Origin of the sequence: Methylophilus luteus, assembly GCF_042676265.1 — a bacterium.
In the GTDB taxonomy this organism is placed as follows: Bacteria; Pseudomonadota; Gammaproteobacteria; order Burkholderiales; family Methylophilaceae; genus Methylophilus; species Methylophilus luteus.
Map to the genome: position 1 here is coordinate 172,642 of NZ_JBHTKB010000001.1, position 230,686 is coordinate 403,327.

Annotated in this window: 201 protein-coding genes, 1 pseudogene and 1 riboswitch (2 of these 203 running past the window's edge); of the genes and pseudogenes, 117 read left to right on the forward strand and 85 right to left on the reverse strand. The window is 53.3% G+C overall.

The features are described 5' to 3' along the window. The 5 genes from ACFQ1Z_RS00735 to ACFQ1Z_RS00755 all read left to right on the forward strand — a co-directional run. Window positions 1–126: the end of a sigma-70 family RNA polymerase sigma factor gene (locus ACFQ1Z_RS00735; RefSeq protein ID WP_379054646.1), read on the forward strand. 372 nt of this gene lie to the left of the window's left edge; the window shows 126 of its 498 coding nt (coding positions 373–498); the start codon falls outside the window, past its left edge; it ends in the stop codon at window positions 124–126. Further along, window positions 123–1,085 carry a FecR domain-containing protein gene (locus tag ACFQ1Z_RS00740; RefSeq protein WP_379054648.1) on the forward strand — a complete coding sequence of 321 codons (963 nt, stop codon included), beginning with the start codon at window positions 123–125 and terminating at the stop codon, window positions 1,083–1,085. Before ACFQ1Z_RS00735 ends, ACFQ1Z_RS00740 begins: the two co-directional genes overlap by 4 nt. Before the next feature lie 97 nt (window positions 1,086–1,182). Further along, window positions 1,183–3,627 carry a TonB-dependent siderophore receptor gene (locus ACFQ1Z_RS00745; RefSeq protein WP_379054650.1) on the forward strand — a complete coding sequence of 815 codons (2,445 nt, stop codon included), beginning with the start codon at window positions 1,183–1,185 and terminating at the stop codon, window positions 3,625–3,627. A 36-nt stretch (window positions 3,628–3,663) separates the two neighbouring features. Beyond that, window positions 3,664–4,797: a PepSY-associated TM helix domain-containing protein gene (locus tag ACFQ1Z_RS00750; protein WP_379054652.1), complete on the forward strand. Its 1,134-nt coding sequence runs from the start codon at window positions 3,664–3,666 to the stop codon at window positions 4,795–4,797. A gap of 11 nt (window positions 4,798–4,808) precedes the next feature. Next, window positions 4,809–4,985 (forward strand): hypothetical protein, encoded by a 177-nt coding sequence (locus ACFQ1Z_RS00755; protein WP_379054654.1) that lies wholly within the window; start codon window positions 4,809–4,811, stop codon window positions 4,983–4,985. Window positions 4,986–5,013: 28 nt separating this feature from the next. On the opposite strand, the gene ACFQ1Z_RS00760 is transcribed toward ACFQ1Z_RS00755, so the two are convergent. Continuing rightward, entirely contained in the window at window positions 5,014–6,114 is a 1,101-nt protein-coding gene (locus ACFQ1Z_RS00760) for a mechanosensitive ion channel family protein (RefSeq protein WP_379054656.1), read from the reverse strand. A gap of 351 nt (window positions 6,115–6,465) precedes the next feature. On the opposite strand from ACFQ1Z_RS00760, the gene ACFQ1Z_RS00765 reads away from it, so the two are divergent. From ACFQ1Z_RS00765 to hflX, 3 genes are all read left to right on the forward strand, one after another. Beyond that, complete coding sequence (locus tag ACFQ1Z_RS00765; RefSeq protein ID WP_379054658.1) at window positions 6,466–6,906, forward strand: hypothetical protein; 441 nt, start codon at window positions 6,466–6,468, stop codon at window positions 6,904–6,906. A 12-nt stretch (window positions 6,907–6,918) separates the two neighbouring features. Then, window positions 6,919–7,158, forward strand: coding sequence for an AbrB/MazE/SpoVT family DNA-binding domain-containing protein (locus tag ACFQ1Z_RS00770; protein ID WP_379054660.1), 240 nt, complete (start codon window positions 6,919–6,921; stop codon window positions 7,156–7,158). A gap of 147 nt (window positions 7,159–7,305) precedes the next feature. Then, the gene (hflX, locus tag ACFQ1Z_RS00775) at window positions 7,306–8,646 is read left to right on the forward strand and encodes a GTPase HflX (RefSeq protein WP_379054662.1); all 1,341 of its coding nucleotides are present in this window, start codon (window positions 7,306–7,308) and stop codon (window positions 8,644–8,646) included. A gap of 70 nt (window positions 8,647–8,716) precedes the next feature. Here hflX and ACFQ1Z_RS00780 read toward each other — a convergent pair whose 3' ends face one another. Continuing rightward, complete coding sequence (locus ACFQ1Z_RS00780; protein WP_379054664.1) at window positions 8,717–9,598, reverse strand: LysR family transcriptional regulator; 882 nt, start codon at window positions 9,596–9,598, stop codon at window positions 8,717–8,719. 107 nt (window positions 9,599–9,705) lie between these two features. On the opposite strand from ACFQ1Z_RS00780, the gene metE reads away from it, so the two are divergent. The 8 genes from metE (at window position 9,706) to ACFQ1Z_RS00820 (ending at window position 21,329) form a co-directional block, all read left to right on the forward strand. Beyond that, complete coding sequence (gene metE, locus ACFQ1Z_RS00785) at window positions 9,706–11,997, forward strand: 5-methyltetrahydropteroyltriglutamate--homocysteine S-methyltransferase (RefSeq protein WP_379054666.1); 2,292 nt, start codon at window positions 9,706–9,708, stop codon at window positions 11,995–11,997. Window positions 11,998–12,223: 226 nt separating this feature from the next. Beyond that, window positions 12,224–12,736, forward strand: a complete 513-nt coding sequence (locus tag ACFQ1Z_RS00790; RefSeq protein ID WP_379054668.1) for an RNA polymerase sigma factor — start codon at window positions 12,224–12,226, stop codon at window positions 12,734–12,736. Further along, window positions 12,733–13,578, forward strand: a complete 846-nt coding sequence (locus ACFQ1Z_RS00795) for a FecR family protein (protein ID WP_379054670.1) — start codon at window positions 12,733–12,735, stop codon at window positions 13,576–13,578. Before ACFQ1Z_RS00790 ends, ACFQ1Z_RS00795 begins: the two co-directional genes overlap by 4 nt. Before the next feature lie 31 nt (window positions 13,579–13,609). Continuing rightward, on the forward strand, window positions 13,610–14,107 hold the full coding sequence (locus ACFQ1Z_RS00800; RefSeq protein ID WP_379054672.1) for a sigma-70 family RNA polymerase sigma factor: 498 nt from the start codon (window positions 13,610–13,612) through the stop codon (window positions 14,105–14,107). Next, window positions 14,104–15,114 (forward strand): FecR domain-containing protein, encoded by a 1,011-nt coding sequence (locus ACFQ1Z_RS00805; protein ID WP_379054674.1) that lies wholly within the window; start codon window positions 14,104–14,106, stop codon window positions 15,112–15,114. The genes ACFQ1Z_RS00800 and ACFQ1Z_RS00805 overlap by 4 nt, the downstream gene beginning before the upstream one ends. A 104-nt stretch (window positions 15,115–15,218) precedes the next feature. Beyond that, a complete protein-coding gene (locus ACFQ1Z_RS00810; protein ID WP_379054676.1) occupies window positions 15,219–17,645 on the forward strand; it encodes a TonB-dependent receptor domain-containing protein in 2,427 nt (808 codons plus the stop codon). A 158-nt stretch (window positions 17,646–17,803) separates the two neighbouring features. Further along, window positions 17,804–20,041, forward strand: a complete 2,238-nt coding sequence (locus ACFQ1Z_RS00815) for a TonB-dependent receptor (protein WP_379054678.1) — start codon at window positions 17,804–17,806, stop codon at window positions 20,039–20,041. A 46-nt stretch (window positions 20,042–20,087) separates the two neighbouring features. Next, window positions 20,088–21,329: a PepSY-associated TM helix domain-containing protein gene (locus ACFQ1Z_RS00820; RefSeq protein WP_379054680.1), complete on the forward strand. Its 1,242-nt coding sequence runs from the start codon at window positions 20,088–20,090 to the stop codon at window positions 21,327–21,329. A gap of 15 nt (window positions 21,330–21,344) precedes the next feature. Here ACFQ1Z_RS00820 and ACFQ1Z_RS00825 read toward each other — a convergent pair whose 3' ends face one another. Next, entirely contained in the window at window positions 21,345–22,616 is a 1,272-nt protein-coding gene (locus ACFQ1Z_RS00825; protein WP_379054681.1) for an OmpP1/FadL family transporter, read from the reverse strand. A 407-nt stretch (window positions 22,617–23,023) separates the two neighbouring features. Next, window positions 23,024–23,246, forward strand: a riboswitch (cobalamin riboswitch). Between the two features lie 123 nt (window positions 23,247–23,369). Here ACFQ1Z_RS00825 and nrdA point away from each other — a divergent pair. The 3 genes from nrdA (at window position 23,370) to yfaE (ending at window position 27,498) form a co-directional block, all read left to right on the forward strand. Further along, window positions 23,370–25,649 carry a class 1a ribonucleoside-diphosphate reductase subunit alpha gene (nrdA, locus tag ACFQ1Z_RS00830; protein WP_379054683.1) on the forward strand — a complete coding sequence of 760 codons (2,280 nt, stop codon included), beginning with the start codon at window positions 23,370–23,372 and terminating at the stop codon, window positions 25,647–25,649. A gap of 196 nt (window positions 25,650–25,845) precedes the next feature. After that, window positions 25,846–26,979, forward strand: a complete 1,134-nt coding sequence (nrdB, locus tag ACFQ1Z_RS00835; RefSeq protein ID WP_379054685.1) for a class Ia ribonucleoside-diphosphate reductase subunit beta — start codon at window positions 25,846–25,848, stop codon at window positions 26,977–26,979. Window positions 26,980–27,084: 105 nt separating this feature from the next. Beyond that, the gene (gene yfaE / locus ACFQ1Z_RS00840) at window positions 27,085–27,498 is read left to right on the forward strand and encodes a class I ribonucleotide reductase maintenance protein YfaE (protein ID WP_379054687.1); all 414 of its coding nucleotides are present in this window, start codon (window positions 27,085–27,087) and stop codon (window positions 27,496–27,498) included. 97 nt (window positions 27,499–27,595) lie between these two features. Here yfaE and ACFQ1Z_RS00845 read toward each other — a convergent pair whose 3' ends face one another. Next, entirely contained in the window at window positions 27,596–27,805 is a 210-nt protein-coding gene (locus tag ACFQ1Z_RS00845) for a hypothetical protein (RefSeq protein ID WP_379054689.1), read from the reverse strand. A gap of 275 nt (window positions 27,806–28,080) precedes the next feature. Here ACFQ1Z_RS00845 and ACFQ1Z_RS00850 point away from each other — a divergent pair, with 275 nt between their 5' ends. The 3 genes from ACFQ1Z_RS00850 (at window position 28,081) to rlmF (ending at window position 31,603) form a co-directional block, all read left to right on the forward strand. After that, window positions 28,081–29,235, forward strand: coding sequence for a hypothetical protein (locus tag ACFQ1Z_RS00850; protein WP_379054691.1), 1,155 nt, complete (start codon window positions 28,081–28,083; stop codon window positions 29,233–29,235). Window positions 29,236–29,241: 6 nt separating this feature from the next. Then, window positions 29,242–30,588, forward strand: coding sequence for a hypothetical protein (locus tag ACFQ1Z_RS00855; protein ID WP_379054692.1), 1,347 nt, complete (start codon window positions 29,242–29,244; stop codon window positions 30,586–30,588). A gap of 97 nt (window positions 30,589–30,685) precedes the next feature. Next, window positions 30,686–31,603 (forward strand): 23S rRNA (adenine(1618)-N(6))-methyltransferase RlmF, encoded by a 918-nt coding sequence (gene rlmF / locus ACFQ1Z_RS00860; RefSeq protein ID WP_379054694.1) that lies wholly within the window; start codon window positions 30,686–30,688, stop codon window positions 31,601–31,603. Window positions 31,604–31,661: 58 nt separating this feature from the next. Here rlmF and ACFQ1Z_RS00865 read toward each other — a convergent pair whose 3' ends face one another. Further along, window positions 31,662–31,916 (reverse strand): toxin-antitoxin system HicB family antitoxin, encoded by a 255-nt coding sequence (locus ACFQ1Z_RS00865; protein WP_379054696.1) that lies wholly within the window; start codon window positions 31,914–31,916, stop codon window positions 31,662–31,664. Between the two features lie 192 nt (window positions 31,917–32,108). Here ACFQ1Z_RS00865 and ACFQ1Z_RS00870 point away from each other — a divergent pair, with 192 nt between their 5' ends. The 3 genes from ACFQ1Z_RS00870 (at window position 32,109) to ACFQ1Z_RS00880 (ending at window position 36,698) form a co-directional block, all read left to right on the forward strand. After that, window positions 32,109–34,310: an OsmC domain/YcaO domain-containing protein gene (locus ACFQ1Z_RS00870; RefSeq protein ID WP_379054698.1), complete on the forward strand. Its 2,202-nt coding sequence runs from the start codon at window positions 32,109–32,111 to the stop codon at window positions 34,308–34,310. A gap of 340 nt (window positions 34,311–34,650) precedes the next feature. Beyond that, window positions 34,651–36,249: a DEAD/DEAH box helicase gene (locus ACFQ1Z_RS00875; protein ID WP_379054700.1), complete on the forward strand. Its 1,599-nt coding sequence runs from the start codon at window positions 34,651–34,653 to the stop codon at window positions 36,247–36,249. Beyond that, complete coding sequence (locus ACFQ1Z_RS00880) at window positions 36,249–36,698, forward strand: YaiI/YqxD family protein (protein ID WP_379054702.1); 450 nt, start codon at window positions 36,249–36,251, stop codon at window positions 36,696–36,698. The genes ACFQ1Z_RS00875 and ACFQ1Z_RS00880 overlap by 1 nt, the downstream gene beginning before the upstream one ends. A 17-nt stretch (window positions 36,699–36,715) precedes the next feature. Here the strand turns inward: ACFQ1Z_RS00880 and ACFQ1Z_RS00885 are convergent, their stop codons facing one another. Next, window positions 36,716–38,917, reverse strand: coding sequence for an EAL domain-containing protein (locus tag ACFQ1Z_RS00885; RefSeq protein WP_379054704.1), 2,202 nt, complete (start codon window positions 38,915–38,917; stop codon window positions 36,716–36,718). Window positions 38,918–39,296: 379 nt separating this feature from the next. Between ACFQ1Z_RS00885 and ACFQ1Z_RS00890 the strand changes: the two genes are divergently transcribed. Next, complete coding sequence (locus ACFQ1Z_RS00890; protein ID WP_379054706.1) at window positions 39,297–39,896, forward strand: hemerythrin domain-containing protein; 600 nt, start codon at window positions 39,297–39,299, stop codon at window positions 39,894–39,896. Between the two features lie 97 nt (window positions 39,897–39,993). Here the strand turns inward: ACFQ1Z_RS00890 and nadD are convergent, their stop codons facing one another. The 5 genes from nadD to leuS all read right to left on the reverse strand — a co-directional run bounded on the left by nadD (window position 39,994) and on the right by leuS (window position 46,280). After that, the gene (gene nadD / locus ACFQ1Z_RS00895; protein WP_379054708.1) at window positions 39,994–40,632 is read right to left on the reverse strand and encodes a nicotinate-nucleotide adenylyltransferase; all 639 of its coding nucleotides are present in this window, start codon (window positions 40,630–40,632) and stop codon (window positions 39,994–39,996) included. 89 nt (window positions 40,633–40,721) lie between these two features. Next, window positions 40,722–41,978, reverse strand: a complete 1,257-nt coding sequence (locus ACFQ1Z_RS00900) for a glutamate-5-semialdehyde dehydrogenase (protein ID WP_379054710.1) — start codon at window positions 41,976–41,978, stop codon at window positions 40,722–40,724. A gap of 42 nt (window positions 41,979–42,020) precedes the next feature. Then, on the reverse strand, window positions 42,021–43,055 hold the full coding sequence (holA, locus tag ACFQ1Z_RS00905) for a DNA polymerase III subunit delta (RefSeq protein ID WP_379054712.1): 1,035 nt from the start codon (window positions 43,053–43,055) through the stop codon (window positions 42,021–42,023). A gap of 3 nt (window positions 43,056–43,058) precedes the next feature. Further along, window positions 43,059–43,592 carry an LPS-assembly lipoprotein LptE gene (locus ACFQ1Z_RS00910; RefSeq protein ID WP_379054714.1) on the reverse strand — a complete coding sequence of 178 codons (534 nt, stop codon included), beginning with the start codon at window positions 43,590–43,592 and terminating at the stop codon, window positions 43,059–43,061. A gap of 72 nt (window positions 43,593–43,664) precedes the next feature. Continuing rightward, entirely contained in the window at window positions 43,665–46,280 is a 2,616-nt protein-coding gene (gene leuS, locus ACFQ1Z_RS00915) for a leucine--tRNA ligase (RefSeq protein ID WP_379054716.1), read from the reverse strand. A gap of 302 nt (window positions 46,281–46,582) precedes the next feature. Between leuS and ACFQ1Z_RS00920 the strand changes: the two genes are divergently transcribed. Continuing rightward, window positions 46,583–48,781: a TonB-dependent receptor family protein gene (locus ACFQ1Z_RS00920; RefSeq protein ID WP_379054718.1), complete on the forward strand. Its 2,199-nt coding sequence runs from the start codon at window positions 46,583–46,585 to the stop codon at window positions 48,779–48,781. A gap of 148 nt (window positions 48,782–48,929) precedes the next feature. Here the strand turns inward: ACFQ1Z_RS00920 and adk are convergent, their stop codons facing one another. The 5 genes from adk to ACFQ1Z_RS00945 form a co-directional block, all read right to left on the reverse strand. Next, window positions 48,930–49,583, reverse strand: coding sequence for an adenylate kinase (gene adk / locus ACFQ1Z_RS00925; RefSeq protein WP_379054720.1), 654 nt, complete (start codon window positions 49,581–49,583; stop codon window positions 48,930–48,932). Window positions 49,584–49,695: 112 nt separating this feature from the next. After that, window positions 49,696–50,496, reverse strand: coding sequence for a 16S rRNA (adenine(1518)-N(6)/adenine(1519)-N(6))-dimethyltransferase RsmA (gene rsmA / locus ACFQ1Z_RS00930; RefSeq protein ID WP_379054722.1), 801 nt, complete (start codon window positions 50,494–50,496; stop codon window positions 49,696–49,698). Between the two features lie 44 nt (window positions 50,497–50,540). Next, window positions 50,541–51,536 carry a 4-hydroxythreonine-4-phosphate dehydrogenase PdxA gene (gene pdxA / locus ACFQ1Z_RS00935; RefSeq protein WP_379054724.1) on the reverse strand — a complete coding sequence of 332 codons (996 nt, stop codon included), beginning with the start codon at window positions 51,534–51,536 and terminating at the stop codon, window positions 50,541–50,543. 7 nt (window positions 51,537–51,543) lie between these two features. Then, window positions 51,544–52,863, reverse strand: coding sequence for a peptidylprolyl isomerase (locus ACFQ1Z_RS00940; RefSeq protein ID WP_379054726.1), 1,320 nt, complete (start codon window positions 52,861–52,863; stop codon window positions 51,544–51,546). Then, window positions 52,860–55,241: an LPS-assembly protein LptD gene (locus ACFQ1Z_RS00945; RefSeq protein ID WP_379054728.1), complete on the reverse strand. Its 2,382-nt coding sequence runs from the start codon at window positions 55,239–55,241 to the stop codon at window positions 52,860–52,862. The genes ACFQ1Z_RS00940 and ACFQ1Z_RS00945 overlap by 4 nt, the downstream gene beginning before the upstream one ends. A 202-nt stretch (window positions 55,242–55,443) precedes the next feature. Between ACFQ1Z_RS00945 and ACFQ1Z_RS00950 the strand changes: the two genes are divergently transcribed. The 3 genes from ACFQ1Z_RS00950 to ACFQ1Z_RS00960 are packed head-to-tail and all read left to right on the forward strand — an operon-like array spanning window position 55,444 to window position 57,544. After that, window positions 55,444–56,415: an aminoglycoside phosphotransferase family protein gene (locus tag ACFQ1Z_RS00950; protein ID WP_379054730.1), complete on the forward strand. Its 972-nt coding sequence runs from the start codon at window positions 55,444–55,446 to the stop codon at window positions 56,413–56,415. 2 nt (window positions 56,416–56,417) lie between these two features. Next, window positions 56,418–57,119 (forward strand): N-acetylmuramate alpha-1-phosphate uridylyltransferase MurU, encoded by a 702-nt coding sequence (gene murU / locus ACFQ1Z_RS00955; RefSeq protein ID WP_379054732.1) that lies wholly within the window; start codon window positions 56,418–56,420, stop codon window positions 57,117–57,119. After that, the gene (locus tag ACFQ1Z_RS00960; protein ID WP_379054734.1) at window positions 57,116–57,544 is read left to right on the forward strand and encodes a phosphate-starvation-inducible protein PsiE; all 429 of its coding nucleotides are present in this window, start codon (window positions 57,116–57,118) and stop codon (window positions 57,542–57,544) included. The genes murU and ACFQ1Z_RS00960 overlap by 4 nt, the downstream gene beginning before the upstream one ends. Window positions 57,545–57,626: 82 nt before the next feature. Here the strand turns inward: ACFQ1Z_RS00960 and ACFQ1Z_RS00965 are convergent, their stop codons facing one another. Next, window positions 57,627–58,658 carry a GGDEF domain-containing protein gene (locus tag ACFQ1Z_RS00965; RefSeq protein WP_379054735.1) on the reverse strand — a complete coding sequence of 344 codons (1,032 nt, stop codon included), beginning with the start codon at window positions 58,656–58,658 and terminating at the stop codon, window positions 57,627–57,629. Between the two features lie 158 nt (window positions 58,659–58,816). Here ACFQ1Z_RS00965 and ACFQ1Z_RS00970 point away from each other — a divergent pair, with 158 nt between their 5' ends. From ACFQ1Z_RS00970 to ACFQ1Z_RS00995, 6 genes and pseudogenes are all read left to right on the forward strand, one after another. Further along, complete coding sequence (locus ACFQ1Z_RS00970) at window positions 58,817–59,047, forward strand: DUF3820 family protein (RefSeq protein ID WP_379054737.1); 231 nt, start codon at window positions 58,817–58,819, stop codon at window positions 59,045–59,047. After that, window positions 59,040–59,810, forward strand: a complete 771-nt coding sequence (locus ACFQ1Z_RS00975) for a DUF2927 domain-containing protein (protein WP_379054739.1) — start codon at window positions 59,040–59,042, stop codon at window positions 59,808–59,810. Before ACFQ1Z_RS00970 ends, ACFQ1Z_RS00975 begins: the two co-directional genes overlap by 8 nt. An 87-nt stretch (window positions 59,811–59,897) precedes the next feature. Next, a complete protein-coding gene (locus tag ACFQ1Z_RS00980; protein WP_379054741.1) occupies window positions 59,898–61,199 on the forward strand; it encodes an aminopeptidase P N-terminal domain-containing protein in 1,302 nt (433 codons plus the stop codon). A gap of 25 nt (window positions 61,200–61,224) precedes the next feature. Beyond that, a pseudogene (locus ACFQ1Z_RS00985) lies at window positions 61,225–62,418 on the forward strand (FAD-dependent monooxygenase); the annotation flags it as partial. Window positions 62,419–62,421: 3 nt separating this feature from the next. Continuing rightward, complete coding sequence (locus ACFQ1Z_RS00990; RefSeq protein WP_379054743.1) at window positions 62,422–63,630, forward strand: FAD-dependent monooxygenase; 1,209 nt, start codon at window positions 62,422–62,424, stop codon at window positions 63,628–63,630. A 75-nt stretch (window positions 63,631–63,705) separates the two neighbouring features. After that, the gene (locus tag ACFQ1Z_RS00995) at window positions 63,706–64,413 is read left to right on the forward strand and encodes a DsbC family protein (protein WP_379057147.1); all 708 of its coding nucleotides are present in this window, start codon (window positions 63,706–63,708) and stop codon (window positions 64,411–64,413) included. Window positions 64,414–64,551: 138 nt separating this feature from the next. Here ACFQ1Z_RS00995 and ACFQ1Z_RS01000 read toward each other — a convergent pair whose 3' ends face one another. Together ACFQ1Z_RS01000 and pilB are read right to left on the reverse strand one after the other, a co-directional pair. Further along, a complete protein-coding gene (locus ACFQ1Z_RS01000; RefSeq protein WP_379054745.1) occupies window positions 64,552–65,775 on the reverse strand; it encodes a type II secretion system F family protein in 1,224 nt (407 codons plus the stop codon). 35 nt (window positions 65,776–65,810) lie between these two features. Then, a complete protein-coding gene (gene pilB, locus ACFQ1Z_RS01005) occupies window positions 65,811–67,532 on the reverse strand; it encodes a type IV-A pilus assembly ATPase PilB (RefSeq protein ID WP_379054747.1) in 1,722 nt (573 codons plus the stop codon). Between the two features lie 342 nt (window positions 67,533–67,874). Here pilB and ACFQ1Z_RS01010 point away from each other — a divergent pair, with 342 nt between their 5' ends. Continuing rightward, window positions 67,875–68,078, forward strand: a complete 204-nt coding sequence (locus tag ACFQ1Z_RS01010; RefSeq protein ID WP_015831543.1) for a cold-shock protein — start codon at window positions 67,875–67,877, stop codon at window positions 68,076–68,078. Between the two features lie 97 nt (window positions 68,079–68,175). Here the strand turns inward: ACFQ1Z_RS01010 and icd are convergent, their stop codons facing one another. After that, window positions 68,176–69,420 (reverse strand): NADP-dependent isocitrate dehydrogenase, encoded by a 1,245-nt coding sequence (icd, locus tag ACFQ1Z_RS01015; protein WP_379054749.1) that lies wholly within the window; start codon window positions 69,418–69,420, stop codon window positions 68,176–68,178. 10 nt (window positions 69,421–69,430) lie between these two features. On the opposite strand from icd, the gene ACFQ1Z_RS01020 reads away from it, so the two are divergent. Beyond that, the gene (locus ACFQ1Z_RS01020; RefSeq protein ID WP_379054751.1) at window positions 69,431–69,961 is read left to right on the forward strand and encodes a pseudouridine synthase; all 531 of its coding nucleotides are present in this window, start codon (window positions 69,431–69,433) and stop codon (window positions 69,959–69,961) included. A 45-nt stretch (window positions 69,962–70,006) separates the two neighbouring features. Further along, entirely contained in the window at window positions 70,007–70,717 is a 711-nt protein-coding gene (locus ACFQ1Z_RS01025) for a type 1 glutamine amidotransferase (RefSeq protein ID WP_379054753.1), read from the forward strand. A gap of 4 nt (window positions 70,718–70,721) precedes the next feature. On the opposite strand, the gene ACFQ1Z_RS01030 is transcribed toward ACFQ1Z_RS01025, so the two are convergent. After that, complete coding sequence (locus ACFQ1Z_RS01030) at window positions 70,722–71,621, reverse strand: lysophospholipid acyltransferase family protein (RefSeq protein ID WP_379054755.1); 900 nt, start codon at window positions 71,619–71,621, stop codon at window positions 70,722–70,724. A gap of 173 nt (window positions 71,622–71,794) precedes the next feature. Between ACFQ1Z_RS01030 and ACFQ1Z_RS01035 the strand changes: the two genes are divergently transcribed. The 10 genes from ACFQ1Z_RS01035 (at window position 71,795) to ACFQ1Z_RS01080 (ending at window position 83,918) form a co-directional block, all read left to right on the forward strand. Then, window positions 71,795–73,330: a lipopolysaccharide kinase InaA family protein gene (locus ACFQ1Z_RS01035; protein ID WP_379054757.1), complete on the forward strand. Its 1,536-nt coding sequence runs from the start codon at window positions 71,795–71,797 to the stop codon at window positions 73,328–73,330. Window positions 73,331–73,350: 20 nt separating this feature from the next. Then, window positions 73,351–75,069, forward strand: a complete 1,719-nt coding sequence (locus tag ACFQ1Z_RS01040) for a carbamoyltransferase family protein (RefSeq protein ID WP_379054759.1) — start codon at window positions 73,351–73,353, stop codon at window positions 75,067–75,069. Window positions 75,070–75,288: 219 nt separating this feature from the next. Next, window positions 75,289–77,103 (forward strand): phosphogluconate dehydratase, encoded by a 1,815-nt coding sequence (edd, locus tag ACFQ1Z_RS01045; RefSeq protein ID WP_379054761.1) that lies wholly within the window; start codon window positions 75,289–75,291, stop codon window positions 77,101–77,103. Between the two features lie 260 nt (window positions 77,104–77,363). Then, the gene (gene eda / locus ACFQ1Z_RS01050; protein ID WP_055829629.1) at window positions 77,364–77,993 is read left to right on the forward strand and encodes a bifunctional 4-hydroxy-2-oxoglutarate aldolase/2-dehydro-3-deoxy-phosphogluconate aldolase; all 630 of its coding nucleotides are present in this window, start codon (window positions 77,364–77,366) and stop codon (window positions 77,991–77,993) included. A gap of 110 nt (window positions 77,994–78,103) precedes the next feature. Beyond that, window positions 78,104–78,781, forward strand: coding sequence for an HAD family hydrolase (locus tag ACFQ1Z_RS01055; protein ID WP_379054763.1), 678 nt, complete (start codon window positions 78,104–78,106; stop codon window positions 78,779–78,781). Between the two features lie 53 nt (window positions 78,782–78,834). After that, window positions 78,835–79,653: a glycosyltransferase family 2 protein gene (locus tag ACFQ1Z_RS01060; protein WP_379054765.1), complete on the forward strand. Its 819-nt coding sequence runs from the start codon at window positions 78,835–78,837 to the stop codon at window positions 79,651–79,653. Between the two features lie 23 nt (window positions 79,654–79,676). Further along, entirely contained in the window at window positions 79,677–80,753 is a 1,077-nt protein-coding gene (locus ACFQ1Z_RS01065; RefSeq protein WP_379054767.1) for a glycosyltransferase WbsX family protein, read from the forward strand. After that, window positions 80,750–81,796 carry a hypothetical protein gene (locus tag ACFQ1Z_RS01070; RefSeq protein ID WP_379054769.1) on the forward strand — a complete coding sequence of 349 codons (1,047 nt, stop codon included), beginning with the start codon at window positions 80,750–80,752 and terminating at the stop codon, window positions 81,794–81,796. Before ACFQ1Z_RS01065 ends, ACFQ1Z_RS01070 begins: the two co-directional genes overlap by 4 nt. Before the next feature lie 3 nt (window positions 81,797–81,799). Beyond that, window positions 81,800–82,396, forward strand: a complete 597-nt coding sequence (locus tag ACFQ1Z_RS01075) for a methyltransferase domain-containing protein (protein WP_379054771.1) — start codon at window positions 81,800–81,802, stop codon at window positions 82,394–82,396. Further along, window positions 82,389–83,918, forward strand: a complete 1,530-nt coding sequence (locus ACFQ1Z_RS01080) for a hypothetical protein (RefSeq protein ID WP_379054773.1) — start codon at window positions 82,389–82,391, stop codon at window positions 83,916–83,918. Before ACFQ1Z_RS01075 ends, ACFQ1Z_RS01080 begins: the two co-directional genes overlap by 8 nt. Window positions 83,919–84,000: 82 nt before the next feature. Here ACFQ1Z_RS01080 and ACFQ1Z_RS01085 read toward each other — a convergent pair whose 3' ends face one another. The 9 genes from ACFQ1Z_RS01085 to hrcA form a co-directional block, all read right to left on the reverse strand. After that, the gene (locus ACFQ1Z_RS01085) at window positions 84,001–84,729 is read right to left on the reverse strand and encodes a toluene tolerance protein (RefSeq protein WP_379054775.1); all 729 of its coding nucleotides are present in this window, start codon (window positions 84,727–84,729) and stop codon (window positions 84,001–84,003) included. Next, entirely contained in the window at window positions 84,726–85,751 is a 1,026-nt protein-coding gene (waaF, locus tag ACFQ1Z_RS01090) for a lipopolysaccharide heptosyltransferase II (RefSeq protein ID WP_379054777.1), read from the reverse strand. The genes ACFQ1Z_RS01085 and waaF overlap by 4 nt, the downstream gene beginning before the upstream one ends. Then, the gene (rfaE1, locus tag ACFQ1Z_RS01095) at window positions 85,748–87,220 is read right to left on the reverse strand and encodes a D-glycero-beta-D-manno-heptose-7-phosphate kinase (protein ID WP_379054779.1); all 1,473 of its coding nucleotides are present in this window, start codon (window positions 87,218–87,220) and stop codon (window positions 85,748–85,750) included. The genes waaF and rfaE1 overlap by 4 nt, the downstream gene beginning before the upstream one ends. Then, window positions 87,220–87,780, reverse strand: coding sequence for a D-sedoheptulose 7-phosphate isomerase (locus ACFQ1Z_RS01100; protein ID WP_379054781.1), 561 nt, complete (start codon window positions 87,778–87,780; stop codon window positions 87,220–87,222). The genes rfaE1 and ACFQ1Z_RS01100 overlap by 1 nt, the downstream gene beginning before the upstream one ends. Window positions 87,781–87,862: 82 nt before the next feature. After that, on the reverse strand, window positions 87,863–88,852 hold the full coding sequence (rfaD, locus tag ACFQ1Z_RS01105; RefSeq protein WP_379054783.1) for an ADP-glyceromanno-heptose 6-epimerase: 990 nt from the start codon (window positions 88,850–88,852) through the stop codon (window positions 87,863–87,865). A gap of 129 nt (window positions 88,853–88,981) precedes the next feature. After that, window positions 88,982–90,043, reverse strand: coding sequence for a ferrochelatase (gene hemH / locus ACFQ1Z_RS01110; RefSeq protein WP_379054785.1), 1,062 nt, complete (start codon window positions 90,041–90,043; stop codon window positions 88,982–88,984). Window positions 90,044–90,173: 130 nt separating this feature from the next. Next, the gene (locus ACFQ1Z_RS01115) at window positions 90,174–90,665 is read right to left on the reverse strand and encodes an FxDxF family PEP-CTERM protein (protein ID WP_379054787.1); all 492 of its coding nucleotides are present in this window, start codon (window positions 90,663–90,665) and stop codon (window positions 90,174–90,176) included. A gap of 96 nt (window positions 90,666–90,761) precedes the next feature. Beyond that, window positions 90,762–90,977, reverse strand: coding sequence for an osmotically-inducible lipoprotein B (locus ACFQ1Z_RS01120; RefSeq protein ID WP_379054789.1), 216 nt, complete (start codon window positions 90,975–90,977; stop codon window positions 90,762–90,764). A 156-nt stretch (window positions 90,978–91,133) separates the two neighbouring features. Then, the gene (hrcA, locus tag ACFQ1Z_RS01125; RefSeq protein ID WP_379054791.1) at window positions 91,134–92,150 is read right to left on the reverse strand and encodes a heat-inducible transcriptional repressor HrcA; all 1,017 of its coding nucleotides are present in this window, start codon (window positions 92,148–92,150) and stop codon (window positions 91,134–91,136) included. A gap of 102 nt (window positions 92,151–92,252) precedes the next feature. Between hrcA and ACFQ1Z_RS01130 the strand changes: the two genes are divergently transcribed. Genes ACFQ1Z_RS01130 through ACFQ1Z_RS01140 form a run of 3 tightly spaced genes read left to right on the forward strand, consistent with a single transcriptional unit; the run spans window position 92,253 to window position 95,212 of the window. Beyond that, window positions 92,253–93,122, forward strand: a complete 870-nt coding sequence (locus ACFQ1Z_RS01130; RefSeq protein WP_379054793.1) for an NAD(+) kinase — start codon at window positions 92,253–92,255, stop codon at window positions 93,120–93,122. Between the two features lie 21 nt (window positions 93,123–93,143). After that, the gene (gene recN / locus ACFQ1Z_RS01135; RefSeq protein WP_379054795.1) at window positions 93,144–94,808 is read left to right on the forward strand and encodes a DNA repair protein RecN; all 1,665 of its coding nucleotides are present in this window, start codon (window positions 93,144–93,146) and stop codon (window positions 94,806–94,808) included. Beyond that, window positions 94,805–95,212 carry a VOC family protein gene (locus tag ACFQ1Z_RS01140; RefSeq protein WP_379054797.1) on the forward strand — a complete coding sequence of 136 codons (408 nt, stop codon included), beginning with the start codon at window positions 94,805–94,807 and terminating at the stop codon, window positions 95,210–95,212. Before recN ends, ACFQ1Z_RS01140 begins: the two co-directional genes overlap by 4 nt. 12 nt (window positions 95,213–95,224) lie before the next feature. On the opposite strand, the gene ACFQ1Z_RS01145 is transcribed toward ACFQ1Z_RS01140, so the two are convergent. Together ACFQ1Z_RS01145 and fur are read right to left on the reverse strand one after the other, a co-directional pair. Next, window positions 95,225–95,770 (reverse strand): DNA-deoxyinosine glycosylase, encoded by a 546-nt coding sequence (locus tag ACFQ1Z_RS01145; protein ID WP_379054799.1) that lies wholly within the window; start codon window positions 95,768–95,770, stop codon window positions 95,225–95,227. Window positions 95,771–95,858: 88 nt separating this feature from the next. Next, window positions 95,859–96,278 carry a ferric iron uptake transcriptional regulator gene (gene fur / locus ACFQ1Z_RS01150; protein ID WP_379054801.1) on the reverse strand — a complete coding sequence of 140 codons (420 nt, stop codon included), beginning with the start codon at window positions 96,276–96,278 and terminating at the stop codon, window positions 95,859–95,861. Between the two features lie 171 nt (window positions 96,279–96,449). Between fur and ACFQ1Z_RS01155 the strand changes: the two genes are divergently transcribed. The 6 genes from ACFQ1Z_RS01155 to ACFQ1Z_RS01180 all read left to right on the forward strand — a co-directional run bounded on the left by ACFQ1Z_RS01155 (window position 96,450) and on the right by ACFQ1Z_RS01180 (window position 105,387). Next, complete coding sequence (locus ACFQ1Z_RS01155; RefSeq protein ID WP_379054803.1) at window positions 96,450–98,870, forward strand: L,D-transpeptidase Cds6 family protein; 2,421 nt, start codon at window positions 96,450–96,452, stop codon at window positions 98,868–98,870. Window positions 98,871–98,908: 38 nt separating this feature from the next. Next, window positions 98,909–99,715, forward strand: a complete 807-nt coding sequence (gene dapB / locus ACFQ1Z_RS01160; protein ID WP_379054805.1) for a 4-hydroxy-tetrahydrodipicolinate reductase — start codon at window positions 98,909–98,911, stop codon at window positions 99,713–99,715. A gap of 191 nt (window positions 99,716–99,906) precedes the next feature. Continuing rightward, window positions 99,907–101,046, forward strand: a complete 1,140-nt coding sequence (gene carA, locus ACFQ1Z_RS01165) for a glutamine-hydrolyzing carbamoyl-phosphate synthase small subunit (RefSeq protein WP_379054807.1) — start codon at window positions 99,907–99,909, stop codon at window positions 101,044–101,046. Then, complete coding sequence (gene carB / locus ACFQ1Z_RS01170) at window positions 101,046–104,261, forward strand: carbamoyl-phosphate synthase large subunit (RefSeq protein WP_379054809.1); 3,216 nt, start codon at window positions 101,046–101,048, stop codon at window positions 104,259–104,261. Before carA ends, carB begins: the two co-directional genes overlap by 1 nt. A gap of 151 nt (window positions 104,262–104,412) precedes the next feature. Continuing rightward, window positions 104,413–104,895: a transcription elongation factor GreA gene (gene greA, locus ACFQ1Z_RS01175; protein WP_379054811.1), complete on the forward strand. Its 483-nt coding sequence runs from the start codon at window positions 104,413–104,415 to the stop codon at window positions 104,893–104,895. Between the two features lie 36 nt (window positions 104,896–104,931). Next, window positions 104,932–105,387 carry a DUF4149 domain-containing protein gene (locus ACFQ1Z_RS01180; protein WP_379054813.1) on the forward strand — a complete coding sequence of 152 codons (456 nt, stop codon included), beginning with the start codon at window positions 104,932–104,934 and terminating at the stop codon, window positions 105,385–105,387. 49 nt (window positions 105,388–105,436) lie between these two features. Here ACFQ1Z_RS01180 and yhbY read toward each other — a convergent pair whose 3' ends face one another. Beyond that, on the reverse strand, window positions 105,437–105,745 hold the full coding sequence (yhbY, locus tag ACFQ1Z_RS01185; RefSeq protein ID WP_379054815.1) for a ribosome assembly RNA-binding protein YhbY: 309 nt from the start codon (window positions 105,743–105,745) through the stop codon (window positions 105,437–105,439). 54 nt (window positions 105,746–105,799) lie between these two features. On the opposite strand from yhbY, the gene rlmE reads away from it, so the two are divergent. The 5 genes from rlmE (at window position 105,800) to ACFQ1Z_RS01210 (ending at window position 111,294) form a co-directional block, all read left to right on the forward strand. Then, on the forward strand, window positions 105,800–106,420 hold the full coding sequence (gene rlmE, locus ACFQ1Z_RS01190) for a 23S rRNA (uridine(2552)-2'-O)-methyltransferase RlmE (protein ID WP_379054817.1): 621 nt from the start codon (window positions 105,800–105,802) through the stop codon (window positions 106,418–106,420). Between the two features lie 147 nt (window positions 106,421–106,567). Next, window positions 106,568–108,487, forward strand: coding sequence for an ATP-dependent zinc metalloprotease FtsH (gene ftsH / locus ACFQ1Z_RS01195; RefSeq protein ID WP_379054819.1), 1,920 nt, complete (start codon window positions 106,568–106,570; stop codon window positions 108,485–108,487). 87 nt (window positions 108,488–108,574) lie between these two features. Beyond that, window positions 108,575–109,399 (forward strand): dihydropteroate synthase, encoded by an 825-nt coding sequence (folP, locus tag ACFQ1Z_RS01200; protein ID WP_379054821.1) that lies wholly within the window; start codon window positions 108,575–108,577, stop codon window positions 109,397–109,399. Between the two features lie 38 nt (window positions 109,400–109,437). Continuing rightward, window positions 109,438–110,790 (forward strand): phosphoglucosamine mutase, encoded by a 1,353-nt coding sequence (gene glmM / locus ACFQ1Z_RS01205; protein ID WP_379054823.1) that lies wholly within the window; start codon window positions 109,438–109,440, stop codon window positions 110,788–110,790. An 18-nt stretch (window positions 110,791–110,808) separates the two neighbouring features. Next, window positions 110,809–111,294 (forward strand): hypothetical protein, encoded by a 486-nt coding sequence (locus tag ACFQ1Z_RS01210; RefSeq protein WP_379054825.1) that lies wholly within the window; start codon window positions 110,809–110,811, stop codon window positions 111,292–111,294. 25 nt (window positions 111,295–111,319) lie between these two features. On the opposite strand, the gene ACFQ1Z_RS01215 is transcribed toward ACFQ1Z_RS01210, so the two are convergent. From ACFQ1Z_RS01215 to ACFQ1Z_RS01245, 7 genes are all read right to left on the reverse strand, one after another. Next, entirely contained in the window at window positions 111,320–112,156 is an 837-nt protein-coding gene (locus tag ACFQ1Z_RS01215; protein ID WP_379054827.1) for a mechanosensitive ion channel family protein, read from the reverse strand. A 21-nt stretch (window positions 112,157–112,177) separates the two neighbouring features. Then, entirely contained in the window at window positions 112,178–114,130 is a 1,953-nt protein-coding gene (locus ACFQ1Z_RS01220) for an alpha-amylase family protein (RefSeq protein WP_379054829.1), read from the reverse strand. Window positions 114,131–114,141: 11 nt separating this feature from the next. Next, window positions 114,142–116,382, reverse strand: coding sequence for an HAD-IIB family hydrolase (locus ACFQ1Z_RS01225; RefSeq protein ID WP_379054831.1), 2,241 nt, complete (start codon window positions 116,380–116,382; stop codon window positions 114,142–114,144). A 313-nt stretch (window positions 116,383–116,695) separates the two neighbouring features. Further along, on the reverse strand, window positions 116,696–117,253 hold the full coding sequence (locus ACFQ1Z_RS01230; protein WP_379054833.1) for a flavin reductase family protein: 558 nt from the start codon (window positions 117,251–117,253) through the stop codon (window positions 116,696–116,698). 50 nt (window positions 117,254–117,303) lie between these two features. After that, the gene (locus tag ACFQ1Z_RS01235; RefSeq protein WP_379054835.1) at window positions 117,304–117,471 is read right to left on the reverse strand and encodes a hypothetical protein; all 168 of its coding nucleotides are present in this window, start codon (window positions 117,469–117,471) and stop codon (window positions 117,304–117,306) included. Further along, a complete protein-coding gene (locus ACFQ1Z_RS01240; protein WP_379054837.1) occupies window positions 117,471–117,983 on the reverse strand; it encodes an AAA family ATPase in 513 nt (170 codons plus the stop codon). Before ACFQ1Z_RS01240 ends, ACFQ1Z_RS01235 begins: the two co-directional genes overlap by 1 nt. Next, entirely contained in the window at window positions 117,983–119,761 is a 1,779-nt protein-coding gene (locus ACFQ1Z_RS01245) for a glutamine--tRNA ligase/YqeY domain fusion protein (protein WP_379054839.1), read from the reverse strand. The genes ACFQ1Z_RS01240 and ACFQ1Z_RS01245 overlap by 1 nt, the downstream gene beginning before the upstream one ends. Before the next feature lie 180 nt (window positions 119,762–119,941). Between ACFQ1Z_RS01245 and ACFQ1Z_RS01250 the strand changes: the two genes are divergently transcribed. From ACFQ1Z_RS01250 to ACFQ1Z_RS01260, 3 genes are read left to right on the forward strand one after another with little or no spacing between them, the layout of a single operon-like run. Then, the gene (locus ACFQ1Z_RS01250; protein ID WP_379054841.1) at window positions 119,942–120,931 is read left to right on the forward strand and encodes a biotin--[acetyl-CoA-carboxylase] ligase; all 990 of its coding nucleotides are present in this window, start codon (window positions 119,942–119,944) and stop codon (window positions 120,929–120,931) included. Continuing rightward, window positions 120,928–121,752, forward strand: coding sequence for a type III pantothenate kinase (locus ACFQ1Z_RS01255; RefSeq protein WP_379054843.1), 825 nt, complete (start codon window positions 120,928–120,930; stop codon window positions 121,750–121,752). The genes ACFQ1Z_RS01250 and ACFQ1Z_RS01255 overlap by 4 nt, the downstream gene beginning before the upstream one ends. A gap of 2 nt (window positions 121,753–121,754) precedes the next feature. Next, window positions 121,755–122,537: an SPOR domain-containing protein gene (locus ACFQ1Z_RS01260; protein WP_379054845.1), complete on the forward strand. Its 783-nt coding sequence runs from the start codon at window positions 121,755–121,757 to the stop codon at window positions 122,535–122,537. Window positions 122,538–122,637: 100 nt separating this feature from the next. Here ACFQ1Z_RS01260 and lpdA read toward each other — a convergent pair whose 3' ends face one another. Further along, complete coding sequence (gene lpdA, locus ACFQ1Z_RS01265) at window positions 122,638–124,431, reverse strand: dihydrolipoyl dehydrogenase (protein WP_379054847.1); 1,794 nt, start codon at window positions 124,429–124,431, stop codon at window positions 122,638–122,640. Window positions 124,432–124,541: 110 nt separating this feature from the next. Further along, window positions 124,542–124,988 carry a hypothetical protein gene (locus tag ACFQ1Z_RS01270; protein WP_379054848.1) on the reverse strand — a complete coding sequence of 149 codons (447 nt, stop codon included), beginning with the start codon at window positions 124,986–124,988 and terminating at the stop codon, window positions 124,542–124,544. 249 nt (window positions 124,989–125,237) lie between these two features. Here ACFQ1Z_RS01270 and ACFQ1Z_RS01275 point away from each other — a divergent pair, with 249 nt between their 5' ends. The 3 genes from ACFQ1Z_RS01275 (at window position 125,238) to ACFQ1Z_RS01285 (ending at window position 130,619) form a co-directional block, all read left to right on the forward strand. Beyond that, entirely contained in the window at window positions 125,238–126,821 is a 1,584-nt protein-coding gene (locus ACFQ1Z_RS01275) for a glycoside hydrolase family 17 protein (RefSeq protein WP_379054850.1), read from the forward strand. Window positions 126,822–126,868: 47 nt separating this feature from the next. Next, window positions 126,869–129,430 (forward strand): glycosyltransferase, encoded by a 2,562-nt coding sequence (locus ACFQ1Z_RS01280; RefSeq protein WP_379054852.1) that lies wholly within the window; start codon window positions 126,869–126,871, stop codon window positions 129,428–129,430. 100 nt (window positions 129,431–129,530) lie between these two features. Next, window positions 129,531–130,619 carry a PA0069 family radical SAM protein gene (locus ACFQ1Z_RS01285; RefSeq protein ID WP_379054854.1) on the forward strand — a complete coding sequence of 363 codons (1,089 nt, stop codon included), beginning with the start codon at window positions 129,531–129,533 and terminating at the stop codon, window positions 130,617–130,619. Between the two features lie 33 nt (window positions 130,620–130,652). On the opposite strand, the gene ACFQ1Z_RS01290 is transcribed toward ACFQ1Z_RS01285, so the two are convergent. The 4 genes from ACFQ1Z_RS01290 to aceE form a co-directional block, all read right to left on the reverse strand. After that, window positions 130,653–131,072, reverse strand: coding sequence for a PIN domain-containing protein (locus ACFQ1Z_RS01290; protein WP_379054856.1), 420 nt, complete (start codon window positions 131,070–131,072; stop codon window positions 130,653–130,655). Beyond that, window positions 131,069–131,317: a DUF6364 family protein gene (locus ACFQ1Z_RS01295; RefSeq protein ID WP_379054858.1), complete on the reverse strand. Its 249-nt coding sequence runs from the start codon at window positions 131,315–131,317 to the stop codon at window positions 131,069–131,071. The genes ACFQ1Z_RS01290 and ACFQ1Z_RS01295 overlap by 4 nt, the downstream gene beginning before the upstream one ends. 196 nt (window positions 131,318–131,513) lie before the next feature. Then, a complete protein-coding gene (gene aceF / locus ACFQ1Z_RS01300) occupies window positions 131,514–132,857 on the reverse strand; it encodes a dihydrolipoyllysine-residue acetyltransferase (protein WP_379054860.1) in 1,344 nt (447 codons plus the stop codon). Window positions 132,858–132,914: 57 nt separating this feature from the next. Then, a complete protein-coding gene (gene aceE, locus ACFQ1Z_RS01305) occupies window positions 132,915–135,584 on the reverse strand; it encodes a pyruvate dehydrogenase (acetyl-transferring), homodimeric type (RefSeq protein WP_379054861.1) in 2,670 nt (889 codons plus the stop codon). 304 nt (window positions 135,585–135,888) lie between these two features. Between aceE and ACFQ1Z_RS01310 the strand changes: the two genes are divergently transcribed. After that, complete coding sequence (locus ACFQ1Z_RS01310; protein WP_379054863.1) at window positions 135,889–137,394, forward strand: M17 family metallopeptidase; 1,506 nt, start codon at window positions 135,889–135,891, stop codon at window positions 137,392–137,394. On the opposite strand, the gene ACFQ1Z_RS01315 is transcribed toward ACFQ1Z_RS01310, so the two are convergent. Genes ACFQ1Z_RS01315 through ACFQ1Z_RS01325 form a run of 3 tightly spaced genes read right to left on the reverse strand, consistent with a single transcriptional unit; the run spans window position 137,391 to window position 139,432 of the window. Further along, entirely contained in the window at window positions 137,391–138,617 is a 1,227-nt protein-coding gene (locus ACFQ1Z_RS01315; RefSeq protein ID WP_379054865.1) for an NAD(P)/FAD-dependent oxidoreductase, read from the reverse strand. The genes ACFQ1Z_RS01310 and ACFQ1Z_RS01315 overlap by 4 nt on opposite strands. Before the next feature lie 38 nt (window positions 138,618–138,655). Continuing rightward, complete coding sequence (locus ACFQ1Z_RS01320) at window positions 138,656–139,087, reverse strand: TIGR01244 family sulfur transferase (RefSeq protein WP_379054867.1); 432 nt, start codon at window positions 139,085–139,087, stop codon at window positions 138,656–138,658. A 9-nt stretch (window positions 139,088–139,096) separates the two neighbouring features. Further along, window positions 139,097–139,432, reverse strand: a complete 336-nt coding sequence (locus tag ACFQ1Z_RS01325; protein ID WP_379054869.1) for a metalloregulator ArsR/SmtB family transcription factor — start codon at window positions 139,430–139,432, stop codon at window positions 139,097–139,099. A 231-nt stretch (window positions 139,433–139,663) separates the two neighbouring features. Between ACFQ1Z_RS01325 and ACFQ1Z_RS01330 the strand changes: the two genes are divergently transcribed. Next, on the forward strand, window positions 139,664–140,329 hold the full coding sequence (locus ACFQ1Z_RS01330; RefSeq protein WP_379054871.1) for a Crp/Fnr family transcriptional regulator: 666 nt from the start codon (window positions 139,664–139,666) through the stop codon (window positions 140,327–140,329). 126 nt (window positions 140,330–140,455) lie between these two features. Then, window positions 140,456–141,091 carry a glycine zipper 2TM domain-containing protein gene (locus ACFQ1Z_RS01335; protein WP_379054873.1) on the forward strand — a complete coding sequence of 212 codons (636 nt, stop codon included), beginning with the start codon at window positions 140,456–140,458 and terminating at the stop codon, window positions 141,089–141,091. A gap of 98 nt (window positions 141,092–141,189) precedes the next feature. Here the strand turns inward: ACFQ1Z_RS01335 and ACFQ1Z_RS01340 are convergent, their stop codons facing one another. From ACFQ1Z_RS01340 to ACFQ1Z_RS01350, 3 genes are all read right to left on the reverse strand, one after another. Then, window positions 141,190–141,738: a Smr/MutS family protein gene (locus tag ACFQ1Z_RS01340; RefSeq protein WP_379054875.1), complete on the reverse strand. Its 549-nt coding sequence runs from the start codon at window positions 141,736–141,738 to the stop codon at window positions 141,190–141,192. Between the two features lie 91 nt (window positions 141,739–141,829). After that, on the reverse strand, window positions 141,830–142,780 hold the full coding sequence (trxB, locus tag ACFQ1Z_RS01345; protein ID WP_379054877.1) for a thioredoxin-disulfide reductase: 951 nt from the start codon (window positions 142,778–142,780) through the stop codon (window positions 141,830–141,832). A gap of 439 nt (window positions 142,781–143,219) precedes the next feature. Next, complete coding sequence (locus ACFQ1Z_RS01350) at window positions 143,220–143,684, reverse strand: Dps family protein (RefSeq protein ID WP_379054879.1); 465 nt, start codon at window positions 143,682–143,684, stop codon at window positions 143,220–143,222. A 109-nt stretch (window positions 143,685–143,793) separates the two neighbouring features. Between ACFQ1Z_RS01350 and ACFQ1Z_RS01355 the strand changes: the two genes are divergently transcribed. The 4 genes from ACFQ1Z_RS01355 (at window position 143,794) to serS (ending at window position 150,023) form a co-directional block, all read left to right on the forward strand. Then, on the forward strand, window positions 143,794–146,106 hold the full coding sequence (locus ACFQ1Z_RS01355; RefSeq protein ID WP_379054881.1) for a DNA translocase FtsK: 2,313 nt from the start codon (window positions 143,794–143,796) through the stop codon (window positions 146,104–146,106). Window positions 146,107–146,188: 82 nt separating this feature from the next. Further along, a complete protein-coding gene (gene lolA, locus ACFQ1Z_RS01360; protein WP_379057149.1) occupies window positions 146,189–146,782 on the forward strand; it encodes an outer membrane lipoprotein chaperone LolA in 594 nt (197 codons plus the stop codon). A gap of 23 nt (window positions 146,783–146,805) precedes the next feature. Then, window positions 146,806–148,116 carry a replication-associated recombination protein A gene (locus ACFQ1Z_RS01365; RefSeq protein ID WP_379054883.1) on the forward strand — a complete coding sequence of 437 codons (1,311 nt, stop codon included), beginning with the start codon at window positions 146,806–146,808 and terminating at the stop codon, window positions 148,114–148,116. Window positions 148,117–148,748: 632 nt separating this feature from the next. Continuing rightward, complete coding sequence (serS, locus tag ACFQ1Z_RS01370) at window positions 148,749–150,023, forward strand: serine--tRNA ligase (protein ID WP_379054885.1); 1,275 nt, start codon at window positions 148,749–148,751, stop codon at window positions 150,021–150,023. A 19-nt stretch (window positions 150,024–150,042) separates the two neighbouring features. Here the strand turns inward: serS and mltF are convergent, their stop codons facing one another. Together mltF and rpiA are read right to left on the reverse strand one after the other, a co-directional pair. After that, complete coding sequence (gene mltF / locus ACFQ1Z_RS01375; RefSeq protein ID WP_379054887.1) at window positions 150,043–151,512, reverse strand: membrane-bound lytic murein transglycosylase MltF; 1,470 nt, start codon at window positions 151,510–151,512, stop codon at window positions 150,043–150,045. Between the two features lie 20 nt (window positions 151,513–151,532). Beyond that, a complete protein-coding gene (gene rpiA / locus ACFQ1Z_RS01380) occupies window positions 151,533–152,207 on the reverse strand; it encodes a ribose-5-phosphate isomerase RpiA (protein WP_379054889.1) in 675 nt (224 codons plus the stop codon). A 173-nt stretch (window positions 152,208–152,380) separates the two neighbouring features. On the opposite strand from rpiA, the gene mfd reads away from it, so the two are divergent. Both mfd and ACFQ1Z_RS01390 read left to right on the forward strand, forming a co-directional pair. Beyond that, window positions 152,381–155,773 carry a transcription-repair coupling factor gene (gene mfd / locus ACFQ1Z_RS01385; protein ID WP_379054891.1) on the forward strand — a complete coding sequence of 1,131 codons (3,393 nt, stop codon included), beginning with the start codon at window positions 152,381–152,383 and terminating at the stop codon, window positions 155,771–155,773. Window positions 155,774–155,991: 218 nt separating this feature from the next. Then, entirely contained in the window at window positions 155,992–156,612 is a 621-nt protein-coding gene (locus ACFQ1Z_RS01390) for a DedA family protein (protein WP_379054893.1), read from the forward strand. Between the two features lie 98 nt (window positions 156,613–156,710). On the opposite strand, the gene ACFQ1Z_RS01395 is transcribed toward ACFQ1Z_RS01390, so the two are convergent. The 3 genes from ACFQ1Z_RS01395 to ACFQ1Z_RS01405 are packed head-to-tail and all read right to left on the reverse strand — an operon-like array spanning window position 156,711 to window position 163,573. Beyond that, window positions 156,711–157,370 carry an NAD(P)H-dependent oxidoreductase gene (locus ACFQ1Z_RS01395; protein ID WP_379054895.1) on the reverse strand — a complete coding sequence of 220 codons (660 nt, stop codon included), beginning with the start codon at window positions 157,368–157,370 and terminating at the stop codon, window positions 156,711–156,713. 9 nt (window positions 157,371–157,379) lie between these two features. Then, a complete protein-coding gene (locus tag ACFQ1Z_RS01400) occupies window positions 157,380–160,775 on the reverse strand; it encodes a UvrD-helicase domain-containing protein (RefSeq protein ID WP_379057150.1) in 3,396 nt (1,131 codons plus the stop codon). A gap of 2 nt (window positions 160,776–160,777) precedes the next feature. After that, the gene (locus ACFQ1Z_RS01405) at window positions 160,778–163,573 is read right to left on the reverse strand and encodes a PD-(D/E)XK nuclease family protein (protein ID WP_379054897.1); all 2,796 of its coding nucleotides are present in this window, start codon (window positions 163,571–163,573) and stop codon (window positions 160,778–160,780) included. A 204-nt stretch (window positions 163,574–163,777) separates the two neighbouring features. On the opposite strand from ACFQ1Z_RS01405, the gene ACFQ1Z_RS01410 reads away from it, so the two are divergent. Further along, the gene (locus ACFQ1Z_RS01410) at window positions 163,778–164,149 is read left to right on the forward strand and encodes a hypothetical protein (protein WP_379054899.1); all 372 of its coding nucleotides are present in this window, start codon (window positions 163,778–163,780) and stop codon (window positions 164,147–164,149) included. A 222-nt stretch (window positions 164,150–164,371) separates the two neighbouring features. Here the strand turns inward: ACFQ1Z_RS01410 and ACFQ1Z_RS01415 are convergent, their stop codons facing one another. Beyond that, window positions 164,372–166,897 (reverse strand): methyl-accepting chemotaxis protein, encoded by a 2,526-nt coding sequence (locus tag ACFQ1Z_RS01415; protein ID WP_379054901.1) that lies wholly within the window; start codon window positions 166,895–166,897, stop codon window positions 164,372–164,374. 256 nt (window positions 166,898–167,153) lie between these two features. Between ACFQ1Z_RS01415 and greB the strand changes: the two genes are divergently transcribed. The 5 genes from greB (at window position 167,154) to ACFQ1Z_RS01440 (ending at window position 169,581) form a co-directional block, all read left to right on the forward strand. Beyond that, the gene (gene greB / locus ACFQ1Z_RS01420; RefSeq protein ID WP_379054903.1) at window positions 167,154–167,636 is read left to right on the forward strand and encodes a transcription elongation factor GreB; all 483 of its coding nucleotides are present in this window, start codon (window positions 167,154–167,156) and stop codon (window positions 167,634–167,636) included. 57 nt (window positions 167,637–167,693) lie between these two features. After that, on the forward strand, window positions 167,694–168,065 hold the full coding sequence (locus ACFQ1Z_RS01425; RefSeq protein ID WP_379054905.1) for a hypothetical protein: 372 nt from the start codon (window positions 167,694–167,696) through the stop codon (window positions 168,063–168,065). A 90-nt stretch (window positions 168,066–168,155) separates the two neighbouring features. Further along, complete coding sequence (locus ACFQ1Z_RS01430; protein WP_379054907.1) at window positions 168,156–168,830, forward strand: hypothetical protein; 675 nt, start codon at window positions 168,156–168,158, stop codon at window positions 168,828–168,830. A 26-nt stretch (window positions 168,831–168,856) separates the two neighbouring features. Beyond that, window positions 168,857–169,189, forward strand: a complete 333-nt coding sequence (locus ACFQ1Z_RS01435; protein ID WP_379054909.1) for a heavy-metal-associated domain-containing protein — start codon at window positions 168,857–168,859, stop codon at window positions 169,187–169,189. Then, window positions 169,189–169,581, forward strand: a complete 393-nt coding sequence (locus tag ACFQ1Z_RS01440; protein ID WP_379054911.1) for a hypothetical protein — start codon at window positions 169,189–169,191, stop codon at window positions 169,579–169,581. The genes ACFQ1Z_RS01435 and ACFQ1Z_RS01440 overlap by 1 nt, the downstream gene beginning before the upstream one ends. 76 nt (window positions 169,582–169,657) lie before the next feature. Here ACFQ1Z_RS01440 and ACFQ1Z_RS01445 read toward each other — a convergent pair whose 3' ends face one another. After that, on the reverse strand, window positions 169,658–170,320 hold the full coding sequence (locus ACFQ1Z_RS01445; protein WP_379054913.1) for an OmpA family protein: 663 nt from the start codon (window positions 170,318–170,320) through the stop codon (window positions 169,658–169,660). Between the two features lie 235 nt (window positions 170,321–170,555). Here ACFQ1Z_RS01445 and ACFQ1Z_RS01450 point away from each other — a divergent pair, with 235 nt between their 5' ends. From ACFQ1Z_RS01450 to ACFQ1Z_RS01485, 8 genes are all read left to right on the forward strand, one after another. After that, window positions 170,556–171,458: a ZIP family metal transporter gene (locus ACFQ1Z_RS01450; RefSeq protein WP_379054915.1), complete on the forward strand. Its 903-nt coding sequence runs from the start codon at window positions 170,556–170,558 to the stop codon at window positions 171,456–171,458. 13 nt (window positions 171,459–171,471) lie between these two features. Continuing rightward, on the forward strand, window positions 171,472–171,963 hold the full coding sequence (locus ACFQ1Z_RS01455; RefSeq protein ID WP_379054917.1) for a hypothetical protein: 492 nt from the start codon (window positions 171,472–171,474) through the stop codon (window positions 171,961–171,963). Window positions 171,964–171,994: 31 nt separating this feature from the next. Beyond that, window positions 171,995–172,609 carry a superoxide dismutase gene (locus ACFQ1Z_RS01460; protein ID WP_379054919.1) on the forward strand — a complete coding sequence of 205 codons (615 nt, stop codon included), beginning with the start codon at window positions 171,995–171,997 and terminating at the stop codon, window positions 172,607–172,609. 360 nt (window positions 172,610–172,969) lie between these two features. Next, window positions 172,970–173,473 carry a hypothetical protein gene (locus tag ACFQ1Z_RS01465; protein ID WP_379054921.1) on the forward strand — a complete coding sequence of 168 codons (504 nt, stop codon included), beginning with the start codon at window positions 172,970–172,972 and terminating at the stop codon, window positions 173,471–173,473. A gap of 147 nt (window positions 173,474–173,620) precedes the next feature. Further along, complete coding sequence (earP, locus tag ACFQ1Z_RS01470; protein WP_379054923.1) at window positions 173,621–174,769, forward strand: elongation factor P maturation arginine rhamnosyltransferase EarP; 1,149 nt, start codon at window positions 173,621–173,623, stop codon at window positions 174,767–174,769. A 43-nt stretch (window positions 174,770–174,812) separates the two neighbouring features. Further along, complete coding sequence (efp, locus tag ACFQ1Z_RS01475) at window positions 174,813–175,373, forward strand: elongation factor P (RefSeq protein WP_055829430.1); 561 nt, start codon at window positions 174,813–174,815, stop codon at window positions 175,371–175,373. A 220-nt stretch (window positions 175,374–175,593) separates the two neighbouring features. Continuing rightward, the gene (locus ACFQ1Z_RS01480) at window positions 175,594–176,070 is read left to right on the forward strand and encodes a hypothetical protein (protein ID WP_379054926.1); all 477 of its coding nucleotides are present in this window, start codon (window positions 175,594–175,596) and stop codon (window positions 176,068–176,070) included. A gap of 38 nt (window positions 176,071–176,108) precedes the next feature. Next, complete coding sequence (locus tag ACFQ1Z_RS01485; protein WP_379054928.1) at window positions 176,109–177,113, forward strand: trypsin-like serine peptidase; 1,005 nt, start codon at window positions 176,109–176,111, stop codon at window positions 177,111–177,113. A gap of 30 nt (window positions 177,114–177,143) precedes the next feature. Here the strand turns inward: ACFQ1Z_RS01485 and ACFQ1Z_RS01490 are convergent, their stop codons facing one another. Continuing rightward, on the reverse strand, window positions 177,144–177,443 hold the full coding sequence (locus ACFQ1Z_RS01490; RefSeq protein ID WP_379054930.1) for a DUF2934 domain-containing protein: 300 nt from the start codon (window positions 177,441–177,443) through the stop codon (window positions 177,144–177,146). Window positions 177,444–177,651: 208 nt separating this feature from the next. On the opposite strand from ACFQ1Z_RS01490, the gene ACFQ1Z_RS01495 reads away from it, so the two are divergent. Beyond that, window positions 177,652–178,824 carry a sugar MFS transporter gene (locus tag ACFQ1Z_RS01495; protein WP_379054932.1) on the forward strand — a complete coding sequence of 391 codons (1,173 nt, stop codon included), beginning with the start codon at window positions 177,652–177,654 and terminating at the stop codon, window positions 178,822–178,824. Between the two features lie 8 nt (window positions 178,825–178,832). Here the strand turns inward: ACFQ1Z_RS01495 and ACFQ1Z_RS01500 are convergent, their stop codons facing one another. The 4 genes from ACFQ1Z_RS01500 to ACFQ1Z_RS01515 all read right to left on the reverse strand — a co-directional run bounded on the left by ACFQ1Z_RS01500 (window position 178,833) and on the right by ACFQ1Z_RS01515 (window position 186,025). Then, complete coding sequence (locus ACFQ1Z_RS01500; protein ID WP_379054934.1) at window positions 178,833–179,546, reverse strand: RDD family protein; 714 nt, start codon at window positions 179,544–179,546, stop codon at window positions 178,833–178,835. 90 nt (window positions 179,547–179,636) lie between these two features. Continuing rightward, window positions 179,637–181,076: a metalloprotease TldD gene (gene tldD / locus ACFQ1Z_RS01505; protein ID WP_379054936.1), complete on the reverse strand. Its 1,440-nt coding sequence runs from the start codon at window positions 181,074–181,076 to the stop codon at window positions 179,637–179,639. A gap of 74 nt (window positions 181,077–181,150) precedes the next feature. Next, on the reverse strand, window positions 181,151–182,008 hold the full coding sequence (locus ACFQ1Z_RS01510) for a carbon-nitrogen hydrolase family protein (RefSeq protein WP_379054938.1): 858 nt from the start codon (window positions 182,006–182,008) through the stop codon (window positions 181,151–181,153). Window positions 182,009–182,062: 54 nt separating this feature from the next. Beyond that, on the reverse strand, window positions 182,063–186,025 hold the full coding sequence (locus ACFQ1Z_RS01515) for a YhdP family protein (RefSeq protein ID WP_379054940.1): 3,963 nt from the start codon (window positions 186,023–186,025) through the stop codon (window positions 182,063–182,065). Window positions 186,026–186,324: 299 nt separating this feature from the next. Here ACFQ1Z_RS01515 and ACFQ1Z_RS01520 point away from each other — a divergent pair, with 299 nt between their 5' ends. The 12 genes from ACFQ1Z_RS01520 to ACFQ1Z_RS01575 all read left to right on the forward strand — a co-directional run bounded on the left by ACFQ1Z_RS01520 (window position 186,325) and on the right by ACFQ1Z_RS01575 (window position 201,301). After that, a complete protein-coding gene (locus ACFQ1Z_RS01520; RefSeq protein ID WP_379054942.1) occupies window positions 186,325–188,220 on the forward strand; it encodes an ATP-binding cassette domain-containing protein in 1,896 nt (631 codons plus the stop codon). Window positions 188,221–188,245: 25 nt separating this feature from the next. Continuing rightward, on the forward strand, window positions 188,246–188,821 hold the full coding sequence (locus ACFQ1Z_RS01525; protein WP_379054944.1) for a hypothetical protein: 576 nt from the start codon (window positions 188,246–188,248) through the stop codon (window positions 188,819–188,821). A gap of 186 nt (window positions 188,822–189,007) precedes the next feature. Beyond that, window positions 189,008–189,688 (forward strand): response regulator transcription factor, encoded by a 681-nt coding sequence (locus ACFQ1Z_RS01530; RefSeq protein ID WP_379054946.1) that lies wholly within the window; start codon window positions 189,008–189,010, stop codon window positions 189,686–189,688. Window positions 189,689–189,712: 24 nt separating this feature from the next. Continuing rightward, complete coding sequence (locus tag ACFQ1Z_RS01535; protein WP_379054948.1) at window positions 189,713–190,864, forward strand: sensor histidine kinase; 1,152 nt, start codon at window positions 189,713–189,715, stop codon at window positions 190,862–190,864. Window positions 190,865–190,939: 75 nt separating this feature from the next. Beyond that, a complete protein-coding gene (lysS, locus tag ACFQ1Z_RS01540; RefSeq protein ID WP_379054950.1) occupies window positions 190,940–192,484 on the forward strand; it encodes a lysine--tRNA ligase in 1,545 nt (514 codons plus the stop codon). A gap of 238 nt (window positions 192,485–192,722) precedes the next feature. Then, complete coding sequence (locus ACFQ1Z_RS01545) at window positions 192,723–194,087, forward strand: porin (protein ID WP_379054952.1); 1,365 nt, start codon at window positions 192,723–192,725, stop codon at window positions 194,085–194,087. 154 nt (window positions 194,088–194,241) lie between these two features. Then, the gene (locus ACFQ1Z_RS01550; RefSeq protein WP_379054954.1) at window positions 194,242–194,433 is read left to right on the forward strand and encodes a YezD family protein; all 192 of its coding nucleotides are present in this window, start codon (window positions 194,242–194,244) and stop codon (window positions 194,431–194,433) included. A gap of 60 nt (window positions 194,434–194,493) precedes the next feature. After that, window positions 194,494–196,191 carry an alginate export family protein gene (locus ACFQ1Z_RS01555; RefSeq protein ID WP_379054956.1) on the forward strand — a complete coding sequence of 566 codons (1,698 nt, stop codon included), beginning with the start codon at window positions 194,494–194,496 and terminating at the stop codon, window positions 196,189–196,191. Between the two features lie 13 nt (window positions 196,192–196,204). Further along, window positions 196,205–197,212, forward strand: coding sequence for a sulfate ABC transporter substrate-binding protein (locus ACFQ1Z_RS01560; protein WP_379054958.1), 1,008 nt, complete (start codon window positions 196,205–196,207; stop codon window positions 197,210–197,212). Between the two features lie 66 nt (window positions 197,213–197,278). Beyond that, entirely contained in the window at window positions 197,279–197,557 is a 279-nt protein-coding gene (locus tag ACFQ1Z_RS01565; protein ID WP_029146612.1) for a DUF2325 domain-containing protein, read from the forward strand. Window positions 197,558–197,729: 172 nt separating this feature from the next. Then, window positions 197,730–199,391: a putative bifunctional diguanylate cyclase/phosphodiesterase gene (locus ACFQ1Z_RS01570; RefSeq protein WP_379054960.1), complete on the forward strand. Its 1,662-nt coding sequence runs from the start codon at window positions 197,730–197,732 to the stop codon at window positions 199,389–199,391. 329 nt (window positions 199,392–199,720) lie between these two features. Beyond that, window positions 199,721–201,301 (forward strand): putative bifunctional diguanylate cyclase/phosphodiesterase, encoded by a 1,581-nt coding sequence (locus ACFQ1Z_RS01575; protein ID WP_379054962.1) that lies wholly within the window; start codon window positions 199,721–199,723, stop codon window positions 201,299–201,301. Here the strand turns inward: ACFQ1Z_RS01575 and ACFQ1Z_RS01580 are convergent. The 4 genes from ACFQ1Z_RS01580 to epsC form a co-directional block, all read right to left on the reverse strand. After that, entirely contained in the window at window positions 201,298–202,641 is a 1,344-nt protein-coding gene (locus tag ACFQ1Z_RS01580; RefSeq protein WP_379054964.1) for a TAXI family TRAP transporter solute-binding subunit, read from the reverse strand. The two genes, ACFQ1Z_RS01575 and ACFQ1Z_RS01580, sit on opposite strands and share 4 nt — an antisense overlap. A gap of 147 nt (window positions 202,642–202,788) precedes the next feature. Beyond that, on the reverse strand, window positions 202,789–204,810 hold the full coding sequence (locus ACFQ1Z_RS01585; protein ID WP_379054966.1) for a family 2A encapsulin nanocompartment cargo protein cysteine desulfurase: 2,022 nt from the start codon (window positions 204,808–204,810) through the stop codon (window positions 202,789–202,791). Then, the gene (locus ACFQ1Z_RS01590; protein ID WP_379054968.1) at window positions 204,797–205,711 is read right to left on the reverse strand and encodes a family 2A encapsulin nanocompartment shell protein; all 915 of its coding nucleotides are present in this window, start codon (window positions 205,709–205,711) and stop codon (window positions 204,797–204,799) included. Before ACFQ1Z_RS01590 ends, ACFQ1Z_RS01585 begins: the two co-directional genes overlap by 14 nt. A 28-nt stretch (window positions 205,712–205,739) precedes the next feature. Next, entirely contained in the window at window positions 205,740–206,642 is a 903-nt protein-coding gene (epsC, locus tag ACFQ1Z_RS01595) for a serine O-acetyltransferase EpsC (protein WP_379054970.1), read from the reverse strand. A gap of 407 nt (window positions 206,643–207,049) precedes the next feature. Here epsC and ACFQ1Z_RS01600 point away from each other — a divergent pair, with 407 nt between their 5' ends. The 5 genes from ACFQ1Z_RS01600 to ACFQ1Z_RS01620 all read left to right on the forward strand — a co-directional run bounded on the left by ACFQ1Z_RS01600 (window position 207,050) and on the right by ACFQ1Z_RS01620 (window position 211,910). Beyond that, complete coding sequence (locus ACFQ1Z_RS01600; RefSeq protein WP_379054972.1) at window positions 207,050–208,030, forward strand: sulfate ABC transporter substrate-binding protein; 981 nt, start codon at window positions 207,050–207,052, stop codon at window positions 208,028–208,030. A gap of 39 nt (window positions 208,031–208,069) precedes the next feature. Next, window positions 208,070–208,939: an EAL domain-containing protein gene (locus ACFQ1Z_RS01605; protein WP_379054974.1), complete on the forward strand. Its 870-nt coding sequence runs from the start codon at window positions 208,070–208,072 to the stop codon at window positions 208,937–208,939. 204 nt (window positions 208,940–209,143) lie between these two features. Next, window positions 209,144–209,974 carry a sulfate ABC transporter permease subunit CysT gene (gene cysT / locus ACFQ1Z_RS01610; protein WP_379054976.1) on the forward strand — a complete coding sequence of 277 codons (831 nt, stop codon included), beginning with the start codon at window positions 209,144–209,146 and terminating at the stop codon, window positions 209,972–209,974. Window positions 209,975–210,040: 66 nt separating this feature from the next. Continuing rightward, window positions 210,041–210,931 carry a sulfate ABC transporter permease subunit CysW gene (gene cysW / locus ACFQ1Z_RS01615; protein ID WP_379054978.1) on the forward strand — a complete coding sequence of 297 codons (891 nt, stop codon included), beginning with the start codon at window positions 210,041–210,043 and terminating at the stop codon, window positions 210,929–210,931. A gap of 1 nt (window position 210,932) precedes the next feature. Beyond that, window positions 210,933–211,910, forward strand: a complete 978-nt coding sequence (locus tag ACFQ1Z_RS01620) for a sulfate/molybdate ABC transporter ATP-binding protein (protein ID WP_379054980.1) — start codon at window positions 210,933–210,935, stop codon at window positions 211,908–211,910. An 80-nt stretch (window positions 211,911–211,990) separates the two neighbouring features. Here ACFQ1Z_RS01620 and ACFQ1Z_RS01625 read toward each other — a convergent pair whose 3' ends face one another. The 4 genes from ACFQ1Z_RS01625 to ribA form a co-directional block, all read right to left on the reverse strand. Beyond that, complete coding sequence (locus ACFQ1Z_RS01625; protein WP_379054982.1) at window positions 211,991–212,206, reverse strand: DUF4287 domain-containing protein; 216 nt, start codon at window positions 212,204–212,206, stop codon at window positions 211,991–211,993. Window positions 212,207–212,226: 20 nt separating this feature from the next. Beyond that, window positions 212,227–212,751 (reverse strand): superoxide dismutase [Cu-Zn] SodC, encoded by a 525-nt coding sequence (gene sodC / locus ACFQ1Z_RS01630; protein ID WP_379054984.1) that lies wholly within the window; start codon window positions 212,749–212,751, stop codon window positions 212,227–212,229. Window positions 212,752–212,902: 151 nt separating this feature from the next. Next, on the reverse strand, window positions 212,903–213,250 hold the full coding sequence (locus tag ACFQ1Z_RS01635; RefSeq protein WP_379054986.1) for a phenolic acid decarboxylase: 348 nt from the start codon (window positions 213,248–213,250) through the stop codon (window positions 212,903–212,905). A gap of 41 nt (window positions 213,251–213,291) precedes the next feature. Beyond that, window positions 213,292–213,897 carry a GTP cyclohydrolase II gene (ribA, locus tag ACFQ1Z_RS01640; protein WP_379054988.1) on the reverse strand — a complete coding sequence of 202 codons (606 nt, stop codon included), beginning with the start codon at window positions 213,895–213,897 and terminating at the stop codon, window positions 213,292–213,294. A gap of 156 nt (window positions 213,898–214,053) precedes the next feature. Between ribA and ACFQ1Z_RS01645 the strand changes: the two genes are divergently transcribed. The 3 genes from ACFQ1Z_RS01645 to ACFQ1Z_RS01655 are packed head-to-tail and all read left to right on the forward strand — an operon-like array spanning window position 214,054 to window position 216,448. Further along, entirely contained in the window at window positions 214,054–214,425 is a 372-nt protein-coding gene (locus tag ACFQ1Z_RS01645) for a PepSY domain-containing protein (protein WP_379054990.1), read from the forward strand. Further along, window positions 214,425–215,105 carry a response regulator transcription factor gene (locus ACFQ1Z_RS01650; RefSeq protein WP_379054992.1) on the forward strand — a complete coding sequence of 227 codons (681 nt, stop codon included), beginning with the start codon at window positions 214,425–214,427 and terminating at the stop codon, window positions 215,103–215,105. The genes ACFQ1Z_RS01645 and ACFQ1Z_RS01650 overlap by 1 nt, the downstream gene beginning before the upstream one ends. Beyond that, complete coding sequence (locus tag ACFQ1Z_RS01655) at window positions 215,102–216,448, forward strand: sensor histidine kinase (RefSeq protein ID WP_379054994.1); 1,347 nt, start codon at window positions 215,102–215,104, stop codon at window positions 216,446–216,448. Before ACFQ1Z_RS01650 ends, ACFQ1Z_RS01655 begins: the two co-directional genes overlap by 4 nt. A 54-nt stretch (window positions 216,449–216,502) precedes the next feature. Here ACFQ1Z_RS01655 and ACFQ1Z_RS01660 read toward each other — a convergent pair whose 3' ends face one another. From ACFQ1Z_RS01660 to ACFQ1Z_RS01675, 4 genes are all read right to left on the reverse strand, one after another. Beyond that, window positions 216,503–216,841, reverse strand: a complete 339-nt coding sequence (locus tag ACFQ1Z_RS01660) for a PepSY domain-containing protein (protein ID WP_379054996.1) — start codon at window positions 216,839–216,841, stop codon at window positions 216,503–216,505. Window positions 216,842–216,961: 120 nt separating this feature from the next. Next, the gene (locus tag ACFQ1Z_RS01665) at window positions 216,962–217,426 is read right to left on the reverse strand and encodes a response regulator (protein WP_379054998.1); all 465 of its coding nucleotides are present in this window, start codon (window positions 217,424–217,426) and stop codon (window positions 216,962–216,964) included. A gap of 12 nt (window positions 217,427–217,438) precedes the next feature. Next, window positions 217,439–219,406: a hybrid sensor histidine kinase/response regulator gene (locus ACFQ1Z_RS01670; RefSeq protein WP_379057151.1), complete on the reverse strand. Its 1,968-nt coding sequence runs from the start codon at window positions 219,404–219,406 to the stop codon at window positions 217,439–217,441. 8 nt (window positions 219,407–219,414) lie between these two features. Further along, a complete protein-coding gene (locus ACFQ1Z_RS01675; protein WP_379055000.1) occupies window positions 219,415–220,182 on the reverse strand; it encodes a LuxR C-terminal-related transcriptional regulator in 768 nt (255 codons plus the stop codon). Between the two features lie 140 nt (window positions 220,183–220,322). On the opposite strand from ACFQ1Z_RS01675, the gene ACFQ1Z_RS01680 reads away from it, so the two are divergent. The 4 genes from ACFQ1Z_RS01680 to ACFQ1Z_RS01695 all read left to right on the forward strand — a co-directional run bounded on the left by ACFQ1Z_RS01680 (window position 220,323) and on the right by ACFQ1Z_RS01695 (window position 223,428). Continuing rightward, a complete protein-coding gene (locus ACFQ1Z_RS01680; RefSeq protein WP_379055002.1) occupies window positions 220,323–220,592 on the forward strand; it encodes a hypothetical protein in 270 nt (89 codons plus the stop codon). A gap of 96 nt (window positions 220,593–220,688) precedes the next feature. Further along, window positions 220,689–220,979, forward strand: a complete 291-nt coding sequence (locus ACFQ1Z_RS01685) for a hypothetical protein (protein ID WP_379055004.1) — start codon at window positions 220,689–220,691, stop codon at window positions 220,977–220,979. A 142-nt stretch (window positions 220,980–221,121) separates the two neighbouring features. Then, the gene (locus tag ACFQ1Z_RS01690; protein ID WP_379055006.1) at window positions 221,122–222,708 is read left to right on the forward strand and encodes a SulP family inorganic anion transporter; all 1,587 of its coding nucleotides are present in this window, start codon (window positions 221,122–221,124) and stop codon (window positions 222,706–222,708) included. Between the two features lie 75 nt (window positions 222,709–222,783). After that, window positions 222,784–223,428 (forward strand): carbonic anhydrase, encoded by a 645-nt coding sequence (locus ACFQ1Z_RS01695; RefSeq protein ID WP_379055008.1) that lies wholly within the window; start codon window positions 222,784–222,786, stop codon window positions 223,426–223,428. Between the two features lie 64 nt (window positions 223,429–223,492). Here ACFQ1Z_RS01695 and fdx read toward each other — a convergent pair whose 3' ends face one another. The 9 genes from fdx to cysE form a co-directional block, all read right to left on the reverse strand. Beyond that, window positions 223,493–223,834: an ISC system 2Fe-2S type ferredoxin gene (gene fdx, locus ACFQ1Z_RS01700; RefSeq protein WP_379055010.1), complete on the reverse strand. Its 342-nt coding sequence runs from the start codon at window positions 223,832–223,834 to the stop codon at window positions 223,493–223,495. Between the two features lies 1 nt (window position 223,835). Continuing rightward, window positions 223,836–225,725 (reverse strand): Fe-S protein assembly chaperone HscA, encoded by a 1,890-nt coding sequence (gene hscA, locus ACFQ1Z_RS01705; RefSeq protein ID WP_379055012.1) that lies wholly within the window; start codon window positions 225,723–225,725, stop codon window positions 223,836–223,838. A 5-nt stretch (window positions 225,726–225,730) separates the two neighbouring features. Then, a complete protein-coding gene (hscB, locus tag ACFQ1Z_RS01710; RefSeq protein WP_379055014.1) occupies window positions 225,731–226,243 on the reverse strand; it encodes a Fe-S protein assembly co-chaperone HscB in 513 nt (170 codons plus the stop codon). A gap of 88 nt (window positions 226,244–226,331) precedes the next feature. Continuing rightward, window positions 226,332–226,655 carry an iron-sulfur cluster assembly protein IscA gene (gene iscA / locus ACFQ1Z_RS01715; RefSeq protein WP_379055016.1) on the reverse strand — a complete coding sequence of 108 codons (324 nt, stop codon included), beginning with the start codon at window positions 226,653–226,655 and terminating at the stop codon, window positions 226,332–226,334. A gap of 1 nt (window position 226,656) precedes the next feature. Then, window positions 226,657–227,040: a Fe-S cluster assembly scaffold IscU gene (iscU, locus tag ACFQ1Z_RS01720; protein WP_379055018.1), complete on the reverse strand. Its 384-nt coding sequence runs from the start codon at window positions 227,038–227,040 to the stop codon at window positions 226,657–226,659. A gap of 345 nt (window positions 227,041–227,385) precedes the next feature. Then, window positions 227,386–228,603 (reverse strand): IscS subfamily cysteine desulfurase, encoded by a 1,218-nt coding sequence (locus ACFQ1Z_RS01725; protein WP_379055020.1) that lies wholly within the window; start codon window positions 228,601–228,603, stop codon window positions 227,386–227,388. Window positions 228,604–228,628: 25 nt separating this feature from the next. Continuing rightward, window positions 228,629–229,774 carry a cysteine desulfurase family protein gene (locus ACFQ1Z_RS01730; RefSeq protein WP_379055022.1) on the reverse strand — a complete coding sequence of 382 codons (1,146 nt, stop codon included), beginning with the start codon at window positions 229,772–229,774 and terminating at the stop codon, window positions 228,629–228,631. Between the two features lie 16 nt (window positions 229,775–229,790). Beyond that, window positions 229,791–230,261 carry an Rrf2 family transcriptional regulator gene (locus ACFQ1Z_RS01735; RefSeq protein ID WP_379055024.1) on the reverse strand — a complete coding sequence of 157 codons (471 nt, stop codon included), beginning with the start codon at window positions 230,259–230,261 and terminating at the stop codon, window positions 229,791–229,793. A gap of 130 nt (window positions 230,262–230,391) precedes the next feature. After that, window positions 230,392–230,686, reverse strand: the 3' end of a protein-coding gene (gene cysE, locus ACFQ1Z_RS01740) for a serine O-acetyltransferase (RefSeq protein WP_379055026.1). It continues 440 nt past the right edge of the window; the window shows 295 of its 735 coding nt (coding positions 441–735); its start codon lies beyond the right edge, outside the window — the gene reads right to left on this strand; it ends in the stop codon at window positions 230,392–230,394.

The window sequence follows — 230,686 nt, forward strand, 5'->3', positions numbered from 1 at the left end:
ACGTTTATTTTGTCTAGGTTCGAGCACCTGACCTATAGTGAGATCGCTGATCAACTGGGGATTTCTGTTGCCGCCGTGCGTAAATATATGCTGAAAGCCACACTAGCCTGCCTGGAGCTGTTATGAGCTTGCAACGTGCCATCAATCCCTCAGCGGAGTATGCCCATGCCCGGAAACAGGCATTGCAATGGCAGGTCGTATTGTGGTCTGGCGAAGTGACTGCCGCCGAGCAACAATCGTTTGAAGAGTGGTTGACTGCGAGTGACGTGCATCAACAGGCGTGGCGTGAAATCGGTGTGATGCAGCAAAAGCTGCAATTAGTGCCTGAGCGCGCGGTTTCTCTACTCAAAGATAAAACCTATTCTGCCAAGCGGCGGCGATTGCTACAGATGCTGGGGCTGGCCGCGGTCAGTACCGCTACGGTGCCCATCGTTCGCAATAGTGAAAGCTGGCAAACGCTGGCTGCCGATTACCGCACATATACCGGGCAACAAGAAAAAATCGTGCTGGCAGATGGTAGCCAGCTGATGATGAATACGGCGACATCTGTCGATATTGCTTATGGCGAGCACGAACGCCGGCTCATTCTGCGCCAGGGCGAAATATATATCAGCACTGCGGCAGATGAGTCGCGACCGCTGTTGGTGCAGACACGGCACGGGACAGCCCAGGCATTAGGCACCCAATTCAATGTCCGTCTTAAACCTCATGAAACCAGGGTGGCTGTGCATCAGGGGCAGGTCAAGCTGCGCTCGGAAAACGGGCTGCATAGCCTGTTGATCGCCAGCGGCAAGCAGGCCGGATTTTCCAATGATGCCGTGACCACTTTAACCGCCAATAGCAATGAAAGTGCATGGCTGGAGGGGCGGCTGGTGGCAGAACAAATGCGCCTGGGCGCTTTTCTGGATGAGCTGAGCCGTTACCGTTCCGGGGTGATCCGCTATGATCACACTGTAGCCAATATGGTGGTTTCCGGTGTGTTTCCTTTGCTTGATACGGATAAAGTATTGCAATCGTTATTACAGGCCTTGCCATTGCGCATAGATTATTTTTCCAGGTATTGGGTGACTGTCCATGCCACTTAAATATGTCTTGAAGCAAAAAATCTTGCTTCAGGTGTAGCACTTTTATTTTCTCGTTCGGGATAGGGGAGAAGACTACTTTTTCAACGAGGAAATTTCCATGTCCCACTCAGTTCAAGCTCAGGCGAAACTGCCTGAATTCCGAATCCGCCAGCTTGCAGGTTTACTGCTGCTCTCGGGTATGCTGTCTATGGCTTATATGCCACGCGCCTACGCAGAAGCGTCACAACACGCGCAAACCTCAGTGCAGACATTCGATATTGCGCCTGCCTCGCTAGATCAGGTGCTGAATGCTTATGCAAAGCAAACTGGCATCTTGCTGGTGATTGATGCCAAATTGACCCAAGGCAAGCAAAGCCGTGGCTTGCACGGGCAATATGAAGTATTGCCAGGCTTGAATGCCATCTTGGGCGGCAGTGGCCTGCAGGCCGTCACGCAGGAGAATGGCAGTTATAAATTGCAGAAAGCTGCACCAGTTTTACCTGCAGCTTCCAGCAGTGTCGATACCTTACCCGAAGTGGTAGTGGCTGATGCAAAAGTAAAAACAGAAAACCAGGTTTATGCTGGGTCGCAGGTCGCCCGTCAGGGTAAGGCTGGCATATTAGGTGAACGCGACTTCCTGGATGTCCCGTTTAATGTCACCAACTATACCGCGGACATCATTGCTGACCAGCAGTCACGCAGCATAGGGGATGTATTGCAAAATGACCCTTCGGTTCGGCAAACCAGTGCGCGCACCAATATCAATGAAGACTTTTCCATCCGCGGATTCACGGTAGCCAGCCAGGATATCGCTTTGAATGGTATGTACGGATTGATGCCTTATTTCCGGGTGCCGGTTGAAATGGCTGAGCGCATTGAAGTACTCAAAGGGCCGAGCTCATTGCTGAACGGCATGCCACCTAGTGGTAACGTGGGTGGCAGTATCAATATTGTGCCAAAGCGTGCAGCGGATGAGGCTTTAAGCCGTTTCGGCCTGACTTACATGAATGACTCCGTGTTTGGCGGGACTGCCGATTTAGGGCGCCGTTTTGGTGAGAATAATTCATTTGGTGTGCGCCTGAACGGTATGTACCGCAAAGGCGATACCACGATAGATAGACAGAAGCTGGAAGAATTTATGGGTAGCCTGGCGCTGGATTATCGCGGCGAACGGCTACGCGTCACCGCTGATTTCATTAATCAGCAGGAAACAATCAATGTGGTTGTTCGCCAGTTCACTGCCGGTGCAGGGTTGACCAGCATGCCCAGAGCGCCAGACAATACACTGAACTACCCGGGTTATGGTCGTTCACAAATGAAAGACCGTTCTATGGTACTGCGTGGTGAATATGACATCACCGATGCCATCATGGTATATGCAGGCGTGGGTAGCCGTAACAGCCAGATGGATGCCGTAGCGGGTAACCCTGAACTGACCAGTGCCAATGGCAACTTTAACTCTATGGCCATGTGGCAACTGTTTGAGGTGAAGTCGGAATCATTTGAGGCCGGTAGTCGCTTCAATTTCAACACCGGCCCGGTACGGCATCAGGTCAGTGCAGGTGTCACCAAGGTGAGCCAGAACACCAATATCCATTTTGTGCCGGTCTCTGGCAATATCAGCAACAATATTTTTGCACCCGTGTATACCAGCACGCCCAGCACCTCAGGCTTGAGTGACAATATGGTGCGCTATGGCGCAACCACGCTGACCAGTTATGCATTGGCAGATACCTTGTCTTTTCTGGATGAAACGGTGCAAGTCACCCTGGGCGCAAGGCACCAGAGCGTAGAGCAACAGGCTTACAGCCTGCCGACTGGCGACAAATCGGGTGCCAAATATGATCAGGGCGAAGTCACCCCAGTGGCTGGCATAGTGTTCAAGCCATGGGAACGCGTGTCTCTATATGCCAACTATATTGAAGGTTTAAGCCAGGGTCAGGTCGCGCCAGTGGGGACTACCAATGCCGGGCAAACATTCTCGCCTTATAAAACCAAGCAAAAAGAAGCCGGTGTGAAGATGGACTGGGGCAAGCTTGCCACCACTGTGAGCGTGTTTGAAATTGAACGCCCTAGCGCAGTGACGACTGCTAACACATTCAGCGTGAGTGGCGAGCAGCGTAACCGTGGTGCAGAAGTGAACGTGTTTGGTGAAATAGCGCCAGGTGTACGTTTACTAGGCGGCGGTGCTTATACGCAAGGCAAACTTGTTAAAACCCAGGGCGGCGCTTTTGACGGCAACACAGCGGTTGGCGTGCCTGACTGGCAAGTCAGCCTGGGCGGTGAATGGGATCCGCTGCCTGTGAATGGTTTGACTCTGACTTCCAGGGTCATCTACACCAGCAAACAATATGTGGACCAGGCGAATAACCTGTCTATTCCAAGTATCACCCGCTTTGATATCGGTGCCCGTTACAAGACAAAACTGCAGGATACGCCTGTGACTATTCGTGCCAATATCGAGAACCTGTTCAACCGCGATTACTGGAATACTTCTAACGAAGGCTATATCTATCTGGGTATGCCGCGCACCTTGCTGTTGTCGGCTACCGCCGACTTTTAATCGCATGGTGTCAGCGCTCAATAAAGAAATCATCGTATGAGTATCCGCAAGTGGTATCTGATTCACAAGTGGACCAGCCTGATCAGCACAGCATTTTTACTGATGCTGTGCATCACTGGCTTACCCTTGATCTTTCATGAAGAAATCGAGCACTTGGTCGGTGTGGTGGAAGCACCACCCATGCCGCATGGGACACCGGATATCAGTCTGGACAAGGTGGCTGAGGCTGCCAGAAAGCAGCGGCCTCAGGATGTCATCCGCTTTATGTTCTGGGAGCAGGATGAACATCCTAATGTGACTCTGGTTTCTATGGCAAAAACCATGGATGCTGCTCCAGATGATTCCAATATCGTGCTCATTGATACACGCACGGCGCAAGTGCTGGACGCACCACCACCAGAGCGCGGTTTTATGTATGTGATGCTTAAATTGCATGTGGATATGTTTGCCGGCATGCCCGGCATGCTGTTTTTGGGCTTTATGGGCTTGCTGTTCGTGGCGGCGATCGTATCGGGGGTCGTGCTTTATCACCCATTTATGCGGCGCTTGGCGTTTGGCACTATACGTCGCGAAAAGCAGGTGAGGGTGAAATGGCTGGATATCCATAACCTGCTGGGAGTAGCCACTTTAGTTTGGGCACTGGTGGTGGGCATCACCGGCACCATCAATACCCTGAGCCAGATCGTGATCTTTGTCTGGCAAAGTGACCAGATGGCGGAAATGATTGCGCCATATAAAGGGCTACCGCCACCCACGCAATTGGGTTCGCTGCAAGACTCGATTGATGCAGCGAAAAAAGCGGTTCCGGATATGCATGTCAGCTTTGTTGCATTTCCTGGCAGCATGTTTTCCAGCCCGCATCATTACACCGTATTCTTGAAAGGCAATACGCCGCTGACCTCACGCTTGTTACGCCCGGCATTGATAGACGCGCAAACAGCCAAACTGACCGATACCAGGGAAATGCCCTGGTATGTAAAAACCCTGCTGCTGTCACAGCCTCTGCATTTCGGTGACTATGGTGGCTTGCCGCTAAAAGTGTTGTGGACCTTGTTAGACCTGGTGACTATCGTGGTGCTGGTCAGTGGTTTATACCTTTGGATCAAACGGCGACAGCATACTGAACAGCGCATCTGCGAACTGGAGCAGAAACATGCACAAGGTGTGTAACAGGAGACACGATGAATAAGCGTTTTATCAATATATGGGCCTGGCCTATCGTGCTCGCCTTGCTGACTGCATTCGGCTTATTGGCGGCCCTGTTGGGGAGCGGAATCTGGCACTGCTTAACCTGGGCCGCCATGGCCATCCCGCTCCTCATGATTGCTTACTACTGGCTTATCAATAAAACCAGTTAATATCGGCACCAGCTACATCGTTTGCACATTATTGCAGCGTATTGCTCAATGCATCTTTGGCCAGCATCATTTTTATTTCAGGGTTCTTGGACAGATTGAGTGTCATGGTCGGGAAAGCAAAACTCACATCCATAGACTCCAGCTCGCGCATCAGATACAGGTTGATGGATTGCTGTATGTCCATGTAAATGTTGTAGCTGCTATCCAGCACATAGTAAACGACTTCAAAATCCAGCGAGCTCAGGCCAAAGCCTTTAAAGTGGGCACGGTCAAACCTGGCTTTGGATTCTGCAGCAACGGCTTTTTTAACGATCTCGGGGATCTTTTCCACCACATCGGCTTTGGTGTCATAAGTGACGCGGAACTGGAACACCACTCTTCTTTCTGCCATGCGTTTGTAGTTATGTATGGTGTTTTTTAACAGCTCGGTATTACCGCAGACGATCTGCTCACCACTCAGGCTGCGGATATGAGTAGTCTTGAGGCCGACCCGTTCTACCGTCCCCAGCACATCACCAAAAATAATAAAATCGCCTATCACAAACGGTTTATCCAGCCCTATTGCCAGTGATGCGAATAAATCGCTGAGAATATTCTGCACCGCCAGGGCGACCGCCACACCACCTACGCCCAGACTGGCGACAAAAGCGGTGATATTGACCCCCATATTGGCCAGGATACTGAGCACGGCGATAGACCAGACTATGGTTTTAAATATCCAGGACAGCATGGTGGTGAGCACCATGTTTTCGGCGGAGCCATCCGTGGCCACGGTTTTGGCTTTCGCCCACAGCGTGATGCCCTTGCTGACCCATATCGCTATCTGGATACCTATGATGAGGAAAGAAAGATAATCAAGACGGGTGAGCCACCTGGCGTTCAATTCCAGGAAATGCATGGCGAACAGAAATGAAAACAATGCGAAAGTTAACTGGTTGGTACTGCGCATGACCTCGACGATCAGATCACCCAGTTTTGTCGGGTTGCGCAGGGCAAATTTGGTGATCCTTCTGATGGCGAATTTCCATATCAGAAGCAATACCGCATAGGTGGATATGAAGATCAACAAGGCATAAAACCACTCATTGATAGTGAAACTGAGGAATTTTGATTGCAGCCAGCTAGTCATTTATTTCCTTAAGCTAAGGGTGAATGAATAGTCAGGAGATTGATTACTTGAACTTGCAGAGTGAAGCAAACGCGGTTTAGACACTTTCACGAATGAAACAACAAACCTTTTCCCAACAAAGTTATGTGGGATGGAGATCGGGCTGTTAAGTTCCATTCACTTTGCATGCAAAACCTGACCAGCTAGCAGATGTTAGTCGCTATACATGACATCCGTATGTAAGCGGCACAGCCGATTGCCACTATGAACTGTGCTAGTAGTAAAGCGCACACCATGTACCAGTTTTTGTCAGCTTTCTGCTTGCCAGATGCTTAAGAATCCAGACTAGGCGTGATTGACTAGTCTGCGCTAATGAATAAGGCTTTTCATGCAAATCCGTTTCATTCAAACCTTGGATTCTGGAGAAAAACGATGGAAGTAAAAGACTGGATAACCATAGTCTCTGCATTGATCGTCGCGATTGGCTGGTTTGTGACTGGCTATCTCAATCGCGTCAAAGACGTTGCACAAAAACGGCTGGAATATAGGCTGAAAGCGTTAGAAGCTTTCCTTGTGGTATGGTTTGCGATTCAAAAAAACAGTGCGCCATTCACGCAGCCTGAGTTTTTGACACAACTAGAAGATGCCAGAAGCAAGTTTCAACTCTATGGTTTCAAAGATGAGATCGAGTGGATGGAAAAATTGGTTTCTGCGATGGAAAAACAAAATGTCCCAGCCGCAAATGAAATGCTGAGGACGCTGGTGCCTCTGGTGCGCGTGCGCATACGCAATGAGTTGAAGATCGCTGGCTGATCACAAACCAATATGCAAGTTGCAAAGTGGGGTAATTCATTAGCAGTAAGGTTGCCTGCTAGCGTTGTGCAGGCACTAGACCTTAAAGAAGGCGATGAGATAGATTTGCATGTGGCAGGTGAGTGTAGCTTTGAAATAAGCAAACGTGCGAATGCGAAAGAGCTGCTTACTCGCTTGCGCGCATTACGTGGGCGTTTGCCGGAGAGTTTTCATTTTGACCGTCTAGAAGCTAATCTGCGGGATAGCGACTAAATCCATCAGCGCCTACTTAGCCTTAGGCGGCGCTTGCTTATCGACAGTGCGGTCATTGTTTAAGATTTAATCTAAGCATGCATGATGGTGGTTGCTGCATTTACAGGTACTATCTACTCTCAGCTATCCAAGAGACAAAACTCCCTAATGCAAAGTGAAGTTAAAGAGCCCATCAGGTACGCCGTGGTTGCGTCCGTTCAGCTACCTAATGTGAGTGATATTGAGTTTGAAGCCTCTTTAAACGAGCTGCGCGAACTGGCAAAAACGCTGGGCTATCACATCGTAAACACCTTTGTGCAGAAGCGTTCAAGCTTTGATACCACTGGCTATCTCGGTATCGGCAAGCGCGAAGAGATCCGTGATTATGTCAGCCTGCATGCTGGAGATGAAGAATCTCAGGCATTGAATGCACAACTACCCGAGATTGAAGCCGTGCTGGTTGACCACGAAATCTCGCCGGCCCAGGCGCGTAATCTTGAGATCGAAGTGGGTTGCGAGGTGATGGACAGGACCATGGTCATCCTGGAGATATTTCACCGCAATGCGCGTTCACGCGCCGCACGCGCGCAGGTGGAGATCGCGCGTCTAGGCTATATGGCGCCACGTCTGCGTGAGGCAGCAAAACTGGCAGGCCCACAAGGCCGGCAGCGCAGTGGCGCGGGTGGTCGCGGCGCAGGTGAGTCGCACACCGAGCTCGATAGGCGCAAGATACGCGACCGCATTGCCGATCTGCAACAGGAAATCATCGTCATGGACGGCGAGCGCAGAACGCAACGCGCACGCCGCCAGGAGCGCCAGACCATGGCCAGTGTCGCCCTGGTCGGCTATACCAATGCAGGCAAATCTACCTTGATGCGCGCCCTGACCGGCAGCGAGGTGCTGGTGGCGAACAAACTGTTTGCCACGCTGGATACTACGGTGCGGGCCTTGTATCCTGAGAGCGTGCCACGTGTGCTGGTCAGTGACACGGTAGGCTTTATCAAAAACCTGCCGCACGGCCTGGTGGCTTCTTTCAAATCTACGCTGGATGAGGCGCTGGATGCCTCACTGCTGCTGCATGTGATCGATGCCAGCGACCCCGGTTTTGAACGCCAGTTGGAAGTGACAGATAAAGTACTTGAAGAGATCGACGCCGATACAGTGCCGCGTATCCGCGTTTTCAACAAGATAGACTACGTGGGCGACGCCACGGCGCAAGCCGAGTGTGAGGCCGCCCTGCGCTTGAAGTACCCCGAATGCATCGTCATGAGCGCGCGTCGCCCCGATGAGGTTGCAAGCCTGCGTCAGAAGATCGTTGATTTTTTCCAGCAGGACCTGGTCGAGAGTGAGATCTTCCTGCCGTGGACCGCACAACAACTACGCGGCAAGATTTACGCCACCTGCCAGGTATTGAACGAACGCTCAGAAGACGAGGGCGCTTTTTTCACCGTGCGTGGCGAGCAGAACGATATAGACAGCTTGCGCGAGCAGCTGGCGCAGTTGCCATAAAAATTGCAGCCGCCATGCGGCAAGCGATTTATCACTCAGTTCGCGCCGGGTAGTCCGGCGCAATCGTCATTCAGCCGGCCTGGGCCAACTGGATAAACGCCTGCACATAGTCTATCTGCGAATCTGTTTCGCGTATGCCCAGATAGATCTGCTTGGCGATACCCTGTTTGCCCAGTTGCACCGGCACCACCTCAAAACGGTTTTGATACTCCTGCACCAGCCAGCGCGGTAAAGCTGCCACCCCGCGGCCGCTGGCGACCATTTGCAACATAATGTCGGTGGTCTCTATCGGTTTATGCACCTGCGGGCTGATGCCGGCCGGTTGCAGAAACTGGTTATAAATATCCAGCCGGTCTGTCTCTACCGGGTAGGTGATCAGGGTCTCATTGCTCAACTGTTCAGGCAGCACATAAGCCAGTTTTGCCAACGGGTGCTTGGCATGCACCACCAGCACCTGCTCATAATCGAACACCGGTTGAAATAGCAGGCCGGGTTTATACAGCGGGTCTGGCGTCACCAGCATATCTATCTCATAGCCAAACAAAGCGCCTATGCCGCCAAACTGGAATTTCTGTTTGACGTCTACATCTACATCCGGCCAGTCTGCCAGGTAGGGCGACACCACTTTGAGCAGCCATTGGTAACACGGGTGGCACTCCATGCCTATGCGCAAGGTGCCGCGCTCGCCCTGGGCAAACTGGCGCAGACGTTCTTCTGCCAGCGATAACTGTGGCAACAGGCGGTTGGCGACTGCCAGCATATATTGCCCTGCCTGGGTCAGGCGCAGGTTGCGGCCTTCGCGCAGCCAGATATTGGTGCCCAGTTGTTGTTCCAGTTTTTTGATTGAATGGCTTAATGCCGACTGCGTGAGAAATAACTTGTCGGCGGCGGCAGTGAGTGAGCCTTGCCGTTCAACCTCGCGGATGATCGCCAGATGCATACGTTCTATCATGGGCTATGTATGAATAAAATTAATAGATTGTTGAAATAATACCATTTTACTTCATGAGTGATGCTTTTTAGAATGCGGGTTCTCAAACGATCAACCACGAGGCTAGCATGGTCACCACCCACAATCTTGGATTCCCGCGCATAGGCGCAAAACGCGAATTGAAATTCGCCCTGGAAGCATACTGGAAAGGGCAGTCTACATTAGACGCCGTCAAGCAGCTCGGTCACGAGCTACGTCAACGGCACTGGGCCTTGCAAGCCGGGCTGGATCTGGCGCCGGTGGGTGATTTTGCCTTTTATGACCAGGTGCTGGACATGAGTTTCACCCTGGGCAACCTGCCAGCGCGGGTGCAGGGATTTCATGGTGATGAGCTGGATAACTATTTCCGCGTCGCACGTGGCCGTTCTGCGCAATCGGCTGAAGCGCATGCCCAGTGCTGCGGTGGCGTTGCCGCGGGCGAAATGACCAAATGGTTTGATACCAACTATCACTACATCGTGCCGGAATTCACCGCTGCAACGCGATTCAAGCTCGATGCGAGCCGCTTGCTGCAGCAACTGGCTGAAGCCAGGGCGCAACAGGTCAAGGCCAAGCCGGTGATCATAGGCCCGGTGACTTACCTGGCCATAGGCAAGAGCAAGGATGACACTAGCCAGCTGGCATTGCTGCCACAATTGCTGCAAGTGTATACAGAGCTGCTGGAAACCCTGGCCGCGCAAGGGGTGGAATGGGTGCAGATAGATGAACCCATACTGGTGACTGAACTGGATGCCGACTGGCAGCACGCGTTCAACCTGGCTTACCACCAATTAAAGAGTTGCCGTGTGAAACTGCTGGTCGCTACTTATTTTGGCCAGCTGGCGGATAACCAGTACCTGGCCGCCAATCTGCCGGTGGCTGGCTTGCATGTGGATGCCATCAATGCGCGCAGTGAGATCGTGCCGCTGCTAGGCATGCTGCCTGCGCATAAAGTACTGTCTGTAGGCGTGATCAACGGCCGTAATATCTGGAAAACCGATCTCAATGCCACCCTGGACTGGCTGGAACCTATCGCAGAACGCCTGGGTGAGCGCTTATGGCTGGCGCCTTCGTGCTCGCTGCTGCATGTGCCTGTCGATCTCGATAGCGAGCAAGCACTGGATCTGGAGATCAGGTCCTGGCTGGCATTTGCCACGCAAAAGCTGGACGAATTACAGATTCTGGCTACCGCCCTCACGCAAGGCCGGGCAGCGGTGAAAGACCAGCTGGCAAGCAACCACACCGCGATCGCGACCCGCCGTAGTTCGCAGCGTGTGCATAAGCCGCAGGTAAAAGCGGCGCTGGAAAAACTGACCCCGCAATTGGGCCAGCGCCAGAATGCCTATGCGGTCAGGGCCAGCAAGCAGGCAGCATTGCTCAAGTTGCCTAAATACCCGACCACCACCATAGGCTCCTTCCCGCAGACGGCAGATATACGCCACGCCCGCAGTGAATTCAAGGCCGGTCGTCTGGATGCCGCTGGCTACCAGGCCGCCATGCAGGCGGAGATCGCGCGTAGCATACAGGAGCAGGAAGCACTGGGCCTGGACGTGCTGGTGCATGGCGAAGCCGAACGTAATGACATGGTGGAATACTTTGGCGAACAGCTGGATGGCTATGCTTTCAGCCAGTTCGGCTGGGTGCAGTCTTACGGCTCGCGTTGCGTCAAACCACCTATCCTGTTCGGTGATATCAGCCGCCCGCGGGCGATGACGGTAGACTGGATCAAATATGCGCAATCACTGACCAGCAAGCCTATGAAAGGCATGCTGACCGGCCCGGTGACCATACTGAACTGGTCGTTCGTGCGCGATGATCAGCCGCGTTCTGTCAGTTGCTACCAGCTGGCGCTAGCGATACGCCAGGAAGTGCTGGACCTGGAACAGGCCGGTATCAATGTGATACAGATAGATGAAGCGGCATTGCGGGAAGGCCTGCCTTTGCGTAAAGCCCAATGGCAGTCATATCTGGACTGGGCAGTGGAGTCATTCCGTATCACTGCCAATGGTGTAGCCGATGAAACACAGATACATACCCATATGTGCTATTCGGAGTTCAATGACATCATTGAGTCTATTGCCGCCATGGATGCCGATGTCATCACCATAGAGACCTCGCGTTCTGATATGGAGCTGCTGGATGCGTTCAAGACCTTTGACTACCCGAACGAGATCGGGCCTGGCGTGTATGACATACACTCGCCGAATATTCCTGACCAGGCTGATATGGTCAAGTTGATGCAACTGGCGGCCGAGCGGGTGCCTGCAGAACGTTTGTGGGTGAACCCGGACTGCGGCCTGAAAACGCGGCAGTGGGCAGAAGTGTTGCCCGCCCTGCGCAATATGGTGGCCGCGGCAAAAACGCTACGCGCAAACGCATAAGTCTGTAGTGTCGACCTGAGCAGGGCGGCGCACACTGATAACGCTGACATTTCTCCAGAGATGTCAGCGTTTTTTATTTTTAATGGCGCGTTAAGACTATCTTCAAATTTCTTCACCTGGTCAGTGAATCTTTGCGTTTCTTCACCTATTTGAGAATGATTTTCATTTGTAATTTTTCAGTGAGGTCGTTAAGATACCTGTTTTATTCAATTGCTGTTTATTCGCCGTGTTGCTTCATCCGGAACATTCCAAACTCGTAGTCAGCCTGGTTTATCACTATGACGAACTGGTCAGTTATGTGAAACGCCGCTTTGGCGATCATCATTTCGCGCAGGACGTAGTGCATGATGTGTGCTTAGAGTTGATGGAACGGCCGCCACTCAGCACTGTGCATACGCCGATGGCGTTTTTGCGCCAGCTCACCCGCAACCGCGCCATAGACCGCTACCGCCAGCAGCAGACGCAACAGTCACACCTGGACAGCCTGCAGCACACCGCCGGCCATGCCCATCATATCGATGGCGAGCGGGTACTGCATTTTGTGCAGCGGCTGGAAGCACTGAAACGACTGATTGAAGCCTTGCCCTCACGGCAAAGACAAGTTTTTTTACTGCATAAACTGCACGATATGCCACAACAGGAGATCGCCGACGAACTGGGCATTTCGCGCAATATGGTGACCCAGCATTTTGGCAAGGCAATGGCGGCTATCAACCTCAGCTGGGGGCACACTGCATGAAAGTGACCGCCCATGAACTGTCGGCCTTGCCCGACCCAGTTGCTGCAAACGATGCGCTAAGCCCCTATAAAGAAGCTTTGCGCGAGCATTTTCCCAGCCGCGAAGCATTGCTGCAGGAAGCCAAGCGGCAAAGCAAACGGCAACGCGTGTTGAAAAAAGTCGGCAGCGGCATGGCCTTGTCACTCGCGCTCGCGGTCAGCTGGCTGCTAGACCCGGTCTGGCACAGTGAAGATTTGCGCACTCTGGTCGGCCAGCAAGCCAACTACACCTTGAAAGACGGCACACATGTCGCCCTCAACACCGATAGTGTGCTGGTGGTTGAACAACACTTGTATTCACGCCGCCTGCACTTAAAACAGGGTGAAGCCCTGTTTACGGTAGAACATGGCTGGCGGCCATTGACGGTGTATGCCAACCAGACCCAGGTTAGGGATATAGGCACCATCTTTAATGTGCGCAACACCGCACAAGGCGCGGTCGTCACCGTGGTTGAAGGCAGTGTGGAAGTGCGCACTGCCCATGCCCAGCGCATACTGACGCGGGATATTTCGGTCACCACCCAGGCCGGCATGATCTCTGAAAGCCGTTGTAGCGCGGCCAATATCGCCTGGCAACAAGGGCGGCTGCTGTTTGATGGCACGCCATTGGCTGATGTGGTCGCTGAGCTGCAACGTTATCACCGCGGCCAGATCAAGATCGCCGACGCCACTGTCGCGCAATATCGCTTGTCTGGTGAGTACGATATCAATGGCATAGATGCACTGCTGGATACCTTGCCCGAGATCATGCCGCTGCGCGTAGAGCGGCTGGCGGATGCCACTGTCGTGATCAGGCATCAGTAACCATGCCCACCCTCAACCATCAGCCCACATCATGGCCTTGCTGAATATACGCTGGCAGCAGCTGAATGAGGTCTACCAGCAGCACCATGAATGGTTGCAGGGTTGGTTGCGCAAAAAAACCGGTAACAGCTGGGACGCAGCCGACATTGCGCATGACACTTTTGTGCGGGTGATGGACAAGGACAAGCTGCAACTGGGCGCTGAGCCGCGCGCGCTGCTGGTGCATATTGCCAAAGGCCTGGTGATAGACCGCTGGCGGCACCAGCAGGTAGAGCAGGCCTACCGCGAAACCCTGGCACAACTTTCACCTGAGCTGTGGCCTTCGGTTGAAGAACAGCAGCTGCTACTGGAATCACTGCAGCAGGTAGACCGGCTGCTGCAAAGCATGCCGGGGCAGACACGCGCTATTTTCCTGCTGGCGCAGCTGGATGGTCTGACCTATCAGCAGATCGCACAGCAACTGGATATTTCATTGATCACCGTGAAACGGCATATGCGTAAAGCCTACCTGGAATGCCTAAGCCTATGACCAGCGCAAGCCCACATTCACAATCCCCAACTCTAGATGCGCAGGTGCGGGCGCAGGCGGTGGACTGGCTGCTCAAACTGCAATCCGGACACATGAGCGAGGAGGCGCAGCTGGCATTCCAGCATTGGCAGAACAGCCACCCGCAACATGCGCAGGCCTGGGCCAGGCTGACCCAGATTCAACAAACTTTTGGCCAGCTGCAGCATAAACCGCTGGCGAAACAGGTGCTGACCAGGGTAGAGCAGACCTCACGCCGCAAAACCCTGAAAACCCTGAAAACCCTGGGTACGCTGGGTACGCTGGGTACGCTGGGTACGCTGGGCCTGTTACTGCCTGCTGCCTGGCTGGGCGTACACAGCCTGCCCTTGCAGCGCGCCGGCTATCAAACGGCGGTGGGCGAGCAAAAGCACCTGCAATTGCAGGATGGCACCCGACTGGTATTGAACACCGATACGGCGGTGGATGTGCACTATCAGGCGCAGCGCCAGATCACCTTGCACCAGGGTGAAGTGTGGCTGGAAACCGGGCACCAGGATAAACGTCCGCTGGTGGTCACCACACCGCATGGCCAGTTGCTGCCGCTGGGAACCCGTTTTAATGTCAATGTGCAGACCAGGCAAACCATACTGGCGGTGACTGAAGGCGCCGTGCGCATACAGCTGGCCAATGGCCTCAGCAGTGTGGTGCAGGCCGGGCAACAACGCGCCTTCAGTCATGATGATGTAGGCCGTGTCAGTGCCGTCAGCGACAACGTAGGCTACTGGCAGCAAGGCATGCTGCTGGCACAGGAGATGCCATTAGAAACCTTGCTGGCCGAGCTGGCACGCTACCGCCACGGAGTGATCCGTTGCCATCCTGAGCTGAAACAGATGACAGTGTCGGGGGCGTTTCCCTTGCGCGATACCGATGCCGCGCTGGACCTGCTGCAAAAGACGCTGCCGGTCAATATCGTCGCCCGCAGCCGCTGGTGGATCATGGTGGAACCTGCGGCCAGGGCGGCAGGTTAAAAAAATATCAGCGGCCCTGATACCTTTTTTGTTTTCGTGCGGTGTACATGATGAAGGCCAGCATCTGGCCATTTCATTACTTATTCCGGGAAACATATCAGGCAATGACATCTTTTAATTTTCAACGCTCGCCGTTGCAGCGCGCGATCAGCGTCGCATTGTGTGGTTTTATATTGGCTGCCAGTCCTGCGCTGGTGCTGGCAGACAGCGTAAAAACCATCTCCGAAAAACAGCGCTGTCAACTCGCCGCTGGCCCGCTAGGCCATGTGCTGGCTGAATTCGCGGCACTCACCGGCACCCGCTTATCCTTTGACCCGGCACTGGTCGCCCATCTGCAAAGTAAAGGCCTGCAGGGTAATTACACCGTCAATGAAGGTTTTGAGGCGCTGCTGAAAGGCAGCGATTTCGTGCTCGAAGATAAAGGCGGGCAGCAATATTCACTGAAGAAATCCTCCACTGTTAGCAGCGGTTCCGATGTCAGCAGCCGTACCGATGTCAGCAGCCGTACCGATGTCAGCAGCCACGCCAGGCCGGCCAGCAGCACAGCAGACTCTATAGATACGCTGGCAGATGTGACGGTAAAAGGCGAAAAGATAGAACGCAAGTTAAGTGAAACATTCTCCAGCGTGGCCGTCTCCACCGCAGAAGCTATACGCACCCATGCCGATCAGTCACTGACCGAGATCATGGCGCGTACGCCTGGTGTGTATACGCAGTCACGCAATGAGACCTGGGGCATACGTGGTGTGCCTGTCACCGGTTTTGATGACCAGGGGCCGCTCTCGCTCAATAATGCCGTGTCTGTGTTTGTCGATGGTGCCTTGCAGACCAGCAGCATGGTGACTTACAGCCCGCTCTCGACCTGGGATATGAAACAGGTGGAGATCTACCGTGGTTCGCAATCTACCGTGCAGGGCCGTAACGCACTGGCCGGTGCGGTGATCATGCAGACCAATGACCCCGAGTTCAAGAATGCGCTGTCTGTGCAGGGCAATCTGGGCAATTATCACCAGCAGGGCGGGGCAGTGATGGCCAATGCCGTGCTGGTGCCCGATGTGCTTGCCGGCCGTTTGGCCGTGAATGCGCAGAATGAAGACGGCTATATCAAGAACAGTTTTCTGGATAACGATGCGGATAGACGTCGCTCACTCAATGCACGCGGCAAGTTGCTGTTGCTGGCAGGTGAAAAAACCGAAGCTTTGCTGACACTGGCGCACACCGATTATCGCGCTGGCAGCAATGGCGTGACGCAGATCAACAACCAGCCACAATATTACCGGCTGGCGCAGAATACGGCCGCGCACGACAATGTGCAGCAAAACGAAGCGACCCTCAAGCTGACCTACCAGATCAGCCAGCCCTGGTCGCTCACCAGTATCACCTCGGGTACCGATGCCAGTTATCAAAGCCTGCTGGATTTTGACCAGCGCGTGAATGCCAGCCAGGAGGCCGACCGCCAGCATCAGACCAGGCTGTTCAGCCAGGAGCTGCGGGCGACTTATCTGGGCCAGGCGATCAAGGCGCATGCCGGGGTCTACTATGGTTATTCGCGGGTCAAATTCAATGACGAACTGCGTATCGTCGGCCTGGGCGCTGTGCTGTTATCGCAGGGTAAAAGCCAGATCCGTAACAATGCCATTTTTGGCGAGATCAACTGGGACCTGGATGAGCATTGGCAAGCGATCGCCGGCTTGCGCTATGACAGGGAAAAAAATGAAGCCAAGGTCGATTATCCGCTGGATAGCTTAGGGTTCGCGCCGGTGACGCAGGCCGATGAACAAAAAAACTTTGGCGCATTATTGCCCAAAGGCGGTATCAACTACATCTGGTCACCTACTCAGCGTACCGGTTTTGTGGTGCAACGCGGTTATCGTGGCGGTGGCGTGAATATGCGCGTGCCTTCAGACCACAAACCTTATGATGCCGAATTCACCACCACCTATGAGTTCTCCTACCGGGGCAGCTGGCCTGAATATGGCGTGAAAACGTTTGCCAACCTCTATTACACCGATTGGAAGAACCAGCAGGTGCGCCAGTATGATGCAGTCACCGATAGCCTGTATGTGTCGAATGCGGCCAAAAGCCGTATGCGTGGCCTGGAAGTCTCCGCCGAATATACCCTCAACAGCGAATGGCAGCTGATCGCAGGTGCGGCCTACAACCACACCGAGTATCTGGACTTTATCAACAGCGACGGCATTGATATGCGTGGCAAACAATTCGTCATGGCACCAAGAAGCAAAGTCAATCTGGGGCTGAATTACCACCTGGGCAACCAGTGGTTATTCAATGTAGACACGGTTTACCAGGACAGCAGCCCATCGGTGTACCTGGTGGATGAGACCAGGCGCAACGACAGCATCGTACTGGTGAATGCGAATGCGGCGTATAGGCTCAACCCGCGCACCACAGTGAATGCCTTTGTGCGCAACCTGTTTGACCGCGAATATATCACCAACAACAGCGTAGGCAATGTGCTCGATGTAGGCGCGCCGCGCCTGTTTGGTGTAGCGCTCAAACTGGAGATTTAAAGTCAGGCCATGCCAGCACCTGCTCTGATGAGCAGGTGTTTTTTTATGCACGGCTGATTTATTTTAAAAAAATCTGCAGCAGTACCTCAACATTGTTTCGGGCACAAACGACATACCCATATCAATATGATTTTATCGTCTTAAATATGGGAGTCTCAATGCGTTCTCGCAGCAAACATTCTAATCACGGTTTTTCGGCAACCCTCAAGCGCACTAGCCTGCTGGCGGTAATGCTCAGCCAGGCATGGCTGGTGCAGGCGGCTGACTTTGATATTCCGGCACAAGCGCTGGACAAGGCTTTGAACAGCTTGGCCAAGCAATCCGGCGAGCGTATTCTTTTTTCTACCGATCTCACTGAAAAAATCTCTGCTCCGGCAGTGAAAGGCAACCTGAGCACGCAAGAGGCCTTGACTGCCTTGTTGAAAAATAGCGGCCTGGTTTTGCAGGGCAACGCGGCACAAGGTTATACCGTGGTCAGAAGATCAGCGGCACAGTCATATCACCATGAAGATACCTTGCCTGAGGTGGCGGTGACGGCCAAAGGCGAACAGACATTGCCAGTTAGAGAACCGGCTACCCTGATCATTGATGAAGCCGCGTTGGCACGCAACAACCCCAGTGATGTGCGCGGTATCTTTAATGGCCAGCCTTCAGTCAAAGTCGGTGGCGCTACGCCCATGTCACAAAAAGTCTATGTCAACGGTCTCGAAGAAACCAACCTGGCCGTGACTATAGATGGCAGCCGCCAGAACAACAAGGTGTTCCACCATAACGGCACCACACTGATAGACCCCTTGTTTATGAAAGCCGTCAGCGTCAATGCCGGCGTGGCCCCAGCCGATGCCGGGCCTGGCGCGATCGCGGGTTCTATCGCCTATGAAACCAAGAATGCGCGTGATTTCCTGACTTCGCCTGGCATGGGTGCTTATATCCGTTCCAGCTATAACACCAATGGCGATGTGTTCAGCCAGACACTGGCAGGCTATGGTGCTTCTGAGAAACTGGATGGCCTGGCCTATCTGACCGTGGCAAACGGCAACCGCTTTGAAGCAGGCAATGGCGACAAGGTCGATGGTACTGCCACAGATCTGGTCAGTGGCTTCTTCAAGCTGGGGGCAGAGGCTGAAGGCGGCCACCGCTTGCAGCTCAGCCATGAGCGCGTGCGTGACGATGCGGTGCGGCCGTTTCGTGGCAATATCGGGTTTATTTCAGGCAGGCCAGCCACAGAACCGCGGGTGCGTGATTACGAGATGACTCGTGACAATACCGTGCTGCGTTATACCCAGATCGATCCTGACCACTGGTGGAACCCGACTGCGGTGCTGGCTTACAGTAAAACTGAAATCACCGTGCCTATCATCACGGCCGCTGGCGTGGAGCTTTACCAGGGCACCGGTGAAACCGCCAGTTTCAACGGCAAGTTTGAGAACAAATTCCCGCTGGAGATAGGTAGCATTGTTGCGGGTGTAGATTTCTACCGCGACCAGGCAAAATACAGGGATCCGGATACACGACCAGATGAAAAAGCCAGCAATAACGGTGCTTATGTGCAGGCGCGGATCAACCCCTGGCAGCCTTTGCAACTCTCCTTTGGTATCCGTAATGATAGGCATGAGTTGACCGGCACCCGAGGCGAAAGTTGGGAACACTCCGGTTTCAGCTCCAATGCCTCGGGTGAGTTGTCTGTCATCCCTGAACTGCTGACCGTCAAAGCGGGTTATTCAGAAGTGTTTAGCGGCAGCCTGATGGCGGAAAACTTTATTATGAACACCGCCTGGAATTATGGCCGTGGCCCACGCGCCACTAAAGCCGATAACTATTTTGTCGGCTTACAAAGTCGCTTCTACGGATTTACTGCCGATGCCAAAGTATTCGAAACGCATATAGACGATGCACGCGTCGCGAGATTTAACCCTGTCACTAGCGCAATTCTGGCAAGAGATGTACGTACACGCGGCTATGAACTTGGCCTGGCTTATCAGTGGGAGCAAAGTTTTGCCCGCGCACGGCTGGCCGATATCGATGTCACCATAGACGGCGCCAATACCGATAGTGATGCCGGCAACTACCTGGCGACCCCGGTAGGCGAGATCCTTTACCTCACGGTCGGCCATCATTTTCCGTCCCTACACCTGACGCTGGGTGGCGATGCCGAGTTTGCGCAAAAATATAAAAAAGTCAGCAATGGCACCCTCGATTTCCCGTCGTATGAGGTATTTAATATTTATGCCGAGTACCAGCCGACCTGGGCAGTCAAAACCAAATGGCGCATAGATGTGCGTAATCTGTTTGATGACAACTACGCCGACCGCGCCACCTACCAGGGCTTTAACACCGTGACACCGCTGTATCAGCCGGGGCGCAGTGTGTTGTTCAGTGTCGCCGCGACGTTCTAGGCAGACTATGCACCAGCCAGTGCCCGTGCTCATAGCATCGCTTTAAATGCGCCAGGTTTTTGTCCTTATCCACAGGTATGTGGGGCTGACCCTGACCCTGTTTCTGATGCTGGCGGGTGTGACCGGCAGCTTCATCGCATTTTATGATGAGCTGGAAACGCAGCTGCACCCCGAGTTCAGGCGGGTGCAGCTGCCTGCGCAGCAGGCCGCCATCAGTGCGGTCACACTGGCCACTATGCTGCAGACGCAATACCCGGATGCGATGTTTAATCGCATCAACCTGCAGCATGCCGCTGACGAGCCGGTTTCATTCTATTTACAACCCCGGCCTGGTAACAAGCACGGATTGGCGAATGATGAGATCTTCGTCAACCCCTACACCGGGCAGGTGTTGGCCCAACGCAAATGGGGCGATATCACCCAGGGCAGCATCAACCTGCTGCCGTTCTTGTACCGCTTGCATTACTCACTGGCATTGGATAAAACCGGCCGTTTGATCCTGGGCGTACTGGCGCTGCTGTGGACAGTGGATTGTTTTATCGGCGCTTATCTGACCTGGCCGGCACGTCAGCGCAAAGCCGGCCTGATCAAACCAGCACTGACCGCTCAGGCCCAGCCTAATACCTGGCTGCGGCGCTGGTGGCGTGCGTGGCAAGTGCGCTGGCAGGGCGGGGCGGCGAAAGTGAATTTTGACCTGCACCGCGCCGGCGGTTTGTGGCTGTGGGCCATGCTGCTGGTGTTTGCCTGGTCCAGCGTGGCGTTCAACCTGCGTGATGTCTATTACCCGGTGATGGGCACGCTATTCAGCAAACAGGGTTTTGGCGAAGAGATCCCCAGGTTAGCCCAGCCATTGTTACACCCAAGGCTGGATGCACATGCCGCGCTGGCCACAGGCCGCAGCCTGATGCAACAGCTCAGCCTGGCCATGCAGTTTGCCATTCACCATGAAGCCAAGCTTTATTACGATGCCGGCAAAGGCACTTACACCTATATCGTCAACTCCAGCCGCGATGTGTCTGAAAAATCAGCCAATACTGCGGTGATGTTCAATGCCAACAGTGGTGAACGCCTGGCCGTTTATTTGCCAACCGGGGCGGCGGCGGGCGATAGCATCACGCAATGGTTGCTGGCCTTGCATACGGCCAAGGTGTGGGGTTTGCCCATGCAGATATTCGTCAGCGCCATGGGGGTTGGCGTGTTTGGTTTAAGTGTGACCGGTGTGCTGATCTGGTTGAAAAAGCGTCAAGCACGCCAGCGGGTGCGGCAGCTTAAACACGCACAGTTGTAAAGACTGCGTTTAGCTTTACCAGCGGCGGCTCAACATAAAGTGCAAAACAATCGCCTCGTTACGAAGTTCGGATGCGCCGAATAAGGCGCTGTCGTATTTTACTTTTACCGGCAGCATCCATTCCACGCCACCGGTGGCCAGCCAGTTCTGGTCTATCTTGCGCGCGGCGCCCAGGGTCAGGTGATGCTCGAGGATACCAGCCAGCAAGGGATTCGTATTCTCACGCGGAATCGGGTTTTTGCCATAGTTGTGGCCGGCATAAATGGTGGTGCGGTCATCCCAGTTATAAGCTACGCCGGTGGCGACTACCCACTGGTTTTTCCAGTCGGCAGCAGCCGTCGGGAAAGGGTAAACGGCAGGGGCGGCCGGGTTGTTGGGTTTGGTGGCACGCAGTCTTACGTCGTTGATGGCATCGTCCCAGTTCATCCAGTTGAGCTTGAATGACAGCAACCAGGCATCTGCTGGCTTGAATGCCAGGCCTACAGCCACTTCGCGTGGCAGAGCAAAGCCTTTGACTGAGGCGTCTGAGTATTTCACCTGGCCCAATCCGGCACTGGTGTAGTCGGCAACCAGTGTGCCACCGGTCATAGGCAACTCGGTTTTTTCTGTATAAGTGGCCGCCAGGGTTAGCGTGGGGGTGACGCGATATTGCATGCCTAATTTAAAACCGGTACGCAGTGCTGAAGCATCTTCGAGCTTATAACCGGAAAACCCGGCCAGACCACCAAACGAGGTGTTGGCAAAGAAATCCTGTTCTATGCTGGCATAAACGATATTCAGGCTGGCACCTAAAGAGAGTTTTTCATTCACCTGGCAGCCTATGCCGGGGATGACCTTGGCGATGCCGAACAGCGAGGATAAATCATCGCGATTGCCAAACGGCGTGCGTATCTTATCGAACACACCACCCGCGCCGCCTTGGGCGAAGAAACCTATGCCTGCCGTGCAGGAGGTATCTTCCAGTGGCCGCGCATAGCCGCCACCGCCGAGAAAGGTGTAGCGGTTGGATGCATGTTCTTCGTTGCGGGGGTCTTTATGCACCAGGTCGGTGGTGCGTAGCACCGAGCCGAACATATCCAGCAGCGGTGCCTTGATCTGGGTCAGCCCGGCCGGGTTGGTGTTGAGCGCGCTGGTGTCGCGCGCTACCGCCACGTCGGCACCGGCCATCAGGCTGGATTCGGCACCAAAGCCGATCAGGTTGATGCCGTTGGTGGCATGTGCAGTACTGGTGAAAGCCAAAGTCAGGGCAGTTGCTAGGCGGATTGCGGAGTAGGAGCAGGAAGTCATAACGAGTTTCGGTTTTATTGCATTAAAAGCAGTTTCGCATAATCTGGCACCGCTCAGTCGCAATAATAGAGCAGTAATTACATGGTATTTATGCGGCAATGAAAATGCCCACAGCTAAGTTGCGCAGATTTTGTCTGTGCTGGCGGTGATTAGTATTGGTTAAGGCGCCCGCATACTTGTGTTTGCTTTTTCAGGCCGTTTTTGTTTTTATCCAGGCTGATCAAGATGTTACAGCTTTGTAACAAAGCTATGCGCAATTCAATTAAAAATGCAATGCATTTTCGCAACTTTTTATTAAAAAAAATCTTAAAAATATATTCCTAATAGAAACAACTAGTTGACGATTTTGAGATGACTTTATAACTATATCTTGTGTTTTGTCTGATTGAAAAGCCATAGATATTGTTTTATAGTCGCATCCATACGGTTTGCAGAAGAAACACTTCTTCGGCATTTAAAAGGGAATCTGGTGCGTGAAACCGCCTAGCGCTCACCAAGCCAGAGCTGCCCCCGCAACTGTGATCAGCGAGTTGTTTGCCAACACTAGCAGCCACTGAAGAAATTCGGGAAGGCGAGTGCAAATAATCATGACCTGAGAGCCAGGAGACCGACCGTCAGTTTTTTTACTTGTTAACGTTTGAGGCGGGGTGTCCTCGGCTTTGCAATGCATAGTGCATGAGACCGGTTTGCGGTCTGCCATGTTTGCGTTTGCGTCTTAGCTTGAACCCCCGCTGCCAGAATTGGGAGCCATCAATGTCACAATACGAATCCATGCAAGCCACCAAACGTGATGGCCGCAAGGAACCTATCAATCTCGACAAGATCCACCGCGTGATTGACTGGGCAGCACAGGGCCTGAACAATGTGTCGGTGTCGCAGGTGGAGTTGCGCTCCCATATTCAGTTTTACGATGGCATACGCACGGATGATATCCATGAGACCATCATCAAGTCAGCTGCTGACCTGATCTCGGAAGAAACGCCGGATTATCAGTACTTGTCAGCACGCCTGTCTATCTTTCACCTGCGCAAGATCGCCTACGGCCAGTTTGAGCCGCCGCATCTGTTTGACCATGTCACCAATCTGACAGCACTGGGCAAATACGACCAGCACCTGCTGCGCGATTACAACCGTGAAGAGTTTGATGTGCTGAATGGCTATATAGACCACTGGCGCGATATGAACTTCTCCTATGCGGCGGTCAAGCAGCTCGAAGGTAAATACCTGGTGCAGAACCGCGTCACCAAAAAGATCTACGAGAGCCCGCAGTTCCTGTACATCCTGGTGGCCATGTGTTTGTTTGCCAACTACAAAGGCCAGGTGCGCCTGGACCTGATCAGGCGTTTTTATGACGCGGTATCTACCTTCAAGATCTCGCTGCCTACGCCTATCATGTCTGGTGTGCGCACCCCTACGCGCCAGTTCAGCTCCTGCGTGCTGATAGAGTGTGGTGATAGCCTGGATAGTATCAACGCCACCACCAGCGCCATCGTCAAATATGTGTCACAACGTGCAGGCATAGGTGTGAACGCCGGCCGTATCCGCGCGCTGGGCAGTGAGATCCGTGGCGGCGAAGCGCAGCATACCGGTTGCCTGCCGTTCTACAAATTGTTCCAGTCTGCCGTGAAGTCCTGCTCGCAGGGCGGTGTGCGTGGTGGTGCAGCGACATTGTTCTACCCGCTGTGGCACCTTGAAGTCGAATCGCTGCTAGTGCTGAAAAACAACCGCGGTGTAGAAGAAAACCGCGTGCGCCACCTCGATTACGGTGTGCAGATCAACCGCCTGATGTACCAGCGCCTGATCAAGAGCCAGAACATCACCTTGTTCTCGCCGCATGATGTGCCTGGGCTATACGACGCCTTCTTTGCCGACCAGGATGAGTTCGAGCGCCTGTATACCCAGTACGAAGCCGATGACAGCATACGCAAACGCACGCTGCCAGCGGTTGAGCTGTTCTCGCTGATGATGCAGGAACGTGCCGGTACCGGCCGTATCTACATCCAGAACGTAGACCATTGCAACACGCACAGCCCGTTTGACCCGGCAGTGGCACCGGTGCGCCAATCCAACTTGTGTATGGAGATCGCACTGCCGACCAATGCCCTGAATGACATCAACGATACCGAGGGCGAGATCGCGCTTTGTACCTTGTCTGCATTCAACCTGGGTGCGCTGGAGTCACTGGACGAGCTGGAAGGCCTGGCTGACCTGGTGGTGCGTGCACTCGATGCCTTGCTCGAATACCAGGATTACCCGGTGAAAGCCGCGCTCAACGCCACCGACAAACGCCGTTCACTGGGCGTGGGCGTGATCAACTATGCCTATTACCTGGCGAAAAACGGCACCAACTACACCAGCGACGAAGCGCTGGGCCTGACACACCGCACGTTTGAGGCGATCCAGTTCTACCTGCTCAAGGCATCGGTACAGCTGTCACGCGAGTTCGGCCCGTGTGGTGCCTTCCAGGAAACCACCTACGCCAAAGGCATATTGCCTATAGATACCTACAAGAAAGACCTGGACGCCGTGTGCAGCGAACCATTGCTGCTGGATTGGGAAAGCCTGCGTACCGAGATCCAGAAAGACGGCCTGCGCAACTCCACCCTGACTGCCTTGATGCCATCAGAGACTTCCAGCCAGATCGCCAATGCCACCAACGGTATCGAGCCGCCACGTGGCCTGGTCTCGGTCAAGCAGTCTAAAGACGGCATCCTGCGCCAGGTAGTGCCAGAGATAGACCGCCTGCGTGACCAGTACCAGTTGCTGTGGAAAATGCCTAACAATGAGGGTTACCTCAAGCTGGTGGGCATCATGCAGAAGTTTGTCGATCAATCGATCTCTGCCAACACCAACTATGACCCGACCCGTTTTGAAGGTGGCCGTGTGCCTATGAAGCAACTGTTGAAAGACTTGCTGCAGGTGTACAAGCTGGGCATTAAAACGCTGTACTACCACAACACCCGCGATGGTGCGACTGAAGGTGGTACTGAGGCGGAGGATGATGGTTGTGCCAGCGGCGCTTGCAAGATTTAAGCAGTAAAACCCACCATATATACGGTGGGTCAAAGGTTGATTGAAACAAGATTAAGCATAAATGAGCGAGCGGGATGAAGTGCAAGGCGCACGGAGCGCAAAAACCGCAGTGTACACATAAGTACATGAGGATTTTGAGTACCGCGCAACGCCGCAATTCTCCCGCGCAGCCATTTATCACTCAGGGAACACGGCCATGGCCTATAGCATCTTTACCAAGATAGACAACGAACAGTTAAAAGAACCGATGTTTTTCGGCCAGCCCGTCAACGTGGCGCGCTACGACCAGCAAAAATACCCGGTATTCGAAAAGCTGATCGAAAAACAACTGTCATTCTTCTGGCGTCCTGAAGAGGTGGATGTATCGCAGGACCGTTCTGATTACCAGAACCTGCCCGAGCATGAAAAGCATATTTTCATCAGCAACCTCAAATACCAGACCCTGCTGGACTCCATCCAGGGCCGTAGCCCCAACGTGGCCTTGCTGCCACTGGTGTCATTGCCAGAGATAGAAACCTGGATAGAAACCTGGGCGTTTTCCGAGACCATACACTCGCGCTCATACACCCATATCATCCGCAACATCGTCAATGACCCTTCCATCATTTTTGATGACATCGTGCGCAATGACAACATCACCGCCCGCGCGTCGGATATCGCCCATTATTATGATGAGCTGATACACCAGACCATGCTGTATTCGCAGCTGGGCGAGGGCGACCACATCATCAATGGCGAGAGCAAAGTGGTCAACAAACGCGAGCTGAAAAAGCTGCTCTACCGCTGCCTGATGAATGTCAATATCCTCGAAGCGATTCGCTTTTATGTCAGCTTTGCCTGCTCATTCGCCTTTGCCGAGCGCAAGGTGATGGAAGGCAACGCCAAGATCATCCGCCTGATCGCGCGTGACGAAGCCCTGCACCTCACCGGCACCCAGCACATGCTCAATATCATGCGTTCAGGCCAGGACGACCCCGAGTTCGCCCAGATTGCCGCCGAGTTGCAGCAAGAATGCTTCGAGATGTTCAAAACTGCCGCCGAGCAGGAAAAACAATGGGCAGAATACCTGTTTAAAGATGGCTCCATGATAGGCCTCAACAAAGACATCCTCTGCCAGTATGTCGAATACATCACCAACAGCCGCATGGCTTCGGTGGGCCTGGCACCTGCCTTCCCCAACGCCAAAAGTAACCCTATCCCATGGATCAACACCTGGCTATCATCCGACACCGTGCAGGTCGCCCCGCAAGAGGTAGAACTCAGCTCATACCTGATCGGCCAGATCGATTCTGAAATGTCGGCAGATGATCTTAACGACTTTGAACTATAAGTGTGCAAACACTGACTCAGTGGCGGCGGGCAAAAATGGCAGCTTGCACTTTATCCCGCCCGCTCACTTATATAAACTTCAGTTTTTAAGTGAGCAACACCCCACGTGAGCGTAGTACAAAGCCAGCACATCCGCTTTAACCTGATCCCGCAGGAAACCCTGCTCGAAGGCCTGGAACGTACCGGGCACGAAGTAGAATACCAATGCCGCAGCGGTTATTGCGGTGGCTGCCGCGTGCGCCTGCTGGCGGGCGAAGTAGAATACCTTGAACAGCCGCTAGCCTTTATCGGTGCCGACGAGATCCTGCCTTGCTGCTGCGTACCCAAATCAGATATCCGCATTGATTGTGAATTGCGGCCAGAACTACTGGCACCGCAAACCCAGGACGATATGTTCGCAGCACAGCAATCCCTGTTCGACCTGCCAGACCCGCCAACCAAACCCATGGCTAAAAAGAAAGCCGCCAGACGCAAGAGCAACAAGTCAGCCAATCTGGCAAAAAACCTGTCACTGTTCTGATCGGGTAGTTAGCCAATAAAAAAAGCGCTTGTATCAACAAGCGCCTTTAGAGTTCGCAATCAGGGCTGGTTCTTAACGCCAACCTATCCTCCCCATGTTAGGGGCGTACCCACTGCATTTTTATATGTGGTGCACGTGCTTTCAAATCTTTCACAATATCGCAACTGATGATCTCGCAACGCCAGTACATCTGGCGGATCTTGTCATCCGCCTCAGTGCGCGACTTTCCATACACCTGCAAATTCTCAACCAGCACCCCATTCGCACTGCGTATGGTGTACAAATACTTTCCTGATATGTCCATCATTAAATAAACACCCCGAGTATTATTCGGTGTAAAACACCGTAATTATTCTGATAATTGCTACATTAACAGACAATTTTGTGTATGTATACACCGTAAAGATACTGTTTTGCTAGTCAATTCAATACTTTAATGGGTGTTTTGCATAAATTAACTTCGGTTTCAGAGGTAAGTATACTTAATTAATGATTCATCGCAGAGACTTAAATCCGAACATAAATCGATAATTGATTCAAATTAGATTATTATGAAATTAAATTTTAAGGACTAAATTGCAAATGGAAATCAAATCAAAAATTTTCGATGGTAGGGTTGAGTGTGACAATTACTTGGTGGAAATGAGTAACAGTGAGTACTTGGAGTTTGCAATAGCAGCGTTGGAAAATAATGAATATCAAAGACGGCGAGTAAGTGGATCCAAATCAGTATACGCATTATTAAAAGAAGATTTAAAAACAGGATGTGTCTTACCAGCCTTAGTTTTAGCATTGCCTGTAGAGATGGATGGTGATTTGGCTAATACAATGTCGAAGCACAAGGGAAAAATTCTGATTTTAGATGGACTTCAGCGTACTAACACCATGATTGATCTAAAAAATGAATTGGAAAGAAGTGAGGAGGATCAAGGCGTATTGCAGGAGTTTTTATCCCGAAGAATTAGATGCGAAATTTATGTAAATCTTAATCGGGTTGGCGTTTTGTACAGAATGCTCACCTTAAATACTGGACAAACCCCAATGTCCATTCGCCAGCAACTTGAAATGCTTTATTTGGACTATGCTAAAACTAATAAAACAGGATTAATTCTTGTATCTGAAAAAGCTGATAGACCTATTGAAAATATTGATGAATATAATTTCAGAGAGGTTATTGAAGCGTTTAATTCCTACCTAGAGAGAGATGAGCTTCCTTTTGATCGAGTAGATATTTTAGAAAACATTAAGAGCTTGAATAACTTGTCCAAAGAGACGAAAACACAAGACGTGTTTGATGAGCTGCTCTTAACTACTCATGGCTTTATTCTTAAAGTTTCACACCTTATTGGGGATGAAGGTCTTTCCGAAGACTATGTCTCCAGAAATGGAGTGCCTTGGGGAAATAGTGCAACTGAGGTTTTTAAGAGAGGGCAATGTTTAACTGGCTTTGGAGCAGCATTAGGTAGATTAAAAGATGTCGGTGCAATTAATTCATTTGCAGATGTTCGTGAAATGATAAACGGGATGAAAATTGAAAGCTCTCCTAGTGAGTTTCTTGAGTTGTTTAACGACAAGATGTTGGATCTTAAAAATCGGTCAAAAAAGATTGGTAATTCCCAACGATTATTTTTTGCCTATTACTTCCGTGAATTGTTGAATAGAGAAGCTGATAATTTTCAAAGTCTAGATATGGCAATCGAGGTAGCTTACAGAAAATTTGAAAGCCAGACATTCTAAAACTAAATGGGATCTTTATTAAATAATGGCGAAAAGCCAATTGATGTTGGTAATTTAAAAAACTCCAATTTCGTAGATACGCTCATCTATGAAGATCAGTCGCAATATTCTTTCAAATATTCAATTCCTCTCCCAGGAAGATTTTTTGATGCGGGTATGGCAGATGTTTTTCTCCTTGAGCATACAAACTTGCCTGAAAATACTATCTATGAGCTTAGGTTCGATGGGAGTAAACAACCAGGGGGGCATTTAATGCCTTTATCTTTGCTTGAGTCGTCAGAAAGCGATGTGGCAAAAGACAATTACCACGTTTATTCGGAAGAGCAGATAAATAGAATCAAGGCAGCTGCTTTTGTAAGTGTTCAACATTTTATAAGGAAACTGATCTTAGACAAGAAACTCTCAGATGAGAAATTGAATGTTTTTACTGAAATATTTGGTGAAAACACAGCAGTATTAATTGTCACAAAAGATGCGGATCGAGTGCAGCAACCTTTTGAGCTATTACGTTATTTGCCCAGTTTTTTTGAGTTCGGATTTTTATACAAGTCAGACATTTATGCTAATAGTGTCAATGAGAGAATTAATGACTACAACATATTTACTTTGCCAGACACTAAATCGGTTTCTATACGCAAGGTAAGCGATGATTTTAAAAATTTGAATTTTTTGAACGAAGTCTTTTGTAAAACCTTTCCTAAACATTGGTCACCAATCATCTCTTTTTTTCTTTGCTATCAAATCATTGAGGTTTTGATTGAAGAAATTCGGAAACTAAATAATGTAACTTTTTTGAATGATTTATCTAGTTCTATAGAGGATAGAGTTAAGTCTGAAGGGGTAATTAGGGACTATCAGAGAGTTACAAGTGAAAAAGCTAGAATTAAAAAACTGATTGGCGATCATTTACCTAATACATCAATAAACCAAGTAGATGAGCTGCCAACTTGCCTTAGCTTCCTTTCCGCAGTAAATCAAAAAGAGGATCATGTCGCAGACAATATTTACACTGTGAGAAACTATTTTTTTCACGCTTTCAGCGTTGTTACAGAGCAAACCCAAAATACAGAAAATCTAACTAAAATTAGCTGGGAAATATTTCTTGTGACTTTGAAAATTCTATTGAACTATCATAGCGCTCCGCCAACCAATTTTATTAGTCTTGAACCTGAGGTAGATATATCTGATGCTACGTCCCCTAAAGCAAAGAAAAGTATTAACAGGAGACCTAAGGCTGAACTCAAGATGGAAGTTGATAAGTATGTAAAAGATTCAAATCAAAACCAAAATATCATATTGTCAGCAATTCTGTGTATGAAATGCATTCTGAAAAAGATTAGAAAAATTTTCTGATAATTCTCGATCTAAAAAAACCTGTTGTTAAACTATCTTCCAGTTATCTTTTAATCCCTTTACGTGACATCGGAATTTAAAATTCTCATGTTTTGCCATGAAGATCGATTCGCCTCCTCAAATCTTACATTCACGAAACCTTCATCGCGTCGGCTATGACTTTTCTGTGCTGGTGCAAGCACACCCACCTCTTTCTCACTACGTCCGCCCAAATGCTTACGGCGATGCCTCAATAGACTTCGCTAATCCTCAAGCTGTAAAAGCTTTAAACCAAGCCTTGCTCAAACACTATTACGGCGTAGCGGTTTGGGATATTCCTAAGAATTACCTATGTCCGCCTATCCCTGGCCGTGCGGATTATGTGCATTATCTGGCGGATTTATTGGCTGAGAGTGTTCCCCACCTAAACCCTGAGCAAGTGCGGCTGCTGGATATTGGCACAGGGGCGAACCTGGTTTATCCGCTGATTGCTTCGCATGCTTATGGCTGGCAATGTGTGGGGGTGGATATTGATGCAAAGGCTTTGCGCAATGCGCAGCAGATTGTTGAAGGGAATGGTTTGCAGCAGCAGATCAGTTTGCGTCAGCAAGATAAAGCGGAGTCTATTTTCAAAGGCGTGATTTTGCCGGGTGAGCAGTTTACGCTCACTTTGTGTAACCCGCCTTTTCATGCATCTGCGGCTGAGGCGCAGGCGGGCACGCAGCGCAAGTGGCGCGGGTTGGGTAAAAAGCCGCCGCAGGCGTTGAATTTTGGCGGGCAGTCTAATGAGCTGTTTTGTGCGGGTGGTGAGGCGGCGTTTTTGAGCACCATGATCAGCGAGAGCCGGCAGTTTGGCAGACAGTGCGTGTGGTTTACCACGCTGGTTTCTAAAGCCAGCAATCTGCCGCAGGTGTATCGTGAATTGAAAAAGGTGCAGGCGGTGACGGTGAAAACGGTGGATATGGCGCAGGGGCAGAAACAAAGCCGGTTTGTGGCGTGGACGTTTCAGGCTGAATTATCTAAAAACCGCATTTAATCAGCAGCTTGCATTAACCCCTTGGCTGCGTAAACGGATTCAATATGCGCCATCAAACCTAATCTTCACCAATCACATCGCCTTTAATCGGTGCCTGGCCACCTGATCGATTCATCAGAGCATCAAACTTTTCATAGTCTGCCTGTTGTTGCCGCACACTAAAAAACTCGGCAGTTTCTAATGCGCTGATTTTTTCTGCCACTGCCATAGCCACAAACTGATTAATGCTGGTGCCATCACGTTTGCTGACAGCGGCTACCGCATCTTTGAGTGATTTTGGCAAACGTAATGGATAGCTGGATGCGTTGCTCATTTTCAATCTCTTCAAAAATTTCTTTGATTTATGATAACACCGCTGAAGCAGTTTTTTTGAAAGGTGATGCTCAGATCAATCTCTTTTAAAAAGCTTATTTAATCAGCAGCTTGCAATTTATCTTTAGGCGGCTTTAGCGTTGTGAGGGATAATAGCGCCCTTATCTTTTTGCAGCAGCCGGAGTTTTCGCCCATGGAAGTCAAAGTCAACTTTCTCGATAAGTTACGTCTTGAGGCCAAGTTTGATGACTTTACGGTGATTGCCGACCAGCCTATCCGTTATAAGGGTGATGGCTCGGCACCTGGGCCGTTTGATTACTTTCTGGCTTCTTCTGCCTTGTGCGCGGCTTATTTTGTGAAGCTGTATTGCAGCACGCGCAATATCCCTACCGAGAATATCCGCCTTTCGCACAACAATATCGTCGACCCGGAAAACCGCTACAAGCAGATCTTCAAGATTCAGATCGAGTTGCCGACGGATATTTCTGATAAAGACCGCGTAGGTATTTTGCGTTCTATAGACCGTTGTACCGTGAAAAAAGTGGTGCAGGCGGCGCCGGATTTTATTATCGAAGAAGTGGCTAACCTAGATGCCGATGCGCAGGCCTTGCTGACGGTGAACACTGCTGCAGAATCGCAGACGTTTATCACCGGCAAAGATTTGCCACTCGAGCAGACCATCGCCAATATGACCAGCGTGCTGGCCGGGCTGGGCATCAAGATCGAGATCGCTTCGTGGCGCAATATCGTACCTAATGTGTGGTCGCTGCATATACGCGATGCGCACTCGCCCATGTGTTTCACCAATGGCAAGGGCGCAAGCAAGGAAAGCGCGCTGGCTTCTGCCCTGGGTGAATATATAGAGCGGCTGAGTAACAACCATTTTTATGCCGGCTCGTACTGGGGCGAAGAGATCGCCAATGCTCCCTTCGTGCATTACCCGAATGAGCGCTGGTTCAAGCCTGGCCGTAAGGATGCGCTGCCGAAAGAGATCCTTGATGACTATTGCCTTGAAATTTATAACCCGGATGGTGAGCTGCGCGGCACGCACCTGGTAGACACTAATTCTGGCAACGTGCAACGCGGCATCTGCTCGCTGCCGTTTGTTCGGCAGTCGGATGGCGAGACGGTGTTTTTCCCCACCAATCTGGTCGAAAACCTGTTTGTCAGCAATGGCATGAGCGCGGGCAATACGCTGGCTGAGGCGCAGGTGCAATGTTTATCCGAGATTTTTGAGCGCGCGGTAAAGCGCGAGATCATAGAAGGCGAGATCGCCTTGCCGGATGTGCCGCAAGAAGTGCTGGCGAAGTACCCTGGCGTGGTGGAGGGTATCAAAGGGCTGGAAGAGCAGGGCTTTCCGGTGCTGGTGAAAGATGCCTCGCTGGGCGGGCAGTACCCGGTCATGTGCGTGACCTTGATGAACCCGCGCACCGGCGGTGTGTTTGCCTCGTTTGGCGCACACCCCAGGCTGGAAGTCGCTTTGGAGCGCAGCTTGACCGAATTGCTGCAAGGCCGCAGTTTTGAAGGCCTGAATGATTTGCCGCAGCCGACTTTTGCCAGCGAAGCGGTGACCGAGCCGAATAACTTTGTCGAACACTTTATTGATTCCAGCGGCATCGTTTCGTGGCGGTTTTTCAGCGCCAGGTCTGATTACGAATTCGTAGAGTGGGATTTTTCCGGCCAGGGCGAAAACCCGAATGCTGACGAAGCGGCGACCTTGTTCGCTATCCTCAAGCAATTAGGCAAAGAGTCTTATGTGGCCGTGTATGACCAGCTGGGCGCGACCGCTTGCCGCATTTTGGTGCCTGGTTATTCCGAGATCTATCCGGTAGAAGACCTGGTGTGGGATAACACCAATAAAGCGTTATTGTTCCGCGAGGATATCCTCAACCTGCATCAGCTTGACGATGCCAGTCTGCAAGCACTGCTGGAACGGCTGGAGAATAATGAGCTGGATGATTACGGTGATATCGCTACCCTGATAGGCATTCAGTTTGACGAAAATACCGACTGGGGCCAGCTCACCGTGCTGGAACTGAAACTGCTGATCAACCTGGCCTTGCAACAGTTTGAAGAAGCGCATGAGCTGGTGGGTGCTTTCCTGCAATATAACGACAACACGCTGGAACGCGGTTTGTTCTACCAGGCATTGAATGTGGTGCTGGAAGTGCTGCTGGATGATGAACTGGAACTGGCCGATTATGAAACTAATTTCCGCCGTATGTTCGGCGACGCCAGGATGGACGCCGTGATCGGCTCTGTGGAGGGCAACGTTCGTTTCTACGGTTTAACGCCTACTAGTACCAAATTGGAAGGGCTGGACAGGCATCATCGCTTGATCGATAGCTATAGAAAGTTGCATACCGCGCGGGCGAGGGCAGCACAGGCTAATTAGCCATAGAAATGGCAATCACTCTTTTTGTTGTTGCATTAGTGGCTGCTTTGCCAGCAGTCACTTGTATCGCTGTTTATCGCGGTGACTGGAATGATAGCCAGTTTTTGCAAAATCTAAGTTGAACTGATAGCTTTCTTATTTTATGTAAATCATTAGCGCCTGGCGAATAGCGCGTATAATGCAACCACCCTGCGACCTTCCAATCATCGCAGCGGCCTAGTAAACCTCTAGAAATATCATCTTCGTTTGTCCAGATTGGTGTTGCGGCTCGCAACAGACCAGCGCCTAATAATTTGTTGTGTGGCCCTTTTTATATTGGCCATGCACGTTCTAAAAGTGAATGACTTTGTCCATAGAAAACAATACCCCTGCAAACGTGACGTTTGCTGATTTAAACTTATGTGCGCCTGTGCAGCGCGCCATTGCCGATGCCGGTTACACCGTGCCTACGCCTATCCAGGCGCAAGCTATCCCTTATGTGTTGCGTGGTGGCGATCTGCTGGCTGGCGCACAGACAGGCACCGGCAAAACAGCCGGCTTTACCTTGCCTATCCTGCATAGATTATCTGAAACCCCGCTCAATACCGCTATTGGCAAACCACGCTGCCTGATTCTTTCGCCTACGCGTGAGCTGTCAGCGCAGATCGGTGAGTCAGTGACTACTTATGGTAAATACCTGCCGCTGAAAAGCCTGGTGGTGTTTGGCGGCGTGAGCGTGAATGCGCAGATCGCCCGCCTGAAAAAACCGGTGGATATCCTGGTGGCAACGCCTGGCCGTCTGCTAGACCTGGTGCAGCAGAAAGCGCTGGATCTCTCCGCCATTGAGATACTGGTGCTAGATGAAGCAGACCGTATGTTGGACATGGGCTTTATCCATGACATCAAGAAAGTGCTGGCCCTGCTGCCTAAAAGGCGGCAAAACCTGCTGTTCTCGGCCACTTTCTCTGACGGGATCAAGAAACTGGCAGATAACCTGCTCAATGCACCAGACCTGGTGGAAGTGGCGCGCCGTAATCAGTCTAATGCGCTGATAGAACAGAGTGTGCACATGGTGCCGCAGGCGCACAAGCGCGAGATGGTCAGCCACCTGATCAAACAGAATAACTGGAAACAGGTGCTGATATTCACGCGCACCAAGCATGGCGCTAACCGCCTGGCAGAAAAACTGGTCAAAGATGGCATCCCGGCGATGGCTATCCACGGCAATAAGAGCCAGAATGCGCGCACGGCAGCATTGGCCGAGTTTAAAGCCGGTACCATTCCGGCGCTGGTGGCGACTGATATCGCCGCACGCGGGCTGGACATAGACCAGTTGCCGCAAGTGGTGAATTTTGAATTGCCGAATGTGCCGGAAGATTATGTGCACCGCATAGGCCGTACCGGCCGTGCCGGTGCCAGCGGTGCCGCCATTTCACTGGTGGACCGCGAAGAGTTAGGCATGTTGAAAGACATAGAGCGGCTGATCAAACGCGAGATCCCGCGTGTGGCGGTAGAGGACTTTGTGCCACCGGCCAAAGGCAGTGAAGAGCCGGACCGGCCACCGCGTGGGCAGAATGCCGGACGCCAGAATCAGAGTCGCCCTAATCAGGCGCGCCCAAACCAGGGCCGTCCAAATCAGGCCAGATCATCTACCCCTGCCGGCAGGCCTTCGCAGCCGCAACAGCCGGGCCAGCGTCAGTCACAAGGTCAGCCAGGCCAGCACCGTTCTGCTCAGCCGCAGCAAAACCGGCCTGCACAAGGCAATGCCGCCAATGGCAACCAGACACAGCCCAGACAAGCCGCTGCAAATGGTAACCGGCCACAGGGCGGCGCCTTGTTCAGCGCTAAACCAGGGGCACATGCGCAAAACCGGCAATCGCCTGGGGCTGGTAATCAGCAGGCTAATGGCAATCAGCAGGCCAATGGCCAGGGCAACAGGCACAAACCCGGAAACCGCTGATGCAGATCTGGGTCGATGCCGATGCTTGCCCGGTAGTGATCAAGGAGATCCTGTTCCGGGCGGCTGAACGCTCCAAAATAAGCACTACCCTGGTCGCCAATAAATTATTGTTTGTGCCGCCTTCGCCTTACCTGAGAGCAATGCAGGTGGGCAAAGGCTTTGATGTGGCAGACAATGAGATCGTGGCGGCGCTGGTGGCGGGTGATCTGGTGATCACCGCCGATATTCCGCTGGCGGCACAGGTGATAGCAAAAGGTGGTCACGCGCTCAACCCGCGCGGCGAGTTTTATTCGCCTGAAAATATCCGTGAGCGGCTGGCGATGCGCGACTTTATGGAGTCGCTACGTGCCAGTGGGCTAGAAACCGAAGGGCCGGCTGCCATGCAAGCCTCTGACCGGCACGCGTTTGCCAGGCAACTGGACCAGTTTCTGGCGCGTAACGCCGTTTGAATTTCCCATCTCTCAAGTTAAACCGTTGTTGCGTCAGCCCTGCTGTCTGACTGTGCCAGGTCACGTATGGTGAGTGGCCGTGCGCGGTAAAAGCCCTGCGAGTAATCACAGCCCATCTGCTTTAATAAATCCTCCTGCTCGCCTGTTTCCACGCCTTCGGCGATCAGCCTGATATTCAGCTGTTTACCCATATAAATAATGGTTTTGCACAAGGCCAGGTCGTTGGCGTTGGCGGTGATATTGCTGATAAACGATTTATCGATCTTGACGTAATCAATGCTGAATTTATTCAGGTAAGCCAGCGACGAATATCCGGTACCAAAGTCATCCAGCGCCAGGCGGATGCCATGGGCATTGATGGTATTCAGGTTATCAATCACATTGTTGGAAGGTTCCAGCAGCAGGCCTTCGGTGATCTCAAAACAGAAGCGCGCGCCGGGGATACCTCTGCTGCTGATACTGCTGATGAAATTATGTATGCTTGCCGACTGGGTAAACTGGATAGGCGACAGGTTGATGCAGACCTCGATCTCGCCGAAATGCCTGTTCAGCAGTGTGAAATCGTTGAGCACCTGCTGAAACACCCACTCGCCCAGTTCTATGATGCAGCCGTTCTCTTCGGCAATATTGATAAAGATATCTGGCGGAACGGTGCCGAACTCAGGGTGGTACCAGCGCAACAGCGCCTCGACTTTTTCGCAATGCTGGTTGTGCAGGTTATAGATAGGCTGGTATTGCAGATAGAGCTGGTGCCTTTCTACCGCATGGCGCAACTCGTTGCCGAGCTGGGTACGCCGGGTGAACACGTCGTGCATGCTTTCATTAAACAGAATGAATCTGTTCTTGCCGGTGCGCTTGGCCTGGTACATGGCCTCATCAGCAAACATGATCAGTTCTTCCACATGGCGGCTGTTATCAGGATAGCGCGAAGCGCCTATGCTGATAGACACCAGAAAAGACTTCTGCTGGATCTTGAAAGGCGCTGCCATGACCTCTATCAACTGGGTACAGAACGCATGCAATGCGTGTGCATCGGGGTTTTCCTGCATCAGGATCAGAAACTCATCGCCACCAAACCTGGCCATGATATTGGGCGGCGTAATGATGGCGTTGATACGCTCGGCCACCTTGATCAGCACCTCGTCACCAATGGCGTGGCCGGCGGTGTCGTTGATCTCCTTGAAATTATCCAGATCGATAATAATGACGCCTATATTACTCAGGCTGAGCTCTGATTGATGCAAAGCCTGCGTGAGTTTGCTTTTAAGAAAGTAACGGTTGGGCAACTGGGTGAGAAAGTCATGGTTGGCCTGGAACCAGATCTTTTCCTCAGCCGCCAGCGCCTGTTTTTTGCTCGATTTATACAACTTGATCAGTTGAAACAGCAGCACCACGGCAAACAGTGAAATGGTCACTATCAGGTAGTTGATGAATGGGTTCTGCGGCTGGATCTTCCAGGTGTCTAAAATCTCCGGCTGGTTGGTGCCTATCTGCAAAATGGCTTTATTGAGTATGCCTTGCAGCAGCGGATGCGCCTCGCTGCTGGCCATGAAAACCTCACTGGTGATAGGCGTGACCCCGCTTTTTTTGATCGATCTGATCTTGTGGAAATCAATGTGGTAATCCAGCACCAGTTCATTGCCGATATAAGCATCTACTTCGTGCGCGTCCAGGTATTCAAACGCGTCGTCCGCGATATCGACCAGTTTCAGCTCTATATCTGGCACCGACGTTTTCAGCGCCTGTGCCAGTGGGCCATTTCTGAACACTGCCACGGTTTTGTGCGACAGCTGGTTGAGGTTTTGATTGTCTGCAGTGCGCGCATTTTTGGCCGAGATATAGATCGCGTTGGTCGTTTCCAGGTAGGGTGTCGCCACCAGCTGAAAGCCTTTGGGATAGTTATTGCCACGGATGCCGGTCACCAGCTCCACTTCATGGTTGTTGATATTGTTGTAGTAATCAACGATGGTGAAGGTCAGCCCGGTCAGCAGGCTGATCTGCTCCAGGTAATCGATCGAAATGCCGGCGTGCTTCTGGTTTTCCAGCTGGAACTCGATAGGCATCCAACCATTCTTGACCGCTACCCTGAGGTTGGGGTGGGCTTTTATCCAGGCTTTTTCCTGCGCCGAAAGCGGCAGTGGTGGCATCAGGCTGGCTTCAGGATAATGGTGGCGCATCACTTCTTCCGCGTCAGCCGGCATAGCAAGCAATGACAGCATCAACCACAAGCATCGTTTAAACATACCAAAACGAGATGCGCTGAAACGATCTGATCCCATCTTCTTCCTTAAAGAGTTTAGCGTTGCGGTAGTTTCAATCAGGCTGGCTGTCTATAGCGCTGCGGAGAGTGAATTCAGGCTGTGGTCAATTTATCAATTGGTCATTATATTTATTTTTTGCAAAAAACCAGCAACTCGCATAACTCTTTTTTATCAGCGCGCACTGCCAGGCGTGCGACTTTTCCTACACCAAATTCAGAAGAAAATGCATGGTGTGTTTACCGGCCACACCGCATGATAGCCCCACTACAACAAGGTCATTGCAGTGACGAATGACTGGATTTAAAAAATCATTCCACCAATTACCAGGAGATTGACCATGACAACAGCAACACCTGCAGCAGTGAAAAAAACCAGCCCAACCAAAGCTGCCCCAGCCAAAGCCACGGCATCAAGCCGCGTCAAACACGATGTGATCGTGTTATTGAAAAATGATCATGACGAGGTTAAAAAAATGTTCAAACAGTACGACAAACTGGCTGAAAAAGGCGATATCAAGGCTAAGGTGAAGCTCTCCAATAAAATCTGTGCTGAACTGATCGCCCATAGCATGGCAGAAGAAGAGGTTTTTTACCCTGGTGCACGCAGCGCCACTGAAGATGATGCGTTGATCAATGAAGGCATCGTTGAGCATGACAATGCCAAAGACCTGATCGCCCAGCTCCAGGCCATGGACCCTGCAGACCCTATGTACGATGCCAAGGTCACTGTGCTGGGCGAATATATCACCCACCATGTGGATGAGGAAGAAGAAGAGATGTTTCCCGAGGTGAGAAAATCCAAAGAACTGGATCTGCGCAGTCTGGCAGTAACTTTCACTGCGCGTAAACAGGAGATACTGGCGCAACTGCAAGGCGACGATGGCGAGATAGCGCCGCAGCAATTCAAAAAACTGATAGGTACGCCAGCAAAACATTAACGCTGCCTTGAACTGCAGCACACCGGGCCCGGGGATGATGTCTCCGGGCCTGGCTTTTTATATCAGGCATGGCAGTGCGCTTTAAAACGGGCGCAGCCTATGACTGGTACAAATGATTTTCCTTGATGTAATACAGCACTTTTTCTGGGATGCCAGCTATGCGGGTGTCACCTTGCGCCAGCTGCGCCCGTATGCGGGTGGAGGAAAGGTCAGGTGGCGTGATTGGCAAGTAACTGATCAGGCCGTGTGTTTGTGCGGCGAACTGTGCGGCTGCCTGGTCTATATCCACCAGTTTATTTTGATGCGCAGCGTGCAGTTGCAGGGTGTGCGCTATATCTGCTCTGTGCACGATCAACAGATGACAGTAATCCAGTAATTCCTGCCAGCGATGCCAGGTTGGCAGTTGCAGGTAGCTATCCTGGCCCATGATCAGGCATAACGCCATGTCAGGCAGGCGGTGGCGTAGCAGGTGCAAGGTCTCTATAGTGTAAGACGGCCCCTGCCGGTCAAGCTCGCAGGTGTCGAGTATGAAATGCGGATGATCAGCGATGGCTAGCTGAACCATATTGGCTCTATGCTGGGCGGTGACTGTCGGTATGGCTTTATGTGGCGGGATGGCGGCCGGGATAAAACGGATCTGGCTGCAATGCAGGGTATCAATGACGCTTTGCGCCAGCGCGATATGGCCGTTATGGATAGGGTTGAAAGTGCCGCCAAACAGTCCGATGATTTGCATTTTAATGATTCTTTCGGCGCATTAATCAATCTTCATTGCATCAATCGGGCACACCGCAACGCCTTTAAGCGCCCGATTTTTGCAATTTGTCAGGCCCGAACGTGGCCGTCACCGAGCACGATGTATTTCAGCGATGTCAGGCCATCCAGGCCCACCGGGCCACGCGCGTGCAGTTTGTCGGTAGAAATACCGATTTCTGCACCAAAGCCATATTCAAAGCCATCGGCAAAGCGGGTGGAGGCGTTGACCATAACACTGCTGGAATCGACTTCACGCAGGAACTGGCGCGCCTTGGTGTAGTTTTCGGTGACTATCGCCTCGGTATGCTGGCTGGAGTACTGGTTGATATGGGCGATCGCCTGATCCAGGCCGCTGACGACCTTGCACGAAATGATGGCATCCAGATATTCAGTGTAATAGTCCTCTTCAGTCGCCGATTTGGCTTGCGGGACGATGGCGCGTGTCTCGTCGCAGCCACGGATCTCCACGCCTTTGCTGATCAGCATCTCGGCCAGTTTAGGCAGTGCGGTTGGGGCGATGCTGCGCGCCACCAGCAGCGACTCGGCGGTGTTGCAGGTGCCCAGGCGCTGGGTCTTGGCGTTTTCCAGTATGCGTAGCGCTTTATCGAGGTCGGCTTCATCATCAACATAGATATGGCAATTGCCATCCAGGTGTTTGATGACAGGGATGCGCGCATCACTGCTGATGCGTTCTATCAGGCCTTTGCCACCGCGTGGCACGATCACGTCCACATATTGTTTCATGGTGATCAGCTCACCTACAGCCGCGCGGTCTGTGGTTTCCACTACCAGCACTGCAGCTTGTGGCAAGCCAGCCTGCTGCAAGCCCTGATGCACGAGTTTAGCCAGCGCCTGGTTGCAGTGTATGGCTTCAGAACCGCCACGCAGGATACAGGCGTTGCCGGACTTGATACACAGGCCGGCCGCATCCACCGTGACATTCGGGCGGGCTTCGTAAATGATGCCTATCACCCCCAACGGCACACGCATCTGGCCGATCTGGATGCCGGAAGGGCGGTATTTGAAATTGCTCATTTCGCCTATAGGGTCTGGCAGGCTGGCGATCTGTTCCAGGCCTTCTGCCATGGTCGCCACAGATTTTTCGCTGAGTGCCAGGCGGTCCAGCATGGCGGCTTCCATGCCATTGGCTTTGGCCGCGTCCAGGTCTTGCTGGTTGGCGGCGAGCAGGGCTTTTTCGTGATGGCGGATCAGGCTGGCGATATTGCGCAGGGCCTGGTTCTTGGTGTTGGTATCCGCTTTAGCCATCAAACGGGAGGCGGCGCGCGCCTGCTCTCCCAGTTGTTTCATATAGTGTTGAATGTCCATAACTTGTTATTTTATCCTAAACCAGCTTTTTTACCCTGAATGTTAGCGTGCTCTTGCCCTGGCCGATCTGCTGGCCGCCATACGCGCAATGCCGGTACACAAGCGGGATAGCTCCAGCCAGGCATCGCCATCGCCTACGCCTTTTGCCATTCGGTCTATGTCTGACAATTTTTGTAGTGCTGCTTCGATATGTTTCTGCGGTAAAAATTCCAATGCACGTTTGACTAATTGCTGGCGGTCGCCAAACAGCCTGGCCTGAGTCAGTGCATTTTGCATGGATTGCCCGCTTTGCATGGCGATGCGGACCTGCAACAATGGCCGGAACAGCCACACCAGCGGGTTCATGACGGTGACTGCGGTCTCACCTTCTTCACGCAGGCCTTCTATGATGCGCAGTATGCGGCTTTGATCGCCTTGCAGCATGGCTTCGCCCAGTTGCGAGACATCAAAACGCGCGACATTGAGCACGCATTGCCGTATCGCCTGTTCCGACAAGGGGCCAGCCGGGTATAACAAACCCAGTTTCTGGATCTCCTGGTGCGCCGCCAGTAAATTGCCTTCTACCTGCTCGGCGATAAAACGGCGTGACACTTCATCTGCGCTCTGTTGTTGCAAGGCCAGCCGCTGGCCTATCCAGTCCGGCAGTTGTGCCAGCGGCACCTGGTTGTGAATCAGCACCACCCCTTGTTGCAGCAAGGCTTCATACCAGGCGCTGTTAGTCATGTCGCGGTCGGGCGCGGGCAGGGTGATGATGATGGTGGTGTCGGCTGCTGGCAGCTCGGCCAGTTGCTGCAGGGCTTTGGCGCCTTCTACCCCGGGTTTGCCAGTGGGGATATTGATCTCAAGTATGCGGCGCTCGGCAAACAGCGAGAAGCTCTGCAAAAACTGGCTGATCTGCCCCCAGTTGAAATAACGCTCTACGGTAAAACTGGCGCGCTCCTGCGCACCCTGTTGCCTGGCGGCGGCGCGGATCTGGTCCAGCGATTCAGTGATAGACAGCGGCTCGTCACCGGCCAGCACGAACAGGTGCTGCCTGGGTGGCAGGTGCTGTGACAATTGCGCAGCCTGGATGCGCATAGGCTACTCGGCTTTTTTCAACGCTGACAGGCGGCGCAAGATACCATTCATCACATCGGTCTGCATGCTATCAGTCAGCAATTTCTGCTCTGTCTGTTTTGCCAGCAAGTTGGCGTCATTATAGGTATAGTCACGGCGGCCTTCCATGACCAGCGGCAGGCTCCAGGTCGGCTCGCCTGCGATCTTGGTACGGTATTGCACACGGTAGTACAGCTCGTATTCACGCACCACACCGGTACCGCTCAGAGAAAGAATGCGTTGCTCATTCTCTTCCTTGAGCAATTCGAGCTGCAGCTCGGCATCTTCCCCACTCTCCACCAGCTTGACGCCTTGCTCGGTCAGCGCTTTGCGTAAAGGCGTGGAAATGGTGGAGTTGCCGGAAATGAACATAGTCTTGAACGCGATCGGTGAAGGCTGGCGTAACTGAAAACCGCAGCTGCTCAGTGCGGCCAGCAATACCAGCCAGCCGCAGTGCTGCACAGCCTTGCTTAGAGAAAACCGGCTCAGCAAGTCAGGCGTCAGGCGGGAAAGCAGCATGGTCATCCTTTCTACGATGTTCACTACAATGTTTACTATGGTGTTCACTACAATGTTTAATAGTGGCGTTGCTTAGGCAACGACGATGTTAATCAATTTGTTAGGCACGACAATGATCTTTTTAACGCTGCCTTCATTGAGGAATTTCTGTACGAAATCCTGGTTGACGGCAGTCGCTTCTATCTGCTCTTTGGCCATGCTCTTGGGAATATTGATGCTGCCACGCAACTTGCCGTTCACTTGAACCACATATTCCACTTCGTCCTGCACCAGCGCCGAGTTGGCAGGTTCCGGCCATTTGGCGGCCAGGATATCCTCACCCAGGTTCAGCGTTTGCCACATGACCTGGGCGATGTGCGGGGCGATAGGCGACAACACGCGCAGCAGTATGCTGTAGCCTTCAAAAGCCACCGCTGACCAGTCTTTTTCTGCTTCTTTCTGCAGCTTTTCCAGCGTGTTCAGTATCTTCATGCAGGCAGAAGCCACGGTGTTGAATTGCAGCTTGGCCAGGTCGACATTGGCCTGTTTCAACACAGTGTGGATCTCGCGTCTGTGGTTAGCCAGTTCGCCGGTCAGTTTGTTAGGCATTTCTGCCGCCTGGGTCTCAGACAGGCCGTAACCATAATTCCATACCCGTTTCAGGAAACGGTGCGAGCCTTCCACGCCGCTGTCAGACCATTCCAGCGTCTGCTCAGGCGGTGCGGCAAACATCATGAAGAAACGGGCGGTATCGGCACCGTATTGCTCTATCAGTGATTGCGGGTCCACGCCGTTGCGCTTGGATTTGGACATGGTGCCTATGCCCTGGTAATCGATGGCAGACCCATCGGCCAGCAGTTTGGCACCGGTGATCTTGCCATTGTCATCCTGTATCAGTTCTATTTCTTCAGGCGCAAAGTACTCAATGCCGCCTTTTGCCGTACGCCGCGAGAAGATATGATTGAGCACCATGCCTTGCGTCAGCAGATTGGCAAACGGCTCGTCATAATTCACCAGGCCGAGGTCGCGCATGACTTTGCTCCAGAAGCGCGAATACAGCAGATGCAGAATCGCATGTTCAATGCCGCCTATGTACTGGTCTACCGGCATCCAGTGGTTGGTTTGTGCGTCGACCATGGCAGAGTCGCTAAAGCCTGAGGCATAGCGTGCGTAATACCAGCTGGAATCGACAAAGGTATCCATGGTGTCAGTTTCACGCTTGGCCGGTTTGCCGCAGCTAGGGCAGGAGGTATGCAGAAAATCTTCGCGCTTGTTGAGCGGGTTGCCTGAACCGTCAGGCACGCAATCTTCCGGTAGCCTGACCGGTAACTGGTCGTCCGGCACCGGCACGCTGCCACAGCTTTCGCAATGTATGATAGGGATAGGGCAGCCCCAGTAACGCTGGCGGGAAATGCCCCAGTCGCGCAGGCGCCAGTTAGTCTGTTTGCCACCCAGGTCTTTTTCGGCCAGGTCGGCAGCCACTGCATCTACGGCCTGCGCATAGTTAAGGTCGTTGTATTTGCCTGAATAGATGCACACACCTTTGTTCTTCTCGCCATACCACTCTTGCCAGGCGCTGGTGTCAAAGGTCTGGTCCATGACGCTGATCACCTGTTTGATAGGCAACTGGTATTTTTTGGCAAAGCCAAAATCACGTTCGTCATGTGCGGGCACGGCCATCACGGCGCCTTCGCCATAAGTCATCAGCACATAGTTGCCCACCCACACCGGCACCTGTTCGCCAGTCACCGGATGCAGCACGCTCAGGCCGGTGTCCATGCCTTCTTTTTCCATGGTCGCCATATCGGCTTCCATCACAGAACCTTGCTTGCATTTATCGATAAAGGCTTGCAGAGCAGGGTTGTTTTGCGCGGCATGCGTGGCTAGCGGATGCTCGGCCGCCACCGCGCAGAAAGTCACGCCCATGATGGTGTCGGCGCGGGTAGTGAACACCCACAGCTTGCCGTCATCTATGAGCTGGCCGGCGTCATTTTGAATGTTGTGCGTGAACGCGAAACGTACCCCCACGCTTTTGCCTATCCAGTTGGCCTGCATGGTTTTTACGCGCTCAGGCCAGCCTGGCAGTTTGTCCAGGTCGTCCAGCAGTTGCTGGGCGTGGCCGGTGATATTCAGATAATAACCGGGGATCTCGCGTTTTTCGACCAGCGCGCCGGTGCGCCAGCCGCGGCCGTCTATCACCTGCTCATTGGCCAGTACCGTCTGGTCTACCGGGTCCCAGTTGACGACCTGGGTTTTTTTGTAAGCGATGCCTTTTTCCAGCATGCGCAGGAACAGCCACTGGTTCCATTTGTAATATTCAGGCTGGCAGGTGGCCAGCTCGCGGCTCCAGTCTATGGCAAAGCCCAGTGACTGCAACTGCTTGCGCATGTAAGCGATATTGTCATAGGTCCATTGTGCCGGCGGCACCTTGTTTTGAATGGCTGCATTCTCGGCCGGCAGGCCGAACGCGTCCCAGCCCATAGGCTGCAGCACGTTGAAACCCTTCATGTGGTGGTAGCGGCTGAGCACGTCACCTATGGTGTAGTTACGCACATGGCCCATATGCAGCTTGCCGCTAGGGTAGGGGAACATGGACAAACAGTAGTACTTGGGTTTGTTACTTTCCGGTTTGGCTAAAAAGCTTTGTCTGGCGCCCCAGAATTGCTGTGCCTGTTGTTCGACTTCTTTATATGGATACTGCTGTTGCATGGGGGCTAGTAAAGCTCTTAACGAAAACGATAATTATACCTGAGAACCCTGCGGCTGGTTGTTTGTGAGGGGAGGGCTAGCAGCATGCCAAATATACTGATCGGCTGATATAAACCAATAAACCAGTTGCATGGTTGAAATAAGCCAATATTGATGTCTGTATTTAAGAGTTTTTGCGGGCGCAGGCACGTTTGTAAGTATATTTGCATAAATAAATCAACGAGATAATGATTATGAAAATTACATTGGTGTAAATGTTGCTTATCCCTCCGCGTCATTTTTAAAACAAGAGGACGAAGAGGATGTACACAACAAATAAAAAAATCATAGTCGCTGCCACGGCAGTAGCGATGGGTGTCAATGTTGCAAATGCTTATGCAGAAACACAGGGAAATCAAGCAGAGAGTTTAGAAGTGGATTCAGTGGTGGTGAAAGGCATTTTGCCGGACCGCCTGGAAACCGTGCCTGGTTCATATAGCGTGGTGGATGAAAAAGCCCTCAATGAACGCAGGCCGTTTTCATTGCAAGAAGCGATCAATAATGTGCCTGGCGTACACATCGTGGGTGAGAATACCTTTGGCCTGGGCGTCAATATCGGTATCAGGGGCATGGACCCCAGACGTACCTCACGCACATTGCTGATGGAAGATGGTATGCCATTGTTCCTGGGGCCGTATGGCGACCCTTCGGCGCACTACACCACTCCTATAGAGCGCGTACAGCGGATTGAAGTCGTCAAAGGCTCCGGCCAGATCTTATATGGCCCGCAGACGGTAGGTGGCATGATCAACTTTGTGACCAAGCCCGTGCCAAAGAACGGATTTGAAGGTAGTGTCACCGGCATGGTGGGTAACAATGACTTTACCGGCTTTGCCGCAAACCTAGGTGTAGGCGGCGAACAGGGTGGCATCATGATAGATGCGATACAGAAAAAAGGGGATGGTATCCGCAAGAACCATGACTTTGAAATGCGCGAGCTGATGGTCAAAGGCCAGCTCAACCTGACTGAAAGCCAGCGTATCATTGCTAAAGTTGGTTACTATGAAGAAAATTCTCATGTATCCGAAACAGGTTTGGGCGCGATTGAGTACGCGCAGGACAAGTACCAGGCGCCTACCGGTAAAAATGACAGGTTTGAATACGAGCGCAAGTCATTGCAACTGCAACATATCTTCGATATCAATGCCAACACCACTTTAACTACAAACGCCTATTATGTGGATGCATTCAGGACTTCGTTCAGGCAAATCAATGCACCTGGCACTATAAGCGGCTCACCTGATATTCAAACAGGTGTCTCTGTCATGGATAGATGCCAAAGTTTAGGTCCGGCAACAGTCGCCAATGCAGCTCAGTGCGGTGGCCGCCATCGTCCAAGAAGCTATGATTACTATGGGTTTGAGCCTAGGTTAGATATCAAACATAGCCTATTCGGCATTGAAAGTAGTGCGGTCGTTGGCTTTAGATATCATGAAGAAGGCAACAAGCGTCAGCAGTTCAGGGATGCTGATCCACGCGCGCAAAGTTTGTCTTATGCCAAAGCATTCGGTGATTTCCGCGAGGATATCCGTATCGATATCGAAGCGAAATCCTACTATGCGCAAAACACTTTTTACCTGGGTGACTGGACATTGACACCAGGCTTGCGTGTTGAGGATTACAAGAAGAAAATCAATGTGTTGCAGGCAGAGGGAGACCCACAAGGGTTTGCTAAAACCAACAGCCAGACCGTATGGTTGCCAGGCATAGGCACTACCTGGAACGGCATCGCCAATACCACGGTATTTGCCGGTATACACCGAGGCTTTGCCCCACCAAGGCCATCACGTGATATCAACTTTGATGATCTGGCCGGATTGGATGCGATCAGCAGTACACGCGCTGAAGAAAGCACCAATACTGAAATCGGTGTACGCTCTTCTTATTTCAAAGGCGTCGGTTTTGAAGCGACATTGTTCAATATCGATTTTGATGAGATCGTGATCCAGCGAAACGCGGGTGACTTTATCAATGCCGGTAAATCTCAGCAAACTGGCCTGGAACTGGCAGCACGCGTAGATTTCGGCAGGATTTATGACAGCCCGCATAATTTCTACATCGCCGGTAATTACACCAACCTGTTTACCGCCAAATTCAAGAAAAACACCGATGAAACCACCGGCGGTAACCGTTTGCCATATGCGCCACGCGATATTGCGTCCATCAACTTTGGTTATCAGCACCCGGTCGGCATCAACGCACGTATCGGTGTCGATTACGTGAGCCAGCAATATGTGGACCCCGATAACAGCACGGTAGAGAGCCTAGATGGCCAGGAAGGCAGGATCCCTGCTTATACCTTGCTAAATGCGTCGGTTAACTTTAAGCCGGTCGGCTCCAAGCTCACTTATTTCATGAGCGGGCATAACCTGGCTGATAAAGAGTATTTAATCAGCCGTGTTGACGGTAAGGTTGCAGGACGCCAGCGTCAGGTATTTGCCGGTATCCGTTACGACTTCTGATAGATAGCAGGACTTTGCTGTTCACAGAGCCCGGGTTTAACAGAACCTGGGTTTTAACAGAGCCTCTTATTTAACAGAACCTGAAGCTCAGCAGAGCTTAAATAACAAAAAGCCCGCAGCAAGCGGGCTTTTTGTTCAGCTGCACAGCTTATTTCAATGCAGCAAAGATTTCTTCTTTAATGGCATTGAGCTCACCCAGGCCATTGACCTTGACATACTGTGGCGCGCCGCTGACACCGGATTTCGCCCAGTCTGAGTAATAGCCTATCAGTTGCTCGGTCTGGTCATGGTAGACCTGCAGGCGTTTGAGCACCACTTCTTCCTTGTCGTCCTCGCGCTGTACCAGATCTTCACCTGTGCTGTCGTCTTTACCGGCGACTTTAGGCGGGTTGAATTTCACATGGTAGGTGCGGCCAGAAGCCGGGTGGCTGCGGCGGCCGCTCATGCGCTCGACGATGGCTTCATCCGGTACATCGATCTCCACCACATAATCAATCGCTACACCGGCGTTTTTCATGGCTTCTGCTTGCGGAATAGTGCGCGGGAAACCGTCAAACAGGAAACCGTTGGCGCAATCTGCGTCTTTGATACGCTCTTTCACCAGGCCTATGATCACTTCATCAGGCACCAGGCCGCCCGCATCCATGAATTTTTTGGCTTCCAGGCCCAGCTGGGTACCTGCTTTTACCGCTGCACGTAACATGTCACCAGTAGAAATTTGTGGAATGTTGTATTTTTCTTTGATGAAAGTGGCCTGAGTACCTTTACCGGCACCAGGTGCACCCAGCAGAATCAAACGCATGTCATGCTCCAGGAGATTGTTTTTGAGAAAAGAATAATTATATCAGGCTAAAAAAAGCTGGCCTAACCTAATCGTTTTAAACTTCGCTATCGTTTTAAACTTCTCTGGCGTTTTAAACTTCACTGGCGCCAGTTAGTGAATGAGAGGTGGCGGCAATATGATTGCTGATGGTGACAAACTCGGCGACGCTGAGGTTTTCGGCCCTTAATTGCGGGTTGATCGCCAGCGCGGTAAAGCCGTCATCATCCAGCAGGCCTTTCAGGGTGTTGCGCAAGGTTTTGCGGCGCTGGCCGAAAGCTGCCAGCACCACTTTGGCAAACAGCGCTTCATCGCTGGCCGGATAAGGTAATTGTGCATGCGGCACGCAACGCACAAAGGCGGATTCTACCTTGGGCGCAGGTTCAAACGCTTCCGGCGGTACGGTGATCAGGTATTCCATCTGCAAGCGGTATTGCAGCATCACTGAAAGCCTTCCGTATTCAGGCGTGGACGGCGCTGCCACCATGCGTTCTACCACTTCTTTCTGCAGCATAAAGTGCATATCTATGATCTGCGCGGTGTTCTCCAGCAGCTTGAACAGGATGGGGCTGGAGATGTTGTAGGGCAGGTTGCCGACCACGCGTATGCGCTCGCCTATGCTGCTGAAGTCGAATTTAAGCACATCCGAGTTGTGTATGCTGATCTTGCTGGCAGGGTAAAACGATTGCATCCACTGAATGATGTCGCGATCTATCTCTACCACATGCAGATGGTCCAGCTGTTTGAGCAAGGGTTGCGTCATGGCGCCCAGGCCGGGGCCTATCTCTACCATGAGGTCATCTGGCACCGGTTGTATCGCGGTGATCAGGCTGTTGATGATGCCCTGGTCGGTAAGGAAATTTTGCCCAAAACGTTTTTTGGCTAGGTGTTTCATGTAGTCGTATGCTCGTGGAGTAGGTGGTTCGCCGGTAGCCCGGTTCAGTCTGCTGTGACGCGTTTTTGTACCATTTCTATGGCCAGGTTGATGGCAGTGAGCATGCTGCCCACATCGGCCTGGCCGCTGCCGGCAATGTCCAGCGCCGTGCCATGGTCGACTGAGGTGCGTATGATAGGCAGGCCCAGGGTGACATTGACGCCTTCACCAAAACTGGCATGTTTGAGTACCGTCAGGCCCTGGTCATGGTACATGGCCAGAAAAGCATCTGCTTTGGCCAGGTTTTTTTGCGAGAACATGGTGTCGGCCGGTAGTGCACCTATCAGCTGCATGCCTTCTGCGCGTAGTACATCTAGCACCGGGTTGATGGTATTGATCTCTTCGTCGCCCAGATAGCCGTTTTCACCGGCATGCGGGTTAAGGCCGGCGACATAGATCACCGGACTGGCGATGCCGAATTTTTGCACCAGGTCTTGGTGCAGTATGCGCAGCGTGGTGGTCAGCGCCTCGCGGGTGATGGCGTTGCTCACCTGTGTCAGCGGCAGGTGGGTAGTGGCCAATGCCACGCGCATGCCACCGCCAACCAGCATCATCACCACTTGCGGGGTGCCGGTAGTGTCTGCCAGATATTCGGTGTGGCCGGTAAAGGCTATGCCTGCGTCATTGATGATGCCTTTGTGCACCGGCGCGGTGACCATGGCGTCAAACGCGCCAGCTTCACAGCCTTCACGGGCCTGGTCTAGCATGGCTAGTACATAAGGGCTGTTCTTGGGGTCCAGCGTGCCTGCGGTGACAGTGGCAGCTGCCAGCACCGGCAGTACACACAGGCTGCCGTCGCCCGCATGTGGCGGCGCAATTTCTTCATAACAATGCAGGGTCAGGGGAATATCCAGTTGCGCAGCCCTGGCCTGCAGGGCATGCGGGTCGGCCAGGATCACCAGTGCGGCAGGCACTGCGGTGTGCGCCAGTTTGACACAGATATCCAGGCCTATCCCGGCAGGCTCACCAGCGGTAATCGCGATACGGGGGAGCGTGGTCATCCCTTGATTAAAACTTATCTTCCAGGCGCAACTCGACAAATGCCTTATCACGCAGCTCGTGTATCCACTCGTTATAGGCTTCTTCCGCCTTGCGTGCGCGTATCTCCTGGCGTGCTTTCAGGCGTTTGGATTCTTTGGACATATCCTGTTTGCGGCGCTCTATGACCTGGATGATGTGCCAGCCAAACTGGCTGCGCACCGGCGCACTGACTTCGTTAGGCGCCAGTTCGGCCATGGCTTTTTCAAACACCGGCACCGTATCGCCAGGGTTGATCCAGCCCAGGTCGCCGCCACTCGAAGCACTGCCATCGTCAGAATACTGGCGTGCCATGTCCTGGAAAGGGGTGCCGTGATCTATACGTTCTTTGATGGATTCGATCTTTTGCTGGGCTTCCTTGTCAGACAGCACCTCGTTCGGTTTCAGCAGGATATGGCGCACATGGGTCTGGTCTACGATCAGTGTGCTGGCGCCGGCGCGTCTTTCGTTGAGTTTGAATATATGCACGCCGCTGCCACTGCGGATAGGGCGCGACACACCGCCCACTTCCAGGCCTTTGATCAGCTCTACGAACTGGGCAGGCATTTGCTGGCCACTGCGCCAGCCGAGTTCGCCGCCTTCCAGCGCGTTGGGTGCGTCAGAAAAATTAGCCGAGGCTTTCTCGAAACTCATGCCTTCAGACATGGCTTTGATCGCCTGCTCGGTACGCAGCCTGGCTTTCTGGATATCTTCCGGTGAGCTGTCTTCTGGCAGGCGGATCAGGATCTGCGAGATATTGAATTCGTCGAGGTCGCCTTCTTTTTCCTGCGTGGTCAGGTAGTTATCGATCTCGGCTTCAGAAATATTGATCTTGTTATCAACATCACGCTCTCTTAAACGCGTGAGTATGATGTCGTTGCGTATGTCTTCACGGAACTTGTAAAACTTGGTGCCGTCTTCTTCCAGCGCTTTTTTAAAGGCCGGCATGGTCAGTTTGTTCTGTTCGGCGATACGCTCTATGGTTTTATCTAGTTGCGGGTCGTCGACCTTGATGCCGGTTTGCGACGCCAGCTGTAATTGCAGGCTATCGACGATCAGGCGTTCCAGTATCTGTTTCTGCAGCACATCTTCCGGCGGTAGTTCCACGCCTTTTTTGGTCATTTGCGCTCTGACTGATTCCATGCGGTCCAGCATTTCGCGTTCAGTGATCACGGATTGATCCACCACCGCGATGATCCTGTCCATCTTTTCGATAGAGGGTTTATCTGCCGCACTGATGTTCGCTGAGACGCCCAGCAAAAGCGCAGCGCCAACAGCCGAGTGTAGGAATGTGGATAAGTATTTCATCATTGGGTGTTCTGGTCTCTGTAAATTCCCGGGATATCATTGGTGCGCATATAAGTCGGGATATTGCGCTTGATCACGTTTAACGGGTTGGCCCCTATGGAAGTCAGCCCACCCAGTTCGAGTTGAAAAAACATGGCATAGTTCGCGTCGGCAGTCGCTGTTTGTACGCGCTGCATGACGGCTCTGCCTTGCCAGCATCCGGCATCATACTCCAGGCCCGCCAGCATTTGTACCGCATTGCCATCACGGATGGAGTAGTTCAGGCGGCCCACGCCGTACCAGCGGTTACCCAGCGGCCATTGGCCGGCAGTATCGATCTGCTCCAGGGTGTTGGCAGTGTAACGGTAGCCGAAACTGAATGATTTGCCAGGCTCGGGATTATAACGCAGCAGGTAGTTGTTACGTTCCATATTGCCGCGGTCGGGGTCATACTGCCAGTAGGTGTCCAGGTTGAGGCGGCTGGAAAGACGTGCCGTGAATGCGGCCAGGATATCAGACGACTTGCGCGTACTGGGCGAGGTGGTCGGCATATACACTTCCAGGTCATCAAAATAGAAGCGCTGACCCAGGGTGCCGCTAAGGCGCTCAATGCCGGTCTCGCTGTCTATCAGGCGGCTGGTCACTGCCAGTGTGACCTGGTTGGCGTTATTGATCCTGTCGTCACCACTGAACTGGTTCTCGTAAAAGATGGAGTTCTGGTTCAGTGTGTTGAGCGAAGTATCAAAAATAGGGATCTTGGTCTGGTCCCTATACGGGATATACACATAGTAGGCGCGTGGTTCCAGCGTGTGCGTGTAGTTGGTATCGAACAGGTTGGCCTGGCGGTCAAAATACATGCCCGAATCCAGGCTGACGATAGGCAATGTGCGGTTCAGCTGGTTGTATTCTTCGGTGTAACCCAAGGGCACATTGCCGGTCAGGCTGTATTGCGTGGTCTGTATGCCGACCTTGGGCGTGATGAAGCCATATGAATTCTTCATCGGGTAAGAGATAGACGGGTATAAGCTGAAGCGGCTGCCACTTGGCGCATTCACCATTTCTTTCATGGCGTCAAAATAAACGTATTGCGCACCGGTGTTGGTGGTGAAACCTTTCCAGTCATTGGTATAGGTCGCGGTCAGTTGCGGCAGGCGCTGGTAGACGAACGACAGGTTATCCAAGTTTTGGTAGCGTTGTATGGTACCGTTAAAGGTCAGGTGTTCGTCGCCATAATTGACGAATGCGGTTTGCCCGAGGTTGACCCGCGACGTCACCTGTATCCTGGTCGCCATTTCAGAGAAATATTTATCATCCGAGACTTTTTCCAGACTATAGCCGCCAGACCAGTGGTCACTGAACTGGTGTCTGTGCGCCAGCTTGGCGTAAAAGCGGTCTTGGCCGGTCATGCTGTCATTGTCCAGGTACTCGAAGTTATTCGAGCCCATATAGTTCTCGCCCAGGTAGCGGAACTCGCCCTGGAATTGTATGCCGCGTTTGCTCAGCACGCGTGTCGCCAGCGTGGCATCCTTATCCGGGCTGATATTGATGTAGTACGGCGTCAGCAGCTCGAAACCACTGCGTGAAGTCGTCCCCCACAACGGCGCCAGCAAACCGGTTTTACGCTGGTTGTTATAGGAGAAACTCATCCATGGCGTATACAGGATAGGCACACCCTTGAACTCGACGTAGGCATTGGTCGCTTCGCCGGTGCGTGTGTAATCATTTAATTCCAGGCTGCCGGTCTTGATATACCAGTCATCGACATCGGCTGCACATGAGGTGTAGCTGGCGCCTTTCAAGCGCTTGATATTCTGCCCTTCAAAAAACACCTGCTTGGCCGAGGCGCGGATGTTATCAAAAGAAGTCTTCTTTTCCTGGTTGCTGAATGAGGCGTTGTCATCAATGTAGCGTTTGGGGTCGCTGACCAGGATAGCCTGGTCGTCGAGCAAGGTATTGGTGTCGTCATTGCTGGGCCTGGGCGGGGCGCTTTTAAACTCTATGGTCACATCGCGCATCTCGCCGATATTCTCACTCAGGCGCATGCGCAGTACCGGGCCTTTAATGGTGGTCAGGCCGGCCGAGATCACCGCATTACCTTCTACCTGCAACTCATCGTTCTGCATGTCGTAACGGATCTCGTCGCCGGTGACCTGCTGGCCATCCTTGCGGATCACCGCATTGCCGGTGGCCCACATCTGCCTGTCCATGCGCAGTTTCAGGGTGTCGCCTTCGATCTCGACCGCCCCTGGCAGGCTGGCATTCTCGGCGACCATCACCGCAGGCGCAGTGGCATCATCAGCCCGCACGTGTGCAGACACCATGGTGCCGGTCGCGACCAGCGCCAGGATCAGGCGTATGCCGCGCTCACGTGAAGTGGAAGAATGAACTTGCAAGTTAGTCAAAGAGTGATAATTTCAGTAGGCTCCGCGGGTCGCAGAGTGGTTATATGCATGCAATTCGTGCCACCTGGCCGGATGCCCCATTCATTTGGGCTATATTATTCATTAAAACGCTTAAAAAGTCATTTTTCACTTAAAATGTGAGCCGCATTTTAACAGCAAGCGCGTGCACTTGAACCGCTTATTCATGATCCGGGAAAAATCTGTGGATAGAACACAACAACTTGACCTATGGCTGGCACAAGTACTAGACCAGCCTTATACGCTCACCACCGCTTCTGCCGACGCCAGTTTCCGGCGCTATTTCCGCGTGCATCTGCCACAGCAGACCTTGATCGCCATGGACGCGCCGCCACCGCAGGAGGACTGCAGACCATTCGTGCAGGTGGCCGAACGGCTGCTGGCCGCCGGTTTGAATGTACCTAAAGTGATCGCCCAGGATGTCACTCAAGGCTTTTTATTACTGAGTGACCTCGGTAACGATACCTACCTTTCCAAACTCACCGCGCAAAACGCCAAAGCCTTGTATGGTGATGCCTGCCAGGCGCTGATCAACATGCAACTGGCCACCGATAAAGACGCGTTGCCGCCGTATGACGCGGCCTTGCTGATGCGCGAGTTACAGCTGTTCCCCGACTGGTATGTGGCTAAACATTTGGGTAAAACATTGTCAGCAGAGCAGCAGGCGGTGCTGGACAAGACCTTTGCCCAGCTGATAGACAACATTCTGCAGCAACCGCAGGTGACTGTGCACCGGGACTATCATTCGCGTAACCTGATGGTCACCACAGAAAATAACCCTGGCGTGCTGGACTTTCAGGATGCGGTGATAGGCGCTATCACTTATGACCTGGCCTCGCTGTTTAAAGACGCGTATATCCGCTGGGATGAAGAAGAGCTGATGGATTGGGTAGTGCGCTACTGGCAGGCGGCAAAAAAAGCCGGTCTGCCGGTGAATGAGGATTTCGGCAGCTTTTATAAAGATTTTGAATGGATGGGGGTACAGCGCCACATCAAGGTGCTGGGCATTTTTGCGCGCCTGTATCACCGCGACGGTAAAGACGGTTACCTCAAGGATATGCCGCTGGTCATGCAGTATCTGCAGGCAGCCTGCGAGCGGTATGTAGAGTTGCGGCCTTTACTCAGGTTGTTGCAGTCACTGGAAAAGGCTGCCTGAACATGCGCGCCATGATACTGGCAGCAGGGCGGGGCGAGCGCATGCGCCCGTTGACCGACCACACGCCCAAACCATTGCTGCCAGTCGGTGGTAAACCGCTGATCGTGTGGCACATAGAGCGGCTGGCGCAGGCGGGCATACGCGAGATCGTCATCAACCATGCCCATCTCGGTCAGCAGATAGAGCAGGCGTTGGGCGATGGCCGGCAGTGGCAGGTAGATATTCAATATAGCCCTGAGCAGACCGCCCTCGAAACCGCCGGTGGTATCGCCCAGGCTTTGCCATTGCTGGGCGAGCAGCCGTTTCTGGTGGTGAATGGTGATGTGTTCACCGATATAGACTATGCCACTCTTGCTCTGCCTGCAACCAGCGCTCTACCTGAAGCCAAACTGGCGCATTTAGTGATGGTGGATAATCCGCCGCAGCATGCGCAGGGTGATTTTGCGTTAGAGTATGGGCTGGTGAAAGAGACCGGCGAGCATAAACTGACCTTCTCCGGTGTCGGTGTCTATCACCCGCAGTTATTTCAGCATGTAGTGCGCGGCCAGCCGGCAAAGCTGGCGCCGCTGTTAAAAACCGCCATGCAGCAGGCATTGGTCAGTGGCCAGCACCATACCGGTATCTGGCATGATATAGGTACGCCGGAGCGTTTGCAGCAGATAGACGCATGGCTGAATACAACAAAAAATCAGGGGGATGCATGAGACCGCCATACGAACATAAAACCGACAAGATCGCGCACCAGGCGTTGATGTGGATAGAGCGCCTAGGGCTGGGCCTGGTGACCATCGCCACTTTTTTCTCGCTGGCACATGAGCTGGCACGCATGTGGAATGTAGGCATGGTAGGGCTGGGTGATCTGCTGCAGCTGTTCTTGTACCTGGAAGTGTTTTCCATGATCAATAGCTATTTCGGCACCGGAAAACTGCCCATGCGCTATCCCATCTATATTGCCATGGTCGCCCTGGCGCGCTATCTGTTACTGGATATGAAAGAAATGACAGAGACACATATGCTGGCAGTATCGGCAGCTATCCTGATACTGGCTATTTCAGTGCTGGTGATGCGCTTTGGCCATTCCCGCTATCCATACGAGGATATCCCCGAGCAAAAGCGCGACCTGCTATAGAGCCTGAGACCAGGCGGCAGATGCAGGCGCCTGAGACCAGGCGTCTGAGGCAGGCGTCTGAAGCTGGCCAGGCAGCCTGTGCTTAGGCGGCTGCCAGCTCTTCTGCGATCAGCGTGACCTGGTTACGCCCTTTGGCCTTGGAGGTATACAGGGCCTGGTCGGCACGATTGAGGAAGCTTTCTGCGCTTTCGCCAAGCTGATACGCGGTCACCCCCAGCGAGATGGTGACATTGGAGATCAGTTTGCTGGTGATGTTGTTTTTAATGCTGATATTCGCCACATGCTGGCGTATGTTCTCGGCCACTTCCCTGGCGGTTTCCAGCGGCGTATGTGGCAATAACAACACGAATTCTTCACCGCCATAGCGGGCGGCGGTATAAAGCTCGCCAGAAACGGCTTTCATGATCCTGGCCACTGCCTGTATCACTTTATCGCCAAACAAATGGCCGTAGGTATCATTGACGCGCTTGAAAAAATCGATGTCGCCTATGATCAGGCAAGTGTCTTCTAGGCTGGATGCCGATGCCAGGCTCTGGTTCAGCGCATGGTCGAAGCCCCGGCGGTTCATCAGGCCGGTCAGCCCGTCTGAAATCGCTTCCTGTTTGGCTTTGACGATCTCATTTTTTAAAGCGGCGATCTCCTGCATACTGCTGTGCAGCTGGTCCTGCAAGGTATGCATGGACTGCTGGATATTGGCGGTTTCGGATAACAGTTCGCCCATGTGGCGCGCCACTTCGCCATCCAGTTGCTGCAGTTCACCAGACCAGGCATCCAGCGTCTTCCTGAATTGGGTGGTCTCATGGCCGGCTTTGATGGTAGAAGCATTGATATCCGACACCACATGGTTAAAGCGGTCTACGATATTTTGTGCGCTGTCAGCATCCAGGCTGGCAATATGTTTGTTGAATAACTGGGCAGTGCTTTTTTCGTTAAGTTTCTTCTCTTTGTCTATCAGGGAGTTGACTTCGTCTATCAGGTGCGCGTGCTCACCAGACGAGTATTCGTACCAGACGGCGTAGCTGACCGGATGGAAGGCAGCATCCTGCATGGACATATGCTGGATGGCCTGTCGCAGAAACTCTGCACTTTTTTCTTTACTGATTTCGTATTGCATGGTGTCTCTTTAGCAATGTTAAAATTCAAAGCTGATTTATTGGTTTTCTCACCTAATTAAGGGTGTTAACGGATGGCAATCGCTATTTTTGAGAGTAGCAATCAATAAAAACTGTAAATTATTTTTATCACTAAATAATTTTTGCCGAAAAGATGTCTATGAATAACAATGATCTGATGCAACTGGTCACCCTCAGAATGCCTTATGGCAAATACAAGGACAGGCTGATCGCCGACCTGCCCGGGCACTACCTCAACTGGTTTGCACGCGATGGCTTTCCCAAAGGCGAGCTGGGGCGCTTGCTGCAATTGATGCAGGAGATAGACCACAATGGCCTCAAAGACTTGCTACAGCCTTTACGTGGCCATAATGAGGCCAGGCATGACTAGGCGCTGGTTTGCAGCATGTCTTCTAGTAGTCTCTACGCTGTTGCATGCAGAAGAGCCGTGGCAATCGGTTGCCTATCTGCAGCAGGCATTCAGCGAGATCGCCTTGCATAGTGAATATAACCCGGGAGAACAGCCGGTACGCAAATGGCTGCAACCGGTCAGAGTGTGGCTGGAACATCATACCGACCAGAGCGAGCAGCACAGTCTACTCACCAAGTACCACTTTCAGCATCTGGCCAAGATCACCGGCCACCCCATCAGTTTTGCCAGCTCGCGGCAGGAAGCCAACTTTATCGTGGTGTTCTCGCACCTGCAGCTGTGGCGCAATGATATCGCCCTGGTCAGCGGTGATCTATCCATCAAGCCACCGAACGATGCTGCCTGCATGTTTGGCCTGAATCTGGATGATAAAAAGGCGATCAGGAAAGCCTGGGTGGTGATCCCGGTCGATCATGCGCAGGAGCACAGGCAATTGCTGTCGTGTATCGTCGAGGAAACCACGCAGGCGATGGGCCTGCCCAGCGATTCGGACAAAGTCTTCCCCTCGGTGTTTAACGACCACACACCAGAGTCATTGCTGACTGGCCTGGATGCCTTGTTGCTGAAAATGCTGTATCAGCCTGCGATCAAGCCTGGCATGCGCGGCGCGCAGGTTAAACCCATATTAGCCAATATTCTGCAGAAATGGCAGGCAGACGGCACCATAGAGCAGGCGGAAAAAAATGTCAGGCAGTCCGAGCTATATGAAATGATGGGGTTCTGAGGCCGGTCCGGCTTTGAACCATTCCAGCAAATGCGCACCAAATAAGCTAAAATGCCCAACCATCCAGGATTACCTTTGAGTTTTTCCATGCACGAATTTTCCCAGCGTCGTCAACAACTGATGTCCCGCATGCAGGCCGGGATCGCAGTCATTCCCACTGCGCCAGAAGTGACGCGTAACCGCGACAGCCATTACCCCTACAGGTTTGACAGCTACTTTTATTACCTGACCGGTTTTAAAGAACCCGAGGCGGTGCTGGTGCTGCTGGCCGGGGCAGAAAACAAAAGCATACTGTTTTGCCGCGATAAAGATATAGAGCGCGAGATCTGGGATGGTTTTCGCCATGGCCCGGCAGCGGCAAAAACAGAATTCGGTTTTGATGAAGCCTATTCCATCAGCGAGCTGGATGAAGTATTGCCCAAACTGATGGCCAACCAGCCGTCGCTGTTTTATAGCCTGGGTGCAGATGCAGGATGGGACAGCAAAGTCACCGGCTGGCTGAATACGGTACGCGCGCAGACACGCACTGGCATACAGACGCCGGCGACGGTGGTTGATGTGTGTCAATACCTGGACAGTATGCGCCTGGTTAAATCCCCGTGGGAAGCCGACCTTATGCGCAGATCGGCGCAGATCGCCGCCGCCGCGCACAACCGCGCCATGCAGGTCGCCAGGCCTGGCAAGTGGGAATACCAGCTGGAAGCGGAGTTCCTGCATGGGTTTTATAGCCAGGGGGCACAGGCACCTGCCTATACCAGCATAGTCGCCGGTGGTGCCAATGCCTGCACCTTGCACTACAACGCCAATAATGCCCAACTGCAAGATGGCGACCTGCTGTTGATCGATGCCGGTTGTGAGCTGGATGGTTATGCCTCTGATATCACGCGTACCTTTCCGGTCAACGGGCGTTTCAGCGCGCCGCAGAAAGATCTTTACCAGCTGGTGCTGGCTGCCCAGGCTGCGGCCATCGCCAGCGTCAGCACGCAGCAGCACTGGAATGCGCCGCACGAAGCTGCGCTTGAGGTGCTGGTGGATGGCTTTATCCATTATGGGCTGTGCCAGGGTAGCCGTGAACAAGTGCTGGAGAATGGCAGCTATCGCCAGTTTTACATGCACAGGACCGGCCACTGGCTGGGCCTGGATGTGCATGACGCCGGCGAATACAAAACAGCCGCCGGTGACTGGGTCATGTTGCAGGCAGGCAATGTGCTGACAGTGGAACCGGGCTGCTATGTGCGGCCGGCCGACAATGTGCCTGCGCATTTCTGGAATATCGGTATCCGTATTGAAGACGATGTGCTGGTGACTGAGACCGGGCATGAAGTACTCACGGCGGCAGCGATCAAATCCGTGACTGACATAGAAGCGCTGATGCGCGACAGAACATAACCATGATTTTTCAACAAAGGCCTCAGCTGTGAAGCAAAACGTTGCGCATCCACTAGTGCCTGCTCAACCATTAGTGATAGGCGGCGGCCCGGTCGGCCTGGTGCTGGCGTTATCGCTGCAACAGTCCGGCGTGCCGGTGACTGTGCTCGAAGCGCAGCAGCAGGGGGCCATGTACGGCGATGGCCGCGCCCTGGCCTTGTCTTATGGCACGCGCCAGGTGCTTGAACAACTAGGTGTGTGGGACAGGCTGGCAGCGGCTGTCACCGCCATAGAAACCATACATGTGTCGCAGCAGAAAGGCCTGGGCCGTGCTTTGCTCAAGGCGAGTGAGCACCAGTTGCCAGCGCTGGGCTATGTGGTGTCTTATGGCGCACTGATGCAGGCGCTGGATGCACGCCTGGCGGAAACCGCCGGTATAACAGTACGCTACCAGGTGCCGGTGCAGCATTTGCATGTAGATGCCGCTGCGGCAGAAGTGACTTTGCTGAGCGCGACGGCCACTGAGCCTGAGGTGCTGCTGACCCCGCTGGCCGTGGTCGCTGATGGCGGCCGCAGCCTGGAAGCCATCCCCGGCTTGATCCGCGACACCAAACATTACGGCCACGATGCGCTGGTCGGCCTGGTGCAGACTGAACTGCCGCACCGCAATATCGCCTACGAGCGTTTCACGCCGTATGGCCCGATGGCGCTGTTGCCTAACGGCGAACAGTTCTCCCTGGTCTGGACCGGTGAGCAGGCCTATATAGACCAGATCAGCGCCCTCGATGACGCTGCCTTTTTACAGGCACTGCACCAGGCGTTCGGTGACCGCGTCGGCAAATTCACGCACATAGGCAAACGCGGCCGCTTCCCGCTCAAACTCAGTAAACTGGAACAGACTTTTGCTGCGCATTGTGTGGTAATAGGCAATGCCGCGCAAACCATGCACCCGGTCGCCGGGCAAGGTTTTAATGTAGGCATACGTGATGCCATGGCGCTGGCAAACAATATCGCGGCCAGTGCCGCAGACGAGTGGGGTGCAGCGCACCGGCTCAGTGCCTATCAGCAGTCGCGTGCCCGCGACAGCGGGCGCGGCTTGCTGTTCACCGATTTCCTGGTCAATGTGTTCTCCAATGACCTGATAGGCGTAGGGCTGTTGCGCGGGGCTGGCCTGGGTGCACTCAGCCTGCTGCCGTTCGCGCGCCGCTTCCTTGTCAATAAAATGAGTTATGGTAGTTGAGTGATGGCAGCTAGCAAAATCCTGATCAGCACTGAGGTGGTCATCGTAGGTGCCGGGCTGGTAGGCCTGACAGCGGCGATCGCTTTGTCCAGGCTGGGTAAGAAAGTGGTGCTGACCGATGCCGGCTCACGCCCGCTACTGGCTGAAAACTGGGTGCAGGACACCAGCCACTGGGATGCGCGTATCTATGCCCTGACCAATGAAAGCGTGCACTGGCTGCAACAGATAGGCGTGTGGCAGCATGTGCCAGCCAGCCGTATCAATGCCATGAGCGCCATGCATCTGTGGTCACCCACCGCCATGCATGCCACACCCAGCCTGCGGCTGGCTGCCGAGGATGCGCATCTGGCGCAAATGGGCTGCATAGTCGAAAGCCAGGCCCTGATCGCAGCGTGCTGGCAGGTGCTGGCAGAGTCAGACCTGACCATCATCACCGATGCGGCGGCGCAATCATTGCAACATGCAGGTCACAATGTGCAGTTAAGCTTGCCGCAACATGTCATCACCGCGCAGTTGCTGCTGGGTGCCGACGGTGCCCGTTCATGGGTACGTGCGCAAAGCGGTGTCAGCGTCAGCCGGGTAGATTTTGAGCAGACCGCCCTGGTGACCAATTACCTGGCCGAACAGCCGCACGGCAATATCGCCAGGCAATGGTTCGGCAACCATGAGACACTGGCATTGCTGCCCATGCCGCAACAGCAGGTGTCGCTGGTGTGGGCATTACCCCATGCGCAAGCCGTGGAAAAACAGCGCCTGGCACCGGCCGCACTGGCAGCCGAGGTAGCGCAGCGCTGTGGCCATGTTCTGGGCAGCTTGCAGCCTAATGGCCCGCTGTTGAGCTTTGCGCTGGTCCAGCAAACTGCCGATGATATGGCATTGCCTGCAGTACTATTGTTAGGTGATGCCGCGCACCAGGTGCACCCTATGGCCGGGCAGGGCGTCAATCTGGGTTTCCAGGACGTGCAGGCCTTATGCCTGGAACTGGCCAAACTGCCTGCCTTGCGCCCACTAGGCGATGCGCGCTTTTTGCGGCACGTCATGCGCATGCGGCAAATGGATATCCTGAAGATGCATACATTGACACGCGGCCTGGATAAACTGTTCGCGCGCGCGGAGCCGGTATGGACGCATGCGGCGATTCTTGGTTTACGCGGGCTGGAAAACAGTGCTATGCTAAAACGATTTTTAATTCGCACAGCCACCCAGGGGTGAGGGTGTTGTGCCCGCTTTGAGAAAGAGTGATTCATGAAAAAAAGTGTTTGGAGTTCTGCCCTGCGCCTGCTCGGTATGTCAGTATTGCCGGGTGTGCTGCTGTTCAGCGCGGTGACCAGTGTGGCTGATGAAGCCTCGGTTAAAAAAGCCATTGAAGCGGCCTACCCCAAGATCAAGGTCGATAGCGTCACTAAAACCAGCTATGCCGGCCTTTATGAGATCTTTATGGGCGGGCAGATCATTTACACCGATGAAAAATTCAGTTTCCTGATCGCTGAAGGCCGCCTGGTAGACCCGAAAACCAAAAAAGACATCACCGGTGAACGCCTGGATGAGCTGACCAAGATAGACTTCAACAGTCTGCCACTGGATCAGGCGATCAAAGTAGTCAAGGGCAATGGTGCGCGCAAGCTGGTGGTGTTCTCAGACGTGGATTGCCCGTTCTGCAAGCGCCTGGAGCAGAACGAGCTGACCAAGATCAACGATGTCACCATTTATACTTTCCTCTACCCGATAGAGCAGTTACACCCGGATGCAGCGAACAAATCGCGCAGTATCTGGTGCGCCAGCAATCGCGTCAAAGCCTGGCAGGAGTGGATATTCAATAACAAATTGCCAACCAGCACCGCTAAATGCGAAGTGCCGCTGGAAAAAGTGGGTGAACTGGCGCATAAGATAGGCGTGAACAGTACACCGACCATGTTCTTTGAAAACGGCAAGCGTATGTTAGGCGCACAGCCGGCTGACGAGATAGAGAAGTCTCTGCAGACTGCTAAAAAATAGTTTTTTACCTGACTGCGTATATGCAAAAGGCCGGTTCTCCGGCCTTTTGTTTTGAGTCACATATTCTTGTGTAACATGGCAAGACAAGTAGTTTTAACTTGCCTGTGCTCCAGCAGCCTAGTTCCCGCAGCCTAAGGCCTAACCTGCGCCGCTGACCACTTTGCCCATTTTAAAGATAGGCATATACATGGCGACTACCAGGCCGCCTATCAGCACCCCCAGTACCACCATGATCACCGGTTCCATCAGGCTGGAGATGGCGGCGACCGCATCGTCCACTTCGCCTTCATAAAAGTCGGCCACTTTGGTCAGCATGGCATCCAGCGAGCCGGATTCTTCACCGATAGCCGTCATCTGGATCACCATATTGGGGAACACATTGGCATTCTGCATGGAAACCGTGAGGCTGGTACCGGTGCTGACTTCACTCTGTATGCGTTTGGTGGCGTCATAGTAGACGCGGTTGCCGGAAGCCCCGGCCACCGAATCCAGCGCTTCTACCAGCGGTACGCCGGCCGCGAACATGGTGGACAATGTGCGGGCGAACCGCGCAATGGTGGCTTTGCGTATCAGCTCGCCAAAAATGGGTAAGCGCAGCATCAGCCTGTCCATGGTGGCTTGCAGCTTTTCAGAGCGCTTCCATGTGTAGAGGAAGAACCAGATGCCAAAGCCCAGCGTGCCAAAGATCGCCCACCAGAAGCGTACGAAAAAGTCGGAAATATTGATCACGACCACGGTAGGCCCGGGCAGGTCGGCACCAAAGCTGCTGAACAGGTCTTTAAACGCCGGCACCACAAAAATCATGATCACGGCGGTGATGACGAATGCCACCACGATGATAGAAGTAGGGTATACCAGGGCAGATTTGATCTTGCTTTTGATGGCCTGGATCTTTTCTTTATAAGTAGCCAGCCGGTCGAGCAAGGCATCCAGGATACCAGCCTGTTCACCGGCCGCGACCAGGTTGCAGAACAGGTTGTCAAAATACAGCGGATATTTGCGGAAGCCCGCGCTCAGGCTGCTCCCTGTCTCGACATCGGCTTTGATATCAGCCAGCAGCTTGGCGACTGCCGGGTTGTGATGGCCTTTGCCTACAATATCAAACGCCTGCAATAAAGGCACACCGGCTTTCATCATGGTGGCCAGCTGGCGGGTGAACAAGGTGATGTCCTTGTCGGTGACCTTGCCTTTGATACGCAGGGAACTCTGCTTTTTGACCTTGATGACGGTGATGCCCTGGCGACGCAGGGTGGCATTGACCACGGCTTCGCCATTGGCACGCATCTCGCCCTTGACCAGTTTGCCTTTGCGGTCTTTACCTTCCCAAAGGAACACGGATTGCTTGATATTTGCAGTTGCCATAATGTTTTCTTAGTGATGATCCATCAAATCGTGCATTATTCGTTGGTGACGGCTTCTACTTCTTCTATGGAAGTCAGGCCCTGCTTCACTTTGAGCAAGCCTGATTCGCGCAAGTCTTTGACGCCTTCGCGTTTGGCCTGTTCGGCAATATCCATGGCATTGCCGCTGGCCATGATGATACGCGCCATCTCTTCACTGACCGGCATCACCTGGTAAATACCTACGCGGCCTTTGTAGCCATTATTACAATGCTCGCAGCCGCCTGCTTTGGCATCATACAACTGCCAGCTGCCATCGAGGTCGGCTTCTTTGAAACCTACGCTCAGCAATGCTTCTTTGGGTACATTTAATGGCACTTTGCAATGCTTGCATAAACGCCTGGCCAGACGTTGTGCTGTAATTAACGTCACCGCCGAGGCGATGTTGAAGGGGGCGACCCCCATATTCACCAGCCGCGACAGGGTGGTGGGCGCGTCATTGGTGTGCAGGGTAGATAACACCATGTGCCCGGTCGAAGCTGCCTTGATCGCCATGTCCGCTGTTTCCAGGTCACGGATCTCGCCTATCATGATGATGTCAGGGTCCTGGCGCAAAAACGATTTGAGCGCTGCGGCAAAAGTCAGGCCTTGTTTGTCGTTGACGTTTACCTGGTTGATGCCCGCCAGCGGGATCTCTGCCGGATCTTCCGCGGTAGAGATATTCACGCCGGGGTCGTTGAGCAGATTGAGACAGGTATACAGCGAAACCGTTTTGCCGGAACCGGTAGGCCCGGTCACCAGTACCAGGCCATAAGGGCGCTGCACCGCCTTGAGCAAGGCTTCTTTTTGCTCAGGCTCATAGCCCAGGGCTTCAATGCCCAGTGTCGCACTGGTCGGGTCCAGGATACGCATCACTATCTTTTCACCATAGATCAGTGGCAAAGTGCTGACGCGGAAATCGATAGAACGGGTTTTAGACAGCAGCAACTTCATGCGGCCATCTTGCGGGATTCTTTTTTCCGAGATATCCAGGTTGGAGATCACCTTGATACGCGAGGCCAGTTTGTCTTTGATCGCCAGCGGCGGTTGCGCCATATCCCTGAGCACACCGTCGATACGGAAACGGATGCGGTAATACTTTTCATAAGGCTCAAAGTGCAGGTCTGATGCGCCCATATTGATGGCATCCATCAGGATCTTCTGCAGGAATTTAACCACAGGCGCGTCGTCCACCTCCTGCATGACTTCGGCTTCCTGCTCCTGGCTGGTATCTTCCAGCCCCAAGTCAAAGTCATCACTGCCGGCATTGAGTGACGCCATGCTGGTGTCTTTGGACTCTACTATCCTGTCTATCCATTTGCCCAGCTTGTCGTCTTCTACCACCAGTGGCGCTAAAGTCGCCCCCATCTGAAACTGTATGGTATCCAGCGCCTGCAGGTTGGTCGGGTCCGAGATCGCAATATAGGCAACATTGCTTTTCTGTTGCAGCAACAACACGCGTTGTGATTGCATCAGCTTGATATCTATAGTCTTGTCCGGTAACGATTCCTGGTCCAGGGCGTCCAGATCAAAGAATGGGAAACCAAAGGCATCAGAAGCCGCCTGCGCGATATGCCGCGACGAGATCTTTTTCTGCGCCAGGATAGCCGCGACAAAACTGATCTTTTGCGTATGTGCTTTTTGCTGCAGCTCGCCAGCCTCATCTTCGCTGATCAGTGCAGACTGCACCAGCGTGCGTGCCATTCCGCCAAGTTTTTGTGTACTGCCAAGCGTTGCCATAGAAAGGTATCTGAGCTCGAGTTAATCCGGATAATGTGTTGATACAACACTACTTTTCTCCTAAGTATAGGGCCTGGCGCCCGTAATCAAATCAGAGAAAAGACGTACTCTCGTGCAGCTTTTATACAAATTTTAATCAGATTTACGTCAATTCGCGAAAAGATGAAAAATTACTCTTGACATTTAAATAATGCTGAATGTATAAAGCCCTTAAGGCGTTTGCGTTCAGGTTTTTTGTAGCCGTCTTTAAGTAAAGCAAAGCTTGTTTATTGCGACTTAAGTACTTGAGACAAACTTTTGGGGCGCCTCCCTGTAAATAAGTAAAAAAAGTAAGGAAGTAAAATGGCAACAGGTACCGTGAAGTGGTTCAACGATTCTAAGGGTTTCGGATTCATTACGCCTGATGATGGCGGCGACGATTTGTTTGCGCACTTTTCTGCAATCGTTGAGTCTGGCTACAAAAGCTTAAAAGAAGGCCAGCGCGTCAGCTTTGATTTGACCGAAGGCCCTAAGGGCAAGCAAGCAAGCAATATCCAAAAAGCATAATGATAGTTTAGGGGCACCAAATGTAAACGGCTCACGCATTGGTGAGCCGTTTTTTGTTATGCCGCTGGTTGATGGCTATGCTTTTAAGGCATGACGCTTATGCTGCCTGCATATGCTTGATGATCTCGTCGCCAAACTCGATAGAGCCGACTTGAGTCGCGCCATCCATCTGGCTGGAGAAATCTCCGGTCACGCGCTTGCTGGCGATCGCCTTGCCCACGCCGCTGATGACCAGGTCAGCTGCTTCTACCCAGCCCATATGGCGTAGCATCATTTCGGCTGACAGGATCAAAGAGCTGGGGTTGGCCAGGTTTTTACCGGCGATCTTGGGCGCCGTGCCATGTGTGGCTTCAAACATGGCGATGGTGTCACTCAGGTTGGCGCCTGGCGCAATGCCAATGCCGCCTACCTGTGCTGCCAATGCATCACTGATATAGTCACCGTTAAGGTTCAATGCTGCCACCACGTCGTGGTCTTCCGGGTGCAACAGGATCTCCTGCAGGAAAGCATCGGCGATACAATCCTTGATCACAATGCCGTTAGGCAGTTTGCACCATGGGCCACCATCTATCAGTTCTGCACCAAATTCTTCTTTAGCCAACTGGTAGCCCCAGTCACGGAAGCCACCTTCGGTGAACTTCATGATGTTGCCTTTGTGGGTGATGGTCACCGATGAACGGTTGTTGTCGATCGCGTACTGGATCGCTTTGCGGATCAGGCGTTTGCTGCCATCGATAGACACCGGTTTGATGCCTATGGAAGACGCTTCCGGGAAACGTATCTTTTTGCGCACACCCATGTCACTGAGGAAATTGATCACTTTCTTGACTTCTTCTGTGCCGGCAGCCCATTCGATACCGGCGTAGATATCTTCAGTGTTTTCGCGGAAGATCACCATATCGGTTTTTTCCGGATGTTTAACCGGGCTAGGCACACCAGTGAAGTACTGGATAGGGCGCAGGCAGACGTATAAGTCCAGTTCCTGGCGCAGAGTCACGTTCAATGAACGGATACCGCCACCGACCGGGGTGGTCAAGGGGCCTTTGATAGAGATCACATATTCTTTCAGCACAGCCATGGTCTCATCTGATAACCAGGTGTCCTTGCCGTAAACATTGGTCGATTTTTCACCGGCATAGACTTCCATCCATGAAATCTTGCGCTTGCCGCCGTAGGCTTTTTCCACGGCGGTATCGACTACTTTAATCATCGCTGGTGTGATGTCCAGGCCGATACCGTCACCTTCGATGAAAGGGATGATAGGCTGGTCGGGAACATTTAGGGTATTATCGGCATTCACGATGATTTTGCTGCCAGTCGCTGGCACCTTGATTTTTGACATAGCGCTTTCCATGTTGTTACTGTTTAACAAACCTTTTAACGTCGTCTGCCAGTTCACTCCTCACGAGAAACATGCGACGCTCAAAGACTATATTCCGATTCCCAACGTATATGCGGCCGGGCGGCTGGATACCGATTCTGAAGGATTGCTCATTTTAACCGATGACGGTGCTTTGCAACATCGTTTAAGTCATCCCAAACACAAAGAAATCAAAACCTACTGGGTTCAGGTTGAAGGTGCACCTACACAAGCAGATTTGATGCCATTGCAGCAGGGTGTTGATTTAGGTGACTTTGTGACGCAGCCGGCGCAGGTCAGAATCATGGCTGAACCTGCCCATTTGTGGCAGCGTGATCCGCCTATCCGTGAACGAAAAACTATCCCCACCACCTGGCTGGAGCTTAAAATAAGCGAAGGCAAGAACCGCCAGGTGCGCAGAATGACGGCGCATATAGGCTTTCCGACCCTGCGGCTGGTACGTTATGCCATAGGGCCATACAATCTGGACGGAATCTTGCTTGGTGAATATAAAGCCGTTTAGTTTTAGCCGATATAGTCACAAGTAAAGGAAGCGAAAAGGGTCAGTATGAAACCGGTGGTTGTTTTCAGGCACGCCTGCTGCGAAGGTGCAGGTTATTTAGGCACTTTTTTAGCGCAGCATGCTATTCCGTGGTGCGAAGTGCGCATCGATAAGGGTGAAGCTGTGCCTACCTCAGTCGAGGCCTATAGCGGCATTGTACTTATGGGCGGGCCTATGAGTGTCAATGATGATCTGCCTTGGATACCACCGCTGCTGAGTCTGATCCGCCAGTCCGTAGCCAAGGATGTGCCTTTGTTAGGCCATTGCCTGGGTGGTCAGCTCATCAGCAAGGCGCTGGGCGGCACCGTCACTAAAAACCCGGTCAAGGAGATAGGCTGGGGTGAGGTGTCGGTACTCGATAGCCAGCTGGCGAAAGAATGGTTTGGCGAGCTGTCAGGCTTTAACAGTTTTCACTGGCATGGCGAGACCTTTACCGTGCCGGAAGGCGCGACCCGCGTGCTGGCCAGCCCCTATTGCGAAAACCAGGCTTACGCTTTTGGCAAGCATATAGGCTTTCAATGCCATATAGAGATGATGCCGGAAATGGTCAGGATGTGGACGGATAAATGGCAAGCGGATATCGCAGAGTCAGCGTCCAGCCCGGCTGTGCAGTCTGCTGAAACTATGCTGGCAGAAGTCGAAGCCGGTTGCGATCGCCTGCATAGCGTGGCCGACAAAGTTTATAGCCGCTGGATACAGGGCCTGGTACACAGCTAAAACTTTACTGGTCTGGCGTATCGTCTGCTGTCGCAGATGATGCTGTGGCAGCAGACTGCTGTTCCAGCTTGTGCATGGCATAGCGGCGCTGTTTGAATCTGTTGTACTGCCATAAATATTGTGCCGGGCATTGCGCGATCTGCCGCTCTATCGCCTGGTTGAGCAGGGCCGGGGTGTGTATATCGTCTACCCGGGTCAGGTGTATGTTAAAGCCTTTGCCGCCTGCCAACCGTTCACCAAAAGCCATCACCACTACCGCATCAGACTTGCTGGCCAGTTTGCTGGCCAAACCCATGGTATACGCCGGTTTGTTAAAGAAATCCGCCCATACCCCTTCACCGCTGCGCGGGATCTGGTCCGGCAGTATTCCCACCGCCTGCCCGGCTTTGAGTGCCTGCAACAACTTTCTGACCCCGCTGGCATTGGCTGGCGCCATGCTTACTTTGCCTTTTTGCCGTCCACTCACCACCAGGTCGCTCAGTGCCTGCAGTTTGGGCGGGCGGTAAAGCACGGTGATAGGGTGGTGGGCGCCATAATAAACCGAAGTGATCTCAAAACAGCCCATATGCGGCGTGAGAAAGATCAGGCCTTTGCCCTCGCGCTGCGCCTGGGTGACCGCCTCCCAGCCATGTACTTCATGGATCAGCGGCAGCAGCTTACCCCCGCTTTGCCCCCAGATAAAAAAAGTTTCCAGCAAGGCTTTGCCGGCTTCTATGCGGCTGCGCTTCATCAACTGTCTGGCCTGGTCGTGGTTCTCTGTCAGGCCGCTTTGCTCTATGTTGCTCTGTGCGATGCGGTTACTTTTGCCATCCAGCCAGTATGACAGCGTGCCTAAGCCGGCGCCCAGTCTATGCACCCAGCGCAATGGCAGGCAGGCGATACATTTGCAAAAGTAAAACAGCATCAGTGATAGCTCACAGGCAAAATTCAAAGTGGTGACTATGTTAACAAACTCTGGCGCGCTAGCCGTCACTGGCGGCCAAGTTTTTATGACTTGGCTTATGTCTTGCGCTATTGCGGCATGCATAGCGCGTGCTTTGCAGTAAAATAGCCTATTATCCTGAAACGACACTGTGCATGCACCTTCCGCCAACCACCAGCCAGCCCTACACCTCTCATGCTGATAGTCAGGTTGCAGCCTGCCCGGTGGTCGCTGATGATGCGGTGCTGCTGTCTAATGGCACGTCTTTAACGCAATTGCAGCTACACCGTATGTTGCCTGGCCGGCGCTGGGTGTTCAGTGCGCAATGGCAGGGCCAGGCCGTGTTCGCCAAGGTGTTTATCGGTGCCCAGGCTGAAAAGTATGCACAGCGCGATGCGCAGGGCGCACTGTGGCTGGCCGCCGCCGGGCTGACTGCACCGGCCTTGTTATGGCAGGGCCAGTCGCAAAACAGGCCGGAGCAAAGCGGTCAGGCACAAGTATTGATTTATGCGGCTATCCCCCAGGCCGACAATGTGCAGCAGGTCTATGCGCAAAGCGATGCAGGGCAACGCGCCGAGCTGATAGCAAGCGTGGTGCGTGTGCTGGCGCAGCAGCATGCGGCGGGCCTGGTGCAGACTGACCTGCACCTGAAAAACTTTATGCTGGCGCATGGGCAGGTTTGGTCTATCGACGGCGATGGCATACGCAAAAAAACCTTATCCAGGCGCGCGGCCTATCAGCAGCTGTCTGCACTGATAGGCAAACTGGCTGTGCTTGAGCAGCAGGCATGGGTGGGGTCATTGCTGGCGGCCTACCAGCAGGTGCGGCACTGGCCCGCTGATATAGACTCCGGGCAGATCCTGGCCTGGGCCGCACGCGACAAAGCAGCAGCTGTACGCGAATATGTAGAGCGCAAGATCTTCCGCAACTGCAGCGATGTCGTCTGGCAGCAAAAATCTGACTTTGTATTGGCGCGCAACGCCCATGTGGCGTTAGCCGATTTAAGCCCTGAATCACTGGAAACGGCCATGCAGGCCGGCAAGCTGCTCAAGGACGGCAATACCAGCACCGTGGTGCGCAGCCGGCTAATGCAGCTGGATATGAAGACCCAGCTGGATGTAGTGACGCAGTTGGATGTGGTGATCAAACGCTACAATATCAAGCACCTGCTGCATGCACTGGGCCGCAGCTGGCGGCCAAGCCGGGCGGCACATTCATGGTCTAACGCGCACCGGTTGCAGTATTATGGTTTTTTAACGCCACAACCGCTGGCCATGCTGGAAAAACGTTTTTTCGGTCTGCGTGGTGAGGCTTATTTTGTGTCTGCCGTCAGCGCATGGCCAGATGCACTGACGTTTTTCCAAACCGTGCAAGACCATGCCTTGCGCACAGAAGCGCTCAGGCAATTGGCGCTGACCTGCTACCAGTTCTACCTGTTGCAGATCTCGCATGGTGACCTCAAAGCCAGTAACCTGCAGCTGGATGCGCAAGGCCGGGTCATCGTGATGGATCTGGATAGCTTGCAGCAGCACCGCTGTGCCAGACGCGCCTTGCGTGCGCATGTGAAGGATATCCGCCGCCTGCTGCAAAATTGGAAAGACGATACTTCCCTGTATAATGCGCTGTTGCAGAGTTTTCAGGCGGTGTATGTGGACCGCACACCGTTAACACTGGCAGGCATTTCTATTTAATTCTACTGAAGAGTCACTGAATGATTGTATTAGGGTTATCCGGCGCATTGGGGCACGATGCTTCTGCGGCTATTCTGGTCGATGGCAAAATCATTGCCGCGGCTGAAGAAGAGCGTTTTATACGCGACAAGCACGCCAAAAATCACTGGCCGTACGAGGCCGCCAAGTTCTGCCTGCAGCAGGCAGGCGTGACGCCGGAACAAGTGGATATCGTCGCTTTCCCGTATGGGGAGATCTCGCTGGCTTCCCCTGCGCGCTGGCATTACGCCAAACGTTACTGGTATGCACCAGACCGTGCGCTGGATGCGATCTTTAACGGTAACCGCCGTTTCAGGCGCAACCGTGACAAATCGCTGAAGCTGATGCAGGACCTGGGCTTGAGCAAGGCGAAATTCGTGCCGGTAGAGCACCATCTGGCGCATGCTTCCAGCGCTTATCACCTGAGTGGTTTTAAAGAAAAAACCGCCATCGTCGGCATTGATGGCAAAGGCGAATACGCCACCACTTTCTTTGGCTATGGCGAGAACGGCAAGATCCACAAGATCAAGGAATTCTATGACCCGGATTCGCTGGGCGGCCTGTATGGCGCGATCACCGAGTACCTGGGCTTTGAAATGCTGGACGGCGAATTCAAGGTCATGGGCATGGCGCCTTATGGCGATGCCAAAAAATATGATTTAAGCCGCCTGGCCAAGTTTGAAAATGGCGAGCTGGTCATCAATACTGAATATGTCAACGTGGTCGGCTTGCGCCGCTACAAAGAGGGCGGCAAAGGCTTTTATTTCACGCCCAAGCTGATCGAATGGTTAGGCCCCAAGCGCTCCGGTGACGAGATCGATGATCCGTATATCCATTACGCTGCCAGCGTACAGCAACTGCTGGAAGACCTGGCGCTGCAAATGATAGAGTATTACCTGGGCGATATCATACGTGAGACCGGCAAGATCGTGATGGCCGGCGGCGTGGCGCTCAATGTGAAACTCAACCAGCGCATCATCTCCCTGCCGCATGTCAAAGAATTGTTCGTGCAGCCAGCGGCCGGCGATAACGGTACCAGTCTGGGTGCCGCTACTTACGCTGCCCACCAGGCTGGCGAAAACATACATAAGATGGAACATGCTTACCTGGGGCCTGCCTTCAGCAATGAAGAATGCATAGCCGCCTGTGAAGCTCACCCGGAAAAACCCGTATTCACCCGCGTGGAAAATGGCCCGCAAAAAGCGGCCGAGTTATTGGCAGCGGGCAATCCACTGGCCTGGTTCCAGGGGCGTATGGAGTTTGGCCCGCGTTCATTAGGCTGTCGCAGTATCCTGGGCGACCCCAGCTTTCCTGGCGTGGCTGACCGTATCAACGCGCAGATCAAATACCGCGAGCGCTGGCGGCCATTTTGCCCCAGCATGCTGGACCGCGTGGCAAAAGATATTCTGCAGACGGATCATCCGGCGCCTTATATGACCTTTACCTTTGACGTCAACCCGGCCTGGAAATCACGTATTCCGGAAGTGGTGCATGAAGATGGCACCGCACGCGCACAAGTCGTTACTAAAGAAACTAATCCGCGGTATTACGCCTTGATTGAACATCTGGAAACACTGCGTGGCAATGGGGTGGTACTCAACACCTCGCTCAACCGCCGTGGCGAGCCTATGATCTGCAGCCCGACTGACGCATTGAATATGTTTTATGGCTGTGACCTGGAGTACCTGATGCTGGAAGATGTGCTGGTGACGAAAAGTTAAGTCCTGATATAGCCTAATTCTGATTTAAGTGTTTGGAATCATTCAAAAAAATAGAGTTAGCCCCTCTTTTGCGTTTGACTGATTCCAGTAGTTTAGCGATAATCGGGAATAGAGTTCAGTCTGGACTCCAATACAATAAGTTCCTAAACTGTGATTGAAGTAAGTCATAGCAGTTCATCAGGATAGTTCAGTAGTTAAAACACAGTTGAGCGATAGTCAATGAAACAATCTCACATTGAAGTAACAGAACGCATCATCGAGCGCAGTCGACCGACCCGCAAGGCTTATTTGCAGCGCATTGATGATTATCTCAACCGTGAAAAAGGTCCGGACCGCCTGGGCTGTGCCAACGTGGCGCATGCATTCGCGGCCATGCCACAAAACGATAAATTCAAGATTTACGCTGAAAAACCGGCCCATATCGGCATAGTCACCGCTTACAACGAAATGTTGTCCGCGCACCAACCTTATGTGAATTATCCGGAGATCATCCGTGATGAAGCGCGTAAACACGGCGCAACGGTGCAGGTCGCTGGCGGCGTGCCGGCCATGTGTGATGGCATCACCCAGGGTGAGCCTGGCATGGAGCTGAGCCTGTTCAGCCGCGATACCATCGCCATGAGTACCGCCGTGGCCTTGTCGCACGATGTATTCGATGCCTCCCTGTTATTGGGCGTCTGTGACAAGATCGTGCCGGGCTTGCTGATAGGTGCCTTGCATTTCGGCCATCTGCCGTGCGTATTCGTGCCTGCCGGTCCTATGAGCACCGGCATTGATAACACCTCCAAATCAAAAGTGCGTGAGCAGTATGCACAAGGCCTGGTTGGCCGTGAAGAACTGCTGGCCAGTGAGTCTGCCGCTTATCATGGCGCTGGTACCTGTACCTTTTACGGTACCGCCAACAGCAACCAGATGTTGCTGGAAGCGATGGGCCTGCATGTGCCTGGCGCGGCCTTTATCCATCCGCATGACGGCATGCGTGAAGACCTGACCCGCGAAGCGGTGCGCATGGTGTTGCAAAACACCCAGAAAAACAGATTCGTACCTATCGGCCGCCTGGTCGATGAGCACGTGATCGTCAACGCCATGGTGGCTTTACTGGCCACCGGCGGTTCGACTAACCATTTGATACACTGGGTAGCGGTTGCGCGTGCGGCCGGTATCGTCATCGACTGGACCGATTTCCACTACCTGGCCAGATCGACACCATTGCTGGCCAGCGTTTACCCTAACGGTAAAGCCGACGTCAACGAATTCCAGGAAGCCGGTGGCCCTGGCTTTGTGATCCGCGAGCTGATCGAAGGCGGTTATATGTATCCGGATGTTTACACCGTCAGTGGCGGTGGCATGCGTGATTACGGTAAAAAGCCGGAAAAACAGGCTGACAAGCTGGTGTGGAAAGACTACCCGGCTGAGAGTGGCGATGAAACCATAGTGCGTACCGCAGCGCACCCGTTCAATGAGTCCGGTGGTCTGCGTCTGCTCAAAGGCAACCTGGGCCGCAGTGTGATCAAGATCTCTGCCGTGCCGGAAGACAGACATATCATAGAAGCGCCAGCCATCGTGTTTGACGCACAGGAAGAACTGCTGGCCGCGTTTGACCGTGGTGAGCTGGAAAAAGACTTTATTGCCGTGGTGCGCTTCCAGGGCCCTAAAGCCAACGGTATGCCCGAGTTGCATAAACTGACGCCACCGCTGGCGGTGCTGCAGAACAAAGGTTTCCGCGTGGCTATCGTCACCGATGGCCGTATGAGTGGTGCTTCCGGCAAGATCCCGGCAGCGATTCATTTGAGCCCTGAAGCCAGTGCCGGCGGCCCTATCGCCAAGATCCGCAGTGGTGACATCATTCGTTTGAATGGTACGGTAGGCCAGTTGAATGTGCTGGTAGATGAAGACACCTGGGCTGAGCGCGAGACTGAAGAGTTGAGCGATGCCAAGCGTCACCATAATGCGCACGGCCTGGGTAGGGAGTTGTTTGGCGGCATGCGCAGGAATGTACTATCGGCCGAAGAGGGCGCTATCACCTGGCTGTAATTAAAACTTCGTCGCAATACGTCGTTGCAGTCGCTTGCCGTATTTATGATACTGTCTTCGCTCCTGCGCCTAGTCTTGCTTAGAACTTTTAATTACAGGTTGTAAATTAAAATGGCGTCGCAATACGGCGTTGCAGGGCGCTTGCCGTACTAATCGTACTGTCTGCGCTACTGCGCCTTGTCTTGCTTAGCCATTTGAATTTACAAGGCATATAAAATTTATTTTTAGAATTCAATCGTTAATTAGGTAAATATTTAAACATGAGCACATTAGATTTAGCGAACCACGGCCCGGTCATTCCGGTGATTGTCATCAACAAGGTAGAAGACGCTGTGCCTATGGCAGAAGCGCTGCTGGCAGGTGGTGTGAAGGTGCTGGAAGTGACTCTGCGTTCACCAGTCGCCCTGCAAGCCATGGAGCAGATTGCCAAGCATGTGCCTGATGCTATCCTGGGTTCAGGCACTGTGCGCAACCTGAAAGATGCACAAGCTTCTAAAGATGTCGGTTGCCAGTTCGCCGTCAGCCCTGGTTACACCAGTGAGCTGGGTCAGTTTGCGCGTAAGATAGGCCTGCCATTGCTGCCAGGTGTGTCTACCGGTTCTGAGATCATGATGGCGAATGCCGATGATTATTACTTCTTAAAACTGTTCCCGGCGGTGGCTGTGGGCGGTATCAACCTGCTTAAAGGCTTTGCCGGCCCGTTTGCCGATGTGAAGTTCTGCCCTACCGGTGGCGTGAGTGTAGAAAGTGCACCTCAGTTTTTGGCCTTGCCTAACGTAGTGGTGTGTGGCGGTACCTGGTTGACGCCTAACGACGCGGTTGAACGTAAAGACTGGGCACATATCACCAAGCTGGCAAAAGAAGCTTCAGCGATTGTTGCTGCCAAATAATTCAGACTGCGCAATTGTCGTCACAATTAAGTTCGTCACAATTAAGGTAAATCAAATCCGCTATAATCAAGGCTTGTAGTCATACAGGCCTTTTTTATTGCCCTCCGCTTATGTCCCAGTCCCTGAATCTAGAAAAATACAAAACCATAGTCCTCGATTGCGATGGCGTGGTGCTCAACAGCAACCAGACCAAAGTGGATGCTTATTACAATACTTCCAAACGTACCGGCGGTACCGATGAGCAGGCACAGGCTTTTGTCGATTACCACATCAAGCTGGGCAGCATCCCGCGCAATGACAAGATCCGTTATTACATCAGCGACATCCTCAAGCAGCCTTACAGCGAGGAACTGTTTCAGACCCTGATGGATACTTTCACCGAGATCCTGGATGAGACGCTGATGCAGTGTGAGGTCGCGCCCGAGCTAGAGCACCTCAAGCAAAGGACTGCGCACGCCAAATGGATGATGATGTCCGGCGGTGACCAGGCAGAGTTACGCAAGATTTTCCCACGCCGAGGGCTGGACCACCTGTTTGAACTGGGCATATACGGTGGGCCAACCAAAAAGAATGAACATCTGGCAAAGATGATTGCAGATGGCACGATACAGTTCCCGGCATTGTTCATAGGCGACAGCCGTTTTGATCACCAGGCCTCTACCGGCGCCGGGCTGGACTTTGTGTTTGTCTCGGACTGGACTGATATGCCGGACTGGCAAAGCTATTGCAAACAACATCAGGTGACCGTGAGCCACCATCTTGAACTGCAACCCTATACTGACTTTTAGGCCACTGCCTGCGCCTTTGAGTGAACAATGACATTTACCCTATAATGCCGGCCATGACGACAGACCACAAGCAAGTCACCATACTGGTGCCCAACTATAAAACGCCAGAGATCACCAAGATCTGCATGCGCCTGCTGCGTAAGTACACTGATTTCAGCCAGGTTGAAGTCATCGCCATTGATAACAACTCCCAGGATGCATCGCTGGATTATTTGCGTTCATTACCGTGGCTGACATTGATAGAGCGCCAGCCCGCACCCGATGATACGGTGCCGCTTTCGCACTCGCGGGCGCTGGACCTGGCCTTAGCCAGAGTCACCACACCCTATGTACTGTCTATCCATACTGATACTTTTGTGAAACGCGCGGACTGGTTGCAGATGTTATTGCAGCCGTTCAAAGATAATCCCAAGCTGGCCGGTGTAGGCTCGTGGAAACTGGAATCCAAGACCACGTTGCAGCGCTGGGGCATACGCTTTGAGCAATCCTGGAAAAAAGCCTTGCACCAATGGTTCGGTTACCGCGGCTATAACCCTAACCGGCTGGATGAAAGTAAATATTACTTGCGCAGCCACTGTGCCATGTACCGCACCGATATCATACGTGCACTGAACACCTGCTTTTCGGATCAGAACCAGACTGCAGGCATGGCCATGCACCAGAAAATGGTCGCCGCCGGCTATGAGATGCGCTTTCTCGACTCGGTGCAATTAGGCCAGTTTGTAGATCATCTCAACCATGCCACGCTGATTTTCAACCCGCAACTGGGCACCAGCGAAAAGAACATGCGCGAGGGTGCCAAGCGCATCAATGCCAAATTGCGTGGCATAGATGGCGAAGCCATACTTACAGACAGCGGCCTGGATAAATAACGAGATCGGTCAATAAAAACATCATGCCTAACCGTTTGCTCAGCCTGGCTTATTACCTGCCACAATTCCATGAGATCGAAGAGAATAATCGCTGGTGGGGTGCCGGATTCACCGAGTGGCAACAGCTGAACTCGGCAAAAACCTACTATGACTGGCAACAGATACAAAAACCTGACACGCCATTCGGTGATTACAATCTGCTTGATCCAGCCGTATTCGAGTGGCAGCAATCGATTGCGCAAGCGCATGGCATAGATGGTTTTCTGGTGTTTGATTACTGGTTCGGCCAGGGCAAGAAGTTACTGGAAAAGCCCATGCAAATGGTGCTCGAGCAACAGCTGGATTTCAAATATGCCTTTTGCTGGGCTAATCACACCTGGTTTAACAAGCGCGAAAATATCACCCTGCAATTGCAGCAATACCTGGGCGCTGAAGATTACCGCGCTTATTTTCAGCAATTATTGCCGCATTTTCAGTCTGCCAATTACATCAAAGTAGACGCCAAGCCGGTATTCTCGATTTTCAGCCCCAGGGATATCCCTGATCTGGAAGTGTTTATACAGACGTTTGAACAATGTGCCGTGCAACATGGTTTTCCTGGTATTTACTGGCTGGCCGATAATACCGAGCCGCACCAGCCGTGGAAAAAACATTTCGACGGCTACAATAAATCCGGCACTATCTTCAAATGGCGCAAGCGTGATAATTGGTGGTCTTATATCCGTGAAAAACTGGCGCGCACTTTTCATTGCCAACAGCTGGGGCCTTTCGTCTATAGCTACCAGGGGCTGGTGATAGATAACGACCCGCTGACGCAAGACCCGCACCAGATCCCTATCGTATTTACCGGCTGGGATACCACGCCACGCCATCTGCGCAGGGGGACTATTCTAAAAGGTTTTGATCCGCAGTCTTTTGCGCTGCATCTGGATAATATCTATCTGCAATTAAGCCAGCGCCGTCAGCATTTGCAAACTCAGGTGGTTATCATCAAGTCGTGGAACGAGTGGGCAGAAGGCAATGTGATAGAGCCTGATACTTTATGGGGCAGTGAGTTATTGAATCAGTATTCAAACTTCAGCAAAAGATTTGAAAAATGAAGTATCTTCTAAGATCCAAGATCATCAGCAACCTCATCTTCAAACTGAGGAGATTCAGGTATCAGGCCAGGGATGAACGCTCTGAGCAGACTTTGCTGCTGACTTATTTATGCCCCAACGCCAAAAAAGCCTCGGGCGGCGTCAAGGTGATCTACCGCCATGTTTCGCTGATCAACAACATGCAGATCGCTGCAGTGAAAGCGCAGGTATTCCATCCCAAAGATGTGAATTTCAGATGCGATGCGCCATTTAACAATCTGGCTTTTAAAAACGACTTCATCTTTAATAAACAGCATGAAGTGTTCGTGATCCACGAGATGTGGGCTGCGCGCGAAGCCAGGATAGCGCGTGACAAAGGCATACGCTACATCATACAGGTGCAGGGCGGCTATGATATCTTCCGCAAGGCAGATGTCGCTTCGGTTTACACCGCTTATCAGCATGCAGAACTGATCACCTGCGTCTCGGATGATATTTACGCCTGCCTGGTGTTTCTGTTCCCCGAGTTCGAGCACAAGATCTACCGGCTGCACCTGTCGGTAGAAAGTGATTTATTCAGGCCGGCCGTGCACAAAGAGAATATCATCACCTACATGCCACGCAAGCTGGAGAAGCATTCCAAGCTGGTGATGAATTTTATTGCCGGCAAGCTGCCTGCTTCGTGGAAGATCTTGCCGATACAGAATATGAACCAGCAGGCGGTGGCTGAAACCCTGGGCAAATCCAGGATATTCCTGTCTTTCAGCGAGCTGGAAGGCCTGGGCCTGCCACCGATAGAAGCGGCGCTGGCAGGCAACCTGGTGATAGGCTATACCGGCGAGGCAGGTAAAGAGTATTGGCTGGAAGGGCAGTTTCATGAGGTAAAATGCGGTGATATCCGCAGTTTCTCAGAAATGGTGCTGAGTAAGATAAAAGAGATGGATAGCGGGCATTTTGATTTTAATAAAATAAAACACAATATCACCACGCTACAAGACAAATACTCCCCGGTTAAGGAGCTAGCTGGTTTGCGTGGATTGGTCGATCAACTCAGCAAGGGGTAGCAAGTGCAAACAGCCAGACATCACCTCGACTTAGGCTGCGGCGCCAAGCCGAGAAATCCTTTTTCGTATGAAGTGGTGTGTGGCATAGATCTGGTAGCGCATGCCGATGTCGCGCCAGGCGTAGAGATCAAAACGGCCAACCTGTCTATAGACGCTATCCCTTATCCGGATAACAGCTTTGATGCTGTTTCGGCATTCGACTTTATCGAACATATTCCACGCATACTCAATGGTGGCGAGTACGGCACCCGTTTCCCTTTTATCGAGTTGATGAACGAGATCTGGCGCGTATTAAAAGACGATGGTGTGTTTTATGCATTGACGCCTGCTTATCCCAGCAAGGAAGCTTTTCTCGACCCCACGCATGTGAATTTCATTACCGACGCCACGCATAGCTACTTTTGTGAAGGCCGCTGTTATGGCAGAAACTATGGCTTTACCGGCCTGTTTAAAGCCAAACGCGTGGCCTGGGTTTATCCCAGATTGCATTACCATGCCAATGATGATTTCTCTACCACACTCAAAACCGTTTTCCGCAAACTAAAACTAAAACCGCAGACCCACATCTTATGGGAGCTGCAAGCGATCAAACATGCATAACCACCGTAAACATCTACCTTTATACCTGGCCCTGGCCCTCGCTTTTATCACCTGTTGTCGCATTATTGTGATCCAGCATGGCTGGATCACCAATGACTCCATACTCTACTTTGAAATGGCGCGCCACTTTGCACTGGGTGATCCGCATCCGTTTGAAGGCTATAGCTGGGGCTTTTATCCTGCGCTGATCGCAGGCATACATACCGTCACTGGCCTGGGCTTGCAGGCGATCGCCAACCTGCTGATCGTTATTTTTTTCATGCTGCTGGTGTGGGGGCTGATGCGCATGGTCAGTATCGCCGGTGGTAATGACTGGACACAGTTTTACGCCGTGGTGCTGCTACTCGGCTCAGGCTATATCGTTGGCAATATCCTGCCTATGGCCAGCCGCGACCTCGGTTATTGGGCCATGATGGTGCACGCGGTCAACCAGCTGATCTTGTACTATCAGCAAGGGCGCGGCAAGCATGCCATTTACTGGCAGATCTTCGCACTGCTGGCGACATTGTTCCGCATAGAGGGCGCGGTGCAGTGGCTGGTGCTGCCTATCGCCGGGTTGCTGATCTCTTCGCCAGCTGTGCCGGGTAGGTTGAAACGCCTGCTCGCGCCATATTCGCTGTTGATGCTAGGCGGCCTGGCTGCGCCTTTTGTATTAATGGCCATGCACCTGAGCCTAGAAGACCTGGGCCGCGTCAAAGAACTTTTTACCGGTTTAAAAGATATAGAACTGAATGTCAGCCAGGACCTCGCCCATAGAGTCGCTGTCATGCGTGATGCCGTGATAGGCGAACCATTCCAGGAGTTCGCCTGGTTCACCTTCCTGCTGGCTTATTTCTCCATCACCACGCTAAAGTGCCTGAGCGTGGCAGGCTGGGCGCCGCCATTGCTGGTGCTGGCTGAAAAACACAGCATCAAAAAAAGTATGCAGCCCGTAGCCTATCGGGTGCTGCTGTTCTGGTTGCTGGTGTCGTGGGTGATAGGCTGCCTGATCACCTTCAAGGTCAACCTGCTGTCGGCGCGCTATGTGGCCTTGTTCGGCTTTGTGCTGATTATTTTTGCAAGTTTTGCCGTACATAAGTTATTGCATCAGGCAAAAACCTATATCAAACCGGCAAAAAAGCTATTGCTGGTACTAGCCGCCGTGATCGTCATTGCTGGTTTTATCAGTAACATCAAAGCCAAAGGGGCGGACTTTTATTATGAGATCGATGCCGTCGCCTATGTGAAATCCAGGTTGCCGGCAGGCCAGCAGGCCCTGTACAGCTCGGCCAAACAGCGGTTTTATGCCGGCGTGCCTTATGACGGCAGAAACGATTATGAGTGGGATGCGCTTGAACAGCGTATCGCTGACGGACGCATACGGCAATACAGCTACCTTGTGATCAAGCTGGATGACACGCCGGAGGATCACGCCAGATTAAAAGCCGTGCAGCAGCAACTGCTGGGGTTTGAGCTGGAAAAAACATTTTATGGCCACAAGCGCAAGAAACAATTGCTGGTTTTCAAACGCCTGGCTGAGTAAGCAAGGCATGGCTTAATGAGCAATGCATGGTCGAGTGAGCAACGCTAGGCTGAGTGAGCCATGCGTGCTGAATAAGCTGGGCTTAATGCGGCGGGTGCAGCAGATAATGCTGCATTTTCTTTTTAAGGCAGCTGGCCTGGCAACTGGTCAGCGCTGCCTGTTCAATATAACTATCGACTAATAGCGTCCAGTTAGACTGGCCAAACGGTATATTCATCCTGGCATAGCGGGTCAAATGCCTGAAACTGCGCAAGCGCGTGCCGAACCAGAGCGACCAGGGGTAGATTTTCATATCGGCGATATCTATCAGCCCCAGCTCGCCGGCCGGAGTCAGCACGATATTACCTAAATGCAAGGAGCGGAAGTGCACACCTTTGGCATGCAGTTCGGCAATAAAAGCACCGAGTTGCCTGACGAGCTCAGGTGGCAATTGCTGCTGGTCCAGCAGCTGTTTCAGCGTTTCGCCAGGCAAGGGCGCGTAATGCACGGCAAAGGTATGGCTTAAAGGCGCGGAGGCAGTTTCTGTAGCAGCAGCATCGGTCAGCAGTGGATAGGCTAGCAAGCGCGCATCCTGCACTGCATAGCAGGCGCGTATATGTATGCTGGGCACGCCCAATGCCGCCAGTTTGCCGGCGTGACTGCAAAAGCGTTGTGCGTAGCCATAAATACGCGCCAGGCTGTAGCGATGGCGCAGGCGAAACACTTTCAGGTAATCGCCATCCGGCAGCTGCAATACCTTGATGCCACGCGGGTCACGTTCAATGACGCGCGCATGTTGCAGGTGCCCGGCTGTCAGCAACGGATAAGTCATGCCAGCGGCGCCTGCGCGGCTAAAGAAAGATGCTGTATCACGCGCGCCGGCGGAATCTGTTTCAAACAATTGAGGTGGCCTAGCGGGCACACCCGCTCAAAACAGGGGCTACAGGATAAGCCCAGATATTCAACCACCGCCTGTGGATGCATAGGTGGCGTGTGGCTGGGGTCAGACGAACCATAGATCGCGACCAGTTGTTTATCCAGCGCTGCTGCCACATGCATCAGGCCGGAATCGTTGCTGATCATGGTGTGGCAGGCAGACATCAGGTCTATGGCTTCGCCCAGCCTGGTTTTTCCTGCCAGGTCCACGCAACGGTCCTGTGTGTGTTGCTGTATCTGTGCCGTCACTGGCCGGTCTTTATCAGAGCCGAACAACCATACCTGCCAGCCTTTGCTCAAGGCGGCATTCGCCACCTCGGCATAGTATTCGACCGGCCAGCGTTTGGCTTCGCCATACTCCGCCCCCGGGCACAGACCCAGCACTGGGCCGCTGGCTGGTGCAATACCATGCTGTTGCAGCAAAGATGGGATTTTGCTGCGGTCTGCGACCAGTACCGGCAGTGGCAGTGAGGGCGGCAGCACGGCATTCTTAGCGCGGCCTAGTGCTACAAAACGCTCTACGGTTTTTTTGAGTATGGATTTATCCAGCGGCCGCATGTCGTTGATCAGGCCATAACGCATTTCGCCTTTAAAACCGGTGCGTAGCGGGATATTGGCTGCCCAGGGCAGGATGGCGGATTTCAGGCTGTTGGTCAGCAAGATGGCCTGGGTGTAGCCATGGCTGGCCAACTGTTTGCCAAAGCGGTAGCGCTCGCCTAGGGCCAGGTCGCCATGTTTGAAAGGCAGGGCGATAGACTGCGTCACTTCCGGCATTCTTTCCAGCAGTGGCAAGGTCCAGGCCGGGGCCGCGACATCGATCTGGCAGTCCGGCTGGTCCAGCTTCAGCTGCTTGAACAGGCTTTGCGCCAGCACCATGTCACCCACCCATGATGGGCCCATCACCAGTATCTTGTTCATGCGTGCATTTTTTTGATCAGGTTGCTGGTGCTGCGGCCTTCGACCAGGTCTATGAGGGCTATCTCGCCGCCCCACGACAGTACTTCCTGGCCACCGACCACCTGGTCAGCCGTGTAATCACTGCCTTTGGCGATCACATGCGGGCGTATGGCATTGATCAGCGCCAGCGGCGTATCTTCATCAAACAGGATCACGGCATCGACCGATTCCAGCGCAGCCAGTACTCTGGCCCTGTCATTTTCATTGACCACCGGACGGGTTGGGCCCTTGAGGGCAGAGACTGATCTATCGGTATTCAGGCCCAGCACTAATTTGTCGCCGCGTTTTTTTGCGCCTTCAAGATAGGTGACATGGCCGGCATGCAGCAGATCAAAGCAGCCGTTGGTAAACACGATTCTTTGCCCTTGCTGCTTCCAGGCAGCTACTTTTTGCAGCAGGTCAGGCAGTTCGCTGACTTTATGCGCCTGCATGCTGCCTTGCGCGCTGGCCAGCGCATAGACCAGGTCAGCTTTGGTGATAGGCACAGTACCGACTTTGCCGACCACCACGCCGGCGGCGATATTGGCCAGCGATAAGCTGGCCAGCGGGGTCAGGCCATGGATCAGGCCGGCAGCCAGGGTGGCGATCACGGTATCTCCGGCGCCAGAGACATCAAATACCTGTTTGGCAGTCGCACCCAGATGTTCAATACTTTCAGTGATCAGGCTGATGCCTTCCTCACCACGGGTGACTGCCAGGAAATCCAGCGCCAGGCTGGTTTTCAGGGCGCTGGCTTTTTCTATCAGTGCCGGGTCATTAACCTGGCTGTCGCAGGCTTCAGCGGTTTCTTTCTTGTTCGGCGTCAGCGCGGTCGCGCCCCTGTATTTATGGTAATTGCGCCCTTTGGGGTCTACCAGCACCGGGATCTCCCTGGCACGGCAATAGTGGATCACATGCTGGCAGATGGCTTCTGTCAGCAAGCCTTTGGCGTAGTCCGACAGGATCACCAAAGCCGGTTGCTGCTCCAGCGCCGCCTGTATCGCCGTGGTCACATGGCTGGCTTCGCTGGCGGTCAGTTCACTGGTGACCTCCTGGTCCAGCCGCATCATTTGCTGATGCCCGCCCAGGATGCGGGTTTTGGCGATGGTAGGGCGGGTGGCGGTGCTGATCATGGCTTGCGTATCTATACCATGGCTGTGCATGGCGTTTAGTAATAATGAAGCTTCATTATCTTCGCCTATCAGGCCTATCATGCGTGTGTGTATGCCAAGTAAAGCCAGGTTGGCAGCCACATTGGCGGCGCCGCCTGCGCAATGCTGTTCTGATTTGATCAGCAACACCGGCACCGGCGCTTCTGGCGAGATGCGGTTCACATCGCCTATCAGGTAGCGATCCAGCATCACATCGCCTATGACCAGCACATGCTGCGGGGTGTCACCAAAGTGCTGCACCAGTGCGGCCAGGCTGCTGTTTGTTTGCGTGGCAGTCATCAGGATTCCAGGATCTCGCACAGGCTGTGGCCTATGAATATGTGGGCTTCCTGGATACGCGCCGTCACATTCGAGGGCACGACGATATTGTATCTGCACAGGTCATTCAGTTTGCCGCCACTGCCGCCGGTCAGGCCTACAGTGGTCGCGCCTATCTGGTTGGCTGCTTCTATCGCTCTCACTACATTGGCACTGTTGCCGCTGGTGGTGAGGCCTATCAGCATATCTTCTGCGCGACACAAGGCTTCGACCTGGCGCGCAAAAATATAATCATAGCCGTAATCATTGCCGACCGAAGTCAGGATGGAGGTATCGGTAGTGAGCGCGATAGACGGCAGGCCTTTGCGCTCTTTCTTGAAACGGCCGACGATCTCAGCCGCAATGTGCTGGCTATCTGCCGCGCTACCACCATTACCGCATAGCAGGATCTTGCCACCGCGCTGGATACAGTCACGCATGGCGTTACCGACTTCACTGATCAGCGGGAATGTGGTTTTTAACGCCTCGAACATGGCCATATGCGCTGCATGCTCGCCTTCGAGGTATTCAACATAGCTCATGATGTCGCCCTTAAATCAGTGATTGTGTACGCATCAAATGCGGGCAATCGAATGAAATTGCAAGTAGAGTAAACACGCATGGCTAGCAATACGCGTCTTCTTGCATTAAATAATTCTGTACATAATCTTTCACGCCTTCTTCGAGGCTGGTGAAAGGTTTTTTGTAGCCGGCCTGGCGCAGTTTCTGCATCTCGGCCTGGGTGAAATACTGGTATTTGCCCTGCAAGTCCTGCGGCATGTCTATGTAGGTGATATCCGGTTCGCGCGCCATGCTGGTCATCACATTGGTCGCCAGGTCTTTAAAGCTGCGTGCCTGGCCGGTGCCTATATTGTAAATGGCGCTGGCTGCCGGTTTCTGCTTGAGCGCCGCTTCCAGGAAAAAGCCCATCACATCGGCCACATCTTTGACGTAGACGAAATCGCGCAACTGCATGCCATCGGCTATGCCAGGTTTGGTGCCCTTGAACAGGCGCATGGTGCCGGTCTCGCTGAACTGGTTAAAGGTGTGCAAAGCGACACTGGCCATGCGCTCTTTGTGGTATTCGTTAGGGCCATACACATTAAAGAATTTGAAACCGGCCCAGGCAGGTGGCGCTGGCTGCTTCTGTTTCACCTGCTCCAGCACCCACTGGTCAAAGAAATGCTTGGAATAGCCATAGCCGTTGAGCGGGCGTAAGCCTTCTATGCTGGCATCATCATAGCCATGTTCACCGGCACCGTAAGTGGCGGCTGAGCTGGCGTAAAAGAAAGGCACTTCATATTCGGCACACCAGGACCATAAGTCCTGCGAGTAATGCATATTGTCTGCGACCAGCTTGTTGAAGTCGCGTTCGGTGGTGGCGCTGATGGCGCCCATATGGATCACCGCAGTCACATCGTCGTTATCTTCGAGAAAGTCGAACAGCTGGTCTTTATCCAGATACTCGGCATAATGCCTGTGCACCAGGTTCTGCCACTGGTTTTCATGGGTGATACGGTCAACAATGATAATGTCCTGTCTGCCCAGCTTGGTATTCAAGTGCCAGGCCATCATAGAACCTATCATGCCTGCGCCACCGGTAATCACTATCATAAATGCTTGTCAGACGATGTACTTTGCATCAGGGTGTCAGGCCAGTACACGCGTTCGCCTTGTTGAGGTTGAGATAGCCGGCATTATAAACCCTTATTGCCGGGCTCCCAATGCCTGCACGCGGCAGAATTACGGGCTGGCCGCTTTGGTTTCGCCAGCCTCATCCGCTATCCAGCCTTGCAGATGTTGCAGTGCGATCACCCGCATGGCGTCTATCCAGGCCGGGTCGTCATTCAGTGCCGGGATATAGTGGTAATCACCGCCGCCGGCCGACTGGAACAGATGTTTGCCTTCCATGGCGATCTCTTCCAGCGTCTCCAGGCAGTCGCTGCTAAAGCCGGGGCAGACCACGTCTATGCGATTGAGTTTTTGTTTGCCCAGTGACTCCAGCGTGGTTGCCAGATAAGGTTGCAACCATTCCTGGCGACCAAAGCGCGACTGGAAGGCGATCTCGTACTGGTTGGGAGCAAGATCCAACGACTGCGCCAGCAAACGACCGCTTTCCAGGCATTGATAATAATAGGGGTCGCCTTTTTGCAGGTGAAACTTGGGCACGCCGTGAAAACTCATCACCAGTTTTTCCGGTTGGCCGTGCTGCTGCCAGTAGGCCTTGATCTTGCTGGTCAATGCCTGGATATATTGAGGATGGTCGTGGTAATCCCTGATCGTGCGTATGGCCGGCACATTGCGGGTTTTCAGTAATACCCGCCAGACTGCATCCAGCGCGGCAGCCGTGCTGCTGGCCGCATATTGCGGATACAGCGGAAACACCAGGATACGGTCACACTGCTGTGCTTTGAGTGATGCGATGGCGCGTTTGATCGCCGGTTCGCCATAGGTCATACCTGATTCCACTACACACAGGCCAGGCAGGGCAGCTGCCAGTTGCGCCTCGAATAATACTTTCTGCCGCTGCGCGTACACCATCAGCGGTGAACCTTCGCTGGTCCATATGCTGGCGTATTTTTCTGCCGACTTTGCCGGGCGTATGACCAGGATAATAAAGTGCAGTATCCAGCACCAGATAAAGCGTGGGATCTCCACCACGCGCCTATCCATCAAGAACTTTTGTAAATAGGGGCGCAAGGCGCGCGCTGTCGGTGCCTGCGGCGTACCAAGGTTGGCCAATAAAATACCCACTTTAGCTGGGCGGTCAGGGGTTTGCTGCGGTTCGGGGTTGTAATAAGCCATACAGGTATTTTAAGCGATTCGGGCCAGCTTAGCTAAGGAGACTTGCATTGCTGGATAATATTGCAGACTGCCGCCCCAAAAAAATCCCCGCCTGGGCGGGGATGCAAATTCAACTTTTAAAGCAAAGTGCTTAAACTGTCTCGCGCACTTTTTTACGTGCGATCACGCCTATCAGGCCAAGACCGGCCAGCATCAAAGCGTAGCTGCCAGGTTCAGGAACCAGTGTGGTAGTGATGGTGCCGTTGTAACCGGCACTGGCACCTACAGTGCTACCGACTACGTGCAGGAAAAAATCACCATATTGTACGCTTTCCAAAAAACCGAAAGCTATTTTAGGGCTGCCATTCAACACAGACCCGGTCGCTATCAGGTTTTTGTCTGCATCTAGCAAGTTAAATGAGGTGAAGGTGAAATTGGTGCCACTAGAGCCGGAGATGCTGGCGAGAATAGTTTGCTGGCCTTCAGTACTGAATCTGATGTAGTCATCAAAGCTGGTATCACCAGAAAATGAACTGCTGAACTGGTAACCATCGCCAGAAGGTGTGGCGTCATAAGTGGCAGCATAAGCACTGTTTAAAATGGTGCTTAAACCCAGGGCAAGCATTAACAAAGGTTTCTTCATACTAAACTCCTTAAAAAAGTTAAAAAAAAATTGGAAAACTAATTTATTGAGCGCTAGCTCGACCATCAGGTGGGCTAGACGTGAGATACACAGGGCTTATTTTTTGTTGATCTGGTTGCCAACCACACCGCCAACGGCTGCACCACCTACCGTACCTACGGCACTACCACCAGTGAGTATTGCGCCACCGACTGCACCTATACCGGCGCCCAGCGCTGTACTTTTGCCGCGTGAACTCATGGAACCACAGCCAGAAGTGCTCAATAAGGTCACCAGTAAAATGGACCATATCAAGGGTTTATGATTTTTCATCTGGCCACCTCTATTCGTATGCGAATTGAATATGGGTGGATTATGGGAATTTAGCGGGCGGGGGCGTAGAGGGCTAAAGCTGATTGTCTTGTCGGATAATTCAGACATTCAGGAAAGAAATGTAAAGATATTGAAAGGATTGATTGCAAAGACTAGTTATTGATTGGAAAGCGCATTTGACAGCAGTTTTGCCGTGATATCGACGATAGGGATGATACGCTCGTAAGCCATGCGCGTAGGGCCTATCACGCCCAAAGTGCCCACCACCTGCCCATCCGCCTCGTAGGGGGCGGTGATCAGGCTGCATTCATCCAGTGGCAGGTAACCGCTTTCGCCGCCTATAAAGATCTGAATACCATCAGCGCGCTGGCTGTGGTCCAGCAATTGCATAAGTGCGGTGCGGCGCTCAAAGATCTCGAACAGTTTGCGCAGGCTGGTGACATTGGTAGACAGCTCATCCACTTGCAACAGGTTGCGCTCGCCAGAGATCACCACAGTTTCCTTGGCGGATTGCTCGGGCTGGCCGGCGGCATCCAGCGCGGCTGACATCAGCCGGTTGATATCGGCCTGCACCTGCTGTAACTCCTGCTTTAACTTATGCTGCAGCTCATCCAGGGTCAAGCCCTGGCAATGGCTGTTGACATAGTTGCTGGCGGCGATCAGTTCACTGCTGCTAAAGGCTTTTTCCGCCATCAGAATGCGGTTTTGTACCTGCCCGTCTTCGGTCACCAGGATCACCAGGATCTTTTTTTCACTCAGATGCAGGAATTCCATATGCTTGAGCACATTGCGCGAGCGCTTGGGCGTCATCACCAGCCCGGCAAACTGGGTCAGTTGTGACAGCATATCTGCAGCGCTATTGATCAACTCTTGCTGGTTGGGTGAGGACAAGCCGGTTTTAAGTTGCGCCACGGCACGGTTATCCAGAGGTTGTACCGTCATCAAAGAATCGACGAACAGACGGTAGCCTTTTTTGGTGGGGATACGGCCGGAGGAGGTATGCGGGCTGGCAATAAAGCCCAATTGTTCCAGGTCGCTCATGACATTGCGTATGGTGGCCGGGCTCACATCCAGGCCGGAATGTTGCAGCAGGGTGCGTGAGCCTATCGGTTGACCAGCGCTGATGTAATGCTCGACCAGGGTTTTCAGTAAAATTTGTGCGCGTTTATCCACTTTTTACAGCCTTGTTAACGTAAGGGGATTTTGCCCGATTTATGCTCAGGATAACAGCCCCCTGTGCTTTTCAGTTCAGGGCTTCTGTGCTTTAATGCGCGCATGCTTCCTTACTTTCGCTCGGTTGCCATTGTCGGCAAATACATGGATGACTCGGCTCTGCAAAACATGCGTGATGACCTGACGCATCTGGTGCAGTATCTGCAGTCACAGGAGTTGCATGTATGCGTAGAAGAGCAGACCGCACGCTTTATCAGGCATGAAGGCTTTGAACTGGCCAGCCTGGAAAACATAGGCCATAAAGCGGATCTGGTGGTAGTCATGGGGGGCGATGGTACCATGCTTAGCGTGGCCAGGGCCTTGCGTGACAGCAATGTCTGCCTGATAGGCATCAACCGTGGCCGGCTGGGTTTTCTGACTGACTTGCAAACCGACAATATGCTGGGCGAGCTTGAAAAGATCCTGCAGGGTGAATACCAGCTTGAATCGCGCATGTTGCTGCAATCGGCAGTTTCGCGCGCGCAGAGTCAGTTGTGGCAGTCGGTGGCCATGAACGATGTGGTGATCAAGAGCGCGTTTCGCCTGATAGAGCTGGAAGTGCATGTGGACGGTAAATTCGTTTCGCGCCAGCGTGCCGATGGCCTGATCCTCGCTACGCCGACCGGCACCACTGCTTATGGTCTCTCGGCGGGCGGGCCTATCATGCACCCCGACCTGCACGCGATCTCCATCGTGCCTATCAGCCCGCATACCTTGAGCTACCGGCCTATCACGGTGCCGGCTGACAGTGTGATAGAGGTGATCATAGTCAACGCTGCCGATGCCCAGATCAGTTTTGACGGCCAGGGCCAGCATGCGCTGAGTGAGGGCGATCATATCCGCATCGCGCGCGGCGAGCAGGAGATCCAGTTGCTACACCCAAAAACTTACTGTTATTTTGATATGTTACGTAACAAACTAAACTGGGGCTAAAGCCAGTCTTTAAACAACACTATGTTACAAGCCCTTTCTATTCGTGATTTTGTCATTGTTGAGTCGCTGGAACTGGAGTTCTCGGCCGGCTATACCACATTAACCGGCGAAACCGGTGCCGGTAAATCCATACTGATAGACGCACTTTCGCTGAGCCTGGGCGCACGCAACGAAGGTGATGTCACGCGCAAAGGCCATGAAAAAGCCGAGATCGCCACCACTTTTGCAATTGCCCACAACCAGGCCGCGCGCGACTGGCTGCAGGCGCAAGAGATGGATGTCGATGACACCCTGGTGTTGCGCCGGGTCATCTATGCCGATGGCCGCAGCCGCGCGTTTATCAACGGTGCTTCGGCCACTGTGGGCCAGCTTCGTGAGATAGGCGAAACCCTGATCGATATCTATAGCCAGAACGCCCATCATTCTTTACTCAAGATCGCTACCCAGCGTGAGATCCTGGACGCCTATGCGCAGGCCAGCCCGCTGGCAAAGCAGGTCAGTCAATTATATAAAGACTGGTCGCAATTGCAGCAGCAGCAAACAGCCTATGAAAAAAATGCCAGCCAGTTCGCCGATGAGCTGGCAGAACTGCGCGACAGTAGCCGCGAGTTGAAACAACTGGCGTTCTCTGAACAGGAATGGCAAGCGCTGCAACAGGAGCATGTACGCCTGAGTAACGGCGCCAGCTTGCTCAGCGGTATGGAAACCTGTTTGCAACTGATGAGCGAGAACAGTGAAGTCAATGCGCTGGAGATGCTGTCGCAGGTGCAGGGCAAGCTGGCTGAACTGCAATCTATGGATGCCGGTTTGCAAACCATTGCCGAAACACTGGATTCTGCCGTGATACAGCTGGAAGAATCCAGCCGTGCACTCAACCGTTATCTGCAGAAAAGTGAACTGGACCCGGAAAGACTGGCGGAAGTAGACGCGCGCATACAGGCCATTCACGGCGCGGCGCGCAAGTATAGAGCCAAGCCGGAAGAGTTGCCCGAGCTGTTGGCGCAACAATCGGCACGTATGCAGGAGCTGGAAGCTTACGCAGATGACGGTGCCTTGGCCAAAAAAGTGAGTGCGGCCTGGCTTGCCTATCAGCAGGGAGCGACCCAGCTCTCCGGCCTGCGCCAGCAGGCCGCCACGCAACTGGCACGTATCATCACTGCAGAAATGCAGACACTGTCACTCAAGGGCGGGCAGTTCGCGATCTCGCTGACGCCGGGTGACGCTGCGGCCCATGGCCTGGAGCAGGTGGAGTTCCTGGTGGCTGGTCATGCCGGGGTAGAGCCGCGGCCACTGAATAAAGTCGCTTCCGGCGGCGAATTGTCACGCATCAGCCTGGCCTTGCAAGTCACCACGGCTGCCCTGGGCAGTGTGCCGTGCATGATCTTTGACGAGGTCGATGTCGGTATAGGGGGTGCAGTGGCTGAAGTGGTAGGCCGTTTGCTGAATCAATTGGGCCAGCAACGCCAGGTGCTGGTGATCACCCACCTGGCCCAGGTGGCAGCACAGGCGCAGCAACATTTGCAAGTGAGCAAGTCTGAAGCTAACGGTGCAACACTGAGCCGGATTCGTGGCCTGAGTGTGGATGAGCGTATTGAAGAGATCTCACGCATGATAGGTGGTTTGCAGATCACCGAAGCCACCCGCAATCACGCGCGTGAGATGCTCAAGCAGGCGACGCACTCTTGAACAACAGCACCGATTCACTGGCGCTGGCAAACGCACCCGCGCTAGCTACCATTATCATCTACGCGCGGGATATCCCTAAAACGGTGGCTTTTTACCGCGACTATTTTGGCTTTGAGACTACAGGCGAAAGTATAGAAGGCCTGGTCGAGTTAAATGCCAGGCATGGTGGTGCGAGTATCCTTGTGCATCAGGCCGCCAAGTCAGTCAAACTGGGGCAGGTGGGCGTCAAACTTTCTTTTACTGTGCAGGATGTTGAGCAGTTCGTGCAGGCCGCGCAAGCGCAAGGCCTGGCATTCGGCGCTATCCATCAGGCGCATGGCTACCAGTTCGCCAATGCCAAAGACCCTGATCACAATTCTATCAGCATCTCCAGCCGCGCTTTCAGGGCCAAGCCTGCGGTTTAATCTCTAAACTGTTTATTCTCTGAACTTCAGCAACACTGACCATTTTTCCAGTTTCTGTGCATAGGTAATACCGGCATTGGCCGGGCTGGTAGAAGGCAGGGTAATGGTGGTGAGCGGCTGCTGCAGCAGTATATGTTTGTTGAACAGGCTGGCGGCGGCATTGCCGTTGAAAGCGATCAGTTTGATGGATGAATGTAGTGCCAGCAAGCCGTTGATATCATTGGCGATCACGCTGTTGCGGGTGATGGCACTGTCCAGGCTACCGGGACGGTAAGCCGAGTGGCAGACATCCCAGATCGCCAGTCTGGCGGCTTGCACCTGCTGGCAGCGCCTTGCATATTCGGCATCGGCCGGGATAGCAAACAACGCTTGCAGTATGCGCCAGAAGGCATTCTGTTTGTGCGCGTAATATTGTTGCTGGTCGAGGGAGGCTATGCCGGGTAATGAGCCGAGGATCAGTATCTCGGGCGCTAAGCCTAAAATGGGCGGGAAACCGACTGAGGGCAGCGGTTCAGTGCTAATGAGTTCAGAGAAATCTGTGCCCAAGTGTTTGCCCATATCTATGAATCGTTGAGCGGCAGATAAAGTGTGTCAGCACCTGGTGCTGTGCTGACTACTAGTGCAGTGCTGACTGAAAGTGCAACGATTATTCGTTACAAGGCTGGTCTTTACAGACGCCATAAATGGTCAGTGAATGGTCCTGCATGGTAAAGCCATATTTCTCTGCAGCATTCTTCTGGCGTTTTTCGATCTCATCGTCGTAAAACTCTTCTACGCGGCCGCATTTGATACAGACGATATGGTCATGGTGGCTGCCTTCATTCAACTCAAATACCGCCTTGCCACTTTCAAAGTGGTGGCGCACCAGCAAACCGGCTTGTTCAAATTGTGTCAGCACGCGATAAACAGTCGCCAGGCCTACATCTTCGCCATTACCTATCATGACTTTATAAATATCTTCAGCTGACAAATGACGCTGCTCACTGCGCTCGAATAATTCGAGGATTTTCAAGCGTGGCAGTGTGGCTTTCAGACCGGCATTTTTGAGATCTTTTGAGTCATGCATAGTGTTTTGTCCATTGTTATGTAGTCCAGCATATTTGATTGCGAAACTACGTGGTATATTAATGATTGTTTTCAATATACCGATTATAAAGTGAATCCAATGCGTAATTCTATTTTTTTTGTGTTGGTTGTTGCGTCGCTGGGGAGCGGGTGTGGCGCAAAGCTTCCATCCATGAAGCCTTTCAAAATGGAAGTGCAACAGGGCAATGTGGTGACTTCCAAAATGTTACTGCAACTGCGTCCAGGCATGACACGCACCCAGGTGCGCTACATCATGGGGACACCACTGATTGTAGATAGTTTCCGCGATAATCGCTGGGATTATTTTTACGAACTGCGCAAACAGGGCTCGGTGGTTGAAAAGCGCAGGGTGATACTCGATTTTGATAAAGACAGCCTGGTGGCGGTACGTGGGGACGTGATCCCATCCGCAGAAAATCCTGAGATCAAGACCATTGCTGAAACACCCAAGCAAAAACTCGCAGAAGACAAAGATGAAAGCTGGTCGGATAAGCTGAAATTCTGGAAAAGCGATGAAGCCGCCAGTAGCGGCGCAGCCGTCGCAGCGACAGGTGCAGGCGTAGCTGCCAGTGCCACCGAGCAGAAGAATGCCGAGGCAGCAGTTGCAACACCTGCTGCAACGGCACCAGCAACAGACGCTCAAACTGCCACAGCCACTGCACCAGCCAGTGCCGAGGCGGAAAAACCACAAGTCACTGCACCAGTTGCTGAACCAGCAACAGTCTCAGCAGCCCCGCAAGCTGTCGCAGCCGCTGATAACGAAGTCGTACCTTATATCCCTGAAGGCGAATATAGCGGTGCACCTAGCCCGCAGGAGATGGCAAAAGCTAATCCGGATGCCAGCGCTAACCAGGTGACAGAAGCGAATACCCAGGCGGTGAACGAAAAAACCCTGGCTGCCAGTACCGCTGAAAGCGTAGAACCGCCGCCGGTTTTTCAGGCCGAAGCCGTGGCAGCGCCTGCGCCAGTGGCTGAACCTGAGCCGGTGTTGCCGCCAGCAGTGAGCACACCTGCCCCTGCTGCTCCGGCTGCTCCAGCTGCAAAAACCGCTGCACCAGCCGCGAAGAGTGTACTGGCTCCTATGAAACCAGCAGCTGCACCAGCACTGGTTGCCGCTACTGCCACGGCTGCCGCTGCTAAGACAGCGCCATCCAAGCCAGTAGCCGCTAACAAGACGCAAGAAACTAAACCTGTCGCAGCTAAACCTGCCACTACGGCAGCCGCCGCGACCAAAGCAACCGGCATCACCATCATCAAAACCAAAGACCCGGCTCTGCTGGACGATGATGAGGTGGTTCCCTTTATTGCTGAGGGTGAATATGTCGAGCCTGTGATCCCTAGCGAAGGCGAGATGGTCAAAGGCAATATGGCTGAAGCAAATGCGCCTGCCGTCGATGCTGAAGCACGTCAGGTCACCGCAAAAGGCGTTGCACCCAAGGAAGCTGAAGCAGCAGAGCCTGCCCCTACCTTTATTGCCGAACAATTGCCTGAACCTGAGCCCGAGCCCGAGCTGCCCCTACCACCACCCGTGAAACCAGTGGCTAAAGCGGTGACGCCAGCTGCGAATGCAGGCGCATTGGTCGCGACAGAAAACAAACCGGCTGCGGTGTTAAAGCCTGTCGCGCCGCAAGCCGATCTATTGCCAGCGGCTGAAACAGCGCCGCAGGTAGCAGCAACTAGCGATGCAGGTGTCAACCAGTCGGTCGCTGCCTGGGCGCAAGCCTGGCGTAGCAAAGACGTGAATGCCTATTTTGCCGCCTATGCCCCAGAGTTTGTGCCTGAAGGTGTGCCCAGCAGAAAAACCTGGGAAGCACAGCGCAAGCAGCGCCTGTCAGCCAAGCAAGGCGAGATCACACTGGTGCTGAATAATCTGCAGGTGCAGCGTGATGGCGGTGAGGCCGTGGTCCAGTTTGAACAGAAATATGCGGCCAAAGCCTACAAAGATGAATTGTTGAAAACCCTGGAACTGCGTTATGAACCGGCTCAAAAACGCTGGTTGATCACGCATGAACGCACTGCGCCTTTAGGCTCGGCCGCGCTGCCGGCAGTGGTGGCGTTGCCTAATAAAGCGGCAGTGGCTGCTCCTGCGGCTTCAGAAGCCAAGGTACAGATCCCGGTTGAAGCTGACCCTAGCGTGGAGTCTGCCATTGAAGGCTGGGCCCAAGCCTGGCGCAGCAAGAATATCAACGCTTATCTGGCAGCCTATTCGCCAGAATTCGTGCCTGAGGACTTGCCGAACAAGCGAGCCTGGGAAGCACAGCGTAAAAAGCGCCTGTCACCCAGCCAGGGCAATATCAGCCTGGAGATCGATGCGGTGAATGTGACGCGTGACGGCGATAATGCGGTCGCCACCTTTACCCAGAAATATGCGGCGAAGGCTTACCGTGATGTGATGGTCAAGAAATTGCAGCTGAAACTGGACCCGGCTACGCACAACTGGCTGATCGTGCGGGAAACTGCCACTACCGCCACAGACCTGCCAGCGGCCAAGCAGCAGCTGACTACGCCTGCGGCGGCCGATGAGGCCAGCCCTGAGTCATCAGAGGCGGCACCGGAACAAATCGGGTTTTAATCAACCTGGCCAACAAGAATTAGAGTATTGAGCGATTTATGTTAAAAGTAGTGATTGCAGGGGTTTCCGGCCGTATGGGACATGCCCTGCTGGATGGTGTATTTTCAGATAGTGGTCTGCAGTTGCATGCGGCCCTGGACAGGGCTGGCAGTGCCATGCTGGGCCGCGATGCCGGTGAGCAATTCGGTAAAGTGACTGGCGTTAAGATCACGGCAGATGTGGTGGCAGCACTGCAAGGTGCCGATGTGCTGGTCGATTTCACGCGCCCGGAAGCCAGCATGCAGTATCTGCAAGCCTGCCAGCAGACCAAGGTCAAACTGGTCATAGGCACCACCGGTTTTAATGACAGCGAAAAAGCTTCCATTGAAGCTGCTGCCAGACAAACAGGCATCGTATTCGCGCCGAATATGAGTGTGGGCGTGACCTTGCTGATCAACCTGGTGGAGCAGGCCGCACGCGTGCTCAATGAAGGTTACGATATCGAAGTCGTTGAAATGCATCACCGCCATAAAGTAGACGCGCCTTCTGGCACCGCTTTGCGTTTGGGTGAGGCTGCGGCCAAAGGCATAGATAAGGCGCTCAAGGATTGTGCCGTGTATGCGCGCGAAGGCGTGACCGGCGAGCGTGAAACCGGCACCATAGGCTTTGCCACCTTGCGTGGTGGTGATGTGGTCGGTGACCACACGGTGGTACTGGCAGGTGTGGGCGAGCGGGTAGAGTTGACGCATAAAGCCTCCAGCCGGGCGACCTTTGCCCAGGGCGCTTTGCGTGCTGCCAAGTTCCTGGCGGATAAACCAGACGGCTTGTTTGATATGCGTGACGTGCTGGGTTTTGACAAAACATAGCTGATTTTTGCCCTCCGCTGGCTCTTGAGTGACTAGCGGTAATAGGCTATAATGCTGCAATTCTGAAACGGGAAGAGTCCAAAAAGCTTTTCCCGTTTTGCACATCTATTCACCGGCGGTTGAAGTCAGCTTCCAGCGTTTGCGTGAACCCTCTAAAGGATGTGTTTCGTATCAAACTTAAGGAGCTAAAGGTGTCAAAAACAATTCCAGCGATTTTAGTCTTAGCAGATGGAACTGTTTTTAAGGGCATTAGCATTGGCGCTTCGGGTCATACGGTTGGCGAGGTCGTGTTCAACACTTCCATGACCGGCTATCAGGAAATTCTTACTGATCCATCTTATGCCTCACAAATCGTGACGCTGACTTATCCGCACATTGGTAACTACGGTACCAATAGTGAAGATGTAGAGTCGGGCAAAGTCTATGCTGCAGGTCTGATCATTCGTGACTTGCCCTTATTGGAAAGCAATTTCCGCAGTGAACAAAATCTTTCCGATTATCTCAACACTAATCATGTAGTGGCGATCGCCGATATCGATACGCGTAAACTGACGCGTATCCTGCGCGAAAAAGGCGCACAGGCTGGCTGTATCATGGCCGGTGAGACGGTAGATGAAGCGCAGGCTTTGGCCTATGCCCAGGGTTTCCCTGGCCTGGCCGGTATGGACCTGGCCAAAGTGGTGAGCTGTAGTGAGCCTTATGAGTTCACCCAGCAGGAGTGGCAGCTGGGCAAAGGCTTTAACAAGCCTGCAGCACAGCAGTTTCATGTGGTCGCATTCGATTATGGTGTCAAACTGAATATCCTGCGCATGCTGGTTTCGCGTGGCTGTAAGGTCACCGTATTGCCAGCGCAGGCCACGGCTGAGCAGGCATTGTCTTATCAGCCGGATGGCATTTTCCTGTCCAACGGCCCTGGCGACCCTGAACCATGCGACTACGCTATCAAGGCCATCAAGACACTGGTGGATACCGGCATACCGACCTTCGGTATCTGTCTGGGTCACCAGTTGCTGGCGCTGGCCAGCGGTGCCAAAACTTTGAAAATGAAGTTCGGTCACCATGGTGCCAACCATCCGGTACAAGACGTGGATAGCAAGCGCGTGTATATCACCAGCCAGAACCACGGTTTTGCCGCAGACCCAACCACTTTACCCGCCAATATTAAAATCACGCACGTCTCATTGTTTGACGGCAGCCTGCAAGGCATTGCGCGTACCGACCAGCCAGCCTTCAGCTTCCAGGGCCACCCGGAAGCCAGTCCCGGCCCGCAAGAAATGAGCGTGTTGTTTGATCGCTTTATCCAGTTAATGCAAGATAGAAAGTCCAGCTAATGGCAAAAAGAACTGACATTAAAAGTATCCTGATCATCGGTGCCGGTCCGATCGTCATCGGCCAGGCCTGTGAGTTTGATTACTCTGGCGCACAAGCATGCAAGGCCTTGCGCGAAGAAGGTTATCGCGTGATCCTGGTGAACTCCAATCCTGCCACTATCATGACCGACCCGGAAATGGCAGATGCGACTTATATCGAGCCTATCACCTGGCAGATCGTAGAAAAGATCATTGAAAAAGAGCGTCCTGACGTGTTACTGCCTACCATGGGCGGCCAGACAGCATTGAACTGTGCGCTGGACCTGGACAAGCATGGCGTATTGCAGAAATATAATGTTGAGCTGATCGGTGCTTCTAAAGAAGCGATCGATAAAGCCGAAGACCGCCAGAAATTCAAAGAGGCGATGACCAAGATCGGCCTGGGCTCTGCACGTTCAGCCATCGCGCACAGCCTGGAAGAAGCACTGCAGGTGCAAGCCAATATCGGTTATCCGGCCATCATCCGTCCTTCATTCACCATGGGCGGCAGTGGCGGCGGTATCGCTTATAACCGTGAAGAGTTCATTGCCATTTGTGAACGCGGCCTGGATGCTTCACCTACCAATGAATTGCTGATCGAAGAATCGCTGCTGGGCTGGAAAGAATACGAGATGGAAGTGGTGCGCGACAAAGCGGACAACTGCATCATTATCTGTTCTATCGAGAACCTGGACCCTATGGGTGTGCATACCGGTGACAGCATCACGGTGGCACCTGCGCAGACACTGAGCGACAAAGAATATCAGATCATGCGTAACGCCTCTCTGGCTGTACTGCGTGAGATAGGCGTAGATACCGGTGGTTCTAACGTACAGTTTGCCATTAACCCGGCAGATGGCCGCATGATAGTCATCGAGATGAACCCGCGCGTGTCGCGCTCATCAGCCCTGGCTTCCAAAGCCACTGGTTTCCCTATCGCCAAAGTGGCGGCCAAACTGGCGGTGGGTTTCACCCTGGATGAATTGCGCAATGACATCACCGGTGGCCAGACCCCGGCTTCGTTCGAGCCTTCCATCGATTACGTGGTCACCAAAGTGCCGCGTTTTGCGTTTGAAAAATTTCCGCAGGCTGATAGCCGTCTGACCACACAGATGAAATCTGTAGGCGAGGTGATGGCGATAGGCCGTAACTTCCAGGAATCTTTCCAGAAAGCCCTGCGTGGCCTTGAAGTCGGCGTGGACGGACTGGATAGCGTGACCGATGACAAAGACCGCATCGTCAAAGAAATGGGCGAGCCTGGCCCCGAGCGTATCTGGTATGTAGCCGATGCCTTCCGTCTGGGCATGAGCATAGATGAGATCTTTGATATCACCAAGATAGACCGTTGGTTCCTGGTGCAGATCGAGGAGCTGATCAAGCTGGAGCAATCGCTGATAGGCAAACACATTGCCGATTTAAGCAAAGAGACCGTGTTTAGGCTCAAGCGCAAAGGCTTCTCTGACCGCCGTCTGGCCAGGTTGCTGGATACTGACCAGCACGCGGTGCGTGCTTTCCGTCAGGCGTTGGGTGTGCGCCCGGTTTACAAACGTGTGGATACCTGCGCGGCTGAATTCGCCACCAATACCGCTTATATGTACTCGACTTATGAAGAAGAGTGCGAATCACAACCTACCAGCAACAAGAAGATCATGGTGCTGGGTGGTGGTCCTAACCGTATCGGCCAGGGCATTGAGTTCGACTATTGCTGCGTGCATGCTGCTTTCGCCATGCGCGAAGATGGTTATGAAACCATCATGGTCAACTGCAACCCGGAAACCGTGTCTACCGATTATGACACTTCTGACCGCCTGTACTTTGAGCCGGTGACCTTGGAAGATGTGCTGGAGATCGTCAATATCGAGAAACCGGTAGGCGTGATCGTGCAATATGGTGGTCAGACACCATTGAAACTGGCGCGTGACCTGGAAAAAGCCGGTGTGCCTATCATTGGTACCACACCAGATGCGATAGACCGCGCTGAAGACCGCGAACGTTTCCAGCAGATGTTGCACAAGCTGAACCTGAAACAGCCACCTAACCGTACTGCGCGTGCGCCTGAAGAAGCCATACGCCTGGCAATGGAGATCGGCTACCCGCTGGTGGTCCGTCCTTCCTACGTGCTGGGCGGCCGTGCCATGGAGATCGTGCACGAGCAGAGCCAGCTGGAGCGCTATATGCGCGAAGCGGTGAAAGTGTCTAACGAGTCACCGGTGTTGCTGGATAGATTCCTCAATGACGCGATAGAGGTGGATGTAGATGCACTCAGCGATGGCGAAGATGTACTGATAGGCGGCATCATGCAGCACGTCGAGCAGGCTGGTGTGCACTCCGGTGATTCGGCCTGTTCACTGCCACCTTACAGCCTGAGCGATGCTTTGCAGGATGAATTGCGCAGCCAGACCGTGCAAATGGCTAAAGCCCTGGGTGTAAAAGGCCTGATGAACGTGCAGTTCGCCGTGCAGAATACCGAGCAGGGTGAAGTAGTGTATGTGCTGGAAGTCAACCCGCGTGCTTCACGTACCGTGCCTTTCGTTTCCAAAGCCTGTGGCCTGCAACTGGCAAAGATCGCCGCCCGTTGTATGGCAGGTCAGTCACTGAAATCACAAGGCGTGACTAAAGAAGTCATTCCTCCTTACTATTCAGTCAAAGAAGCGGTGTTCCCGTTCATCAAGTTCCCGGGTGTGGATACCATACTCGGCCCTGAGATGAAATCCACCGGTGAAGTGATGGGCGTAGGCAACACGTTTGCCGAAGCGTTCGTCAAATCACAATTAGGTGCCTCGGTTAAAATGCCTACTGGCGGCCGTGCCTTTATCAGTGTGCGTAACGAAGACCACCGCAAAGTGATCGATATCGCCAAAGACCTGGTCAGCCTGGGCTTTACCCTGGTCGCGACCAAAGGCACTGCGCGTGCCTTGTCTGAGCAGGGGCTGGATGTGACACCGGTGAACAAGGTCGCTGAAGGGCGTCCGCATATTGTGGATATGATCAAGAACAACGAGATCAGCCTGATCGTGAATGTGACAGAAGATAAAAAAGCGATCACCGATTCATACGAGATCCGTCGTAGCGCCTTGCAAAACAAGGTGACATATTACACGACGCTGGCCGGTGCGCGTGCTGCCTGCATAGGTATGGCACAAAGCAAGGATATGGATGTGTATTCGGTGCAAGACTTGCACAAACGTCTGGCATAACTTACACTAAGCCAATTATGCTTTGGTCAGTTAGCTGATAGACCTTAGTTGATTCATCAAGAAATATAGTAGTTAGCTGTTATTGAAATAAGCCACGCTCGACCGGGTGTGGTTTATTTTTTTTATACTTCATTTTTTCAAGGTTTTCGTTATGGCAGTAAATCAATTTCCTGTGACCGTGCTCGGTGCAGAACTACTCAAAGAAGAATTACAACGTTTGCGCGCGGTTGACAGGCCTAACATCATCCAGGCGATCGCCGAAGCGCGTGCGCAGGGTGATCTGTCAGAAAATGCCGAATATGAAGCGGCCAAAGAACGCCAGAGCTTTATTGAAGGCCGTATTTCCGAGCTGGAAGCTAAACTTTCCAACCTGCAGATCATAGATCCAACCACCTTGAATGCAGACGGTCGTGTAGTGTTTGGCGCCACCGTGCGTTTTGAAGACCTGGATTCCGGCGATAGCAAGATCTACCAGATCGTTGGTGAAGACGAAGCGGATATCAAGAACGGCAAGATCTCGGTCAGCTCACCGATCGCGCGTGGCCTGATAGGTAAGTCCGAAGGCGAAGTGGCCGAGGTGCAATCTCCGGGCGGTATCAAAGAGTACGAAATCATAGAAGTGCAGTATATATAGCGTTTGCTCGCAAGCGCCTCTATTCAAGGAAAGCACATGGCACGCAAAGCTGGATTGATCGCATGGATAAGCCCGGTAGTGCTCACTCTGTGGGTGGGTGCATTGTGGATGACGGGTATTACTGCCAGCGTGCTGTTCCAGAACATCGCTGACCGGCAACTGGCCGGGTTGGTGGCGGGCAAGCTGTTCACCATCGTCAGCTATATAGGCATAGGCAGTGGCCTGTGGCTATTGATACAGCGCCTGGCCGCGGATGGTTTTTCAGCTTTCAGGCAAAGCCTGTTCTGGATAATACTGCTGATGTGGATACTGGTACTGGTAGGCGAATTCGGTATCCAGCCGCTGCTGGCGCAACTCAAGGCCAGTGCCTTGCCGAATGACGTGATGCAAAGTGTTTTCGCCAGCCGCTTTAAAACCTGGCATGGCATCGCCAGTGTTGCCTACCTGGTGGAATGTGTGCTCGGCTTGTGGCTGGTGATCAAATCCAGTTAGACGATAAAAAAACGCGCATTCTTGCGCGTTTTTTAACTGAGCAACTGCTTTACAGTTTTGGGATAACGATCTTTGCTGAGGCTTTCACAGACTCACTGGCGCGGTAGAACACCAGTTGTTTACCGATATGGTGCACAGCGAGCGCATTCACTTTAGTGGCGATCTCATCCAGCATGGCTTTGCGCAGGGCGCGGTCATCACCTGACACCTGTACCTTGATCAGTTCATGTGCATTCAGGTTGAGATCTATCTCTTTTAACACCGCCTCGGTCAGGCCGTTATTGCCTATCATGACCACTGGATTCAACGTGTGGGCAAGGCCACGCAAGTGCGCGATTTGTTTACTATTTAATTGCATAAAAGCATTCCTTCAAGACAGCCCCTATTTTAGCACGAAGCCTATATTCACCCTATGAAACCTTCTAAAACCAGTAAAGCCTGGATGCAAGAGCATCTGAATGACGAATATGTCAAACGCGCACAAAAAGAAGGTTACCGGGCGCGCGCCGCCTATAAATTGCTGGAGATCGATGAAAAAGACAAACTGATCAAGCCTGGCATGACAGTGGTCGACCTCGGCTCCACACCGGGCAGCTGGTCGCAGGTGGCGGTGCAACGCCTGAAAGGGCAGGGCCGCGTGATCGCACTGGATATCCTGGAAATGCATGGGATGCCCGGCGTTGAATTTATTTGCGGCGATTTTCGCGAAGAGGCGGTGCTAAAACAACTGGAAGCCAGCCTGAAAAACAAACTGGTGGATGTGGTCATTTCTGACATGGCGCCGAACATGAGCGGCCTGAAAGACGTAGACCAGGCGGGCGCGACGCATCTGACCGAACTGGCACTGGAATTTTGTCAGGACTGGTTGAAACCTGGCGGGCATTTCCTGGTCAAAGTGTTCATAGGCAGCGGCTTTGACGAGATCGTCAAACAAATGCGCAGCCAGTTTGAAAAGGTAGTCACACGTAAACCGAAAGCCTCTCGTGACCGCAGCAGCGAAGTCTACTTGCTGGGATTGCATCGAAAACCCTGAAATGCAACGGTTTTTGCCTTCTAGTTTCATCGCACAAGCATAAATATATGTATACAATACAATGTAGGGCTTGAAAATTTTGGTATCACCCTCATTGTCACCAGTAGGGATATTCCCCGCCTTTCGTTTTTTAGTTAAGGAACCATCTTGAACAATCTATTGAAGAATATCGCGATTTGGGTAGCTATCGCCTTGTTGTTGATGACGGTATTTAATCAATTCAACGGCACCAGCAAAAATAGCGGTCAGGTGGTTTACTCACAATTCATGCAAGAGGTCAGGGATGGCCGCGTGGCAAAAGTCCAGATCGATGGGCGCAATCTGCACGTCACTACCAACGAAGGCAAAAACTACGATACCTTCACCCCTTCAGACCCATGGCTGGTCTCAGATCTGTTAAAGAACAACGTCATTGTGGATGCCAAGCCTGAAGAGCGCGAATCCATGTTGATGAGCATTTTCGTTTCCTGGTTCCCTATGATCTTACTCATAGGTGTGTGGATCTTCTTTATGCGTCAGATGCAAGGTGGCGGCAAGGGCGGTGGCCCATTCTCTTTCGGCAAGAGCAAAGCACGTCAACTGGACGAATCGAATAACAGCACTACCTTTGCCGATGTGGCCGGTTGCGACGAAGCCAAAGAAGAAGTCGCCGAACTGGTTGAATTCCTCAAAGACCCGAGCAAGTTCCAGAAACTGGGCGGCCGTATCCCGCGTGGCGTATTGATGGTAGGCCCTCCGGGTACTGGTAAAACCTTGCTGGCACGCGCGATCGCCGGTGAAGCAAAAGTACCTTTCTTCAGCATTTCCGGTTCGGACTTTGTAGAAATGTTTGTCGGTGTGGGTGCGGCCCGCGTACGCGACATGTTTGAGAACGCTAAGAAAAATGCGCCTTGTATCGTTTTTATTGACGAGATAGATGCGGTCGGTCGTCATCGTGGTGCCGGTACTGGCGGCGGTAACGATGAGCGCGAGCAGACCTTGAACCAGATGCTGGTGGAGATGGATGGTTTTGAAGCGAACTCCGGCGTGATTGTGATCGCTGCGACCAACCGTGCCGATGTGCTGGATAAAGCGCTGTTACGTCCTGGCCGTTTTGACCGCCAGGTGATGGTAGGCTTGCCGGATATCAAAGGCCGTGAGCAGATCCTAAATGTACATATGCGCAAAGTGCCTATCGACCCGGACGTGAAAGCAGATATCCTGGCACGTGGTACCCCTGGCTTTAGCGGTGCCGACCTGGCCAACCTGGTCAACGAAGCCGCCTTGTTTGCAGCGCGTCGCAACAAGCGCACAGTGGATATGCAGGACTTTGAAGATGCCAAAGATAAGATCTTTATGGGCCCTGAGCGTAAATCCATGGTCATGCGTGAAGAAGAACGCCTGAACACGGCTTACCATGAATCCGGCCATGCTGTGGTTGCCAAGTTATTGCCTACTGCCGACCCGGTGCACAAAGTCACCATCATGCCGCGTGGCTGGGCGCTGGGCCTGACCTGGCAGTTGCCTGAGCATGACCGCATCAGCAACTACAAAGACAAGATGTTGCATGATATCTCTATCCTGTTCGGTGGCCGTATCGCCGAAGAGATCTTTATGCACCAGATGTCTACCGGCGCTTCGAATGACTTTGAGCGGGCCACCAAGCTGGCGCGTGATATGGTCACCAAATATGGTATGTCTGATAGCCTGGGTACCATGGTTTATGCCGGTAGCGAGCAGGATTCGTGGATGGGTAGCATGTCTTCGCGCACCGTGTCAGAAGCGACCCAGCAAAAAGTGGATGCCGAGATACGCCGTATCCTGGATGAGCAATATGCGCTGGCGCGTAAACTGCTTGAAGAGAATCGCGACAAAGTCGAAGCCATGACCAAAGCCTTGATGGAAATGGAAACCATAGATGCTGACCAGATCAATGACATCATGGCTGGCTTGCCAGTGCGCCCGGCCAAGCCTAAAAATGGGCCTGCAGTCAGCAGCAATGGTGGCAGCGGTAGCGGTGGTACTGTAGTGAATACATCGCCGCAACCTACCGCTAAAACTGATGAAACCGATTTTAATAATCAATAGTTTAAATAATCAATAGACTCAGAGCTTTAAGTTAGAATATAAAGGCTGGCTTTTGCCAGCCTTTATTTTTTTGACAGAATTGTTTTTATGCACTTACGCTGCGGCGCATTTAAATTAGATCTGAGCACACCCCAGGTGATGGGGATACTCAATGTGACCCCGGATTCGTTTTCGGATGGTGGGCAATATACGCACAACGAATCTGCAGTGGCGCATGCGCTGCAACTGATTGAAGATGGCGCAGCCGTGCTCGATATCGGTGGCGAATCCACCCGCCCTAATGCCACGCCTGTGCCGCTGCAGCAAGAGTTGCAACGCGTCATCCCGGTGATAGAGGCATTGGTTGCGCGCAATATCGCTGTGCCCATTTCCATAGATACCTATAAACCCGCCGTGATGCGGGCAGCCATAGAAGCAGGTGCCAGTATCGTCAATGATGTACGCGCCTTGCAGGAAGCCGGCGCGATGGACGTGGTGGCCGCAAGCAACGCTGGCGTCTGCCTGATGCATATGCAGGGCACGCCGCAAACCATGCAGGATGATCCGCAGTATGACGATGTGCTGCTTGAGGTCAAGGATTTCCTGCGCGCACGCCGAGATGTCTGCCTGGCTGCAGGTATCAGCGCCGACCGCATCTTGCTGGACCCGGGATTTGGTTTTGGCAAAACACGCGCGCATAATATCGCTTTGGCCAGGTCACTGTCTGAGTTGCTAGATCTGGACTGTCCGTTGCTGGTCGGCCTGTCGCGTAAATCGGTATTAGGGCAGGTGACGGGTAACGATGTCGCTGCCCGCTTGTATGCCAGTGTGGCGGCTGCCGTGGTGAGTGCCATGCAGGGCGCGCATCTGTTGCGCGTGCATGATGTCAAAGCTACGGTAGAAGCATTAAAAGTCGTCACAGCACTCAAATAAATCAGAAAAGTATAATAAATCAAGAAAGTATCATAAATATGGCTAAACAATATTTTGGCACTGATGGCATCCGCGGACGTGTGGGTGAGTCTGTCATCAATCCCGAATTCGTCATGAAACTGGGCTACGCTGCCGGTCGCGTGTTGGCCAGCCAGGAGCAATTGCCCAAAGGCCAGCGTCCTACAGTGTTGATAGGTAAAGACACGCGCATTTCCGGCTATATGCTCGAAGCCGCGCTGGAGGCAGGGCTGTCAGCCGCAGGTGTGGATGTATTGCTGACCGGCCCCATGCCTACGCCGGCAGTCGCTTACCTGACCCGTGCGTTGCGTGCGCAGGCCGGCATAGTGATCTCGGCGTCACATAACCCGTATTACGACAACGGTATCAAATTCTTTTCCGCGCAGGGCACCAAACTCGCCGACGATGTAGAGTTTGCCATAGAGGCGGAGATCGCCAAACCCATGCAGGTGATGGAATCGGCCAGCCTGGGCAAAGCCAGGCGTGTGGATGATGCCGCCGGGCGCTATATCGAGTTCTGTAAAAGTACTTTCCCCAGCCACCTGGACTTGCGTGGCCTGAAGATAGTGCTCGACTGTGCGCATGGCGCCACCTATCACGTGGCCCCGGATGTGTTTCATGAACTGGGGGCCGAAGTCATCGCCATAGGCAACCAGCCTGACGGGCTCAATATCAATGAGCAGGTAGGCTCTACTCATCCGCAAGCCCTGCAAAAGGCCGTGCTTGCGCAGCAGGCTGACCTGGGTATCGCCTTTGATGGCGATGGTGACCGTGTCATGATGGTCGATGGCAGCGGACAACTGCTGGATGGTGACCAGCTGCTGTATATCATCGCCATGGGCCTGTATGCCAAAGGCAAGCTCAAGGGTGGCGTTGCGGGCACGCTGATGACCAACCTGGCGTTGGAACATGCACTGCAAAAACATCAGATCCCGTTTGGCCGTGCCAAGGTAGGTGACCGTTATGTGCTTGAATTATTGCAGAGCAAGAACTGGAAACTGGGCGGCGAAAACTCAGGCCATATCCTGACCCTGGATAAACACAGCAGTGGTGACGCCATCATTGCCGCGCTGCAGGTGTTACATTCACTGCGTGAGAGCGGCAAGACCCTGCAGCAACTGGGTGCAGACCTCGCCCTTTATCCGCAGGTGCTGATCAATGTCACTACTAAACAAAAGCTGGACCTGGAACAAAATGCGGTGCAGGATGCGGTGAAACAGGCGGAGACCGCACTCAATGGTGAAGGCCGGGTATTGCTGCGCGCATCCGGTACTGAACCCAAGATACGCGTCATGGTAGAGGGCCTCAACCAGTCACTGGTGCAATCGCAGGCAGAAGCGCTGGCGGCGGTGATACGCGAGCTGGCCGCTTAATCAAACAGGGAGTAGGGCATGGATACCTTTAGTCACGCGCTGTGGGGGTATGGCTTGTTCGGCATACGCAAATACCCGAAGTTTGCCGCCCTCATGGGTGCCATGCCCGACCTGATCTCGTTCGGCGCGCTTATGCTTACGCGCGTGATCGATGGGACTTATCGCTGGGGCAAGCCGGCACTGGCCAGTCTGCCGGACTGGATCTATCCGGCCTATACCGTGGGCCACAGCTTTGTGATCGCCTTTGCCGTCATCGGCCTGGTCGCCATCTGGCGTAAGGATATCGCGTTCGCCATGCTGGGCTGGCCGTTTCATATCACGCTGGATTTTCCGTTCCACAGCCTGGAATATTTCCCTACACCTATGTTGTGGCCGCTGTCAGATTACAAGATAGACGGTATTCCGTGGTCAAACTGGTATATCTGGTTGCCGAATGTGGCCGGCATCATCCTGTTGCTGGCTTACCGCCAACGGCAAAAGAGAAAGCGCCTGAACGGCCTGTAGGCCTGATGGGCATCAGCCTGGCGCATCAGGCTTGCACATGAAATGCGATCTTGTGCTGGCCGAATGCCTGTTTGATGCGTTTGAAATATTCGCGCTTGACCGCAGCCTGCTGCAGCGGCAATACCTTGAAACGGCAGCGGATCACTAATGCATCGTCGGTCAGCTTGCCGATATCAGTCACTTCGGCAGGCGCCAGTATCTTACTCCTGAACGCATCGTCTTCTGCCAGCTGGTCAGCTGCTTGCTGTGCCACTTCTATCGCCTTGCTGCTGTTATCCTGATCGGCCAGGGTGATCTCTATGCCGGCGTAAGAAAAATCGCGTGAGCGGTTGGTGACGGTGAGGATCTGGCCGTTAGGCACATAGTGCACATTGCCGTCATCGTCGCGCATCTTGATATAACGGAGCGTGATCTCTTCTACCAGGCCAGATTTGCCGGCCACCTCTATCACATCATCTTTACGGATCTGGTTTTCCAGCAGCAAAAAGAAACCGGTGAAATAATCTTTGACCAGGCTTTGCGCGCCAAAACCTATCGCCAGGCCGACCACCCCGGCAGCGGCCAGTACCGGGGCGATAGAAATACCCAGTTCATGCAGCACCTCGACGATGGTGATGGCGATAATGACGGTGGTGATGATGTAGCGCAGCACCATGGTCACGGTATTGATACGCTTGACCTCTTCCAGGTGATTGCTGGTTTGATTGCTCAGGCTGTCACGCAAGGCGTTCAGCGCCCGTTTGCTCAAACGGTTAAGCAGATAGGCGATAGCCACGATGACAAAAATACGCAGCAGGGTCTTGGTCAGCGCCATAGCCTCGGCCGGGTTGGCGATGCCAAAGTAGGTAAACCATTCAGTCATGCAGGGGTTCCTTTTCTGATGTTAAGCCGCCAGCCAGTAAGCGGTCAGTTTAGGTAGGATGATGGCGTCATCTTCAATTTGCACGGTCTGGCCGCTGCACAGGTCTATCAGTGTGCCTTCGGCTTTTTGCAGATTTTTTTGTTTGAATAAATGCAAGGCTGCCCGCTGCGGGTGTACGTCAAAATTGGCGATCACCACCACTTTCGGGTTCATGCCGGTTTGCACATAGCGGTGGAAAGCAAACAGATGCGGGTTGACCATATCTATCAGTTCCCTGTTGTTCAAATCGGCAAACGCAGCGATCTCCTTGCGCATGGCGATCATCTGCTTGATCTGGCTGAACAGGCGTTGCTGCACGGTGCCGGGCTCGTTCCTCAGCGCCATCACCTCCCAATCCAGGGTAGGTCTGTGCACCCAGCGGTTATCATGCATTTTGGAGGAATCCTGCAAATAACCGTCATTGTTCAGGGTGCCTACCGAGTCACCGTAATAGATCAGCGGGATACCGCCAAATGACATGATCAGGTTATGCAACAGCACTATGGTGAGTATGGCATTATCGATCGCCGGCTGGTCATTGTTGGCCAGTGCGGTTTCCAGGCCGGCCAGCGAGGCCAGCGCACCGGAGATACGGGCATCGCCGGTTTTACGGTTGACACCAAAGGCAAAACCGCGCGCGTTAGAATCAGGGTATTGGCCGGTGTAATAATCAACCAGGAAACGGCGGTGCGAGACTGGCTCAAAACCCGAAGCGATGATCGCCTGGTCACTGAAACCCAGGCCGATATCGTCATGGCAGCGTACATAATTCAGCCAGGTAGCGCGGTCCAGTTTTTCCGGCAGGTCTTTGACGCCATTGGTCAGCAACACCGTGTTCTTGGTGGCGACCGCATCCCATAACAAGGCCATAAAGGTCGCGTTATAGGCGATCTCGCATTCCTTGGCATTGACCGCATCTTCACCAAAATATTTAATGATCTCCAGCGGGGCGACGATCGCTTCGGCAATAAAGATCACGCCTGGCGCAGTCACCTGGCAACAGTCTTTCAGCAATTGCAGGATCAGATGCGCTTCACGTTCATTCTGGCTGGTGCTGCCTATCTTTTTCCACAAAAAGGCCACCGCATCCAGCCGCAGGATATCCACGCCTTTATTGGCCCAGAAAAGGATGATATCGACGATCTCTATCAAGACCGCCGGGTTGCTGTAGTTGAGGTCCCACTGGTAGTCATTGAAAACGGTCATCACCCATTTGCCGGTTTCAGCATTAAAGGTGAAACTGCCTGGCGCATGCTCGGGAAACACTTCCGGCATAGAAGCTTCAAACATATCAGGCAACGTGCGGTCAGGGTACATATAGTAATAATCCTGATAACGCTGCTCGCCATTCTTGGCATTCATGGCCCAGGCATGCTGGTCTGAGGTGTGATTGGCCACCACATCCAGCGTCAACAGCATATCGCATTGCTGCATGGCGGCGATCAATTGCTCCAGGTCTTCCATAGAGCCATAGCGCGGATCGACTTTGCGGAAATCGCGTACCGCATAGCCGCCATCATTGGCTTGCTCCGGACAGTCGCAGATAGGCAGTATGTGCACCAGGTTGACCCCCAGCTCCTGCAGGTAGGCCAGCTTGTCTTTCATATTGGCCAGGTTGCCGGCAAAGCCTTCGCAATAAAGCGCCATGCCGACCAGCTTTTGTTGCATGAACCAGTCATGGTTCTTCTCACGTTCCAGGTCTTTCAGCCTTAAATGCGGCGCACGCTGGGCATATTGCCTGGAAAGCACAGACACCAGGCTGGCAAGCTGCGGCTTGAAGTCTTCACGCTGCCCGTATAAATGCTGAAACAGCGAATAGATCGCATAAAAATTGGCACCCAGCCGGGTATAAAAATGCTGCCAGTCTTCACCTTTGGGTTGTTTAACTTCTGTCAGGATGTCATTCAGTAAAGAATGCGAGATTTGTTCGTACATGGTCAGTGCTCCTAAATCACTTTTCCAGCTGCAGTTTCGCGCGCTTTTTTCTTACCCGGCCTGGCCGGCGGGTCGTCACTGGTTTTGCCTGTTGCTGCAGGCGTGCCAAATTTGTAATGCTGCATGCCTTCCAGAATGCCGTGCGCATAATTGGCTTCGGCAAAATAAATGCGGTTCACGCCTTTGAGGTGGCTGAGTTCTTCACTATGGTTACCCACCACGACCGCCATGGTGTCGCCCATCAACATCTCAATATCATTGCCGGAATCGCCTGAGACCAGGAAGTTAGCCAAAGGCAGCCCCCATTTATAAGACAGGTAGCGGATGGCGTGCCCTTTGGAAGCGCGCACGGGTAACAGGTCGAGGAATTCGCCATGCGAATAAATCAGTTGTGCATGCAGATGCTCTTTACGCAGATGGGCATGGATCTCGTCCAGGGCAGGCATTTTTTTGGGGTCTACGATATAAGATATCTTGAATTCGCGTTGATTTTCCGCCGATTGCAACTTGAGGCCTGGGATCTTTTTCATGGCCTCCAACAGGTATTCCCTGCGCCATAAATGCCGGATATGGTTGGCCCAGCCGACATCAGGGATGCTGCGCAAACCATAATGGATCTCGGAGCCGACTGAGGTGATCAGCACATCCGGGATAGGAATGCGGTTTTTGCGCAAAATGTCTATGGCACTTTCCAGCGGCCTGCCGGTGGCAATGCCGAAAATATTGTAGCCGGAGTGGCTGCGTAGCCAGTCGACCAGGGCTTCGTGCCCCTCGCGGTTACCGAGCAAGGTGTTATCGATGTCGGTGATAAAAGCATGTTGTGCCAGCGGGATATGCGACTTGCCGTTATGGATGGCGACCTGCTGCCGGCGCAGGTTCTTGCGCTGCTTGCGCAGCAGGTTACGCACCTCTTTGACATATTTATTCACATGGCCGGCCCAGGTGTAATGGCGTTTGACATTCAACACGCCACTCTTGGACCATTTACGCCAGCGCGCCCTGTCGGTCAACGCCGAAAGCAGGGTATCGCCTATGGCCTCGCTATCCAGGGTGTCCACCAGCAAGCCGTGGTGGCAATTGCCCAGGATATCGCGCGGGCCGCCATCGTCCGGTGCGATCACCGGCAGGCCGCAGGCTGCGGCTTCCAGTAGGGTCAGCCCGAACGGCTCAGTGAATGCGGCATTGATAAATACGCCACGGCTTTTAGCGGCCATGCGGTACATTTCAGGCACATCTTCCTGGGCATGGGTCTTGGGAATAGAGACTTTGCCCCACAGATCATAGGTGTCAATGTCGAGCAGCAGGTCTGTGAGTACTGTGGCCTGTGATTTTTCCAGATCACGGATATTCTCGCGGCTGCCAGCCACCAACACCAGGTTGGCACGCCGCTGCAAGGCAGGGTTATTGCCATAGGCAGTGATCAGGCCTTTGATGTTTTTACGTAGCTCCGGCCTGCAGATGCACAGAATCATAGGCTTTTTGGGGTTATCCAGAAAGCGATTGATGTTTTGCTCCACCGTGGCCGAGATAGGCCGTCTGCCCGGCGGTAAAAAACGCGAAGTGTCGGTGCCCGGCGGGATCACGCGAAAACGCTTGGGGTCAGGGCGGGTATACATGCCATATTGCAGTTCGACTTCCTGGCGGGTGCTGGTGACTATCAGCGAAGCATGTTGCACCAGGGCTTCTTCTTCGGTGATGCGCCGTTCAAAATTAAACTGCTTTTCGATTTTTTCTGCTTTACGGCCACTGGAAAGCAGGCGTTCCTGCTTGGGTTTGCCCAGGGAGTGCCCAGTGTGTATCTGCGGAATGCCCAGCAACATTGAAAGCTGTCGCCCTACATAGCCGGCATCGGCATAATGGGAGTGGATCACATCCGGCAGGCGGCCTTGCTGGCGTAAATAATGCAGGCAACGGTCCACCATCTGGTCCAGGTGCGGCCATAGCACCTCTTTGCGCAAATAACGTTTAGGCCCGCAAGGCACGCGTATGATGCGAGCCTTATCACTGATTTTTTCTTCAGGTTGCGCATAGTCATCGCTAACATCGGGGTCCTGGATCAGGCGGGTGAGCAGGTCCACCTTGCCCACCTGCGGGTGCTCAGCCAAAGCCTTGGCCAGGTCTAGTACATAAGTGCACTGGCCACCGGTATCCGCGTCTACGCCAAGCTCCAGCTCCTCACCGCGGATCAAGCCATGAACACTGATGAGCAATACATATAAAGGGTCATTCTTTTGTTGATGTGGCGCACGCATACATTCCTAACAGCAATTTATAAAACCTGGGCGGCATATCAGTCCAGTTGGGGCTGATGTCTATGCCTATAGCTGGCTAGTGATGTATAGGGAAGAGGGCGATGCAAGTATATTTGCTTGTTTGAATGCATCGGCATCCGTCGCGTCGCTTTCCAGCGGAAAGCACGGTGTCACTAACCAGCAAAATTGATATATAAAGTGACACTAGCGTACAACAGAAGTTTAGTGGCGGTCTGTAGGAATCGTCTGAAAATAAAAGCCCTGCCGGTGTTGCGCAGGGCTTGTGTACTGGCAGTAAGGGGCTATTCAGGCTTTAGCATTCCTGACCAGTGGCGAAAAATACGCCACCTGCAATGTGGTGAATAGTGCGTAAATCGTCATGCCCTTCAAAATGCCAGCGCCCATCACTGAACACCCGCTCATCGGCATGCGCGGCCACTACTTCAGCAATAAACAGATCATAAGTCTGCTGATTATGCGGTTCAGGGATGATCCTGCATTCCAGCCACGCCACACAGTCTTTGACCAAAGGCGCGCTGATTTCCTGCGCTGCAAATGTTTCAATCCCGTATTCAGCAAACTTGTCGGTGTCTGGAAAATCCCGGCCGCTGCTATTGCCGACTTTCTTCACCATCTCGATCTGTTTTACACATGGCAGGTTGATCGCAAACGTACCCTCAGCTTCCATCAGCTCACGGGTGTAGGTTTTGCTATCGATCACTACGGTGACTTTAGGTGGCTTGAAGTCTAAAGCGCATGCCCATGCCGCGGCCATGATATTGCGTTTGCCAGCATGGGAGGCAGTGATGATAGTAGTAGGGCCGTGGTTCAACAGGCGGGTTGCTTGAGAGAGTGGTATGGATTTAATCATGTCTGTACACATCTTTTTCTGTGAGACTGCTGATAGACCTGCGGCCATTGTTACTTGATGGGTGGTTGAGGTGCTTTAAGGTTTTGTTCGCTGGACTGGGTCACTATGTATGGGGTGCCAAGCCGCTCGGCCTCTTGCCTGGCTTTCAATGCCGCTCTACGCAGAGCCTGGTCTACATCTTGCAGTTCTTTATTAGCAGGTATTTTTTTGCTGACCATTACTTTTCCCCTGTTTCTAGTAAATTCGGTTGCGAATATGAATTGTCATACAAGGACCAGGAGTCTGCCAGTGGTTTGTATATGTTATGAAAGTTTTTAAGCCCGGCATTAAATCTTCGACGTATAGTGGCTTCAGGTATGTCATGTCCGCCCGCTGCAACTCGAGCCGCGACACGCTGAATGGCAAATTCTTCGCTAGGAAGGCTTAGGAAAATCAAGGTGATGTGATATCCCAGCTTTTTCCACTCCATGATATCTTTTGCATAAGCTCTGCCTGAAAGTGTCGATTCAAACGCAAAACTATTGGCTTTTTTTACGTTGAATTCTATTTCATTGAGCATAAGTCTAGCTGCCTTCACAGAAACTGTTTCAGGCGCAAATGGTGCAAGGCCGGCTGCAATTAAATCGGCATTAATGAAAGTGGGGCAATTGGCCTCATTAGGCAGGTACTCTTTGGCGAAGGTGGTTTTTCCTGCGCCATTTGGCCCTGCAATAATGATGACCTTTTGCATTACTTCTGCCAGTTGTCTCGCAATGTCACCGTTCTGTTAAACACCGGTTTGCCTGGCACGCTGTCTTTGCGGTCGGCGACAAAGTAGCCGTGGCGCTCAAACTGGTAAATATCGCCGGCCTGGGCTTCTTGCGCACCTTGTTCCAGTTGTGCCGTGATGGTGGTCACTGAATCCGGGTTGATGTCATCCAGGAAGTCGCGGTCGCCGCTACCGGGATGCGCTGCTTTGAACAGGCGGTCATATAACCTGATCTCGGCAGCATAGGCATGCGCTGCGCTGACCCAGTGTATATTGCCTTTGACTTTGACGCTGTCTGCGCCCGGTGTGCCGGATTTGGTGTCTGGCAGGTATTCGCAATGCACCACGGTCACATTACCGGCAGCATCTTTGTCGCAGCCTGTGCATTTGACGACGTAGCCGTAGCGCAGGCGCACCATATTGCCGGGGAACAGGCGGAAATAGCCTTTGGCAGGCTCTTTCATAAAGTCTTCACGCTCAATCCAAAGTTCTTTGGAGAGTTTAACTACGCGTTTGCCGAGGTCGGGTTTTTGCGGATGGTTAGGCGCGTAGCAATCTTCTTCCTGGTTGTCCGGGTAATTATCAATCACCAGTTTGATCGGGTCTAGCACGCCTATCTTGCGCGGTGCGGATTCGTTGAGCACTTCGCGCATGCAATCTTCGAGTATGCTGTAATCTATCCATGAATCGGCCTTGGACACACCGATACGGTCGGTAAACAGTTTAAAGCCTGCTGGCGTATAGCCGCGACGGCGCGCACCAGCCAGGGTAGGCAGGCGCGGATCATCCCAGCCGCTGACGTGTTTTTCTTCTACCAGCTGTATCAGTTTGCGTTTGGAAAGCACGACGTAAGTCAGGTTCAAGCGCGCAAATTCATACTGGTAAGGCACCGGGTTGGCCAGCAGACCGGCTTCAACCAGTCTGGCCATCAGCCAGTCGTAGAACGGGCGCTGGTCTTCAAATTCCAGTGTACAGATAGAGTGGGTGATCTGTTCCAGCGCATCTTCTATCGGGTGGGCAAAGGTGTACATCGGGTAAATGCACCATTGGTCACCGGTGTTGTGGTGATGCGCGCGGCGGATGCGGTATATGGCCGGGTCGCGCATATTGATATTAGGCGAGGCCATATCAATCTTGGCGCGTAACAGCATGCTGCCGTCGGCGTGTTTGCCATCGCGCATTTCGCGGAAGATACGCAGGTTTTCTTCTGCGCTGCGGTTGCGGAAAGGCGAATCTTTGCCTGGCTCAGTCAGCGTGCCACGGTTGATACGTACTTCTTCGGCAGTTTGTTCGTCTACATAGGCATGGCCATGCGTGATCAGCGCTTCTGCAGCCTGGTACATCACATCGAAATAATCCGAGGCAAAATACAGATTGGTTTCGACACCGTTGGGCGTGCTGTTGTTCCAGCCAAAGCCCAGCCATTGCACCATGTCAGAAATGCTGTCTACGTACTCCTGGCTTTCTTTTTCCGGGTTGGTGTCGTCAAAACGCAAATGGCAGACGCCGTTGTAATCACGCGCCAGGCCAAAATTGAGGAAAATGGATTTGGCGTGACCGATATGCAGATAGCCATTCGGCTCGGGCGGAAAGCGGGTGCGTATCCTGGCAAAGTCTACCTGGCCGCTGGCTTGATGTGCGGCATCACCCGGTGAGCCCGCCCAGTGCTTGCTGGCATATTTGTTTTCGGCCAGGTCTTTTTCGATGATGGCACGAATAAAGTTGGAGGCGGCGGGAATCGGTTCTTTTTCTGTAGACATGGCGAATCTTGAAGTTTCTGAAGTGTGTTTATTTTACACGCTTCATCCCCTGACCCAAAACCCTTAATAGGCAACTGGTATAGGCTTAGTTGCGGGCGTTAAGCAACAGGCTGTGCATGGCGTCTATGCTAAACTGCAGGCTGTGATGACCGTCTTGAAGCTAGCGCATAAAATAAGCCTATGAATAAACTGGCATTTCCCATACTGGCAGTATTGGCCGATGGCAAGTTTCACTCAGGCGAAGCGCTGGCGCAACGCTTCGGCGTGACGCGTGCCACGGTATATAACGCCATCCTCGCCGCGCAGGCGATAGGCATCACGGTGTTTTCGGTTCGTGGACGTGGTTACCGTTTACCCAAGCCGGTGACGCTGCTGGATGCCGAAGCCATTTTCCAGGCTTGCGGCGAATACGCCTCATGGTTTCATTTGCAGGTGCTGGCACAGGTCGATTCCACCAACCGCTATCTGATGCAGGAAAGTGCGCGTGGCGTAGCTCACGGCACCTGTGCCGTGGCGCAGGTGCAAACGGCAGGCCGCGGGCGCAGAGGCCGCAGCTGGCTTTCGCAGCTGGGCGGCAGCCTGACTTTTTCATTATTGTGGCGCTTTCAGTGCGGGGCGGCAGGGCTGTCCGGCCTGAGCCTGGTGATAGGCCTGGCACTGTTGCGTGCCTTGCATGAGCTAGGCCTAACTGAAGTGCAGCTGAAATGGCCTAACGACCTGGTGGTCATGTACCAGGGTCAGTGGCATAAACTGGGTGGCATTTTGATAGAACTGCAAGGCGATATGGAAAGCCCTAGCGCGGCGGTGATAGGCATAGGCCTCAACCTGGATATTGAGCAAGCCATGCGCGAGCAGATTGAGCAGCCGGTGCTGGGCCTGAACCAGTTAGCCGGACACAGCTTGAATGCCAACGCAGTGCTGGGCCGTTGCCTGGCCGCCCTGGCTGTACATTTGAACCAGTTTAGCGAGCATGGTTTTACTTATTTCCAGCAGGCGTGGATGACGCACCACGCTTTTCATCAGCAGGCGGTGAATCTGTTAATGGCAAACGGCCAGGTGGTGGCCGGGCAAGTCACCGGCGTGGCAGAAGAGGGCAGTCTGCTGGTTGAAACCGCCAGTGGCCAGCAACGCTTTAATGCAGGAGAGATCAGCGTGCGGAGTGCAGCATGAAACTATTGATAGATGCCGGCAATACTCGTACCAAATGGGCGTGGTGCCCTGAACCGCCACTGACTCTGGAAATGCATATGCAGGTGGTCGCGCTCGAAAACCGGTTATGGCTGCACGACAGCGGGTGCGCAGATAGCCAGGCCCTGCATGCCGCACTGGCGCAAGCCACCGAGATACTGGTCAGCAATGTCGCCGGTGCCGGCTGGTTGCAATCGCTGGCTGCGGTCAAAGAAAAAGTCACCGTTATCAAAGCAAGCCCCACTTTACTGGGGCTGCATAATAGTTACAGCCTGCCTGCCCAGTTAGGCAGCGATCGCTGGTGCAGTGTGCTGGCGGTGTGGCTGTTACATCAACGCGATGCCCTGGTGGTGACCGCTGGCACGGCCATGACTATGGATGCCCTGGTTACGGATGCATTGGTTACGAATGCACCGATCACGCAAACTGTGGCCGCAGAGACCAGCGCCACTTTTGCCGGCGGCAGCATACAGCCCGGTCTCAGTCTGATGTGGCAGAGCCTGCAACAGGGCACGGCGCAGCTGGATCATGACTATCCGCACAATACCGCGCTCGCTAATGGTTTTGCGCGCAATAGCCAGCAGGCGATGTGGGCAGGCTGCGTGCAGGCGCTGATCGCCCCTATGGCCAGCCAGTACGCGCAGTTGCAATCATTGACTGACGGGCGCCAGCCGGCTTTGGTGCTGAGCGGTGGCGATGCGATGATTTTGCAGAGATATTTGCCAGATGCATTGTCATTGCAGGCGATTATTGTGGATAATCTGGTATTAAAGGGGCTGGCCTGTTTGGCTGAAAGTACATAACAATGAAAAGATTATTCTGGATACTGCTATTGTTGAATATAGTCGTGTTTGCCTATTTCAAACGCGACGCTTTCTCCCCCGCCTTGAGTAGCCTCAAACCCGAAGTCCATCCCGAAAAAATCAAGTTACTCAGCGCCAGTGCGTTGGAAGCTTACCCCAAACGCACGGTGGCGCCGGCGCAAGATACCGCACTGATTGCCAGCCCGCCAGCGCAAGAGACTACAACGGCCGCAGCAGCCACTGAAAGCAAACCTGCCAGTAAAAAAGAAACGGTCAAGCCCGCTGAATCACGTCCGGCTACACCAGTGCTATCTACACCCGGGGTATGTTATGAGTGGAGCAGTTTTAATACCGCCAGGGTCAACGAGGCCGTCAGCCTGGCGCAACAACTCAACATCAAGACCCAGGTCGGCCAGCCGGTATTCGGCCAGGAGAATATCCGTTACTGGATCTACAAACCGCCCATGGCATCTGCCGAAGCAGCGCAGACCAAAGCGGATGAGTTGCGCAAATTAGGGGTAGAAGACTTTTTTATCGTCCAGGATGACCCGAAATGGCGTAATGCCATCTCATTCGGCGTGTTCCGCGATGAAAAACTGGCCGATAAACTGATGGAAGACCTGAAAGCCAAAGGTGTGCGCCTGCTGATCAAGTCGACCCGCAATGGCGGCCAGGGCCAGTCTGTGATCAAGCTGTTCAGTGTTTCTGCGCAACAGTATTCAGCTTTGCAAAAGTCGCAGTCGCAGTTCCCGGACGCGGTGCTTAAAGAAATCGCTTGCCAGTGAGATCCCTTATTAGTGGCCATGTGCTCACCCAAACAAAAAGCCCGCGATCGCGGGCTTTTTGCTGTTTATAAAACGTTCTGAGCTTAATGCTTTTTAGGCCCTAGCGCTTTTTAGGCGGCAACATATCGGTGATGGTGCCTTCCTTGACTTCGGCAGCAAAGCATATGGTTTCGGATAAAGTCGGGTGCGCATGTATGGTCAACCCCAGATCATGTGCATCCGCACCCATTTCAATGGCGAGTACCGCTTCTGCCAGTAGTTCACCAGCATTGATGCCCACAATACCGGCACCGATCACTCTATGGGTCTGCTTATCAAAAATCAGCTTGGTGGCGCCTTCAGTGCGTGCGATAGACAGTGCACGGCCACTGGCCGCCCACGGGAAACTGGCTTTATCTATCTCTATGCCTTTGGCCTTGGCTTCAGTTTCGGTCAGGCCTACCCAAGCGACCTCAGGGTCGGTGTAAGCGACTGATGGGATCACCGAGGCGACAAATTCGACCTTGTGGCCGGCAATCACTTCGGCAGCGACTTTGGCTTCATGCGTGGCTTTGTGTGCCAGCATAGGCTGGCCGACAATATCGCCAATGGCGAAGATATGCGGCACATTGGTACGCATTTGTTTATCAACGGCAATAAAACCTCTGTCGTCGACGGCGACGCCGGCATTTTCGGCACCTATGTTTTTACCATTAGGACGGCGGCCGATGGAAACCAGCACGCGGTCATATTTCTGGGTTTCCTTGGGCGCGTTCTCGCCTTCAAAGTCCACATAAATACCGTCAGCCTTGGCTTCAAGTTTTGCCACCTTGGTTGAAACCATGATGCTCTCGAAGCGTTTTTCCATACGTTTCTGCAGCGGGCGGATCAGGTCACGGTCAGCGCCGGGGATCAGGCCATCCATAAACTCAACCACGCTGACTTTAGTGCCCAGCGCGTCATATACAGTGCCCATCTCCAGGCCTATGATGCCGCCGCCTACTACCAGCATGCGGCCAGGGATATCTGCCAGTGCCAGTGCGCCGGTAGAATCCATGATACGGTCATCATCCGGTGCACCAGGGAATTTGGACGCCTGCGAACCGGCAGCGATAATGGCATTGTCAAAGCCGACCAGGGTGGTCTTGCCATCGGCAGCGGTGACTGCGATCTGATTGGGGCTGGTGAATTTACCCAGGCCAGTCACCACGGTGACGCCTCTGGCCTTGGCCATTTGCGCCAGTCCGCCAGTCAGCTTGTTGACCACGTCATTGGATTTCCAGTTGCGCAGTTTGTCCAGATCTATCGCAGGTTTGCCAAAAGTCAGACCATGACTTGCGGTCTCTTCGGCTTCGGTGATGACTTTAGCGGTATGCAACAGCGCTTTGGAAGGGATACAGCCGACGTTGAGGCAGACACCACCCAGGGTAGGGTAACGCTCAATCAGCACTACTTTCAGGCCAAGGTCAGCGGCGCGGAAAGCGGCAGTGTAGCCGCCAGGGCCTGAGCCCAGTACCATCACCTGGCAAGTCACATCGTTATTGCCGGTAGCTACTGCCGCTTGCGGGGCGGCAGCCTTGGTTTCGGGGCTGGTCGCAGCTGCTGGTGCTGGTGTAGGGGCTGGAGTCGCTGCTGGCGCAGGCTCAGCCGGTTTGGTTTCCGCGCTGGCAGCGGCTGCGCTTTCCAGCAGCAGGATCAGGCTGCCTTTGGCAACCTTGTCGCCGACCGCGATCTTGAGTTCTTTCACTACACCGGCGTGAGAAGACGGGATATCCATGGACGCTTTGTCGGATTCTACTGTCACCAGTGAATCTTCCTTGTCTATGGTGTCGCCGACCGCGACTAATACCTCGATTACATCGACGCTGTCAAAATTGCCGATATCCGGCACCACTACTTCAACCAATTGACTCATGAAAACCTTACGTTCAGAAGAATTTTGCTATTTTAACACCAAAAAAACGATATCAGTTTTAGCGTGTTCAGCTGGCCTAGCGGCTAGACTTTCTTATCTGTTAGTCACCCTTATCTGTTAGTCACCGGGATTTTTCCATTGGCAGGTGCAGAGAGGAGTATAGGTTTTTGTGTGCAGATTTCGTGGCCGTAATTGCCACCGGTGTCATCAGGCTCGTAATAGTCATTCTTAAAAGACCATAGCTTGCCTGCTTTGGTGAACTGGCCGAGGCCGGTAGAGAACTCTGCAAATTTGGCATCAGACAATTTAAATGTCATGGCCAGCTGTTTGCCACGGGTAATGGCCTGGCCGGTATAGCTCTGTTTGTTCTCGGTGTGGGTCGCCAGGTCGTACACGGCGATCTGCGAAGTGCTGTTACGACGGTTCTTCTTCAGATAGATCGTCACCTCATAATCACCGACTGTGATGTTGTTGCCTTTGCACAGGTACTCACCGCTGTAATCAGTAGTAACAACAGCAGGCGCTGCGGCGGCAGAAAGGGAGAAAGCGGATAGCAAACAAATTGCTGTTAAACTGGATTTAACGTTCATATGACTTAAGAGATAGTTATTTGGCGAGATAGGGTTAAAAGCAAGCAGTTTGAGCCATACTTTTTGAATATCGTTTCATCATAATTCCATTTACTTAAATCACCAAGTCTCTTTTAGCAATCGGCTACCTGCGCTAGATCGCTTGTAGGACACAAGCCGCGGCTATTTGTGAGAGAATACCAGCTCTTAATAGAGAGTAGCCTGTCAAAATCCATCATGGTACAACGTTCGTTTTTTCGTATTCCAGCGTTAATTTGGGCCAGCCTGTTTCTGATAGGAACAGTGTTTTATGTCTGGCGCCTGCAACAACCGCAGCCATTGATAGAAGTGCCTGCTGACGTCCTGCCACTGCAATGCGTTTCGTATGCCCCTTATTACAAGCCAGGCATGAACCCTACGCTCAAAGATACTTTTGTCGACCCGGTGCAGATAGAGCAGGATCTGCAGGCGCTTTCTAAAGTGACTAAATGTCTGCGTACTTATTCGGTGTCGCAAGGGCTGGATTATGTGCCCAAAGCGGCGCAAAAATATGGCATGCAGGTGATACTCGGCGCCTGGATAGGCTGGGTAGATGCAGATAACCGCAAAGAGCTGGAACTGGCGGTGCAGCAGGCTAACCAATACCCAGACACAGTGCGTGGCCTGGTAGTCGGTAATGAAGTGTTGCTGCGCGGTGAGCAGACCGAAGCCAGAATGCATGAATACCTGCAATGGGCAAAACAGCATACCAAAGTGCCATTGACCTATGCCGATGTCTGGGAATTCTGGTTGAAGTACCCTACGCTGGAGCAAGAGGTGGATTTTGTTACTGTGCATATCCTGCCTTACTGGGAGGACAAGCCGGTGGCGATAGACCAGGCGGTGGCGCATACGGCTTCGGTGATGGGGCATTTGGGCACCGTGTTTAAAAAACCATTGCTGATAGGTGAAACCGGCTGGCCGTCACAAGGGCGTCAGCGTTTCCGCGCCAAACCCAGTGTGGTGAACCAGGTGCTGTACGTGCGCGGCTTTTTGCAGGCCGCCAAGCAGACCGGCTGGCAATACAACATCATAGAAGCCATGGATCAACCGTGGAAGCGTGAGCTGGAAGGCACGGTCGGTGGTTTCTGGGGTATTTTTAACGATCAGTTGCAACCAAAATTCAATTTGCAGGGTCCAGTATCAGAACGGTCTGACGGCTGGCTGCCCTATATTATTGCCCTGGTGCTGGCTGCCGGTGCGGTCGCATACGGCGTCCATAAAAAGCTACCCGCCAGCCAGAAAGCGCTGCTCGGCGTAGTGGCGGCTACGCTGGCCCTGCATGGTTATTTGCAAGTAGATTATGTGCAACTGGCCGCGCGCAACCCGCTGGAGTTCGTGGCCCTGGGCGGCTTTGTTCTGCTGGGCTGGGGCCTGTTGCTTTTGCAATTGCGACACTGGTTAGGCCTGGCACCCCGGTCTTGTGTCGAGCAGTGCCTGCTGCGCTTGTTTGCCATAGGTCTGTTTGTCACCAGTGCCGGCTTGGCTTTTAATGGACGTTACCTTGATTTCCCGCTGATCCTGTCATGGTTGCCTTTGATAGGCCTGCTGATCTCGCTGCTGGCGACCCGGCAACCTGAGGCGGCATCAGCACAACTGCAACAGACCGGCATCTGGTTCACGGTGGTGATGGTGTTGCTGGCAGCCAATCTGTCTGTTGCTGTCGCCATGATGGAACCCGGTAATCTGACCGCCTGGTGGTGGTGCCTGGTCTGCGGCCTGGCATTATTCGTTTTGCCGGCCAAAAGCATGCAATTGGCACCCAAAGCCGCTGGTGACTGATCGCTGGCATGGTTAAAAAATACGCATCGTTTAAGAAAGTGTGAGAAGTGATACTGTCCTGGTTTAAAAAACTGATCCCTGGCCTGGTGTTTGCCATTTTGTTTTCTGCATTGCACTTCGGGGTCTGGGCGCTGGCAAACCGCGCTTTGCCACTGATCAGTGTAAAGCCCGCCGTAAACGGGTTTGCCTACAGTGGTTACCGCGGTGACCAGAGTCCGCTGGATGGGCAACACCCTAGCACGGCAGAACTGGCGGAAGATCTGGACCTGATGTCCAAGCATACCAAGCATATCCGTATGTATTCTTCGCTGGACCTGAACGAGACCATCCCGCTGGCAGCCAGACGCAATATGAAGGTGATCGCCGGGGCCTGGATAGATACCGATGGCGCAAAAAATACCCGCGAAGTTTCTGCCTTGCTGGAAAAGATCGAGAACTACAGCAATATCGATAGAGTCATTGTCGGTAACGAGTCATTGCTGCGTAATGATCTGCCGACCGAAGCGCTGATCAAATATCTGGATTTTGTCAGGGAACACAGTACAGTGCCGGTTTCAACGGCCGAGCCATGGCACGTATGGCTCAAACACCCTGAGCTGGTCAAGCATGTCGATTACATCGCCGTGCATTTGCTGCCATACCACGAAGGTGTGCCGGTTGAAGGCGCGGTGCAATACACCATAGAGCGTTACAACCAGCTGATGAAGGCTTTTCCGCGCAAGAAGATCGTCATCACCGAGGTGGGCTGGCCTAGCCGTGGACCTTCCATAGGCGCTTCTGTCGCCAGTGAAGTCAACCAGGCACGCTTTATCCGCGAGTTCCTGGCGCGTAACTCCATAGAAGACCTGGACTTTTACCTGATGGAAGCCTTTGACCAGCCATGGAAAGTGGCGCTGGAAGGCTGGGCGGGTGCCTATTGGGGCATGTACAACGCTGACCGCCACCAGAAATACTCTTTACAGGGCGCAGTGCCACCCAATACACGCTGGATAGCCAAAGCCACCTGGTCTACGGTGCTGGCGTTCATCCCCATGATGTTTATCGCCTGGCGCTTCAAGCATTGGGGCATAGGCGGTGTGTTGTCCATGGCTATCTTGTTCCAGGCTTGTATCACCACGCTGACCATCGCCTGGAACCTGCCTGGTGATTATTACTACACCTTGCGTGATTTCGTGGTGCTGATAGGCCTGATCCTGGCTATCGCCCTGACTTCCATGGTGTTGATGATCTACGCCGCCGAGTTCAGCGAGGTGATGTTCAAGCCACAATGGCGGCGCTTGTTCAAACGCGCTGCGCCTTTACCTGCTGACAAAGAATTGTTTGTTTCCATCCATCTGGCCTGTTATAACGAGCCGCCGGATATGGTGATCGCCACCATAGACAGTCTGCGTAATTTGAATTACACGCACTATGAAGTGATCGTGGTCGATAACAACACCAAAGATGAAGCGAAGTGGAAACCGCTAGAAGCTTACATGGCCACCATGCCGGACAACTTCCATTTTTATCATTTGCCTTCGTGGCCAGGCTTTAAAGCCGGGGCCTTGAATTTCGCATTGGAAAAAACCCATCCTGATGCCCAGGTGGTCGGCGTGGTCGATGCCGATTATGTAGTGACCCCAGACTGGCTGTCTGATCTGGTGCCACACTTCATGGAAACACAAGTGGCCGTGGTGCAGGCACCGCAAGCGCACCGCGAATGGGAGAACCAGTTCTTCCACCGCATGTGTAACTGGGAGTTTGAAGGCTTTTTCCGTATAGGCATGCATCACCGCCACGAGCGCAACGCGCTGATTCAACATGGCACCATGACACTGATACGGCGTGAGTCGCTGCAAACCCTGGGCGGCTGGTCTGAATGGTGCATCTGTGAAGACACCGAACTCGGTTTGCGCCTGCTCGAAAACAAAATGGAGCTGCGCTATATAGACGAAACCTTTGGCCGTGGCCTGACGCCGGCCAACTTCAAGGCGCTCAAGTCCCAGCGCAATCGCTGGGCGTTTGGCGCCATGCAGATCCTCAAGCACCATATGCCTAAACTGCTGGGTAAATCGACGCTGGATTTCAGCCAGCGCTACCATTTCCTCACTGGCTGGTTCGGCTGGTTTGGTGAAGCGTTGCAACTGATATTTACGCTTGGTTCGGTGTTATGGACCATCGCCATGCTGGTGTTCCCCAAGCATTTCAGTTTGCCGGTGGTGGTGATGATAGTGCCTATCTTATGCTTCCTGGCGATCAAGGCCATTCTAGGGCCGGTGCTATACCGTAAAACCATGCACTGCAGCTGGACCGATATTTTCGGCGCTTCGCTGGCCAGCCTGGGCCTGTCGCATGCCATCGCCAGGGGCATCATAGGCGGCCTGACCCACAAAGCCGGCGTGTTCGTGGTGACTAACAAAACCAAAGGCAAACTCAGCAACTGGCAATTGATAGACCCTATCAAAGAAGAGCTGATGATACTTATCCTGCTGGTGTTAAGTGGTTCTGCCATGTTGTACGCGCGTGGCTTCAGCAATCTGGATGCGCAATTATGGGTCTCCATGCTGGCTTTACAATCGCTGCCGTACTGGAGTGCAGTGGCTTGCCAGTGGATCTCGGAAAAACGCTGATGCAGCGCATGGAATACATTTTTAAACTCAAGGTTTTGGCAGGTTAAAAACAACAACGAATAGCATTTTGTCAGAGGCCTTTTTTCAGGAATGAAGTTTGATGAATGAAAAACCTCTCATCTATAAGGGCAGGGCAGCCAGCAGTAATCAGGTCAGCCGCTTTGACCCTTATAGCCGTGTCGCAATGGATGATGGCTGGGGCAGCCTGGATGAAGCAGCCCCGCCGCTACGCACCGAAGTGAGCCTGGATGCGAGCAAGTCAGTCATCAACTACATCCAGTCACCAGACCTGCCTTTTGAGCGTACGCTTAATCCTTATCGTGGTTGCGAGCATGGCTGTATCTACTGTTATGCACGCCCTACCCATGCCTACCTCGGGCTGTCGCCCGGCCTTGATTTCGAGTCTAAATTGCTGATAAAACCGGATGTGGTCGCTCTGCTTAAAAAAGAGCTGGCCCACCCCGGCTACAAATGTGCGCCTATCGCACTGGCGATGAATACTGATGGCTACCAGCCTATAGAACGCGAGTATCAACTCACGCGGCAGGTGATAGCGGTGCTTAGTGAAGCCAATCATCCTTTCAGCCTGGTCACCAAATCAGCATTAGTCGAGCGCGATATCGATCTGATTGCGCCCATGGCGGCCAAAGGACTGGCCAGCATATATCTGAGCATCACCACCCTGGACCGGCAGATCGCACGTCGCCTGGAGCCACGCGCCGCTACACCTGAGCGGCGCTTTGAGACCTTGCGTAAATTAAGCGAGGCAGGCATTCCAACTGGCGTGATGGTGGCACCGGTGATTCCGGCTCTGACTGATCATCACATGGAGCAGATACTGGAAAAAGCGCATCAGGCAGGCGCACGCAAAGCCGGCTATGTATTTCTGCGTTTACCGCACGAACTGACCACTTTGTTTGAAGACTGGTTGCAGCAGTATTTCCCTTTGAAAGCGGCACATGTGATGAGCCTGGTGAAACAAAGCCGGGGTGGCAAGGCTTATCAAAGTGAGTTTGGCAAACGTATGCGCGGTGAAGGTATTTTTGCAGACTTGCTGGCGAGCCGGTTTAAGTTAAGCTGCCAAAAACTGGGCATGTCAGGTGAACGCACAGGCTTCCGAACGGATTTATTTGAAGCGCCGGATGCCTGGAAATTGAATAAAACAGGTCCGCAGATGGCTTTATTTTAAATACTGCTTTTTGTTTTTTTTATGAAGTGAGCATTATTTAATGCTGCTGATACTGGCCAGCAATGCTTGTGGTGAATAGACTGCCAGGGTCGTACCCTGGAAGTCTTTGAGGTTTCTGGTCACAATTCCTAAAGCGCCTACGTGCAAGGCTGATTGATTAAGCACCGCATCTTCAAAATCAGTGAAAGATGAATCCAAGGCTTTGCTTAAAACCACACGCGTCACCGGCGCGACTTCAAACAATTTAAGCAAGTGACTGAGCGCTTGCCTGGCCGCTTTTTCACCTATGGTTTTAGATGCAATGTAATGTATGGTGGTCAACGTGGTTGCGCAAATGTACCCTTGTAAGATACCGATTTCAACCGCGCTCATCAGGCTGGTGGCATCATCGGAAAAAGGTTGCCTGTCCAATAACACATCCAGAATCACGTTGGTGTCAAAGAGTATCTTCATAAGTGTTTTTGCAACAAATGCTGTTTGTAATCCTCTTCATCCAGCATAGCTAAGTTTTCTTGTTTTAAAAGACCACGCAAGCTTTTGGTGACTTCAGAGGTGGGTAGTTGCGGCTGATGTTGTTCACCAAGCACGACAAAATAGTCGGCTACCAATTGCGAAACGGATTTCCCTTGTAACTGGGCAGTTACTTTTGCTTGTGCAATCGCTTCTTCATCCATGCGTAAAGTAAGTTTGGTTTGCATATGGTTCACCTATGACGTACATTATTAATAATATAATACGTCATGCCATCTTAGGCATGCAAGCTTAACTTGTATGAATCACGTTCTACATATAAATCAATAGCATTTGAAGCTGAAGGTATTAGAAATATAGGATTGAAACTGTTAAATAAAAAAGGGCGCATAGAGCGCCCTTTTTTATTGCTTGATGATCAACTTACAGCAACAACCTTCTCACATCACTCAGCATCACACGCAGGTGGCTGGTGAATCTTGCACCATCCGCGCCATCGATCACACGGTGATCGTATGACAGTGACAGTGGCATGATCAGGCGAGGGTCAAAGCCGCCGGAGTCTTTGTTGTAGACAGGCTGCATGGCCGCACGTGAAACACCCAGGATAGCGACCTCGGGGCAGTTGATGATAGGGGTGAACATGGTGCCGCCTATGCCGCCCAGGCTGGAGATGGTAAAGCAGCCGCCTTGCATCTCTTCTACCTTCAATTTACGCTCGCGCGCTTTGGCTGAAAGGTCAGCCAGGTCACGGGCGATGTCCATCACGTCTTTCTGGTTGACGTCGCGCACCACTGGCACGACCAGGCCATCCGGCGTGTCGCAGGCAAAACCGATGTTGTAGTATTGCTTGAGGATCAGGCTATCACCTTCAGGCGACAGTGAAGCATTGAAGTTAGGGTAGGTGCGCAATGCATTGACTACCGCTTTCATCAGGAAAGCCAGCAATGTCAGTTTCACGCCACGCTTTTCCGCTTCGGCCAGCATGGACTTGCGGAAATCTTCCAGGTCGGTGATGTCGGCTTCATCAAATTGAGTGACGTGCGGGGCAGTCACCCAGTTGCGGTGCAGGTTGGCACCGGACAGTTTTTTGATACGTGACAGCGGTTTGCTTTCAATCGCACCAAACTGGCTGAAATCGATCACCGGCATAGGCAAGGTGCTCAAACCTGTGCCCACGCCCATGTTTTCGCTGCGTGGCTTGGATAGCTCGCCTTTGACATAGGCTTGCACGTCGCTTTGCACGATGCGGTTTTTAGGGCCTGTGGCTTTCACCAGTGACAGGTTCACACCCAGCTCACGCGCGAATTTGCGCACTGAAGGGCTGGCGTGTGCCAGTTTGCCAGAGCTGCCTACGCTGGATTCTGCTACCGGGTTAGGGGTAGCTTGCGGTTGTACCACTTTTGGCGCTTCAGCCACCGGGCGGCTAGGCTCGGGGATGGCGACGGTTTTTTCATCCACTTTCACCGTTGCTACCACAGGTGTCGCGGTCGGTTGCGGGGCAGGCTTCTCGGCAGGAGCGGCTTCGCCGGCAGTATCCAGGGTGATGATCAGCGCACCTTGTTTGGTCTTGTCACCCACACTGATGTGTATCTCTTTGACCACGCCGGCCAGAGAGGAGGGGATATCCATAGACGCTTTGTCAGATTCAACGGTAATCAAAGAATCTTCTTTGGCGACCGTGTCACCTACGCTGACCAGGACTTCAATGACGTCTACAGTGTCAAAGTTGCCGATATCTGGTACGAGAACTTCTTTTAAGCTCATGTATTAAACCTTTATAAAAACGCGGTACTGCATCGCAAGCAGTACCGGTGTCACTTGTTAAATCGTTGTCGGGTTGGCGCGGCTGATATCGATATTGTATTTCTTGATCGCTTCAACTGCTTTGCTGGCTGGTAGTTTGCCATCATCAGCCAGGGCTTTCAGCGCGGCCAGTACCACGTAGTAACGGTCTACTTCAAAGAAGCTGCGCAATGCCTCGCGTGAGTCAGAGCGGCCGTAACCGTCGGTACCCAGTGCCACAAAGCGGTTAGGTACAAAGTTGCGGATCTGGTCAGCAAATGAGCGCATGTAGTCGGTAGACGCGATCACCGGACCTTCTGCCTTGGCCAGCGACTGGGCTACATAGCTCAGGGTCGGTTTGGCTTCAGGGTTGAGCAGGTTTTTACGCTCGGCATCTATGCCTTCGCGGCGCAATTCTGTAAAGCTGGTCACGCTCCAGATATCAGCAGACACGCCCCAGTCTTTCTCCAGCAACTCTGCTGCTGCAATCACTTCGCGCAGGATCACGCCTGAACCCATCAGTTGTACTTTCGGGCCTTTGGCTTTGGATTTGCTGAAGCTGTACATGCCTTTGAGTATGCCTTCGGCACTGCCTTCCGGCATGGCAGGGTGGGTGTAGTTCTCGTTCATCAGGGTGATGTAGTAATACACATCTTCCTGGTTCTGCACCATGCGGCGCATACCTTCCTGAATGATCACGGCCAGCTCATAAGAGAAAGTCGGGTCGTAGCTCACGCAGTTAGGGATGGTGGCAGACATCAGGTGGCTGTGGCCATCTTCGTGCTGCAAGCCTTCACCGTTCAGGGTGGTACGGCCGGCAGTCGCTCCCAGCAGGAAACCACGCGCACGGCTGTCACCAGCAGCCCAGGCAAAGTCGCCTATGCGCTGGAAACCGAACATGGAGTAGTAGATGTAGAACGGGATCATCTGGGTGCCGGTCACGCTGTAAGACGTGGCGGCAGCCAGCCAGCTGGCGAATGAACCGGCTTCGTTGATACCTTCTTCGAGGATCTGGCCGCTTTGTGATTCTTTATAGAACATCACCTGGTCGGAATCCTGTGGCTCGTAGAGCTGGCCTACAGATGAGTAGATACCCAGCTGACGGAACATGCCTTCCATACCAAAGGTACGCGCTTCATCCGGCACGATAGGCACTACATATTTGCCAATCTGTTTGTCACGCACCAGGGTAGACAAGATACGCACGAAGGCCATGGTGGTGGAGATCTCACGCTCACCGGTCGCGCCCAGCATGTTTTCAAAGGCAGACAGCTCAGGCACGGTCAACTCGTTACCTTTACGTCTACGTGCAGGCACAAAGCCGCCCAATGCCGCACGGCGTTCCATCATGTATTTGATTTCCGGGCTATCTGCGCCAGGATGGTAGTAAGACAGGCTTTCTACCTGCTCATCAGTCAGTGCCAGGTCAAAGCGGTCACGGAAAGCTTTCAGTGAAGAAATGTCCATGCTCTTTTGCTGGTGAGTGGTGTTCTGGCCTTCACCGGCGTCGCCCATGCCGTAACCTTTAACGGTCTTGGCCAGGATCACGGTAGGCTGGCCTTTGTGGTTGACTGCCGCATGGTAAGCTGAATAGACCTTGTGCGGGTCATGACCGCCACGGTTCAGGCGCCAGATATCAGCGTCGGACATAGCCGCCACCATCTCACGCAGTTCAGGATATTTGCCAAAGAAGTGCTCACGCGTATACGCGCCACCTTTTTGCTTGAAGTTCTGGTACTCACCATCCACGCACTCTTCCATGCGTTTGCGCAGCAGGCCGTCTTTGTCCATGGCCAGCAACGGGTCCCAGTAAGAGCCCCAGATGACTTTGATCGCGTTCCAGCCGGCGCCACGGAAGTTGGATTCCAGTTCCTGGATGATCTTGCCGTTACCACGCACCGGGCCATCCAGGCGTTGCAGGTTACAGTTGATGACAAAGATCAGGTTGTCCAGGCCTTCACGCGCGGCCAGTGAGATCGCGCCTTGTGATTCCGGCTCATCCATCTCGCCATCGCCACAGAATACCCATACTTTACGGTCAGCCGTGTCTGCAATACCGCGATTATGCAGGTATTTGAGGAAACGCGCCTGGTAGATACCTGCCAATGGGCCCAGGCCCATAGACACGGTAGGGAACTGCCAGAAATCCGGCATCAACCATGGGTGAGGGTAGCTGGAAAGGCCATTGCCGCCGGTTTCCTGGCGGAAATTATCCATTTGCTCAGCGGTAATGCGGCCTTCAAGGAAAGCACGCGCGTAAACGCCTGGTGATGAGTGGCCCTGGAAATAGACGCAGTCACCGCCGAAGCTTTCATTCGCCGCACGGAAAAAGTGGTTAAAGGCAACGTCATACAAAGTCGCTGCTGACTGGAAACTGGCGATGTGACCGCCTATGCCTGGCGATTTTTCGTTGGCGCGCAGCACGGTCATGATGGAGTTCCAGCGGATCAGGGCGCGGATGCGGCGCTCCATTTCAGGGTCACCAGGCAGTTTGCTTTGCTGATGCGTTGGAATGGTGTTGACGTAGGAGGTCGTTGCTTTGTACGGCAAATGGCCGCCGGAACGACGGGCCTGATCTATCATTGCTTCCAGCAGGAAGTGGGCACGTTCTGGCCCTTCATTCTCAATTACTGCACTGAGTGCGTCTAACCATTCCTGGGTTTCTTGAGCATCAGTTTCATTGAGGTGTGCTTGCGAATGCGTTGCCATGCGTGAGGATTCTCCGAGTTTTAAGTCGCTGTGCGTATAATCCAGGTCTGTACTTCATTAAGTATCAGTGCCTGGAGTTGAGCAATTGTTGATTACCAAGAAGGGGTTCCGAAATCGGATACTTGTTATTTTAATGGTATCACGTTGCGCGTCCCCATAGTGATGCGGGAGGCCAACCTTTCAATCAGCCGTAAGTGTCTCTTTTTTGGTGCTTTTGGTCAAGTTTTGCATGAATTAACAATGGCTAACTACAGGTATTTGCTACGTTTATTTGATATTTTATATAAGAGTGTTTTCTGACTGTATGGCTATACACTGGACCCATGATTCTGCGATAAACGAAACCGCCATGCTGGATTTTTCCCAGCATCTGCTACTGGTGTTTGTCGACACCCTGCCTGAAACCATGCCGTTCCAAACGGCACTGGCGCATAAACTCAAGCGCAGCCGGCAATCTTTAGCTGATATGGCTGAAAAGCCTGTCAGCCTGGAGCTGGCGAACGGCGCACTGCTCAGTGCGGTGCAGATCAACACTGCGCTATCGGTTTTTGAACAGCTGACATTGCTCAGGCAGGCGGTCAAACCCTTGCTGGCCGAACGTCCGCATCGCCTTGCCATCGCTATAGTCTCTGATTCTGCCGACCACGACCATAGCAGCCAGATCGCCCGTCATGCGGCGTATGTGGCGCTAGTGAATGCGCAGCCACTGCCAGTGCTTAAACGCGAGCCCAAAGCTAATACCCAGTCTGGCGAACACAAGACTGGTGAATTGGTGGATATCCGTGTCTTTGGTGTGCAGGCACTGCCGTGGGTGGCCGAAGTCGAGGCCGCGGTGGCTGGCAATACTTTGTGCCGCACCCTCACGCTCACGCCGCCCAATCAGCAAACGCCGCAACTTTACCGTGCACGTTTGCAGGCACTGGCGGCCAGCCAGCACTGGCAATATACCGAGTGGGATTACCCACAGCTGGTGGCTATGGGGGCGGGCGCATTCGTGGCCGTGGCACAAGGCTCTGCGCCGCAGGATGCCGCCATCGTCAAATTGTCCTACCGCCATGCGCAGGCGCAAAAAACCATCGCCCTGGTCGGCAAAGGCATTTGCTTTGATACCGGCGGCCATAACCTGAAGTCGGCCAAATACATGCAGGGCATGCACCAGGATATGAATGGCAGTGCGGTGGCGGTGGGCGTGTTGCAGGCCATCAGCGCGCAACAGCTGGCGGTGAATGTCGATTGCTGGCTGGCGATTGCGCAGAACCATATCGGGCCGAATGCCTACAAGCAGAATGATGTGGTCACCGCGCTGAATGGCATGAGCATAGAAATCGTGCATACCGATGCCGAGGGCCGTATGGTGCTGGCTGATACCCTGACCCTGGCCAGTCGCGAGCAGCCGGATGTGATGCTGGATTACGCCACGCTCACCGGCAGTATGCAGACGGCGCTGGGCTCACGCATGAGCGGCATAGTCGCCAATCGCGCTGAATTGGTAATGCAGATGGTGGCGGCTGGCGTGGAGAGTGGCGAGCGCGTGGTGGCTTTCCCCTATGCATCGGATTATGACAGTGAACTGGATAGCGAGATCGCCGATATCAAGCAATGCACCATGGAAAGCGATGCTGACCATATCATCGCTGCGCGCTTTCTCGGCAAGTTTATTGAGCAGGATACCGCCTGGTGCCACGTCGATCTGTCTGCTTATGCGCACAAAGACGGCTTGGGCGCGGTCGCCAGCGAGGTCAATGGTTTTGGTGTGGCACTGACCTTGCGCTGGCTAGAGGGCCTGCTGGCTCAGAGTGCGCAGGCCTAACCGCAGGCACCGCAGCGTGCCAGCCACTCACGGCCTTTGAGCATCAGGTTCCAGTACAGCCAGGGTAAAACATATTTCTTCAACAGCCAGGCAGAGCGGCGTGGTTTGGTTGAATCCCAGGGAAAAGTCGGCACTATCTTGCCGCCATAGCCAAATTCGGCAAGTATGATCTTGCCTTTTTCTACCGTCAGCGGGCAGGAGCCATAACCATCATAATGCGATGGCAAAGCCTGGCCTTGCCGTTGCGCCAGCAGGTTTTCGGCGGCAATCACTACCTGCTTGCGTGCAGCTGCCGCTGTTTTAGCATTTGGCGTGCTGGTGCAATCACCTACGCTAAAGATCTCGGGGTACTTCACATGCTGCAAGCTGTGCTGATCGACTTCAACCCAGCCGTCTGCATTGGCGAGCGGGCTTTGCTTGATGAAGTCCAGCGCTGTTTGTGGTGGCACCACATGCAGTAAATCAAAAGTTTTGCTGATGCGGCTGATATTGCCGTCTACATCTTTAACATTGAACCAGGCCGTTTTAGACTGGCCATCCACTTCTACCAGGGTGCTGTTCAGGTTGAGGTCTACCTGGTAGCGGCGTATATACTGCATCAATGGCTCTACGTATTCCTTCACGCCAAACAAGGCGGGGGTAGAAGTGTAAAACGACGCTTTGATCTTACCCAGGCGGCCTTTGCCCAGCCATTCGGCGCAGGAAAGATAAAGTGCTTTCTGCGGTGCGCCTGCGCATTTGATAGGCATGCCTGGTTGGGTAAAAATCGCGACCCCGGATTGCAACTCCTGCACCAGTTTCCAGGTATACGGCGCGAGGTCGACGCGGTAATTGGAGGTGACCCCATGCTGGCCCAGGGTCTCGCTAAGGCCTTTAATGCCTTCCCAGTTCAGCTTCAGTCCGGCGGCCACCACCAGTTGTTCATATTGAATATCGCCCAATGTGGCAGTGCTGACTGTTTTGTCAGCCGGGTTAAAGGCAGTCACCGCGCTCTGCAACCAGGTCACCCCGTCCGGTATGGCCTGCGCCATGGGTCTGACGGTTTTATTCACATCAAACTCGCCAGCACCTACCAGGGTCCATGCCGGCTGGTAATAATGCTGGGCAGCAGGTTCTATGATGGCGATCTTCAGCGCCGGGGCGCGCTTTTTCAGGCTGGCGGCAATGGCACAGCCTGCGCTGCCGCCACCGACGATGACTACTTCAAATGTATTGTTGCTCATAAGTCTGTTTGCTCACACTAAGATCGATCTTGCCAATCTTACCGCTTAATCCAGCCCAATACACGCGAAGACAGGTTTTCCTCTGTGGTCTGTGGCTGGCAACAGGCAGGTTTGTCCGCGTCGTGTCCCAGTTTGCCTGACTGCAACACCTGCTGGTAAACATTGCCGGCACGGTTGCCGGTACGGCAAAAGCCCAGTGCCTGACCCGGGTGTTGCGTTAAAAAATCACGCAACTGATCTACATCGCTGGACTGGACCTGGTTGGGGATGACAGGAATATAGGCATAGTGCAAACCTAGCGCCTGCGCCTGTTCTGCCAATATGGCATTGGCTGGCTGTGCTTCACCGCCTTCACCATCTGGCCTGAAGTTGATCAGCAGTTTAAAACCCTGGTCGGCGATTTGCTGCACATCAGCGGCAGTTAACTGACCTGCGACACTGAAACGCTGGTCTATTTGTTTGATTTCCATACCTGACTCCTAAGCGCTTTCGTAACGGACAGCCTGCTGGCAGAACTCGCGGTGCAACACCTGTATCACTGCCAGTGCGGCCGGGCTGCTGATACGGTAAAACACATTTTTGCCTTCGCGGCGGGTGATGACCAGCTGTGCTTCACGCAGGACTGTTAATTGTTGTGACAGGCTGGGTTGGCGTAAATTCAAATTGCTTTCCAGGGCGCTGACGGATCTCTCGCCTTGCGAGAGCTGGCATAACAACATCAGTCTGTCGCTATTGGCCATCACCTTCAACAGGCTGCTGGCCTGGTCGGCCGATGCTCTTAACTGTTCAAAAATATTCGTTGTGATCTCAGACATTGCATACTACCCCTATGAAGAACATTATTTTTATATTGTATGAATTGGTGTTTTTGAATCATATGACGGTGACGGCGTGTCACTGTCATGACGGCTGATGATCCAATTATGATAAAGTTTATCGCATAAAAGTCTGTCATGGTTCTTTCTGTGTGACTTGATGTGCACAGAACTTCATGTGTGTAGACACGCTGACTCAGACATCAACAAAAACAATTCGGGGCAAAACAGATGATGCAATCACTCTCATGGATGAGTCTTTTTCCGGAGCTGGAAGCGCTGGAAGAACCAGGCAAAAAATTATTGTTACAGTACGCGCGTATCGTTGAAGCGCCGGTAGGCACCATAGGCTATCAGGAAGGCGATCACTGTAGCGGTTATGTACTCCGCCTCAAGGGCCGCTCGCGCGTCTACAAGATGTCATCTAGCGGACGCGAGATCCTGCTTTACCGCGTAGGCGCCGGTGAGACTTGCGTCATTACCACCACCTGCCTGCTGGGCAATAGCCAGTACCCGGCTTCTACCATAGTGGAAGAGGCGATCGAAGATGTGATTGTGCCGGATGCGATCTTCCAGCGCCTGATGATAGATTCGCCGGTGTTCAGGCAATACGTGATGCAGAATTACGGGGCACTGATCAGCGACCTGATCGTGTTGCTGGACGAAGTGGCTTTTCAGACACTGGACGCACGCCTGGCCAAATGTCTGCTCGATATAGGCAACAACACCATACAACGCACGCATCAGCAGATCGCCGATGAATTGGGCACCGCGCGTGAAGTCATCAGCCGCCAGTTAAAACGCCTGGAGCAGAAAGGCTGGCTGAGCATGGGCCGTGGCGTGATAGAGATCCAGCAGCGCGGCGAGTTGCTCAAACTGGCCAACAGCAGTCAGTAACCTACTGGCTGTATCTGGCGTGATACAAATCCTCCACACACCGATACATTCAGCCGTCCTCTGCCGTGATTGAATGCACGTTAGGTGAATAACTGCATCAAGCAGGCTGTTGAGAGGAGAAAGTGTATGCGTAAACTGATAGGTTTAAGTGTGGTATTGATGGCAAGCAGCCAGATGGCGTGGGCTGACGCGCAATTTATAGACAGAGCGAGAGTGCTGTCTGTGAGCCCGCAAGTGCAGCAGATCAACCAGCCACGCCAGGAATGCCATACCGGCTATGTCAGGGAAACCGTCTATGAGCAACCGGCACGTTCTAACACCGGCGCCATCATTGGTGGTGTGGCCGGTGGTTTGCTGGGCAGCACCATAGGTAAGGGCGGTGGCCGTGTGGCCGCTGCCGCGGTAGGTGCCGGCGTGGGTGCTATCGTCGGTGACCGGGTGGGTAATCAGAATGTCTACAGCCGTGAGCGGGTGGTGACACGCCCGGTAGAGCAGTGTGTCGTGGTTGACCAGTGGCAGACCGTGACCACAGGCTATGTCGTTAATTACGAATATCAGGGCCGCCAGTACAGCACGCTGATGGACAGAGACCCGGGCCCGGTGATGGAGGTTAGCGTGCTGATGCGGCCGCATCACACCCAGATCCAGCCTGTACCTGTGGTTTACCGCCCGGCGGCTTACCGTGCATCTGATTATCGTTTGTCAGATCGCCGCCCTAAAGGCAATAAAGGCCACCCTGGGCACCAGCCACGCCGGTACTAGGAATAAAAGCAGGTACAGCAGACACTGCCATGTCAGCACCTGAATAAACCGAATAAACCGGTGAAATAAAAAACGCGATACCTGTAAAGGTGTCGCGTTTATGCTTTGAGCAGCACGATCACGGCGCCGCTGCCGCCATCGGTCTGTCTGGCCTGGGCATAGGCGATCACTTCGTCTTTCTGCATCAGCCAGTTGCGCAATTTGTGTTTGAGTACCGGCTCTTTATTTCTTGAGCCCAGCCCTTTGCCATGCACTATGCGTACGCAACGCAGGCCGCGCTTTTTGCAGCCGGCAATAAACTCGGACACATACAGCCTGGCCTCATCACTGATCAGCCCATGCAGATCGATATGGGCCTGCACCACCCAGTGGCCACGGCGCAATTTGCTCAACACCAGCGGCGATTGGCCGTCACGCAGGTAGAGCAGTTCTTCGCCGCTTTCCAGTTCATAAGCGGGGATATAGTGGTCACTCAATGAATCGATCAGCGCCTGCTGTTCGTCGCGTATCAATTGCCGCGGGATGGGTTTGGGCTTTTTCGGGCTGTGCAGTATGCGTTTGGGTGCTACCGGGCGCGCGCCTTTGACTGCTTCGTGAAACAGCTGAATGTCGTCGTCATCCTCAGGCTTGGGCGCATCCTTGGTCATGGCGATAGTTTATTAGCTAGTGGCCGCTTTTAAAAGAAAAAAAGCGCAGCAAGGTGATACACCTGGCTACGCTTTTCATTCAGCTGACCATTTATTCCAGGCTGGTCAGGTAGCGTTCGGCATCCAGTGCTGCCATACAACCGGTGCCGGCACTGGTCACCGCCTGACGGTAAATATGGTCCTGCACATCACCGGCAGCAAATACGCCGGGGATATTGGTCGCGGTAAAGTTACCCTGACGGCCGGCCTGGGTGACGATATAACCGCCTTCCATCTCCAGCTGGCCTTCAAAGATCTGCGTATTCGGCTGGTGGCCAATGGCGATGAATACGCCTTTCAATGGCACCTCTTTGCTGGTGCCGGAGTTGACGTCTTTCACACGCATGCCGGTGACGCCGCTGTTGTCGCCCAGCACTTCATCCAGGGTGTGGAAAGTCTCCAGCACCACTTTGCCTTCTTTCACGCGTTCCATCAGCTTGTCTACCAGTATGGCTTCTGCCTTGAATTTGTCGCGTCTGTGCACCAATGTCACTTTGCTGGCAATGTTGGACAGATACAGGGTTTCTTCCACCGCCGTATTGCCGCCGCCTATCACCGCTACTTCCTGGTTGCGGTAGAAAAAGCCATCGCAAGTGGCACAAGCAGACACGCCTTTGCCGGCAAAAGCTTCTTCGCTGGGCAGGCCCAAATATTTGGCTGAGGCACCAGTGGCAATGATCAGGGCATCACAAGTATATTCACCGTTATCACCCACCAGGCGTATCGGTTTTTCTTTCAGGTGCGTGGTGTGGATATGGTCAAAAATCATTTCGGTATTGAAACGCTCGGCGTGTTTTTGAAAACGCTCCATCAATTCCGGACCCATCACGCCGTCGGCATCCGCAGGCCAGTTATCCACTTCAGTCGTCGTCATTAATTGACCACCTTGCGCCAGGCCGGTGATCAGGACCGGACTTAAATTGGCACGGGCCGCGTAAACGGCTGCACTGTAACCGGCAGGGCCAGAGCCCAGGATCAATAAACGCGCATGCTTGGTCGCCATACTTTTCTTTCTTTTTGCTAAGGGATATTTTCAATAAAATGGGGATGAAAGCACCTGTTGCAAGGTGTCATCCCCAGATTTTGTTGCTCAATAAATCGTGCTGCTACCGGTGATGCTGTAAAGCTTATTTCTCCAGCAGGCTACGCATAGGGTTTTTGGCTACGGCCGTTTCCTTATCATCGGCTGCGCCGAGTTAGCCTACGCCGAAAAACCGCATCGTAGCTTATTTTTCTAATAAGCTACGTAACATCCATGCGGTTTTTTGGCTACGGCCGCTTTGCTTAACATCGGCTATGCCGAGTTAGCCTACGCCGAAAAACCGCATCGTAACTTATTTTTCTAATAAGCTACGTAACATCCATGCGGTTTTTTGGCTCCGGCCGCTTTGCTTAACATCGGCTGCGCCGAGTTAGCCTACGCCGAAAAACCGCAACGTAGCTTATTTTTCTAATAAGCTGCGTAACATCCATGCGGTTTTTTCATGTAGTTGCAAACGTTGGGTCAGCAGGTCAGCGGTGGCTTCATCAGCGGCTTTTTCAGCAGCCGGGAACACGCTGCGGGCGGTCCTACAAACCGCTTCGTGACCAGCGACCAGTTCGCTGATCATATCCTGTGCTTTAGGCACATCTATGGTTTCCTGAATAGAAGTCAGTTTGGAGAATTGCGCGTAGGTGCCCGGGGCATATACACCCAGTGAACGGATACGCTCGGCGATCAGGTCGACTGCCAGTGCCAGCTCGGTATATTGTGTCTCAAACATCAGGTGCAAGGTGTTGAACATCGGCCCGGTGACATTCCAGTGGAAGTAATGGGTTTTCAGATACAAGGTATAAGTATCTGCCAGCAGTTTTGATACCCCCTCAGCAATTTCGTGCCTGTCTTTATTATTAATACCGATGTCCATGGTGTCTCCTTATTGTCGTTGAATGTATTTTAAAAGCTAGAGTGCCTGTGTGCAATTTGATTTTGTTATAATCATTTAAGTTCACTTGCGTAAAGAAAGAGATAACGCATTGTTTTTTAATAAAAAAAATGTATCCAACGCCCGTTTGGAAAAAGTATCGACAGAAAAACAACTGCGCGATGCCAAACTGCTGCGCGAAGTCGGCTGGATAGCATTGGCCGCCCTCGGGGTATTTCTGGCCGTCATCCTTGCATCATACTCGCATGAGGACCCGGGGTGGACACACGCCATAGGCGAAAATGACATTATTCACAATGCCGGCGGCACGGTAGGTGCCTGGATCGCCGATGTATTACTTTCCCTGTTTGGTTTTTCATCCTGGTGGTTCGTGGTATTGGCCTTTTATGTGGTGTGGCTGATGTATCAGCGCCTGCATCTGGACGCCATGGAAAGACAGGACTGGTGGCTGAACGGCGTCGGTTTTGCCTTGTTGTTGCTGGCTTCGGCGGCGCTGGAGTCCGGCCACCTGGTCAGCTTTCCTGCCGACTTTCCTTTAAAACAGGGCGGCGTGATAGGCAGCGGCATCGATCATCTGCTGCGCAATATGTTCGGCTTTGCCGGTTCTACCATGCTGTTGCTGGTACTGTTTGCCACCGCTTTCAGCCTGTTCACCGGCTGGTCACTGATCAGTATGAGCGAGCGTCTGGGCGAGTGGGTGATACATTTTCACCAGTGGAGTACGCTCAAGTTTCAGGACTGGCAAGACCGCAAAGTCGGGCGCCAGGCGCTGCAGGCGCGCGAAGAGTTCGTTGAGGCTGAGCGCAAGCGGGTGGAAGACCGCAAGCCGGTGGAGATCAGCGTGCCTGAAGTACTGGTGGTGCCCAGTGAACGTGTGGTCAAGGAAAAACAGGCCGTATTGTTTGAAACCATAGGCCAGGAAGGCCTGCCCGCGCTGCATCTGCTGGATGCACCTAATCAATCGGTGGAACTGCAATCGGCAGAGACACTGGATTTCACTTCGCGCCTGATAGAGCGCAAGCTGATGGACTTTGGCATAGAAGTCAAAGTAGTGATCGCCCAGCCTGGCCCGGTCATCACGCGCTATGAGCTGGACCCGGCCCCCGGCGTAAAAGGCAGCCAGATCACCAATCTTTCCAAAGACCTGGCGCGGGCATTATCCGTGATCAGCGTGCGCGTGGTCGAAACCATCCCCGGCAAAAGCTATATGGGCCTGGAGATCCCCAACCCCAAACGCCAGATCGTGTCTTTATCAGAAATCATGGGCAGCCAGGCCTATGCCGATATGAATTCACCTATCGCCATTGCCATGGGTAAGGATATCGCCGGCAAGCCTATCGTGACCGATCTGGCAAAAATGCCGCATGTACTGGTGGCGGGTACTACCGGCTCCGGTAAGTCGGTGGCGATCAATGCGCTGATCCTGAGCCTGCTCTACAAATCCGAAGCCAACCGCGTGCGCATGATTCTCATAGACCCGAAAATGCTGGAGTTGTCGGTCTATGAAGGCATACCGCACCTGCTGGCACCGGTGGTGACAGATATGCGCCAGGCGGCCAATGCGCTGAACTGGTGTGTGGCCGAGATGGAACGTCGCTATAAACTGATGTCCACCCTGGGTGTACGTAACCTGGCAGGCTATAACCAGAAGATACAGGAAGCTAAAAAACAGGGTACTTCTATTCCGCACCCGTTCAGCCTGACACCGGATGAGCCGGAGCCACTGGACGAAATGCCATTGATCGTCGTCGTCATCGACGAACTGGCCGACCTGATGATGGTGGTCGGCAAGAAAGTGGAAGAACTGATCGCGCGCCTGGCGCAAAAGGCGCGGGCGTCGGGTATCCACCTGGTGCTGGCGACTCAAAGACCTTCAGTCGATGTGATCACCGGCCTGATCAAGGCCAACGTGCCGACGCGGGTGGCTTTCCAGGTTTCCAGCAAGATAGACTCACGCACCATCCTCGACCAGATGGGTGCCGAAACCCTGCTCGGCCAGGGTGATATGCTCTACCTGCCGCCAGGCAGCGGCTATCCGCAGCGTATCCATGGCGCCTTTGTCAGCGATGGCGAGGTGCACAATGTCGTCAACTTCCTCAAGGCGCAGGGTGAACCTAATTACATAGATGGCATTCTGACCAATGAGACCGAAGGTGGTGACATCGATGGTCTGTCCGGCGGCGATGATGCCGGTGGCGAAAAAGACCCGCTGTATGACGAAGCGGTGGCGATAGTGTTGAAAACCCGCCGTGCGTCTATTTCCTCAGTGCAGCGCCAGCTGCGCATAGGCTATAACCGTGCGGCAAGATTGATAGAAGATATGGAGCGTGCAGGTTTGGTATCCGCGATGCAAAGTAATGGTAACCGTGAAGTGTTAGTGAAAGCAGGTGGCGACCATGAGTAAACAGTCATTCAACGGCAAAGGTTTAGCCGTGTTTTTTTCCAGCGCAGCCAGAACCTGCGCACGCAGCATAGGTACGGCTGTCATGCTCAGCGCTTTATGCTGCCCCTGGTCCGCCCACGCCGATGGCGTCGATGATTTAAAGCAGTTCTACCAGTCCACGCAATCCATGCGCGCGCAGTTCAAGCAGACCGTGTTCGACCAGAAGGGCCGCAAGCTGCAAGAGGTCAATGGCAATATGCTGTTGCAGCGGCCCAACAAGTTCCGCTGGGATTACCAGAAGCCCTATGAGCAGCAGATCATCAGCGATGGCCAGCAGGTATTCTTGTTCGATATCGATCTGCAACAGGTCAGTGTGCGTACGCTGGACAAGGTGCTGGGCACCAGCCCGGCCGCTTTGCTGGCAGGCGGGCCCAATGTGGAAGAGAGTTTCCGTCTTTCCCGCCTGGTCGATTATGAGGGCCTGCAACGCGTGCAAGCCAAGCCCAAGCAGAAAGACAGCGGCTTTCAGGTGGTGATCATTTCCTTTAATCATGGCAAGCTGGCCGAGATGCGCCTGGTGGATGCGTTCAATCAAAGTACCCATATCGTGTTCTCTGCGGTAGAGGTGAACCCGGCGCTCAACACCAGCCAGTTCCTGTTCACTGTTCCTAAAGGGGTGGATGTGGTCGGTGAATAAATATTCACCGGCACCCAGGCAATATGTCATCCCTGTTTGAACCACAAACACCTTCTTCCGTCCCGCTCGCCGAGCAACTGCGCCCGAAAACACTGAATGAGGTGGTAGGGCAAACGCATCTGCTGGGCGAAGGCAAGCCCTTGCGGCGCGCGTTTGAATCCGGCAAGTTACCTTCCATGATATTGTGGGGGCCACCTGGCGTGGGCAAAACCACGCTGGCGCGCCTGATCGCGCAAACCGCAGAAGCCGAGTTCGTGCCTTTGTCTGCGGTGTTGTCCGGCATCAAGGATATCCGCGAAGCGGTAGAACGCGCAGAGCTGACTCTGCAGCAGACCGGCCGCAACACCATATTGTTCGTCGACGAGGTGCATAGATTCAACAAAGGCCAGCAGGATGCTTTTTTGCCGTTTGTCGAAAGCGGCCTGATCACCTTTATCGGTGCGACCACCGAGAACCCTTCATTCGAAGTCAACAGCGCGTTGCTGAGCCGGTCGCAGGTATTCGTGCTGGCCGCCCTGACTGAAGAAGAGCTGGCCGAGTTGCTGGAACGTGCGCGCCTGAAAGTGGCGCCGCAAATCACGCTTACCGCCACGGTCAAGGAGCAGATACTGGATTATGCCGATGGCGATGCCAGACGCTTGCTCAACTTTGCCGAAGGGTTGTTTAACGGTGCCGTGGTCGCCAAGATCAATGCCATTGATGATGCTTTCCTGCAAGCCAGCATGGCCAGCAAATTGCGCCGCTTTGATAAAGGCGGCGAAGCATTTTACGACCAGATCTCTGCCCTGCATAAATCGGTGCGCGGCTCTAACCCGAATGCCGCCCTGTACTGGTTCATGCGCATGCTGGATGGCGGCGCAGACCCGCTCTACCTGGCACGCCGCATAGTACGCATGGCGGTAGAAGATATAGGCCTGGCCGACCCCAAAGCACAAACCATCGCGCTGGAAGCGATACAGATTTACGAGCGGTTAGGCTCGCCGGAAGGTGAGTTGGCGCTGAGCAATGCCGTGATCTACCTGGCAGTGGCGGCCAAAAGCAATGCTGCGTATATGGCCTATAATCAGGCCAAAGCGTTTGTCGCGCAGGATAAATCGCGCATGGTGCCCTTGCATCTGCGCAATGCGCCGACCAAACTCATGAAGGCGCTGGACTACGGCAAAGAATACCGCTACGCACACAATGAGCCCGACGCTTACGCCGCCGGTGAACAGTATTTCCCCGATGATTTACCGGCGCAAGAATTTTACCAGCCCACCTCGCGTGGATTGGAAGGTAAAATAAGCGAAAAACTGAATCACCTGAAAGATTTGGATAGAAAAGCTAAGAAATAACTCAGCCACAGAGGTCACAGAGCTCACAGAGAAAAGCAAGCTTAGTGAATGTGATAAAAGAATTTCTCTGTGGCCTCTGTGTTCTCTGTGGCTAATCCACCTCGCGTGGATTGGAAGGTAAAATAAGCGAAAAACTGAATCACCTGAAAGACCTGGATAGAAAAGCAAAGAAATAACTCAGCCACAGAGGTCACAGAGCTCACAGAGAAAATCAAGCTTAGTGAATGTCATAAAAAGAATTTCTCTGTGACCTCTGTGTTCTCTGTGGCTAATCCAGCTCGCGTGGATTGGAAGGTAAAATAGCGAAAAACTGAACCACTTGAAAGACCTGGATAGAAAAGCTAAGAAATAACTCAGCCACAGAGGTCACAGAGCTCACAGAGAAAAGCAAGCTTAGTGAATGTGATAAAAGAATTTCTCTGTGGCCTCTGTGTTCTCTGTGGCTAATCCAGCTCGCGTGGATTGGAAGGTAAAATAAGCGAAAAACTGAATCACCTGAAAGATCTGGATAGAAAAGTTAAGAAATAACTCAGCCACAGAGCTCACAGAGAAAAGCAAGCTTAGTCAATGTGATAAAAGATTTTCTCTGTGAACTCTGTGTCCTCTGTGGCTAATAAAAATTTAAGGTAATTATGTTAGATATACAACAACTTAGAAACGACCTGGACAATGTCACTGCGCGCCTGAAAGCGCGCAAGTTTGATTTTCCGGCCGATGTGTTCAAAGCGCTGGAAGCAGAGCGTAAAACCATACAGACCAACACCGAGAACCTGCAGGCTAAACGCAACACTGCTTCCAAGCAGATAGGCATAGCCAAGTCTAAAGGTGAAGGTGCTAGTGCCATTCTGGCAGAAGTGGCTGGCCTGGGTGATGAGCTCAAGGCTGCTGAAGCGCAGTTGAGCGAGGTGCAGGCCAAGCTGCAGGCATTGATGCTGAATGTGCCTAACCTGCCGCACGAGAGCGTGCCAGTGGGTGCTGATGAAAGCCAGAATATAGAGGTCCGCCGCTGGGGCACACCACGCAGTTTCGAGTTCGAGGTGAAAGACCATGCCGACGTCGGGGCGCCACTGGGGCTGGATTTTGACACCGGGGCCAAATTGTCCGGTGCGCGTTTTACCCTGATGAAAGGCCAGATCGCCAGATTGCACCGTGCCATCGCCCAGTTCATGCTGGATACGCAGACTGAAAAACATGGTTACACCGAGTGCTACACGCCATATATGGTCAACCGCGAGACGCTGGTAGGCACCGGGCAGTTGCCCAAGTTTGAGGAAGACTTGTTCGTCACGCCGCATAACGATAGCAAGCTGTACCTGATCCCGACTTCAGAAGTGACCTTGACCAACACCGTGCGTGACGAGATCGTGGCGCTGGAATCACTGCCTATCAAGCTGACCGCGCATACGCCTTGCTTCCGATCCGAAGCCGGTTCTTATGGCCGTGATACCAAGGGTATGATACGCCAGCACCAGTTTGATAAAGTCGAGATGGTGCAGATCGTGCACCCTGAAAACAGTTACCAGGCGCTGGAAGAGATGGTCAGCCATGCCGAAAACGTGTTGCAGGCACTGGAATTACCTTATCGCGTGGTTGCATTATGTACCGGTGATATGGGTTTTGGCGCCGCCAAAACCTATGACCTGGAAGTCTGGTTGCCGGCGCAGAATACCTACCGTGAGATCTCCTCTGTGTCTAACTGCGAAGCTTTCCAGGCACGCCGTTTGCAGGCCAGATTCAGGAACGCCAATGGCAAGCCTGAATTGCTGCATACCTTGAACGGGTCTGGCCTGGCGGTGGGGCGTACGCTGGTGGCGGTGCTGGAGAATAACCAGAATGCGGATGGCAGTGTGACTATCCCCAAAGCGTTACAGCCTTATATGGGTGGCAAGACCGCCATCACGCTTTAAGCGCAAACCTGCTGCTGTTTTATTCTGCCCTGGCTAACAACCAGGGCATTTTGTTATCTGCGATCTTGTAAGGGTCCAGGCCAGGCTCGTAAACCGGGTAGTATTTCTGCATGATCTGGTAATAGCTGCGCACCAACTCGGTGTAGATCACCGGCGCGCCACAGCTACAGTAACCATGCTTGGCATGCACATAATGTTCAGGGTCATTGAGCAGCTGGTAGCCGCGTTTCACATCGGCCCAGCTATCCGGGTTGAGGCCCAGCCGTTGCGCGATGATGCGCGCATCTTCGAGGTGGCCCACACCATTATTGTAGGCAGCCAGGGTCATAAAGGTGCGGTCAGGCTCGGGAATGCGCGCCGGCAGGCGGTCCTTGAGCCAGAGCATGAATTTGGCCCCGGCCATGATGCTTTGCTGCGGGTCCAGCCGGTTGGTGACGTTCATCATGTTGGAGGTCTGCTCGGTGAGCATCATCAGGCCACGCACATTGGTCGGCGAGGTGCTGTAGTTATCCCAGTGCGATTCCTGGTAACTCAGGGCCGCCAGCAGGCGCCAGTCTATGTCAGTCACTTCTTGCGCACCTTTGAACAGCCGCGTATATCTGGGCAGCAGGGTGTTGGATTTACTCAGAAAAGTCGCCACATCCACCTGTTTCAGGCGTTTGGTGTGGCCATAATAGCGGTCCAGCAGGTTGCGCAGGGTGCCGTCTTTTTCTAACTGCTTGAAAAACGCCTGCACCTGTTTCAGTCTTTCCTCGCCGGAAAACTTGTTCAGTGCCCAGGCGATCTTGTCGACCGGGCCCAGCATCAGGCCGGCATCCAGTTGCGGATAAAGGTATTGCATGATGGCCAGCAGATGGTTATCTGCCACGGTAAAGTCTATCTCATTGCGCGCGACTGCTTCTATCAACTGCTCGGAACTGAGTTTTTCAGTTTCGCGCCAGGTCAGTTGCGGATGCTGTGACTGCAATTCACGCATGCGTTCGACAAAGCTGGTGCTTTTGGGCAGCACTATCCTTTTATTGAACAAGGCATCCGGCTTGGCTGGTTCGCTGTTCTGGTCGCGGTTATACACCACCATGGACTGCACCTGGTTAAAGGCCGGCCCAAACAAAAACTGGCGTTTGCGCGAGGCGGTGATGCTGATATCCGCCGCCGCAATATCGGCATCGCCACGCATCAGGGCAGGAAAAACCTTGTCAAAACTCTCCACCACTATGAATTCAAGCTTGTAGGGCGGCCCCAGAAAATCGACAAAGCGTTTGGCCAGATCATATTCCAGCCCGGCATAATTATTCTGGCTATCTATGAAATAGGTATCCGGGCTGTTAATGGTGACAAAGCGGATAGTGTAGGGGTCGGGTTTAGGCTTAGGCTGCGCTACCTGCCTTGGCGTGGCCGGCTCGTTACAGGCGAGCAGGCCGCCGCACAAACAGGTGATGAACAGCCATTGCCAGGCATGGCACGTGCAAATACGGGTTAAAAAACGCATAAGTCAGGGACGAAAAGCGATTAAGCCCGTGTTTCTATCTTGCCCTGGTCTGCGATCAGTATCCTGCTGGCCAGCCTGGCAAAAACACCATGCTCGACCACACCGGGGATATTGTTGAGCAAAGCATTCAACTGGTGGCTGTCTATGCTGGCGTCAAAGCGCATGTCCAGCACCAGGCTGCCATGGCTGGTGATACAGAGGCCATCTTTTGCGGCATTGGGGCGTAAATCGCCGCTACCGCCCAGCGCCTCTATGCTGCGTTTGGCCGCTTGCCAGGCAAACGGCATTACTTCTACCGGGATAGGATAATTTTCGCCTATGCGGCTGACCAGCTTGCTTTTGTCGGCTACTACGATGAATTCTTTTGCCGCCCTGGCCAGCAATTTCTCCATCACCAGGTCGTAACCACGGCCCTTGAGCAGGCTGTTGTCGGCAGTGATCTCGTCAGCGCCATCCACGTAAAGGTCTATCTCGCTCAACTGTGCCAGGCTCAATACCGTCAATCCGGCAGACTGCGCTTTGATCATGCTGATGTTGGAGCTGGCCACCGTAGTGATGCGCAGCTTCTCCTGCTGCTGGCGGGCGGCTAATGCCTCAATAAAATAATTGGCGGTGGAACCTGTGCCCAATCCAACAATCATATCGTTCTTGACGTAGCTGGCTGCTTCCAGCGCGACGGCCTGTTTATCGTTCATATGTTTATCTCCGTGCCGGATTTACCCACAAACCTGTATCTGTGTACCGTGATCGCTCTGGCGTCTCATTATAATGCCGGTACAGCCAGCGGACGCTTGCAGTTATAATAGCAAACTCGGCAGATTCGCCAAGAACTACTCACCTAACCTGAGCAATAAGATTTTATTCTTTTATGGCAGTTTCTCTTCCCGTCATTGGACATCCGCAGCGTTTTTCTTTTCACAGTCAGGGGTTGGACAGTAAAGCACTGGCCGAATTGGCCTGTGGTTTAAAAGCAACACAATCGCCGCTGGTGATTTTAACCGCCAACGCGTTTGAAGCGCAGCGCCTGATGGATGAGATCCCTTATTTCGCCAAAGGCGTAGAGGTGCATCTGCTGCCAGACTGGGAGACGCTGCCTTACGATGTGTTCTCGCCGCATCCTGATCTGATCTCCGAGCGCTTGTCCACGCTATACCAGCTCAGCCAGAACAACAGCGACGTGGTGATAGTGCCTATCGCCACCGCTTTGCTGCGCCTGCCGCCGGTGGCCTACCTGTCAGCGCATACCTTTATGCTGAAAAAAGGCCAGAAGCTGGATGTGGATGCCTTGCGCAACCAGTGTGCACAGGCCGGTTACCATCATGTCAGCCAGGTGATGAGCCCGGGCGAGTTCAGTGTGCGCGGCGGGCTGGTGGATCTGTACCCTATGGGCAGCACGCTGCCTTACCGCATAGACCTGTTCGATGACGAGATCGAAACCATACGCACGTTTGACATCGATACCCAGCGCAGTGTCTACCCTGTCACCGAGATACGCATGTTGCCGGCGCGCGAGTTTCCTATGGATGAAGCCGGTATCAGCCTGTTCCGCAGCCAGTTCCGCGAATATTTTGAAGGTGACCCGCAGCGCGCAAAGATCTACAAGGATGTGAGCAAAGGCACTGCCAGCGGCGGCGTTGAATGGTATCTGCCATTGTTTTTTGAGCAAACTGCCAGCCTGTTCGATTACCTGCCCAGGCAAACCGTGTTGTGCCTGCATGGTGACCTCGATAAAGCCGCACAAACGTTCTGGGCCGATGCCAACAGCCGGCACAGACTGATGGCTTACGATGCCGAAAAACCGATACTGCGGCCAGAGAGCCTGCTGCAAAAAACCGATGAGTTCTTCAAGCAGACGCATGCATTTGCGCTGGTGCATCAGCAGATACAGAACGTGACCACGTTGGCGCCGGTAGAAGTAGACCGCAGGGCTGAACAGCCACTGCATAAATTGCAGGGCTTTATCCGGCAGTTTGCTGGCCGCGTGCTTATAGCGGCAGAAAGCCTGGGTCGCCGCGAAACCATCGCGCAACTGTTCAGCGAGCATGGCATCACTTTCTCACTGGCCGAGGATTGGGCCGGGTTTGAGCACAGCAAGTTCGAGGTCATGCTCGGCGTCTCGCCATTGCACCAGGGGTTTGTTGACGGCGAAATGGCAGTCATCACCGAAGCCGAGCTGTATGCCAGCACCGTGCGCCAGCAACGCCGCCGCAACCAGGAGAAAGCGCGTAATGCCGAGGGCATGCTCAAAGACCTCTCCGAATTGCGCCTGGATGACCCGGTGGTGCACGAGCAGCATGGCGTAGGGCGTTACAAAGGCCTGGTCAACATCGACTTTGGTGAAGGCGAGACTGAGTTACTGCTGATCGAATATTTCGGCGAAGATAAATTATATGTGCCGGTATCGCAGCTGTTCCTGATCTCACGCTATTCCGGTGGCCCGCCGGAAAGCGCCCCCCTGCATAGACTGGGTAGCGGCCAGTGGGAAAAAGCCAAGAAAAAAGCACTCAAGCAGATCCGCGATACCGCGGCTGAATTGCTCAATCTATACGCACAACGAGCCGCACGCCGCGGCCATGCATTCACCCTGAGCCTGCAGGATTACGAAGCTTTCTGTGAGGGTTTCCCGTTTGAAGAGACGCCAGACCAGCTGGAAGCGATAGAAAATGTCATTAAAGACATGCAATCAGGCCGCCCCATGGACAGGCTGGTGTGTGGCGATGTCGGCTTTGGCAAGACCGAAGTCGCCTTGCGCGCTGCATTTGTGGCAGTGATGGGCGGCCGCCAGGTCTCTGTGCTGGTGCCGACCACCTTACTGGCAGAGCAGCACTACCAGAATTTTGTAGACCGCTTTGCCGAATGGCCGATCAAAATCGCCGAGATCTCGCGTTTCCGCTCTGCCAAAGAGCAGGCCGAAGCGCTCAAAGGCCTGGAGAATGGCAGCATAGATATCATCATAGGTACGCACAGGCTGATCCAGAAAGATGTGAAATTCAAGAACCTGGGGCTGGCTATCCTCGATGAGGAACACAGGTTCGGCGTACGCCAGAAAGAACAGATGAAAGCCCTGCGCGCCGAGGTGGATGTGCTCACCCTGACCGCGACGCCTATCCCGCGTACCTTGAGCATGGCCATGGAAGGCCTGCGCGAGTTTTCTGTCATCTCCACACCACCACAAAAGCGGCTGGCGATCAAAACCTTCCATGTCGAGTATTCCGAAGGCATCATACGCGAAGCGGTGATGCGCGAATTCAAACGTGGCGGTCAGGTGTATTTCCTGCATAACGAGGTCGATACCATTTATGTGATGAAGGAAAAACTGGAGAAGTTCTTGCCCGAAGCGCGTATCGCCATCGGCCACGGCCAATTGCGTGAACGCGAGCTGGAACATGTGATGCGCGATTTCTACCAGCAACGCAGCAATTTATTGTTATGCACCACCATCGTCGAGACCGGCATTGATGTGCCCACGGCCAACACCATGATCATCAATCGCGCCGATATGTTCGGCCTGGCACAGTTACACCAGCTGCGTGGCCGCGTAGGCCGCAGCCATCACCAGGCGTATGCCTATCTGCTGACAGACCCCCACCGCACCATCACGCCACAAGCACAAAAACGGCTGGATGCGATACAGCTATTGGAAGACCTGGGTGCCGGTTTCCACCTGGCCATGCATGACCTGGAGATACGCGGCGCGGGCGAACTGCTTGGCGATAGCCAGAGCGGCGAGATGCAGGAGATAGGCTTCACCTTGTATTCCGATATGCTCAACCATGCCGTGAAACAGCTGAAAGCAGGCAAAGAGCCTGACCTCGATTCGCCGCTGGGGGTGACCACAGAGATCAACCTGCATACGCCGGCCTTGCTTCCCAACAACTATTGCCCGGACGTGCATGAGCGCCTGGTGCTCTATAAACGCCTGGCCAACTGCGAAGACGACGAAGCGCTGGATGTGATGCAGGAAGAGCTGATAGACCGTTTCGGCCTGCTGCCAGAACCAGGTGAAGCGCTGATCGCCTGCCACCGCCTGCGCATCGCGGCAAAACCGCTGGGCATCATCAAGGTAGATGCCTCGGATGCGGCCATACAGTTGCAGTTCAATGTCAAAGCCGATATAGACCCGATGAAACTGGTCAGCCTGCTGCAACGCGACAAGCGCTGCCGCATGAACGGGCCGGATAAACTGCGCGTCACCGTGCAGCTGGGCAACCTCAATCACCGGGTAGAACTGGTGAAAACGCTATTGAAAGAATTCAGTTAGCGCGCGGGGCAGGCGAGAAAACCGGACTGGCTGTCAGCATATTCTCAAGCAGTGGTTGCTCAGACAGAATGACAGTCATGGTCGCGTAAGCGCAGGACAGAAATAGACGCGTGAGCGCTTTGACCGTATGATGGTCGCGCACGCGGCCGTTTCACAAGCTACAGCGAGCAAAAAAGCGCACCTCAGACAACAACAATGACATTATTTGGTAGAACAATATGCTGGAAAAAATCTTAGCCGCAGTCGCCACCTGGATCATGAGCGTCATCTCCACCATGGGCTATGGCGGTATCGTATTATTAATGGCGATCGAATCGGCCTGTATCCCCTTGCCTTCAGAGATCATCATGCCGTTTGCCGGGTTCCTGGTCACCAAAGGTGAAATGACTCTGTGGGGCATCGCCCTGGCCGGCGCGATAGGCTGTGTGCTGGGGTCTATCCCTGCCTATTATCTGGGCATGTACGGCGGCCGTCCGCTGGTTGAAAAATACGGTAAATATGTGCTGATCAGTAAAAAAGACCTCGATATGGCAGACCGCTGGTTTGCAGAGCATGGCGAGATCATTATTTTTATTGCCCGCTTGCTGCCGGCGGTGCGTACCTTTATTGCCTTTCCGGCTGGTGTGGCACGCATGAACATGACCCGCTTTATCGGTTACACCTTTGCCGGTTCACTGCTGTGGTGCTGGGCGCTGGGTTATATAGGCATGAAAGCCGGCCAGCACTGGGAAGACCTCAAAGTCTATTTCCATGAATCGCATTACGTGATCGCCGCGCTGGGCGTGATCTTCATCATCTGGTATGTGCGCAGGCATTTTAAGAACGAGCACGAGGCATAAACAAATAGTTGCCAGAAAGCTGCAAAAAAGCTGCCCCCAGGCAGCTTTTTTTGTAGGTCCAGCTTTTTATTAAAGCAGCTTTTATCAGGCGTATCGGCTTATTTCCAGCTCACCACTTGCGCTAGCTCGCGGCGCGTTTTCGGCCTGGGTTCATGTTTGCGGTAGCCAAACGCCACCATATACGCCAGCCCATACTGCGCCAGGTCCACGCCAAACTGTTCGGCCAGCAGCGCATCGGTCTCCTTCTGCTTGAAACCTTCGATAGCGCATGAGTCTATGCCGCGCATGGCTGCCACTGTCATCATGTTGGCGAGCGGGATATAGCATTGCTTGCTGGCCCAGTCGAACAGCTTGCGTTCGTCGCTCAGGTCAAAATCCGATTGCTGGAACTGGGTATAAAAGCCCAAACGCATATCTGCTACTTCCTGCGGATGATGCTGAACTTCACGCATAAACTTTGGCAGGTAATCACCTTTAGGGTCCAGAAACGGCGATTTCATGGCCAGGCACAAGACAAAGTGGCTGGCAGTATCCAGTTTCAGCGGTGCGCCCCAGGCATGCTGTTTCAGGCTCTCACGCAAGGCTTTGTCCTGCACCACGATAAAGTGCCACGGCTCAAAACCGAACGAGCTCGGTGACAGGCGGGCAGATTCCAGTATCAACTCGAATTCTGCAGCGGGGATCTGCTTGCCGGCATCAAACTCCTTGCAGGCATGGCGGAACTGGAATGCGTCCAGTATGGCTTGTCGTTCTATCATCAATGTTCCTTACTCTAGCGTGATCAATTTACCTGCGCTTAAAAACAGGATGGCGGTTCTGACCGGCAGGCCAGCCTGCTCGAATAACTGAGCATAGGCGGCCAGCTGCGGCCTGAACTGTTCAGCCGCCAGCTGCAGGTCTTGCTGCGGGCTCACCGGCATGGATTTATAGTCTATGATCCAGCGTACGCCGTCTGCCACAAAGGTGCGGTCTATGACTTTCTTGCCATCTGCCAGTTGTTCTATGGCCAGCTCGGAAGCTGCCTGGTCGTGTGCCTGTAATACCCACTGCCCATCAGCGGAGCGCAGGGTGGTGGTCAATAGTGCGGCTGCTTTTGCTGCGCTCAGGGTGGCCTCGCTGTCGCTATAAGCACGCTGTCTGAACCAGCGTTGCATGGCCGGTGCATGCATCAGGAACTGGTTGTTGACACTATATTCCCAGCGGCTCAGACCTTGCCCGGCGATCAGTTGCAGGTAGAGGTGGGCCAGGCTGCCTATGTCGGCTTCCAGCCCGGCGATGGTGGTGTCCGCTTTCGCTGGGATATTGCTGGCGTTGGTCTCGCTGGCTATAACTTGCAGGGCAGGCGGGGTTTCGGCTTGCCGCACACGTATCAGTTTAGGGATAAAGTGCCTGAGCTCGGCATCGGTTTGCGCCAAAGGGGCTCGGGCTACCAGGTCGTGCTCGGTGGTGTACCATGTGCTCACCGCAGGCCACAGCAAATGCAGAAAGGTGTTTTTACGCGGTTGCGGGTCGCCGTTCTTATCCGGTCTGGCGGCACCTAGTAAATGCAGCTGGCGCTCGGCCCTGGTCGCCGCCACATATAACACGCGGGCGTCTTCATAGGCAGCGCGGGTCTTGTCCAGGTCATTCAGATAGTCATAGGCGCTGACCCCGGCAGTGTTGCCCAGTGCGGCCTGCTGGCGTTTTCTGGCGGTGGGCACATAGGGCGCAGCCACCAGTTCGCTGTCGCCGTTGGCCAGGGTCACTTCTTCCCAGATCACCAGCTTGGCATCATCCGGCGGGTTGCCGCCATCCAGGCCGGGCAAAATCACAGTATCGAACTCCAGGCCCTTGGATTTATGTATAGTCATGAACTGCAAGCTGGCATCGGCTTTGGCGTCCGGGGCGGCATAGAGTTTTTTCACATCTTCTGCCAGGGCTTGCGGGCTAAACTGCTGATGTTGTTCCAGCGCGGCGATACGCGCAAAAAAGGCCTGCACGTCCTGCACGTCGTTTTCATCCCACAGGCATTGCGCGCCGCCCAGCCGTAACCAGGTGTTATGCACCCAGCGGCTGACGCTGGCCCGTCCGCGCCACTCCAGCGCAGACTGCATAACTGCATGTACATGCAGCGCACGCTGCCGGCCATCTGCACTGAGCCTGGCGAGCACAGTGTCGTCGCCGAGCAGATGCATCACGCTGCGCTGGCTGTCCTGGCCTATCAGGGCATGCAGGTCGGCCAGCGTCAGGCCGCACCAGGGTGCACGCAATAGCGCCAGCCAATGCACGCGGTCTGCGCGCTGGTGCAGGGCATAGGTCAGGGTCAGCAGGTCCTGCACGATCTGGCGGTTGGCCAGTTCTTCTATCTCTACCGCCTGAAAACTCAGTTCGCTATGGTTGCGGCGCATTTCGCTGACCAGGGCGTGTAAGTGGCGGCGGGCGCGCACCAGCACGGCGATGGTGGCCTGCGGTTTATGCGCGCGCGTGTCGCGTATGATGCGTATGATCTGCTCGGCTTCGAGATGACGCAGGTCGGCAGGCGCTTCCTCGCTATCAGTCACCGGCATCAACAGCGGGTGCACGAACACCCCGGCACCTTCCGCATCGTCCCTGGTCGCCACGAATGGCCGGTAAGCGATAGCGCCTTGTTGCGGTGCGTCCCTGGCCGGTAGCATGCCTTTAAAGGTCTGGTTGATCCAGTCCACCACCGGCGGGCGCGAACGGTTGTTGCGCCACAGTTTGAGCGGGGTGAGCACAATATCGCCTATGCCATGCACCGCCACATTGAGGAACAGGCCGACATTGGCTTTACGGAAGCGATAGATAGACTGCATGGGGTCGCCCACCGCAAACAGGGTGCGGCCGTCGCCGGGCTGCCAGCCACGCGTGAGTGCCTTGAGCAGGTCTATCTGCATGGGGCTGGTATCCTGAAACTCATCGACCAGCAGATGCTGGATACGGTAATCCAGGCGCATGGCCAGTTCGCTGGCAACGCCACCTTCCACCAGTGCCGCCAGGGCGCGCTGGGCGATCTCAACAAAATCGACTTCATTTTGTGCCTGAAAGCATAGCCATAACTGCGCCGCAGCGATATTCAGTAACTGGCTGAGCGCCTGGATGATGGCATCGTCTTCACTGTCAGGGTCAGGCAGCATGCGGATGCGGGCGATGCTGGCCTCACTGTCGCCGTGTTGCGCCAGACCATCCAGCAGCTCGGTCAGGGCCAGCTTGTAAGGCTTGGCTTCATCGGTGGCGGGCAAGCCCATATTCTTATCCAGCCGTTTGCGCAGGCCACCGCTGCTGGTCAGCAATAGCTCGGCCAGTGCACGCCAGCCGGGCAGGTCTGCAATATCGGCAGTGAATGGCTGTTGCCAGTCACTTAAGGCAGCGATGGCATGCTCAGGCGGCAGCTGGCTGGCGGCATAACGCGCGATAGGCATGATCGCCGACTGGGTACGGCCTGGCAATGCCTGCACTGCCTGCTGCAGTTCGCTTTCTACCAGGTGTTGCAATGCCAGCCTGGCAGCATCGGTTTTATTGTCATTGCCGTTCTGGCTCAGATGCAGCCATTGCTCGCGTTTGGATAGCATCGCCATCAGCAGGCCTTCCAGCCGTGACTGGTCGTTATCCATGTAGCGCAATACCAGCCGTACCGGTGCACCCAGCACCTCATCATCCATAGTCTGCAATGCCTGGCCGGCGGCCTCGCGGTAATAGGCCCAGGCGTCTTCTGTCACCGCCGGTTGCGTACCAAAACGGCTTAACAGGGGCATTTGCCGCGCCAGGTTGGCACACAGTGAATCTATGGTGTAAATACGCAATCTGGCCGGCGTTTCCAGCAAATGCCAGTTGAGTTCGGCAGAACGACGCAAGGCCTGCTGGCCTAAGGCAAAGGTGACCTGTTTGTGCGCAGCTTCCGGCGGCACGCCTGCCGCAGCCAGTTGCAGGCTATCCAGTATGCGCGCACGCATTTCAGACGCTGCCTTATTGGTGAAAGTGATAGCTATGATCTCTTCCGGCGCCTGCACGGTCTGCAGCAACTTGAGCACGCGCTGCGTCAGCAGCTCGGTCTTGCCGGCACCGGCGGGCGCTTCAACGATAAAAGATTCTATCTGCAGCGCGCGCTGGCGGTTGGCCGTATCGCTGGCCAGTGCTTGCTGCAGGTCTTCGGCTGGCATGCTCATACTCATGCCTGCCCACCATGCAGCTTAGGCTGACGATGCTGGCTATGCTCGAACTGCAATTGCCGCTCGGGTAGCCGCAATAATGGCAGCACATCGCAATAATCCAGATCCTGCTCAGCCTCAAACACCACCGCGGCGTCGCCGGCCTTGAGGGCCTGTGCGGTGCGGGTGATCTGGTTGCGCCAGTGTTGCAGTATGGATGGCCAGTCGGGGAATTCTTGCGCATCGAATAATTTGTTTTTTTCGTGGTTATAGGCTTTGATGCCGGTGACGATGTCATCTTCAGCCGCCACGCCGGTAAAGCCGCCATCGGTCAGCCGCAGTTTGCCAAAGCAGACCGCGGCGATGTCGGCGTCGTGCAGGATAAACGCGGCATAGATAGGCAGTTGTGGCTCGGTGATCTTGTCGCTGGCCCAGTTTTTATAATCCGGTGCGCTACCGGTTTTGTAGTCGATCACCACCAGCCTGCCATCTGCCAGCATATCAACGCGGTCTATGATCAGGGTGACCTGTATGCCCTCTATCAGCGGCGTGAATTTTTCTTCGGTCAGCGTCACTTCAAAGGCTTGCGGGCGTTCGCGTTCGACTTCCCATAGCCAGGTCAGGGCCAGCTTGCTCAGGCGTTCACTTTCCAGCTGGCAGAACACTGCTGAGAACGGTTGCGAGTATGACTGGTTGAATTCTTCTATCACCGCAGTGGCGATCTGCTCGAGCTGGGTTTTAAGCGTTTCTGCCTGCACGGTAGCCCAATCCACAACCGATTGCTGGGCCCAGAAGGCCGCCATCACGCGGTGTATCAGGTCGCCGCGCTGCATGGCGTCCAGACCATTATGCGGCGTTTCCAGTTTGCGTGCTTTCAGGCGGTACTGGTAAAACGCCCAGGCCGGGCACAGCGCCTGCGCCCGCAACAGGCCAGTGCCGCCGCTGACATGTTCGCCGTCTTCTACGGCGGGCGCCTGCTGGTCATCCAGCCATTGCCAGTCTTGGCTGGCGGACTGCGCCAGGGTTTCGGCCAGGGTGGCTGCGCGCGGGCTGGCGTCGGTTTGCGCGATAGACTGTATCAGCGGGCTGATGCGCAACAGCCGGTCACCCTCACGCTCTGCATAGGAAAAGATCACCTGCCTGGCCGAGCGCAGCAGGCGCTGGTGTATCTGGCTGGCAAATGCTATCTGCACCTCACTGCTGGCATTCGGCGTCGCCGCCTGGCGTTGCAGCTCGGCGGGGATCAAGGCGTTGGTGCGCGACAACGGTGGCCATACATGGTCATTCATGCCCATCACCCACACTGCATCCAGCGGCTGGGCCGAAGCTTCCAGCATGCCCATCAGCGTGATATTCGGCGCACGCACCGTTTGCGGCTGGAAGATCTGCGCCTGGCACAACTGCGATAAACGCTGCAGGGCAGACATGGCATCTATGGCGCCTAACCAGGCATCCAGCGCGGCCAGCTGGCCGAGTACGCGCTGCAAAGACTGCTGACATTGATATTCATGGCTGGACAAGCTGCGTTCGCCCGGGCAGTGCGTGGCCTGCAGCAATTGGTTAAAACTCTGCACCCAGGCTGAAGGCACTTGTCTACGCGGTGTTTGTCTTGCCAGCGTGAGCAGGGCGTGCAGGTCAGCGTACAGTGCCGGGCTGAGCAGCGGGTGGATATCGTGCTGTTTACGCTCGATAAAGCGCAAAAAAGTGGTCGCTTTTACCTGCAGAGGCAGTTGCCTGCGCATCTCGGCATCCAGGCTGGCGCGCGCATCAGCTTCGTATTGTGCCTGTGACCAGTAGACATTGCCCAGCAAGGCAGACAGCTCGGTTTGCGAGAAAGGCGATTGTTGCAAAGCCAGCCGCAGCAAACTGAGTGCGCTATCCACCAGCGGCCAGCGGCTGAGTGGCAGACCCAGCGAGAACTCATAACAACGCGGCGTTTCGGCATGCGCCGGGTGCAATGCCTGGTGGTGAAAGACATCGTCCAGCAGGTGGGCCAGGGTGTCACGCAGGCTATCCAGCTCAGGCACGACGATCGCCAGCCTGGCCTGCGGGTCATTTGCCAGATGCTGTTGCGCCCAGTGTACCGCGGCGCGGCATTCGTCCATGGTTTCGGTAAACTGCATGCGTTTGACTTCATCCGCGCTGACACCCATGTCAAAGGTGCTCACGCTCACCCCTTGCGTCTGCAGCAGGTTGATCAATGCCTGCAGGTGCGGGTTGATACGGTCAAAGCCGGCCAGTTGTATCTGGGCGGGCAGCGTGTAAGCATGTTGCTGTAACTGCTCCAGTTGCCAGGTCTGGTAACGTACGCTCTCCAGGTAGCCACTCTGTTTGCACAAGGCCTGGAACTGCTGGCGCCAGTGCATGAACTGGCGCGTCTCTTCAGTGGCAGTGTCCATATCCACGCTGATATTCCACTCTATCAGGTAGCGGTTGGCCTCCATGGCGGCGCTGGCCAGGCCATTGGTATTGAACAGTGACGCCGCTTCGTGGCGGCTCAGGCTGGCATTGATGGCCTGTTCCCACAACAAGGCTTCCTGGGTGGCGGAAAGCATGCCCAGCGGAGCATCAGAGACTTCAATCTGCCCGCACAGAATGGCATGTTCGGTCAGCTGGTTCAGCCAGTCCTGCAAAGGGTAAACCTCGACGGCCTGCCACTGTGATAAACCTTGTTGCTGGAACTGTTGTTGCAGAGTCTGGCGTATGCCCTGTGCCAGGCGCGCGGAGGCGCATAAGATTATACGCTGGTTTTCTAGACGCTGGCTTGCCTGGTGCTGGCTTGCCTGATGCTGGTTTTTTGGGGGCTGGGAATGCATGCGGGGCAGAATCAAAGTGTAATGAATTAAGTTTCAAGCATGATTAACAGTTTATATGGCTCAACTTGTCGTTGCGCTAAAACGCAAACCTGCACCGTGCTACAGCTGCGTGGTGAATATCATTGTTCATGCCAGGAATTTCTCAGGTAATATCAAGCCTGACGCTAGCTGATTCTAACAACTTTTATTGGGTGCATATCAAATATGGGGAAATTTATAAAAATAATATTCTGGCTGATCCTGTTCCCGCTGGTTTTTTTCACGCTGTATACCTGGGCATCGTTGAACTGGGTGTATTCCTATGGCGAGCGCATAGGCTATGTGCAAAAGCTGTCGAATAAAGGCTGGATATGCAAAACCTGGGAAGGCGAGCTGGTGCTGGTCACCATCCCCGGCACCCAGGCCGAAAAATTCTACTTCACCGTGCGTGACCCGGCGGTGGTGCAGAAAGTGAACCGGCTGGCGGGTGAGCGGGCCAGGCTGTTATACAAAGAGCACAAAGGCGTGCCTTCCAGCTGTTTTGGTGAGACCAGCCATTATGTCTATGATGCACAAGAGATAGAGGACGAAAAATAGAGGTTTCGCCGGCAAAAAAATGCTCCCGACCGGGAGCATTTTTATTTGTGGGACTGCTTGTGATCAGACAAGCCGCAATCAGACAAACCTGGGATCAGACGAACCTGGGATCAGACGAACCTGGGATCAGACGAACCTTCAATCAGGCGAACCTTCAATCAGGCGAACCTTCAATCAGGCGAACCTTCAATCAGGCGAACCTTCAATCAGGCGAACCTTCAATCAGGCGATCAGGCGCAAGTCTGGCCTGCTGTCTGTGGCATAAGCATCGGTTTTAAACTGGTTCACAGACGCTACCAGGGTATGCACCTGCTCCAGCATGCTTTCTGCCGCAGCGGCGGCCTGTTCCACCAGCGCCGCATTCTGCTGGGTGGTCTCGTCTATGGAAGTCATGGATTCATAGATCTGTTCCAGACCGCTACTTTGCTGCATGGAGGCCTCGGAGATCGCCTGTATGCTGTGTGACACCTGTTGTACGGCACCGACGATCTCCTGCATGGTGTGGCCGGCGCGGCTGACCTGTCTGGCGCTGTCGCTGGTTTGCGAGACAGAGGCGGCAATCAGCTCTTTGATCTCTTTGGCCGAGGCGGCAGAGCGTTTGGCCAGGTTGCGCACTTCGCCGGCGACAACGGCAAAGCCACGGCCTTCTTCGCCGGCACGCGCGGCTTCGACGGCGGCATTCAGCGCCAGGATATTGGTCTGGAAAGCAATACTATCGATCACGCCGGTGATCTGCTCTATCTGCGCCGAGGTGTGGTTGATGGCCTGCATGGTGCTGGACAGGGCAGTGAACGCCTCGCCGCCAGCCAAGGCCAGCTGGTTGGCCTGGTTAGCCTGCAGGTTGGCTTGCTGGGCGTGGTCTGCGGTCTGCTTGATGTTGCTGGTCAGGGTTTCCAGGTTGGTGGAGGTTTCCTGCAGGGCATTGGCCTGGGTCTCGGTGCGGCGGGAGAGGTCGTTATTGCCTTTTTCGATCTCGGCCGCGGCGACCTGTATGGTCTCGGCTGCGACTTTGACTGTCTGTATAGGCGCTACCATGCGTTGCAGGATATCTTGCGAACCCTGCAGCGCTTCCCTGAAGTCGCCAGAGTGGGTGGTGACATCCACCAGGCTGTAAAGCTGGCCTTGCTGCGCCTCGCCGGCGATCTGGCGGGTGTCTTCCACCAGGTGGTTCACGGCGGCTATGCAGGTGTTGAGGTTGTTGATCAACACTTTGAAATCACCGTGGTACTGGTTATGGATAGGCTCAGGGATATCACCGGCAGCGATGCGTTTGACGCAATCGGCGGCCACGTTCAAAGGCGAGACCACTGCATCCAGCGTCTGGTTGATACCGTGTATGATCTTGCGGAAATCACCGGCATGCGCTGCTATATCGACCCGGGTATGCAGCTGGCCCTGCTGTGCGTCTGAAGCCAGGTGGTGTACATCGGCGATCAATTGATGGATAGCACCTGCGCAATGCTGCAGGCTGGTCTGCACCAGGTTGAAATCACCGACAAAATGTTCTTCTATGCGGGTGGGGATATGACCGGCCGCCATTTCATCCAGGTAACGCGCGGTGGTTTTCAGCGGGTCTACCACTGCGTTCAGCGTCTGGTTAAAGCCGGCGACTATCTGTTTGAAATCGCCATGATGGCGCGACACATCGGCGCGTATATTCAGTTGGCCGTTTTCAGCCGCGCGCGACAAGGTCTGCACATCTTCTATCAGCAGCTTAAAGTTGTGGCGCACTTGCTCTATGCTGTGGTTGATATAGCTGCGCTGGCCGGCAAACGCTTGCAGCGGCTGGTTGAAATCACCTTCGCCAAACGCCGTCACTATCTGCAGTGACTTGGTCTGCGCCACGATGTGTTCTTCTACCATGCGGTTGATGCCCTCGGTCAGTTGCTGGTAGGCACCATTGAATTGCTGGCTGTCTATACGGTGGTCTATCAGGCCGACGCTATGCTTGCTGGACATCTCATTCAGCGATTCGACTATGCATTGTATGGTCGCCTGCATGCGTTGCATCTCGTTGAGCAGCCTGCCGGTCTCGTCATCGCGGGTGGGCGTAGCATGGGTCACGAATTCGCCGTTGGCGATCTGGTGCGATAAATGCAACGCCTGGTTTAACGGGTGGGTGATAGAGCGGGTCATTTTCCAGGCGATGGCTATCGCCATGATCACCGCGATCAGCAAAGCGGTCTCTATCTGTTTGTTGGCGGCAGCGATGGTGGTGGCAAACTGGCTGGAAGCCTCGCTGACACCGGCAATATTCATATCCATCAGCAACCTGAGCGAGTGGTTGAGTGGCTTGTCTGCCCCTTTCACGGTCGCGTCTATCTCGGTGACGTTCATACCGCCATTTTTAAGCTCCTCGCAACGGGCGATCGCGGCGCGGTAAGTAGCAAGGCCGAGTGCGATATTGCCGAGTATCTCCTGTTCCTGCTGGTTAATCTCGCCGGTTGCCTGATAAGCCGCCATCGCCTGTTCAATGTCCTGCATGCTGTGCTGGAACTTGCTGGCTTCGCGGCCGCCACGCAACACATAATTCTTAAAGTGGTGCACACCTTCGCTCAAGCCTTTGCTGGCATTTTCAATCTGCGTGCGTTTGACCAGGTTAGTGTTCTCAAAATGCTGCCAGGTCTGGTGTATCTGGCTGAAACCGCGCCAGGCAATGGCGAAAATCAAAGCGGTAAACAGGATCAGTAATGCGTACCCTAAGAACAAGCGGGTTCCCACGTTGAGGTGAGCGATGGATTTTTTCATGAATTCCTCTAGATAATGCTTGAATGACTAATAAAACTAGTGCGACTGGCGTTGCCTTATGCTGAGGTTTGCGCAGCTCACATGTGAATTACGCAAGAAAAAGCCGTAACTGAAGGCAAAAATAAAAGCTTCACAAAAACTTCATAGTCGGCGCTGGCTGTGCATGAGCCGGCAGGCGAAAACGCCAATACGTTGTATCATGTGCAGTGCTGGAATCAACAACAGCAGGGCAGACCCTGGATAGAGCTGGTAATCAATGGCAGAGTACAAGAATTACATCACGCCGGAAGGCTACGCCGCGATGGAAAAAGAGTTTCAATACCTGATCAAGGTCGATAGGCCTGAAGTGGTGCGCGTAGTGAGCTGGGCGGCGGGCAATGGCGACCGTAGCGAAAACGGTGACTATATCTATGGTAAAAAGCGCTTGCGCCAGATCGACTCCCGCATCCGCTTTCTCACCAAGCGTATGGAGTCAGCCGAAATCGTCTACAGCCGCACGCAAACCAATACAGAAAAAGTATTTTTTGGTGCCTGGGTGACCTTGTTCAACCTTGAGGATGACAGCGAGATCGTGATCCGCATCGTCGGCCAGGATGAGCTGGACCCTACGCAAGGCTATATTTCGTGGGTGGCACCTATGGCGAAAGCCTTGCTGGGCAAAAATCTCGGTGATGCGGTGCGTGTGGTCACCCCGGCGGCTGAAACCGAATACGAAATCATTGATATCCGTTATGAATAAGCGCCTGACGGCACGACTTTTGAACTAAAATAACCGAAGTCTCTCTATACTGTCGCCATGAAACAACGTCTTTGCATTTTCCTGATCTGCTGGTTGCCATGCCTGGGCATGGCTGCGCACGTCATGTCCATGCAAATGGTGCTGTCGCAGTTGCAGCCGCTGGCGGCACATGCGCAGGCAGCTGCCAGTGAAATGCCTTGCCACCAGCATGCAACAGAGGCTGCTGAAAAATCCAGCGAAACCGGCACGCCGCAGCCACATCATTGTGATGTATGCGGGTACTGCGCCATCAGTGGCGGCGTCGCGCATTTTCATGCCTTGCCGCAGTTACTGCTGATCGCATCAGGTTCGGCTGCGCCCTTGTTCCTGGCCGCACCTGTACATTCACTCTCCTATCCCCCCGCCATTAAACCACCCATATCCGGCTAGCCGGCAGGACAGATCCGTCTGTTGATCTGTCTGCCATGTAAATCACGCTTTGCTTTAAAGCGTTTTTGACTAGTTGCATATGGAGGGTTTATGTATAAGCAATTTTCGAGCGCACCTTTTCGCGTTTTCTCGCTGGGCGCCTTGTTTTTAAGCCAGTTAGCGTTGCCAGCCCAGGCGGCGGCACTGATGGGCTTTGAAGACAGCGCCATGCTCATGACCGAGATCGGTCGCTACAACCAGGAATGGATGTTGAACTACTCGCCCGCACTCGGGCATGCCATAGGCGTTGAGCAGATGCGTATGTCGGGTAAAGGCGAGCGGGCGACCACTATTACCGGGATCAATTACACCGGTTTGATCAAACGCTGGAACCTGCCTGCCGCGCAAGCCAATATCTGGTTTAACGGCAGCCTGGGTGAGGCCAGAGGCCAGTATGATGGCTTTGCCTACACGCCCAGCCTGCAGTTTGATATGGAATCGACGCGGCTGTATTTCCTGGCCAAGGCGCGCATGGTGAGGGCGCCGGGCATGAACTATGACACTGCGGCGGTGCAGGCCGGTTTCTCGTTTTATGAGACCGGCTTTGACCAGACCCAACCGTGGTTCGTCATCGAAGCCAAAACCATGCGCAATAACGATCCTGGCCTGCAGCTCACGCCTGCATTACGCCTGATCAACAAAAACTATTTTCTCGAATTCGGTGTGACCAATCCATGGCAGGGAGAAGGCTTTGCGCCGCGCCTGAATGCCATGTTTGTGTTTTAACCAACTCATTTTTAAAGGATATAACTATGAAAAAAATTATGATCGCCCTGATGTTATCTGCCATGGCACCTACCGCTTTTGCGGTGACCACCATCAAAGCCGAAGTCAATGGCATGGTGTGCGCGTTTTGTGCCAAGGGCATAGAGAAAAAGCTCAAGGCACTGCCAGAAGGGCAGGGCGCTTTTGTCGATTTGAAAAGCCGCGTGGTGGCCTTGCAGTTGAAAGACGGCAAAGATGTTTCTGATGAAAGCTTTAATAAGGTGATTCAGGATGCCGGCTACTCGGTCAGCAAGATAGAGCGCGTGAACCAGAGCCTTACAGAGATACAAGCGCAGGTGGCAAAAGCAGGCGGCAAGTGATGGCCACCGAGATCGATAGCCTGCAGGTGTCCAGGCGGCTCAACTTTCTGTCACTGTTCACCAGCGGCTCTACCCTGATCTGTTGCGCATTGCCAGCGACGCTGGTGGCCATCGGGTCGGTGGCGACGCTGACCAGTCTGATCAGCCAGTTTCCACAACTGATCTGGATCAGCGAGCATAAAGCGCTGGTGTTCGGCGTGGCCGCCGCCATGCTGCTGCTGGCGGGCTGCCTGCAATGGCGGGCCCGCTCGCTGCCTTGCCCGGCTGACCCGGCACTCGCCGCCCTATGCACAAGAACACGCAGACAAAGCCTGTGGCTGTACCTGTTTTCGCTGGCTTTATTCGTGGTGGGCGCGCTGTTTGCGTTTGTGTTGCCGCTGCTGATAGCCTAGCGTTTAAGCGTTTGCTGAGCACGTTTGTTAAAACAAAAAGCCGACCTGAGGTCGGCTTTTTTGTGCGCTGCTGAAATTATTGCGGCGTGGCCGGGTCGGGCTCGGCAACAAAGATCTCTACCCTGCGGTTTTTTGCACGGTTAGCGGCGCTGTCATTTGCGGCAACCGGTTCGTGCGAGCCTCGGCCATCAATAGTGATACGGCTGGTGGCAATGCCGCGCTCGGTCAGGTATTTGCGCGCACTGGCGGCACGATTCACTGATAATGGGTCATTCACCGCATCCGAGCCGCTATTGTCAGTATGACCGACTATGGTCACGCGTGCGGCCTGGTTAGTTTGCAAGCCGGTGGCGAATTTATCCAGGATAGGGCGGAAGTTGGGTTTGATATCGGACTTGCCGCTGTCAAACGAAATGTCGCTGGGGATCTCCAGCTTAAGCTGGTTGTCGCTGGTTTTAGTCACTGCCACCCCGGTGCCTGCGGTGGCCTGTTCCATCTCCTGTTTCTGTGCTTCCATCTTTCTTGACCAGATATTGCCGGCAATGGCACCAGCGCCCGCGCCCACAGCTGCGCCTATCGCAGCCCCCTTGCCGCCATTGGCCAGGGCACCGACGACGCCACCTGCCGCAGCGCCTATACCAGCACCTTTGGCGGTACCTTTCTGGGTTTCAGTCATACTGGCGCAACCGGATAAAGCGATGGCAGTGCTCAACAGCGAAACAGTAACTATCTTATGCATTTTTCCTCCCGGGGAAAGTGTTTGTGACTTTTGTTGGTCCTGAATACGGCCGCTAAGTTCAGTCAGCCGCTGCCCGCTGACGAATTTTTTTTGCTGCATGGAGTCAGATTTTTGTACATGCTTTAAAACTTATATTTATTGCGAATAATAATGATTCGTATTTATAATGAATAACTAGAAGATACTATGCACGCCATGTGTATACATTTTCGGACATCTTACTTAAGGGTCAGACATGCACTCCAGTTTACGAAAGAACGGTTCCAGGCCGGCAGCCAGCCTGGGTTTGCGCTCTGTCGCTTATGCAGTAACAGTGGCCGCCAGCCTGTTTTTACTGAATGAAGCGTGGCGCTGGATAGCGAGGCAGCCTACCTTGCGTATCGCTCTGGCATCGGGCGCGATCGCGGCATTCGCCACTGCGCTGGGCGTGGTGCCCATGCTGGTCACGCGTGCGCCTGGCCGTCGCATACACGATACCCTGCTTGGTTTTGGTGCCGGGGTGATGCTGGCTGCAACCTGTTTTTCACTGATCATACCGGCGCTGGCATCTGCGCAGGAGCAGGGCCATGGTCCGTGGGGCGCTGCCATGATCACCGGTGGCGGCATATTGTTAGGCGCGGCTTGCCTGATGCTGCTGGAACGCACTTTGCCGCACCAGCATTTCTTTGGTGGTGCCGGCACAGAAAGTGCGCAACGTATACGCAGGCTGTGGTTATTCGTATTTGCCATCGTGCTGCACAACATCCCTGAAGGCCTGGCTATCGGTGTCTCTGCTGCCGGCAATGACGCCGCGCGCGCAGCAGCACTGGCCACCGGCATCGCCATCCAGGACGTGCCGGAAGGGTTGGTGGTCGCGCTCGCGCTGAGCAGTGTAGGCATGGGCAAATGGAAATCGGCACTGCTGGGTGCCGCATCCGGCCTGGTGGAGCCTGTCGCTGCCGTACTGGGCGCTGCGGTGTTGATCTACAGCCAGCCCATGCTGCCATGGGGGCTGGCGTTTGCCGCCGGCGCCATGCTGTTCGTGGTCAGCCATGAGGTGATCCCGGAATCACATCGCCAGGGGCACGAACTGTTCGCCACTACCGGCCTGCTGGTCGGCTTTGTACTGATGATGATGTTGGACACCGCCCTGGCCTGAACCAGCCAGCAATATGATGAAGCAAAACGATATTTGCCATGCCTGGAAAGCAGTGACGCATGAAGGCAATGCGCATTTTCATGCCTGTGCTTATGTGCAGGCGCTGGCCTGTTATGAGCATGCGCGCAGCATGCTGCTGCAGCACTTTGAAGACTGGGATACGCCTGACAATGCGGTGGCAGCGCTGGTGGTCAGCTACCTCAACCTGGCCGATACCCAGCAGCGCCTGGGGCGTAGTGACGAGGCGGCTGACACGCTGTGCATGGCCCACGAACGGCTGCTGATGTGCAGCTGTCATCCGGCTGCCGAGCCGGCGTTGCGTGCAGCGGCTTGCCGCCATCAGCGCGAAACCTATGCCGCACTGACCCAGTTTGCGCATAGCCAGGGCCATGACTCACGCGTTTCACCGCTGGTCCAGGCCTGTCTTGCACGTACCCAAGCACTTACACAAACACCTGCGCAGATGACGCACGAGCCTGGCCTGGCCGGTTCACACCTGCATTGATTTTTTTACTCTACACATAAAAGGAAATACCATGCCCCACAGCCTGCCGCCTCTCCCTTATGCCGTGAATGCGCTTGAACCGCATATCGATACGCAAACCATGGAGATACACCATCAGCGCCATCACCAGACCTATATCAATAACCTGAATACCGCACTTGCTGGCTCAGGCCTGGAAGAAGAACCGGTAGAGCAGTTGCTGCGCCGCTTTGACAGCCTGCCTGAAAAGCTGCAGACCGCTGTGCGCAACCAGGGCGGCGGCCATGCCAATCACTCGCTGTTCTGGAGTGTGATGACGCCGGCGTTTGATGGCCAGCCCAGCGCTAGCTTGCTGGCAGCGATAGAGCGTGACCTCGGCGGCCTGGATGCCTTTAAAGCCGCATTCACCCAGGCGGCCATCAGCCGTTTTGGCAGTGGCTGGGCCTGGCTCAGTGTCAACCCGCAAGGCAAACTGCTGGTGGAAAGCAGCGGCAACCAGGATAGTCCACTCATGCATGGCAACACCCCCATCCTGGGCCTGGATGTGTGGGAGCACGCATACTATCTGCGCTACCAGAACAAACGCCCGGAATACATCGCCGCGTTTTACCATGTGATCAACTGGGCTGAAGTTGAACGTCGCTGGCTGGAGACTAAGCAGGCCTGATGCTGGCCGTGTAGCTCATCTTGCGGCCTATGCCAGTGGTCGCAAGCTGCATGGTATGCCTGTCATAACGCTATCATATATGACAGGCATCATCCCGCCCCTGGGCAGGCTTTCGGCTAGCGGTGAATAAAGGTGTAGACACGCAACGAAGGCAACCTGATGTTGAAGCGCAGCAGGCGAAAGCATGATAAGCGACTGAAAATACATGATTTTTTGGCTATCAAGCGATGTATGAATGCGTATAATCCCACCTTAATCAAGTAATCAGGCAAGTTGTGGTTGAATTATCTGTGCTGAATGACAGTCACTCATAGCAGTGAGCCATTCAGGCTGCACAGATTTCAGGCATTAAATGTACTCATGAACCCTCCCATCATTTTGGATATTGAAGCTTCAGGCTTTGGCGTAGGCAGCTACCCGATAGAGATAGGCTATATAGACGCCGCCGGCAATGTCTGGAGCGCGCAGGTACAGCCGCATGCAGAATGGCTGCACTGGGATGATGAAGCGGAGAAATTGCATCAGCAATCACGCCAGGAACTGGAGCAACACGGCCAGACTGCGCGCGAGATCGCCATCCACCTCAATAAAACCTTCGCCGGGCAGACCGTGTATACCGATGGCTGGTACCAGGATTTTGTCTGGCTGCACAGTCTGTATGAAGCGGCCGGCATGAGCCCGGCTTTCAAACTTGAAGATCTAGGCGTGTTGCTCAGCGCTGATCAGAAAGCAGTGTGGCATGACACCAAGCAGGGCATACGCGATGCATTTGGTCTAGAACAGCACCGCGCCGCTATCGATGCCCAGGCCTTGCAACTGACCTGGTTAAAAACCAGCGAAATGGCGACTGCATACGCTGGTTGATGTCGCTGGTCACATTAGCGGATTCAGCCTGCTGAAAACTCGCCCGCTGTAAACTGACCTCTAGAAACTGATTTAAGTTGCCAGTGGTTCAGGTACACTATTGCGCACTTTTACCCTCCTTGTTTAAGCGTTTCATTTAAACCACACATGCCTGCTGCAAACTCACCTAAGGCCCATTGGGACATATTCTGCCGTGTGGTGGATAACTTTGGCGATATCGGCGTCAGCTGGCGTTTGGCCTGCCAGCTGGCAGATGAGCATGCGATAGCGATCCGCTTGTGGGTGGATGATATAGCGCTGGCCAGCCGATTTTCTGGGGCAGGGCATGAATCAGTCACCTTGATGCCGTGGACCGAAGCATCCAGTTTCTCGCACGCGGCTGAGGTGGTGTTAGAGACCTTTAGCTGTGGCCTGCCGCCTGCTTATCAGCAGCTAATGTCGGTAAACACAGTGTGGCTGAATATAGACTATTTATCCGCCGAAGACTGGGTCAGCGGCTTTCATGGCAGACCCTCGCCGCAAGCCAATGGTTTGAATCGTTATTTCTTTTACCCCGGATTCGACGCGCAGACTGGCGGCTTGTTACGTGAACAGTTTCTGCCACAGCTGGCTGAGCAAGCCGGGCGATCAGCAACCGCCGCCTGGCAGCATCTGGGTTTAACTGCCATGCCAGAGGCGATCAATGTGTCATTGTTCTGCTACGCGCATGCGCCGGTGTCAGCCTTGCTGGCGAGCCTGGCGGCTTCACCGCAACCGGTCAGGCTGATCGTGCCGGAAACGCTGGCACCGCTGGTGGCGCAGGCGCTAAGTCAGCAAAGCTTGGTTCAGCAAGCGTTGGCGTCACAAGCGTTGACGGCAGGGCAGGTCATTCAGCATCAACACTGCAACATCACGGTGATCCCGTTTTTATCGCAGATCGACTATGACCTGTTGCTGGCGTTGTGTGGTCTGAATTTCGTGCGCGGGGAAGATAGCTGGGTACGCGCGATCTGGGCGTCCAAACCCATGGTCTGGTTGCCTTACCAGCAAGCGGAGGACACCCACCTGCAAAAGCTGGCAGCTTTTCTGCAACACTATCTGGCAACCGCCAGTGATGAGCTGCAAGACTTACCGCGCGCGCTGATGCAGGCCTGGGCGACGGGTGAGTGGACGACTGCCCACTGGAATAGCTTTATTGAGCACCGGCAAGCTCTGTTGCAGCATGCGCAACACTATGCAAACCAGTTATCGCAACAGCCAGACCTGGCCACTAAGGTGGTGATTTTTATTGAGAAATTGCGCGCAAATCGGGTATAATGCGCCGCTTTATTATCCAAAAATTCAATTTAAAGGCTCTAGTATGAAAATCGCTCAGGACTTACGCGTAGGCAACGTGATCATGATTGGTAATGATCCTATGGTTGTTGTGAAAGCCGAATACAACAAATCCGGCCGTAACTCAGCGGTCGTGAAGATGAAAATGAAAAACCTGTTGACTGAGGCACCTAGCGAAAACGTGTATGCCGCTCAGGACAAGTTTGACGTGATCGTACTGGAAAAGAAAGAAGTGACTTTCTCTTACTTCGCCGATCCGACCTACGTGTTTATGGACGCCGAGTATAACCAATATGACGTAGATGCAGAATTCATGGAAGATGCGTTGCCATACCTGGAAGATGGTATGCCCTGTGAAGTGCGTTTCTACGAAGGCAAAGCGATCTCTATCGAACTGCCAACCACAGTGGTGCGTGAGATCACTTACACTGAGCCAGCTGTTAAAGGCGATACCTCAGGCAAAGTGATGAAGCCAGCGAAGATCGCTTCCGGTTTTGAGATCCCAGTACCATTGTTCGTCAGCCAGGGTGACAAGATCGAGATCGATACCCGCACTGGTGAATACCGTAACCGTGTGATGAAATAATCACAACGCTTAACAGCATTAAACAAACCCCGGCTTGCCCGGGGTTTTTTGTTGGGCTGCATTTTTAATTGTGCAGCACTTTCATTGTGCTGCACTGCCCAACGGGGCATGTTTAGGGAAATGTTGCGCGGATTATCGGGAAACATTCACTGTCTGGAATGATTTTTTTAACTGACAATCGCTGACAGCTTTACATCATCTCACTTTGAGGAGGGTTGCAATGCGTCATCAGCAAGTCAGCAACAAGCGTGTCTTTGTCATGTATGTGCTAAGCCTGGTCGGGCTCACTCTCTGTTCCATATCTGTGGCCGACACAGACGCACGCTCACTCAAGCACCCCCTGGTCGGTTACTGGGAAGCTAAAGTCGCTGGCAGCGCTTGCCTGGAATCCTACTGGTTCAAGGAAGATGGCACGGCGGTGTTTACCAGTGGCGATGAGCAACTCGAAGCGCGCTACGAGGTCACGCCACAGCCGGATAGTCAGGGATTCTTCAAACTCACTCACCGCGTCACCCTGAGTAATAAAGGGCTGGACTGTACCCGGCAGACCTCAGAGATCAACATCGAGCAAACCAGTTATGTGCTTTTTCAGCCGGATGGGCGCAGTTTTATCTCCTGTGACGACGATAACCCTTCACTGGAGGCCTGCTTTGGCCCGGTTGAGTTAAAGAATAACGCCAGCAGAAGCCTGCCCTGAGCGTTCAGCGCTTGCGTCGCATGTGGCAATCAGGACTCGTGTTGATCAGGCGCACCATGCCTTTGCTGGTGGCCTGTCTGGGCCTGGGCATAGGGCATTCCACACAAGCCCTGATCCATGGGCTGACTTTTCCCGGCATGGCCATTTCCACCGTCAAACTCAGCATACAACATGCCCATTATTTGCAGTCAGTGGAAAAGTGGGAATACTACGATTCTATCTGCAGCGCCGCCATCGTCGGCCGCAAGCCGCTGACACTGCTCACTGCCGCACATTGCCTGAAAGAGGTGAGGGTGAGCGGCCCCACCGATCTGCCAGTGCTCTCCATCGCGCAGCCTGAACTGCTGGGCATAGAGGACATCACGTTGAAGCAGGCTTTTTACCGCCCGTTTGAAAAGGTATCCGAAGACCTGACCCAGGATGTGGCGGTGCTGGTGTTCGACGCGAAAATAGTCAGCCCTATCCAGCCCTTGCGTATACGCCTGGATGATAGCTTGCCTGAAACTATCATGATCTGCGGCTACGGGCGCGGCTATGGTGAAGCAGACACCAGGCACCCGCGCTGCGGCGAACGCAAGCCGGTGCGCGATCTGTCTGACTTCTTCCAGGTGTTGCCCAGAAGCTACCGCGAGATGGATGAGATGCTGCATCTGCAGGCGCAGACCCAGTTTGCTTATACCCAGGAGTTGGTGCATGCCGAAAAAGCATTGCTGGCAGTGAACCGGCTCAATGAAATGGACCAGTATGATCACACCATCGCCATGCCTACGGTGGGCGACTCTGGTGGCCCATGGCTGGTGCTCAACGCACGCGGTGAATACGAGTTGCTGGGCATCACCAGCCTGGTCGAGCGCTTTTATAACCCAAGCCCGCACTGGCCTTTTTTCCAGAAGCAGGTGCCGCTGTCTGAATACCCTTATATCGCCTACGGCTTGCGCCTGAGCCATCCGGAAGTGCTGGGGTTTTTACAATACGCGCAACATAGCGGTGCCGATATACAATTTACCTCGGCACCGCTGTTTCCCTATAACCGCCAGCACTGAGCGCCAGGCTTGCCTGGCTTGCTGAACAGTTTAAGCGTTGAGGTTGCTATCGACCTGTTTCTCTGCCGCCAGCCAATGATCAGAGCTGGGGCCGTGAAATCCATGTTTCTCGGCAATATAGTATGCCGCGACTTCTATCATCTGCAGGCGGTTGGCGCTGGTGACGATAGCGGGGGAACTGTTTTTCTTGCTGGTGCTGCTGGGCTTGCTAGCGCTTGCCTTGCTGGCAGTCTTTTTGGCGGCTGGTTTGGCTGCGACTGCTTTGCTTGCAGCGGCATTTTTGGTGGCAGGTTTTTCAGTGCCGTTGTCAGTGGTTTTGCTGGTGGCCATCATATCTCCTTGATCAAGAGTGAAAAAAAGTGTGAGGCTTGTGACCTCATGTGAATCATCTTATTAAAATGTAACACTTGCCGTCAAGCCGTTAAAGCTGCTGACTGTGAAATTAATGACTAGTTCGCTGCTTGATAGAGGAATCTTTCCTTTTCAAGCCCGGCTATTTATGATGTAGTGCATGCGCACCCGCAATTTAAGGATATCCATGTATAAAAAGGCCCTGACCTCACTCACCATACTGTTCTTCATGATGGGCTTTATCACCTGTCTCAATGATATTCTGGTGCCTTACCTGAAAGCCATTTTTTCGCTGAGCTACAGCCAGGCGGCGCTGGTGCAGTTCTGTTTTTTTGCCGCTTACGGGCTGACATCCATTCCCTTCAGCAAGCTGATAGAACGGGTAGGCTATCAGAAGGGCATGGTGATAGGCTTTACCCTGGCGGCATTAGGCTGCCTGCTGTTTTACCCGGCGGTGGTGTTGCATACCTACCCGCTGTTCCTGGCGGCATTGTTCGTGCTGGCATCGGGCATCGTGCTGTTGCAGGTCGCGGCTAACCCATGTGTGTCTGTCATAGGCCCCAAGGAAACCGCTTCTTCACGCCTGACCATGGCCCAGGCATTCAACTCGCTGGGCACTTTTATCGCCCCTTTGTTTGGTGCTTATTTCATCCTGTCGGCGCTGACGAACTCCAGCCATGCAGAAGGGGTGGTCTACCCTTATTTCTTTATTGCAGCGGTGTTGATCCTCATTGCGCTGGTGCTGTCGCGTATCAACCTGACCGGGCTTGAGAGCACAAGCACAGACGAAACAGGCTGGCTGCAGGTTTTAAAAGAAAAAGGCTTGTTGCTGGGCGTGATAGGCATATTCGCCTATGTAGGCGCCGAAGTCGCCATCGGCAGCTTTCTGGTCAATTACGTGATGGATATCAGCCAGGTGACAGAGACCCAGGCGGCGCCGCTGGTGGCTTTTTACTGGGGGGGTGCCATGGTGGGCCGCTTTCTCGGTATTTTTACGCTGAAAGCGTTTGCGCCGGCGCGGGTGCTGATGACGCACGCCTTGCTGGCCGTGATCTTTATCCTGATCTCCATGCAGAGCACAGGCACGCTGGCGATAGGCAGCATGGTGCTGGTCGGCTTGTGTAACTCCATCATGTTCCCCACCATTTTCACCCTGGGTATCAAAGGGCTGCAAGCAGGGCAGGAGAAGAAAGCTTCAGGTTTGCTGGCAACAGCGATTCTAGGAGGCGCGATCGTGCCCTTGCTGACCGGTTTACTGGCTGACAGGCTGGGGCTGCATCAGGCGTTTATCCTGCCTGTGATCTGTTATGTCTATATCGCCTGGCTGGGTTTTAAAAACCTGACCAACCGCATAGCTTGATTGCTGCTTTAATCAGCCTGGGATGGCGTGCGCAGCTTTCTTCTGCCGCCATACAATTTACCACTCCAGCCGCGCACAGTGATCCAGCCTATGCCCAGTAACAACAGCAAGGATAATGCAAAGCTGGTGATAGCCTCAGACTCGCTGCAGGATTGATGATCCAGGCATGTTTGGGAGGTGAAAATGGCCGCGCGCACACTGATGATAATGGTATACAGAACCCAGTATGCAGCTGTGATTAAAAACCTGCGCCAGGCTGAAGGATAAATGTAAGGATCATTGTGCGGTAGCCGTTCGGTGAGCACGTCGTAGCTGGCCAGTCCTGCCGGGTTCTTGTGTATGACAATGGAATGCGCGACCAAGTCATGTATCGCCTGGTGCCTGGCGGTGGTAAGCACGAAAATAAACGAGAACCAGCCGAATAGCGCTTTTACAATAAAGCGCACGGACGCGGCAACAAGATTGATCCTGCTCAAACCGTCGATACGCGTCACGCGTATGCCCATCATATGATGGCCTATCGTGCCGCCAGTGACGGTCACCAGGATGGGATCCAAAATCAGGATAGGCAACACAATCAGCATGATCTTGGCTATGCCAGATGAAACGCCTACAGCGCTGACTATCGATAGGCTTGTAGCTACCGCGACTATCGTTAATATCGAATCGATCAGAACAGCTCTTACTCTTTTTATCAGGCGAGGGTAAGTAATCGTGGACATGGACTAATCCAGAGATAATTATAATTTTTAGCTGGCTAAAAAAGCCTTGTCATCCTGTTAGTATAGTACAAATGTCTAAGCCAGGCTGCATCAGGCCGAGGTGCCACCCACAGTCAAGCCGTCTATCTTCAGCGTAGGTTGTCCTACCCCTACCGGCACACTCTGGCCTTCTTTACCGCAGGTGCCCACACCGCTATCCAGTTGCATATCATTGCCTATCATGCTGACTTTGGTCAGCACATCTGGCCCGTTACCGATCAGGGTAGCGCCTTTGACCGGGTAGGTGATCTTGCCGTCTTCTATCATATAAGCTTCAGCGGCGCTGAATACGAATTTGCCGCTGGTGATGTCGACCTGGCCACCGCCAAAGTTGGCTGCATAGAGGCCTTTTTTCACCGACTTGATGATCTCTTGCGGGTCTTTGTCGCCGTTCAGCATATAGGTGTTGGTCATGCGCGGCATGGGGATATGCGCATAGCTCTCGCGGCGCGCGTTACCGGTCAGGCCCATGCCCATCAGCCTGGCATTCAGTGTATCCTGAATGTAACCACGCAGTATGCCGTCTTCGATCAGCACGGTATTCTGTGTCGCATTGCCTTCGTCGTCCATGCTCAGTGAGCCGCGGCGATCGGCGATGGTGCCATCATCGACGATGGTGATGCCTTTGGCGGCGACCTGCTGGCCTATCATGTTGGAGAAAGCGGAGCTGCCTTTGCGGTTGAAATCACCTTCCAGGCCGTGGCCTATCGCTTCGTGTAACAGAATACCTGGCCAGCCGCTGCCTAACACAACCGTCATGCTGCCCGCCGGTGCCGGGCGCGCATCAAGATTGACCAAAGCCTGGTGTACCGCTTTTTGGGCGTAGTCCTGCAACACTTCATCGGTAAAGTAGCTGTAATCAAAACGGCCACCGCCGCCACTGCTGCCTTGTTCCCTGCGGCCATTATGTTCGGCGATCACCTGCAGTGACAGGCGTACCAGCGGACGTACGTCGCCGGCCATCACACCATCGCTGCGCGCGACCATCACCACTTCATATTCTGCCGCGATCGAGGCCATGACTTGCGTCACACGCGGGTCTTGCGCCTTGGCATAGCGCTCTAGCTTTTCCAGCAGTTTGACTTTGGCGTCAGCGCTCAGGCTGGCGATAGGGTCTTGCGGCAAATAGAGCGGGGCATGGCTGCGCGTGAGTATGCTATGGCCGGTTTTTTCCTGCCCCAGGCTGGCGATGGCGCGAGTGGCCTGGGCCGCTTGCTGCAAGGCATCCAGGTGTATGTCGTCTGAATAAGCGAACGCGGTTTTTTCACCGCTGACCGCACGCACGCCTACCCCCTGGTCGATATTAAAACTGCCGGATTTGACCTGGCCTTCTTCCAGCCCCCATGACTCGCTACGGCTGTACTGAAAATACAAGTCAGCATAATCGATATTGTGCGTCATCATGCCAGACAGGACTTTGCTCAGGGCATCCTGATCCAGGCCGGCAGGGCGGAGTAGCACGTCATTGGCAGTAGTGAGTAGCGTTTGCATAGTGGTCAACTTATTAATACGTCATTGTTTGAAGTGTTTTTATCAAAAGAGTGCCATCACGGCGCTCAGCATTTTCATGAAATAGTGGTAATGGTCTTGTGTTTCAGCGCCGGCAAGCTCTGGCGCAGGTTCTTGATATAGTTGCGGTTGATATTGGCAATTACAATGCCTGAGCCGCGTGGCAATCTGTCCAGCACTACACCCCAGGGGTCGACGATCATGCTGTTGCCGTGGGTCTCACGGCCAGACAGGTGATAGCCACCTTGTGCAGAGGCGACCACATAACAGAGGTTTTCAATGGCGCGTGCCCGCACCAGCGTTTCCCAGTGGGCTTTGCCTGTGGTTTCAGTGAATGCAGAAGGCACGACTATCATATCGACCTCACCCATGGCGCGGTAAAGCTCAGGAAAGCGTAAGTCATAGCAGATGGAAAGCCCGATGCGGCCATAAGGCGTATCAATGGCGACTACGCTGTCACCCGCTTCTATGGTGTTTTCTTCATGGTAGTGCTCGGTACCCATGTCCAGGCCGAACAGGTGGATCTTGTCATAACGGGCGACCTGTTCGCCTTTTTCGTTATAGACCAGGCAGCTGTTACGGATTTTTTTAGTCTGGCTGCTTTGCATGGGCACTGAGCCGGCAATGATCCATATTTTAAAGGCTTTGGCAGTCTTGCTTAAAAAATGCTGGATAGGGCCATCATTCGGCTTTTCGCTGATCGCGACTTTGTCGGTATCCTTAAGGCCCATGATACAAAAGTATTCTGGCAACACCACCAGTTTGGCACCGGCTTTTACTGCCATTTCAATCAGGCGTTTGGCTTCGACCAGGTTGGCGGCCACATTCGGGCTAGAAGCCATCTGGATGGCGGCCACTTTGACGATGTCGTCTTTTGCTGCGGATTTCAGTTTTTTTGTTTTATTGTCTGCCATGGCATATTTTCCGTTGGAACTAGAAGAAATGTTTTTAAAGCATACAGTGTGACATCACTGTAAGCCTTTTAATGGTTGAACAGGCTGCTTAACCGACTCTGCTTTATCGATATCCACCTCTTGCGGGTTATCCCAGGTGCCGGTGATCATATATTCGCTGGAGCTGATTTTGTTCAAGGGGTCTTTTAGCAGCTTTTGCGCGACAAAAGCGGCTACGCCTACGATAGGACCACCCGCCAGCGCTGCCAGCGAAACCGAATCACTGATGTGCGGCGTGACTTTCACTCTCAGGCGCTGGGTCTCGGCTTTTAAATTGGTTTCGCCTTTGAGCCGCACCTCTGCCGCCGGGCCGGTCATAAACAGGTCATCGCTACGCAAGATACCATCACGGATATTAGCGGTGGAGGTGATCTTGTCAAAGGCGAAGCCCTGGCTGAACAGGTCGCGGAAATCCAGTGTCAGGCGGCGCGGCAGGCTTTGCAAACTCAATAATCCAAGCAGGCGGCCCACGCCTGGCTGCACTTTGAGGATCTGGCCTTTTTCCAGCTGCATGCTGAAGTTGCCATCCAGCCGCTCTACCGCGAACTGGTGCGGGCTGCCCGGCCAGCCTATCTGCCCCGCCATGGTGCCGGTGCCGCCTTTGACCATCTCGCCGCCTGGCTGGAAACGCTGCAGGGTCTTGCCCAGGTTGTTAGAGCTTAAACTGAATTTCAGCGAAGTTTGCGGATTGCGCACCGAGTTACGCCAGGTGCCGTCCGCCGTCAGCTGGCTGTCGGGATTATCCAGGTTCATTTTCTGTATCACCCAGTTTTCGCCGCTGTTGTAGGCTTTGATATCCAGGCTACCTAACTGTTTATCGCCAAACTGGAAGTCTTGCGCCAAGATCTCCACCTCGGGGTAGGTCATGCTCAGGCGGCGCACTTCGCCGGCGCTGGCAGGCGTGTCATCGTTATCCAGGCTACGCGGTATACGCAGGTAGCTCAATTTGGCGATCAGTTTGTTATTAGGTTTGGCGGTGATCCAGTCTGCTTCTCCTGCCAGTTCCTGGCTCTGGATAGACATCTTCAGGCGCTCCTGGTCAGGTGTGATATTCAGTTTGATCTGGTGCAGGTGGCGGTCAAACACTTGCAAGGTGCCGGCACTGAGGTCTATACGGTTGAACGGGATATTGGCCGCACCCGCGGGCTCGCTGCCAGCGCCTGCAGTCTGGCCGGTATAGGCCAGCCATTCGTCTACATTCAGTTTCTGGAAATCTGCGCGCAGGTTGATGCCCTCGCCAGCAGGCATGCGTGGCGGTGTATTGACCGAGATCTCGCCAGCGCTGATCTTAGACTCTGCCCCGGCTGTGCTGCGTAAAAAGTTGCCATGTAACCAGTCGTTATAGTGTATAGCGATCTTGTCTGACTGGTTAGCTTCCTGCCGCAGGCGTATGGTCAGGTTGGCCGGTGTCTCCACTGATTTTTTCATCGGTTCTGGCAGGTCTATGCCCATGCCTATCAACTGCGAACGAATGTCTAGGCGGATATTGCCTGGGGGCTGGATCAGCAGGCTGCTTTTCCAGTCTGTGGTGCCATGCAGGGCCTTGGTCAGCAGATTGCTGTCCAGTTTTTTGAGGGCGCTATCGGTGATACGGCCGCTGCCCTGTATGAGCACAGACTTATCGCTCCTGGTCGTCAGGCTGACCGAGGCCGGGTTGTCAAACAGTGCTAGCTGCACGCCCTGCGCCTGCAGGCCTTTTTCAGTGAATTTGAGGTGACCATTGATATTGGTCATTTCCGGCATGGCGATCTCGGGGTTGGCAGCGATGCGGCCATTCCTGATCGCATAATCGCCCTGAAACTGGCTGGCATCCACGTCATTGAGCGGCACCTGCAACGCCAGTTTCAATTCAGCATCACCTGCCGTTTTCAGCAAGTCGGTAAAACCCATGGTCACCTGGCGTACCGGGCTGGTGTTAACGAATTTGACGCCTTGCTCGACAGTGCCGGTCACCGTGGCTTTCACATTCAGCATAGGCCAGTCTGCATCCAGCCTGGGGATCTCCACTTGAGCCTGCGTGATACGTTGGCCGACGGTGGTGCCGTTCTTCACAGCGATATCCATGCGCTTGCCTTCAAACTTGAGCAAGGCGTCCACGCCTTGTATCAGTGGCCAGCCGGTGCCGTATTCCAGGCTGGCATGATCGACCTGGGCGGTGACCCTGAACAAGCCTAGTGCCGGGTCAGCCTGATGCGCTGCATTCACAAACGGGAAATCCTTGATGCGGCCCTTGATGATCAGTTCACCACGGCGGATCTGGCCAGCCAGGATGGAAGTATCCAGCCAGTGCAAGGTCGATTCACCGAGGATCAGCGGGTAATAGAACGGCGCGTGCTTGGCGTCGCCGCGTTCTATCTGGGTCTGTAGTTGTATGCTGTCACCGCCGGCAGCGCCCAGCTGGTATTCCATATTGGTGCGTAACGCGATATGCGCATTAGACAGGTGCAGGTTGCGGGTGCTGATCAGGGTTTTTTGACCGTTGTTCTCCCAGGCGATATTGCCTTGCAGGCTGTCGATAGGCACCGGCCAGCGCAGTATGCCGGCCAGATCTATGCTCGCCTTTTGCGTGTCCAGCTCTATGCTGCCTGCGTTGGGGCGTACCGTCAGCCGGCCTGACCAGTTCTGCAGCCCAGGCAGCTGCTCATAAGCCTGCGTGTGTATGGCGTCCAGGTCGGCTGCCAGTGCGTAATCCTGCCATTGACCGGCGCGCTGCAACCAGCGTAGTTTGATCTGGCTGAATTTGCCGCTGGGGGCGGTGTGCTCCAGCAACTGCGCGATTTCAGCTCGCTCTGTGTTTGGCTTTGCAGTGGCAGAAATGGGCGCAGTGGCAGAAGTGGCCGCAGTTGTAGCCTCGGCAGCTTGCGGCTGTGCGTCCGGCAATTGCACTTCCAGCCATTTGGCCAGCGCCTGACCTTGCTCAAGTGCCAGTTTTTTTACCGTGAGCACGCCTTCATGGCCTTGCGTATCCCATTGCAACTCACCGTTGGCATCTTCAAGCTTTAAGCCGGGTGCAATGTCGGCAGAAAAATGTTTGAGGTGGACCATGTGGCGTTGCTCTACGCGCTGCCAACGCACTTCACCACTGACCGCATTGGCTAAAAAAGTGTCGCTATTGTTGGTCGGGGTGACAGATACCGCTTTCAGGTCGACCTGGGCTGCCAGGCGTTGCAGCTGCATGGCTTCAAAGGCAAAGGTAGTCGTCAGGCTGCCTTGGCCTTGATTGACCTTGATTGGCAAGTCTAACCACGGGCTCCAGGCGGCCAGGTCCATCTGTGGCAGGCGCAGCGAGACTTCGCCATGCCAGACCTGCGGTTTGGCCACATCGTTGCCTATCAGCACAGACTCCAGTGTGATGCGCTGCCGGGTGCCGGTGGATACCAGGCTATCCATATGGATGGTGTGCCGGTTGAGCAACCGTTGCCAGACCGGGGTGAGTATCTCTATATTAAGGTCTTCCAGCAATAGTGGTGGCGCCTGGCGCTGTTCGTCCACCCAGGTCACAGTGGCGTGCGTGATATTGATACGTCTTTGTGACAGCAGCCAGTTGGAAAATGCCGGATTGCCCTGGCCCGACATAGAAATGCCGGCCAGGTAGAGCTCGCCATTTTCGGTGCGCCGTATGATCAGGTTAGGCGCATCTATGCGCAGGCTGGTCAATGAGGGCGAGAGCAGGAATAGACTGCTCCACGACAGGCGGGTGCTGATCTTGGACAGTTCCAGCGCCGGGCGTTGCTGCTGGTCAAACACGGTGACATTGCCCAGCGTCACATGCGGCGCAAAGCCACTCCAGCGTATGGCGATATGCTCTATCGTGACTTCCTGCTTCAACGATTGGCTTAAGGTCTGCGCGATGCGGTCTTTGTAATCATCAATATGTGGAAAGACATAAAAATGGATCACACCGATAATGCCTGCCACAACCACCAATACGACAAGAGAGAGGGTGATTAGCCAGCGTTTGATTTTTTGCAGAGGCATGAGCAGGGAAGGGTCTTGGATGCAGGTGGTTTATCAACAGACTATTTTACTCGAAAACAGTTGCAGCACCGCAGCAGATGCTGGATTAACGGCGAGAATTATGCAGTCTGATGCGGATGAATCGTTTAAAATGCCGAATTTGCATGATCCTGGCCCCTGAGTCTGGCGATGGGCGCCAGTAAATCGCTATAAATCAGGCCCGGTAAAAAATCAGGTCCGGTAAAAAATAATGACAGTGGAATACAGTTCTTCAGTGAAAGTCGTACAGTGAATATCAAGTTAAATGAAAGTGGCCGGTCGTGATCCAGTTTAAGCAACTGACCTTTTCCAGAGCAGGCAAGGCCCTGGTTGAAGGCGCCAGTTTTCAATTGCACCCCGGCCACCGTATCGGTCTGACCGGCGCTAACGGCGCAGGTAAATCTACTTTATTCGCCTTGTTGCGTGGCGAGTTGGTCGCCGATGCCGGAGAGCTGTTGATGCCAGCACAGTGGGTGATCGCGCATGTGGCCCAGGAAACCCCGGCACTGTCACAATCGGCGCTGGATTACACGCTGGATGGCGACGAAGAACTGCGTGCCTTGCAAAGCAGGCTGGCCAGCGCGCAGGCAGGTGAGGAGCATGACCCTTTGCTGGTCGCCGAATGGCATCAGCGACTAGCTGATATAGACGGCTACAGTGCCGAATCCAGGGCCAGTACCTTGCTGGCTGGTCTGGGATTCAGCCAGACGCAGTTATCACAGGCGGTGAGTGATTTTTCCGGTGGCTGGCGCATGCGCCTGAATCTGGCACGGGCCTTGATGTGCAGATCTGACCTGCTGTTGCTGGATGAGTCTACCAATCACCTGGATATTGAAGCGGTGATCTGGCTGGAGAGCTGGCTCAATGCCTATAGGGGCACACTGCTGCTGATCTCGCACGATAGAGAATTCCTTGATAACACGGTCAATCATATCCTGCATATAGAGCAGCAGAAGCTGGAGCTATACCGTGGTGGCTACAGTGATTTTGAGCGGCAACGTGCTGAAAAACTGGCCTTGCAGCAGGCCAGTTACCAGAAGCAACAGCAACATATGGCCCATTTGCAAAAATATATAGACCGTTTCCGCGCGCAGGCGACCAAAGCCAGACAGGCGCAAAGCCGGATCAAGGCGCTGGAACGCATGGAGCGCATCAGTGCCGCGCATGTAGATTCTCCGTTCAGCTTTGGCTTTCGCGACCCCGGCTCTGCACCTGATCCATTACTGGTACTCAACCAGGCCAAGCTGGGTTATAACGAACAAGTATTGGTGAGTTTTGCCCATTTAGCCATCCGCCCCGGTGAGCGCATAGGCCTGTTAGGCAAGAACGGGGCCGGTAAATCCACCTTGATCAAGACCCTGGCACAGTCGGAAACACTGTTGGCTGGCGAGCGCATAGAAGGCAAGGACCTGCGCATAGGCTATTTTGCCCAGCATCAGCTGGAACAACTGGTTGCCAGCGATTCGCCGTTACAGCATCTGCAACGGCTGGACCCTGCTGCGCGCGAACAGGAATTGCTGGATTTTCTCGGTGGCTTTGATTTCAGGGGCGAAATGGCTAAAACTGCCTGCGGCCCTTTTTCCGGCGGCGAGAAATCCAGGCTGGCCCTGGCCATGCTGATCTGGAAGCGGCCCAACCTGATCTTGCTGGACGAGCCTACCAATCACCTGGATATCGAAATGCGGCATGCCTTGTCGCTGGCGTTGCAGGCTTATGAAGGCGGCATGGTCATGGTGTCGCATGATCGCACGCTGCTGGCTACTTGCTGCGAAAAATTCATGCTGGTGGCGGATGGCAAAGCCGAGGTGTTTGACGGCGACCTCGACGACTATAAACAGCATCTGCTCAAGATGACGCAAGTGTCTGCCAGCACTGGCAACGCGGCTGCGCCCAAGCAAAACAGTTATCAGCAGCAGAAAGCCGACCGCCAGGCCAGGCTGGTCGAACGGCGGCCATTGCTCAAGGCACTCACCACGCTGGAAACGCAAATGGCCAAACTGGAGGCTGAAAAAAATACCCTGGAAAGCCGACTGGCCGATAGCGCTATCTATGAGCTCGCGCAAAAAGCCGAATTGCAGACCGTGCTGATGGCGCAGGCCGAAAACCGCAAGCAACTGGAAAAAATCGAATCTGAATGGCTGGCATGTCAGGAAAAGCTTGAAGCGCTGCCTGAATGACGTCTCTTTAACTGAAGGATAACCTATGGAAATGACTTATACCGAACGCCTGAAATTACTGCATCAGTTGTGCCAGATAGAAACCAGACAGATGGCACAACGCTCTGAAGAAGAAGCCAGGGAGGCGTTTGCCCATGTCGATGTAGAGCAGGCTACTTATTACATTGCCAGCTTTGTCACCTTTAAAGCCATACAGACGGCAGGGCGTCATCCGGGTGAAGAGCTGCAGAGTGATTTTGAGATGCTGGGCGTTTATCAGTGTTTCGCCTTGATGGTGTTTGCTTTTTTATCCATGCCGCTGACGCAGGAAGGCCATCAGCCGGATTACGACGAAGCGCAGGTCATGATAGGTAGCGCGCTGTTTGAAGGCATAGACCATGAATTGCTGGCCGAGATCATAGAATCCGGTTTTAATAAATTCAGGCTGATCGCAGAAGCGGATGCCGAGCATTGGCTGGAATACCGCGAGAACCTGGATAAAGTCACCATCAGTTATATCGTGGCGGCCACCGACGATGACAGCCCGCATGCGGCGGCAGAAGTGTTGCCCTTGTTCGGGCAGTTGCTCAGTCAGCTTTGCGAAGCTTTTAGTGCAATTTAGCCTTTAACGCTTAAAAATTAGCTTTTGTCGCTAATTATTAAGCTTATTTTTAAAAAGGCTTAACAAAACTGATACAATCTGTAAATGTAAGTAAATTTTTTGCTTAACGCTTGTTAATCAATTTGGTTGTTATATACCATTCCAAGGTTAGGGTTTACACCTTCTGTTTAACAGTAAGAGGATAAAATGAGCAAGCTGCTATTGATTGACGATGACGTTGAGTTAGCCAATATGCTAAAGGAATTTCTGACCCAGGAAGGATTTGGTGTCACAACTGCGCACGACGGCTTGACCGGTGAGCAATATGTATTGGCCGGTAAATTTGACCTGGTGATCCTGGATGTGATGATGCCAGGCCAGGATGGTATGCAGACCTTAAAAAATGTCAGGCAGCATTCAGATATCCCGGTGCTGATGTTGACAGCAAAAGATGATAACGAAGGCCGTATCGAAGGCCTGGAGGGCGGGGCAGATGACTATGTGCAAAAACCCTGTCTGCCGCGTGAGCTGGTAGCCCGTATCCGTGCCATCTTGCGCCGCCAGAATAGCGATACACCCAAAGGCAATGATATCGTGGTCGGCCAGCTGGTGGTTTCCAGTGAGCGCAGAAAAGTGTTCTGGGGCGACCAGCCTATCGTTTTCACCAGCACTGAGTTCAGCCTGATAGAGATTTTAGCCAAGCATGCAGGGACTATCGTCAGTAAAGAAGACCTGTCTATCAAAGCACTGGGCCGGTCATTAGTGAAGTATGACCGCAGTATTGATGTACACTTGAGCAGTATCAGGCAAAAAATATCAGAAGCTTCCGGCGGGGTAAATGTGATTCAAACGATTTACCGCGTTGGTTATCAATTAGTCCGAGACTAACCATTTGAAGTAATAGCGGGGGCTATGGGGCGGCTGTTCTGGAAGTTATTTGCAGCACTGTTTCTGGCGCTTATCTCCACCGTGATCACGGTAGGGAATATCGTGCAGTGGGAAATGCACCAGAAACATGCGCACACGCATGGCTCACCCTCGCTATCGTCTACGCTGACGACACAGTCAGCTTCACAGCCAGCAACAACAAGTGCCAGCCAGCCTAGCCACCTTCACCTCAGTAATGAACTCAACTATGTAGAGCTGCTGCTGAATTTCCCGTTCTCGGCACTGGTGTTCTGTGTCATCACCAGTGCGATCTTTGCCGGGGTGCTGGCCTGGTCTATTTCCCATCCTATCAAATTACTACTTGAACATTTGCGTACAGCCGCGGATGGCAATCTGCTGGTCCGTGTCAGCCCCAAGATCACTGTCAGTCATGACGAGTTTGCCGAGTTGGGCACCGCCTTTGATCTGATGGCCTTGCGCTTGAATAGCATGATCAAAAGCCAATCCAATATGCTGCATCATGTGTCACATGAGCTGCGCTCGCCGCTGGCACGTATCCAGATGGCGGTGGGCCTGGTGATGCAAAACCCGAAAAAGATGCAAAGCTCCTTGCAGCGGGTCGAGCTTGAAGCGGTGCGCATGGAGAAGATGATCGCCGAGTTGCTGGAGATCTTCCGCCTGGAATCCGGCATGCAGAAACTGCAGAAAACCGATCTGGACCTGAAAAGCCTGCTGGCCGCCATTGTCGGCGATGTGCAGTTTGAGAAGCAGGATGCACGCATACACCTGGATATGCCTGAGAGTGTCATCCTGATACATGGCCAGTTGGAGCTGTTGCAGCGCGCGATTGAAAATGTAGTGCGTAATGCCGTCAAGTACGGCCCTTTGCTGGGTGAAGTGTCTATAGAACTGCAACGCAGCGAGCGTACCGGTGAAGTCATCATTGAGGTGCAGGACCAGGGCAGCGGCGTAGAACAGCAGGAGCTGGAACAAATCTTCAAGCCTTTTATCCGCGGCCGCAGTGCTTCTCAGATCGATGGTCATGGTATAGGCCTGGCCATGACCAAACACATCGTCGAAGCACACGGTGGTTATGTCAAAGCGGCCAATCTGACACCGGTCGGCTTTATGGTGCGTATCCATTTGCCTTACGCCAACCGCTCTGCTGCTGGCTGAATTCGCACGTATTCTGCTGCAACAATGTTAAAATAAGCGGTTTTAAAGATCACTCAGGCCAACAGCCGGATAACTATGACAGCACAATCATCCAATCAACCTTCAGCGGCCCCTATTGAAGCAGCCGTTGACGAAAACCATGTCATCGCAGAACGCAGGGAGAAACTGCGCCTGATGCGTGAGCAGGCAGCGGCCACGCAGGCTGCTGTCTTCCCCAACGATTTCAAACCGGAGCACAAGGCCGCCGATCTACAGGCCGCCTATGCCGAAACCGATAAGGAGACCCTGGACCCGCAAGAGATCCCGGTGGTGGTCGCTGGGCGCATGATGTTGAAGCGCGTGATGGGTAAAGCCAGTTTTGCGACTATCCAGGATAGCAGCGCACGCATACAGTTATATGTGGCGCGTGATGAGATCGGTGAAGATTTGTATGAAAGCTTCAAGCATTGGGATATGGGCGATATCCTGGGCGCCAGCGGCCGCCTGTTCAAGACCCGCACTGGCGAGTTGTCAGTGCATGTCACCGGCTTGCGTTTGCTGACCAAGTCCTTACGCCCGCTGCCGGAAAAATTCCATGGCCTGCAAGACCAGGAGATCAAGTACCGTCAGCGTTATGTAGACCTGATCACTTCTGAAGAAACACGCGAGACTTTCAAGGCCCGTTCAAAAGTGGTGAATGCGATCCGCCAGTTCATGAATGAAAACGAGTTTCTCGAAGTGGAAACGCCTATGCTGCACCCTATACCGGGTGGTGCCTCGGCCAAACCATTTATCACCCACCACAATGCGCTGGATATGCAGATGTTCATGCGTATCGCGCCCGAGCTTTATTTAAAGCGCCTGATCGTCGGTGGTTTTGAGCGCGTGTTTGAGATCAACCGTAACTTCCGTAATGAGGGCCTGAGCGTACGCCATAACCCTGAATTCACCATGATGGAGTTTTACGCCGCTTATACTGATTATCACTGGCTGATGGACTTTACCGAGCAATGTATACGTGCTGCAGCCATCGCTGCCAGAGGCACCGCGGTGCTCAGTTACGCAGGTAAAGAAGTCGATCTTAGCAAACCGTTTGAACGCCTGACCATTATCGGCGCCATTCAAAAATATGCGCCACATTACACCTTGGAGCAATTGAATGATGCCGGCTTTGTGCGGCAAGAGTTGCTCAAATTTGGCGTCAAGGCATTTGACCATGCCGGTTTGGGTTCTTTGCAACTGTCACTGTTTGAAGAAACCGCGGAGAGCCAGCTCTGGCAACCTACCTATATTATTGATTACCCGGTAGAAGTCTCGCCGCTGGCGCGCGCTTCAGATAAACAACCTGAGATCACAGAACGTTTTGAACTGTTTATCACCGGCCGCGAGATCGCCAATGGTTTTAGCGAGCTCAACGACGCCGAAGACCAAGCCGCACGCTTCCTGTCACAAGTGAAAGCCAAAGAAGCAGGTGACCAGGAGGCGATGTACTACGATGCCGACTTTATCCGTGCGCTGGAATACGGCATGCCACCCACCGGCGGTTGCGGCATAGGCATAGACAGACTGGTGATGCTGATCACCGATAGTGCCAGCATCCGTGATGTGATCCTGTTCCCGCATATGCGTGCAGAACAATAAGCTACAACTGATATGAAAAAACCACCTTAGGGTGGTTTTTTTTATGCCTAGCAACGGACTAGTGTTTCTTTAGTACCAAGACATATAGATGTCATCAAATTGTCATATTAGCTGTTCAAAATACGCCCCGTTGTATAGGCGAATATTCAAACAGGGAAAAGATATGAATTCAAAATTACGTCACATCGTGTTGTCCGCCCTTGCGGGAAGCATGCTAGTTGGCTTAACGTTGCCTGCCATGGCAGACTCAACGGTTGATCTGGTACAGGCTTTGGTCAGTAAAGGGGTTTTGACTGAAGAAGAAGGCGCTTTGCTGAGCAAAGGCCGTAGTACCGAGGTCGAAGTGCAAAAGAAAAAAGAAAGCAAAAGCTGGACTAGCCGCGTAAACCTGCGTGGTTATGTGCAGGTGCGTAACACCACCATGCTGGGTGGCGATGACGGTATTAACTTATGGTCAGACCGCTCTGTCGGCGATGATAAGTCTCTGGGTGATGCAGATAAGAACTTCCTGATCCGTCGTGCACGTCTGATCATCTTTGGTGACTTTGGTGACCACCTGAGTTACTACATCCAGCCGGACTTCGCTAGTACGGCAGGTACAGGTAATAACAACTTTGCTCAGTTACGTGATGCGTATGGTGATGTATACATTGATAAAACACGTGTACACCGTGTGCGTGTCGGTCAATCCAAAGTGCCATATGGTTTTGAAAACCTGCAATCAAGCTCGAACCGTTTAGCATTGGATCGTAACGATGCCTTGAACAGTGCGGTGCGTGATGAGCGTGACCTGGGTGCTTTCTACTACTACACGCCTACAGACATTCAGGCCTTGTTTGAAGATATCAACAAACAGGGTTTAAAACACTCAGGCAACTACGGTATGTTTGCGCTGGGTCTTTACAATGGTCAAGGCGCAAACCGCCCAGAACAAAACGATAATTACCATGTGGTTTCCCGTTTCACCTATCCATGGAAGACAGAAAGCGGTCAGATTTACGAAGCCGGTATTCAGGCTTACAGAGGTGAGTATGTTTCGTCAACGGGTGCATATAGCCGCCGTAACGCAGCTGGTGCTCTTGCAACAGCGACCCCAACATTAGGGACAGGTACACCGTTGTCAGGCAGAAACGGTATTGAAGATGAGCGCGTAGGTATCAGCTTTATTATGTATCCTCAGCCGTTTGGTATTCAGGCTGAATGGAACTGGGGTAACACACCAGGCTTAGATATCGCCAAGAACGTGATTGAGAAGAAAAGCCTGAACGGTGGTTATGTGCAGGCCATGTACAAGATTGATAACTTCCAGTTCTTGAGCACCAATGGCACCCTGATACCATTCATTAAATGGCAATACTTTGATGGTTATAACAAAGCCGAAACCAACTCCCCAGAAAACCATGTCAATGACTGGGAATTGGGTGTGGAATGGCAACTGGCACCAGAAGTCGAAATCGCCATGGTTTATCACCGTATGAACCGTACCAACCTGGTTACGGGTGGTCGTAATGCGGCTACGCCAGCAGCTAATTTGCCAGCGCGTGAAGATTACGAACATTTCAAGGCAGACGCCTTGCGCGTGCAACTGCAATACAACTTCTAAATCCTGGATTTAGTAGAAAAATCAAATCCCGCCGTCTGGCGGGATTTTTTTATTCTATATATAACAAATTAGTATATAAAAATAATAAATAATTATTTTTTAAAATATACATAGTCTGAAATAATCCTGCTCATTCATTCAAGCGAGAAGCACCATGTCGTCAACTCTGACCAAACCGGATATTCAATATGACGAAGCTGTACTGGCAGCTGTCAATGCAGCGATCATTGCTGTGCAGCGGGATACTGGTTATGGCTCTATAGAGGTCACAGTGCATGATGGGCGCGTGACTCAGATCGAACGACGCGAAAAAGTGCGTTTTGAAACAAGCAAACCGAAAAAGTAATTCATGATTTTTAAGGCACTGACCAGTCCGCTGGAAGTTTATATCACTAGGGAGATTTAAATGTATTTAAAAAAAATTACGATCGCAATGGCTGCGACCGGATTCTGGTGGGCAAGTGGTATCGCGGGGATTTCGCAGGCTTATGCTGCGGAAGATACTACATCCACACAAGTAGAAGATGCTGAACAAAATAAAAAAGTTGAGGCACGCCTGGCTGAAATCAAAGCCGAGGAAAAAGCAGCCGCCAAAGCGGCTAATGGTTATTACGTAGAGCGTCGCAGCTACGGCACACAAAAAGAAACCGAGCCGCCACGCTATGTTAAGCAACTGAACAAAACCTGGTTGAAAGACTATGACGCGTTTGCGGATGTGGACTGGCTGGATATAGGCCTGGAATACCGTGCACGTTATGAATACAGGGACAATGACTTCCGCCGCCCTAGAGAAAATCTGGACGAGCCACTCTTGTTGCGTACACGTGCCTATGTGGGTTTGAAAAACATTCTGGACCCGTTCCGTTTTGCGGTTGAAGCACAGGATTCACGTCGTAACAACAGTGACTACACCCGTAGCAACGATACGCGTGATGTAGATAAGGCAGATTTCGTACAAGCTTATTTAGAGCTGTATTACAAAGACAGTATCTTTGGCAAGGATGATCTGGGCAACAGTCGTCCATTCTGGGTACGTGGCGGACGCCTGGCCTGGGAAAGTTTGGATCGTCGCCTTATCGCACGTAACGAGTGGCGTAACACCACCAACACCTTCCAGGGTATACGTGCCAACATCGGTGAGAAAAAGAATGACTGGCAACTGGAAGCGTTTGCAGTGCAACCGGTACAGCGTTTTACCGACAAACTGGATGAAGTGGATCACTCACAGAATTTCTACGGTGTGATTGGTGACTGGCGTCGTTGGTCAGAATACGTGACCATTCAGCCGTATTACTTCTTGCTCAGACAAAATGGCGACGACGTGGTGTATGACACTAACGGTAACTCACTCAGTGACCGCCGCTTTATTACTGCCGCTGCACAGAACCAGGCGAGGATAGACCGCGAAATTCATACCGGTGGTATCCGCGTATTCGGTGTAGTGCCGGGCACGCAGTGGGATTATGACGCCAGCTATGTCAAGCAGTGGGGTAAACAGCAACGTTTCATCAGCAATGCCATCGGTTACGCGAATGTAGACCACGATGCTTATGCTTATAACGCAGAAGTGGGTTACACCGTGAAACACCCATGGAAACCACGTTTCAGTACTTCGTACGGTGTTGCTTCCGGCGATAAAACCACAGCTGCAGGTAATGACTTCTCGGATAACGGCCGTTTTGATCGCCTGTTCGGCTTTGCCCGTCCATGGTCTAACAACGATTACATTCAGATGGAAAACATCCGTGCTGCGAAAGTAAGGGTGGAATTCGATCCTAAAGTACCGTTCCTGGACAATGTGAAAGTGGACACAGGCTTTAGCTGGTACCAGCTGGATGATGCAAGTGACCGCTGGAATGCCGGTGCCAACCTGCGCGACCGCACAGGCAATTCTGGCCGGGACCTGGGTAAAGAGTACGATTTGCGCGTACGTTTCCCTATCAATCAATACGCAGCACTCAACCTGGGTTATGCGCACTTCTGGGCTGGTGACTTTGTTCAGGATGCTGTTAGCGCTAACGCCGACAACCGTGCAAACTTTGATCAAAACCGTTCCAAGAGTTCTGACTTTTTCTACACAGAATTAACCCTGTACGGCTTCTAAATAGAGGATAGATATGAAACTGAACCAAACATTTAAACAGGCATTGTTGATCGCCGCTTTAGCCTCGCCGTTCGCGGCCTGGGCAGCGGATGCCAACTTGCTGAATGTGTCATATGATCCGACGCGCGAGTTGTATCAGGACTACAACATCGCATTCGCCAATTACTGGAAAGCCAAGACGGGTGACAACGTCATTATCAAACAGTCACACGGTGGTTCCGGCAAGCAGGCGCGTTCAGTGATCGATGGCTTGCAGGCAGATGTGATGACTCTGGCTTTGTCTTATGACATTGACGAAGTCGGCAGCAAAGGCAAGTTGTTCCCGGCTGACTGGCAAAAACGTTTGCCACACAACAGCTCGCCTTACACGTCTACCATTGTTTTTCTGGTGCGCAAAGGCAACCCTAAAAACATCAAGGACTGGGGTGACCTGGTTAAACCTGGTACTTCTGTGATCACACCTAACCCTAAAACATCAGGCGGTGCGCGCTGGAATTACCTGGCTGCTTATGCTTACGCACTCAAGCAGAACAACCAGGACGAAACCAAGGCCAAAGAGTATCTGAAAAAGCTGTTTAAGAATGTGCCGGTGCTGGACAGTGGTGCACGTGGATCTACCACTACCTTTGTAGAGCGCGGTATCGGTGATGTGTTGCTGGCCTGGGAGAACGAAGCTTTCCTGGCATTGAAAGAACTGGGCCCGGACAAGTTTGACATCGTGGTGCCTTCATTGTCTATTCTGGCTGAACCGCCAGTGGCTGTGGTGGACAAGAACGTAAAACGCCACAACACCCAGGCAGTTGCCGAGGCCTATCTGCAGTATTTATACAGTGAAGAAGGCCAGGAGATCGCAGCGAAGAACTACTATCGCCCGACTCTGGAAGCTGTCGCTAAAAAATACGAGAAACAGTTTCCAAAAGTCAATCTGATCAAGATCGATGAAACATTTGGCGGCTGGCAGAAAGCGCAGAAAACACATTTTGCCGACGGCGGCGTGTTTGATGAGATCTACCAGAAATAAGCAGTGACCCTGGAAAAAGGCATTTACCCAATGCCTTTTTCTTTTTCTCTTATAAGGAGAGTATGTATGTCAAAAGCATTAGTCATCGGTGGTGACCGTATAGAAGGTATTAAACAAGTATTACACGCGCAGGGCATAGACAAGATCGATCACTGGACGGGCCGCAAACCTGGCGATGTCAAACGTGAGCTACCTGCAAATGTGAATGTGATCGTACTGGTGACCGGCTGGTTGAATCACTCCATGATGTACCGTATCAAACATGTGGCGCACAAACGTGGCCTGAAAGTCGTCTACACACGTAACAGTGCCGATGGCATGCAGCGTGTGCTGGAAGCAGCCTGAGCGTACACAAGCTCACTGTTTAAATATATTTTACATTTAATTTGATTTGGTCTAAATTTATCCTCCTTATTAGCCGATAAACAACTAGTGTTTTAAGGTTAAATGGCAGTACTCATCGGTGTATTGTGCAGCACGCACACTATTGCCGTGTATGGGTTCATAAGGGTAAATAATGAGTCAAAACGGGATTGGCGATAAAACAGCGCCACTCAATGAAAATGCCACGCAGCGCCAGTTCATGCGCCATCGTCTTGTACGCAAAGTACAGGACAATACGCATTTCCTGGCCATGACCAGCATGGTATGTGGCTTGTTGGGCTTTCCGCATTATCTGCTGGACGTGGATAACACCGTCTGGCTGGCACAATTACTCACTTATCTCACCTTTATCCTGGTCAGCTATAACCTGCTGCTCGAAAACGGACGCACTAACCTGGCCATGCTGACCATGTCACTGGTCACCGTGAGTTTATTCGTGGTCCAGCTCTCGCCTTATGCAGCCGATTTCAATGACACTGCGCACCTGTTGCGCATGAGCAGTGATATACAGGTGCATCATTTCACGCGTGTGCTTGAATATGCGGCCGGCGCATTACTAGCCTGCCTGATCGCCACTTCCTATCTGTTTCAGCGCTCGGGCTGGTTAGCGACTAGCCAGGCGATTTTGTATGTGGCGGTGATGATCCCGCTGATCCCGCTGTTAGGTTTCTTCTGTGGCGTGGCCCAGCCATACGGCATCATGTCACCACTAACCACTTTAAGCGGCTTGTTGTGCGCCTTTAGTTTGCTGGCAAAACACGCTTCGCACCCGCCCATGAGCTATTTACTGCTGATGGATGACAACGGCAAGCAGATACGTTTCAGTATCGTTTTTCTGAGTTTTTTTGCCATCATGCTGGCCAGGGCAGGGGTGGAGTTCGGTGACAGCATGCTGCGCGCGCTGCCGGTCGTGGTGGTGGTGTCTATACTCGCCATCATCTATACCATGACGGCCACTTATTACCGCAAAGGGCAAAGCAGCGAACATGTGGTGCTGCCTGCTGCCGATATGGATTTTGCCAGCCAGGTCGAAACCGCACTGGATAACAATCAGTTTTATATGGTGTATCAACCGCAGATCGATTTCGAGACTGGCAAGTTAAAAGGGGTAGAGGCGCTGGTACGCTGGCGGCATCCGACCAAAGGCATCATCTCTCCGGACAAATTCATACGCGTGGCTGAGCTGACCGGCCTGATCGTGCCATTGGGCAACTGGGTGATGCGCACTGCATGTGCCGAGGCGGCGAAATGGAACAATGACCCGGTGCTGGGCAATATAGAACTGGCGGTAAATGTATCCGCGCACCAGTTGAAATCCGGCACCCTGGTCGACGATATCTTGCAGATACTCGAAGAAACCGGCCTGGCACCGCAACGCCTGGTGGTCGAGCTGACCGAAAGCGCGTTTGTGCAGGATGATGGCCAGAACGCCAGCATGATGCACCAGTTAAAAGACGCCGGCATCAAGCTGGCGATCGATGATTTCGGCACCGGCTATTCCTGCCTGTCTTATCTGCGCGATATCCCTGGTGACTACCTCAAGATAGACCGTTCATTTGTCATGGAACTGCCAGGGCATGATAAAGCTGAGGCGGTGATACAGGCCATCGTCAGCCTGGGTAAGAGCCTGGGCTACCGTATCATTGCCGAGGGCGTTGAAACCGAGGCACAGTCTACATTCGTTAAAGCCATAGGCGTTGATATCGTGCAAGGCTTCTTGTACTCGCGCCCGCTGGAAGCCGAAGCACTGCAAGACTGGGCGGCTGAAAACCTGCCTGCCACTATCCCGCATTAATTCCTATCCGCTTGCTATCAGCTCTGCTGCTCGCAGCGCATCATCTTGCGGCCTTGCAAACTACATCTCTGCTTTTTACCCGCCTGCCTGTTTGCTGGTCAATTGGTATAGTCACAATGATGTTATACCGCGATGTTGATTACATGAAAAGGAACATGATTCCACTGCTACTTGCCTGATAATTCCCCGCTGCCAGCGACTATAGTTTAGAAAACCACCGGTCAAGCCGGGGATAAAAAAACGTCAGGGATAGGGGGCATCATATGTCAGTTTCCAGTATTGACTGGTTAGCTGTGAATGTTCAAGAGTGCTGCACGCAACGGCAGTACATGCGCCATCGTTTTTTACGCAGTGTGCAGAAGCTGGCTCCGTGGCTGGCGATAGCCAGCATAGTCACGGTGTTCCTGACTTTTCCTTTTATCACTTTCCCCAATGAATACGGCTTGTGTATCGCCCTCAGTCTGAGCTTCCTGGTGTTTATCACCGTCAGTTTACGTACCCTGCACGTCACCTGGCGTCACCAACACAGCAGCATCATTTCTGCTTCAGTCATGCTGTTGTTTCTGGCCGAGATATTCCTGGTGGTAGGCAGCCACAGGCACATCGCGCTCAATCTCGCCGCCGCTTATCCTGCTGTCGTCAGGTTCGATCAGCTGACCCCGGATCTATTGATGGCGGCGCTGATCATGCTTGCTTCTGTGCTCTGCCATATTCAATGGAGCAAGTGCAGCCAGGCATTGCTGTGCATAGTGATGCTGCTGCCGGTGAATGGTCTGCTGGCCTGGTTATATGGCATACCCGATGCCTATGGCCAGCTTTCCCTGCTGGCCAGCCTGGGCGGGCTGTTGTGTGCTGCGGCATTGCTGGCCAAACAGATCTCGCAGACTTCCATGAGTTACCTGCTGTTGCTCGATGATTCAGGCAGGCATCTGCGCTGGATAGTCTGTATCTTGTTCCTGTGCGCTATCGTGCTGGGCGGTGTCGGTGTCTACTTCAAGCACGACCCGCGTGTCACGCCCATTATCGTGACCCTGTCGCTGATCGCTATCGTCAGCATCATGACCACCACTTACTACCGTAAAGGCGTGGTGCATGAGCAAGTGTTGCCGCCGGAAGATCTGGCTTTTGCCAGCGAGCTGGAAGCGGCGATCGCACACCAGGAGTTTTACCTGGTGTATCAACCGCAGATAGACTTTAACAGCGGCAAACTGGTGGGGGTCGAGGCTTTGATACGCTGGCAGCATCCGCAGCATGGTGTGGTGCCGCCTAACAGGTTTATTGGCGTGGCCGAGCTAACCGGGCTGATCGTGCCCATGGGCGCATGGGTATTAAAAGCGGCCTGTCAGCAGGTGACTGCCTGGCAGGATGGCGAACTCGCTGCGGCCAAAGTGTCAGTCAATGTATCGCCCTTGCAGCTGCAGGCAGAAGGGTTTACCGATTATGTGCGGCAAGTATTGCGCGAAACCGGCCTGGCTGCGGAGCGGTTGGTGATAGAACTGACCGAGAGTGCCTTCGTGCATTCTGATTGCAAGAGCATGCAAAACCTGCAGGCGCTGAAACGCATAGGCGTCAAACTGGCGATCGATGATTTTGGCACCGGCTACTCCTGCCTGGCCTATCTGCGGGATATTCCCGGAGATTACCTGAAAGTAGACCGTTCTTTTGTCAACGATGTACCGGGCAAAGAGCGTTCAGAAGCGGTGACCAGTGCCATCGTGGTGCTGGGCAAGAATCTGCATTACCAGATCGTCGCCGAAGGGGTAGAAACAGAAGCACAGGCCAATTACCTGAGAGGGTTGGGCTGTGATTTCGTGCAGGGCTTTTTATATGCCAGACCCATGCCGGAACACGAATTGCAGCAATGGGTGCAGGCGCGGGCTGAGGTTACGCCTGCCGGTCATCAAGCCTAAGAAGGCTGCTGTTCTGCTTGCGTATAATTTTGATGCTGCAACTTTGACCTGACCAGCTCAATATGCGCGCGTAACTCGTAGGCATATTGCGAGAAAGGCACAGGCAGCTGCACGTTAATGACCTTGGATTCTATTTCATTCAATTTCTCTACAAACAGGCGCTGGTCTTCGGCGGTCCTGATCTCGCGCAGTTGCGTATCCAGGTAACGCAGTTCGCCGTAGTAGCGAAACAGTTTGCGTTTGACCAGCCACACATAAATCATAGGGATGATCTTGGTCAGCGGGATCAATAACGCCAGTAACGGCAGGATCACAATCAGGGTACGGTTCACAAACGTCGCTGCCCAGAACGGCAGGTATTTGTCTATGATAGGCAGGCCGGATTTATAGAAGTTGAGTGCCTGTGTACTCAGCGGGAAATCCGTATCCTTGGCTGAAGGAAACTCATCTTTGGCATTGAACAGGCCGGCGCCGCCATGCACCTGCGCAATGACCTTCATCATTAAATAAACCAGCGCCGGATGCATATTCTCTTTCACCACCAGCGTTGCTGTCGGTGCCACCATGTGTACATCATGGGCGGGCACGTTGTGTGCCAGGTCCATGGCGCCTTCAGGTAACACCAGATGATGCAGGAACGAGAATTTGCGCGAGAATGCCTCGGCAGTGTCCATACTCAGCAGGCTGAGCTGTTTATCTTCTATCATGCTGCGTATCACATACGAGGTCGGCACATCGACAAAAAACGCTGCATCGAGCTTGCCTTTACGCAATGCTGCTGCGGCTTCTTCGCCACCTGTTTCAACCAGTTTGCTGTTGTCGGCGGTGACGCCACTCTCGGCCAGCAGCGTAGTCACCAGGGTGTGAGTGCCATTGCCGCTATAACCGACAGCGATCTTTTTGCCTTTTAATGCCGAGAGATGCGTGGTTTCCAGCTTGCAGCGGCAGAATATCCACACCGGCTGGTAATAAAGGCTGCCCAGCGATAACAAAGTGCCAGCGCCTTCGGCATGTGCTTCACCATCCTGGATAAAAGCGATATCCACCTCGGAGTCGGGGTCTTTGAGCAGGCGCAGGTTCTCTTTATCGCCAGAGGTGGGGCGGGTTTCCAGCGTGATGCCTTCCTGCTTGAGGAACACGCCATAGATAGAAGCGAACGCATTGTAATTGATATCGTTATTGCCGGTGGCGATGACGATCTTGCGTGGCGGGGCAGGGTCTATGAATTTATAGGCGACAAACAGTGCCAGGCAGATCAGTATGATGGAGGGCAGCATGGCGCCCAGTATCTCGCCGGTGAATATAGCGGTGAATTTATTATTGCGCGGATCAAATTTCATCGGTCATGGACGGTTCATCGCTAAGCAGATGAATCAGCTGGTTGTCAGGATGGCATTGATTTTACAGAGGCTGGCGCAGAATGTCACAACAGAAAAAGGTTTTCCCCTAAAGCAAAAAATGCAGCCAGTCGCCTGGCTGCATTCTTATCAAGGCTGACGCGATGAAAGCCGTCGCAGTACCACTATCATGCGATCGATCTCTTCATAGGTGTTATAAAACGCCACTGAAGGCCGCACGGTTGTTTCTACCCCAAAACGGCGCAAGATAGGTTGTGCACAATGATGGCCGGAACGCACGGCGATGCCTTCTTCGTTCAGTGCGGCACCTACTTCTTCGCTCTGGTAACCTTTCAAGGCAAAAGACAGCACGCTGGCTTTGTTTTTGGCCGTGCCTATCAGGCGCAGGTGCGGAATATCGCATATGGCTGCGGTGGCGTATTCAAGCAAGGCATGCTCGTAGCTGGCGATATTTTCTATGCCTAAACGCTCTACATATTTAAGCGCGGCACCCAGTCCCACCGCATCTGCGATATTACCGGTACCCGCCTCAAATTTGGCAGGTGCTGCATGATAGACGGTTTTTTCAAATGTCACGTCCTGTATCATGTTGCCACCGCCTTGCCAGGCAGGCATGTCTTGCAATACATCCGCTTTGCCGTACACCACGCCTATGCCAGTCGGGCCGAATATCTTGTGGCCGGAGAAGACAAAGAAATCGGCATCCAGGGTCTGAATGTCGATACGCATGTGCGAGATGGATTGCGCGCCATCGAGCAATACCTTGGCACCGACTCTGTGCGCCATCGCGATCATTTCCTGCGCCGGCGTGACGGTGCCCAGCGCATTAGACACTTGCGTGAACGACACCAGCTTGGTTCTTGGTGTCAGCAGTCTCTGGTACTCTTCGAGCAGGATCTGGCCACTGTCATCCACCGGGATCACTTTCAGCACCGCACCGGTTTCCTGGCACAGTTGCTGCCAGGGCACGATATTGGCGTGATGTTCCAGATTGGAAACCACGATCTCGTCACCGGCACCCAGGTGTTTTTTACCCCAGGTTTTGGCAACCAGATTGATGCCTTCAGTGGTGCCACGCACAAAGATCACCTGATTCACCGACGGCGCATTGATAAAGCGACGCACGGTTTCGCGCGCATCTTCATAGGCATCGGTGGCACGGGCGGCCAGTTCATGCGCAGCGCGGTGAATATTGGAGTTTTCATGCTGATAGAAATAACTGACTCGGTCTATCACCACCTGCGGTTTTTGCGTAGTGGCGGCGTTATCAAACCAGACCAGTGGCCTGCCGTTGACTTTTTCATTCAGGATAGGAAAGTCGCGGCGCACGCTCAGCACATCAAATGCCGGATGCGCTGAAGCAGGCAAGCCATGACTCAGTGCCGGCTGCTCAGCTTGCAGGAAGTAAAACGACTGTCCATTTGACGAAGAAGCCTTGGCCGGTGGTACATTGCCTGGCGAGCCCAGTCCAGATGACCCTAATCCAGATGACCTTGGTCCAGATGATCCAAATCCAGGAGTTCCAACGTTAGGAGATCCAGCGCCAGTCGATCCATGGCCAGGTAACTGGGTTTGCGCCGTTGGTATCGACGGATTCGACTGCCCAAGCCAGCAGTTTAATTCCTGCTGGTAGGGGATCTCAATGCCGATATCGGCAAATTGGCCAGGTAGCAGGTAAGCCGGGTCAGCATGCAGCACATCCAGGTGGTTAGGGTCACTGGCCAGTGTTTCAATGCCAGGCACATAGGTTAACTGCTGCGCCTGTGCTTCCAGTGTCACCGGTTGTATGCTGGATTGCGCATAACTGGGCGAAGTGATATCCCTGCTGTTGCCACCGGTGACAGTCGCCACTTGCGTGGAGAGTGAGTCTGTGGCCGGCAGTTTGGCTTGCGCCTGCGCCGGTGTTGCCAGTGATTGCGCAAACTGGGCCGCTGCAAATGGCGCAGTCGCCGGGAAACCTTCAGCATATAACTCATTGACCAGCTGGTTAAGCGTGTCTATATCCAAGGTGCCGGTCTGCTGCAACTCGCGGCCTAAACCGAGTGCCGCCGTCATTTTGGGGTGCTCGCCCGGCAATGAGGCCAGAATGGCCTCAGGCTCAAAGCTGGCCAGATCCAGTGCGTGAGGTGTGTTTGGATTACTTGTAGTCATAGTAGTGGTCAACTCCGACATCTTCCAGTACGGCAATCGCATCTTCAGTTAACACTGCCAGTGAGCAATAGAGTGAAACCAGGTAAGAAGCGATCGCTTTGTGGTTAATGCCCATGAAGCGCACAGACAGGCCCATGCTTTGTTGACCAGGCAAGTTAGGTTGATAAAGGCCGATCACGCCTTGTTTGCTTTCGCCCACGCGCAACAGCAGGATCTTGGATTTACCATTGACGATAGGCAGTTTGTCACTTGGGATCAGCGGGATACCGCGCCAGGTGATGAACTGTGAGCCGAACAATGAGACGGTCGGTGGCGGCACGCCACGACGGGTGCACTCACGGCCGAATGCAGCGATCGCTTTCGGGTGTGCCAGGAAAAATGCCGGTTCTTTCCACACTTTGCTCAGCAACTCATCCAGGTCATCCGGGGTAGGCTGGCCATTACGTGTTTTCACGATCTGTGATTTGGCCACGTTATTGAGCAAACCGTATTCTTTGTTATTGATCAGTTCGCTTTCCTGGCGCTCTTTCACTACTTCTATGGTCAGGCGTAACTGCTCTTTGATCTGGTTGTGCGGGCTGCTGTAAAGGTCAGAAACACGGGTATGCACATCCACCACGGTGTTGACTGCATTCAACACATATTCACGGCCCCACTCTTCGTAATCGACAAAAGTCGCCGGCAGGTCTTTTTCGTCCTTGCTGGAACAATCAACCGTGATCGCAGCCGGGTCTTTTGCCTTGTTAACGCGGTAAATACCTGCTTCTACCGGTACCCAGTTCAATAAATGCACCAGCCAGCGCGGGCTGATGGTACTGAGCATAGGTACCGATTTGGTAGCATTGGCAAGCGTCCGTGCGGCGACATCGCCTAATGCACTTTGTGATGGCTGTTGTGACATGTATTCTCCTTATTGATAAAACTAAAAATCAGGCTGCAGCCGGAATGGGCTTAGCATCCGAATGCGCCTGTGTGACATGACTATTGGCGGGCACGTTGCGGGTCACCCACACGTTACCGCCAATGACTGAATGTTTGCCTATGGTGACGCGCCCCAGAATGGTGGCGCCGGCATAGGCCACGACATAATCTTCGAGGATAGGGTGGCGCTCGAACTTTTTCACCAGATGGCCGTTGGCATCTTTAGGGAAATTCTTGGCGCCCAGCGTGACGGCCTGATACAGGCGCACATGGTTGCCGATAATGGCGGTTTCGCCGATGACGACGCCGGTGCCATGGTCGATAAAGAAGTGATCACCTATGTGCGCACCAGGGTGGATATCTATGCCGGTCTGCGAATGAGCGATCTCAGTGATCAGGCGCGCAATGATGGTCAGGCCCAATCCATGCAGCACATGCGCGATGCGGTAATGTATCAGTGCCAGGATACCGGGATAGCTGACCAGGATCTCATCTACACTGTCTGCCGCCGGATCGCCCTGATAAGCGGCTTCGAGGTCAGTATCCAGCTGCACGCGTATACGTGGCAAGTGCTCGGAAAACTGGCCGGTCAGGCTATGCGCCTGCGGCCGGAACTGGGCGGCGGGTTCGCTGGGGGCTTTAAACGCCAGTTCCAGGCGGATCTGGTGCTGTAATTCACGCAGGGCTTTGTCCAGCGTGGTGCCTACATAAAAGTTGATGGCGTTGGCCTGGATATCAGGGTCGCCCAGGCGGTTAGGGAATAAAGCGGCTGCCAGCCATTCTACGCATTGTCCCAGTGCCTTGCGTGAAGGCAGTTTGGGTGGTTGCGATAGTCGCTGCCGTTGTTGCAATGCGCTTTCCCTGATAGTGGCCAGTTGCTGCACGATGTGTTCGATCGCGATTTCTTGCATCGTCAATTCGTCCTGTCAGTATGCTTTAGTTGGCTGTCCAAAAACAAAAAAACCAGTTGCCTCATGAGGGCAAACTGGCTTCCAGTGGTCTAGACAGCTGTATGTTGCGCTCACTATAAAATAAACTGATGTAAATGAACAGGGTTCGAGTCAAATAATTATTAATTATTTGCTTATTCCATTTGGTTATTAGTAAAGAAATATCTAGAAAACCTTTAATCAGGTCTGGCTATAAATTCAGTCAGGCTATAAAGCTACTCCTCTGCGTGGCGGTTTGCAATAAAATTGCAGTAAAATAACTGAGCTTTTTTAATATATGTTTATATTATAAATATATTATTTTTTATTCTTTTTAAAAATATAAATAGGTCTGTATAGTGCAGACCAATTCATCTTAGGAGCAGGGTATGTCATCTTTGTTACGCAGTGCCGTTCTGGCCGTATTGTTCAGCAGTGTGTCACTGCAAGCCGCCGAAATATTAAATGCATCTTATGATGTGACGCGTGAGTTCTACAAAGACTTTAACCCGGCGTTTGTACAATACTGGAAAGAAAAAACCGGTGAGACCCTGACTATCAATCAATCACACGGCGGCTCTACCAAACAGGCACGCTCAGTCGTTGATGGCTTGCCGGCAGATGTGATCACCATGAACCGCAGTGCCGATATCGATATCCTGGCGCAAAAAGGTAAATTGATCCCCGCCAACTGGCAAACACGCCTGCCTAACAACAGTGTACCTAGCGCTTCACCTACCGTGTTTCTGGTGCGCAAGGGCAACCCCAAGCACGTCAAAGACTGGGATGACCTGATACGCCCGGGGGTGACTTCTGTGATCCCTAACCCGAAAACATCCGGCAATGGTAAATACAGCTACCTGGCAGCCTGGGGTTATGTCACGCAAAAAGGCGGCGATGCAGCCAAGGCACGCCAGTTCGTGACCGAGTTGTTCAAACATGTGCCAGTACTGGACACCGGCGGCCGTGGTGCGACCACGACCTTTGCCCAGCGCGAGATCGGTGATGTACTGGTGACTTTTGAGAATGAAGTCTACCTGCTGCAAAAAGAGCTGGGTGAAGACAAATATGAAGTGGTTTATCCTTCAGTCACTGTGCTGGCTGAGAACCCGGTCTCTGTGGTCGACAAAGTGGTGGATAAAAAGGGTACCCGCAAGCAGGCACAAGCTTACCTTGAGTACCATTTCTCTCCCCAGGGCCAGGCCATTGCAGCCAAACACTATTTGCGCCCGCAAGTGGCTGATGCGGCACAACCTGCATTTAAAAAGATCCATACCTTTACGGTAAAAGAAGCATTCGGCAGCTGGACCGAAGCCGAAAACACCCATTTCAGTGATGGCGGTATTTTTGACCAGATCTACCAGAAATAAACGCAACAGCGATCACGCAGCAAAGTATAAGGAGGGATGATGACCCAGCGACAACAACATCAGGAACCAGAACATGTAGTGCAGTTACGCGCCGAGTTAAAGCAGGTGCTGGCGCTGGATCTGGAAGAGTTAGGGCTGATAGAGGCCAACACCGGTGAATACGAAAGTACCTTTATCGGCGTGCACCTGAAAACGGCTTTTCAGCCTATCTATGACGCCAAACAGGGGGATATCTACGGCTACGAGGCCTTGATCCGCCCCTCACTGTTTGGCACGCTGGGCAGTACCCCGGAGTTTGCATTCACCTATGCCGAACAATCCGGCAAGCTGGTGCAGTTTGATCGCGTATGCCGCTCGCAGCATGTGCTCAACTTCCGCGCCATCCACCAGGAGAACGGCTTGCTGTTCCTCAATGTGCATCCTAAATTGTTGCTGGAAGTCAGTGCGCACGGCAAGGTGTTTGAGCAGATATTGCACCAGTACTCAGTGCCTACCGACAGGGTGGTGCTGGAGATCAATGAGTCACTGATAGACCAGGACAAGCACCTGATCGCAGCGATAGACAACTACCGTTCGCTAGGCTACCGCATCGCGTTTGACCATGTGGGCAACCACCAGAGCAAGCTGTATAGATTGTGGGGCGTGCAGCATGACTTTATCAAGTTTGATATTTCTGTCATCCACCAGGCTGCGCAGCAACCGGCGTTGGCCAAAGCCTTGGGCGGGCTGGTGCATGCCGTGCAAGACCTGGGCAGCACCCCAGTGATAGTCGGGGTAGAAACGCAACAGCAACTGGATATCGCGATCGCTTCTGGTGCCACCATCCTGCAAGGTAATTTCCTGGCTGAACCTGTGGTGGCCAAGGTATTGAACGACCAGTTGCACCATAGATCACCCAAAGTGGCGTAAACACTGCCTGGCATGAGCATTCAGCTGGGTTAAACACTATAATGTCAGGCTGACGGCTTGCTTTCTCCTTCGGGTAAAAGTAGCTGTCACTACTGATATAAGCGCTGATATAACAGTCAATTATAAATTAATGATTAAACATTCTTTTGTGAATAGTCACAATGCGGCTACATTAGCCGCTGTTCAAACCGGTCACGAGTCAATATGACAACTAGAAAAAAACATTTATTGCCCGGCTTTGGCCTGTCACTAGGCTACACCCTAGTCTATTTAAGCCTGATCGTACTAATCCCTTTGGCAGCAGTTTTCCTGCGCACCACCGAATTGAGCTTTAGCGAGTTCTGGGCAGTGGTGACTACGCCACGGGTGCTCGCTACATATCGCCTGACTTTTGGTGCATCATTGCTGGCCGCGCTGATCAACCTAGTGTTCGGCCTGCTCACGGCCTGGGTGCTGGTGCGCTACCAGTTTTATGGCAAAAAGATACTAGATGCGCTGGTCGACCTGCCGTTTGCCTTGCCTACCGCGGTGGCGGGTATCTCGCTGACTGCGATCTATGCGCCCAATGGCTGGCTGGGTCAATGGCTGGAACCGCATGGCATCAAGGTCGCTTTCACCCCGCTGGGCGTAGTGGTTGCGCTCACCTTTATCGGCTTGCCGTTTGTGGTGCGTACCGTGCAGCCAGTGCTCGAAGACTTCAGTACCGAACTGGAAGAAGCCGCCGCCAGCCTGGGTGCTAATCGCTGGCAGACATTTTTCAAAGTGATTTTGCCGGCTATCTGGCCGGCCTTGCTGACCGGCTTTTCACTGGCCTTTGCCCGTGCCGTGGGTGAATATGGTTCGGTGATCTTTATTGCCGGTAACATGCCCATGATCTCAGAGATCACGCCGCTGATGATCATCACCAAACTCGAGCAATACGATTACGCTGGCGCGACGGCGATCGCGGTGGTGATGCTGGTGATCTCGTTTGCCCTGCTGTTGCTGATCAACCTGTTGCAATGGTGGAGCAGCCATAGGCATGGTGGTAAATAGCACACGTATGGGCTATGGCAGCGCAGGCCTGACCCCGCTTTGAACGTTAACTCAACGATAAAAACTATGCATACAACACAATTTGAACAATACCAGGGCAAAGTGGCCTCTAAACGTGCCACTTCAGAACCGGCCTGGGTGCGCTGGGCGCTGATCATCACGGCATTGCTGTTCCTGTCCTTATTCCTGCTGATCCCGCTGGCTGCGGTTTTCTCAGAGGCCTTGCGTAAAGGCTGGGGTGTCTACCTGGCCGCCATTACAGATTCAGATGCCTTGTCGGCCATGAAGCTGACGCTGATCGCCTCTTTAGTGGCGGTGCCGTTGAACCTGGTGTTCGGTGTGGCGGCGGCCTGGGCCATCACCAAATTTGATTTCCGCGGCAAGAGCTTTCTGATCACGCTGATAGACCTGCCATTTGCGGTGTCGCCGGTGATCGCCGGTCTGATCTTTGTGCTGATATTCGGCCTGCAGGGCTGGTTTGGCGAATGGCTGATCGATCATGATTACAAAGTGATCTTTGCCGTGCCCGGCATTATCCTGGCCACCATTTTTATCACCTTCCCATTCGTCGCCCGTGAGCTGATCCCGCTGATGGAAGCGCAGGGCAAGGAAGAGGAAGAAGCGGCACTGGTGCTGGGTGCTTCCGGCTGGAAGATACTCTGGCACGTGACCTTGCCCAATGTGAAGTGGGGGCTGATCTACGGCGTGATCCTCACCAATGCCAGGGCCATGGGTGAATTTGGTGCGGTATCGGTGGTGTCCGGGCATATACGCGGCATGACCAACACCATGCCATTACATGTAGAGATACTCTATAACGAATATAACTATGCGGCAGCGTTTGCAGTGGCCTCACTGCTGACCTTGCTGGCACTGGTAACGCTGGTTTTGAAAACCTATGTCGAATGGCGGGCATCACATGATGCAGCCACACAGGAAAAGGAAGTGACGGTTTAATATGGGCATCACCATACAACAGATTAGCAAGGGTTTTGGTCAATTCAGCGCACTGCGTGATATACACCTGGAAGTGCCTAGCGGCGAGCTGGTCGCTTTGCTCGGGCCATCAGGTTGCGGTAAAACCACACTGTTACGCATCATCGCCGGCCTGGAAACGCCGGATAGTGGCCAGGTGTTGTTTGATGGCGTAGATACTACCCACGCCGATGTGCGCGAACGCCAGGTCGGCTTTGTGTTCCAGCACTATGCGCTGTTCAGGCATATGACAGTGTTTGAGAACGTGGCTTTTGGCCTGCGTGTGCGCCCCAAGGAAACGCGGCCTTCCAATGCCGAGATCAAGAAACGCGTGCATGACCTGCTGAAACTGGTGCAACTGGACTGGCTGGCAGACCGCTACCCACCACAGCTTTCCGGTGGCCAGCGTCAGCGTATCGCCCTGGCACGCGCCCTGGCGGTAGAGCCGAAAGTACTGTTGCTGGATGAGCCATTCGGTGCGCTGGATGCCAAAGTGCGTAAAGACCTGCGCCGCTGGCTGCGCCGCCTGCATGACGAGCTGCATGTCACCAGCGTGTTTGTTACCCACGACCAGGAAGAGGCGCTCGAAGTCGCAGATACCATAGTGGTGATGAACCACGGCCAAGTCGAGCAGGTGGGTTCACCGCAATCTGTGTACGACAACCCGTCTACGCCATTTGTGTATGAGTTCCTCGGCAATGTGAACGCATTTGACACACCGCAGGGCAAAGGCTTTGTGCGCCCATATGAGATCGCAGTCAGCCGTGAGCCGGCATTGAACAGCATTGCCGGTGCGCTGACCTATGTGCATTCAGTCGGTTCATTGGTACGACTGGAAATCAAGCGTAGCGATAACGAGCAGTATGTAGATGTTGAGTTGGGCCGTGATGTGTTCAATCAGTTGAATTTCAAACAGGGCGAGACGGTGTACCTGAAACCTACGCAATTACGCGTGTTTTAAGCTGAAATAAAACGATAAAAGGCGTAACGGTTAACGTTACGCCTTTTTGTTGAGTACGCAGTAAAACTTAATTCTGCATCCTAAACCTTAGCTTTTGCCAGATGATATGCAACCAGCGCATTGGCATGGCCATGCCCCAAGCCATGTGCTGACTTGAGCATGGTCACCAGTTGCATATGTTTGAGGTCGCCGGCATCTCTCAAGATCGCCAGCCAGTGTTCAACCGGTTGGCCATAGGTTTTTTCTATGGAGGGAAAGTAAGAGGCAGGGCCTTTGATTTTATCCGTGTCTGACATAGGCTGGCTTTGGTTCTGTATTACTTGATCACACCACAGGCAAAGCGTGCACCGCCACCACCCAGAGTGGCCGGATGATCGGAGTGATTGTCACCGCCTACATGCACCATCAGGGCGCGGCCGCTGACATCACTCAGTTTCAGCCGTGGCGCCAGTACCGGTTGCGTGGCAGTGCCATTGGCGTTGACATACAGCGCAGGCAAGTCGCCAAGGTGGCCATCGCCCCAAGGTGCATCGTGCTTGTTGCTGTTCTCGGGGTCATAGTGACCACCGGCTGCACCGGCGGCTGCCAGTTTGCCATCTTTCTCTTTAGGCTCGCAGCTGGGGTTCTGGTGTATATGAAAGCCATGGGTGCCGGCCGGTAAACCTTGTAGTTCCGGCGTAAACAGCAGGCCATATTTGGTTTCAGAGATAGTCACTTTACCGGCGTTGGCACCTGCGCCTTTCTCATCGACCACATGCAGGGCGACCACGATATCGGCGACTGCGGCACCTGAAACCAGGGCCAGCGCCACAGCCAATTTAAGCGCGAGGATGTTTTTCATATGTTCTCCTAAAGTCTAAGGTGTGTGGTCAGGCAAGGTTTGCCATGATAGGTTTGACTATGGCTAAAAACTAGCGGCAAAAATTAAACACTGTCCCAGTCTGATGACGGCCACAGCAGAAAAGTTCTGGCGATTGACCCGCCAGCTGCAGTTATTTCTCCCTGACGATATCGCCAGTCAACACATAGCGTTGCTTGCCATCAATAATGGTGGAATAGACTTTCAGGCTGTTGAGGTTGATGACCTGGGACACTTGTATCCCGGTCTTCTCCGTCCAGCTGACAAAATAGATCTGCTCTGCGACTTTAAAGCGCTCGGGTTTCTCTACGCCACTGGCGCCTTTTTCTGCGCCCTGGATACACTGCCATGCCAGAGAATTCGCGTCATTCACCACCACGCGGTATACACTGCCGCCGTCATACTTGAATAGAAACCGGCCTGTATATGCCTCTTTCGCCAGCACGCTGCCGGCAAAGGTGGAGATGAAAAATCCCAGCATGCATAAACGTATATATCGCAATGGTTTTGCCCTCTATGCTATCAACCCATCAGGTCAGGGATAAGATGGCCCAGCTTGGTCGATTTGGTTTGCAGGTATTTCAGGTTTTCCAGGGTAGGCTCGGTCAGCAAAGGCACCTGCTGATGCACAGTGATGCCCAGCGCTTCCAGCGCGGACTTTTTGCCCAGGTTGTTGGTCAGCAGGCGCACAGAAGCGATCTCGAAAAACGACAGCATCTCAGAAGCCGCTTCGTAGCTGCGGCTATCTACCGGCAGGCCAAGCGCTTCATTGGCTTCTACCGTATCCAGCCCCTGGTCTTGCAGGGCATAGGCGCGCATCTTGTTACTCAGGCCTATGCCGCGCCCTTCGTGGTTTTTCAGGTATAACACCAGCCCGTGGCCGTGTTCCTGTATCAGCCGTTGCGCGTGATGTAATTGTTCGCCGCAATCGCAACGGGTAGAGGCGAACACATCGCCGGTCAGGCATTCGGAATGTACGCGCACCAGCGGGTTTTGTGAACGTGTGATGTCGCCGCAGGTCAGTGCAATATGTTCTACATCGGTACGCTGGTCTTGGAACACGTGCAGATCAAAATCGCCATACTGCGTAGGCAGCCTGGCGCTGGAACTATGGGTTAGAAATTGCATGTTTTTAACTGGCAGAATAGTTTAAATCTTCAATGCGTTATTGTAGCGTTTACATGCACTTGTGTATGTTTTTTTTGCGCTGAAACAGCAACCAAACAAGAGGGCGGCAGTGACTATTCAGCTTGGTTTAAGCCTATTACTGTTACACTTTTAGCCATGATGAATGCTGACCATACTGGATTGAGTAACAATAAGCGCAAGTTTTCGACCAGCGCCCGCCGCCTGCTGCTAGCGGTTTGCCTGCTGCTGGGTGTAGTGGCTAGCGGCTGGTTAATGCCACGGGCCGGCTCAGGCGAAAGCCCGGCCAGTGCCGGGCAACTCTCGGCCAAAGGCCAGATTTTAAGCCTGGAAAAGATATCCAGACTGGCCAAGTCATATAAACCCGGTGAGATACTGGAAGTGGAGCTAGAGAAAAAACATGGCCGTTATGTCTACGAGGTGGAGATACTGGATACGCGTAGCCAGGTGTGGGAGCTGAAGCTGGATGCCAGAACCGGCCAGCTGCTTAAAATGGAACTGGATGACTGATGCGGCTGTTGCTGGTGGAAGATGATGCTTTGCTGGGCGCCAGCCTGCAACAGTCGCTGAAAGCGGCCGGTTATGCCAGCGACTGGATACAGCAGGGTGACGAGGCCAGCGTGCAAGGCAGCCTGGAACCGTATGATGTGGCTATCTTGGACCTGGGCTTGCCGGGGTTGCCCGGCCTGCAGGTGCTGGCAGCCTGGCGCGCGCTGGGTCTGAGTATGCCGGTGATCGTGTTGACTGCCCGCAGTCACTGGCAGGAGAAAGTGGAAGCCTTCAACTTGGGCGCCGATGATTATGTCACCAAGCCCTTTCATATCGAAGAGCTGCTGGCGCGACTCAGTGCCGTGCATAAACGCAGCATAGGCATAGTCAGCGGTGATCTTGCCGCGCATGGCTTGCGCCTGGATGAACACACGCAAACTATCTGGCTGGGGGCGCAGTCTTTTGAGCTGACCGGCACCGAGTTCCGTTTGTTACGCTATTTCATGCTGCATCCTGGGCGCATACTTTCCAAAAGCGAGCTGACCGAGCATGTGTATGCCTATGATGCTGACAAAGACAGCAATGTGATAGAAGTGTATGTGAATCGCCTGCGCCAGAAGATAGGGGTAGACAAGATACAGACCAGGCGCGGGCAGGGTTATGTGTTTGGCAGCCGCGAGCCTGAAAGGTCACGCGCATGAAATCGTTACGCCGGCAGCTTTCACTTGGCCTGACGCTGAGCCTGGTGGGCCTACTCACCTTGCAGTGGGCAGTGGTGACATTCACCATAGACCATCTGATACAGTCGCAGATGACTGAGCGCATGCAGCAGGAGGCAGAAGGTCTGCTGGCCGGCGTGACGGTCAATGCGCGCGGCCAGCCGCTACTGGAACAGCGCCTGGTCACTGCCAGCTACCAGCGCCCTTTTTCCGGACGCTATTTTGTGCTGATAACTGATGAGTCACATAAGCTGCAGTCGCGTTCAGCCTGGGATGTAGTTCTGCCGGTCACACCGCTGGCGGTAGGTGAGCAGCAGGTGTCGCATATCAGCGGCCCGGAAGATCAGCCTTTATTGCTATTGGGCCACGGTTATCGCAAACAGCAGCGCAATATCACCATCTATATCGCTGAAAGCCTGGACGAGTTGCAACACAGTTTGCGCGTTTTCCATGGTGTTTATGGCGTACTGTCGTTGCTGGGCCTGCTGGCGCTGCTGGCTTTGCAGCGCTGGATAGTGCTGAACAGCCTGCATCCCTTACAGGAGATCAAAGACAATCTGGCGCATGTCGCCAGTGGTGAATTGCAGCAGATCAATGCGCGTGGTCCGGCAGAAGTGATGCCGCTGGTGAATGAGTTTAACCGCATTTTGAAAAGCGCTAGCCAGAAAAGCAAGCGTTCGCGCCTTTCCATAGGCAATCTCGCCCATGCACTCAAAACCCGGCTGGCGCATCTGCAATTGCTGTTTGATAGCGAAGCCAGGATAGGCATCACCCAGCTGCGGCAAGCGATGAAAGCCTGCGCCGAAGAGATACATCACGATGTGGAGCGTGAGCTCAAACGCGCGCGGCTGATGGGCGATGTCTACAGCAGCCAGCAGACCGACCTCGAGATAGAAGTGCCAAAATTAGTGTCTACCCTGCAAAAGATCTACAGCGAAAAACAGGTGGCCTTCGCCTGGCAGCACGACGCTCACACCAAGCTGATGCTGGACCGCGAAGACATGCTGGAACTGCTGGGCAACCTGCTCGATAACGCCTTCAAATGGTGTAGAGGCCAGGTGCAGTTACATATCCAGGCCGAGTTGAATGGCAACGGTCAGCATTGCATCAGCATAGTGGTCGAAGATGACGGCCCCGGCAGCAACGCGCCGGAACTGGACAGCCTGTTGCAGCGCGGCATGCGCATGGATGAATCTAAACCTGGCAGTGGATTGGGCCTGGCCATAGTGCAGGATATCGTGCAGCATTACCATGGCAGCATAGCGCTGGACCATTCTGCGCGGCTGGGCGGTTTGCGTATCCAACTGCGCCTGATCCCTGCATGAATAGGCCACAGAGGCTAAAGACTAAAGACTAGCCCCCAGCCCCCAATATGCACATCAGAACCAGTCGCGGTTGATGCTGTTCACTTTACCGGTTTTGGCGTCGATATAGACTTCCCATTCCGCGCCATTGGCATCTACGATCTCCACTTCGTAATCCCAGCCGGATTTGAACTTGCGGCGTTCCAGTTCTACTTCTTTGACCACCCCTGGTTTAGCCGCTAACGCTTTATTTTGCGCCTCTTCCCAGGTAATAAAGCCGAAAGCTTTGGCGGTTTCAGTCATTTTCTGAATATCGTCGCCGTCATCATCTGCCAGCGCAGGCTGGCTGGCCAGCACGCTGCAAAGCAGGCTGAGCATCAAGACACGGCTGGATATTTGTATAAAGTTGTTCATCGTGATCTCCAAATTTAAGTGTTGAATCATCACGATAGTCTGCCAGCCTTAATTCACGCTGAATTTTTTCTAGGGGCAGGGTAAGGGCAGGGGCTAGCCTCTAGACTCAAGCCTCTGGGATTATGGAGTATGCGCATTCATGCCTGGCAGGTGCAGGCTGGGTTGGTGCATTTTCAGCTGATTGAATAGCCAGCGGGTTTCCAGCAGGTTCCACACGCGCAGCATGGCTTCCATATGGTCAAAAGGCTTGGTCAGAAAGTCTTTGGCACCCAGCGCCAGCGCTTTGCGGCGGGTGGCGATAGTGGCATCTGCAGTCAACACCAATACCGGTAAGAAATCATGCGGGCCTACATGGTGCGACAGCTGGTCCAGCACGGCAAAGCCGTCCAGCACCGGCATCATCAGGTCGAGCAGGATCAGGTCAGGCTGAAAGGCGTTGACCAGGTCCATGGTTTTGGTCGGGTCTGTCGTGCTGATCACCTGTTCAAAGCCTTCTTTGGTCAGCAACTCTTCGAGCAGCCGCAGGTTGGCTTCGGCATCGTCTATGATCAGGATCTTGGAGGCGCGTAGTTGTTCAATATTCATGGCGTTCTATACTCATGGTCCGGGTTCTGGCAGTATTTTCAGCAGCAACTGGTTAAAGCTGGCGACATTCAACGGCTTGGTGAAATAATGGGTGATGCCGAGTTCGTTCAGGCGCTGCATGGTCTCCGGCAAGGCATCGGCACTCAATATGACCAGCGGTATCTCGCGCAGGTCATCCCGCCGTGACTGGATATGCTGGATCAGCGACTCACCCGAGCCATCCGGCAGGTTGAGGTCGAGTAACAACATGTCAGGCGTCATGTCACGCAGCCAGACCATACTTTCCTGCAGGCTGGCAGCGATATGCAGCTTGATATGCCTGTGCTTGGTCATAATGGCTTGCATCAGGGCCTGGTTGCTGGGGTTGTCTTCCGCGTACAGGATATGGCGTTTACGCGCGGTCGCGGTGGCCGACCCCTGTATATCTGCTGTGATGGCAGATTCGGCTGCTGCCTGTGTCTGCAGGTCTTCCTCGCTGGCTGGCAGGCTGAACCAGAACATGCTTTTATCTTCTGCCACGCCTATCTGGCCGCCCATGGCGTCCAGCAGCTGCTTACTCAGCACCAGCCCGAGGCCGGTGCCTTCGGTCACCGTGCGTTCTGCGCCCAGGCGGTCAAACGGCGTGAACAGGCGCGAGCGTAGTTCTGCCGCTATGCCCGCACCCTGATCCTGCACCTCGACCCGGATTTGGCCTTGCTGGCGATAGGCGCTGACGGTGACTGTGGTGTTTTCCGGGCCATATTTGAGCGCATTGGCTAACAGGTTAAGTATTACCTGCAGCAGGCGTTGCCGGTCGGCCCGCACTTTCAGGTCTGGTTCAAAGCGGGTCACTATGCTCATGTCGCGCACTTTTTCCAGTGGCTTGAGGTAATGGTAGGCTTCTTCCAGCAAAGGGTTGAGCGCGATCACCTCCATAGACATGCCGATATCACCGCTTTCTATACGTGAGATATCCAGCACCTCATTGATCAGTTTGAGCAGGTGCTGGCCGGCATTGTGGATCAGGGTGGCACTGTCTTTCTGGCGGCCATCCGGCAGGTCATTTTCCAGTATCTGCGCAAAGCCGAGGATAGCGTTGAGCGGTGTGCGCAACTCGTGGCTGGTGCGCGACAGGAAATTGCTTTTGGCGGCGCTGGCTTCTTCGGCTTCTACGCGTGCCAGGTGTGCTTCCTGCGCACTTTTTTTCAATAACTGTGAGGCATGCTCCAGCTCCATGGTCAGTTCGCCCAGTTCATCCTGGCTGATACTGGGCAGAGCCAGCGGCTCACTTTTCACCAGGTGGATGGCGCTGTCACGTATGGTCCTGACCCGCGCCACTATGGTCTGGGTGAACACCCATACGCCCAGCAGCGAGCCAAATACGCCGGCAATCACTGCCATCAGGGTGATACGCAGGTTACGTTTGCGCTCATAAATGACTTCTTTTTTATCCTGGTCTACGATGCGTGACTCGCGCAAGCTCATCTGGTCCAGATGGGCACGCAACTGGTTGAGCGCCGCCCCCTGCGAGCTGAATTTGCGTATCAGTTCTTCGTTGGCTTCTTTCTCGGTATTGCTGGCCAGCGCGGCCAGGTCGTTGAGGTTTTTCTGTACCAGCGGGTGTATCACCAGTAAAAGTTTCTGCTGTGCCTGGTCATCCAGCCGCAGCTCCAGTGAATTCAGCAACTGCGGCATGGCCTGCTTGGCACTTTCATACCCGGACAGGAACTGGCTGTTATCGGTGAGCAGGTAATCGCGCACCCCGGTGGAAGCTTCGAGTAACTGGGTTTGCAGGGTCTGGATATCCTGCTGTATCTGCAAGGCATTCTGCACGCGTCGCTCCAGCAGGGCGGCCTGTTGCTCACTTTCAAAGATCAGCGCCAGCGAAGCCAGCAAAACTGTCAACGGCAGGGTGTTGAGGATGATGCCCTTGATGGTCAAAGGCGCGTCTTGCCACAATTGGTTAAGGTAACTGAAGATCTGCAGGTGACGGAAAGGCATGTCAGTGATCACAATCCATCGCTTTTAAACCCGGCTTCTACAGCCTTGACGGCGGCCTGGGTGCGGTCATTCAGATCCAGCTTGCTGAGTATGCGTTCGATATGGATCTTGACCGTACCGGGCGAGATGCCGAGTTTGGCGGCCAACAGGGCATTACTGGCGCCGGAAGGTAATAACGCAAATACCTCGCGCTCGCGCGGCGTCAGTTTTTGCATATAGCTATCATCGATCACGCTGCTGGCCTGGGCCTGGCCATACAAGGCAAAACCCAGCATGCCGCACAGGCTATATAAGATCTGCAAACTGTTCTGGCTCAAGGGGTTGCCGGTGATCAGCGCCAGCAGGCCGACTGCACGTTGCTGGCAGGCGATAGGCAGCTGGTAGCAATGGATATTCGCCTCTACAGTCGTGGGTAATGTCCACAGGCTGGGCACATATTGCGCATGCACTTCAAACCGCACAGGCTCTTTCAACCATTGGCCGAGTGCGCCCAGCATGGGTATGCGCGCGCCGACCGGGAAGCTCTTGCCGCGCTGTGCCAGTATCTTGAGCGCGCCGCCATGTTGCTGGCTGATCAGGCCATGCTGGGCACCGAATTGCAGGCAGATCTCATCGAGCAGCCACTGCAGTAGCTCGGTAGACCAGCCGGAAACGAAGAGTTGCTGGCCGAATTTTTCAAACAGTTTGTCCTGCGCCATCTGCGCCTGATTCTGTTTGAGAGCGCTGCGCAGGGCAAATGCGCTCTCGGCTGCTGGGGTGGGGCTGTCATTCGGCATATGCCGTTAAGTATATACCGAACTACCTATATCGGTAGATTTTTTGTTGCCATAGCAGGTGCAAAATGCGAACCATGATGAATCAGTTAAAACCCAAACGAATTTTGAATGTCGAACAAACAATGAAAAGGAGAAACAACATGCGTAACGTATATGCTGCAGTATTAATGGTATTTGGTCTGGTGGCTGTTTTGCCAGTACATGCACAGGATGAAGAAGTGGCCGTAGAGACTAAAGTGCATCACCAGCAATTCCTGAGCAAACGCCCTTACCAGGCACCAGTGGTGGTGGCGAACAAGGCTGATGCTGAACAAGGCTGGGTGGGTGCTTCTATGACCGCTGGTCAGGAGCAGAAAGAAAAACACCTGCAATTATTGAGAATGCACTCTATCGGTAAGCGTCCGCTGTAGTCAGAGTCGCGTAAGGTTGCTGGCACATAATGTTGCCAGCCCTTATGCAGGATGCACGAAGGCTGCTTCAAAGATCAAATGATAAAGGAGTATGAAATGAGCAGATTATTATTGGTATTATTGGTTTCATTCGGCTTGCAGGCGAATGTTCATGCAGATGAAACACAAACGCAGGATAATGATGTACGTACTTTGCATCACAAGAACTTCAGCAGCCAGCGTCCTTACAGCAAAACACCTGTGGCCAAACAGCAGAGTGCTGAAGATAAATGGGAAGGCGCAGGCATAGTGACTGACAACCCGGACAAAGGGTTTGATAAACATCAGCAACTGCGTTTAAACTTTATCGGCAAGCGTCCTTACGTTGCTGATACACCCAGAGACTGATCGCAAAGCCAGTTCAGTTTTTAAAAGTTCTCATTACCCCGCACGCGTGCGGGGTTTTGTGTATGTGGCATAATTAGAAAATTAATTATAATTAACGATAATAATATAACCAAAAATTGTTTCATTTGTGAAGGAAAACACTATGTCCGCTGCACCATCAAGGTCGAATTTTTTCGACCTGTTTAAGCATTTTAACCGGGACTTGCCGGCTTCTATTGTCGTTTTCTTTGTCGCGCTGCCGCTGTGCCTGGGTATTGCCCTGGCCTCTGGTGCGCCCTTGTTCTCAGGCGTGATCGCCGGCATAGTCGGCGGTATCGTCGTCGGCCTGGCCAGTGGCTCGCAACTGGGCGTCAGTGGGCCGGCAGCTGGCCTGGCTGTGATCGTGATGGCCGCCATCGGCAATCTTGGCTCTTATGAAGTGTTTCTAGCGGCGGTGGTGTTAGCCGGCGTGTTCCAGTTTTTACTGGGGCAGTTCAAGGCCGGTTTCATCGCCTATTTTGTGCCTTCCTCGGTGATCACCGGCATGCTGACCGGTATCGGCTTGCTTATCATCCTCAAGCAGATCCCGCATGCGTTTGGCTACGATGCCGATTATGAAGGTGATGAGTCATTCGATGCGTTTGACGGCCACAATACCTTTAGCGATATCTTGCAGGCATGGGACTTGTTGACGCCAGGCGCGGTGCTGATCGCCGCGGTTTCTTTCGCCATCCTGATTCTGTGGGACACCGTTCTCACTAAAAAACACCGAGTGTTCCAGTTGCTGCAAGGGCCTATCGTGGTGGTGCTGGTCGGTATCCTGTTCAATATCGCCTTTATGCGCGGCTGGTTGAATTTTACCCTGGCAGATGACCAGATCGTCCGTTTGCCGGTAGCCGGCAGCCTGGGTGAGTTCACCAGTTTCTTTACCCACCCGGATTTCAGCCAGATCGCCCAGCCTATGGTGATCAAGACCGCATTGGTGATGGCCATAGTCGCCAGCCTGGAGACTTTGCTCTGCGTAGAAGCCACTGACAAGCTGGATGCATTAAAGCGTGTGACCCCGACCAACCGCGAGCTTAAAGCGCAAGGGCTGGGCAATATCGTGTCCGGCCTGATCGGCGGTTTACCCGTCACCCAGGTGATCGTTCGCAGTAGTGCCAATATCACTTTTGGCGCGCAAACCAAAGTCTCGGCCATTCTGCATGGTTTCTGGTTGCTGTTGAGTGCCATCACCATTGCCAGCTTTCTCAACCTGATCCCGCTGGCCAGCCTGGCGACTATCCTGATCATGGTCGGCTACAAACTGGCTAAACCCAGCCTGTTCAAGCAACAATACGCCCTGGGCTGGGAACAGTTCATTCCGTTTATTGTCACCATAGTGGCCATCGTATTCACCGATCTGCTGACCGGTATAGGCCTGGGTTTAGTGGTCGCGATCTTTTTCACCTTGCACCACAGCTATCGTAACTCGCATTACATCAAGCAGACGCGCACCACTAAAGATGGTCAGGACGTGTACGAACTGGCGCTGGCCGAAGAAGTGTCTTTCTTTAACAAGGCCAGCATCCTCGAAGTACTGGAAGCGATCCCACCGAATAGCAAGGTCATCATCGATTGCACCAACAGCAAAGCGATCGCTTACGATGTGGTGGAGTTCATCCATGGCTACCAGCAACATGCCAAGCTGAAGAACATCACCGTAGAAACCATAGCCTTCAACCCGCCCAAGCATCTGTTAGGTCATTAAGCAGAAGCAGGCAAATTAGCCACAAGCAGGGCCCAGGCGGCCCTGACTATACAATAAATCATTAGAGGATATAGCATGTACAAACATCCATTACTGGACCGTGACAAAATGACGCCGCGTGAGGCGCTGGATATACTGATAGAAGGTAACCGCAGGTTTACTTCAGATGTAGAAGAAGAAAAGGATTTCAAAGCCCTGATACAGATCACCAAGGATAAGCAACACCCGTTTGCTTCTTTCCTCAGTTGCAGCGATTCTCGTGCACCGGTGGAGTTGCTGTTTGATCAGGCGCTGGGTGATATTTTCAGTGTGCGCCTGGCTGGCAATATCGCTTCAGACAAAGCCATGGGCAGCCTGGAATTCGCCAGCAAATACCTGGGCAGCAAGTTGATCGTGGTCATGGGCCATACCTCCTGCGGCGCGGTGAAAGCCGCATGTGATGACTTTAAAGATGGCCATATCGGCGAGATCATCAACCTGATCAAACCGGCGATCCGTCATGAAAAAACCGTGGCCGATGCCGCACAACGTAATTCCAAGAACCCTGACTTTGTTGAAAAGATCAACGAATTGAACGTCAGGTACCAGATAGATACCATCATACGCAGCAGCGATATCGTCGATGACATGATACAAAGCAAGCAGATCGCCATCGTCGGTGCTATCTACGATATCTCTAACGGCAAGGTGAAATTCCTGGATGATACTTACGTCGGCTGATTGAGTCGCAGCGTGTAATAAAAAAGCCGATGTGAACATCGGCTTTTTTTATGCATAGCTTATTTTATTGGTGGCCTTCTTTGGCCAGGTTGATACTGTATTTGGGGATCTCCACCGTTACATCGGCCTCCTGCAGAATAGCCTGGCAGGACAGGCGCGAGAACGGCTGCAAGCCCCAGGCGCGGTCCAGCATATCTTCTTCGTCTTCCTCGATCTCGTTCAGGCTTTTAAAGCCTTCGCGCACCACGACATGGCAAGTGGTACAGGCACAGACACCGCCACAGGCGCTATCGATATCAATATCATGATTATGTAGCGCGTCACAGATAGAAGTGCCTTGCTCAGCCTCTATCACTGCACCTTGCGGGCAGAGTTCAGCGTGCGGGAGTATGGTGATTTTAGGCATATTACAGTTCCAGAGAGTCCAGGTTTTTACCCGCGAGGGCTTTTTGTACAGAGGCGTCCATGCGTTTGGCCGCAAAGTCCTCTGTCGCTTGATTCAAGGCTTCAGTGCCATGTTTGATGGCCAGGCTATCGCTGCCCTGGCACAAGCTGTGCAAGGCATCCAGATGCGCCTGTATGCTGTCACGCTCAGCTTGCGTGAGCAAGGTGGCGCCATCTTCAGCCAGCGCCGCCTGTATCGCTTCTATCAGGCGTTGGGCGTCTACCGTGGCTTCACGCAGCATGCGTGCGGCCTTGTCACTTTCGGCGGCACCGAACGAATCCCTGAGCATGCTGGTGATCTGGTCTTCGTTGAGGCCATAAGAAGGCTTGACCGTGATATTTGCTTCAACGCCGCTGGTCTGCTCGCGCGCACTGACAGAAAGCAGGCCGTCAGCATCAACCTGGAAAGTCACGCGTATGCGCGCGGCACCGGCAGCCATGGCCGGGATGCCACGCAACTCAAAGCGCGCCAGTGACCTGCAGTCGGCGACCAGTTCACGTTCGCCTTGCACCACGTGTATCGCCATCGCGGTCTGGCCATCTTTATAAGTGGTGAAATCCTGCGCGCGGGCGATAGGCAGTGTAGAGTTACGTGGAATGACTTTTTCCACCAGTCCACCCATGGTTTCCAGTCCCAGTGACAACGGCGTCACATCCAGCAGCAATAGATCTTCTTCAGTGCGGTTGCCGGCCAGCACATTGGCCTGTATCGCGGCACCCAGGGCAACGACTTTATCCGGGTCCAGATTGGTCAGCGGTTCCTGCTGAAAGAATGCCTGCACTGCATGACGGATATGCGGCATGCGTGTCGCCCCGCCTACCAGCACCACGCCATTGATCTCTTGCACGCTCAGGCCGGCATCGCGCATGGCTTTGCGGGTAGGGCTCAAGGTCTTGCTGACCAGGTTGTCGGTCAGGCTGATAAATTGGGTCACGGTCAGCGTTTCATCAACCAGTGCACCATTGCTGAGTTTGCACAGGATATTCGCTTCATGGTTGTCGGTCAGCCATTCTTTGGCCTGGCGCGATTTGGTCAACAGCAAGCGCGTGTCGGCTTCAGTCAGCGGCTTGAAGTCTTGCGTCTTGCTGCGCACCTGGTCCAGCAGCCAGCAATAGATCCTATGATCGAAATCATCACCGCCCAGCGCTGAGTCACCATTGGTGGCGAGCACTTCAAAGATGCCTTTGCTCAGGCGCAGGATAGAGATATCGAAAGTGCCACCGCCCAGGTCATAGATCACATAAATACCTTCGGCGGCATTATCCAGGCCATAGGCGACCGCAGCCGCGGTGGGCTCGTTGAGCAAACGTAATACATTGAGGCCGGCCAGCCTGGCGGCGTCTTTGGTCGCCTGGCGTTGCGCATCGTCAAAATAAGCCGGTACCGTGACGACCACGCCGGTGAGTTCGCCGCCCAGGGCTTTCTCGGCGCGCAGTTTCAACGCTTTCAGGATATCTGCCGAAATCTCTACCGGGCTTTTCAGGCCGGCGCGGGTTTTCAGCTCCAGTATGCCTTGCGAAGAAGCATTCTCGACAAAATGGTAAGGGATATGCGCCCTGTCGGTGATATCGTTTAAAGCACGGCCCATAAAGCGTTTGACCGAGACTATGGTGTTGACCGGGTCCTGGCTTTGCGCCGCTTGTGCCTCGTGGCCGACGATGACAGCGTCCTCCAGGTAACGCACCACGGAAGGCAGCAGGGCATGACCATGTTCATCATGCAGCACCGTACTCATGCCGCTGCGTACCGTCGCCACCAGCGAGTTGGTCGTGCCCAGGTCTATGCCTGCCGCCAGCTTGTGCTGGTGCGGGGCAGGGGACATACCTGGTTCGGAGATCTGTAATAAGGCCATGAAACTTAATCTTCCAACTGAGCGATCAATGCATGCACATCACCACTCACTTTATCAATAAACTGCAGTTTGCGGACTGTCATGGCTGCCTGTTCGGGCGCCTGGGTGATCTGGTCGGCCACTTGCTGTTGCAGGGCTAGCGCTTGTGCTTTCATCTCTGCCAGCAGCGCATCCAGCGCGGCTATGTCTTTGGCAGACCTGGCGTCGTCCATCGCTTCGCGCCATTCCATTTGCGCCATGAGGAAATCAGCCGGCATGGCGGTGTTGTTCTCTTCGTCAGTCGCGACGCCTGCCAGTTGCAATAAATACCTGGCGCGCGCAGTCGGCTGTTTCAGCGTCTGGTAAGCTTCATTGGCTAAAGTGGCCAGTTGCATGGACTGCATGCGCTCTGCAGCAGAACCATTCACAAACTTGTCCGGATGCACTTCGGCCAGCAATTTACGGTAGTTAGTATCCAGCGTTGCCGGCGCTATATTGAACTGCTGTGGCAGCTGGAATAAGGCAAAGTAATTTTGCATGGTTAGCAGCGTAAGCAAAAAGGATTATGCAAAATCTAGTGCAGGGGCAGGCCAGGCGAGCGGTGAAAGCAGCAACTCAGCACACGGCCTAAACCGTGAATGACTCGCCGCAACCACACTCGTCTTTCACATTCGGGTTGTTGAACTTGAAACCTTCGTTCAAGCCTTCCTTGGTGAAATCCAGCTCGGTGCCATCGATATACACCAGGCTTTTCGGGTCGACGATCACTTTCACCCCATAGCTTTCAAACATGCTGTCTTCCGGCTGCATGTCATCGACAAATTCCAGTGTGTAAGCCATGCCGGAACAGCCGGTGGTTTTCACGCCCAGGCGTAGACCTATCCCTTTGCCACGGTTGGCCAGGAATTTTTCTACGCGTTGAGCTGCAGTTTCTGTCAGGGTAATCGCCATCTTATTTGCCTTGTTTGGATTTCAGGTCAGCAATCGCAGATTTAATTGCATCTTCTGCCAGCACTGAGCAGTGGATCTTGACCGGCGGCAGCGCCAACTCTTCAGCAATCGCTGAATTCTTGATTTCCTGCGCCTGGTCCAGCGTCTTGCCTTTTAACCATTCGGTGACCAGTGAGCTCGATGCGATCGCCGAACCGCAACCATAGGTCTTGAACTTGGCATCTTCGATCACGCCAGCCGTATTGACCTTGATCTGCAGTTTCATCACGTCGCCGCATGCCGGAGCACCCACCATGCCGGTGCCTACTGTAGGGTCGTTCTTATCCAGGGAACCAACGTTACGTGGGTTTTCGTAGTGGTCCAGTACCTTGTCGCTATAAGCCATTTCACACTCCTTTAAAATTAAAATGCTGTACAAACTCTGCGTTGGTTAAGCTTGCCGTACTAAACGTACTTTTTGCGCCTCACCGCCTTGATTTTGTTTCGCTTTTTAATTTTTGGTTAAACTTCTATTCTTTAACAAATTGAAGATCTGACTGTCTGGCAAGGCGGAGGATAGCGCCGTTTAGTTTTTCTAAACAAGCTATCTGACAACGCCGCCAGGCGGTCAAAGATCAATTTTTATTTTGTAAAATCGTCGATTTGCTGTGCTGACTAGGCAGAGGTAAGCGACGTTTAGTAAATCTAAATGAGCTTGCCGATAACACCGTCAGCGCAGCAAAGAACGATTTTAATGTTCTGCCCATTCTACTTTGGACAAATCAATGCCATCTTTGAACATCTCCCATAATGGGGAAAGTTCACGTAATTTGCCTATCTTGCTCTTCAACAGGTCTATGGTGTAATCAACATCGGCTTCGGTAGTGAAACGGCCTATGCTGAAACGGATAGAGCTATGTGCCAGCTCATCTGAGCGACCCAGGGCACGCAAGACGTAGCTGGGTTCCAGACTGGCTGAAGTACACGCAGAACCGGATGACACCGCGATGTCTTTGATCGCCATGATCAGTGATTCGCCTTCAACAAAGTTGAAGCTGACGTTAAGGTTATGCGGTACGCGGTTGTCCAGGTCACCGTTGACATATGTTTCTTCTATATCCAGCAGGCCGTGCAGCAGGCGGTCACGCAAGATGCGGATACGCTCATTCTCACTGGCCATTTCTTCGCGTGCGATGCGGAAAGCTTCGCCCATGCCGGCGATCTGGTGTGTCGCCAGCGTGCCGGAACGCATGCCGCGCTCATGACCGCCGCCGTGCATTTGCGCTTCGATACGGATACGCGGCTTGCGGCGTACATAAAGTGCACCTACACCTTTAGGGCCATAGGTTTTGTGCGCAGAAAAACTCATCAGGTCGACTGGCAGTTTTTCCAGATCTATCACCACTTTACCGGTCGCTTGCGCGGCGTCGACGTGGAAGATCACATTGTTGGCACGGCAGATATCACCCAGTGCTGTGATATCCTGGATCACGCCGATCTCGTTGTTCACCAGCATGATGGAAGCCAGCACGGTGTCAGGGCGGATAGCGGCCTTGAAAGTCTCGATATTGATCAGGCCATCAGCTTCAGGTTGCAGATAGGTCGCTTCGTAACCTTCGCGTTCAAGTTCACGCACGGTATCCAGCACCGCTTTGTGTTCAGTGGCTGCCGTGATGATGTGCTTGCCTTTGCCAGCAGCATAAAAGTGGGCAGCGCCTTTGATGGCCAGGTTGTTAGATTCGGTCGCGCCTGAGGTCCACACGATCTCGCGTGGGTCGGCATTCACCAGTTTGGCGACTTCTTCACGTGCGTTTTCAACCGCTTTTTCGGCTGTCCAGCCATATGGGTGGCTGCGTGAAGCAGGGTTGCCGTAGTCTTCGGTCAAAAATGGGATCATGATCTTCGCAACACGCGGGTCTACCGGTGTGGTCGCAGAGTAATCCAGGTATATCGGCTTTCTATCAGACATGTTTCATGCTCTTTCAATAAAAATCTTATGCCGCAACGGCACTTAATCCTTTTAAGCGTTTCACTTCCTGTTGCAACGCTTTTAAAAATCCCTGTATTTCAGCTTCGCTATTGCTGTCACTGACACTGACGCGCACTGCACCGCGTGCGAGGTCTGCTTCTACACCCATCGCCAGTAATACATGGCTGGGTTCTGTGCTGTCACTGGAGCAGGCGGAACCGCTTGCCACGGCAAAACCGGCTTTATCCAGTGCCGTCACCAGTGTTTCACCCTCGATATTGGGGATGGCAAAAAAACTGGTGTTAGGCAACCTGCTGGCCTGCTGGCCAAACATGGTCGCACCCAAGGTCTGCAAACCTGTTTCAAGCTGACCACGTAAACTAGTTTGGGTCGCGCTACGCGTTTTCAATGTCTCAACGGCCAGTTTGCATGCTGCGGCAAAGCCTACGATACCAGCCACATTTTCAGTGCCACTGCGCAGGCCGCGCTCCTGGCCACCACCATGTAACAGCGGGGCGATATCCACGCGCTTATCCAGTATCAGTGCACCTACACCCACCGGGCCGCCTATCTTGTGGCTGGAGATGGTCATGGCACTGACACCCAGTGCACAAAAATCCACCTCCAACTTGCCAAACGCCTGCACCGCATCGGTATGGCACAAAGCACCATGCGCTTTTGCCAGTGCCGCGAGTTCGGCAACCGGCTGTAATGCACCGGTCTCGTTGTTGGCCAGCATGACTGAAACCAGGCCGGTGCGGGTCGCTAACTTTTGTTCAGCATCTGCCAGGTCCAGCACACCGTTGGCATCGACCTGCAGCGTTTGTACCTGCCACTGCTGCCAGGCTAAAGCGAGTGCCGGGCGCGATACACAAGGGTGCTCAATAGCACTGACCAGCAATTGCGCAGGCGCCAGGTTGGCCGCTATGCCTTTGATGGCGAAGTTATTGGCTTCGGTACCACCTGAGGTAAACACCACCTGTGATGCTTGCACTCCTACACAGTCTGCGATCTGTTTTCTGGCGGCTTCAACCGCATCGCGTGCGTTGCGGCCATAGACGTGGCGGCTAGTGGCGTTGCCCGCTGTTGCAGTCAACCACGGCAGCATCGCTTGCAAAACCTGAGGTTTCAAAGCGGTCGTGCTGTTGTGGTCGAGATAAACCGTGTTCATGCGTGTTTGATCAGCCTTAAGCTGCAAGCGTGGCTTCAGAACCACATTTACGTGGTGAAAAATGCACGGTACCCGCGCCTTTTTTCTTCTGCATCTCAACCATGTCGGCCAGACTCACGCCAGACAGGTAATCGAGTATCTTGCCATTCAGTGAAGCCCAGAGTTCGTGCGTCATGCAACGGCCTTCGTCATGGCAATCTTCATTGCCGCCACACTGGGTCGCGTCTATCTGCTCATCCACTGCGGTAATAATGTCAGAGACAGAAATCTCGGCATGCGCCTTGGCGATGCGGTAGCCGCCACCGGGGCCACGTACGCTGGAAACCAGGCCTTGCTTGCGCAACCTGCTGAACAACTGTTCCAGGTAGGAGAGGGAAATACTCTGACGTTCGCTGATACCAGCCAATGTGATCGGTTTGTCAGCCTCATAAAGCGCTATGTCCAGCATGGCTGTGACTGCAAAACGTCCTTTAGTGGTTAATCGCATCTATGTAACACCTTTTAAAACAGACTCAAATTGTATAATAACCTACTAATTTAGTCAATTATTACGGGTGAAAAGTTCAACGATTAAATCCTGCTGCAACCCGCGTGTTTACTGGTGTTGGGAATGGTTCTTATTCAGGTTTCTTGGCGAAAGCTTCACCGACACCAGACTCGGTTTCAGCATCACTAAGCTTGGCTAGTTGTGCTTTTAATTCAGCCAGCTCTGCTTCCTGTTTGTGTGCATGGTCGAGCAGGCTATTGATGGCATTGATCATGGGATCATTTTCATCGTTGCCGACCGCATAGGCACTAAAACCCATTTTTTGAGCTGCATTCTGCCGCTGTTTGGTTTTTTCTTCTTCCAGGATACGGGCAGGAATGCCGACCGCTGTCGCCCCTGGGGGCACATCTTTGACCACCACCGCA

Bases quoted from the DNA above. Each gene is read 5' to 3' on its own strand.
- ACFQ1Z_RS00740 (WP_379054648.1), top strand. From the start codon at position 123: ATGAGCTTGCAACGTGCCATCAATCCCTCAGCGGAGTATGCCCATGCC.
- ACFQ1Z_RS00745 (WP_379054650.1), top strand. From the start codon at position 1,183: ATGTCCCACTCAGTTCAAGCTCAGGCGAAACTGCCTGAATTCCGAATC.
- ACFQ1Z_RS00750 (WP_379054652.1), top strand. From the start codon at position 3,664: ATGAGTATCCGCAAGTGGTATCTGATTCACAAGTGGACCAGCCTGATC.
- ACFQ1Z_RS00755 (WP_379054654.1), top strand. From the start codon at position 4,809: ATGAATAAGCGTTTTATCAATATATGGGCCTGGCCTATCGTGCTCGCC.
- ACFQ1Z_RS00760 (WP_379054656.1), bottom strand. From the start codon at position 6,114: ATGACTAGCTGGCTGCAATCAAAATTCCTCAGTTTCACTATCAATGAG.
- ACFQ1Z_RS00765 (WP_379054658.1), top strand. From the start codon at position 6,466: ATGAATAAGGCTTTTCATGCAAATCCGTTTCATTCAAACCTTGGATTC.
- ACFQ1Z_RS00770 (WP_379054660.1), top strand. From the start codon at position 6,919: ATGCAAGTTGCAAAGTGGGGTAATTCATTAGCAGTAAGGTTGCCTGCT.
- hflX (WP_379054662.1), top strand. From the start codon at position 7,306: ATGCAAAGTGAAGTTAAAGAGCCCATCAGGTACGCCGTGGTTGCGTCC.
- ACFQ1Z_RS00780 (WP_379054664.1), bottom strand. From the start codon at position 9,598: ATGATAGAACGTATGCATCTGGCGATCATCCGCGAGGTTGAACGGCAA.
- metE (WP_379054666.1), top strand. From the start codon at position 9,706: ATGGTCACCACCCACAATCTTGGATTCCCGCGCATAGGCGCAAAACGC.
- ACFQ1Z_RS00795 (WP_379054670.1), top strand. From the start codon at position 12,733: ATGAAAGTGACCGCCCATGAACTGTCGGCCTTGCCCGACCCAGTTGCT.
- ACFQ1Z_RS00800 (WP_379054672.1), top strand. From the start codon at position 13,610: ATGGCCTTGCTGAATATACGCTGGCAGCAGCTGAATGAGGTCTACCAG.
- ACFQ1Z_RS00805 (WP_379054674.1), top strand. From the start codon at position 14,104: ATGACCAGCGCAAGCCCACATTCACAATCCCCAACTCTAGATGCGCAG.
- ACFQ1Z_RS00810 (WP_379054676.1), top strand. From the start codon at position 15,219: ATGACATCTTTTAATTTTCAACGCTCGCCGTTGCAGCGCGCGATCAGC.
- ACFQ1Z_RS00815 (WP_379054678.1), top strand. From the start codon at position 17,804: ATGCGTTCTCGCAGCAAACATTCTAATCACGGTTTTTCGGCAACCCTC.
- ACFQ1Z_RS00820 (WP_379054680.1), top strand. From the start codon at position 20,088: ATGCGCCAGGTTTTTGTCCTTATCCACAGGTATGTGGGGCTGACCCTG.
- ACFQ1Z_RS00825 (WP_379054681.1), bottom strand. From the start codon at position 22,616: ATGACTTCCTGCTCCTACTCCGCAATCCGCCTAGCAACTGCCCTGACT.
- nrdA (WP_379054683.1), top strand. From the start codon at position 23,370: ATGTCACAATACGAATCCATGCAAGCCACCAAACGTGATGGCCGCAAG.
- nrdB (WP_379054685.1), top strand. From the start codon at position 25,846: ATGGCCTATAGCATCTTTACCAAGATAGACAACGAACAGTTAAAAGAA.
- ACFQ1Z_RS00845 (WP_379054689.1), bottom strand. From the start codon at position 27,805: ATGATGGACATATCAGGAAAGTATTTGTACACCATACGCAGTGCGAAT.
- ACFQ1Z_RS00850 (WP_379054691.1), top strand. From the start codon at position 28,081: ATGGAAATCAAATCAAAAATTTTCGATGGTAGGGTTGAGTGTGACAAT.
- ACFQ1Z_RS00855 (WP_379054692.1), top strand. From the start codon at position 29,242: ATGGGATCTTTATTAAATAATGGCGAAAAGCCAATTGATGTTGGTAAT.
- rlmF (WP_379054694.1), top strand. From the start codon at position 30,686: ATGAAGATCGATTCGCCTCCTCAAATCTTACATTCACGAAACCTTCAT.
- ACFQ1Z_RS00865 (WP_379054696.1), bottom strand. From the start codon at position 31,916: ATGAGCAACGCATCCAGCTATCCATTACGTTTGCCAAAATCACTCAAA.
- ACFQ1Z_RS00870 (WP_379054698.1), top strand. From the start codon at position 32,109: ATGGAAGTCAAAGTCAACTTTCTCGATAAGTTACGTCTTGAGGCCAAG.
- ACFQ1Z_RS00875 (WP_379054700.1), top strand. From the start codon at position 34,651: ATGACTTTGTCCATAGAAAACAATACCCCTGCAAACGTGACGTTTGCT.
- ACFQ1Z_RS00880 (WP_379054702.1), top strand. From the start codon at position 36,249: ATGCAGATCTGGGTCGATGCCGATGCTTGCCCGGTAGTGATCAAGGAG.
- ACFQ1Z_RS00885 (WP_379054704.1), bottom strand. From the start codon at position 38,917: ATGCTGTCATTGCTTGCTATGCCGGCTGACGCGGAAGAAGTGATGCGC.
- ACFQ1Z_RS00890 (WP_379054706.1), top strand. From the start codon at position 39,297: ATGACAACAGCAACACCTGCAGCAGTGAAAAAAACCAGCCCAACCAAA.
- nadD (WP_379054708.1), bottom strand. From the start codon at position 40,632: ATGCAAATCATCGGACTGTTTGGCGGCACTTTCAACCCTATCCATAAC.
- ACFQ1Z_RS00900 (WP_379054710.1), bottom strand. From the start codon at position 41,978: ATGGACATTCAACACTATATGAAACAACTGGGAGAGCAGGCGCGCGCC.
- holA (WP_379054712.1), bottom strand. From the start codon at position 43,055: ATGCGCATCCAGGCTGCGCAATTGTCACAGCACCTGCCACCCAGGCAG.
- ACFQ1Z_RS00910 (WP_379054714.1), bottom strand. From the start codon at position 43,592: ATGCTGCTTTCCCGCCTGACGCCTGACTTGCTGAGCCGGTTTTCTCTA.
- leuS (WP_379054716.1), bottom strand. From the start codon at position 46,280: ATGCAACAGCAGTATCCATATAAAGAAGTCGAACAACAGGCACAGCAA.
- ACFQ1Z_RS00920 (WP_379054718.1), top strand. From the start codon at position 46,583: ATGTACACAACAAATAAAAAAATCATAGTCGCTGCCACGGCAGTAGCG.
- adk (WP_379054720.1), bottom strand. From the start codon at position 49,583: ATGCGTTTGATTCTGCTGGGTGCACCTGGTGCCGGTAAAGGTACTCAG.
- rsmA (WP_379054722.1), bottom strand. From the start codon at position 50,496: ATGAAACACCTAGCCAAAAAACGTTTTGGGCAAAATTTCCTTACCGAC.
- pdxA (WP_379054724.1), bottom strand. From the start codon at position 51,536: ATGACCACGCTCCCCCGTATCGCGATTACCGCTGGTGAGCCTGCCGGG.
- ACFQ1Z_RS00940 (WP_379054726.1), bottom strand. From the start codon at position 52,863: ATGATGAAATACTTATCCACATTCCTACACTCGGCTGTTGGCGCTGCG.
- murU (WP_379054732.1), top strand. From the start codon at position 56,418: ATGCGCGCCATGATACTGGCAGCAGGGCGGGGCGAGCGCATGCGCCCG.
- ACFQ1Z_RS00960 (WP_379054734.1), top strand. From the start codon at position 57,116: ATGAGACCGCCATACGAACATAAAACCGACAAGATCGCGCACCAGGCG.
- ACFQ1Z_RS00965 (WP_379054735.1), bottom strand. From the start codon at position 58,658: ATGCAATACGAAATCAGTAAAGAAAAAAGTGCAGAGTTTCTGCGACAG.
- ACFQ1Z_RS00970 (WP_379054737.1), top strand. From the start codon at position 58,817: ATGAATAACAATGATCTGATGCAACTGGTCACCCTCAGAATGCCTTAT.
- ACFQ1Z_RS00975 (WP_379054739.1), top strand. From the start codon at position 59,040: ATGACTAGGCGCTGGTTTGCAGCATGTCTTCTAGTAGTCTCTACGCTG.
- ACFQ1Z_RS00980 (WP_379054741.1), top strand. From the start codon at position 59,898: ATGCACGAATTTTCCCAGCGTCGTCAACAACTGATGTCCCGCATGCAG.
- ACFQ1Z_RS00990 (WP_379054743.1), top strand. From the start codon at position 62,422: ATGGCAGCTAGCAAAATCCTGATCAGCACTGAGGTGGTCATCGTAGGT.
- ACFQ1Z_RS00995 (WP_379057147.1), top strand. From the start codon at position 63,706: ATGTCAGTATTGCCGGGTGTGCTGCTGTTCAGCGCGGTGACCAGTGTG.
- ACFQ1Z_RS01000 (WP_379054745.1), bottom strand. From the start codon at position 65,775: ATGGCAACTGCAAATATCAAGCAATCCGTGTTCCTTTGGGAAGGTAAA.
- pilB (WP_379054747.1), bottom strand. From the start codon at position 67,532: ATGGCAACGCTTGGCAGTACACAAAAACTTGGCGGAATGGCACGCACG.
- ACFQ1Z_RS01010 (WP_015831543.1), top strand. From the start codon at position 67,875: ATGGCAACAGGTACCGTGAAGTGGTTCAACGATTCTAAGGGTTTCGGA.
- icd (WP_379054749.1), bottom strand. From the start codon at position 69,420: ATGTCAAAAATCAAGGTGCCAGCGACTGGCAGCAAAATCATCGTGAAT.
- ACFQ1Z_RS01020 (WP_379054751.1), top strand. From the start codon at position 69,431: ATGTTGTTACTGTTTAACAAACCTTTTAACGTCGTCTGCCAGTTCACT.
- ACFQ1Z_RS01025 (WP_379054753.1), top strand. From the start codon at position 70,007: ATGAAACCGGTGGTTGTTTTCAGGCACGCCTGCTGCGAAGGTGCAGGT.
- ACFQ1Z_RS01030 (WP_379054755.1), bottom strand. From the start codon at position 71,621: ATGCTGTTTTACTTTTGCAAATGTATCGCCTGCCTGCCATTGCGCTGG.
- ACFQ1Z_RS01035 (WP_379054757.1), top strand. From the start codon at position 71,795: ATGCACCTTCCGCCAACCACCAGCCAGCCCTACACCTCTCATGCTGAT.
- ACFQ1Z_RS01040 (WP_379054759.1), top strand. From the start codon at position 73,351: ATGATTGTATTAGGGTTATCCGGCGCATTGGGGCACGATGCTTCTGCG.
- edd (WP_379054761.1), top strand. From the start codon at position 75,289: ATGAAACAATCTCACATTGAAGTAACAGAACGCATCATCGAGCGCAGT.
- eda (WP_055829629.1), top strand. From the start codon at position 77,364: ATGAGCACATTAGATTTAGCGAACCACGGCCCGGTCATTCCGGTGATT.
- ACFQ1Z_RS01055 (WP_379054763.1), top strand. From the start codon at position 78,104: ATGTCCCAGTCCCTGAATCTAGAAAAATACAAAACCATAGTCCTCGAT.
- ACFQ1Z_RS01060 (WP_379054765.1), top strand. From the start codon at position 78,835: ATGACGACAGACCACAAGCAAGTCACCATACTGGTGCCCAACTATAAA.
- ACFQ1Z_RS01065 (WP_379054767.1), top strand. From the start codon at position 79,677: ATGCCTAACCGTTTGCTCAGCCTGGCTTATTACCTGCCACAATTCCAT.
- ACFQ1Z_RS01070 (WP_379054769.1), top strand. From the start codon at position 80,750: ATGAAGTATCTTCTAAGATCCAAGATCATCAGCAACCTCATCTTCAAA.
- ACFQ1Z_RS01080 (WP_379054773.1), top strand. From the start codon at position 82,389: ATGCATAACCACCGTAAACATCTACCTTTATACCTGGCCCTGGCCCTC.
- ACFQ1Z_RS01085 (WP_379054775.1), bottom strand. From the start codon at position 84,729: ATGACTTATCCGTTGCTGACAGCCGGGCACCTGCAACATGCGCGCGTC.
- waaF (WP_379054777.1), bottom strand. From the start codon at position 85,751: ATGAACAAGATACTGGTGATGGGCCCATCATGGGTGGGTGACATGGTG.
- rfaE1 (WP_379054779.1), bottom strand. From the start codon at position 87,220: ATGACTGCCACGCAAACAAACAGCAGCCTGGCCGCACTGGTGCAGCAC.
- ACFQ1Z_RS01100 (WP_379054781.1), bottom strand. From the start codon at position 87,780: ATGAGCTATGTTGAATACCTCGAAGGCGAGCATGCAGCGCATATGGCC.
- rfaD (WP_379054783.1), bottom strand. From the start codon at position 88,852: ATGATAGTGATTACCGGTGGCGCAGGCATGATAGGTTCTATGATGGCC.
- hemH (WP_379054785.1), bottom strand. From the start codon at position 90,043: ATGGCTTATTACAACCCCGAACCGCAGCAAACCCCTGACCGCCCAGCT.
- ACFQ1Z_RS01115 (WP_379054787.1), bottom strand. From the start codon at position 90,665: ATGAAGAAACCTTTGTTAATGCTTGCCCTGGGTTTAAGCACCATTTTA.
- ACFQ1Z_RS01120 (WP_379054789.1), bottom strand. From the start codon at position 90,977: ATGAAAAATCATAAACCCTTGATATGGTCCATTTTACTGGTGACCTTA.
- ACFQ1Z_RS01130 (WP_379054793.1), top strand. From the start codon at position 92,253: ATGCTTCCTTACTTTCGCTCGGTTGCCATTGTCGGCAAATACATGGAT.
- recN (WP_379054795.1), top strand. From the start codon at position 93,144: ATGTTACAAGCCCTTTCTATTCGTGATTTTGTCATTGTTGAGTCGCTG.
- ACFQ1Z_RS01145 (WP_379054799.1), bottom strand. From the start codon at position 95,770: ATGGGCAAACACTTGGGCACAGATTTCTCTGAACTCATTAGCACTGAA.
- fur (WP_379054801.1), bottom strand. From the start codon at position 96,278: ATGCATGACTCAAAAGATCTCAAAAATGCCGGTCTGAAAGCCACACTG.
- ACFQ1Z_RS01155 (WP_379054803.1), top strand. From the start codon at position 96,450: ATGAAGCCTTTCAAAATGGAAGTGCAACAGGGCAATGTGGTGACTTCC.
- dapB (WP_379054805.1), top strand. From the start codon at position 98,909: ATGTTAAAAGTAGTGATTGCAGGGGTTTCCGGCCGTATGGGACATGCC.
- carB (WP_379054809.1), top strand. From the start codon at position 101,046: ATGGCAAAAAGAACTGACATTAAAAGTATCCTGATCATCGGTGCCGGT.
- greA (WP_379054811.1), top strand. From the start codon at position 104,413: ATGGCAGTAAATCAATTTCCTGTGACCGTGCTCGGTGCAGAACTACTC.
- ACFQ1Z_RS01180 (WP_379054813.1), top strand. From the start codon at position 104,932: ATGGCACGCAAAGCTGGATTGATCGCATGGATAAGCCCGGTAGTGCTC.
- yhbY (WP_379054815.1), bottom strand. From the start codon at position 105,745: ATGCAATTAAATAGTAAACAAATCGCGCACTTGCGTGGCCTTGCCCAC.
- rlmE (WP_379054817.1), top strand. From the start codon at position 105,800: ATGAAACCTTCTAAAACCAGTAAAGCCTGGATGCAAGAGCATCTGAAT.
- folP (WP_379054821.1), top strand. From the start codon at position 108,575: ATGCACTTACGCTGCGGCGCATTTAAATTAGATCTGAGCACACCCCAG.
- glmM (WP_379054823.1), top strand. From the start codon at position 109,438: ATGGCTAAACAATATTTTGGCACTGATGGCATCCGCGGACGTGTGGGT.
- ACFQ1Z_RS01210 (WP_379054825.1), top strand. From the start codon at position 110,809: ATGGATACCTTTAGTCACGCGCTGTGGGGGTATGGCTTGTTCGGCATA.
- ACFQ1Z_RS01215 (WP_379054827.1), bottom strand. From the start codon at position 112,156: ATGACTGAATGGTTTACCTACTTTGGCATCGCCAACCCGGCCGAGGCT.
- ACFQ1Z_RS01220 (WP_379054829.1), bottom strand. From the start codon at position 114,130: ATGTACGAACAAATCTCGCATTCTTTACTGAATGACATCCTGACAGAA.
- ACFQ1Z_RS01225 (WP_379054831.1), bottom strand. From the start codon at position 116,382: ATGCGTGCGCCACATCAACAAAAGAATGACCCTTTATATGTATTGCTC.
- ACFQ1Z_RS01230 (WP_379054833.1), bottom strand. From the start codon at position 117,253: ATGATTAAATCCATACCACTCTCTCAAGCAACCCGCCTGTTGAACCAC.
- ACFQ1Z_RS01235 (WP_379054835.1), bottom strand. From the start codon at position 117,471: ATGGTCAGCAAAAAAATACCTGCTAATAAAGAACTGCAAGATGTAGAC.
- ACFQ1Z_RS01240 (WP_379054837.1), bottom strand. From the start codon at position 117,983: ATGCAAAAGGTCATCATTATTGCAGGGCCAAATGGCGCAGGAAAAACC.
- ACFQ1Z_RS01245 (WP_379054839.1), bottom strand. From the start codon at position 119,761: ATGTCTACAGAAAAAGAACCGATTCCCGCCGCCTCCAACTTTATTCGT.
- ACFQ1Z_RS01250 (WP_379054841.1), top strand. From the start codon at position 119,942: ATGAATAAACTGGCATTTCCCATACTGGCAGTATTGGCCGATGGCAAG.
- ACFQ1Z_RS01255 (WP_379054843.1), top strand. From the start codon at position 120,928: ATGAAACTATTGATAGATGCCGGCAATACTCGTACCAAATGGGCGTGG.
- ACFQ1Z_RS01260 (WP_379054845.1), top strand. From the start codon at position 121,755: ATGAAAAGATTATTCTGGATACTGCTATTGTTGAATATAGTCGTGTTT.
- lpdA (WP_379054847.1), bottom strand. From the start codon at position 124,431: ATGAGTCAATTGGTTGAAGTAGTGGTGCCGGATATCGGCAATTTTGAC.
- ACFQ1Z_RS01275 (WP_379054850.1), top strand. From the start codon at position 125,238: ATGGTACAACGTTCGTTTTTTCGTATTCCAGCGTTAATTTGGGCCAGC.
- ACFQ1Z_RS01285 (WP_379054854.1), top strand. From the start codon at position 129,531: ATGAATGAAAAACCTCTCATCTATAAGGGCAGGGCAGCCAGCAGTAAT.
- ACFQ1Z_RS01290 (WP_379054856.1), bottom strand. From the start codon at position 131,072: ATGAAGATACTCTTTGACACCAACGTGATTCTGGATGTGTTATTGGAC.
- ACFQ1Z_RS01295 (WP_379054858.1), bottom strand. From the start codon at position 131,317: ATGCAAACCAAACTTACTTTACGCATGGATGAAGAAGCGATTGCACAA.
- aceF (WP_379054860.1), bottom strand. From the start codon at position 132,857: ATGAGCTTAAAAGAAGTTCTCGTACCAGATATCGGCAACTTTGACACT.
- aceE (WP_379054861.1), bottom strand. From the start codon at position 135,584: ATGGCAACGCATTCGCAAGCACACCTCAATGAAACTGATGCTCAAGAA.
- ACFQ1Z_RS01310 (WP_379054863.1), top strand. From the start codon at position 135,889: ATGGCTATACACTGGACCCATGATTCTGCGATAAACGAAACCGCCATG.
- ACFQ1Z_RS01315 (WP_379054865.1), bottom strand. From the start codon at position 138,617: ATGAGCAACAATACATTTGAAGTAGTCATCGTCGGTGGCGGCAGCGCA.
- ACFQ1Z_RS01320 (WP_379054867.1), bottom strand. From the start codon at position 139,087: ATGGAAATCAAACAAATAGACCAGCGTTTCAGTGTCGCAGGTCAGTTA.
- ACFQ1Z_RS01325 (WP_379054869.1), bottom strand. From the start codon at position 139,432: ATGTCTGAGATCACAACGAATATTTTTGAACAGTTAAGAGCATCGGCC.
- ACFQ1Z_RS01330 (WP_379054871.1), top strand. From the start codon at position 139,664: ATGATGCAATCACTCTCATGGATGAGTCTTTTTCCGGAGCTGGAAGCG.
- ACFQ1Z_RS01335 (WP_379054873.1), top strand. From the start codon at position 140,456: ATGCGTAAACTGATAGGTTTAAGTGTGGTATTGATGGCAAGCAGCCAG.
- ACFQ1Z_RS01340 (WP_379054875.1), bottom strand. From the start codon at position 141,738: ATGACCAAGGATGCGCCCAAGCCTGAGGATGACGACGACATTCAGCTG.
- trxB (WP_379054877.1), bottom strand. From the start codon at position 142,780: ATGGCGACCAAGCATGCGCGTTTATTGATCCTGGGCTCTGGCCCTGCC.
- ACFQ1Z_RS01350 (WP_379054879.1), bottom strand. From the start codon at position 143,684: ATGGACATCGGTATTAATAATAAAGACAGGCACGAAATTGCTGAGGGG.
- lolA (WP_379057149.1), top strand. From the start codon at position 146,189: ATGCTCAGCGCTTTATGCTGCCCCTGGTCCGCCCACGCCGATGGCGTC.
- ACFQ1Z_RS01365 (WP_379054883.1), top strand. From the start codon at position 146,806: ATGTCATCCCTGTTTGAACCACAAACACCTTCTTCCGTCCCGCTCGCC.
- serS (WP_379054885.1), top strand. From the start codon at position 148,749: ATGTTAGATATACAACAACTTAGAAACGACCTGGACAATGTCACTGCG.
- mltF (WP_379054887.1), bottom strand. From the start codon at position 151,512: ATGCGTTTTTTAACCCGTATTTGCACGTGCCATGCCTGGCAATGGCTG.
- rpiA (WP_379054889.1), bottom strand. From the start codon at position 152,207: ATGAACGATAAACAGGCCGTCGCGCTGGAAGCAGCCAGCTACGTCAAG.
- mfd (WP_379054891.1), top strand. From the start codon at position 152,381: ATGGCAGTTTCTCTTCCCGTCATTGGACATCCGCAGCGTTTTTCTTTT.
- ACFQ1Z_RS01390 (WP_379054893.1), top strand. From the start codon at position 155,992: ATGCTGGAAAAAATCTTAGCCGCAGTCGCCACCTGGATCATGAGCGTC.
- ACFQ1Z_RS01395 (WP_379054895.1), bottom strand. From the start codon at position 157,370: ATGATAGAACGACAAGCCATACTGGACGCATTCCAGTTCCGCCATGCC.
- ACFQ1Z_RS01400 (WP_379057150.1), bottom strand. From the start codon at position 160,775: ATGAGCATGCCAGCCGAAGACCTGCAGCAAGCACTGGCCAGCGATACG.
- ACFQ1Z_RS01405 (WP_379054897.1), bottom strand. From the start codon at position 163,573: ATGCATTCCCAGCCCCCAAAAAACCAGCATCAGGCAAGCCAGCACCAG.
- ACFQ1Z_RS01410 (WP_379054899.1), top strand. From the start codon at position 163,778: ATGGGGAAATTTATAAAAATAATATTCTGGCTGATCCTGTTCCCGCTG.
- ACFQ1Z_RS01415 (WP_379054901.1), bottom strand. From the start codon at position 166,897: ATGAAAAAATCCATCGCTCACCTCAACGTGGGAACCCGCTTGTTCTTA.
- greB (WP_379054903.1), top strand. From the start codon at position 167,154: ATGGCAGAGTACAAGAATTACATCACGCCGGAAGGCTACGCCGCGATG.
- ACFQ1Z_RS01425 (WP_379054905.1), top strand. From the start codon at position 167,694: ATGAAACAACGTCTTTGCATTTTCCTGATCTGCTGGTTGCCATGCCTG.
- ACFQ1Z_RS01430 (WP_379054907.1), top strand. From the start codon at position 168,156: ATGTATAAGCAATTTTCGAGCGCACCTTTTCGCGTTTTCTCGCTGGGC.
- ACFQ1Z_RS01435 (WP_379054909.1), top strand. From the start codon at position 168,857: ATGAAAAAAATTATGATCGCCCTGATGTTATCTGCCATGGCACCTACC.
- ACFQ1Z_RS01440 (WP_379054911.1), top strand. From the start codon at position 169,189: ATGGCCACCGAGATCGATAGCCTGCAGGTGTCCAGGCGGCTCAACTTT.
- ACFQ1Z_RS01445 (WP_379054913.1), bottom strand. From the start codon at position 170,320: ATGCATAAGATAGTTACTGTTTCGCTGTTGAGCACTGCCATCGCTTTA.
- ACFQ1Z_RS01450 (WP_379054915.1), top strand. From the start codon at position 170,556: ATGCACTCCAGTTTACGAAAGAACGGTTCCAGGCCGGCAGCCAGCCTG.
- ACFQ1Z_RS01455 (WP_379054917.1), top strand. From the start codon at position 171,472: ATGATGAAGCAAAACGATATTTGCCATGCCTGGAAAGCAGTGACGCAT.
- ACFQ1Z_RS01460 (WP_379054919.1), top strand. From the start codon at position 171,995: ATGCCCCACAGCCTGCCGCCTCTCCCTTATGCCGTGAATGCGCTTGAA.
- ACFQ1Z_RS01465 (WP_379054921.1), top strand. From the start codon at position 172,970: ATGAACCCTCCCATCATTTTGGATATTGAAGCTTCAGGCTTTGGCGTA.
- earP (WP_379054923.1), top strand. From the start codon at position 173,621: ATGCCTGCTGCAAACTCACCTAAGGCCCATTGGGACATATTCTGCCGT.
- efp (WP_055829430.1), top strand. From the start codon at position 174,813: ATGAAAATCGCTCAGGACTTACGCGTAGGCAACGTGATCATGATTGGT.
- ACFQ1Z_RS01480 (WP_379054926.1), top strand. From the start codon at position 175,594: ATGCGTCATCAGCAAGTCAGCAACAAGCGTGTCTTTGTCATGTATGTG.
- ACFQ1Z_RS01490 (WP_379054930.1), bottom strand. From the start codon at position 177,443: ATGGCCACCAGCAAAACCACTGACAACGGCACTGAAAAACCTGCCACC.
- ACFQ1Z_RS01495 (WP_379054932.1), top strand. From the start codon at position 177,652: ATGTATAAAAAGGCCCTGACCTCACTCACCATACTGTTCTTCATGATG.
- ACFQ1Z_RS01500 (WP_379054934.1), bottom strand. From the start codon at position 179,546: ATGTCCACGATTACTTACCCTCGCCTGATAAAAAGAGTAAGAGCTGTT.
- tldD (WP_379054936.1), bottom strand. From the start codon at position 181,076: ATGCAAACGCTACTCACTACTGCCAATGACGTGCTACTCCGCCCTGCC.
- ACFQ1Z_RS01510 (WP_379054938.1), bottom strand. From the start codon at position 182,008: ATGGCAGACAATAAAACAAAAAAACTGAAATCCGCAGCAAAAGACGAC.
- ACFQ1Z_RS01515 (WP_379054940.1), bottom strand. From the start codon at position 186,025: ATGCCTCTGCAAAAAATCAAACGCTGGCTAATCACCCTCTCTCTTGTC.
- ACFQ1Z_RS01525 (WP_379054944.1), top strand. From the start codon at position 188,246: ATGGAAATGACTTATACCGAACGCCTGAAATTACTGCATCAGTTGTGC.
- ACFQ1Z_RS01530 (WP_379054946.1), top strand. From the start codon at position 189,008: ATGAGCAAGCTGCTATTGATTGACGATGACGTTGAGTTAGCCAATATG.
- ACFQ1Z_RS01535 (WP_379054948.1), top strand. From the start codon at position 189,713: ATGGGGCGGCTGTTCTGGAAGTTATTTGCAGCACTGTTTCTGGCGCTT.
- lysS (WP_379054950.1), top strand. From the start codon at position 190,940: ATGACAGCACAATCATCCAATCAACCTTCAGCGGCCCCTATTGAAGCA.
- ACFQ1Z_RS01545 (WP_379054952.1), top strand. From the start codon at position 192,723: ATGGCAGACTCAACGGTTGATCTGGTACAGGCTTTGGTCAGTAAAGGG.
- ACFQ1Z_RS01550 (WP_379054954.1), top strand. From the start codon at position 194,242: ATGTCGTCAACTCTGACCAAACCGGATATTCAATATGACGAAGCTGTA.
- ACFQ1Z_RS01555 (WP_379054956.1), top strand. From the start codon at position 194,494: ATGTATTTAAAAAAAATTACGATCGCAATGGCTGCGACCGGATTCTGG.
- ACFQ1Z_RS01560 (WP_379054958.1), top strand. From the start codon at position 196,205: ATGAAACTGAACCAAACATTTAAACAGGCATTGTTGATCGCCGCTTTA.
- ACFQ1Z_RS01565 (WP_029146612.1), top strand. From the start codon at position 197,279: ATGTCAAAAGCATTAGTCATCGGTGGTGACCGTATAGAAGGTATTAAA.
- ACFQ1Z_RS01570 (WP_379054960.1), top strand. From the start codon at position 197,730: ATGAGTCAAAACGGGATTGGCGATAAAACAGCGCCACTCAATGAAAAT.
- ACFQ1Z_RS01575 (WP_379054962.1), top strand. From the start codon at position 199,721: ATGCGCCATCGTTTTTTACGCAGTGTGCAGAAGCTGGCTCCGTGGCTG.
- ACFQ1Z_RS01580 (WP_379054964.1), bottom strand. From the start codon at position 202,641: ATGAAATTTGATCCGCGCAATAATAAATTCACCGCTATATTCACCGGC.
- ACFQ1Z_RS01585 (WP_379054966.1), bottom strand. From the start codon at position 204,810: ATGACTACAAGTAATCCAAACACACCTCACGCACTGGATCTGGCCAGC.
- ACFQ1Z_RS01590 (WP_379054968.1), bottom strand. From the start codon at position 205,711: ATGTCACAACAGCCATCACAAAGTGCATTAGGCGATGTCGCCGCACGG.
- epsC (WP_379054970.1), bottom strand. From the start codon at position 206,642: ATGCAAGAAATCGCGATCGAACACATCGTGCAGCAACTGGCCACTATC.
- ACFQ1Z_RS01600 (WP_379054972.1), top strand. From the start codon at position 207,050: ATGTCATCTTTGTTACGCAGTGCCGTTCTGGCCGTATTGTTCAGCAGT.
- ACFQ1Z_RS01605 (WP_379054974.1), top strand. From the start codon at position 208,070: ATGACCCAGCGACAACAACATCAGGAACCAGAACATGTAGTGCAGTTA.
- cysT (WP_379054976.1), top strand. From the start codon at position 209,144: ATGACAACTAGAAAAAAACATTTATTGCCCGGCTTTGGCCTGTCACTA.
- cysW (WP_379054978.1), top strand. From the start codon at position 210,041: ATGCATACAACACAATTTGAACAATACCAGGGCAAAGTGGCCTCTAAA.
- ACFQ1Z_RS01620 (WP_379054980.1), top strand. From the start codon at position 210,933: ATGGGCATCACCATACAACAGATTAGCAAGGGTTTTGGTCAATTCAGC.
- ACFQ1Z_RS01625 (WP_379054982.1), bottom strand. From the start codon at position 212,206: ATGTCAGACACGGATAAAATCAAAGGCCCTGCCTCTTACTTTCCCTCC.
- sodC (WP_379054984.1), bottom strand. From the start codon at position 212,751: ATGAAAAACATCCTCGCGCTTAAATTGGCTGTGGCGCTGGCCCTGGTT.
- ACFQ1Z_RS01635 (WP_379054986.1), bottom strand. From the start codon at position 213,250: ATGCTGGGATTTTTCATCTCCACCTTTGCCGGCAGCGTGCTGGCGAAA.
- ribA (WP_379054988.1), bottom strand. From the start codon at position 213,897: ATGCAATTTCTAACCCATAGTTCCAGCGCCAGGCTGCCTACGCAGTAT.
- ACFQ1Z_RS01645 (WP_379054990.1), top strand. From the start codon at position 214,054: ATGATGAATGCTGACCATACTGGATTGAGTAACAATAAGCGCAAGTTT.
- ACFQ1Z_RS01650 (WP_379054992.1), top strand. From the start codon at position 214,425: ATGCGGCTGTTGCTGGTGGAAGATGATGCTTTGCTGGGCGCCAGCCTG.
- ACFQ1Z_RS01655 (WP_379054994.1), top strand. From the start codon at position 215,102: ATGAAATCGTTACGCCGGCAGCTTTCACTTGGCCTGACGCTGAGCCTG.
- ACFQ1Z_RS01660 (WP_379054996.1), bottom strand. From the start codon at position 216,841: ATGAACAACTTTATACAAATATCCAGCCGTGTCTTGATGCTCAGCCTG.
- ACFQ1Z_RS01665 (WP_379054998.1), bottom strand. From the start codon at position 217,426: ATGAATATTGAACAACTACGCGCCTCCAAGATCCTGATCATAGACGAT.
- ACFQ1Z_RS01670 (WP_379057151.1), bottom strand. From the start codon at position 219,406: ATGCCTTTCCGTCACCTGCAGATCTTCAGTTACCTTAACCAATTGTGG.
- ACFQ1Z_RS01675 (WP_379055000.1), bottom strand. From the start codon at position 220,182: ATGCCGAATGACAGCCCCACCCCAGCAGCCGAGAGCGCATTTGCCCTG.
- ACFQ1Z_RS01680 (WP_379055002.1), top strand. From the start codon at position 220,323: ATGCGTAACGTATATGCTGCAGTATTAATGGTATTTGGTCTGGTGGCT.
- ACFQ1Z_RS01685 (WP_379055004.1), top strand. From the start codon at position 220,689: ATGAGCAGATTATTATTGGTATTATTGGTTTCATTCGGCTTGCAGGCG.
- ACFQ1Z_RS01690 (WP_379055006.1), top strand. From the start codon at position 221,122: ATGTCCGCTGCACCATCAAGGTCGAATTTTTTCGACCTGTTTAAGCAT.
- ACFQ1Z_RS01695 (WP_379055008.1), top strand. From the start codon at position 222,784: ATGTACAAACATCCATTACTGGACCGTGACAAAATGACGCCGCGTGAG.
- fdx (WP_379055010.1), bottom strand. From the start codon at position 223,834: ATGCCTAAAATCACCATACTCCCGCACGCTGAACTCTGCCCGCAAGGT.
- hscA (WP_379055012.1), bottom strand. From the start codon at position 225,725: ATGGCCTTATTACAGATCTCCGAACCAGGTATGTCCCCTGCCCCGCAC.
- hscB (WP_379055014.1), bottom strand. From the start codon at position 226,243: ATGCAAAATTACTTTGCCTTATTCCAGCTGCCACAGCAGTTCAATATA.
- iscA (WP_379055016.1), bottom strand. From the start codon at position 226,655: ATGGCGATTACCCTGACAGAAACTGCAGCTCAACGCGTAGAAAAATTC.
- iscU (WP_379055018.1), bottom strand. From the start codon at position 227,040: ATGGCTTATAGCGACAAGGTACTGGACCACTACGAAAACCCACGTAAC.
- ACFQ1Z_RS01725 (WP_379055020.1), bottom strand. From the start codon at position 228,603: ATGTCTGATAGAAAGCCGATATACCTGGATTACTCTGCGACCACACCG.
- ACFQ1Z_RS01730 (WP_379055022.1), bottom strand. From the start codon at position 229,774: ATGAACACGGTTTATCTCGACCACAACAGCACGACCGCTTTGAAACCT.
- ACFQ1Z_RS01735 (WP_379055024.1), bottom strand. From the start codon at position 230,261: ATGCGATTAACCACTAAAGGACGTTTTGCAGTCACAGCCATGCTGGAC.